The 230686-nt window shown below is 66.4% G+C and carries 210 protein-coding genes, 2 tRNA genes and 1 pseudogene (1 of these 213 cut by a window edge); 92 read left to right on the forward strand and 121 right to left on the reverse strand.

The genetic code is table 11. The features are described from left to right. Positions 1–442: 442 nt before the first annotated feature. Both fcl and gmd read right to left on the reverse strand, forming a co-directional pair. Positions 443–1396, reverse strand: coding sequence for a GDP-L-fucose synthase (gene fcl, locus SPHI_RS05825; protein ID WP_076743969.1), 954 nt, complete (start codon positions 1394–1396; stop codon positions 443–445). A 1-nt stretch (position 1397) separates the two neighbouring features. After that, a complete protein-coding gene (gene gmd, locus SPHI_RS05830; RefSeq protein ID WP_076744154.1) occupies positions 1398–2465 on the reverse strand; it encodes a GDP-mannose 4,6-dehydratase in 1068 nt (355 codons plus the stop codon). 316 nt (positions 2466–2781) lie between these two features. Here gmd and ahpC point away from each other — a divergent pair, with 316 nt between their 5' ends. The 16 genes from ahpC (at position 2782) to SPHI_RS05915 (ending at position 21279) form a co-directional block, all read left to right on the forward strand. Next, positions 2782–3345, forward strand: coding sequence for an alkyl hydroperoxide reductase subunit C (gene ahpC, locus SPHI_RS05835; protein WP_076743970.1), 564 nt, complete (start codon positions 2782–2784; stop codon positions 3343–3345). Positions 3346–3648: 303 nt separating this feature from the next. Beyond that, positions 3649–5226 (forward strand): alkyl hydroperoxide reductase subunit F, encoded by a 1578-nt coding sequence (ahpF, locus tag SPHI_RS05840; protein ID WP_076743971.1) that lies wholly within the window; start codon positions 3649–3651, stop codon positions 5224–5226. A 176-nt stretch (positions 5227–5402) separates the two neighbouring features. Continuing rightward, positions 5403–6383: an NAD-dependent epimerase/dehydratase family protein gene (locus SPHI_RS05845; RefSeq protein WP_076743972.1), complete on the forward strand. Its 981-nt coding sequence runs from the start codon at positions 5403–5405 to the stop codon at positions 6381–6383. A 342-nt stretch (positions 6384–6725) separates the two neighbouring features. Then, positions 6726–7262, forward strand: coding sequence for a glycoside hydrolase family 108 protein (locus SPHI_RS05850; protein ID WP_076743973.1), 537 nt, complete (start codon positions 6726–6728; stop codon positions 7260–7262). 13 nt (positions 7263–7275) lie between these two features. After that, positions 7276–7683 (forward strand): holin family protein, encoded by a 408-nt coding sequence (locus tag SPHI_RS05855; RefSeq protein ID WP_076743974.1) that lies wholly within the window; start codon positions 7276–7278, stop codon positions 7681–7683. 233 nt (positions 7684–7916) lie between these two features. After that, a complete protein-coding gene (hslV, locus tag SPHI_RS05865; RefSeq protein ID WP_076743976.1) occupies positions 7917–8480 on the forward strand; it encodes an ATP-dependent protease subunit HslV in 564 nt (187 codons plus the stop codon). 83 nt (positions 8481–8563) lie between these two features. Continuing rightward, positions 8564–9985 (forward strand): amidohydrolase, encoded by a 1422-nt coding sequence (locus tag SPHI_RS05870; protein WP_408640476.1) that lies wholly within the window; start codon positions 8564–8566, stop codon positions 9983–9985. Continuing rightward, positions 9982–11274 carry an amidohydrolase family protein gene (locus SPHI_RS05875; protein WP_076743977.1) on the forward strand — a complete coding sequence of 431 codons (1293 nt, stop codon included), beginning with the start codon at positions 9982–9984 and terminating at the stop codon, positions 11272–11274. The genes SPHI_RS05870 and SPHI_RS05875 overlap by 4 nt, the downstream gene beginning before the upstream one ends. A gap of 376 nt (positions 11275–11650) precedes the next feature. After that, a complete protein-coding gene (locus SPHI_RS05880) occupies positions 11651–13579 on the forward strand; it encodes a heme lyase CcmF/NrfE family subunit (protein WP_076743978.1) in 1929 nt (642 codons plus the stop codon). Next, on the forward strand, positions 13576–14103 hold the full coding sequence (locus SPHI_RS05885; RefSeq protein WP_076743979.1) for a redoxin family protein: 528 nt from the start codon (positions 13576–13578) through the stop codon (positions 14101–14103). The genes SPHI_RS05880 and SPHI_RS05885 overlap by 4 nt, the downstream gene beginning before the upstream one ends. Before the next feature lie 257 nt (positions 14104–14360). Beyond that, positions 14361–14744 carry a cytochrome c-type biogenesis protein gene (locus SPHI_RS15235; RefSeq protein WP_233130758.1) on the forward strand — a complete coding sequence of 128 codons (384 nt, stop codon included), beginning with the start codon at positions 14361–14363 and terminating at the stop codon, positions 14742–14744. A gap of 79 nt (positions 14745–14823) precedes the next feature. After that, positions 14824–15618 (forward strand): glutathione S-transferase family protein, encoded by a 795-nt coding sequence (locus SPHI_RS05895; protein WP_076743980.1) that lies wholly within the window; start codon positions 14824–14826, stop codon positions 15616–15618. Between the two features lie 15 nt (positions 15619–15633). Continuing rightward, positions 15634–16989: a cytochrome P450 gene (locus SPHI_RS05900; protein WP_076743981.1), complete on the forward strand. Its 1356-nt coding sequence runs from the start codon at positions 15634–15636 to the stop codon at positions 16987–16989. After that, positions 16986–17357 carry a hypothetical protein gene (locus SPHI_RS05905; protein WP_076743982.1) on the forward strand — a complete coding sequence of 124 codons (372 nt, stop codon included), beginning with the start codon at positions 16986–16988 and terminating at the stop codon, positions 17355–17357. Before SPHI_RS05900 ends, SPHI_RS05905 begins: the two co-directional genes overlap by 4 nt. A gap of 152 nt (positions 17358–17509) precedes the next feature. Beyond that, positions 17510–20059, forward strand: a complete 2550-nt coding sequence (gene topA, locus SPHI_RS05910) for a type I DNA topoisomerase (RefSeq protein ID WP_076743983.1) — start codon at positions 17510–17512, stop codon at positions 20057–20059. Positions 20060–20286: 227 nt separating this feature from the next. Beyond that, positions 20287–21279 (forward strand): acyltransferase family protein, encoded by a 993-nt coding sequence (locus SPHI_RS05915; RefSeq protein WP_076743984.1) that lies wholly within the window; start codon positions 20287–20289, stop codon positions 21277–21279. Here the strand turns inward: SPHI_RS05915 and SPHI_RS05920 are convergent. Together SPHI_RS05920 and SPHI_RS05925 are read right to left on the reverse strand one after the other, a co-directional pair. Then, positions 21193–22488 (reverse strand): WcaI family glycosyltransferase, encoded by a 1296-nt coding sequence (locus SPHI_RS05920; protein ID WP_076743985.1) that lies wholly within the window; start codon positions 22486–22488, stop codon positions 21193–21195. The two genes, SPHI_RS05915 and SPHI_RS05920, sit on opposite strands and share 87 nt — an antisense overlap. A 185-nt stretch (positions 22489–22673) precedes the next feature. Then, positions 22674–23285, reverse strand: a complete 612-nt coding sequence (locus SPHI_RS05925) for an ankyrin repeat domain-containing protein (RefSeq protein ID WP_233130736.1) — start codon at positions 23283–23285, stop codon at positions 22674–22676. Positions 23286–23331: 46 nt separating this feature from the next. Here SPHI_RS05925 and SPHI_RS05930 point away from each other — a divergent pair, with 46 nt between their 5' ends. From SPHI_RS05930 to SPHI_RS05940, 3 genes are all read left to right on the forward strand, one after another. Further along, complete coding sequence (locus SPHI_RS05930; protein WP_076743987.1) at positions 23332–23913, forward strand: SCO family protein; 582 nt, start codon at positions 23332–23334, stop codon at positions 23911–23913. After that, positions 23910–24341: a YcgN family cysteine cluster protein gene (locus SPHI_RS05935; protein ID WP_076743988.1), complete on the forward strand. Its 432-nt coding sequence runs from the start codon at positions 23910–23912 to the stop codon at positions 24339–24341. Before SPHI_RS05930 ends, SPHI_RS05935 begins: the two co-directional genes overlap by 4 nt. A 65-nt stretch (positions 24342–24406) precedes the next feature. Next, complete coding sequence (locus SPHI_RS05940) at positions 24407–25081, forward strand: M48 family metallopeptidase (protein WP_076744158.1); 675 nt, start codon at positions 24407–24409, stop codon at positions 25079–25081. Here SPHI_RS05940 and SPHI_RS05945 read toward each other — a convergent pair. The 9 genes from SPHI_RS05945 to rpmI form a co-directional block, all read right to left on the reverse strand. Next, complete coding sequence (locus tag SPHI_RS05945) at positions 25045–27195, reverse strand: transglycosylase domain-containing protein (RefSeq protein WP_083719853.1); 2151 nt, start codon at positions 27193–27195, stop codon at positions 25045–25047. The two genes, SPHI_RS05940 and SPHI_RS05945, sit on opposite strands and share 37 nt — an antisense overlap. A 214-nt stretch (positions 27196–27409) precedes the next feature. After that, positions 27410–27805: a peptide-methionine (R)-S-oxide reductase MsrB gene (gene msrB, locus SPHI_RS05950; protein WP_076743989.1), complete on the reverse strand. Its 396-nt coding sequence runs from the start codon at positions 27803–27805 to the stop codon at positions 27410–27412. Between the two features lie 208 nt (positions 27806–28013). Beyond that, positions 28014–28898 (reverse strand): class I SAM-dependent methyltransferase, encoded by an 885-nt coding sequence (locus SPHI_RS05955; RefSeq protein ID WP_076743990.1) that lies wholly within the window; start codon positions 28896–28898, stop codon positions 28014–28016. Next, positions 28895–29773 carry an aldose 1-epimerase family protein gene (locus SPHI_RS05960; RefSeq protein ID WP_083719855.1) on the reverse strand — a complete coding sequence of 293 codons (879 nt, stop codon included), beginning with the start codon at positions 29771–29773 and terminating at the stop codon, positions 28895–28897. The genes SPHI_RS05955 and SPHI_RS05960 overlap by 4 nt, the downstream gene beginning before the upstream one ends. Positions 29774–30000: 227 nt before the next feature. Next, on the reverse strand, positions 30001–32490 hold the full coding sequence (gene pheT / locus SPHI_RS05965; protein ID WP_076743992.1) for a phenylalanine--tRNA ligase subunit beta: 2490 nt from the start codon (positions 32488–32490) through the stop codon (positions 30001–30003). 157 nt (positions 32491–32647) lie between these two features. Further along, positions 32648–33754 carry a phenylalanine--tRNA ligase subunit alpha gene (gene pheS / locus SPHI_RS05970; protein ID WP_076743993.1) on the reverse strand — a complete coding sequence of 369 codons (1107 nt, stop codon included), beginning with the start codon at positions 33752–33754 and terminating at the stop codon, positions 32648–32650. Then, positions 33741–34130 carry a GIY-YIG nuclease family protein gene (locus tag SPHI_RS05975; RefSeq protein ID WP_076743994.1) on the reverse strand — a complete coding sequence of 130 codons (390 nt, stop codon included), beginning with the start codon at positions 34128–34130 and terminating at the stop codon, positions 33741–33743. The genes pheS and SPHI_RS05975 overlap by 14 nt, the downstream gene beginning before the upstream one ends. A 142-nt stretch (positions 34131–34272) precedes the next feature. Then, positions 34273–34641 carry a 50S ribosomal protein L20 gene (gene rplT / locus SPHI_RS05980; protein ID WP_076743995.1) on the reverse strand — a complete coding sequence of 123 codons (369 nt, stop codon included), beginning with the start codon at positions 34639–34641 and terminating at the stop codon, positions 34273–34275. Between the two features lie 18 nt (positions 34642–34659). Next, positions 34660–34863: a 50S ribosomal protein L35 gene (gene rpmI, locus SPHI_RS05985; RefSeq protein WP_076743996.1), complete on the reverse strand. Its 204-nt coding sequence runs from the start codon at positions 34861–34863 to the stop codon at positions 34660–34662. 121 nt (positions 34864–34984) lie between these two features. Here rpmI and SPHI_RS05990 point away from each other — a divergent pair, with 121 nt between their 5' ends. Beyond that, complete coding sequence (locus SPHI_RS05990) at positions 34985–37135, forward strand: AsmA family protein (protein WP_408640477.1); 2151 nt, start codon at positions 34985–34987, stop codon at positions 37133–37135. Positions 37136–37249: 114 nt separating this feature from the next. Next, a complete protein-coding gene (locus SPHI_RS05995; RefSeq protein WP_076743997.1) occupies positions 37250–37501 on the forward strand; it encodes a hypothetical protein in 252 nt (83 codons plus the stop codon). Positions 37502–37504: 3 nt separating this feature from the next. Here the strand turns inward: SPHI_RS05995 and SPHI_RS06000 are convergent, their stop codons facing one another. The 3 genes from SPHI_RS06000 to SPHI_RS06010 form a co-directional block, all read right to left on the reverse strand. Next, positions 37505–39364 (reverse strand): sulfotransferase family protein, encoded by a 1860-nt coding sequence (locus SPHI_RS06000; RefSeq protein ID WP_076743998.1) that lies wholly within the window; start codon positions 39362–39364, stop codon positions 37505–37507. Then, positions 39361–40902, reverse strand: coding sequence for a 2OG-Fe(II) oxygenase family protein (locus SPHI_RS06005; RefSeq protein WP_076743999.1), 1542 nt, complete (start codon positions 40900–40902; stop codon positions 39361–39363). The genes SPHI_RS06000 and SPHI_RS06005 overlap by 4 nt, the downstream gene beginning before the upstream one ends. A gap of 87 nt (positions 40903–40989) precedes the next feature. Continuing rightward, positions 40990–44034: a TonB-dependent receptor domain-containing protein gene (locus SPHI_RS06010; protein ID WP_076744000.1), complete on the reverse strand. Its 3045-nt coding sequence runs from the start codon at positions 44032–44034 to the stop codon at positions 40990–40992. 200 nt (positions 44035–44234) lie between these two features. On the opposite strand from SPHI_RS06010, the gene SPHI_RS06015 reads away from it, so the two are divergent. Beyond that, positions 44235–44738 (forward strand): hypothetical protein, encoded by a 504-nt coding sequence (locus SPHI_RS06015; protein WP_144036161.1) that lies wholly within the window; start codon positions 44235–44237, stop codon positions 44736–44738. Between the two features lie 40 nt (positions 44739–44778). On the opposite strand, the gene SPHI_RS06020 is transcribed toward SPHI_RS06015, so the two are convergent. The 5 genes from SPHI_RS06020 to SPHI_RS06040 all read right to left on the reverse strand — a co-directional run bounded on the left by SPHI_RS06020 (position 44779) and on the right by SPHI_RS06040 (position 49346). Next, positions 44779–46203: an SGNH/GDSL hydrolase family protein gene (locus SPHI_RS06020; RefSeq protein WP_076744002.1), complete on the reverse strand. Its 1425-nt coding sequence runs from the start codon at positions 46201–46203 to the stop codon at positions 44779–44781. After that, positions 46200–46628 carry a hypothetical protein gene (locus tag SPHI_RS06025; protein ID WP_158049629.1) on the reverse strand — a complete coding sequence of 143 codons (429 nt, stop codon included), beginning with the start codon at positions 46626–46628 and terminating at the stop codon, positions 46200–46202. Before SPHI_RS06025 ends, SPHI_RS06020 begins: the two co-directional genes overlap by 4 nt. Positions 46629–46690: 62 nt before the next feature. After that, positions 46691–47863, reverse strand: coding sequence for a glycosyltransferase (locus SPHI_RS06030; RefSeq protein WP_076744004.1), 1173 nt, complete (start codon positions 47861–47863; stop codon positions 46691–46693). Further along, the gene (locus tag SPHI_RS06035) at positions 47860–48771 is read right to left on the reverse strand and encodes a glycosyltransferase family 2 protein (RefSeq protein WP_076744005.1); all 912 of its coding nucleotides are present in this window, start codon (positions 48769–48771) and stop codon (positions 47860–47862) included. The genes SPHI_RS06030 and SPHI_RS06035 overlap by 4 nt, the downstream gene beginning before the upstream one ends. Beyond that, positions 48768–49346, reverse strand: a complete 579-nt coding sequence (locus tag SPHI_RS06040) for an LbetaH domain-containing protein (protein WP_076744006.1) — start codon at positions 49344–49346, stop codon at positions 48768–48770. The genes SPHI_RS06035 and SPHI_RS06040 overlap by 4 nt, the downstream gene beginning before the upstream one ends. A gap of 145 nt (positions 49347–49491) precedes the next feature. Between SPHI_RS06040 and SPHI_RS06045 the strand changes: the two genes are divergently transcribed. Then, on the forward strand, positions 49492–50928 hold the full coding sequence (locus SPHI_RS06045) for a hypothetical protein (protein ID WP_076744007.1): 1437 nt from the start codon (positions 49492–49494) through the stop codon (positions 50926–50928). Here SPHI_RS06045 and SPHI_RS06050 read toward each other — a convergent pair. The 3 genes from SPHI_RS06050 to SPHI_RS06060 form a co-directional block, all read right to left on the reverse strand. Beyond that, positions 50887–51918 (reverse strand): glycosyltransferase family 4 protein, encoded by a 1032-nt coding sequence (locus SPHI_RS06050; RefSeq protein WP_076744008.1) that lies wholly within the window; start codon positions 51916–51918, stop codon positions 50887–50889. The genes SPHI_RS06045 and SPHI_RS06050 overlap by 42 nt on opposite strands. After that, on the reverse strand, positions 51911–53194 hold the full coding sequence (locus SPHI_RS06055; protein WP_076744009.1) for a lipopolysaccharide biosynthesis protein: 1284 nt from the start codon (positions 53192–53194) through the stop codon (positions 51911–51913). The genes SPHI_RS06050 and SPHI_RS06055 overlap by 8 nt, the downstream gene beginning before the upstream one ends. 142 nt (positions 53195–53336) lie before the next feature. Beyond that, complete coding sequence (locus tag SPHI_RS06060) at positions 53337–54302, reverse strand: alpha/beta fold hydrolase (RefSeq protein ID WP_076744010.1); 966 nt, start codon at positions 54300–54302, stop codon at positions 53337–53339. Positions 54303–54371: 69 nt separating this feature from the next. On the opposite strand from SPHI_RS06060, the gene SPHI_RS06065 reads away from it, so the two are divergent. After that, on the forward strand, positions 54372–55064 hold the full coding sequence (locus tag SPHI_RS06065; protein ID WP_076744011.1) for a DUF2490 domain-containing protein: 693 nt from the start codon (positions 54372–54374) through the stop codon (positions 55062–55064). 349 nt (positions 55065–55413) lie between these two features. Here the strand turns inward: SPHI_RS06065 and ctaD are convergent, their stop codons facing one another. Further along, the gene (gene ctaD / locus SPHI_RS06070; RefSeq protein WP_076744012.1) at positions 55414–57093 is read right to left on the reverse strand and encodes a cytochrome c oxidase subunit I; all 1680 of its coding nucleotides are present in this window, start codon (positions 57091–57093) and stop codon (positions 55414–55416) included. 5 nt (positions 57094–57098) lie between these two features. Continuing rightward, positions 57099–58274 (reverse strand): cytochrome c oxidase subunit II, encoded by a 1176-nt coding sequence (gene coxB, locus SPHI_RS06075; RefSeq protein ID WP_076744013.1) that lies wholly within the window; start codon positions 58272–58274, stop codon positions 57099–57101. A 197-nt stretch (positions 58275–58471) separates the two neighbouring features. On the opposite strand from coxB, the gene pyrE reads away from it, so the two are divergent. The 6 genes from pyrE to maiA all read left to right on the forward strand — a co-directional run bounded on the left by pyrE (position 58472) and on the right by maiA (position 62932). Next, positions 58472–59056, forward strand: a complete 585-nt coding sequence (gene pyrE, locus SPHI_RS06080; RefSeq protein WP_076744014.1) for an orotate phosphoribosyltransferase — start codon at positions 58472–58474, stop codon at positions 59054–59056. Then, positions 59053–59781 (forward strand): pyridoxine 5'-phosphate synthase, encoded by a 729-nt coding sequence (locus SPHI_RS06085; protein ID WP_076744015.1) that lies wholly within the window; start codon positions 59053–59055, stop codon positions 59779–59781. The genes pyrE and SPHI_RS06085 overlap by 4 nt, the downstream gene beginning before the upstream one ends. A 91-nt stretch (positions 59782–59872) precedes the next feature. Further along, positions 59873–60277: a holo-ACP synthase gene (acpS, locus tag SPHI_RS06090; RefSeq protein ID WP_076744016.1), complete on the forward strand. Its 405-nt coding sequence runs from the start codon at positions 59873–59875 to the stop codon at positions 60275–60277. Positions 60278–60315: 38 nt separating this feature from the next. Further along, positions 60316–61233, forward strand: a complete 918-nt coding sequence (gene lepB / locus SPHI_RS06095) for a signal peptidase I (protein ID WP_096348734.1) — start codon at positions 60316–60318, stop codon at positions 61231–61233. Then, positions 61230–62306 carry an AI-2E family transporter gene (locus SPHI_RS06100; RefSeq protein ID WP_076744017.1) on the forward strand — a complete coding sequence of 359 codons (1077 nt, stop codon included), beginning with the start codon at positions 61230–61232 and terminating at the stop codon, positions 62304–62306. The genes lepB and SPHI_RS06100 overlap by 4 nt, the downstream gene beginning before the upstream one ends. After that, complete coding sequence (maiA, locus tag SPHI_RS06105; protein WP_076744018.1) at positions 62303–62932, forward strand: maleylacetoacetate isomerase; 630 nt, start codon at positions 62303–62305, stop codon at positions 62930–62932. Before SPHI_RS06100 ends, maiA begins: the two co-directional genes overlap by 4 nt. Here the strand turns inward: maiA and SPHI_RS06110 are convergent. Further along, positions 62919–63974, reverse strand: coding sequence for a glycosyltransferase (locus SPHI_RS06110; protein ID WP_076744019.1), 1056 nt, complete (start codon positions 63972–63974; stop codon positions 62919–62921). The two genes, maiA and SPHI_RS06110, sit on opposite strands and share 14 nt — an antisense overlap. Before the next feature lie 118 nt (positions 63975–64092). Here SPHI_RS06110 and SPHI_RS06115 point away from each other — a divergent pair, with 118 nt between their 5' ends. The 3 genes from SPHI_RS06115 to SPHI_RS06125 are packed head-to-tail and all read left to right on the forward strand — an operon-like array spanning position 64093 to position 66735. Beyond that, complete coding sequence (locus tag SPHI_RS06115; protein WP_076744161.1) at positions 64093–65040, forward strand: hypothetical protein; 948 nt, start codon at positions 64093–64095, stop codon at positions 65038–65040. Further along, on the forward strand, positions 65028–65555 hold the full coding sequence (locus SPHI_RS06120) for a DUF2141 domain-containing protein (protein WP_076744020.1): 528 nt from the start codon (positions 65028–65030) through the stop codon (positions 65553–65555). The genes SPHI_RS06115 and SPHI_RS06120 overlap by 13 nt, the downstream gene beginning before the upstream one ends. Position 65556: 1 nt before the next feature. Then, a complete protein-coding gene (locus tag SPHI_RS06125; RefSeq protein WP_076744021.1) occupies positions 65557–66735 on the forward strand; it encodes a glycosyltransferase in 1179 nt (392 codons plus the stop codon). A gap of 127 nt (positions 66736–66862) precedes the next feature. On the opposite strand, the gene SPHI_RS06130 is transcribed toward SPHI_RS06125, so the two are convergent. Then, positions 66863–67897 (reverse strand): hypothetical protein, encoded by a 1035-nt coding sequence (locus tag SPHI_RS06130; RefSeq protein ID WP_158049631.1) that lies wholly within the window; start codon positions 67895–67897, stop codon positions 66863–66865. Between the two features lie 131 nt (positions 67898–68028). Here SPHI_RS06130 and SPHI_RS06135 point away from each other — a divergent pair, with 131 nt between their 5' ends. From SPHI_RS06135 to SPHI_RS06145, 3 genes are all read left to right on the forward strand, one after another. Continuing rightward, positions 68029–69663 (forward strand): alkaline phosphatase D family protein, encoded by a 1635-nt coding sequence (locus SPHI_RS06135; protein ID WP_076744023.1) that lies wholly within the window; start codon positions 68029–68031, stop codon positions 69661–69663. Between the two features lie 138 nt (positions 69664–69801). Next, positions 69802–70335, forward strand: a complete 534-nt coding sequence (infC, locus tag SPHI_RS06140; protein ID WP_076744024.1) for a translation initiation factor IF-3 — start codon at positions 69802–69804, stop codon at positions 70333–70335. Positions 70336–70575: 240 nt separating this feature from the next. Beyond that, entirely contained in the window at positions 70576–73365 is a 2790-nt protein-coding gene (locus SPHI_RS06145) for a TonB-dependent receptor (RefSeq protein ID WP_076744025.1), read from the forward strand. 119 nt (positions 73366–73484) lie between these two features. On the opposite strand, the gene SPHI_RS06150 is transcribed toward SPHI_RS06145, so the two are convergent. From SPHI_RS06150 to SPHI_RS06255, 22 genes are all read right to left on the reverse strand, one after another. Continuing rightward, positions 73485–73868: a VOC family protein gene (locus tag SPHI_RS06150; RefSeq protein WP_076744026.1), complete on the reverse strand. Its 384-nt coding sequence runs from the start codon at positions 73866–73868 to the stop codon at positions 73485–73487. Positions 73869–73984: 116 nt separating this feature from the next. Further along, positions 73985–76732: a [protein-PII] uridylyltransferase gene (locus tag SPHI_RS06155; protein WP_076744027.1), complete on the reverse strand. Its 2748-nt coding sequence runs from the start codon at positions 76730–76732 to the stop codon at positions 73985–73987. Between the two features lie 70 nt (positions 76733–76802). Next, on the reverse strand, positions 76803–78011 hold the full coding sequence (locus SPHI_RS06160) for an ABC transporter permease (RefSeq protein WP_076744028.1): 1209 nt from the start codon (positions 78009–78011) through the stop codon (positions 76803–76805). 138 nt (positions 78012–78149) lie between these two features. Next, positions 78150–78863: an ABC transporter ATP-binding protein gene (locus SPHI_RS06165; protein WP_076744029.1), complete on the reverse strand. Its 714-nt coding sequence runs from the start codon at positions 78861–78863 to the stop codon at positions 78150–78152. Between the two features lie 116 nt (positions 78864–78979). Continuing rightward, positions 78980–80359, reverse strand: coding sequence for an efflux RND transporter periplasmic adaptor subunit (locus SPHI_RS06170; protein ID WP_076744030.1), 1380 nt, complete (start codon positions 80357–80359; stop codon positions 78980–78982). Further along, entirely contained in the window at positions 80359–81816 is a 1458-nt protein-coding gene (locus SPHI_RS06175) for an efflux transporter outer membrane subunit (protein WP_076744162.1), read from the reverse strand. The genes SPHI_RS06170 and SPHI_RS06175 overlap by 1 nt, the downstream gene beginning before the upstream one ends. Before the next feature lie 85 nt (positions 81817–81901). Further along, positions 81902–83935 carry an ATP-binding protein gene (locus SPHI_RS06180; protein ID WP_076744031.1) on the reverse strand — a complete coding sequence of 678 codons (2034 nt, stop codon included), beginning with the start codon at positions 83933–83935 and terminating at the stop codon, positions 81902–81904. 111 nt (positions 83936–84046) lie between these two features. After that, a complete protein-coding gene (gene bioB, locus SPHI_RS06185) occupies positions 84047–85051 on the reverse strand; it encodes a biotin synthase BioB (RefSeq protein WP_076744032.1) in 1005 nt (334 codons plus the stop codon). Further along, entirely contained in the window at positions 85048–85434 is a 387-nt protein-coding gene (locus SPHI_RS06190; protein ID WP_076744033.1) for a lysozyme inhibitor LprI family protein, read from the reverse strand. The genes bioB and SPHI_RS06190 overlap by 4 nt, the downstream gene beginning before the upstream one ends. 64 nt (positions 85435–85498) lie before the next feature. Further along, entirely contained in the window at positions 85499–86290 is a 792-nt protein-coding gene (locus SPHI_RS06195; protein ID WP_076744034.1) for an enoyl-CoA hydratase-related protein, read from the reverse strand. Between the two features lie 52 nt (positions 86291–86342). Further along, positions 86343–87725, reverse strand: coding sequence for an acyl-CoA carboxylase subunit beta (locus SPHI_RS06200; RefSeq protein WP_076744035.1), 1383 nt, complete (start codon positions 87723–87725; stop codon positions 86343–86345). A gap of 222 nt (positions 87726–87947) precedes the next feature. Next, positions 87948–88439, reverse strand: a complete 492-nt coding sequence (locus SPHI_RS06205) for an MmcB family DNA repair protein (RefSeq protein WP_076744036.1) — start codon at positions 88437–88439, stop codon at positions 87948–87950. Positions 88440–88477: 38 nt separating this feature from the next. Continuing rightward, positions 88478–89047 (reverse strand): cell wall hydrolase, encoded by a 570-nt coding sequence (locus tag SPHI_RS06210; protein ID WP_233130738.1) that lies wholly within the window; start codon positions 89045–89047, stop codon positions 88478–88480. 202 nt (positions 89048–89249) lie between these two features. Continuing rightward, positions 89250–89576 carry a DUF1491 family protein gene (locus SPHI_RS06215; protein WP_076744038.1) on the reverse strand — a complete coding sequence of 109 codons (327 nt, stop codon included), beginning with the start codon at positions 89574–89576 and terminating at the stop codon, positions 89250–89252. Further along, positions 89573–90028, reverse strand: coding sequence for a PaaI family thioesterase (locus SPHI_RS06220; protein ID WP_076744039.1), 456 nt, complete (start codon positions 90026–90028; stop codon positions 89573–89575). Before SPHI_RS06220 ends, SPHI_RS06215 begins: the two co-directional genes overlap by 4 nt. Continuing rightward, positions 90015–90494 (reverse strand): PTS sugar transporter subunit IIA, encoded by a 480-nt coding sequence (locus SPHI_RS06225; protein ID WP_076744040.1) that lies wholly within the window; start codon positions 90492–90494, stop codon positions 90015–90017. The genes SPHI_RS06220 and SPHI_RS06225 overlap by 14 nt, the downstream gene beginning before the upstream one ends. A gap of 13 nt (positions 90495–90507) precedes the next feature. Continuing rightward, complete coding sequence (gene hpf / locus SPHI_RS06230) at positions 90508–91101, reverse strand: ribosome hibernation-promoting factor, HPF/YfiA family (RefSeq protein WP_076744163.1); 594 nt, start codon at positions 91099–91101, stop codon at positions 90508–90510. A gap of 52 nt (positions 91102–91153) precedes the next feature. Next, entirely contained in the window at positions 91154–91840 is a 687-nt protein-coding gene (gene dnaQ / locus SPHI_RS06235; RefSeq protein WP_076744041.1) for a DNA polymerase III subunit epsilon, read from the reverse strand. 8 nt (positions 91841–91848) lie between these two features. Next, positions 91849–92442, reverse strand: a complete 594-nt coding sequence (coaE, locus tag SPHI_RS06240) for a dephospho-CoA kinase (protein ID WP_076744042.1) — start codon at positions 92440–92442, stop codon at positions 91849–91851. A gap of 91 nt (positions 92443–92533) precedes the next feature. Continuing rightward, complete coding sequence (locus SPHI_RS06245) at positions 92534–93385, reverse strand: shikimate dehydrogenase family protein (RefSeq protein WP_233130740.1); 852 nt, start codon at positions 93383–93385, stop codon at positions 92534–92536. A 17-nt stretch (positions 93386–93402) separates the two neighbouring features. Continuing rightward, positions 93403–94008: a Maf family protein gene (locus SPHI_RS06250; RefSeq protein ID WP_076744043.1), complete on the reverse strand. Its 606-nt coding sequence runs from the start codon at positions 94006–94008 to the stop codon at positions 93403–93405. Continuing rightward, on the reverse strand, positions 94005–94847 hold the full coding sequence (locus SPHI_RS06255) for a pyruvate, water dikinase regulatory protein (RefSeq protein WP_076744044.1): 843 nt from the start codon (positions 94845–94847) through the stop codon (positions 94005–94007). Before SPHI_RS06255 ends, SPHI_RS06250 begins: the two co-directional genes overlap by 4 nt. 280 nt (positions 94848–95127) lie before the next feature. On the opposite strand from SPHI_RS06255, the gene hemE reads away from it, so the two are divergent. The 7 genes from hemE (at position 95128) to ribA (ending at position 102152) form a co-directional block, all read left to right on the forward strand. Continuing rightward, positions 95128–96159 (forward strand): uroporphyrinogen decarboxylase, encoded by a 1032-nt coding sequence (hemE, locus tag SPHI_RS06260; protein ID WP_076744045.1) that lies wholly within the window; start codon positions 95128–95130, stop codon positions 96157–96159. Beyond that, positions 96159–96617 (forward strand): CopD family protein, encoded by a 459-nt coding sequence (locus tag SPHI_RS06265; RefSeq protein WP_076744046.1) that lies wholly within the window; start codon positions 96159–96161, stop codon positions 96615–96617. Before hemE ends, SPHI_RS06265 begins: the two co-directional genes overlap by 1 nt. A gap of 253 nt (positions 96618–96870) precedes the next feature. Beyond that, on the forward strand, positions 96871–98127 hold the full coding sequence (rho, locus tag SPHI_RS06270; RefSeq protein WP_076744047.1) for a transcription termination factor Rho: 1257 nt from the start codon (positions 96871–96873) through the stop codon (positions 98125–98127). Positions 98128–98429: 302 nt separating this feature from the next. Beyond that, complete coding sequence (locus tag SPHI_RS06275; RefSeq protein WP_076744165.1) at positions 98430–99131, forward strand: YjbE family putative metal transport protein; 702 nt, start codon at positions 98430–98432, stop codon at positions 99129–99131. Positions 99132–99283: 152 nt separating this feature from the next. Then, positions 99284–99856, forward strand: coding sequence for a LolA family protein (locus tag SPHI_RS06280; RefSeq protein ID WP_076744166.1), 573 nt, complete (start codon positions 99284–99286; stop codon positions 99854–99856). Between the two features lie 467 nt (positions 99857–100323). Then, the gene (locus tag SPHI_RS06285) at positions 100324–101106 is read left to right on the forward strand and encodes an exodeoxyribonuclease III (protein WP_076744048.1); all 783 of its coding nucleotides are present in this window, start codon (positions 100324–100326) and stop codon (positions 101104–101106) included. Continuing rightward, positions 101103–102152, forward strand: a complete 1050-nt coding sequence (gene ribA, locus SPHI_RS06290) for a GTP cyclohydrolase II (RefSeq protein WP_076744049.1) — start codon at positions 101103–101105, stop codon at positions 102150–102152. Before SPHI_RS06285 ends, ribA begins: the two co-directional genes overlap by 4 nt. Positions 102153–102394: 242 nt before the next feature. Here ribA and SPHI_RS06295 read toward each other — a convergent pair whose 3' ends face one another. Together SPHI_RS06295 and SPHI_RS06300 are read right to left on the reverse strand one after the other, a co-directional pair. Then, positions 102395–103060, reverse strand: a complete 666-nt coding sequence (locus SPHI_RS06295) for an HAD family hydrolase (protein ID WP_076744050.1) — start codon at positions 103058–103060, stop codon at positions 102395–102397. After that, positions 103057–103734 (reverse strand): YggS family pyridoxal phosphate-dependent enzyme, encoded by a 678-nt coding sequence (locus tag SPHI_RS06300; RefSeq protein ID WP_096348733.1) that lies wholly within the window; start codon positions 103732–103734, stop codon positions 103057–103059. Before SPHI_RS06300 ends, SPHI_RS06295 begins: the two co-directional genes overlap by 4 nt. A gap of 22 nt (positions 103735–103756) precedes the next feature. Between SPHI_RS06300 and SPHI_RS06305 the strand changes: the two genes are divergently transcribed. Further along, positions 103757–104278, forward strand: coding sequence for a thiamine phosphate synthase (locus SPHI_RS06305; protein WP_076744052.1), 522 nt, complete (start codon positions 103757–103759; stop codon positions 104276–104278). Between the two features lie 169 nt (positions 104279–104447). On the opposite strand, the gene SPHI_RS06310 is transcribed toward SPHI_RS06305, so the two are convergent. Then, a complete protein-coding gene (locus SPHI_RS06310; protein WP_233130742.1) occupies positions 104448–105167 on the reverse strand; it encodes a porin in 720 nt (239 codons plus the stop codon). 206 nt (positions 105168–105373) lie between these two features. Between SPHI_RS06310 and SPHI_RS06315 the strand changes: the two genes are divergently transcribed. Genes SPHI_RS06315 through holA form a run of 4 tightly spaced genes read left to right on the forward strand, consistent with a single transcriptional unit; the run spans position 105374 to position 109853 of the window. Next, positions 105374–105811 carry a DUF3576 domain-containing protein gene (locus SPHI_RS06315; protein WP_076744168.1) on the forward strand — a complete coding sequence of 146 codons (438 nt, stop codon included), beginning with the start codon at positions 105374–105376 and terminating at the stop codon, positions 105809–105811. A gap of 9 nt (positions 105812–105820) precedes the next feature. Then, complete coding sequence (gene leuS, locus SPHI_RS06320; protein WP_076744053.1) at positions 105821–108331, forward strand: leucine--tRNA ligase; 2511 nt, start codon at positions 105821–105823, stop codon at positions 108329–108331. After that, complete coding sequence (lptE, locus tag SPHI_RS06325) at positions 108328–108840, forward strand: LPS assembly lipoprotein LptE (RefSeq protein WP_076744054.1); 513 nt, start codon at positions 108328–108330, stop codon at positions 108838–108840. Before leuS ends, lptE begins: the two co-directional genes overlap by 4 nt. Next, positions 108837–109853 (forward strand): DNA polymerase III subunit delta, encoded by a 1017-nt coding sequence (holA, locus tag SPHI_RS06330; RefSeq protein WP_076744055.1) that lies wholly within the window; start codon positions 108837–108839, stop codon positions 109851–109853. The genes lptE and holA overlap by 4 nt, the downstream gene beginning before the upstream one ends. Before the next feature lie 236 nt (positions 109854–110089). On the opposite strand, the gene SPHI_RS06335 is transcribed toward holA, so the two are convergent. From SPHI_RS06335 to SPHI_RS06360, 6 genes are read right to left on the reverse strand one after another with little or no spacing between them, the layout of a single operon-like run. Next, positions 110090–110995 (reverse strand): ParB/RepB/Spo0J family partition protein, encoded by a 906-nt coding sequence (locus SPHI_RS06335; RefSeq protein ID WP_076744056.1) that lies wholly within the window; start codon positions 110993–110995, stop codon positions 110090–110092. Beyond that, entirely contained in the window at positions 110992–111777 is a 786-nt protein-coding gene (locus SPHI_RS06340) for a ParA family protein (protein ID WP_076744057.1), read from the reverse strand. The genes SPHI_RS06335 and SPHI_RS06340 overlap by 4 nt, the downstream gene beginning before the upstream one ends. Beyond that, positions 111774–112340, reverse strand: coding sequence for a 16S rRNA (guanine(527)-N(7))-methyltransferase RsmG (locus tag SPHI_RS06345; RefSeq protein WP_233130744.1), 567 nt, complete (start codon positions 112338–112340; stop codon positions 111774–111776). The genes SPHI_RS06340 and SPHI_RS06345 overlap by 4 nt, the downstream gene beginning before the upstream one ends. 50 nt (positions 112341–112390) lie before the next feature. Further along, positions 112391–114115, reverse strand: a complete 1725-nt coding sequence (gene mnmG, locus SPHI_RS06350; RefSeq protein WP_076744059.1) for a tRNA uridine-5-carboxymethylaminomethyl(34) synthesis enzyme MnmG — start codon at positions 114113–114115, stop codon at positions 112391–112393. Further along, positions 114115–115386 (reverse strand): tRNA uridine-5-carboxymethylaminomethyl(34) synthesis GTPase MnmE, encoded by a 1272-nt coding sequence (gene mnmE, locus SPHI_RS06355; RefSeq protein WP_076744060.1) that lies wholly within the window; start codon positions 115384–115386, stop codon positions 114115–114117. Before mnmE ends, mnmG begins: the two co-directional genes overlap by 1 nt. Continuing rightward, positions 115386–115622: a DUF6489 family protein gene (locus SPHI_RS06360; protein WP_076744061.1), complete on the reverse strand. Its 237-nt coding sequence runs from the start codon at positions 115620–115622 to the stop codon at positions 115386–115388. The genes mnmE and SPHI_RS06360 overlap by 1 nt, the downstream gene beginning before the upstream one ends. Before the next feature lie 121 nt (positions 115623–115743). On the opposite strand from SPHI_RS06360, the gene SPHI_RS06365 reads away from it, so the two are divergent. Then, a complete protein-coding gene (locus tag SPHI_RS06365) occupies positions 115744–116445 on the forward strand; it encodes a dienelactone hydrolase family protein (protein WP_076744062.1) in 702 nt (233 codons plus the stop codon). A 124-nt stretch (positions 116446–116569) separates the two neighbouring features. Here SPHI_RS06365 and SPHI_RS06370 read toward each other — a convergent pair whose 3' ends face one another. Genes SPHI_RS06370 through cysD form a run of 4 tightly spaced genes read right to left on the reverse strand, consistent with a single transcriptional unit; the run spans position 116570 to position 120292 of the window. Further along, on the reverse strand, positions 116570–117310 hold the full coding sequence (locus SPHI_RS06370; RefSeq protein ID WP_076744063.1) for a 3'(2'),5'-bisphosphate nucleotidase CysQ: 741 nt from the start codon (positions 117308–117310) through the stop codon (positions 116570–116572). Continuing rightward, on the reverse strand, positions 117307–119226 hold the full coding sequence (gene cysN, locus SPHI_RS06375; protein ID WP_076744064.1) for a sulfate adenylyltransferase subunit CysN: 1920 nt from the start codon (positions 119224–119226) through the stop codon (positions 117307–117309). The genes SPHI_RS06370 and cysN overlap by 4 nt, the downstream gene beginning before the upstream one ends. Continuing rightward, complete coding sequence (locus SPHI_RS14940) at positions 119226–119384, reverse strand: hypothetical protein (RefSeq protein ID WP_158049633.1); 159 nt, start codon at positions 119382–119384, stop codon at positions 119226–119228. The genes cysN and SPHI_RS14940 overlap by 1 nt, the downstream gene beginning before the upstream one ends. Continuing rightward, positions 119384–120292, reverse strand: coding sequence for a sulfate adenylyltransferase subunit CysD (gene cysD / locus SPHI_RS06380; protein ID WP_198927827.1), 909 nt, complete (start codon positions 120290–120292; stop codon positions 119384–119386). Before cysD ends, SPHI_RS14940 begins: the two co-directional genes overlap by 1 nt. A 75-nt stretch (positions 120293–120367) precedes the next feature. Between cysD and SPHI_RS15095 the strand changes: the two genes are divergently transcribed. Beyond that, entirely contained in the window at positions 120368–121321 is a 954-nt protein-coding gene (locus tag SPHI_RS15095; protein WP_076744065.1) for a helix-turn-helix transcriptional regulator, read from the forward strand. A 24-nt stretch (positions 121322–121345) separates the two neighbouring features. Here the strand turns inward: SPHI_RS15095 and pdeM are convergent, their stop codons facing one another. The 4 genes from pdeM to SPHI_RS06405 all read right to left on the reverse strand — a co-directional run bounded on the left by pdeM (position 121346) and on the right by SPHI_RS06405 (position 124272). Continuing rightward, the gene (gene pdeM / locus SPHI_RS06390; RefSeq protein WP_076744066.1) at positions 121346–122008 is read right to left on the reverse strand and encodes a ligase-associated DNA damage response endonuclease PdeM; all 663 of its coding nucleotides are present in this window, start codon (positions 122006–122008) and stop codon (positions 121346–121348) included. 164 nt (positions 122009–122172) lie between these two features. Continuing rightward, positions 122173–123045 carry a MipA/OmpV family protein gene (locus SPHI_RS06395; RefSeq protein WP_233130746.1) on the reverse strand — a complete coding sequence of 291 codons (873 nt, stop codon included), beginning with the start codon at positions 123043–123045 and terminating at the stop codon, positions 122173–122175. A 65-nt stretch (positions 123046–123110) separates the two neighbouring features. Continuing rightward, positions 123111–123500, reverse strand: a complete 390-nt coding sequence (locus SPHI_RS06400; protein ID WP_076744067.1) for a DUF2141 domain-containing protein — start codon at positions 123498–123500, stop codon at positions 123111–123113. Next, complete coding sequence (locus SPHI_RS06405; protein WP_076744171.1) at positions 123466–124272, reverse strand: sterol desaturase family protein; 807 nt, start codon at positions 124270–124272, stop codon at positions 123466–123468. The genes SPHI_RS06400 and SPHI_RS06405 overlap by 35 nt, the downstream gene beginning before the upstream one ends. Positions 124273–124474: 202 nt before the next feature. Here SPHI_RS06405 and crtY point away from each other — a divergent pair, with 202 nt between their 5' ends. The 4 genes from crtY to SPHI_RS06425 all read left to right on the forward strand — a co-directional run bounded on the left by crtY (position 124475) and on the right by SPHI_RS06425 (position 128750). Continuing rightward, a complete protein-coding gene (gene crtY, locus SPHI_RS06410) occupies positions 124475–125635 on the forward strand; it encodes a lycopene beta-cyclase CrtY (RefSeq protein WP_076744068.1) in 1161 nt (386 codons plus the stop codon). After that, positions 125632–127113 carry a phytoene desaturase gene (locus tag SPHI_RS06415; protein ID WP_076744069.1) on the forward strand — a complete coding sequence of 494 codons (1482 nt, stop codon included), beginning with the start codon at positions 125632–125634 and terminating at the stop codon, positions 127111–127113. The genes crtY and SPHI_RS06415 overlap by 4 nt, the downstream gene beginning before the upstream one ends. A 40-nt stretch (positions 127114–127153) precedes the next feature. Continuing rightward, positions 127154–127735: an LOG family protein gene (locus SPHI_RS06420; RefSeq protein ID WP_076744070.1), complete on the forward strand. Its 582-nt coding sequence runs from the start codon at positions 127154–127156 to the stop codon at positions 127733–127735. A gap of 85 nt (positions 127736–127820) precedes the next feature. Beyond that, positions 127821–128750 (forward strand): phytoene/squalene synthase family protein, encoded by a 930-nt coding sequence (locus SPHI_RS06425; RefSeq protein ID WP_083719861.1) that lies wholly within the window; start codon positions 127821–127823, stop codon positions 128748–128750. 208 nt (positions 128751–128958) lie between these two features. Here SPHI_RS06425 and thrS read toward each other — a convergent pair whose 3' ends face one another. Continuing rightward, positions 128959–130962, reverse strand: a complete 2004-nt coding sequence (thrS, locus tag SPHI_RS06430; protein ID WP_076744173.1) for a threonine--tRNA ligase — start codon at positions 130960–130962, stop codon at positions 128959–128961. A 495-nt stretch (positions 130963–131457) separates the two neighbouring features. Next, positions 131458–131817, reverse strand: a complete 360-nt coding sequence (locus SPHI_RS06435) for a glycine zipper 2TM domain-containing protein (RefSeq protein ID WP_076744071.1) — start codon at positions 131815–131817, stop codon at positions 131458–131460. 138 nt (positions 131818–131955) lie between these two features. On the opposite strand from SPHI_RS06435, the gene SPHI_RS06440 reads away from it, so the two are divergent. Then, the gene (locus SPHI_RS06440) at positions 131956–132915 is read left to right on the forward strand and encodes an esterase-like activity of phytase family protein (protein WP_076744072.1); all 960 of its coding nucleotides are present in this window, start codon (positions 131956–131958) and stop codon (positions 132913–132915) included. A gap of 90 nt (positions 132916–133005) precedes the next feature. On the opposite strand, the gene rpmB is transcribed toward SPHI_RS06440, so the two are convergent. Then, positions 133006–133299 carry a 50S ribosomal protein L28 gene (gene rpmB / locus SPHI_RS06445; RefSeq protein WP_076744073.1) on the reverse strand — a complete coding sequence of 98 codons (294 nt, stop codon included), beginning with the start codon at positions 133297–133299 and terminating at the stop codon, positions 133006–133008. Here rpmB and SPHI_RS15240 point away from each other — a divergent pair. Together SPHI_RS15240 and SPHI_RS06455 are read left to right on the forward strand one after the other, a co-directional pair. Continuing rightward, positions 133298–133678, forward strand: a complete 381-nt coding sequence (locus SPHI_RS15240; protein WP_233130748.1) for a hypothetical protein — start codon at positions 133298–133300, stop codon at positions 133676–133678. The genes rpmB and SPHI_RS15240 overlap by 2 nt on opposite strands. A gap of 84 nt (positions 133679–133762) precedes the next feature. Beyond that, positions 133763–134215, forward strand: a complete 453-nt coding sequence (locus tag SPHI_RS06455) for a nucleoside deaminase (RefSeq protein ID WP_233130750.1) — start codon at positions 133763–133765, stop codon at positions 134213–134215. A 239-nt stretch (positions 134216–134454) separates the two neighbouring features. Here the strand turns inward: SPHI_RS06455 and SPHI_RS06460 are convergent, their stop codons facing one another. Then, positions 134455–135141: an OmpA family protein gene (locus SPHI_RS06460; protein WP_076744076.1), complete on the reverse strand. Its 687-nt coding sequence runs from the start codon at positions 135139–135141 to the stop codon at positions 134455–134457. A gap of 132 nt (positions 135142–135273) precedes the next feature. On the opposite strand from SPHI_RS06460, the gene SPHI_RS06465 reads away from it, so the two are divergent. The 3 genes from SPHI_RS06465 to SPHI_RS06475 all read left to right on the forward strand — a co-directional run bounded on the left by SPHI_RS06465 (position 135274) and on the right by SPHI_RS06475 (position 138842). Next, entirely contained in the window at positions 135274–136569 is a 1296-nt protein-coding gene (locus SPHI_RS06465) for a hemolysin family protein (protein ID WP_076744077.1), read from the forward strand. A gap of 108 nt (positions 136570–136677) precedes the next feature. Next, entirely contained in the window at positions 136678–137847 is a 1170-nt protein-coding gene (locus tag SPHI_RS06470; protein ID WP_076744078.1) for an acyltransferase family protein, read from the forward strand. Positions 137848–137858: 11 nt separating this feature from the next. Then, positions 137859–138842 (forward strand): isoaspartyl peptidase/L-asparaginase family protein, encoded by a 984-nt coding sequence (locus SPHI_RS06475; RefSeq protein ID WP_083719863.1) that lies wholly within the window; start codon positions 137859–137861, stop codon positions 138840–138842. Between the two features lie 34 nt (positions 138843–138876). Here SPHI_RS06475 and SPHI_RS06480 read toward each other — a convergent pair whose 3' ends face one another. Both SPHI_RS06480 and SPHI_RS06485 read right to left on the reverse strand, forming a co-directional pair. Beyond that, on the reverse strand, positions 138877–140730 hold the full coding sequence (locus tag SPHI_RS06480; RefSeq protein ID WP_076744079.1) for an AMP-binding protein: 1854 nt from the start codon (positions 140728–140730) through the stop codon (positions 138877–138879). Between the two features lie 50 nt (positions 140731–140780). Continuing rightward, positions 140781–141020, reverse strand: a complete 240-nt coding sequence (locus tag SPHI_RS06485; protein WP_076744080.1) for a hypothetical protein — start codon at positions 141018–141020, stop codon at positions 140781–140783. A gap of 93 nt (positions 141021–141113) precedes the next feature. On the opposite strand from SPHI_RS06485, the gene SPHI_RS06490 reads away from it, so the two are divergent. Next, positions 141114–141938, forward strand: coding sequence for an FAS1-like dehydratase domain-containing protein (locus tag SPHI_RS06490; protein ID WP_076744081.1), 825 nt, complete (start codon positions 141114–141116; stop codon positions 141936–141938). A gap of 91 nt (positions 141939–142029) precedes the next feature. Here the strand turns inward: SPHI_RS06490 and SPHI_RS06495 are convergent, their stop codons facing one another. The 3 genes from SPHI_RS06495 to xseA are packed head-to-tail and all read right to left on the reverse strand — an operon-like array spanning position 142030 to position 144498. After that, positions 142030–142920: a M23 family metallopeptidase gene (locus tag SPHI_RS06495; protein WP_076744082.1), complete on the reverse strand. Its 891-nt coding sequence runs from the start codon at positions 142918–142920 to the stop codon at positions 142030–142032. Continuing rightward, the gene (locus SPHI_RS06500; RefSeq protein WP_076744083.1) at positions 142917–143117 is read right to left on the reverse strand and encodes a DUF2093 domain-containing protein; all 201 of its coding nucleotides are present in this window, start codon (positions 143115–143117) and stop codon (positions 142917–142919) included. The genes SPHI_RS06495 and SPHI_RS06500 overlap by 4 nt, the downstream gene beginning before the upstream one ends. Before the next feature lie 13 nt (positions 143118–143130). Then, complete coding sequence (gene xseA, locus SPHI_RS06505; protein ID WP_076744084.1) at positions 143131–144498, reverse strand: exodeoxyribonuclease VII large subunit; 1368 nt, start codon at positions 144496–144498, stop codon at positions 143131–143133. Here xseA and purD point away from each other — a divergent pair. The 7 genes from purD to SPHI_RS06540 all read left to right on the forward strand — a co-directional run bounded on the left by purD (position 144497) and on the right by SPHI_RS06540 (position 153682). Continuing rightward, entirely contained in the window at positions 144497–145750 is a 1254-nt protein-coding gene (purD, locus tag SPHI_RS06510; RefSeq protein ID WP_076744085.1) for a phosphoribosylamine--glycine ligase, read from the forward strand. The two genes, xseA and purD, sit on opposite strands and share 2 nt — an antisense overlap. A 212-nt stretch (positions 145751–145962) precedes the next feature. After that, on the forward strand, positions 145963–146667 hold the full coding sequence (locus tag SPHI_RS06515) for a hypothetical protein (protein WP_158049635.1): 705 nt from the start codon (positions 145963–145965) through the stop codon (positions 146665–146667). A gap of 211 nt (positions 146668–146878) precedes the next feature. Continuing rightward, entirely contained in the window at positions 146879–149647 is a 2769-nt protein-coding gene (gene polA / locus SPHI_RS06520; RefSeq protein ID WP_076744087.1) for a DNA polymerase I, read from the forward strand. Positions 149648–149791: 144 nt separating this feature from the next. Further along, positions 149792–151309, forward strand: coding sequence for a lipopolysaccharide biosynthesis protein (locus SPHI_RS06525; RefSeq protein WP_076744175.1), 1518 nt, complete (start codon positions 149792–149794; stop codon positions 151307–151309). A gap of 106 nt (positions 151310–151415) precedes the next feature. Beyond that, positions 151416–151889 carry a PaaI family thioesterase gene (locus tag SPHI_RS06530; protein WP_076744088.1) on the forward strand — a complete coding sequence of 158 codons (474 nt, stop codon included), beginning with the start codon at positions 151416–151418 and terminating at the stop codon, positions 151887–151889. A gap of 279 nt (positions 151890–152168) precedes the next feature. Further along, positions 152169–153053 (forward strand): winged helix-turn-helix transcriptional regulator, encoded by an 885-nt coding sequence (locus SPHI_RS06535; RefSeq protein WP_158049637.1) that lies wholly within the window; start codon positions 152169–152171, stop codon positions 153051–153053. Between the two features lie 110 nt (positions 153054–153163). Beyond that, complete coding sequence (locus SPHI_RS06540; protein ID WP_144036164.1) at positions 153164–153682, forward strand: hypothetical protein; 519 nt, start codon at positions 153164–153166, stop codon at positions 153680–153682. Positions 153683–153730: 48 nt separating this feature from the next. Here the strand turns inward: SPHI_RS06540 and SPHI_RS06545 are convergent, their stop codons facing one another. Further along, the gene (locus SPHI_RS06545) at positions 153731–155773 is read right to left on the reverse strand and encodes a M3 family metallopeptidase (RefSeq protein WP_076744091.1); all 2043 of its coding nucleotides are present in this window, start codon (positions 155771–155773) and stop codon (positions 153731–153733) included. 177 nt (positions 155774–155950) lie between these two features. Beyond that, entirely contained in the window at positions 155951–156538 is a 588-nt protein-coding gene (locus tag SPHI_RS06550; protein ID WP_076744176.1) for a biliverdin-producing heme oxygenase, read from the reverse strand. A gap of 455 nt (positions 156539–156993) precedes the next feature. Here SPHI_RS06550 and SPHI_RS15245 point away from each other — a divergent pair. Beyond that, a pseudogene (locus SPHI_RS15245) lies at positions 156994–157659 on the forward strand (ABC transporter ATP-binding protein). A gap of 182 nt (positions 157660–157841) precedes the next feature. Here the strand turns inward: SPHI_RS15245 and SPHI_RS06560 are convergent. The 5 genes from SPHI_RS06560 to SPHI_RS06585 form a co-directional block, all read right to left on the reverse strand. Next, on the reverse strand, positions 157842–160919 hold the full coding sequence (locus tag SPHI_RS06560) for a TonB-dependent receptor (protein ID WP_076744092.1): 3078 nt from the start codon (positions 160917–160919) through the stop codon (positions 157842–157844). Positions 160920–161498: 579 nt separating this feature from the next. After that, complete coding sequence (locus SPHI_RS06570) at positions 161499–162002, reverse strand: HAD family hydrolase (protein WP_076744094.1); 504 nt, start codon at positions 162000–162002, stop codon at positions 161499–161501. 3 nt (positions 162003–162005) lie between these two features. Further along, positions 162006–162386: a hypothetical protein gene (locus SPHI_RS06575; RefSeq protein WP_076744095.1), complete on the reverse strand. Its 381-nt coding sequence runs from the start codon at positions 162384–162386 to the stop codon at positions 162006–162008. A 110-nt stretch (positions 162387–162496) separates the two neighbouring features. Further along, complete coding sequence (locus SPHI_RS06580; protein WP_083719865.1) at positions 162497–163510, reverse strand: SDR family oxidoreductase; 1014 nt, start codon at positions 163508–163510, stop codon at positions 162497–162499. A 220-nt stretch (positions 163511–163730) separates the two neighbouring features. Further along, positions 163731–163805 (reverse strand) — tRNA-Thr (locus SPHI_RS06585). Between the two features lie 88 nt (positions 163806–163893). On the opposite strand from SPHI_RS06585, the gene SPHI_RS15100 reads away from it, so the two are divergent. Continuing rightward, on the forward strand, positions 163894–164031 hold the full coding sequence (locus tag SPHI_RS15100) for a hypothetical protein (RefSeq protein WP_198927828.1): 138 nt from the start codon (positions 163894–163896) through the stop codon (positions 164029–164031). A gap of 140 nt (positions 164032–164171) precedes the next feature. Here SPHI_RS15100 and SPHI_RS06590 read toward each other — a convergent pair whose 3' ends face one another. Further along, positions 164172–165971, reverse strand: coding sequence for an aminopeptidase P family protein (locus tag SPHI_RS06590; RefSeq protein WP_076744096.1), 1800 nt, complete (start codon positions 165969–165971; stop codon positions 164172–164174). Between the two features lie 208 nt (positions 165972–166179). Here SPHI_RS06590 and nadB point away from each other — a divergent pair, with 208 nt between their 5' ends. The 4 genes from nadB to SPHI_RS06610 all read left to right on the forward strand — a co-directional run bounded on the left by nadB (position 166180) and on the right by SPHI_RS06610 (position 171178). Beyond that, positions 166180–167760 (forward strand): L-aspartate oxidase, encoded by a 1581-nt coding sequence (gene nadB, locus SPHI_RS06595; RefSeq protein WP_076744097.1) that lies wholly within the window; start codon positions 166180–166182, stop codon positions 167758–167760. Positions 167761–167919: 159 nt separating this feature from the next. After that, the gene (locus SPHI_RS06600) at positions 167920–169041 is read left to right on the forward strand and encodes a serine hydrolase (protein ID WP_076744178.1); all 1122 of its coding nucleotides are present in this window, start codon (positions 167920–167922) and stop codon (positions 169039–169041) included. Positions 169042–169088: 47 nt separating this feature from the next. After that, positions 169089–170093 (forward strand): threonine aldolase family protein, encoded by a 1005-nt coding sequence (locus SPHI_RS06605; protein ID WP_076744098.1) that lies wholly within the window; start codon positions 169089–169091, stop codon positions 170091–170093. 167 nt (positions 170094–170260) lie between these two features. Further along, the gene (locus tag SPHI_RS06610) at positions 170261–171178 is read left to right on the forward strand and encodes a DMT family transporter (protein WP_076744099.1); all 918 of its coding nucleotides are present in this window, start codon (positions 170261–170263) and stop codon (positions 171176–171178) included. Here the strand turns inward: SPHI_RS06610 and SPHI_RS06615 are convergent. Together SPHI_RS06615 and SPHI_RS06620 are read right to left on the reverse strand one after the other, a co-directional pair. Further along, positions 171088–171906 (reverse strand): Rossmann-fold NAD(P)-binding domain-containing protein, encoded by an 819-nt coding sequence (locus tag SPHI_RS06615; RefSeq protein ID WP_076744100.1) that lies wholly within the window; start codon positions 171904–171906, stop codon positions 171088–171090. The two genes, SPHI_RS06610 and SPHI_RS06615, sit on opposite strands and share 91 nt — an antisense overlap. Before the next feature lie 259 nt (positions 171907–172165). Next, positions 172166–173782 (reverse strand): M28 family metallopeptidase, encoded by a 1617-nt coding sequence (locus tag SPHI_RS06620; RefSeq protein WP_076744101.1) that lies wholly within the window; start codon positions 173780–173782, stop codon positions 172166–172168. 209 nt (positions 173783–173991) lie between these two features. Between SPHI_RS06620 and pepN the strand changes: the two genes are divergently transcribed. Then, a complete protein-coding gene (pepN, locus tag SPHI_RS06625) occupies positions 173992–176586 on the forward strand; it encodes an aminopeptidase N (protein ID WP_076744102.1) in 2595 nt (864 codons plus the stop codon). A 6-nt stretch (positions 176587–176592) separates the two neighbouring features. Here pepN and SPHI_RS06630 read toward each other — a convergent pair whose 3' ends face one another. Together SPHI_RS06630 and SPHI_RS06635 are read right to left on the reverse strand one after the other, a co-directional pair. Further along, complete coding sequence (locus SPHI_RS06630) at positions 176593–178050, reverse strand: S41 family peptidase (RefSeq protein WP_233130752.1); 1458 nt, start codon at positions 178048–178050, stop codon at positions 176593–176595. Positions 178051–178141: 91 nt separating this feature from the next. Then, positions 178142–178588, reverse strand: a complete 447-nt coding sequence (locus SPHI_RS06635; RefSeq protein WP_076744103.1) for a DUF1810 domain-containing protein — start codon at positions 178586–178588, stop codon at positions 178142–178144. A 48-nt stretch (positions 178589–178636) separates the two neighbouring features. On the opposite strand from SPHI_RS06635, the gene SPHI_RS06640 reads away from it, so the two are divergent. Next, on the forward strand, positions 178637–179284 hold the full coding sequence (locus tag SPHI_RS06640; protein WP_076744104.1) for a YbhB/YbcL family Raf kinase inhibitor-like protein: 648 nt from the start codon (positions 178637–178639) through the stop codon (positions 179282–179284). A gap of 379 nt (positions 179285–179663) precedes the next feature. Here the strand turns inward: SPHI_RS06640 and SPHI_RS06645 are convergent, their stop codons facing one another. Both SPHI_RS06645 and SPHI_RS06650 read right to left on the reverse strand, forming a co-directional pair. Further along, the gene (locus SPHI_RS06645) at positions 179664–180707 is read right to left on the reverse strand and encodes a GGDEF domain-containing protein (RefSeq protein WP_076744105.1); all 1044 of its coding nucleotides are present in this window, start codon (positions 180705–180707) and stop codon (positions 179664–179666) included. Between the two features lie 92 nt (positions 180708–180799). After that, complete coding sequence (locus SPHI_RS06650) at positions 180800–181339, reverse strand: peroxiredoxin (protein WP_076744106.1); 540 nt, start codon at positions 181337–181339, stop codon at positions 180800–180802. A 64-nt stretch (positions 181340–181403) separates the two neighbouring features. On the opposite strand from SPHI_RS06650, the gene SPHI_RS06655 reads away from it, so the two are divergent. Then, positions 181404–182219 (forward strand): inositol monophosphatase family protein, encoded by an 816-nt coding sequence (locus SPHI_RS06655; RefSeq protein ID WP_076744107.1) that lies wholly within the window; start codon positions 181404–181406, stop codon positions 182217–182219. A 144-nt stretch (positions 182220–182363) separates the two neighbouring features. Here SPHI_RS06655 and SPHI_RS06660 read toward each other — a convergent pair whose 3' ends face one another. Further along, complete coding sequence (locus SPHI_RS06660) at positions 182364–183620, reverse strand: aspartate kinase (protein ID WP_076744108.1); 1257 nt, start codon at positions 183618–183620, stop codon at positions 182364–182366. A gap of 53 nt (positions 183621–183673) precedes the next feature. Here SPHI_RS06660 and ubiG point away from each other — a divergent pair, with 53 nt between their 5' ends. Then, complete coding sequence (ubiG, locus tag SPHI_RS06665; protein WP_076744109.1) at positions 183674–184435, forward strand: bifunctional 2-polyprenyl-6-hydroxyphenol methylase/3-demethylubiquinol 3-O-methyltransferase UbiG; 762 nt, start codon at positions 183674–183676, stop codon at positions 184433–184435. A gap of 7 nt (positions 184436–184442) precedes the next feature. Here ubiG and SPHI_RS06670 read toward each other — a convergent pair whose 3' ends face one another. Together SPHI_RS06670 and SPHI_RS06675 are read right to left on the reverse strand one after the other, a co-directional pair. Further along, positions 184443–185216, reverse strand: a complete 774-nt coding sequence (locus SPHI_RS06670; protein ID WP_076744110.1) for a class II aldolase/adducin family protein — start codon at positions 185214–185216, stop codon at positions 184443–184445. 265 nt (positions 185217–185481) lie between these two features. After that, complete coding sequence (locus tag SPHI_RS06675) at positions 185482–186516, reverse strand: alcohol dehydrogenase family protein (protein WP_076744111.1); 1035 nt, start codon at positions 186514–186516, stop codon at positions 185482–185484. Positions 186517–186921: 405 nt separating this feature from the next. Here SPHI_RS06675 and clpB point away from each other — a divergent pair, with 405 nt between their 5' ends. Beyond that, complete coding sequence (gene clpB / locus SPHI_RS06680; protein ID WP_076744112.1) at positions 186922–189501, forward strand: ATP-dependent chaperone ClpB; 2580 nt, start codon at positions 186922–186924, stop codon at positions 189499–189501. Between the two features lie 182 nt (positions 189502–189683). Here the strand turns inward: clpB and SPHI_RS06685 are convergent, their stop codons facing one another. Beyond that, positions 189684–190100: a secondary thiamine-phosphate synthase enzyme YjbQ gene (locus tag SPHI_RS06685; RefSeq protein ID WP_076744113.1), complete on the reverse strand. Its 417-nt coding sequence runs from the start codon at positions 190098–190100 to the stop codon at positions 189684–189686. An 89-nt stretch (positions 190101–190189) separates the two neighbouring features. Here SPHI_RS06685 and SPHI_RS06690 point away from each other — a divergent pair, with 89 nt between their 5' ends. Next, entirely contained in the window at positions 190190–191176 is a 987-nt protein-coding gene (locus SPHI_RS06690; RefSeq protein WP_076744180.1) for an NAD(P)H-dependent flavin oxidoreductase, read from the forward strand. A 114-nt stretch (positions 191177–191290) separates the two neighbouring features. On the opposite strand, the gene SPHI_RS06695 is transcribed toward SPHI_RS06690, so the two are convergent. Continuing rightward, positions 191291–193354 (reverse strand): S9 family peptidase, encoded by a 2064-nt coding sequence (locus SPHI_RS06695; protein ID WP_076744114.1) that lies wholly within the window; start codon positions 193352–193354, stop codon positions 191291–191293. A 165-nt stretch (positions 193355–193519) separates the two neighbouring features. Beyond that, on the reverse strand, positions 193520–194380 hold the full coding sequence (locus tag SPHI_RS06700; RefSeq protein WP_076744115.1) for an enoyl-CoA hydratase-related protein: 861 nt from the start codon (positions 194378–194380) through the stop codon (positions 193520–193522). A gap of 135 nt (positions 194381–194515) precedes the next feature. Here SPHI_RS06700 and SPHI_RS06705 point away from each other — a divergent pair, with 135 nt between their 5' ends. The 3 genes from SPHI_RS06705 to SPHI_RS06715 all read left to right on the forward strand — a co-directional run bounded on the left by SPHI_RS06705 (position 194516) and on the right by SPHI_RS06715 (position 196263). After that, positions 194516–195187, forward strand: a complete 672-nt coding sequence (locus tag SPHI_RS06705; RefSeq protein ID WP_076744116.1) for a glutathione S-transferase family protein — start codon at positions 194516–194518, stop codon at positions 195185–195187. Beyond that, on the forward strand, positions 195187–195558 hold the full coding sequence (locus SPHI_RS06710) for a tRNA-binding protein (RefSeq protein WP_076744117.1): 372 nt from the start codon (positions 195187–195189) through the stop codon (positions 195556–195558). The genes SPHI_RS06705 and SPHI_RS06710 overlap by 1 nt, the downstream gene beginning before the upstream one ends. A gap of 129 nt (positions 195559–195687) precedes the next feature. Further along, complete coding sequence (locus SPHI_RS06715) at positions 195688–196263, forward strand: opacity protein (protein ID WP_076744118.1); 576 nt, start codon at positions 195688–195690, stop codon at positions 196261–196263. Between the two features lie 159 nt (positions 196264–196422). Here SPHI_RS06715 and SPHI_RS06720 read toward each other — a convergent pair. The 8 genes from SPHI_RS06720 to murI all read right to left on the reverse strand — a co-directional run bounded on the left by SPHI_RS06720 (position 196423) and on the right by murI (position 201809). Next, positions 196423–196498, reverse strand: a tRNA-Phe gene (locus SPHI_RS06720). Positions 196499–196527: 29 nt separating this feature from the next. Then, the gene (locus SPHI_RS06725) at positions 196528–196698 is read right to left on the reverse strand and encodes a DNA gyrase inhibitor YacG (RefSeq protein ID WP_076744119.1); all 171 of its coding nucleotides are present in this window, start codon (positions 196696–196698) and stop codon (positions 196528–196530) included. Continuing rightward, complete coding sequence (locus SPHI_RS06730; protein ID WP_076744120.1) at positions 196695–197621, reverse strand: Rne/Rng family ribonuclease; 927 nt, start codon at positions 197619–197621, stop codon at positions 196695–196697. The genes SPHI_RS06725 and SPHI_RS06730 overlap by 4 nt, the downstream gene beginning before the upstream one ends. Then, positions 197614–198189, reverse strand: coding sequence for a Maf family protein (locus tag SPHI_RS06735; protein ID WP_076744121.1), 576 nt, complete (start codon positions 198187–198189; stop codon positions 197614–197616). Before SPHI_RS06735 ends, SPHI_RS06730 begins: the two co-directional genes overlap by 8 nt. A 12-nt stretch (positions 198190–198201) precedes the next feature. Further along, positions 198202–198447 (reverse strand): translation initiation factor IF-1, encoded by a 246-nt coding sequence (infA, locus tag SPHI_RS06740; protein WP_026325702.1) that lies wholly within the window; start codon positions 198445–198447, stop codon positions 198202–198204. Between the two features lie 225 nt (positions 198448–198672). After that, a complete protein-coding gene (locus SPHI_RS06745; RefSeq protein ID WP_076744122.1) occupies positions 198673–199542 on the reverse strand; it encodes a 3-hydroxyacyl-CoA dehydrogenase NAD-binding domain-containing protein in 870 nt (289 codons plus the stop codon). 149 nt (positions 199543–199691) lie between these two features. Next, on the reverse strand, positions 199692–200936 hold the full coding sequence (gene hemA / locus SPHI_RS06750) for a 5-aminolevulinate synthase (RefSeq protein ID WP_076744123.1): 1245 nt from the start codon (positions 200934–200936) through the stop codon (positions 199692–199694). A gap of 84 nt (positions 200937–201020) precedes the next feature. After that, on the reverse strand, positions 201021–201809 hold the full coding sequence (gene murI / locus SPHI_RS06755; RefSeq protein WP_076744124.1) for a glutamate racemase: 789 nt from the start codon (positions 201807–201809) through the stop codon (positions 201021–201023). A gap of 149 nt (positions 201810–201958) precedes the next feature. On the opposite strand from murI, the gene plsY reads away from it, so the two are divergent. Beyond that, on the forward strand, positions 201959–202543 hold the full coding sequence (gene plsY / locus SPHI_RS06760; protein ID WP_076744125.1) for a glycerol-3-phosphate 1-O-acyltransferase PlsY: 585 nt from the start codon (positions 201959–201961) through the stop codon (positions 202541–202543). After that, complete coding sequence (gene dprA, locus SPHI_RS06765) at positions 202536–203630, forward strand: DNA-processing protein DprA (RefSeq protein ID WP_076744126.1); 1095 nt, start codon at positions 202536–202538, stop codon at positions 203628–203630. The genes plsY and dprA overlap by 8 nt, the downstream gene beginning before the upstream one ends. A 91-nt stretch (positions 203631–203721) precedes the next feature. On the opposite strand, the gene SPHI_RS06770 is transcribed toward dprA, so the two are convergent. Then, on the reverse strand, positions 203722–204417 hold the full coding sequence (locus tag SPHI_RS06770; RefSeq protein WP_233130754.1) for a Crp/Fnr family transcriptional regulator: 696 nt from the start codon (positions 204415–204417) through the stop codon (positions 203722–203724). A 172-nt stretch (positions 204418–204589) separates the two neighbouring features. On the opposite strand from SPHI_RS06770, the gene murA reads away from it, so the two are divergent. Further along, on the forward strand, positions 204590–205888 hold the full coding sequence (gene murA, locus SPHI_RS06775) for a UDP-N-acetylglucosamine 1-carboxyvinyltransferase (RefSeq protein WP_076744128.1): 1299 nt from the start codon (positions 204590–204592) through the stop codon (positions 205886–205888). Positions 205889–206047: 159 nt separating this feature from the next. Here murA and SPHI_RS06780 read toward each other — a convergent pair whose 3' ends face one another. From SPHI_RS06780 to SPHI_RS06795, 4 genes are all read right to left on the reverse strand, one after another. Continuing rightward, positions 206048–207508, reverse strand: a complete 1461-nt coding sequence (locus tag SPHI_RS06780) for a flavin-containing monooxygenase (protein ID WP_076744129.1) — start codon at positions 207506–207508, stop codon at positions 206048–206050. A 152-nt stretch (positions 207509–207660) separates the two neighbouring features. Next, positions 207661–208074: a hypothetical protein gene (locus tag SPHI_RS06785; RefSeq protein WP_076744181.1), complete on the reverse strand. Its 414-nt coding sequence runs from the start codon at positions 208072–208074 to the stop codon at positions 207661–207663. A gap of 122 nt (positions 208075–208196) precedes the next feature. Further along, on the reverse strand, positions 208197–210461 hold the full coding sequence (locus tag SPHI_RS06790) for an NADP-dependent malic enzyme (protein WP_076744130.1): 2265 nt from the start codon (positions 210459–210461) through the stop codon (positions 208197–208199). A 76-nt stretch (positions 210462–210537) separates the two neighbouring features. Further along, entirely contained in the window at positions 210538–211041 is a 504-nt protein-coding gene (locus SPHI_RS06795; RefSeq protein WP_076744131.1) for a methylated-DNA--[protein]-cysteine S-methyltransferase, read from the reverse strand. Between the two features lie 278 nt (positions 211042–211319). On the opposite strand from SPHI_RS06795, the gene mutS reads away from it, so the two are divergent. Together mutS and hslU are read left to right on the forward strand one after the other, a co-directional pair. Next, a complete protein-coding gene (gene mutS, locus SPHI_RS06800; RefSeq protein ID WP_076744182.1) occupies positions 211320–213986 on the forward strand; it encodes a DNA mismatch repair protein MutS in 2667 nt (888 codons plus the stop codon). 223 nt (positions 213987–214209) lie between these two features. Continuing rightward, positions 214210–215505: an ATP-dependent protease ATPase subunit HslU gene (gene hslU, locus SPHI_RS06805; RefSeq protein ID WP_076744132.1), complete on the forward strand. Its 1296-nt coding sequence runs from the start codon at positions 214210–214212 to the stop codon at positions 215503–215505. A gap of 107 nt (positions 215506–215612) precedes the next feature. Here hslU and SPHI_RS06810 read toward each other — a convergent pair whose 3' ends face one another. The 5 genes from SPHI_RS06810 to SPHI_RS06830 all read right to left on the reverse strand — a co-directional run bounded on the left by SPHI_RS06810 (position 215613) and on the right by SPHI_RS06830 (position 221889). Next, the gene (locus SPHI_RS06810) at positions 215613–216743 is read right to left on the reverse strand and encodes an acyl-CoA dehydrogenase family protein (protein WP_076744133.1); all 1131 of its coding nucleotides are present in this window, start codon (positions 216741–216743) and stop codon (positions 215613–215615) included. Between the two features lie 326 nt (positions 216744–217069). After that, on the reverse strand, positions 217070–218605 hold the full coding sequence (locus tag SPHI_RS06815; protein WP_076744134.1) for a DHA2 family efflux MFS transporter permease subunit: 1536 nt from the start codon (positions 218603–218605) through the stop codon (positions 217070–217072). Positions 218606–218756: 151 nt separating this feature from the next. Next, on the reverse strand, positions 218757–219917 hold the full coding sequence (locus SPHI_RS06820; protein WP_076744135.1) for an efflux RND transporter periplasmic adaptor subunit: 1161 nt from the start codon (positions 219915–219917) through the stop codon (positions 218757–218759). Beyond that, positions 219914–221440 (reverse strand): efflux transporter outer membrane subunit, encoded by a 1527-nt coding sequence (locus tag SPHI_RS06825; protein WP_083719867.1) that lies wholly within the window; start codon positions 221438–221440, stop codon positions 219914–219916. The genes SPHI_RS06820 and SPHI_RS06825 overlap by 4 nt, the downstream gene beginning before the upstream one ends. Continuing rightward, positions 221428–221889, reverse strand: a complete 462-nt coding sequence (locus SPHI_RS06830; protein ID WP_076744136.1) for a MarR family winged helix-turn-helix transcriptional regulator — start codon at positions 221887–221889, stop codon at positions 221428–221430. Before SPHI_RS06830 ends, SPHI_RS06825 begins: the two co-directional genes overlap by 13 nt. 121 nt (positions 221890–222010) lie before the next feature. On the opposite strand from SPHI_RS06830, the gene SPHI_RS06835 reads away from it, so the two are divergent. Continuing rightward, complete coding sequence (locus tag SPHI_RS06835; RefSeq protein WP_076744137.1) at positions 222011–224842, forward strand: M16 family metallopeptidase; 2832 nt, start codon at positions 222011–222013, stop codon at positions 224840–224842. Further along, positions 224842–225141 (forward strand): hypothetical protein, encoded by a 300-nt coding sequence (locus SPHI_RS06840; protein WP_076744138.1) that lies wholly within the window; start codon positions 224842–224844, stop codon positions 225139–225141. The genes SPHI_RS06835 and SPHI_RS06840 overlap by 1 nt, the downstream gene beginning before the upstream one ends. 94 nt (positions 225142–225235) lie before the next feature. On the opposite strand, the gene SPHI_RS06845 is transcribed toward SPHI_RS06840, so the two are convergent. From SPHI_RS06845 to SPHI_RS06875, 7 genes are all read right to left on the reverse strand, one after another. Further along, complete coding sequence (locus SPHI_RS06845; RefSeq protein WP_076744139.1) at positions 225236–225751, reverse strand: SRPBCC family protein; 516 nt, start codon at positions 225749–225751, stop codon at positions 225236–225238. Then, positions 225748–226245, reverse strand: a complete 498-nt coding sequence (locus SPHI_RS06850) for a VOC family protein (protein WP_076744140.1) — start codon at positions 226243–226245, stop codon at positions 225748–225750. Before SPHI_RS06850 ends, SPHI_RS06845 begins: the two co-directional genes overlap by 4 nt. Positions 226246–226368: 123 nt before the next feature. Continuing rightward, positions 226369–227142, reverse strand: a complete 774-nt coding sequence (locus tag SPHI_RS06855; RefSeq protein ID WP_076744141.1) for a VOC family protein — start codon at positions 227140–227142, stop codon at positions 226369–226371. A gap of 15 nt (positions 227143–227157) precedes the next feature. Further along, the gene (locus tag SPHI_RS15480) at positions 227158–227871 is read right to left on the reverse strand and encodes a DUF1428 domain-containing protein (RefSeq protein WP_076744142.1); all 714 of its coding nucleotides are present in this window, start codon (positions 227869–227871) and stop codon (positions 227158–227160) included. Continuing rightward, positions 227868–228563, reverse strand: coding sequence for a glutathione S-transferase family protein (locus SPHI_RS06865; RefSeq protein ID WP_076744143.1), 696 nt, complete (start codon positions 228561–228563; stop codon positions 227868–227870). The genes SPHI_RS15480 and SPHI_RS06865 overlap by 4 nt, the downstream gene beginning before the upstream one ends. A 125-nt stretch (positions 228564–228688) precedes the next feature. Further along, on the reverse strand, positions 228689–228919 hold the full coding sequence (locus SPHI_RS06870) for a DUF4287 domain-containing protein (RefSeq protein ID WP_076744144.1): 231 nt from the start codon (positions 228917–228919) through the stop codon (positions 228689–228691). A 13-nt stretch (positions 228920–228932) separates the two neighbouring features. Continuing rightward, the gene (locus tag SPHI_RS06875) at positions 228933–229367 is read right to left on the reverse strand and encodes a VOC family protein (protein WP_076744145.1); all 435 of its coding nucleotides are present in this window, start codon (positions 229365–229367) and stop codon (positions 228933–228935) included. Between the two features lie 35 nt (positions 229368–229402). Here SPHI_RS06875 and SPHI_RS06880 point away from each other — a divergent pair, with 35 nt between their 5' ends. Beyond that, positions 229403–230110: a winged helix-turn-helix transcriptional regulator gene (locus SPHI_RS06880; protein WP_332888905.1), complete on the forward strand. Its 708-nt coding sequence runs from the start codon at positions 229403–229405 to the stop codon at positions 230108–230110. A 46-nt stretch (positions 230111–230156) separates the two neighbouring features. Then, on the forward strand, positions 230157–230686 hold the 5' portion of the coding sequence (gene cobS, locus SPHI_RS06885; RefSeq protein ID WP_076744147.1) for a cobaltochelatase subunit CobS. 475 nt of this gene lie beyond the right edge of the window; only the first 530 of its 1005 coding nucleotides appear in the window; the start codon lies at positions 230157–230159; its stop codon lies off the right edge, out of view.

Genomic DNA, 230686 nt, shown 5'->3' on the forward strand with positions numbered 1-230686 from the left:
ACAACACCGTGCGTCCGCACAGCAGCCTTGGCGGCATGGCACCCGCCGAGTTCACCAACCGCCCCCGCCAAAGGCATGAGGACACCAAAGCTAACTTATCAGCGGCCTGAAAATGGGGAGCAGGTCAGTCAGTATCGATGTGATATTACCCAGCAGAAGGGCCAATCCGCCGACCGCACCAACAAGCCAGGGCCAAGGCCGCTTCCATAGCGCAACGGTAGGCTTGATCGCGGGTGCGTATGAGGAGTTTATCCTTGTACGTTTTCTCGATGTCATGCCGACCCCGTTTGTTCGGCACGAGCATAAGCCGCGAGAATGTGGGGTGGAAGATTACTGCGCGCCGCGTAAAGCTGATTTGAGCCTCGTTTGAGATTGCCTCCTCAACTAACGGATCATCAGACTGCCGCTCACCGCCAAGTAGCGCCAGAAAAGAACGCGACGCTCACCCCTCCTGCCGAACATTCTCCAGGAACCAGCGGTACGTCGCCGCAATGCCCTCGCCCAGTCCGATGCGCGGTTGCCATCCCATTCCGTGCAACAGCCCTGAGTCCATCAGCTTGCGCGGCGTGCCGTCCGGCTTGCTTGCATCGCGCACAATGGCCCCGATAAAACCGACCGCCTCGGCCACCATCCCCACCAATTCCAGGATCGTCACGTCGTCGCCATAGCCGACGTTGACGTGCCGCTCCCCCGAGTAGGTACGCATCAGAAATACGCAGGCGTCCGCCAGGTCATCGACGTGAAGGAACTCGCGCCTGGGGCTGCCCGAGCCCCAGATCTCCATTGATGCCGCGCCCGCCAGCTTCGCCTCATGCGCCTTGCGGATCAGCGCGGGGAGGACGTGGCTCGATTGCAGGTCGAAATTGTCGCCCGGCCCATAGAGATTGGTCGGCATGGCGGAGATGAAGTCGCGCCCGTGCTGCCTGCGATAGGCCTGTGCGAGCTTGATCCCGGCGATCTTGGCGATCGCATACCATTCGTTGGTCGGCTCCAGCGGCCCGGTGAGCAGCGCGTCTTCGCTAATCGGCTGGGGTGCGAACTTGGGGTAGATGCACGAGGAGCCGAGGAACAGCAGCTTCTCCACATCCTGTGCGTGCGCCGCCTCGATGACGTTCGCCTCGATCATAAGGTTGTCGTACAGGAAGTCGGCGGGATAGCTATCGTTGGCGAGAATACCGCCCACCTTGGCCGCGGCGAGGAACACGGCATCGGGCCGGTTGGCGGCGAACCAGGCGCGCACTGCCGCCTGGTCCTTGAGGTCGACCTCCGCGCGCGTGGCGGTCAGCACCGCACATCTCTCGCCGGCGAGCCGGCGCACGATCGCCGACCCGACCATGCCGCGATGCCCGGCGACGAACACGCGCTTGCCCGCGAGATCGTACGGCTGACCGATCACCTCAGGCGCCCTTGGCAATCGGGGCAGTCTTCATTTCCTCCAGATCGGCCAACACCATCTCGCGCGCCAGATCGCGCACCGGAGTTTCATGCGCCCAGCCGAGCTGCGCCTTTGCCTTGCTCGGATCCCCGATCAGCAGGTCCACCTCAGTAGGGCGGAAATAGCGCGGGTCGATCTCGACCAGACAATCGCCACTCTGGCTGCAATAGCCTTTCTCATCCACGCCCTCACCGTCCCAGCGCAAGGTGATGCCCACATCCGCGAAGGCCCATTCGACAAAGGTGCGCACCGGGGTCGTCTCGCCCGTCGCCAACACATAATCGTCGGGCGTGTCCTGTTGCAGCATCAACCACATGCCGCGGACATATTCGCGCGCATGCCCCCAATCGCGCCGCGCATCCAGATTGCCGAGATAAAGCCGCTCCTGCCGCCCGAGCTTGATCGCCGCCGCGGCACGGGTGATCTTGCGCGTGACGAACGTCTCACCGCGCAGCGGGCTTTCGTGGTTGAACAGGATGCCGTTCGACGCGTGCATGCCATAGGCCTCGCGATAGTTTACCACGATCCAGTAACCATAGAGCTTGGCGACGCCATAAGGCGAGCGCGGGTAGAAGGGCGTGGTCTCCCTCTGCGGCACTTCCTGCACCAGCCCGTACAACTCGGACGTGGATGCCTGGTAGAAACGCGTCGTCTTCTCCATGCCGAGGATGCGGATCGCTTCCAGCAGCCTGAGCGTCCCCACCGCATCGGCGTTGGCGGTATATTCGGGCGTCTCAAAGCTGACCGCGACATGGCTTTGCGCGGCGAGATTGTAGATCTCGGTCGGCTGCGTCTGTTGGACCAGGCGGATGAGGTTGGTCGAATCCGTCAGGTCACCGTAATGGAGGTGGAAGCGCGGATCCTCCTCGTGCGGGTCCTGATAAATATGTTCAATCCGCCCGGTGTTGAACGACGACGAACGCCGCTTCACGCCATGAACCTGGTAGCCTTTGGCAAGCAACAAGTCCGACAGGTAAGCGCCGTCCTGCCCCGTAACGCCAGTAATCAACGCAACCTTGCGATCCACCATGTGCCAAGCCCCCGCTTCGCACCGGGTGTTACGGAGCGTCCAAGTCAGCGACAAGACAAGCGCCAGCCATTTCGTGTCATTTCGGATGCGAGTTGCGGACGGTGCATATCCTGCATTGCAGAAGATCGAGCCGACATTTGCACTCAGCGGCGCGCTCGACGGCGCCATCTTATTGAGCCGCTCGATCTAAGTAGGTCGAGACGCCTATAAAGACGCGCATTGATCGAGCAGATCGATCAATGCGAGCGAAGATAACCGGTTTCCTCACTTGCTGCGGCGCACTATCTAGCGTCTGCATTCACCCAAGGAGATACGCATGTCGCTCATCGGCACGACCATCAAGCCGTTCGAGACCCAGGCCTATAAGGAAGGCAAGTTCATCACCGTCACCGACGCGGACACCCGCGGCAAGTGGGCGGTGTTCTTCTTCTATCCGGCCGATTTCACCTTCGTCTGCCCGACCGAGCTCGAGGACCTCGCCGATCATTACGAGACGTTCCAGAAGATGGGCGTCGAGATCTATTCGGTGTCGACCGACACGCATTTCAGCCACAAGGCATGGCACGACACTTCGCCGGCGATCGGCAAGATCAAGTTCACCATGCTGGGTGACCAGAACCACACCATCTCCAACAACTTCGACATCCTGCGCGCCGGCCAGGGCCTGGCCGATCGCGGCACGTTCGTGGTTGATCCCGATGGCGTGATCCAGCTGATGGAAGTGACCAGCGAGGGCGTCGGCCGCAACGCGGTTGAACTGCTGCGCAAGATCAAGGCGGCGCAGTATATCGCGGCGCATCCGGGCGAAGTTTGCCCGGCGAAGTGGGAAGAGGGTGAAACCACGCTCGCCCCGTCGCTCGACCTCGTCGGCAAGATCTGAGCTCAAAGCTCTGATGACGGACGGGGCAGCGTATCCGCCCCGTCCGATTTCACTCCGTCATGCCGGGCTCGTCCCGGCATCCAGACCTCCCCAGGCGCACCCAGCGCTGAGTACGCGGCACCCTGGACCCCGGCACAAGGCCGGGGTGACGGCGTGAGTGGAGGCAATCACCGTCATTTAATCCCCTACCTTCACGCCAGCGGTGCGGCCGGTCTGCCCACCGTGTCTCCCCGCCCCCTCTCTCCCCCGGAGGGGTGCCGCACCGCTGACGTGAAGGCAGCCAGCAATTCCCAGGAGGGCTAGATGCTCGACAATAATCTCAAGACCCAACTCAAGGGCTATCTCGCCAACGTCCGCCATCCGGTCGAGCTGGTCGCTTCCGCCAATGACAGCGCCAAGTCGCGTGAGATGACCGAGCTGCTCGACGAAATCGCGGCCCTGTCGGACGACGTCACCGTCATCCGCGCCGACGACGACCAGCGCCGCCCGTCGTTCCTGATCCGCCGCGCCGGCACCGACATCGGCGTTCGCTTCGCCGGCGTGCCGATGGGCCATGAGTTCACCTCGCTGGTGCTTGCATTGCTCCAGGTCGGCGGCCATCCGTCGAAGCTGTCGCAGGAAGTGATCGCGCAGGTCCAGGCGCTCGACGGCGATTATCAGTTCGAAAGCTATTTCTCGCTCACCTGCCAGAACTGCCCCGACGTGGTGCAGGCGCTGAACCTGATGAGCGTCCTCAACCCGCGCATCCGCCACGTCGCGATCGAGGGCGGCGCGTTCCAGGGCGAGGTCGAGGCGCGGCAGATCATGTCGGTGCCGGCGATCTTCCTCAACGGCGAACCGTTCGCGCAAGGCCGCATGGACGTCGAGCAGATCCTCGCCAAGCTAGACACCGGTGCCACCGCCCGTACCGCGGAGAAGATCGCGTCCAAGGAGCCGTTCGAGGTTCTGGTCGTCGGCGGCGGCCCCGCCGGCGCGGCGGCGGCGATCTACTCAGCGCGCAAAGGCATCCGCACCGGCGTCGCCACCGAGCGGTTTGGTGGCCAGGTGCTCGACACCATGTCGATCGAGAATTTCATCTCGGTCAGCCACACCGAGGGTCCGAAGCTCGTCGCCCAACTCGAGCAGCATGTCGGCGACTATGACGTCGACGTGATGAACCTGCAGAAGGCGGCCAAGCTGGTGCCGGCGAAGCAGGAAGGCGGCCTGCACGAAGTGACGCTGGAAAGCGGCGCGACCTTGAAGGCACGCACGGTGATCCTGTCGACCGGCGCACGCTGGCGCCAGATGAACGTGCCGGGCGAGGACGCCTATCGCAACAAGGGCGTGACGTACTGCCCGCACTGCGACGGCCCGCTGTTCAAGAACAAGCGCGTCGCGGTGATCGGCGGCGGCAATTCGGGCGTCGAGGCGGCGATCGACCTGGCTGGCATCGTGGCGCATGTCACGCTGATCGAGTTCGACCGCGATCTGCGCGCCGATGCGGTGCTCCAGCGCAAGCTCGCCAGCCTGCCCAACGTCAAGGTGATCACCTCCGCGCTCACCACCGAGGTGAAGGGTGACGGCAGCAAGGTCGTGGCGCTGACCTACAAGGATCGCAACCACGATACGCTGCACGAGATCGAGCTGGAGGGTATTTTCGTCCAGATCGGCCTCGTCCCGAACACCGAATGGCTCAAGGACGCGGTGGCGCTGTCCAACCGCGGCGAGATTGAGGTGGATCACCGTGGCGAAACGTCGCGGCCCGGCATCTTCGCTGCCGGCGATTGCACCACCGTGCCGTACAAGCAGATCGTGATCGCGATGGGCGAAGGCTCCAAGGCGTCGCTGTCCGCGTTCGATTACCTCATCCGCCTGCCGGCCGATCTGGCGGAAGCGGCCTGAACCACCCCCCGTCACCCCGGCCTTGAGCCGGGGTCCCGCTGTCTTCCGCTCGGGACGCGACAGAAGGAAGAAGCGGGACCCCGGATCAAGTCCGGGGTGACGCAGTGTATCCCCTTGTCTTAAGCCCGCGGCAATGCTCCTGCCTTAACGCACGCCGCAGACAAGGGAGCGAACACATGGCCTATCTCGTCACCGGCGCGGCCGGCTTCATCGGCGCGGCCGTCGCCCAGCGGCTGCTCGACCGCGGCGAGCAGGTCGTCGGGATCGACAATCTCAACGATTACTACATCGTCCAGCTCAAGCGCGACCGGCTCGCGTTGCTCACCTCGCAGCCCGGCTTCACCTTCGCGCACGTCGACATCGCCGATGCCGCCGCACTCAAGGCCGCGCTGGCACCGCACGCGATCACCCATATCGTCCATCTCGCCGCCCAGGCGGGCGTGCGCTACTCGCTCACCAACCCAGAGGTGTACGTCCAGTCGAACCTCGTCGGGCAGGTCAACATGCTCGAATATGCCCGCGCGCTCGATGGCCTGGTGTCGATGAGCTACGCCTCGTCGAGCTCGGTTTATGGCGGCAACACCAAGATGCCCTTCGCCGAGCACGACCGCGTCGATGCGCCGATCTCGCTCTACGCCGCCACCAAGAAGGCGGACGAGCTGATGGGCAACGTCTATGGCCACCTGTATCGCCTGCCGATGACGGGCTTGCGCTTCTTCACCGTCTACGGCCCGTGGAGCCGGCCCGACATGGCGACCTGGCTGTTCGCCGACGCGATCCTCAAAGGTCGCCCGATCCGCGTGTTCAACAATGGCGACATGAGTCGCGACTTCACCTTCATCGACGACATCGTCTCGGGCGTGGTCGCGGTGACGGACAATCCGCCGATCGACGTCGGCACCAAGCCGCCGCATCGCATCTACAACATCGGCAACAACAAGCCCGAACAGCTCCTTCGCATGATCGACGTGCTCGAGGACGCGCTCGGCGTACAGGCGGTGCGCAGCCTCGAACCGATGCAGCCCGGCGACGTACCCGCCACCTATGCCGACATCTCAGCCATCGCCGCCGACCATGGCTATGCGCCGACCACCCCGATCGAGGTCGGCATCCCGCGCTTCGTCGACTGGTTCAAGCGCTATCACGGGCTGAACTGAGCCGCTCCCGTCATTCCCGCGAAGGCGGGAATCCATAACCTCTGCCTCTTCGCTTCCATCGCAAACGTTCGAGAATATGGATCCCCGCCTCCGCGGGGATGACGAAGGTGGCTACCCCACATGCCCATTCAACACGTCACCCCGGCCCTTTCGACTGCCTGCTAAGGCAGGCGCTCAAGACATGCTTGTGCCGGGGTCCAGCCCTCCGCACACTCACCGGCCTGAACGTTCGCGGCGCCCTGGATGCCGGCACAGGGCCGGCATGATGGTGGCACTGCCGGCCTGTCCTACAAGCCATCCCACACTGTATGTTCCCCTTACGTTCTCACAACGGAGAGGCATATGATCGACGACCTGATCGACGCGGTGATCGACCGCGAAGGCGGCTACACCAACCATCCGGCCGACCGCGGCGGGGCAACCCATTGGGGCATCACCGAGGCAGTGGCGCGCGCCAACGGCTATGCCGGCGACATGCGCCATTTCGAACGCGAGGCCGCGGTCGCGATCTACCGCCGCATCTACTGGCTTCGCCCGCGCTTCGGTGACATCGCCGAGCGCGCGCCGCTGATCGCCGCCGAACTGTTCGACACCGGCGTCAACATGGGCCCGGCAGTCGCCACCGGCTTTCTCCAGCGCGCGCTCAACGCGCTCAACCGCGGCGCGCGTGACTATTCCGACGTGCTGCTCGATGGCCGCATTGGCCCGCAGACGCTGACGGCGCTCGACGGCTTTCTCGCGACACGCGGGGCCACCGGCGAGACGGTGCTGCTCAAGGCGATCGAGGCCTTGCAGGGCGAACGCTATCTCTCATTCGCCGAGCGCCGCCCGGCGAACGAGGCGTTCCTCTACGGCTGGCTCGCCAATCGCATCGGCTGAGGGGGAACACGCCATGGCATTGCTCGACACGATCATCGGCCCGATCGCCGGGCTGATCGACAAGATCATCCCCGATCCCAAAGCGCGCGAGGCGGCGAAGCTCGAGTTGTTGCGACTGGAGGGCACGCAGGAACTCGACCGGATCAAGGCGCAGATGAGCGCCGTCCTGGCAGAGGCCGGCTCGGCGGACCCATGGACCAGCCGCGCCCGGCCGAGCTTCCTTTATGTCATGTATGTGCTGCTCTTGTGGTCGATCCCGATGGGGATCATCGCGGCGATCCGCCCGTCTGCCGCGGAAGCGATCGCCAGAGGAATGAACGCCTATCTCACCGGCATCCCCGAGCCGCTCTACGCGCTGTTCGGCACCGGCTATCTCGGCTACACCGTGGCGCGCGAATGGGGAAAGGCGAAGGGGCGGTGAATGGTTGGCGCGAATGTTGAGGCGATCGTCGAAAACGCGCGATCGTCTCAACTTCCTCAACATTCGCTCCAACAACCCGCCCCCTTCCCGTTCGTCCTGAGCCTGTCGAAGGACGTGTTCCAGGCGATGCGCGCGGTCACACGCACTTCGACAGGCTCAGTGCGAACGGAGAAGGGGTGACACCAGGACAGAGGCCCTGTTGCATCCCCGCCACCCACCCTACATCGCGCCGCATGAGTGAACACAGCAGCATGCCGGTGTGGCACGGCACGACGATCCTTTCGGTACGGCGCGGGGGCAAGGTGGTTGTCGCGGGCGATGGCCAGGTGTCGATGGGGCAGACGGTGATGAAACCCAACGCCCGCAAGGTCCGCACGCTTGGGCCCGAAGGCAAGGTGATCGCCGGCTTCGCCGGGGCGACCGCCGATGCCTTCACGCTCTTTGAACGGTTGGAAGCCAAGCTGGAACGCCACCAGGGCCATCTGATGCGCGCCGCGGTCGAGCTGGCCAAGGACTGGCGCACCGACAAATATCTGCGCAACCTGGAGGCGATGATGATCGTCGCCGACAAGGACGTGACGCTGATCCTCACCGGAAACGGCGACGTGCTGGAGCCCGAGGCAGGGATCGCAGCGATCGGATCGGGCGGCAACTTCGCGCTCGCCGCAGCGCGCGCGCTGGTGGATTACGAGAAGGATGCCGAGACGATCTGCCGCAAGGCGATGGGCATCGCCGCCGAGGTGTGCGTTTATACCAACGACCGGCTGGTGGTGGAGACGCTCGACAGCGCCAGCTGACCGGTCTGGGCGGGATGGAAGTTGCGCAAGCGCAAATGCTTGCCGCTTGTCTTCCGCCCCGCGTCCGTCCAATCACACCGGCCATGATCCTTCGCACCAATATGGCCGGGCGCTGGCTGGCGGCGGGCGCCGCGGCGCTCTCGCTGATCGCCTGTTCGCAAGGCGACGCCCGCCCGAAGACCGCGTCGTCCAAGGCGCCGCCGCAACCCTATGCGCGCGATCCCTATCCCTCCACCTACCGCGCCTATCCCGGCGTGCCGACGGTGGTGCGCAACGTCACCATCTTCGACGGCGAAGGCGGTCGGATCGACAACGGCCAATTGCTGTTCGCCGACGGCAAGATCGTCGCGCTCGGCCAGAGCGTGGACGCGCCGGCCGATGCGCAGGTGATCGACGGCGCCGGCAAGTGGGTCACACCCGGCGTGATCGACATCCACAGCCACCTGGGCGACTACCCCACCCCCAGCGTGCAGGCGCACAGCGACGGCAACGAGGCGACCGGCCCGATCACCGCCGATGTCTGGGCGGAGCACAGCATCTGGCCGCAGGACCCCGGCTTCAGCCGCGCGCTCGCCAATGGCGGGGTAACGACGCTTCAGGTCCTGCCGGGCTCGGCCAATCTGATGGGCGGCCGCTCGGTGACGCTCAAGAACGTCTATTCGCGGACCATGCAGGGGATGAAGTTCCCCGGCGCGCCTTATGGCCTGAAAATGGCGTGCGGCGAGAATCCCAAGCGCGTCTATGGCTCCAAGGGCCGTCAGCCCTCGACCCGCATGGGTAATGTCGCGGTCGACCGCGCGACCTGGGCGAAGGCGCAGCGCTATCGCACCAAGTGGGATAAATATGAGGCGGAGGGCGGCGATGCGCCCGACCGCGACATCGCGATGGACACGTTGCGCGGTGTCCTCGCCGGCGAGATCCTGATCCAGAACCATTGCTATCGCGCCGACGAGATGGCGATCGTCGAGGATATGGCGAAGGAGTTCGGCTACAAGGTCACGGCCTTCCACCATGCGGTGGAAGCGTACAAGATCGCCGATATCCTGAAGGCCAACGGCACCTGCGCCGCGGTGTGGGCCGATTGGTACGGCTTCAAGATGGAAAGCTATGACGGGATCGGCGAGAATCTCGCCATCCTGGAACGCGCGGGCGCCTGCGCGATGATCCATTCGGACGATGAGAACGGCATCCAGCGGCTGAACCAGGAAGTGGCCAAGGTGCTGGCTTCCGGGCGCCGGGCGGGGATCGATATCGCGCCGGAGGTGGCGTGGAAGTGGCTGTCGCTCGGGCCGGCGACGGCGATGGGGATCGCCGACAAGACCGGCAGCCTGAAGCCGGGCAAGATGGCGGACGTGGTGCTTTGGAACGGCGATCCGTTCACCGTCTATACCCGGCCGGAAAAGGTGTGGATCGACGGGGCCTTGCTGTACGACATGAACGATCCGAGGCGCCGGCCAGTGAGCGATTTCGAGCTTGGCCAGCCCGGTTCGGGAGACGTCAAGTGAAGCGCGCCTTCCTCCTCCTCGCCACGATGCTGACGAGCCCTGCCGCCGCGCAGACGGTGGCGATCACCAACGTCACGATCGCGGTCGGGGATGGGTCGGAGCCGGTCGAAAACGGAACATTGGTGTTCCAGAATGGGCGAATAGTCGGCGCAAGCGGAACAATCGCGGTGCCTGCCGGGGCCGAAGTGATCGACGGGCGCGGCAAATGGGTCTCGCCGGGCTTCGTCGCGGGGTTCAGCGACCTGGGCATCACCGATGCCGCGGGCGTGAGCGAGAGCAACGATGCGGGCGCGCGCACTGCGCCGTTCAATGCCGCGCTCGACGTGTCCGTCGCGATCAACCCGGCCGAGGTGAAGATCGCCAACGAACGGCTGGGCGGCGTGACGCGCGCGCTGGTCGCGGCGGAAGCGTCCAATTCGATCTTCGCCGGCGAGGGCGCAGTGATCGACCTGGGTGACGATCCACAGGCGGTGACCCGATCGCGCGCGTTCCAGTTCGTCGAGCTGGGCGAAGGCGGCGGGCGGCTGGCGGGCGGTAGCCGCCCCGCCGCTTATGCCGCGCTGCGCGACGCCTTCACGCAGGCGCAGGATTATCGCCGCAACCCGGCGGCGTTCGGCGGGCGCGAGAAGGAATCGCTCGTGAAGCGCGGTGATGCCGAGGCGCTGCTGCGCGTGCTCGACGGCACCGTGCCGCTGGTGGTGCATGTCGAGCGGGCGAGCGACATCCTGACCGTGCTCGCGCTGCCGCGCGAATACCCGAAGCTGAAGCTGGTGCTGACCGGCGCGTCCGAGGGCTGGATGGTGGCGCGCGAGATCGCCGCCGCGCGCGTGCCGGTGATCGCCGCCGCGCTTGCCGATCTGCCCGCACAGTTTGAGCAGCTCGGCGCGACCGAGTCGAACGTCGGGCGGATGCGCGCGGCGGGAGTGCAGGTGGCGCTCGCGTCGACCGGCAACAACGGTGGCGAGCACAATCTGCGGCAATATGCCGGCAATCTCGTCGCGATCAGCAAGGTGCCGGGACATACCGGGCTGACCTGGGGCCAGGCGCTGGCATCGATCACATCGGGTCCGGCAGCGGCGCTGGGGATGGATGGCGAGATCGGATCGCTGCGCGCCGGGCGGCGGGCGGACGTGGTGCTGTGGGACGGCGATCCGCTGGAGATCGGATCGGCGCCGGTCAGCGTGTGGATCGACGGCCGGGCGCAGCCGATGCGCTCGCGGCAGAAGGCGCTGCGCGATCGGTATCTGGTGCCGACCGAAGGCGCGCTGCCGAAGGCTTATGAGCGCTGAGAGACAGTGGTTCATAGCAGGATCGTCATGCCGGGCTCGTCCCGGCATCCAGCCGCCCGCGCACTCGCCGGTGCGGGGTTCGCGGAGGTCTGGATGCCGGCACGAGGCCGGCATGACGGGGTAGGTGCGGCTGGCCTCACGCGTCGGCGTCATCCCGGCCGTGCGCCGGGATCCAACGTGCCGCGTACATCGCGGCCGAAGCGCTTGTGGAGCCTTGGACCCCGGATCAAGTCCGGGGTGACGGGTGTGTGGGGTGGCCTCCGCTTGCCACAGCCTCCCGGTCGCCCTGAGCCTGTCGAAGGGCGTGCCCGAAGCGGAGCGTGCGTGGCACGTGCTTCGACAAGCTCAGCACGAACGATGATGGGGCCGGTCACCGATGACCGCTGAAGCCGGTCTTATCGCCTTGTGGCTGGCCGCGGCGCTGGCGGCGATGCAGTTCGCGCTGGCCGGCCTCGCGATCCGGCGCGGCGACGATGCGATTGCCGCCGCGGTGCGGCCCGTCGCGATCGTGCAGGGCGGGCTGGCGCTGCTGGCGATGGCGGCGCTGATCCGGGTGTTTCTCGCTTCCGACATGTCGGTCGCGCTGGTGGTGGCGAACAGCCATTCGGCCAAGCCGTGGATGTACAAGTTCGCCGGCGCCTGGGGAAACCACGAGGGGTCGATGCTGCTGTGGGTGACGATCTTGGGCCTTGCCGGCGCCGCGGTGGCGCTGCTCGAGCGCCGCGTCGCCGAGCGCACCCTCACCGCCACGCTCGGCGCGCAGGCGTTCATCGCGCTGGGCTTCTACGCCTTCCTGCTCTTCGCCTCCAATCCGTTCGCAAGGCTCGCCAGTCCGCCAGCGGATGGACAGGGGCTCAACCCGCTGTTGCAGGATCCCGGCCTCGCTTTCCATCCGCCGACGCTCTACGCCGGCTATGTCGGCCTGTCGGTGGCGTTCTCCTTCGCGGTCGGCGCGCTCGTCACGCGCGATGTCGGGCCGGCGTTCGCGCGGGCGATGCGGCCGTGGGTGCTGGCGGCCTGGGTGTTCCTGACAATCGGCATCACCGCCGGCAGCTATTGGGCCTATTACGAGCTTGGCTGGGGCGGCTGGTGGTTCTGGGATCCGGTCGAGAACGCCTCGCTAATGCCATGGCTCGCCGCCACCGCTTTGCTCCATTCGGTCAGCGTGCTGGCGACGCGCGACGGGCTGCGCGCCTGGACGGTGATGCTGGCGGTGGTCGCCTTTTCCATGTCGATGCTGGGCACGTTCCTGGTGCGATCGGGCATCCTGACCAGCGTTCACGCCTTTGCCGTCGATCCCGAGCGCGGCACCTTCATCCTCGTGCTGCTGGCGCTTTACATCGGTGGGGCGCTGGCGCTGTTCGCGACGCGCATCGGGCTGGTGCGCGCGGGCAATACGTTCGAGCTGGTGAGCCGCGAGGGGAGCCTGGTCGCCAACAACCTGCTGCTGTCCGTCATCCTGGGCGTGGTGCTGATCGGCACCTTCTACCCAATCGTGGCGGCGGCCATGGGGACGCAATTGTCGGTCGGGCCGCCGTTCTTCGAGAAAGCGGCGGGGCCGATCTTCCTCGTTCTGGTGGCCATCATGGCGGCCGGGCCGCTGCTGCGCTGGCGACGCGACGAGGCGCAGGCGCTGGTGCAGCGAATGACATGGCCGATCGCCGCGGCGGCGTTCGCGGCGGCGGGGCTGGTGGCGTTGGCGGGCTGGATCGGGCTGCTGCCGCTGCTCGCACTGGCGCTCGCCGCCGGGCTGGCGGTGGCGAGCGTCGCGCCCTTGTTCGGGCGCAACCTGCGCCGCACGCCGCTGTTCGTCTGGGGCATGGTGGTGGCGCACCTCGGCATCGCGGTGAGCCTGGCGGGCATGGCCGCGTCCAGCGCCTTCACCAAGGAGACGCTGGTCGCCAAGGGCGTCGGCGAGCCGGCCGGGGTGGGGCCGTATCGCATCACGCTGCGCGGCATCCGGCCGGTGATCGGCGATAACTGGACGGCGCTGGAGGCGCGGCTGGAAGTGGTGCGCGGCGATGCGGCGGCGACGCTGCTGGCGCCGCAATCGCGCTTCTTCTCCAACCCGCCGACGACGACCAGCGAAAGCGCAATCCTGACCGCGTTCGACGGGCAGCTTTATACCGTGCTCGGCCAGCCGGACGGCACGGGGCGGTGGCAGTTGCGGCTGTGGTGGAAGCCTTGGGTGACGCTGATCTGGTTCGGCGGCGCGCTGATCGCGCTGGGTGGATTGCTGTCGATCCTGGGGCATTGGCTTCGCGACCGGCGGCAGAAGCGGCGGTTGGAAGAGGCCTGGACATGAGGCGCTGGCTGCTCTGGCTGCCGCTGGCGGTGTTCGCGCTGGTGGTGGTGTTCGCGGTGCGCGAGCTTCGCGCGCCGAGTGACCGGACGGTCTATTCGGCGATGGTGGGCAAGACGGTGCCTGAGTTTCGGCTCGAGCCGATCGTCAAGGGCAAGCCGGGGCTTGGCGTGGCGGACCTCAAGAGCGGCCAGCCGCGGCTGCTGAACGTATTCGCCAGCTGGTGCGTGCCGTGCATCGCCGAAGCGCCGCAGCTGATGAAGCTGAAGGCGATCGGCGTCCCGATCGACGCGGTGGCGATCCGCGATACCGGGCCGGCGATCGCACAGTTCCTGGCGCGTTATGGTGATCCGTACCAGCGGATCGGCGACGATCGCGACAGCCGTGTGCAATTGTCGCTGGGCTCGTCAGGGGTGCCGGAGACGTTCGTGATCGACGGGCGCGGCGTGGTGGTGAAGCAACATGTCGGCGACATTCGCGAGGATGACGTCGCAGCGTTGGCGCAGGCGTGGCGCGAGGCGCGATGAGCGTTCGAGCTTCCCGGTTGTCCGGAGCGACGGCGAGGGACTCGCCGCGAGCGGAAGCGCATGGGGCTTGCGCCTCGACATCGCTCGGCACGAACGGTTGGGCGCGCGCTGACAGCAAAAACCGGTTCGCCCTGAGCCTGTCGAAGGGCGTGTCACGCACGACAGCGTTTGCAGCACGTGCTTCGACAAGCTCAGCACGGACGGGGTTGGGGTGGTTTGTGGGGCTGGCGATTTGGGCGTGGCTGGCGTGGGCGTGCTTGGGAAATGCCTCGCCACTCGCCGCGCAGACCCGCCCGCCCGCCGACTATGCCAACGTCCAGCTGCGCGACCCGGCGCAGGAGGCGCAGGCGGCCGCGCTGATGGCTACGCTGCGCTGCCTCGTCTGCCAGGGGCAGTCGATCGCCGACAGCGATGCCGACATGGCGGGCGATATGCGCGCACTGGTGCGGAGGCGGGTGGCCGCGGGGGAAAGCGCCGAGGAGGTGCGTGACTGGCTGATCGCGCGTTACGGCGATTACGTCACCTACGATCCTCCGGTGAGCGCCGTCACCCTGCCCTTGTGGCTGACGCCGCTGGTGCTGCTGGCGATCGGGCTGTGGATCGCGCGGGCGAGCTTTCGCCGTCGTCGCGGACACGAGTGAAAGTAGCGAAATAGGACTGGATTCGTCGTCGCTGGTCGCATAGCTTCCGCCACAACAAAAGTTATGGAGGGGATGCGGCATGGCCGTGACGGTATGGGATCATCCGCTGTCGCCTTATGCGCAAAAGGTGAAGATCGCGCTGCGCGAGAAGGGCGTGGCGTTTGACACGGCGATCCCCGGCGGGATCGGTGTCGGCGGCGCGGCGGGCGAATTCGTCGCGGCCAATCCGCGCGCGGAAGTGCCTGCGCTGGTCCATGACGGCTTCGGTATCTTCGATTCGACGATCATCCTGGAATATATCGAGGATGCCTGGCCCGAGCCGTCGCTGCTGCCCGCTGCCCCCGCGGATCGCGCGCGGGTGCGAATGATCGAGGAAGTGGTCGATACGCATCTGGAGGCGGTGAATTGGGGGCTGACCGAGTTGCGGGCGTTCCGCCGTGGCCAGGGGCCAATCGAGGAGGCGCTGAGCACCAGGGCAGGCGAGCAGGTGCGCGGCTATTTCGCGTGGCTGGAGCGCGAGCTGGGCAATCGCCAGTGGTTCAATGGCGACGATTTCGGCTGGGGCGATCTGTCGGCGGTGCCTTATGTCAATGGATCGGTGGGACATGGCATCGCGCCGGCAGCCGGTTCACGATTGGCCGACTGGCTGGCGTGCGCCAACGAGCGCCCTTCCGTGCGCGACACCGTCGCCGAGGTCGCTGCGGTCGCCGCATCGGGCGGCATGGGTGATGTCGCCAAGCTGCTCGAACAAGGCCTGTTCAAGCGCGAATATCGTGATCACCGGCTAGAATGGATGGTGAAATCGGGTGGGCTGGAGATCGTGTCGCAAGGCATGGCCAAGGGTAATATCCGTTTCACCCCCGATCTCGCGTAACGAGAGGACCGACCGATGCATCTCGTCAGCGACCATATCGTCGAGGGCCGCGAAGGCCCGACGTTCGACCCCGCCTATCCGACGCTGCCCGGCGTCGACCTAACCGATATCCGCCGCTTCACGCGGGGCCAGCCTTGGGAGGATTTCGCGCGGATGCGGGAGCAGGCGCCGGTGATGTGGCACCCGATGCCGCGCGACGGCGTCGGTTTCTGGGCGGTGACGAGCTTCGAAGGCGTGAAGCGGGTCAACGGCGACCCGACGACCTTCAGCAGCGAGAAGGGTGGCATCCTGATGGCGTTGGGGCCGCAGGAAACGCGCCACCCGATCCTGTTCTCCGCCTCGACCAATTCGATGATCAACCTCGACGCGCGCCCACACCGCGAGCTGCGGCGCGAGCATATGCCGTATTTCACCGCCAGCTACATCAGGGGGCTGCGTGAGCGGGTGTCGGCGGAGGTCACGCGGCTGCTCGATACCATGGCGCCGCTCGGTAAATGCGATTTGGTCGAGAAGTTTTCGCAGCGACTGCCGATCTTTACCCTGTGCGAGATGCTGGGCGTGCCGCTGGAGGATCGCGAGAAGTTCATCGGTTGGATCCACTTTCTCGAAATGGCGCAGCAGATCGCCACCGAACAGGCCGAGCAGATCGCCAGCGGCGGCGAGCTGAACCCGCAGATCGCGGCGTTTATCGAGCTGTTCAACAAGAACATTGGCGACATGTTCGAATACGGTCGCCACATGCTCGCCAAGCGCCGCGCCGATCCGCAGCCTGACCTGATGAGCGCGATCGCCAACGCCATGGTGGAGGGCGAGCCGCTGCCCGATCCGTATCTCGACGGCGCGTGGCTGCTGATCGTGTTCGCGGGCAACGACACGACGCGCAACTCGATCTCCGGCGCGATGAAACTGTTCACCGAGAACCCGGGCGAGAAGGCGAAATTGCAGGCCGATGGTGGCCTGCTGACCAATGCGGTGCATGAGATCACGCGGCTGGTGTCGCCAGTCATCTACATGCGGCGAACCGCCACGTGCGACACCGAGGTGGAAGGGCAGCGGATCGCGGAAGGCGAGAAGGTCATCATGTATTATGGCGCGGCGAACCGCGATCCGGCGATGTTCACCGATCCCGACCGGTTCGACATCACCCGCACCAATGCCGAGAAGAACATCGCCTTCGGCCATGGCCCACACATCTGCATCGGACGGATGACCGCGCAGTTGCAGCTCGAGGAAGCGTATCGCCAGATGTTCGCGCGCTTCCCCGACATCCGCTGGACCGGCGAGATGGACATCGCGCCGAACAATTTCGTCCATGCGGTGAAGCGGCTCGAGGTGGAGTTTGGGCCGGAGCGGGCGGCTCAGGCGGCATGACAGGCGTCGACCTAGCTTCGCCTTCGTGGGTGGGGTGGTGGTTTCGCGGGGCGGCAATCTATGGCCTGATCGCACTGCTGCCGCAGTATTTGTTTCCGCAGCCAGCCGGAGCGGAACTGGCTTCCTATGCCTTTATCGGCACGGCGAGTGCGTTCCAGCTGGTGTTCTGGGCGATTGGCGGGGATCCGATGCGGTATCGCGCGCTGATGCTGGCGGGAGTGGCGGAGAAGCTGGCGTTCGGCGTACCCGCGGTGGTGCTGTTCGCGCGCGGCTTCGCGCCCGCTCCGGTTCTGGTGTTCGGTGGCATCGACCTGGCGCTGGGACTGGGCTTCATGCTGGCGTGGCGCGCAACGGCGCCGGCGGCTTAGCGCCTCCCCTTCAGGCGAGGGGCCTCGAACCAACCGTCGCTGCCAAGGCGGCGACATATATCGTTACTCCCGCGATACGTTGGCCGCTTGACGATGCGCCGCATCGCCCTTCACCCTCGCGCGTACACGTGAGACTTACTAGTTAGGCGCCAATGCAGCTCGTTATCGTCGAATCGCCAGCCAAGGCGAAGACCATCGAAAAGTATCTCGGTTCGGACTTCCGCGTCCTCGCGAGCTACGGCCATGTCCGTGACCTGCCGGCGAAGGACGGCTCGGTCGATCCCGATTCCGGCTTTGCGATGGAGTGGGAAAATTACGCCGACAAGGCCAAGCAGCTCAAGGCGATCGCCGATCTGGCCAAGGGCGCCGACCGGCTGATCCTGGCGACCGACCCCGATCGCGAGGGCGAGGCGATCTCGTGGCACGTGCAGGAGGTGTTGGCCAAGCGAAAGGCGCTGCCCAAGAAGGTCGATCGTGTCACCTTCAACGCCATCACCAAGGCGGCGGTGACGACCGCGATGGCGTCCCCGCGCGAACTCGATACCGATCTGATCGATGCCTATCGCGCGCGCCGGGCGCTCGACTATCTCGTCGGCTTCACGCTCTCGCCGGTGCTGTGGCGCAAGCTGCCGGGCGCCAAGTCGGCGGGGCGTGTACAATCGGTGTCGCTGCGGCTGATCGTCGATCGCGAGCGCGAGATCGAAGCGTTCAAGGCGCAGGAATATTGGTCGGTGACGGCCGGGCTGGAGCAGGACGGCACGCCCTTCACCGCGCGGCTGGTGCAATGGGACGGCAAGAAGCTCGACCGCCTGTCGATCGGCAACGAGGGCGATGCGCTCAAGGCCAAGGCGGCGGTCGAGGCGGGTCGCTTCGCCGTCGAGCGGGTCGAGACCAAGCCCGCCACGCGCAACCCGCCGCCGCCCTTCACCACCTCCACGTTGCAGCAGGAAGCGGCGCGCAAGCTCGGCTTCTCCGCCGATCACACGATGCGGATCGCGCAGCAGCTCTACGAGGATGGCGCGATCACCTATATGCGCACCGACGGCGTGCAGATGGACGGCAGCGCCATAGACGCGGCGCGCGGCGCGATCGCCAACCGCTATGACGCGAGCTACGTGCCCGACAAGGCGCGCCAGTATCAGACCAAGGCCAAGAACGCGCAGGAAGCGCACGAGGCGATCCGGCCGACTGATTTCAGCCGCGACCGTGTCGGCTCGGGCGATCATGCGCGGCTGTACGACCTGGTCTGGAAGCGCGCGCTGGCCAGCCAGATGGCCTCGGCGCGGATGGAGCGGACCACGGTCGATTTCGCCGATGGCACGGGGCGCAACGTGCTGCGCGCGACCGGCCAGGTAGTGCTGTTCCCTGGCTATCTCGCACTCTACGAGGAGGGCCAGGACGATAGCGCCGACGAGGATGCAAAGCGCCTGCCCCGGATGCGCGAGGGCGATTCGCCCGCCAAGAAGAGCGTCGATGCCGAGCAGCATTTCACCCAGCCGCCGCCGCGCTTCTCCGAAGCCTCGCTGGTCAAGCGGATGGAGGAGCTGGGGATCGGTCGCCCATCGACCTACGCCTCGATCATCAAGACGCTGAAGGACCGCGCTTATGTGCGCGTCGAGAAGAACCGCTTCTTCGCCGAAGAGAGCGGGCGGCTGGTGACGGCGTTCCTGGAACGCTTCTTCGAGCGCTACGTCGCCTATGACTATACCGCCGAACTGGAGGAGGAGCTGGACGACGTCTCCGGCGGCCGCGCGCAGTGGCAAGCGGTGCTGGAAAGCTTCTGGCGCGATTTCAAGCCGCGCACCGCCGAGGTGATGGAATTCAAGCCGAGCGAAGTCACCGAGCAGCTCGACACGTTTCTCGAGGATTATCTCTTCCCGGAGAAGGCGGACGGTGGCGATGCGCGGCTGTGCCCCAATTGTGGCAACGGGCGGCTGGCGCTGCGCGGCGGGCGGTTCGGGGCGTTCATCGCCTGCTCCAATTATCCTGAGTGCAAATACACCCGCCGCTTCGCCCAGGCCGGCGGCGAGGCGGGCGACAGCGGTGAGCCCGAGCAGCTCGGCCACGATCCCGAGACGGGGCTACCGGTGGAGCGCAAGTCGGGGCGGTTCGGGCCATACATCCAGCTCGGAGAGGGCAAAGACGCCAAACGCGCGTCGATCCCCAAGGATGTTGGCGAACTCGACCTGGAACTAGCGCTCAAGCTGCTGAGCCTGCCGCGCCTGATCGGCCAGCATCCAGAGACAGGCAAGGATATCACCGCGTCGATCGGCCGCTATGGCCCCTATCTGGTGCATGACGGCAAATATGCGCGGCTCAGCAGCACAATGGACGTGTTCGAGACGGGCATGAACGCCGCGGTGGTGAAGATCGCCGAAGCCGCCGCCGGGGGCGGTCGCCCGCAGCGTGGATCGCGCGAGCCGCTCAAGGTGCTGGGCAAGCACCCGCGCACCGAAGCGGAGATCAAGCTAATGGAGGGGCGCTATGGCCCCTATGTCACCGATGGCGAGACCAATGCGACACTGCCCAAAACAATCGCGCCTGATGCGCTGACGCTGGAGGAAGCTGCGCAGCTGATCGACGCGCGGGCGGCGATGCCGTCGAAGGGCAAAACGGCGAAGAAGAAGGCGCCGGCGAAGAAAGCTGCGGCCAAGCCCGCCGCCAAAAAGGCTAGTCCGAAGAAGGCGGCGGCGAAGGCGTAGTGGCCAAGCGTGGAAGTAAGCCCGAGCGCTCGCGGAAACGAATCCGAACGGCGCAAGGTCACTGAGGCTTAGGCTGGAGTTGCGCGTCCCGTGGATCTCGGGACATGCCCGGCATGACGGCTTAGCCTTGCCCGTTTAAAGCATGTCCGGCCGCCTCGGGTTCGCCGGACTTAGCTACCTCGGCATCAGGCGGTTGCGGCGGCTCGCACCTTCGCTACCATCGCGTCATGGGGGAACGGATCGACTGGCTCGATACAGCGCGTGGGTTCGGCATCGTCGCGGTGGTCGCTGGCCATGTGACCAGCGACCCCGCCGTTTGGGCGGCGACGTTTCATTTCCACATGCCGCTGTTCTTCATGCTGTCCGGCATGGTGTTTACGCCCAAGGCATTTGCTGACGTTGCGCACCGGCGCGCGCGCACGCTGTTGCTTCCATATGCGATGTGGCTGGTGATCGTGGCGGGGCTTGATGTGCTCGTCGCGCTCACCGCCGGCCACCCGATGTACTTGCCTTGGGAGCGGCCGGCCGCCGCGCTGGCGCGGATGCTGCTAGGGGGCACGTTTCTGGTCGGCCCGTTCGGAATTTTCTGGTTCGTAACGTGCCTTTATGTCGTCCAGCTCGCCGCCGTGCTGATCCTGCGTCGGCCACCGCAACAAGTACTCATTATCGCCGTGTTGTTGCTGGCAGTGACGCATGTGATCCCTCGCATGCCGAACCCCTGGGGCCTCGTGAGCGTGCCGGCCGCGACATTCTTCTTCGTCGCTGGCGCGCTGCACCGCCGGCATGCCGATGCGCTCGGCTGGCCGCTGACGGCAATCGCGCTGGGTGCCGGTTCGCTGGCAGCGGTGTCGCGCCCGCTCGATCTGAAGATCGCGGAGGTCGGAACGCCGGTGCTCAGCATCGTCGCGGCGTTGGGCCTCTGCCATCTCATTCTGACGGTTGCCAAGCGGGCGCCCAGTGTTTCGCCGATTGCGGCGTTGGGACGGGCCAGCCTGGTCATCATGTATGGACACCTGACGCTGTTCTACGCGCTTCGCGACCACATGGGCAAAGCCGCGGTGGCAGCGCTGTGCGCGCTAATGCCGCTCGGCCTGTGGCTGATCCTGCGCCGCTTCCCCGCCGCTCGCGCCCTGCTACTCGGCGAGTGGCTCTTGGACCGCAGACCGCCAGTTGCGACGGCGCAAGCGCCGCCCCTCCCATTCCGCCACGAGCAAGCGTAGCTCGCCTTCAAACCTCGTGAGGATAGCCGCCTTGCTCCAGCGTTCGGCAGCTCGCGCGCAGGCGGCCGTGCCAAGCGCCTTGCGGAGTGGGACGTCGTCAATCAACCGGGCGATCGCGGCAGCAAAAGCGGCAGCGTCATCCGGCTGGGTTACCAATCCGCATCCCTCCACCTCATGCGCCAGCCCGGTCCATGGTTCGGCAGTCGCGATGACCGGCCGGCCGGAGGCGAGCATGTTGGGCAGCTTGGATGGCAGCACCAGATCGGCCGCGCCGGCAATCTGCGGCAATAGGTGGACCGTTGCGATGCTCAGCAGATCAGAGAGCCGCTCGGCCGGTTGAAGGTCGAAGAAGGTGACCGATTCGCACCCAGCGGCGGCGGCCATCAGCGCGGGGCGGTTGGGGCCATTGCCGCAGATGACGAACAAGATATCGCCGCGATGCGCGAGCAGACGCGCAACCTCGGCGACGATCCCGATCCCCTGTTTGGCGGCGATATTGCCTGAATAGAGCGCGACATGCGGACGCTGCACGTTCCACTCCTTTCGGAAGGGAGAAAGTGCGTCCGTCGGCCGCACGTCAGGCTGCGCCCAATTTCGAAACTCGACGATGCGGTCTGGCGCGATCCCTTTTTCGGCCAAGCGCGCGCACATCGCTGGTGAGATGCTGCTGACGCGATCACCGTTCATGGCGCATCGCTCAATCCAGCGAAGCACGCGCGCCCGGATCCGGGTGCGCGGAAGGTGGCCGGTGGCAAGGGCGATATCCACCTCCAGATCCTGGACATGCACCCATAAGGGTCGACCGATCACAGCGGCGACCGTGCGGGCGACCAGAGTGGACAGGATGGACGGCGCAATGGCGATGATCACCGACGGGCGGCGCACCAAGCAGGCAGCGATGAGCGCCATGAACGCCAGCAAGGCGAAGCTGAGATGGTGCAGAATTCGCCACCAGCCTTGCGGGCTCGCCGGCACAAAGTGAGGCAGGCGGGTAATGGCAACGCCATTTTCTCTGGCCGAGCTGATGCGGTACCCGGCGTAGCCCTCGGCAACTGTCCAGTGCGGATAGCTGGGCGTGCCGCAGATCACCCGCACGCTGTGGCCCCAGGCCGCCAGCATCTCCGCCATGCCGGTGGTACAAGGACCGATACCGACTGGTTCCGGCGCATAATTGTGGCCGATGATCAAGATGTTGAGCGGCCGCGCCATTAAGCCCGGCCTGCTGCTGCGCGCGCCCGACTTATCCGGCCGCAGTCACCCTGTCCGGAGCACGCCCCCACCAAGCTCGCCTCCCCCGACGCCCCCACGTCGCCAGAGAAGATTTACGCAAAATACAAATATGTCCATAGCGGATTAACCATAGCAACAATCCGCCACAAAGCACGGAGCTGCGCTTACAGCCTCGGCCCCGCGACCGCGCGCACCGCTTTCTTCGGCTTTTCATCGATCAGCTTGGCAATTGCGGGCGCGCGCGTGTCGGCGCGGGCATAATCTCGCGCGGACATGCCGGCGATGTTGTCGGTCTGGTCGGGATTGGCACCTGCCGCGAGCAGGCTGCGAACCAGCGGCAAGTCGCGTTTCTGCACTGCCCGGATCAGCGGCGTCTCACCGCCGCCGTTGCCAAGGTTCGGATTGGCCTTGCCGGCGGTGAGGACCTCGACCAGCGCGTTGTGGCCATATTGCACCGCAAGTAGCAGCGGCGTGTCACCCCGGCCGTCGCGCATGTTGGGATCGGCACCACGTTGGAGCAGGTAGCGCAGATAGGTGGAGTCACCCCGCTTGACCACGATATGCAGCGCGCCCTCACCGCTGGTGACGTCGCGCGCGTTGACGATGCGCTGACCGGGCTGGTCGAGCATCTTCACAACTGCGTCCCCATCTTCCTTGCGCACCGCTTCCAGGAATTTGTAGCCTTGCGACTGCTGCTGGGCCGCTGCCGGCAGCGATGCGAACAAAATGGTGGAAACGAGCAGGTGACGCAGCATTTTCACGGATAAACGGCCCATTTGATGGTTGCTGCGGCGTTTTTAGCAGATCAAGGCTGGCGATGCCATGAACCCACGTCTTCTCGCCTCGCTTGCCCCCATCGCCCTGCTCGCCTGCTCACCCGCGCAGGCTCCGTCGCGGCCGCCGCTGGAAGGCGCCAAGATCGGGGGGCCGTTTACGTTGACCGACCAGAACGGCAACGCGTTCTCCGACCAGGCACTCGCCGGCAAGTATCGCATCATGTATTTCGGCTACACCTTCTGCCCCGATGTCTGCCCGGTCGATGTGCAGAACCTAGCTGCGGGGCTGAAACTCGTGGAGAAGAGCAACCCCGATCTGGCGGCCCGAATCGTGCCGGTGTTCGTGACGATCGATCCGGAGCGCGATACGCCGGCAGTGCTGAACCAATTCACATCGGCCTTTCACCCCCGCATGGTGGGGCTGACCGGTTCGCCTGAAGCGATCGCCAAGGTGGCCAAGGAGTTCGCAATCTTCTATCAGCGTGGCGAAGGCACTGCAGGCGGCTATCTGATGAATCACAGCCGGCAGGCGTACCTTATGTCACCCGATGGCAAACCGCTTGCCCTGTTGCCGCAAGAAGGGCCGCCGCCGGCCATCGCCGACGAGATCACACGCTGGGCTGAATGAACCGATTCTGGGAAGACACGCCGCTCGACAAACTGGACCGCGCGCAATGGGAAGCCTTGTGCGATGGCTGCGGCAAATGCTGCCTTCACAAGCTGGAGGATGAGGAGACCGGGGAGTTGTTCGCCACCAATGTGGCTTGCAAGTTGCTCGACCGACGGACGGGACAATGTTCCAATTACAAGCACCGTCACGCTTACGTTTCCGAGTGTGTGCGGCTGTCGATGCGCAATGTCGATGCGATAGAATGGTTGCCGTCCACATGTGCCTATCGACTGCGGCTGAACGGCGAGCAATTGCCCGACTGGCATTACCTGAAAACGGGTGATCGCGACGCGGTGCATCGGGCCGGCGAGTCGGTGAAGGGCTGGACGATCAGCGAGGATGATGCGGGCGAGCTGGAGTATCACCTCGTCGATCGGAAGCTGTGACGGCCCCTTCCGGTCCCTTGCGGGATGGCGTCTTCGCGTCGCTCGGCACGAACCATGAAGATGCGATCGAGATCGTTCGCCATCCCACCGCGCGACGTGTGAAGCTGGCGTTTGATCCGGCGAGCGGGCGCGTGCGGTTGATCATCCCCAAGCGTGCCTCGGCCACAAAGGCGCTCTCCTGGGCCGCGGGTTATCGTGACTGGATCGCCGCACAGCGGGCGCAGCTGCCGAAAGGATGCCCTTTCGAACCCGGCGCAGTGATTCCGTTTGGTGACGAAGCACTGACGATCGATTGGCAGGAGGGCACGTCTCGCATCGTTCGGCGCGAGGGCGACACGCTGCTGCTGTCGGGACCGCAGGGGACGGTAGCGCGACGGGCGGAGGCGTGGCTGCGGCGCGAGGCGCTGCGATTGCTGGAAGCGGACACGGCGCATTATGCCGCGCTCGCCAATGTCACGGTCCAAAAAGTCGCGATCGGGGACGCGCGGGGGCGCTGGGGGAGCTGCACCAGCACGGGTGCGATCCGATACAGCTGGCGGCTGGTGCTCGCGCCCGAAGCGGTGCGCCGCGCAACCGCCGCGCACGAGGTGGCGCACCGCGTGCACATGGATCACTCCCCGGCCTTTCATGCGCTCGTCGCGCAGCTATACGGCAGCGACCCGACGCCGCACCGCCAATGGCTGCGCACCAATGGCGCAAGCCTTCATTGGTATGGGCGCTCGTCCTCGGGGGCGGGCTGATAACGCCGGTCGCGACGCGGGTCGCGTGAGGGTTCTCCGGGCTGCTCGCGGCCGGTCACGCGATCAATCCAGTCTTGATCCAACCGCTGCTGCGGCTGCGGTTGCGGCCCCGGTTGTGATGGCCCCTCCTCATAATAGCCGTCCTGCACCGGCCGCTCACGGCGTGATGATGGGCGCTCGATACCTTGCCCATAGGAATCCGCGGGCAGCGGCGCACCCTCAACATCGACTGGATCGCCGCTTTCATCCACAAAGACGCTGTTATCAGGCTCCCCGAAATAGCTCTCCTCGTCGGGCTCCAGCTGCCATTCGGGAAGCGTCACTTCGGTCTCGAACTGTTCGATCGGGCGCTTGGCGACGGCCTTGACCATGAACTGGCGGAAGGCGTTGGCCGGCGCAGCGCCGCCCGCAAGCCCGCCGATCGCCTTGGCATCGTCGCGCCCCATCCACACGCCGGTGGTGATCCCCGACGAAAAGCCGAGGAACCAGCCATCCTTGGAGGAGGAGGTGGTACCTGTCTTGCCCGCCACCGGGCGCCCGATCTGCGCGGCGCGGCCAGTGCCGGTGTTGACGGCGGTCTGGAGCAGGTCGGTCATCTGCGCCGCGACATAGGGCGCTACGAGCACCCGGCTGCGATCGACCTCGTTCTGGTAGATCACCTCGTTGTTCGCGCTCACCTTGGTGATGCCATAAGGCGTGACCGCGACGCCCTTGTTGGCGACGCTGGCGAAGGCGCGGGTCATGTCGATCAGGCGGACGTCTGACGTGCCGAGCACCATCGACGGGTGCGTGTTGACGTTCGTGGTGATGCCGAAGCGGCGCGCCATGTCGGCGACCGTGGTGAAGCCGACCTGCTGGCCGAGCTTCGCGGCCACCGTGTTAAGCGAGTAAGCAAAGGCGGTGCGCAGCGTCACCTGTCCCGAATAGCGACGCGAGCTGTTGCGCGGGCTCCAGCCGTCGATCGTCACCGGTTCGTCGACCACGGTCGATTCCGGCGTCATCCCCGCTTCGAGCGCGGCGAGATAGACGAACAGCTTGAACGCCGAGCCGGGCTGACGCTGCGCTTGCGTTGCGCGGTTGTAGATCGAGGAGACGTAATCCTTGCCGCCGACCATTGCCCGCACCGCGCCATCGCGATCGAGCGCCACCAGCGCGCCCTGCGCGCCGCCGGGGGCATTGGCGCGCACCGCGGCGTCGGCCGCGCGCTGCATGTTGAGATCGAGCGTGGTCCACACCTCCAGCGGCTTTTCGGTCTCGTCGATCAGCAGTTCGAGCTGCGGCAGCGCCCAATCCGTGAAGTAGCGGACGCTGTTCTGCTTGGGCTCGGGCGCGAGCTTCACGTCCTGCGGGCTCGCTTCCGCGGCTTCGGACGCGCTGATGACCTCATTTTCCGCCATCACCCGCAGCACGACCTGCGCGCGATCAACCGCCGCCTGAGCGTCAGCAGTCGGCGAGTAATTTGAGGGCGCTTTTACAAGCCCGGCGATGATCGCTGCCTCGCTGAGCGTCAGACGGTTCGCACCATGGCCGAAGAATTTGCGCGACGCGGCGTCAATGCCGTAGGCGCCGCCGCCGTAATAGACCTTGTTCAGGTACAGCTCGAGCACCTGTTCCTTGCTGAACTTGCGCTCCATGGCGAGCGCCAGGATCCATTCGCGGAACTTGCGGCCGAACTTCTTCTGGTTGTTGAGGAAAACGTTGCGAGCGAGCTGCTGCGTGATCGTCGAGCCGCCCTGCACCCAGCGGCCGCGATCGAACCGCACCTTGACCGAGCGCGCGACGCCGATCGGATCGACGCCCAAGTGGCTGTAGAAGCGCTTGTCCTCCACCGCGATCGTCGCCTGACGCATGATGCGCGGGATGCGATCGAACGGCAGCCATTCGCCATAGCTGGGGCCGATCGAAACGAGCACCGTGCCGTCGGCGGCATGGACGCGGATCATCTGGCCGTTAGGCGAGGATTTCAGCTCCTCGAAGGAGGGAAGCTGCGCGCGCGCGATATAGACGGCGGTGAGAAGCGCGCCGAGGCCGAGCACGGCAAGCGCGATCAGGACCTTGATCGTGATCGACAGGCGGCGGCGCCAGGGCGAGCGGGGAGCGGGACGGCGGGCCATCGGATGCGCGTTGGGGAATAGAAGCTTAGGCTGGGCTTAACAAGGTGGCGCGGCGTTGTTGCCGCACCGCTTAGCGCCGACCCGTTCCGGCTTCGTCATCCCGCGAAGGCGGAGATCCATAGAGGCTGCCGTGCCGGCTCAATGGCCCGCGTCTACTTATGGATCCCCACCGTAGCTGGGATGACAGGGCGAGTGGGCCAATGCCGTCAGACCATCACTTACGCGCGCGGAAATCCAGGCTCACCGAGTTCATGCAATAACGAAGGCCAGTTGGCGGCGGGCCGTCCGGGAAGACATGGCCGAGATGGCTGTCGCACCGGGCGCAGCGCGACTCGATGCGGGTCATCCCGTGGCTGGTGTCGCGATGGTCCGTCACTGTCTCGGGCGAAATCGGCTGGCTGAAGCTTGGCCAGCCCGAACCCGAATCATACTTGTCGGCGCTATCGAACAGTTCCAGCGCGCAGGCCGCGCAATGATAGATGCCGTCCGCCTTGTTGTCGTTATACTTGCCTGCGTACGGGCGCTCGGTGCCGGCCTCGCGCAGAACATGATATTGCTCGGGGGTAAGCCGCTGCTTCCATTCGGCTTCGGACAGGTTGAGCTGGTCCATGCGGGCGATAACTCCTTCACGGCCGGGCCGAAGATGGCGGATCCATCCGGCCGCGGCGATTACCTGCGTTAAATAGGGTCACCCGGCGGCGAGCGGAAGAAGAAGGATTTCACGCAAAGGCGCGAAGGCGCAAAGAGGAAGCGCACGAGAGAGAGGAGCCGCTGACCTCAAGCGGAACACCTTTGCGTCTTCGCGCCCTCGCGTGAACCTAACCGTTCGACCACCGAGCCCAGATCGCCGTGGGGAGGACCAGCCCGCGCGCTTCCTCGCGCACGCCGAGTTCGCCGCATTCCACTGTGCCGGGGAGGTCGGCGAAGGTCTGGCGCAGCATCTCGCCAATCGCCAGGGCGGACATGCGCACCGCATAGACGGTGAGGAACAAGGCGCGCGAGTTGGTGTCGAGCAGCTGGCGACAATTGGCGATCAATTCAGGAAGATGCTCCTCCAGCCGCCAGATCTCGCCATCGGGGCCGCGGCCGTATTTGGGGGGATCGAGCAGGATCGCATCGTAGCGGCGGCCGCGGCGGACCTCGCGCGCGACGAACTTGGCGGCATCGTCGACGATCCAGCGCACCGGGCGGTCGGCCATGTCGGACAGGCGGGCATTGCCGCGGGCGGCCTCGACCGATTTCTTGGAGGCGTCGACGTGGACCATTTTGGCTCCGTGCGCGGCGAGTGCTAGCGTGCCGACGCCGGTATAACCGAACAAATTCAATGCCTCAGGCTCGGCGAGGCCCGTCAGCTTCTCGCGCAGCCAGGACCAGACGGGTGCCATGTCGGGGAAGAAACCGAGGTGGCGGAAGGGCGTGGTCTGGGCGGTGAAGCGGACGGATCCGGGACCGATGCCCCATGACAGGGGCCAGCCGTCGCGCGGAGTTTGGCGGCTGAAATGCCATTGGCCGCCGCCGTCCTCGTCGCTGCCGGGGATGAATTCTCCGTGCGATTTCCAGTCGTTATGCGCGGGCGCCCAGAGCGCCTGCGGTTCGGGACGGATGAAGCGATAGTCGCCGTAGCGCTCGAGCTTGCGGCCGTGGCCGCAATCGACCAGGCCGTAATCGCCCCAGGGTTCTCCGATCAGGGTTTCTAGCTTCATGGGCGCAACGTTACCGACATGGCGATGTGCTTCACACCCCCCGCGGGCACCATGAAGATGCCGGGTTTGTCTTTGAATTCACCGACATAGCCGTGTGGGTCAGCGATGCCGTGCCACGGTTCGACGCAGATGTAGCGGGCGCCGGGCTTGGTCCAGATGCCGAGCATGGGGGTGTCGGGGAAGGCGATCTCGAGGCTGGGGCCGTCGTCGTCGGCGCCGTAGGTGACGCTTTTCGAGCGGATGTCGTCCCAGACCAGGGCGTCGTGCGCGAACAGGTCGTCGGTCAGCGCTAGCGTGCGATCGTCGAGCGGACTGCGGGCCGTGCCGGGCAAAATCGTGCCGTCAGCGGCGATCGGACGTACGCCGTCGGGTTCGTGCCGGGCGAACACGATACGGTGGCGGTGCCTTTCCGGGCCGCCGGGAAGCGGCCATGCGAACGCGGGGTGAAAACCGAAACTCGCCGGCATTTCGTTTGCGCTCGGATTGGTGATCGCGATGTCGGTATGGAGCGTCGCGGCGTCGAGCCGGAAGGTCGCGTCGAGGATGAAGTCGTAGGGGTAGTGGGTGCGCGTCTCGTCGCTGGCTTCGAGGCGGAAGGTGGCTTGGGTGGCGCTGTGGTCGGTCAGGGTGAAGGGCAGGCGGCGGGCGAAGCCGTGCTGCTTCATCGGATATTCTTTGCCGTCGATGCGGATCACCTCGCCCGAGGGCTTGCCGACGACGGGGAAGAGGAGCGGGGCGCGGCCGGTCCAGAACTTGGGATCGGCGTCGGTCATCAGCTCGCGGCCGGCTGCATCCTTGAGCGAGGATAGCTCGGCGCCGAGCGGGTTGATCGCTGCCGTCAGGTGATCGTTCGCGATGGTGATCCAGTTGGTCACTTTGCCTCCTTCGTCGTCATTCCCGCGGAGGCGGGAAGCCATAAACGCTGACGCCTGCGATAGAGCCGGAACGTCGGCGTGTATGGATCCCCGCCTTCGCGGGGATGACGGATATTCCTCAGTCCTTGAGCACCCCTAGTCCGTTCGGGCTGAGCTTGTCGAAGCCCTGCCCTTCCTCTCGAAGAAGGGCAGCCCTTCGACAAGCTCAGGGCAAACGGCGGTAGTGGCTATCCTCTGAGGCTTGCACCCAGCTTGGCGGCTGCCGCCACCACCTTGTCGGCGATCGCCTTCAGCTCGGCTTCGACGAACGCCTTGTCGCCCGGTTGCAGCACTACCTCGACCGCCATCGAGGTCTCGCCGTCCTTGGTGAAGACGTCGAACACGCGGGCGGAGACGATCGTGGCCTTGTCGGCGCCCTTTACCGCACGCGCGAGTGAATCCGCGGCGAGATCGGCGGGGACGAGGAAGGCGAAGTCGCGGCGGACGGCTTGCAGCGCGGGGGGCGTGTAGGCGGGGCGCATGAAGCTGGCGCCGCGCTTTGCTGGGATCGCGTCGAGATACAGTTCCATCGCGGCGACGCCGGTGTCGAGGTCGAACGCCTGGCAAACGCGCGGGTGGAGGATGCCGAAGGCGGCGAGCACCGTCTTGGGGCCGAGGCGCAGCGTGCCGGACTGGCCGGGGTGCCAGGCGTCGCCGGCTTCGCCGAACACCTGGAGGTTGTCGACCGGGGCGCCGGCGGCGGCGAGGAGCGACAGCGCCTCGGCCTTGGCGTCGAAGGCGTCGAAGGCTTGCGGCTTGCCCGATTGCCAGCCGCGCGCGCGGCGTTCTCCGGCGAGGACGAGGCCCAATGTCGCGCGCTCCTTTTCGGCGAGGTAGCGGCGACCGATCTCGAACAGGCGCACGCTGCCCTGCCCGCGGCGCACGTTGCGCGATGCGGCCGACAGGAGCCCGGGGAGCAGCGAGGGGCGCATGACCTTCAGGTCTTCACTGATCGGATTGGCGAGGGCGTAGGCGCCGCCACCGAACGGCGCGGCCTCGGCCTCGGAAAGGAAGCTCCATGTCACGGCTTCGTCGAGACCGCGTGCGGCGGCGGCGCGGCGGACGCGGCGTTCGAGCTTCTGTTCGGGGGTCGCCGTGGGAGTCGCGACGCCGGGGATGCGGGCGAGCGGAACTGAGGGGATGTTGTCGATGCCCTCGATGCGGATCACTTCCTCGACAAGATCGGCGGGGCCGTCGACGTCGCGGCGCCATGTCGGAGGCGTAACATTCCAATCGTCCGTGACGGTGAAGCCGAGCGTTTCGAGGATCGTGCGCTGGCGTTCGGGCGCGACCGCGAGGCCGCCGAGCGTTTCGGCGCGGGTGGGATCGTACTTATAGCTGCGCATGCCGAGCGGCGGTTCGCCGGCGCGGGTGACGCCGGTTGCCTGGCCGCCGCACAAGTCGAGGACGAGGCGGGTGGCGATGGCGAGGCCGTCGTCGAGGAACGCCGGGTCGACACCGCGCTCGAAGCGCTGGCGCGCATCGCTGGTGAGGGCGAGCTTCTGGCCGGCGCGCGCGATGTGATCGGGATCGAAGAAGGCGCATTCGATGATCACGTCGGTGGTCGTCTCGGATACGCCCGATTCCTCGCCGCCCATGATGCCGCCGATGTCGTGGACGTGCTGGTCGTCGGCGATGACGGTCATCGTCTCGTCTAGCGAGTAGGTCTTGCCGTTGAGGGCCAGCACCGTTTCACCGGCGCGCGCCTTGCGGGCCACCAGGCCGCCGCTCAGCTTGGCCTTGTCATAGACGTGCAGGGGACGACCGAGATCGACGGTGACGTAGTTGGTGATGTCGACCAACGCGGAAATCGGCTTCTGGCCGATGGCGCGGAGGCGCTTGGCAAGCCACTCGGGCGCGGCGGCGTTGGCAACGCCGGTGACGCCCTGCGCGTAGAAGGCGGGGCAGCCGGCGGGGTCTTCGATGCGGATGTCGGGGCCGGGACCTTCGCCGGTGACGGGCGCCACACCCGCGCCGTCATTCCCGCGGAGGCGGGAATTCATATTCTCTGACGGTGCGGCGCCTTCGCTGGCGTTGCGTGTATGGATCCCCGCCTTCGCGGGGATGACGGAAGAGGGGGCGGGGATGACGGAAGAAGAGGGCACCGCTAGCGGCTTCAACGTCCCCAGCCCGGCCGCCGCGAGGTCGCGCGCGATGCCGCGGACGCCCATGCAGTCCTGCTTGTTGGGGGTGATCGAGACGTCGATCACCGGATCGTTGAGGCCGGCCCAGTCGGCGTAGACCGCGCCAACAGGTGCGTCGCTCGCCAGTTCGATGATGCCGTCGTGGTCGTCGCCCAGCTCCAGCTCGCGGGTGGAGCACATCATGCCGTTCGATTCGACGCCGCGGATCGCAGCGACCTTAAGCACCATGCCGTTGGCCGGAACGGTCGCGCCGGGCGAGCCGAACACGCCGACGAGGCCGGCGCGGGCGTTGGGCGCGCCGCAGACGACTTGCAGCGGGCCGTCGCCGGCGTCGACCGAGAGGACCTGGAGCTTGTCGGCCTGCGGGTGACGCTCGGCGGTGAGCACCTTGGCGATGCGGAAGGCGGCGAGCTTCTCGCCGGGGTTCTCGACGCCCTCGACCTCAAGCCCGATGCGGGTGAGCGCGACCACGATCTCGTCGAGCGAGGCGGCGGTGTCGAGGTGATCCTTGAGCCAGGAAAGGGTGAATTTCATCGCATCTGCTTTCCGTCACCCCTGCCGGGGCATTTGCATGATCCGTCATGCCGGCCTCGTGCCGGCATCCACCGTTCCGCTTATCCTACAATTGTGGAATTTGCGGCCCGGTGGACCCCGGCACAAGGCCGGGGTGACGCCGTGTTGGTGGCAACCGTTACGCCGCGCCGACGCCGCCGCTCAGCGTCGGCACGTCGAGGGCGGAGAAGCCGTAGTGCTTGAGCCAGCGGATATCGCCGTCGAAGAAGGCGCGCAGATCGTCCATGCCGTATTTCAGCATGGCGAGGCGATCGATGCCGCAGCCGAAAGCGAAGCCCTGCCATTCCTCCGGATCAAGCCCGCAGGCGGCGATCACCTTGGGGTGGACCATGCCGCTGCCGAGCACTTCCATCCAGCCGCCGTTCTCGACATCGCCGCCGCCGCCGATCACGCGCTTGCCCTTTTGCAGGGTGTAGCCGACGTCGACCTCCGCCGATGGCTCGGTGAAGGGGAAGTAGCTGGGGCGCAGGCGAAGCACGATGTCGTCGCGCTCGAAGAAGGCCTTGAGGAAGGTCTCCAGGGTCCACTTCAGGTGGCCCATGGTGATGCCCTTGTCGATCACCAGCCCTTCGACCTGGTGGAACATCGGCGTGTGGGTCGCGTCGCTATCGCTGCGATAGGTGCGGCCCGGGGCGATGATGCGGATCGGGGGCTTTTGCGACAGCATGGTGCGGATCTGCACCGGGCTGGTGTGGGTGCGCAGCAGCCGGGGGCGCTCGCGATCCTCGGGCGTGTGCTCACCGGCGAGATAAAATGTGTCGTGCATCGCCCGCGCCGGGTGGCTCTCGGGGATGTTGAGCGCGGTGAAATTGTGCCAGTCGGTCTCGAGCTCGGGGCCGGTGGCGACCGCGAAGCCCAAATCGGCGAAGATCTCGGCGAGCTCGTCCATCACCTGGCTGACGGGGTGGATGGTGCCGGCGAGCGGCACGTCGACCGGGAGCGTCATGTCGACACGCTCGGCGGCGAGCTTGGCTTCGAGCGCGGCGGATTCGAGCGCGGCCTTGCGGGTGGCGATGGCGGTGGTGACCGCTTCGCGGAGGCCGTGGATCGCGGGGCCCTGCACCTGGCGCTCCTCGGGGGTGAGGCTGCCGAGCGACTTCAAGAGCGCGGTGACGCGGCCCTGCTTGCCGAGCGCCTCGACGCGGACGGTTTCGAGCGCGTCCAGCCCGGCCGCGGCTTCGATCGCGGTGAGCAGGTGAGTTTTCAGGTCGTCAGTCTCGGTCATGCTTTCCCGTTCCGTCATTCCCGCGCATAATCCCGTCATTCCCGCGGAGGCGGGAATCCATACGCGCTGGCTTCTCGACCAGAGCGAAACCGAGGTCGATCGCCAGATCGCGCCACTCGGGATTGCTCTCCTCGATCATCCGCAGCTTCCAGTCGCGGTTCCACTTCTTGAGCTGCTTCTCGCGCGTGATTGCAGCTTCCATCGCGTCTGCCATGTCGAACCAGACGAGGCGATGCACCCCGTAGCGGGTGGTGAACCCTTCGATCAATCCTTCGCGGTGTTGGTGGAGGCTGGTTAGCAGATTCGAGGTGACGCCAATGTAGAGCGTGCCGTGCTTGCCGCTGGCGAGGATGTAGACGCAGGGTTGCTTCGGCATCGTTGCTTCTCCTCACCTGGGTTCGGAGAATATGGATTCCCGCCTTCGCGGGAATGACGAATAGTGGGCGGGGATGTCGACAAACGCAAAGGGCGCGGGTGTCGCCACCCACGCCCTTTGTGTCGTTTGCCGGAGAAGGCGCTTACGCGGCCTGCGCCGGGAGCGCCGACTTCACCTGGGCGATCAGCGCGGTGAAGGCCTCGCCTTCGTGCATCGCGATGTCGGCCAGGACCTTCCGGTCGAGCTCGATGCCGGCCAGCTTCAGCCCGTGCATGAACTGGCTGTAGGTCAGGCCCTCGGCGCGGACGCCGGCGTTGATGCGCTGGATCCACAGGCCGCGGAAGGTGCGCTTCTTCACCTTGCGATCGCGATACGCATACTGGCCGGCCTTTTCGACCGCCTGCCGCGCGACGCGGATCGTGTTCTTGCGACGGCCGCGGTAACCCTTGGCCTGTTCCAGAATGTTCTTGTGCTTGGCGCGAGTGGTTACGCCCCGCTTGACGCGTGCCATATCTTAGCTCCTCTTAGCTCAACGCAGGCCGTACGGGGCCCAGGCCTTCACCGTGGCGGTGTCGGCCTTCGACAGCACCTTGGTGCCGCGGTTCTGGCGGATGTACTTGCCGGTGTGATGCAGCAGGCGGTGGCGCTTGCCGGCGACGCCGTGCTTCAACAGGCCGGTTGCGGTGAGCTTGAAGCGCTTCTTCACGCCGCTCTTCGTCTTGAGCTTGGGCATTTTGGTCCTTTCAGTTCGAGCGAGACTGGAACCGCCGCGGCAGCCCTGATGGCCGGGCGGTTCGTTTCACCTCGCTTGGAGAAGCGGGCCCATTAGCGGCGGTGGCGGGCAAATGCAACCAATGCGCGTACCAAGCGATTCCGCCCCGATGGAGACGGTGAGCCAGCGTAACGATCCGGCCGGGGCGGTGCGTCCGGACGAACGGCGCGCGCGGCGGCGGCGGCGGATCATCCGCAACATCGTGATCGCGATCGTCGCGATCCCGGCGCTGATCTGGCTGGTGCTGTACGTCACCAAGGGCCGTTTCCTGAAGGGCACCTTCGAATCGGTGGTCGGGCGGATGACCAACCGCGAGGTGCGCGTCGGCGGCGACTTCCAGCTGTATTTCGCGCCTTGGCGGATCAAGTTCTACGCCGAGCGATTCACCATCGCCAACCCGGCCTGGGCGACGCGGCCCTATCTGTTCCGCGCCGACCGGATCGACACGCGGATCGCGCCCTTGTCGCTGCTGTTCGGCAAGCGGCGGCTTTATTCGCTCGATCTGGAGAATGGTGCGGCGGACCTGGAATGGAACGCCGGGCACAGCACCAACACATGGACGTTCAGCGAGAAGAAGGGCGGCAAACCGCTGGAGTTTCCGCGAATCGACGTGGCAACGGTGCGCGGGACCACGGTGCGCTACCTTGATCCGCGGATGCGATTGCTTGCGGACCTCGGGATCGAGGACATCCGATCGGAGAATGCGCGGATCGGCCAGGCAGTGGCGGTGCAGGGCGACGGGCGGATCCGGGATACGCCGTTCCGCGTCTCCGCGCAGTTGCTGTCCCCGGACGCCACGGTGAACCGCGGCGAGAACAAGCTCACCGCGCGCGCCTGGGCGGCGAACAACATCGTCGATGTGTCGGGGACACTGCCGTCGCTGGCCGAGATCGAGAATGTGCCGTTCCAGACGCGCGGGCGCGGACGCGACCTTTCGGAGCTGCTCGGCATCATCGGCGTGGTGCTGCCGGAAACGCGGGCGTACGACCTCAAGGCCCGGATGGTGAAGGAGGGCGAAGTCTATCGCTTCACGCGCATGGCCGGCGTGGTGGGCAAAAGCGACGTAGCCGGGCGTTTGACCGTTACCAATGGCGAGCGGCTGCACCTCGATTCGGTGATCGATACCAAGAGCCTCGACATCGTCGATGCCTCCGTCTTGGTTGGCTACAATCCCGACATTGTTGCGGAGAAAGGCGCCGTCGCGGCGGCGGCCGCGACCGGCTCGGGGCCGCAGAAGCTGCTGCCGGACAATGACTTACCGGTGGAGAAGATCCGGGCCTTCGACGCCGATCTCACCTGGACGGTCCGGCAGGTGAAATCGCGCCGGGTGCCGATCTCGAACATGGAGTTGAAGCTCGATCTCGATCGCGGGCGGCTCGCAATGTCGCCGTTCAACTTCGCCATGTCGCGCGGCAATGTTTCCACCGACATCGTGTTCGATACGCGCCAGCGGCCAAGCGCGGTGAAATATGACATTCGCCTTGCGCCCACCGCGATGGGCCGGCTGCTGGCCGGCTGGGGCGTTACGGAATCAGGCACCAGCGGGACGATCAAGGGCCGCGTGCAGCTTGCCGGACGCGGCGATTCAATCGCCGATTCGCTGGCCAGCGCGAGCGGCCGGATCGCCTTCATCATGCCGCAAGGCACGCTGTGGACGCGCAATGCGCAGCTTGCCGAAATCGACATCGGCACGTTTGCGCAGAAGATGTTTGCCGGCAAGCTGAAGGAACCGGTCAGCATCAATTGCGGGCTGGTGGCGTTCACTGTGCGGGGCGGGATCGCAGCGGCGGACCCGATCCTGATCGACACCCGCAAGAACGTGATCCTCGGTCGCGGGGGCTTCAGCTTCCGCACCGAAGCGATCGACCTTGCGGTGCGCGCCGATGCCAAGAAGTTCAGCCTGTTTTCAGGCCAGTCACCGGTCGGCTTGGGCGGCCATTTCTCCGCACCCTCGCTCGACGTGATCAGCCCCGAACTGATCGGCCGAGCTGGCGCAGGGCTGGGCCTGGCGATCGCTGCCGCGCCGCTGGCAGGCGTGCTGGCCTTTGTTGATGTAGGCGACGCCAAGTCAGCGGCATGCGGCCCGGTGCTGAGCGGAGCAACTGCAGCGGCACAGCGCACCAGCAAGGGCGAGAAGCGCGACGACGTGGGCCGCGGCACAACCGCCAAGGACGAAAAGGGTCAGGAAAAGCCTGGCAAGGAACAGCGGAAGAAGTTCTTGGGCATCTTCTGATCGCGCGCAAGTACAGCCGTGCAACCGGAATGAGACGACGCGTCAGCGCGGCTTGCTGACACGATCAAGCGCGGCTGCTATCGGACGAGTCAGAAAGCTCGGGAACTTCGTCTCATGAACATCGTCGCACATACGCTTTTCGCAGCCCTGCTTGTCACCCCTGTTGCCGCTTCCGCGCAGACGGTGAGCCACCCCAAGGAGGACAAGAGCGATCCAAACCGGATGGTGTGCCGCACGGTTGAAACCACCGGCAGCCGTCTCGGCAAGCGCAAGATCTGTCGCACCGCGGCGGAATGGACCGAGGTTCAGGCGATGGAACGTCGCGATCTCGACCGCAACCAGGCGCTGCGCACGAAGAACAACTGACGCTCAGCCATCATACCCCATCCATTCCGCCCACGGGCGCAGGATGGGGATGACGGGCGCCAGCTGCCCGCGATACCGCTGCCAGCGCGCCACTGCGCGCTGATGGATCGGCTCGATCACCTGCGCATAGCTGGCGGTCTTAACCGGCCCACGCTCCCGCGCCGCGGCGGCGGTGTCGAGCAGCTCGGGCGAATAGTCCGCGCCGATGAACGCCAGCGCCGCGCGCAACTCGGGCTCCGGATCCGCGACCAGCCGTTCGTAGCGGATGCGGTGGGCGTTCAGCCCCAGCCGGGTCTCCGCCTCCCGCCAGGCGGTGAACACGGTATCATAGGTCAGCGCCGCTTCGGTCAGGTCGGTGAAGCTGCGCATCGCGCCGTTGAGGCGGAAGTTGGCCATGAAGCAGCTGAGCACCACGTCATACGGGTGCCGCTCCACCAGCAATACCGGCGCACCCGGGAACAGCCGGGCGATCAGCGGCATGCGCGCCATGTGCAGCGGATGCTTGTCGATCAGCAACCGGCGATCGGCCTGCGGCACGATCTCGGCCGCCATGGTGCGATACTGCGCCCGCAGTGCGGTCAACGCAGCGCCATCCAGGCCAGCAATACGCCCCGGATCGCCGACCGCTCGCTCCAGCGCCGGCACCAGCGGCTGTTCTTCCAGCACATGGGCATTCGGCAGGCGTCCCAGCAGCGTGTCGAGCAACGTGGTGCCCGACCGCGGGAAGCCGGCGATGAACACCGGACTGCTATGCTGACCCGCCGCCACGGCCGCAACAGGGGCGGCACGGAGTGCCTCCGTGCTTGCCGCCACGCCATCGCGATAGCGCCGCGCCGGCGCCGGCCCGCTCACCGCGAGCGCGCCAGCGTTCATCTCCTCGAACAGCGTGAATGCCTTTGCGGCGTCACCCTGTCGATCGGCGATCAGCGCCCGGAGGTGCGCGCGGCGGTGCGCGCCGATCGTTGGGGGGATCGCCCCGGCATGCACCGCCGCCCGATCGAGTTCGCCGCGCCGGAACGCGAGCCAGCCCTCCAGCAGCGCGAGCTCGCCGCCGGCATAGGGGCGCACATGGACGATGAGCTCGGCCAGTGTATCCAGCCGGTTGCGGCTCTCCAGCAGCAGCCCCAGCTCGAGCATCGCCTCCGGACGCGAGCGATCGAGCGTCACCGCGCGGCGTAGCGCAGCCTCCGCCGCGCTGTCATCGCCATTGGCCGCTTCGGCGAGCCCCAGGGCGAGCTGGACGTCGACATTGTCGGGTGCGATCGCCGCCGCGTCGCGCGCCACGGTGCGGCGGGCCTCCTGCCGGTCGAGCCGCTCGAGCACTGCGATCAAGGCAAGATAGAAGGGGACCGCGTCACGCCGATGAGTGATCGCGGTTTCCAGGGACGAAATCGCCGCATCGCCATCGCCCAGCGCCAGTTCGGCCTGCGCGCGATTGGCCCAGCTTTCCGCGTCCTCCGGCCACGCCTCGAGCACGCGCGCGTATAGCGCCAGCGCCGCGGCATGTTCCCCCCCGCGCAGCGCGGCATAGGCCGCGATGCGATCGACGCGCGGCTCTGACGGCAACGGCGCGAGCAGCGGCGCGATCCGCGACACATCCTCGGTACCGGTCAGCGCCTGGGCCAGATTGAGGCGGATCGCGCGATCATCGGGGCGCGCCGCATGCAGCCGATCCAGATGCGCCACCGCGCCCGCCCGATCGCCTAGTCGCAGCGCGAGCATCGCGGCAAGCTCGCGCACAGGCATCGCATCCCGCGCTGCTAGCGCTTCCTCGGCGCGGTCGCGCGCTGCGGCGAGGCGGCCAGCATTGGCGAGGGCGGCGATCTCGCGCAGCAGTGCGGCTTCGGCTTGTTCCTGGCTCATAGCGAGCGCGGTTGCGCCACATCGAAGGCCACCGTCAACCGCTCACCAGCGTCGAACGGCCGCGTGCCATGCCACATGGTGGACGGGAATAGCACCAATGTTCCCGGGCGCGGCGCGATCTCGCGAAACGGCGGCAGGCTCGGCACCAGCCGCTCGCATGCGCCGAGCGTCAGCCAGCCCTCACGCCGCTCACCGCCGAGCCGCTCGGGCAGCGACACGTAGAGCGCCGAGCTGATCCAGCCGTGGCTGTGGACGTGATCGGCATGGAAGCCGCCGTCATTGAGCCGCACCGACCACGAACCCGCGAAGCGGATCGGCGTACGGGGACAGGCGAGCAACGGATGGCTCGTGTCCTGCGGCGGCAGCGTGTCGATGTAGCGCGAAACGGCGCCGCGGATCGCATTGCGCAGCCGCACGATCTCCGGTTCGATCCGGGCGAACAGCGGGCCGTCGGTTTGCGTTCCCTTGCGCACCGATTGGTCGAGCGGCTGGTCACGCGCGATGTGCAGCGTGCGCAGCCGCGCAGCCAGGACCTCGCGGTCGCCCAGCGCATCGCTGATGTCGTGGACCTGGACGAACGCTGGGTCGCCTTCAAGCCAGGCCCAGCGCGCGTCGCCGATCATGCGCCAGGCGAGCGCGACATACGGCCATAACGCTCGTCCTTCACCACGCACGGCGGCGCCGCGTAGTGCGAGCGCACCCGCTTCCTCGATGCGGCCGCGATGGATCAGCGAGCGGACCCGCCACGCGAGGCCAGCCGGATCCGCGCTGTCGGCGAGGCTGTCGAAATAAGCCCCTGCAGCCTGGTGATCGCCCCCTTCGTCGGCGGCGATGGCGGCGAAATGATCAAGTGCCGGATGCGCACCGATCGCCGCGCGCGCCTCCGCAACCACCCCGGGCAGATCGCCGAAACGCTCGGCAAGCGCGAGGGTCGACAGCCAGGCGGACCAGACGGCGGGATTGTCCGGCATTCGGGCTGCCGCCGTGCGATAGCTGCGCAGGTCGTCGGCGTCGCCCGCCATGCGCCGCAGCCGCGCGAGCGTGGCGTGGCCGTCAAGCCAGAGCGGCTGGGCCTGCACCACTGCTTCGATCTCCGCGATCGCACCGGCCACGTCGCCGTTTGCGAAACGCGCGGCGGCGAGCCCTTGCAGCAGCGGACCATCGACCGGGATGAGGCGGCGCGCGGCGAGGAAATCGTCCACGGCGGGCAAGCCCGCCTCCAGCCGCGCACGCGCGGCGCCATGGGCGATGCGGCCGTCGCGGGGCGAGAGCGCGCGCGCGCGGGTGAGCGCCTCGACGGCAGTGGCAAGATCGCCGGTGTTGCGCGCGGCCAGGCCGAACACCTGCCACAATAGCGCCTCGCGCGGGTGGCGTTCGGCCGCCTGGCGCAGCAGCGGAACGGCTTCCTCCTCGCGATCGACCTGCATCGCGAGCAGCCCGGCTCGGGTGGCACCGGCAGCGTCGTTGGGCACCGCACGCCGGAGTGCCGCGAGCGCGGCGGCTGGGTTCGGCAGGGCGGCTCCGGGCGCGGTGGACATCGCCGCTGGCTTAGCGCGGCATCGTTCAAAAGAAAAACGGCGGGCATTGCTGCCCGCCGTCCAAGGTTGCTGGCTTTCAGGCCGGACTTAGAAGTCCAGCGTGATGCCCGTGTAGATGTAGCGACCGATGGCGTCGTACACGCCAACCCAGGTGTTGCCGTTGCACGGACCCGCCGGGCAGTTCGCCGAGCTGGTGATCGGCGGCTGGCGATCGAGCAGGTTGTTCGCACCAAGGCGGAAGTTGAAGTTGTCGCCAACCTTCGCCGTGAACGCCAGATCGAAGTAGTTCTGCGCTGCCAGACGGCTATCGGCCGGCGTGTTCGAACCACCAACGGCGGTGTCGAGCGCGACCGAGTCGAAGTAGCGCCAACGCAGCGACAGGCCGAGGCCGTTCGGTGCGGTGTAGCTCGCGCGCGCCTGATGGCGCCACTTCGGGTTCGGCGTACCGCAGATGTTGCCGTACAGACCGGCGCAATCATACGCGTCCGACACGCCCGGATCGGTGATCAGTTCGTCGAGATACGTGCCGACGAAGCTCAGGCCCACGCTGCCTGCTTCACCGAGACCGACGGTGTAGCTGGCGTTGACGTCGATGCCCTTGGTCGACAGTCCACCGATGTTCTGCGTGGTATCAACGACATAGCCGTTGTTCGAGCGCCACAGCGAACCGAACTGGTCGCGGTTGACCAGGCCGCAGTAGAACGGATCGGAGGTGTCCGTGCAGATACCTACGATCGTGTCCTGACCGATGCCGGTGATCGCGCCCTTCAGGGTGATGTCGAAGTAATCGACCGAAAGGGCGAAGCCGCGCAGGAAGCTCGGCTGCAGAACCACACCCACGGTGTAGGTGTCCGCGATTTCCGGCGCCAGATTGGCGTTGCCGCCGATCAAGCCGTTGTACTGGTTCGACGGGTTTTCAGCCACGGTCTGCCCAACGGTCAGGCCCTGTGCCAAACAGCCCGTGTCAGCCGCCGTGATCGCGAAACCGGCGCAGGGATCCTGCGAGCCGTTGAGCGCGACGCGGTTAGGCGCGAACAGATCCTGCAGCGTCGGTGCGCGAACGGCGCGGTTGTAGCCGCCGCGGAAGCGAATGTCGCGGATCGGCGCGAACTCACCCTCGATCTTGTAGGTGTCCGTGTCGAACGAGCCACCGGCCGAGTTGTTGTACGACGAATAGCGATAACCGCCGGTGATCGTCAGATCGTGGATGAAGTTCTGATTGACGATCGGCAGACGGACTTCGGTGAAGACTTCCTTCACGTCGAAGCTACCCGCAACCGGAAGGGTTGCCGCGCCCTGGCCGGCAAGGTCGCCGGTCTGGAAGGTCGCGTCGGCGAAGAAGTCGAGGGTCTCACGACGATATTCACCGCCGAGCACAACACCCAGGCCTTCTTCGGCCCAAGGCGATTGCACGCCATATTCGCCCAGCGTGCCGCTGATCGAGGCGTTGACCACCGTCTCGCCGTTGATGCCGCGCTGGAAGCCCGGCACCTGGAGATAGTTCAGCGCCTCTTGGCTCACGCCGCCGCCGAAGATGTTGTAAGGAACGCAGTTCGCATCGGTGCCACCGGGCTGAGCCGAGCGGCAGATCGGCGTACCGTCCGGACCCGTGATGACATCAAGGGCGTTGGTCAGACGGCTGACCGAGAAGTCGTTGAAGTACGTCTCGGCGAAGTTGGTGCGGCCATACTGGTAGAAGGCGTCATAGTTCCACGCCGAACCAAGATCACCGCGGACACCCGCCACGAAACGATAGCTGGTGTGCTGCAGATCGTCGCGCCGCGGACCGCCTTCAACGTTACGACGCAGGATCTGGAGGAAACCGCGGTTGTAGGAAGCGCCGCTGATCGGATCGATGAACACCGCTGCCGGATCACCGGCGACGACCGAACCGTCCGCGTTGGTCAGCAGGTTGCCCGGTGCGCAGACGACAGCCGACTGCGCTGCCGAAAGCAGCGGGTTGCCGCAGTTGATCGAGAAGGTGTTGCCGAAGTTGCCCGACGGCGCGATCTGCGCAACCGTGCGATCGTCCATGAACATGAACTCGGCGTACGGCTTGATCGCATCCGAGATTTCATAGTTCGCGAAGAAACCAGCGGTGTAGCGCTCGTCCGGACGCTGGAAGTAGTTGGTCGGTGCGAAGTTGAACGGCGTCGAACCCGGGATGAACGTGCCACCCGGCCCAAGCTGAAGCGTTGCGTCGTTGGTGAAGAACGTGCCGTTCGCCGAGGTCGCCGAACCACCGCAATTGTACTTGCCCAGCCCTGCAGCACGCTGCGCCGCCGTCGACGGGCCAAGTGCGCAAGCCGAATAGTCGCGGCGATCCTGCGTTACCGCGTTGATGTTGCGATAGCCGGCGTAAGCGGTGATGTGGCCGCGGCCATCATCGAAGCTGGTGCCGAACGCGATGGTCGCGTCGATCGTGCCACCGTCGGCAACCTGGCCGTCCGGCGCGCCGAAACCGCGTGCATTGAGCGCGCGCTTCACGTCGGAGCCCGCGCGGTTGTCGTGGTTGTAGAACGAATACTGGCCGTCGATCCGGAAACCTTCGAAATCGGTGTCCATCACGAAGTTGACGACGCCGGTCACAGCGTCCGCACCGTACACCGACGAAGCACCGCCGGTCAGCACGTCGACGCGCTTCACCAGCGCACCCGGAATCGTGTTGATGTCGGCGGCCGACGAGGTCGGGTCGCCCGGCATCAGGCGGCGGCCGTTGACCAGGACGAGGTTACGCTCCGATCCGAGGCCGCGCAGGTTGATCGTCGCGGTTCCGCTCGAGGCGTTGGAATAGCCCGAGTTCTGGCTGGCGAACGCCTGCGGCAGCGAGTTGATCAGATCTTCGACGCGAGTCGTGCCGGTCTGGCGGATTTCGGCCGGGCTCAGCACCGTGATCGGGCTGGCGCTGTCCAGATTCGGCGCGCGCAGGCGCGAACCGGTGATGACGATGTCCGTCGAACCGCCCGAGGTGGCGGGCTCGCCATCGGACGAAGACTGTTCAAGCTGGCCTTCGATCGGGCCAGTGCCCGGCTGTTCGGCCGTCGTTTCAACTTGCGCCATAGCCGGGGTCGACAGAAGTGCGACACCGAAGACGACTGGCGCAACCCCGCGCAGCAGCGCGCTCTTGGTCATGCTAACCACGTTTCTTTCCTTCCCTTTATCTGGCCCGGGCCTCCCTCAGCCCATGTGCCGGCCAGAATAGCCATTGCTTGCAACGCAGCCGCAGCGTTGTAAACCTGAACGCCATGTGACTGGGACGTTCACGGGGGAATGTAGCATATATGCAACAGGGACCTTTTAGGGGGACGCAAAATTTCGTCAGTGCGGCTGGCATGGTCGCTATGTTGCTGGCGATGCCGGTCGCCGCCAAGGATCGGCAGGAAGCGCCGCGCAACGCCGCCGTGGCGAAATTGTCCGCCTGCCGCGCGATCACCACCGATGCGGAGCGGCTCGCCTGTTATGACCGCGAGATCGCGGCGTTCGACACGGCAGTGCGCGAGCGCAAGGTGGCCGTCATCGACCAGGAAGACATCCGCAGGACACGACGCACCTTGTTCGGCATCGCTTTGCCCGCGGTGAAGTTGTTCGGCGACGCGGACGAGAGCGACGCGGAGGTCAAGGAAGTCACCGCGGTCATCAAGTCGACCAGCCAGGGCGAAGGCGGACGGATCGTCTTCACGCTGGAGGATGGCGCCGTCTGGGCGCAGACCGATGATTATCCAGTGTTCTACAACGTGAAGCCAGGTCACAAGGTGACGCTGAAGCGCGCGTCGTTCGGCAGCTATTTCGCCGACTTCGAGAAGACCGTCACGGTGCGTGCCAAGCGGCTGCGCTGATCAGGGCAGGAGCGCCGAGACCGGCGCTCCCGTTTTGTTGCTACCCGCCGGCAAGCGCCGGCAGGACGGTGGCGCGGATCGCCTGTTCGATGCGGCTGGCGTAATAGTCGAAGCCAATTTCAGGCGGGTGGATGTCGTCCGCGGCGATGTAGAGTCCTGCGTTGATCGTGCCGGGCGGTGCGCCGGCTCCATTGTTCCAGCCGCCGAGCACCCATGGCGCCTTGGCGCCGCAGATCGGAACAAAGAAGGCGAGCGGGTCGCCCGCTTGCGCCACCGCTGCGGCGATCGCGGCTTCGGTGGGCGCCGCACCCGGCAGGTTGATCGAGGGGACGCCGACCACCACGATCGGCGCAGCCGTGCCGGCGCGGATCGCCTGCAGCGTTGCCAGCGCCGCTGCCTGCACCGCCGCGGGCGAATAGCCGACGTCGTTGCTTGAGCCCATCAGCATGATCACGTCGGGTTCCAGGGCCAGCGCCTGGGGCACGCGCTGGCCGAATGTTGAGAAAGTTGAGGCACTGGCGTTGCAATAGCCGGTGCCGCCGACCGACAGGTTCCACGCATCACGCCAGCCGAGCCGCTTCGCCAGCAATTGCGCGATCGATCCGCCGGCGAGCCACGGACCGTAGCTCGATCCGGCATTGTAGCTGTCGCCGATCACCACCATGCGCGGCTCGCCGGCACCGGCGGCGCTCACCGTCGCCGCCGTGCTGGTCTGCGCGCAACCGAACAGCGAGGCGCTCTTGCCGGTTTCGAGTTCATAGTAGCGCTGGCGGCGGCCGGAGCTTTCGGTCCAGTCGATCACCAGCCATTCGTCTTGCCCCGCCACCACATGGCTTCCGGGCGTGAGATAGCGGCCATCGACGATGATCCGGACCTGCCCCGAATTGGCGGGGAGGAACAGCACCAGCTTGTCGGCATCACAGGCGAAGGCGACCGAGGCGCCGGCACACATCGGAACGCCCGGCTTCGCCTCGAAGCCGGTGAGTGACCAGAAGCTGGTGCGCAGCGGCGATGGATGCGCGCCGCGCACGCTATAGGCGCCGGGGAAACTGGCCGGAACCCAGTTCGCGCCCAGCGCCGGGTTGGTCGTCGCCACCGAGACGAGCGGGGCGCCATCGCCGGGATCGGCCGCGCGCGCGCCGCCGAGACAGGTCCAGTAGAGCGCGCTGGCGCCGTCCGGCACATATTGGCCACTGGCGGTGGTTGTCGGGCCGCTGCCGCTGGCGGGCGAGGTGCCGGCGATGCCGCACATGTACCAGCTGCCGTTGTTGGCGACCACTTGCCCGGGCGCATAGCTGGTGTCTGCGGAATAAGCAGGCGGCGCCAGCCAGGGTGGCAGCACCACCGGATTGCGCCCCCACGCAGCATCCGCCGCGCGCAGCAGTCGGGCGTGGCGGTTTGCCGCATTGGCCGCTGCCCGTGCTTGCGTGGCGATGCCGCGCGCCACCATGTCGCGCGCGCTCATTGTGCCACCCGATAGGTGAGCGTGCCGCCGAGCAGCGTCGCGGAAAGATGATAAGTCGCGCCAGCCTCGCTCTCGTCCGCCACGGCTTCATTGGCGTTGGCGGTGAAGCGTGCCCAAGGTGCGCCCCCCGCGGTGAGCGGGACGGCCGTCGCGCCGCCATCGGTGGAGCGCAGCAGCTCCACCGTGCCGCTCCAGTCGCCCGAGAGCGTGACCCAGATCGGGCGATCGAGTTCGGGCACGAACGGCCCGGCCATGCCGCTCGCCGTTAGAGATCCGGCGAGCGGCGGCGCTGCTGCCGGTTGGCGGGCGGCGCGCACAGGCAGCGGGTTGCCCGCATGGACTGCCGTGGCGGGGCCATCGACCGCCCCGAAGGCAATCGCATATTGCGGCACGAAGCCCGCCGGTACCTCAACATCAGCCACCATCAATTCCTCCATGTTGTTCATGGTTCGTTCTACATGGCCGGTGGGCGTGTAGGACAGGAGGTTCAGCCGATCGCCTGCTCGATCACGGTGCGCAGGCTGTCGGCGGCGCGTTCAATGTCGAAGCGCGTGGTGAAGGAGGCGCGGGCGCGGCGGCCCATGGCGGCCTGCTCAGCCGAGGGAAGCGCAAGAAAGCGGCTGAGCAGTTCGGTGGTGCCGGCGCATGTATCGGGCGCGACCAGCCCGGCGCGATCGGCAAGCAGCTCGCGCCAGATCCCCACCTGATCGCTGACCAGCACGGGCGTGCCGGCGGCCAGCGCCTCGACCACGGCAATGCCGAAATTCTCCTGGTGCGAGGGAAGCACGAAGGCCTGGGCCGCGCGCAACGCACCGGCCTTGGGCGCACCGCTCAACATGCCGGGAAGGTGGACACGCGATCCGACTCCGAGCCGCGCAGCGGCGGCCCGCAGCGTTGCCGCCATACCGATCTGGTCAGGCCCCGCGATCACCAGATCGATCCCGGGGTGACGCGCCGCAATTGTACCGAAGGCGGCGAGCAGGAGGTTGCAGCCCTTTTTGGGGTGGAGACGGCCGAGGAACAGCAGAAAGGGGCGCTCGCCGAGCTCTGGCAGCAGCGTGCGGAACGCCGCCACTTGCAGTGCCGCGTCGCCGCCAATGTCCGCCGCGCCATAATTTACCACCGTGCCGCGCAGGCGATATGGCCAGAACGCACCCTCGGCACGGCGTTGCTCCTCCTCGCTGGTGAACAGCACCGCGCGGGCGCCGGCGAGCAGCGGTCCTTCCGCCAACCACCAGCTTGCCTGCTTGACGAGGTGCTTGAACGGCGCGGTGCGACGGAACCAGGGATCGAGCATGCCGTGGGGAAAGACGAGGTAAGGCGTCCGCCCGCCGATCAGCGCCTGCCCTGCCCCGCGCGCGGCGTAGCGCCACAGGCCCGAGACGATCACCGCGTCGTAATCGGCCGCGTGCGCCCGCAGCCACGGGATCATCGCTGCGCTGTAGCGATACCGCTGGCGGAGCGCTCGCCCACGCGGCGGCCCAAGCGCGAAGATACGACCGGGGTAATCGGCGAGATGTGGCTCGTTAGGAGGATCGAGCGTCAGCATGTCCTGTCGGTGCCCCTGCCCTGCCCAGATCTCACCAACCCGGCGCGCCCCCTCGATCGGGCCGCCGGTGCGCGGATCGGCGCTGGTGATGATGCGCAGAACCCGCGTCATGCGCGTGTCGCCAGCGGCAATCCGCTGAGCGCGGCGAGGCGCGCCAGCCGTTCCTTGTGTGAGGCGCAGGCGGCGAGCGCCGGCTCCCATTCCGCCACCTTGGCGGCGACAAGGAAGCGATACCAGAAGCCTTGCAACAGATGGTAGATCAGGCCCGGCCGGCCATCGAGGAAGCCGAGCTGGACGATGTAGCGGAACAGGAAATAGCCCGCGGGCCCCGCCCATAGCGGCAACCGATCATAGATCCGCGTCTTGAGCCAGCGCTTGCGCCGCGCCTGAGCCGTGAGCGGTGGGGTGGCGGCGGCGAACAGGTGGTGGCGGGCGGCGAGCACCTCCACCGCCTCGCGGCTGGCATAGCCATTGTGCTTGGCGGTGAAGAAGGTGAGATCGCCGAGATTGGCGTCCGCGAAGCCACCGGCGAGGGTGACCGTGCGGCCGTGATCCACAACGACATGCTCATCCATCCAGCGCGGCTCCACACGCGCCATGCCGGTGCGCCAGATGCGTAGCAGGCGGAGAGGATAACGGCCGCCGTAGCGGATCCAGCGACCCATGAAGATGTGCTTGCGATCGAGCGTGACGCCGGTGATGTCGGGGGCGAGCGCGGGGAGGTCTCGCACGATCGCAGCGGCGAGATCGGGTTCGATCAGTTCGTCGGCATCGAGCCGCATCGTCCAGCCGGTGTCGATCGCACCATGATCGAGCGCCCATTGCAGTTGCGCGGCATGGCTGGTGAACGGATGCTGGAGCACGCAAGCGCCGGCGGCGCGGGCGAGCGCCACGGTATCGTCGCTGGAGAAGCTGTCGACCACCAGCACGTGGCGCGCGACCCCGCTGACGCTGCCAATGGCGCGGCGGATGTGGTGCGCCTCATTATGGGTGAGGATGACGACGGTGAGGTCGATCATGCCGCGGGCTCGAAGCGGATGTTCCGATGGCGCAGCGGCGTTGCCGGATTGCCGCGGTACACCGTCCAGGGTGCGAGATCGCGCATCGCACAGCCGCGCGCGCCGAGCACCGCCCCCTCCCCCACCGTCACGCCCGGCCCGACGAACGCCTCCGCCGCAATCCAAGCGCGCGCGCCGATCGCGATCGGGCGAGCGACGAGCTGGAATCCGGGATCCTCGATGTCGTGCGTGCCGGCGCACAGATGCGCACGCTGCGAGATCACGGCGTAAGCGCCGATCGTTGTTGGGGCCATGGAATAGACGATCGCGCCGGGGCCGATTGCGGCATGATCGGCGATCGACAGATTTGCCGGCGACCAGATGCGGGCGCTGGCATAGACATTCGCCGTGGGGGCAACCTGCGCGCCGAACAGGCGGAGCAATAAGCGGCGCCAACCGCGCAGCGGCGGCGGCGTCCAGCGCGCGAGCAGCAGCCAGGTGATGCTCCAGGCCAATCGATACAGACGATTGCGGCGCGTGAAGCTTGGCCCTCCTTGCCACGCGCGCGCGGCATGGCCGTCAAGCAGCAATGTCATTGTGCGACGGCACCCCCCGATGTCCCCGGCGCGGACGCTAGGTCTTGGTTAACGCAGATGCAATGCGCAGCATCGACCGGCCGGCGCCGCGGCGATACGGTTGCGGCGGGAACACGGTTGCGGGGAAGCGGGGGACGGATCGTCGATGCGGGCGTTGGGCTGGCTGTATCTGCTTGCGATCGCTGGTCTGGCGGCCGCGCAGATCCAACTGGGCGCGAGCCCGTGGCTGCTCGCCGTTCTGGTGCTGATCGCGCTGACCGTGGCGTTACCCTTGGCCAGTGATGCGTGGCGCGTGTCGGACGGGCTCTACGCCATCATGACGGTGTATTTCGGCAGCGGCAGCCTGCTGATAAAGACCGCGGCGGGGCAGCCGGTGCAATCGAACCTGCACGTGCCCGACCTGTCGGCGGGGTATCTGCTCGCCGGCTTCGCCTCGATCACGATCGGCTATGGCTTGAGCCAGAAAGTGCGCTGGCCGCTGCGCTTTGCCGAGCAGTTGCGTACGGTAACCGACGATGGCGCGAACCTTCAGCGATTCGCGCTTCCTGTGTTCGCGCTCGGGGCGCTGTTCCTGTTCTTGCAGACGCAGTTTCGCGGCAATGCGGTGAACGGCGGGTTTGAGGCCGGGTTCGGCGGATTTGGCGCTTTCTATCCGCTGCTGCCGCTCGGTGCGGCGATGCAGGCGGCGTTGGTGGCGCGGGCGTATCGCGGGCGCTGGCGGCATGGGGTGGTGCTGGCGATGATGGGGCTCGTTATCCTGGCGCTGTCGCTGGCGGATAATACCAAGCGCACCTTGTTCGATTTCATGTTTGTGGTGGCGCTGGCCTTTGTCGCGCTGGGCGGGCGGGGGCGCTGGGTGTGGATCGTGCCGGGCGCGGTCGGCGCGGCGCTGGCATTGGTGCTGCTGGTGCCGGCGATCCAGATCGTGCGGACGCAGGCGGATGTGCGCGGCCCGGCGCGGATCGGCGCGACGTGGCAGGTGCTCTATGCGCATGGCTTCGACCCCGCCCGCCTCGCCCGCACGGGTGAGCGCGTGGCGACGGGGTATCAGCGTGCGTGGCGTGGCAGCTATGTCTATCCGCTGACCTGGAACGTCGAGCGGTTCACCATGATCCTGCCGATCGATCAGGTCGCGCGGGCGCTCGATACGCGCGGCACCATGGGAGGGGCGGACCTGTGGCGCGATCCGGCGGAGACGTTGCTGCCCGGATTCCTGATCCGCAAGACGCTGGTCACGGCGCCGGATCGGATCGCCTGGCATTATGGCTTTCGCGCCAAAGGATCGATCGCGCGGCCGGTGGTGGGGCTGGTGGCGAGCAGTTTGGCGGCGTTCGGGCTTATTGGCGTGCTGCTGTTGCCGGCGCTGGTGGTGGCGATGACCTTTGTCGCGCTCGATCTGGTCGGGGGGCGGCTGGCGGGGAATGCCTGGGCGGTGTTTCTGCTGGCGACCACCGCCTTTCTGGCGGAGCGTGAGGTCAGCACGACGTTGTCGTTCTTCTGCCGCAGCTTCCCGTTCATCCTGCTCACCGGAGGCGTGCTGTTACTGCTCCGACGGCGAGGGCGCGGCGAGCAGCGCGCGTAGATTGGCGACGAAGGCGGCGTTGGAATATTGGCGCTCCACCTTGGCGCGGCCGGTGGCGCCCATGCGCGCGGCTAGCTCTGGGTCGTCGAGCAGCTCCCGCAATCGGGCGGCGAGCGCTTGTATGTCGGTGGGGTCGACGGTGAAGCCGTCCACGCCATCGGCGATCACCTCGCCAGCCCCACCGTGGCGAGAGCCGATCACGGGAAGGCCGCGCGCCCAGGCCTCGAGATAGACGATCCCGAAGCCTTCCTTCGAGGAGGGAAGCGCGAACACGGCGGCGTCGGCATAGGCGCGCGCCAGCGTCCCTGCGTCCACCGCGCCGGGGAGCGCAACGCGGTCCGCGATCCTAAGCGTCGCGGCAAGGGCGCGCAGTTCGTCGCGCAGGGGCCCGTCTCCGATGACCACGAGCCGGGCGGCGGGCACCAGCGGCAGCGCGCGGATCAGCTTGTCGAGGTGCTTTTCGCGTTCACCGGCGCCGAGCCGCGCCACAGCGAGGATGGTGCGGCCGCTGGGTGGCGGCGGTTGGGGTGGAAGATCGACAGCGTTGGGGAAGAGCGAGAAGCGGTCGTCGTCGAGGCCGAAGGCAGTTGCCATGCGTGCCTGGGAAAAGCGGCTAACGATGGCGACGCGATCGATGGTGCGGCGCAGGAGTGACGGCTCCCAGCGGCGAACCGATCGATAGGTCGGATCACCCCACACTTCGATCCCGTGTGCGAACAGGATGCGACGGCCGCGCGGGCGAAGCAATCGGTGGAGAAGCGCCAGCGGGAGGAGGTTGATGTGGCCGATCAGCAGTACGTCCGCCGAGCGGAGCGCAGTCAGCATTCGCCGCGTGAAGCCGCGGTGCCCGTCGTCCGCGAGCATCGCAACCGTGAATGCCCCCCCGAGTTCGGCAAGCGCGGCGGTGACGCGGCGATTGAAGCCCTGAATGCCCCCATGCCCCGACGCCGACAGGCCGACGAACAGGACGCGCGCGCTTCCTTCAGCCATCACGACGGCGCCATGCCCGAAAGCACAAGGGGATCATCGCGACATGCGCGCCGAGCAGCGCCAGCGCGACGCCGCTGAGGCCGAAGCGCTGGGAGAGCGGGTAGCACCCCGCGAGCGCAACTATCGCGAGAGCAGCGAAGGCAAGCGTTACGCCGCGGTGGCGGTTTACCGCGGCGACGGGGGTGAACAGCGCGGACCACAGCATCTCCGCGGTTACGCCGGCCACTAACAGGAGGAAGAAGGGCTGTGCGACCTGCACCGCACCGTGCGTCAGGAGCGGAAGAACAATCGGCGCGACCGCCAGCACCGCGAGCACATAGGCGAGCGTCGCCGCGAGCGTGACTCCGGCTTGCATCCGGAACAACCGCTCCGCCGCCCGCCGATCGCCCGCACCGGCGAGCGCGGAGAATTCGCTGACGACGCTGTTGTTGATCATGTTCACCGCCGCCGCGCCGAGCCGCGCCACCGTGCGCGAGGTGGCGAACGCGACCGTCGCCGCCGGGCCGAGCAGCGCGCCGATGACCAGCACCGGGCCCTGGACCAGCAAGGCCTGGCCCGCCGGCAGCGCGGTATAGGCCAGCGCGGGGCGCCATAGCCCCGCAAGCGTTGCGCGGCTCGCCTGTGTCCAGCCGAGCCGCAGCCATGCCGATCGCGCGCGCAACCAGCGATAGCTGGCAACGAGGAACAGGAGCCGCGCGGCCACCATCGCCGCCGCCGCCGCGACCATGCCGCCGCCCGCGAGCGCCGCCAGCGCGATTGCGACACCCTCGCCAAGTCGCGCCGTTGCCGCCCAGCCAGCTTCGCTGGCGGGGCGGTTCTCCGATCGGATGCCGGCGCAGACGAGCAGAAAGAATTGGTTCAGCAGGACATTGAGCGCCATCAGCAGCAGCGCCGCGCGCGTGGATGCCTGGGGTATGACCGGCAGATCCAGCGCCAGGATCAGAACGGCGCTGGCGGCCAGAAGCAGGGGCAAGGCGGCGCTCAGCACGGCGAAGACGCTGTGGAAGACTCGCACGGCCTCATCGCGGCGACCGGCGGCGACCGCAATCACCATCGCGTTCTTGGCGACAAAGGTGAAACCCAGATCGCTGAACGTCAGGTAGAAAGGAATGGCGGACAGCACCAGCCACGCACCGTACACTTGCGTGCCCCAGGCGTGGAGCAGGAGGGGGACGAGTGCGACCTGAACCGCGACGGTCACGACCTGGCCATAGGCGTGCGCCGACAGCGTTCGGCCGAGCCGCAATGCCGTGCCGCGATCAATCGTCCGGATCACCTGTCACCCCGCACGACAACGCCCCCACTTGTCGCAACCGGTGAGTGCGATCGATCGCGCTCGTGAGCAAGCGCGAAGTGATCCCGCGTCCGTGCGAATCGACAGTAGCAGGGTGGTCAGGCCGGCGCTGCGAACGGTGGGTTCACCCCAGCCGTTGCAGCCAATCCACCAACAGCCGATTGACCTCTCCCGGCCGCTCCTGCTGCGTCCAATGACCGCAGCCGTCGAGAAGGTGGCCTTCGACGTTCGGGACATGCGGGCGCATCAACGCGATTGGGTCTGATACCGCGCCGAACAGCGTCGTGGCCGGATCCTTGGTGCCGCCGATGAACAGCGCGGGTTGTTCGATGCGCCGATCCTTGAACAATTGCAGCCATTCAAAGTCGCGCTCGTGATTGCGATAGCGGCTGATCGGGCCGAAGAACCCTGACGCTTCGAACTCGGCGACGTAATAATCGAGGTCTTCAGACGTCAGCCAGGCGGGAAATGGATCGGGATCGACCATCTGGTCCAGCAATGTCGCGCCGGCGGGCTTGTTCGGCCAGGTGCCGTCGGGCGCATCGCCCGAGATGGCATAATAGAATTTGCGCAGGAAGTCGCGAACGTCGCCTTCGGCCTCGGCCTCCGCTGGGCCAACCTTCTGGAACCACTCCTGGTAGAAGAAGCGGCCCTTGTTGGTGAAGGCCTGGCGGAACACCTCGGTGAACGGGCGGTTCGGCACGCCGGCATAGGGCACCGACAGCGCCGCTACCGCCTTGAACCGCTCGGGCCGCGTGAGCGCCGAGTTCCACACCTGCGGCGCCCCCCAGTCATGACCGACGAGGATCGCCGGTGTCTCCGGCTGGAGCGCCTCAGCCACCCCCGTGATATCCGCGACGAGCTGCTCCATGGCATAATCCTCGACGCGCGCCGGCTTGTCCGATCCGCCATAGCCCCGCACGTCGATCGCGGCGGCGGTGAAGCCGGCTGCAGCGACTGGCCCGAGCTGATGTCGCCACGAATACCAGCTTTCGGGAAACCCATGGACCATCAGCACGAGCGGGCCCGTTCCTTCCACGGCCGTACGGATCCGCACCGGCCCGGTGTCGATCATCCGGAAATCGGGCATCGCATCTCTCCCTGACATTTTGTTGCTATGGTGGTGCAAAGCATGACGAGCTGATGACGGCGCGGCTAGATGACGATCATGTCAGGTCGCTTTCTCCTCTCCAGCCTCGCCGCGGCGCTCGCCGCCAGCCCCGCGGTTGCGCAAACCTCTCACGATGAGGGCGTGTGGATCAACGGCACGGTGATGGGAAAGGTCGACGGGCCCATCGTCTTTTTCGCCGAGGTGCAGCCGCGGATCACCGAAGGCGTGTCGCGAATGACGCAGCTGCTGTTGCGGCCCGCGGTGGGCTATGCGGTGTCGAAGGATCTCACCGTCTATCAGGGCTATGCTCGGGTGATCGATCCGATCGAAGGCGGCGCGGACTTGCACGAGGATCGGCTATTCCAGCAAGTGACGTGGAACGTCGGCACGATCGGCAAGCTGGAGGTGCAATCGCGGACGCGGTTCGAGCAGCGCTGGCGATCGGATGGCCCGGGCGTGTCGCTGCGGGCGCGGCAGATGATGCGGGCCGAATATCCGCTGGCACCGGGCACCCGGCGAGTCGCGGCAGTGAGCTCGGTGGAAGGATTCGTCGGGTTGAAATCGGCGCGGTGGGGCGGGGTCGAGGGGTTCGACCAGCTGCGCACGTTCGTGGGGCTGGAGATCCCGCTGCCAGGGGCGTCGACCATCGAGGCGGGATATTTGAACCAGACGCGTGACGCGGCGGGGCGGCGGGTGAACATGACGCATGTGGCGTCAGTGAGCGTGTTCATCCGGTTGTAGGTCGGGGAGGCTGGCCGGCTGGCGGACTGAACCGGCTTGAGTGCGAGCTTCGTTCGGGTCGCTAGCCGTCTTACGGACACTTGATCTGCCGCGGGCCGGGGCCTTTCGTCGATCGCGCCGGTCTCACGAACGCTGCGTCACCAAGGCCCTGTGCCGGGGTCCACTGTTCCGCGAACGCCAGAGCTTGAGGTGTGCGGCCCGGTGGATGCCGGGACAAGGCCCGGCATGACTGCGGTGCTGACGGATACGTTCCAGCACTAGCGACGATGATCTCTTAGTCCCATCCCCCACAAACGAAAACGCCCCGCGAGTTTCCTCGCGGGGCGCTTCTGTCACCGGAACCGGGCGATCAATGGTGCTTGTCGTCCCCGATCACCGGCAGCGTCTCGAACTGGTGGAACGGCGGCGGCGAGGACAGGGTCCACTCCAGCGTCGTCGCACCTTCACCCCAGGGATTGTCGGGGGCCTTCTTACCCGCCATCAGCGACCAGATCACGTTAACGAAGAAGATCAACATGCCGGCCGCCATGATCTCGTAGCCGAGCGTCGCGACGCCATTCCAATGCGCGTAGGCATCCGGATAATCCGGGTAGCGCCGCGGCATGCCCTGAAGTCCAAGGAAGTGCATCGGGAAGAACAGGATGTTCACGCCGATGAAGAACACCCAGAAGTGCAATTGGCCCAGAAGCTCGTTGTACATCCTGCCCGACATTTTCGGGAACCAGTAATAGAAGCCGGCGAACAGCGCGAACACGGCACCCAGCGACAGCACATAGTGGAAGTGCGCCACCACATAATAGGTGTCGTGCATGTAATCATCGACGCCGCCGTTGGCGAGCACCACGCCCGTCACGCCGCCCACGGTGAACATGAAGATGAAGCCGATCGCCCAGACCATCGGCGTCTTGAAGGTGAGCGAGCCCCCCCACATCGTTGCGATCCAGGAGAAGATCTTGATGCCGGTCGGCACCGCGATCACCATCGTTGCCGCCGTGAAGTACATCTTGACGTTCACCGACAGGCCGACCGCGAACATGTGGTGCGCCCACACGACGAAGCCGACGACGCCGATCGCCACCATTGCATAGGCCATGCCGAGATAGCCGAACACCGGCTTGCGGCTGAACGTCGCGATGATGTGGCTGATGATGCCGAAGCCCGGCAGGATCATGATGTACACTTCGGGGTGACCGAAGAACCAGAACAGATGCTGGTAGAGCAACGGATCGCCGCCGCCGGCCGGATCGAAGAAGGTGGTGCCGAAGTTACGATCGGTCAGCAGCATGGTGATCGCCGCGGCGAGCACCGGCAGCGCCAACAGAAGCAGGAAAGCGGTGACCAGCACCGACCAGGCGAACAGCGGCATCTTGTGCAGCGTCATGCCCGGCGCGCGCATGTTGAAGATGGTGGTGATGAAGTTGATCGCACCCAGGATCGACGACGCACCCGACAAGTGGAGCGACAGGATCGCCATGTCGACCGAAGGTCCTGGCTCGCCATAAGTGGAGAGCGGTGCATAGACCGTCCAGCCAGTGCCCGCCCCCGCGCCGAAGAACGGCGAGGCGAGGAGCAGCATGAACGATGGGACCAGCAGCCAGAAGCTGATGTTGTTCATACGTGGGAAGGCCATGTCCGGCGCGCCGATCATCAGCGGCACGAACCAGTTGCCGAAGCCGCCGATCATCGCCGGCATGACCATGAAGAACACCATGATCAGACCGTGCGCGGTGATCAGCACGTTCCACAGGTGCAGCGCCTCGTCGAACGTGCCCTGCCCGTGCAGCATCGCCAGCCAGGTCGGCAGATACTGGATGCCCGGATCGCGCAATTCAACGCGCATCAGGCCCGAGATCGCCCCGCCGATGATCCCCGCGCAAATCGCGAAGATCAAATACAGCGTGCCGATGTCCTTGTGGTTCGTCGACATGAACCAGCGCTGGAAGAACGCCGGCTTGTGATCCGCATCATGGTGATGCGCGTGGTCGTCATGCGCCTGGAAGGCGGACGGGTGAAGTGCGGTATCGGTCATGATCTTTAGCGTCCCGTGTCGCCGGTGCCGCCCGGATTACCGGTGGCGCCCTGCGGCGAAGTGGCGGGCTCGGCCGTGACGTTCTGCGTCGGGCCGGTCATATTATCGGCGGTGCCGGCATCCTCCAGCGCACCGGCGGAATTGTCGGCACCGGGCTGCGGGATCTCGGCCGAGGATGCCTGACCGGCAGCCGGCATCGACCCGCCCTTGCTGCGGACCCAGGCCGCGAATTGCGCCGGCGGCACGGCCTCAACCGCGATCGGCATGTACGCGTGGCGCGCGCCGCACAGTTCCGAACATTGGCCAAAATAGACGCCGGGCTTCTCGATGGTGAAGCTCGTCTCGTTGAGGCGGCCCGGCACCGCGTCCAGCTTGATCCAGAAGGCGGGCATTGCCCAGCTGTGGATCACGTCGTTGGCGGTGGTGATGAGGCGGATCGGCACGCCGACCGGCAGAACGATTCGGTTATCGGTGGCAAGGAGACGCGGACCATCGGCATCGGTGCGGAAGCGCTGGCCCGGCTCGACCTCGTTCTGCTCCTTCAGCATGTTGGCGGTGATCTCAATCCCGCCATGATCCGGATATTGGTAGCTCCAATACCATTGGTTGCCGATCGCCTTCAGCGTCACCGCGCCCGAGGGCGCCGGCTTGAACTGTGCGGACAACAGCCCGATCGAGGGCACCGCAATCGCGACCAGGATCAGCACGGGCGCGAGCGTCCACACCACTTCGATAGCGGTATTGTGGCTGGTCTTCGACGGGATCGGGTTGCGCGCCTGCCGGTAGCGAATCGCCACCCACACCAGCAACACCAACACCAGCACGCAGATCGCCACGATCAGCGGCAGCAGGATGTTGTTGTGGAAATCCATGGCGCGCTGACCATTTTCGGTCACCTGCGGCTGGATCGACATCAAGCGATCGGTCGGGCGGCCGACCAGCGGATTGCCCGCCACCGTCGGTGCGCCGTCGGCGGCGATTGCCGGCGCGGCTGGTGCGGCATCAGGTGCCTGCTCCGCCACTGCGGCAGAATTGCCGATTGTCGCTTCGGCGGGTGCGCTTGCGGCATTGCCTGCCGTTGCTGCGGCCTCCCCCGGTGCTGCCGGCTGGGCGACGGCGGGCGAAAGCCCGGCCAGCGCGAGCCCAGCGGCCAGCATCCATCCCTTGAATGCGCTTCTCATCCGTACGGTAACCTTGCCTCTCCGTGCGTGAATCCGTGCAACCCCCTGCGCGGACCCCTTGGACATTGCAGCCTATACGGAGGGGTTTCGCGCGCCTCAAGCACGCATGTCGCTTTATTTAAGGCCCTTTGCCCGCCGCTCCGTTGCGCGCGTGGGCCGGCATCCGTATCTCGTGCGGCGATACGAAAGGGCGATGCGTGACGGACGACGAGGTTCTGGCGGAGTTTCGGGCTGCGGATGCGCTTCTGGAAGGTCATTTCATCCTGTCCTCCGGCCTGCGCTCCTCGCGTTACCTCCAGTGCGCGCGTGTGCTGATGGACCCGCGGCGCGGCGCGCGGCTCGCCGAAGCGCTCGCCGAGCGTATCCCTGCCGAACTGCGCAATCGCATCTCCGCGGTGGTCTCGCCGGCGATGGGCGGGGTGATCGCTGGGCACGAGATGGCGCGCGCGCTGGGCGTCGAGGCGATGTTCGTCGAGCGGCCGACCGGCGCGTTCGAGCTGCGGCGTGGCTTCCGGCTCGAGCAAGGGCAGGAGGTGCTGATGATGGAGGACGTCGTCACCACCGGATTGTCGTCGCGCGAGGCGATCAAGGCGATCGAGGCAGCCGGCGGGCGCGTGATCGCCGGCGCGGCGCTGGTCGACCGGTCAAACGGGGCAGCGGATATCGGCGTGCCCTTCTTTCCGCTGATCCGGCTCGACGTGCCGACTTATGAGGCAGATGCGCTGCCGCCCGAACTGGCCGCGATCCCGGCGATCAAGCCGGGCAGCCGGGCGGCGGCGTGACGCTTCCGCTCCGCCTCGGCGTCAACATCGACCATGTCGCCACCGTGCGCAACGCGCGTGGCGGCGCCTATCCCGATCCGGTGCGCGCGGCACAGCTTGCCGCGGAGGCGGGGGCGGACGGGATTACGGCGCATCTGCGCGAGGACCGGCGGCACATAACTGATGGCGATATCGAGCGGCTGGTCGAGACATTGACCATCCCGCTCAACCTGGAGATGGCGGCAACCGAGGAGATGCTGGAGATCGCGCTTCGGCATCGTCCGCATGCGGTATGTATCGTGCCCGAGAAGCGCGAGGAGCGTACTACCGAGGGCGGGATTGACGCCGCCGGGTTGCACAACCGGTTGGCGCCGATGGTGGCGGCGCTCAACGCGGCGGGGTCACGCGTGTCGCTGTTTATCGAGCCGGATGCGCGGCAGATCGACGCGGCGCTGCGGCTCGGCGCGCCGGTGGTGGAACTGCATACCGGGCTGTATTGCGAACTCGACGGGGCGGCGCGAGCTGAGGAGCTGCGGCGGCTGGCCGATGCCGCGGCGCTGGCGGCGAAGAACGGGATCGAGGTCCATGCCGGCCATGGACTGACCTATGACAATGTCGCGCCGATCGCGGCGATTCCCCAGGTGGTTGAGCTCAACATCGGGCATTTCCTGATCGGCGAAGCAATCTTCGTCGGGCTGGGCGAAAGCATCCGGCAGATGCGCGATGCCATGGACGTGGCGCGGTGAGGGGCATCTTCACAAGCCGAGCGTTGCGGGGAAGCGCCCCTCCACCCCGGCCTTTGGGCGCGGTCCCCCTCCCCATTCCGGGGCGGATATTGTGATCGTCGGCCTGGGCTCCGACCTGTGCAACATCGAGCGGATCGCGAACTCGCTCCAGCGATTCGGCGAGCGGTTCGAGAATCGCGTGTTCACCGATGTGGAGCGTGCCAAGGCCCAGAAGCGGCCGTTCACCGTGGCGGGCACCTATGCCAAGCGCTTCGCCGCCAAGGAGGCGTTCTCCAAGGCGGTGGGCACGGGCTTCAGCCGTGGCGTGTTCATGAAGGACATCGGCGTCGTCAACGCACCGTCGGGTGCACCGACGCTGGCGCTGACCGGCGGCGCCAAGGCGCGGCTTGACGCCATGATCCCGCCCGGCCACCGCGCCGCCATTCATCTGACCCTGACCGACGATCATCCCTGGGCGCAGGCCTTCGTGATCATCGAGGCCGTCCCCGACAAGTGAACCAACCGCACGTGAATGATCTGGCCGACCAGCTGCCGATGTCGGGCGAACCGCCGGCCGAGAGCAAAGCGACGCGGACGCGCACCGGTTTCGATTGGTGGGGCGAGGCGAAGGGGTTGTTCTGGCTGATCCTGGCGGTGCTCGGCTTTCACAGCTTTCTGGCCAAACCATTCTATATTCCCAGTGAATCGATGCTGCCGGGACTGGAGGTGGGCGATCGGCTGGTGGTGTCGAAATTCGCTTATGGCTGGTCGTTCGTGTCGCCAACGATCCCCAATCCGGCGGCGATCTTCGAAGGAGCGGTGCTGCGCCGGCCGGTCGAGAGTTGGTCGTACCAGCTGCCGGCGTGGAAGGGGCGCATCTGGGGATCGGTGCCCGAGCGCGGCGACGTGGTGATCGTCACGCCGCCGGGGCAGACCAGCGATTATATCAAGCGCGTGATCGGCCTGCCCGGTGACACGCTGGAGGTGCGCGGCGGCACGGTGATCCTGAACGGCAAGCCGGTGGCGCGCGGGCCGATCCATTACAAGGACATGCCCGTCGATCCCAATGCAACCTGCGATCCGTGGCAATATCCCGATGCGCGGATCACGCGCGCGGACGGCGCCACCGTCTGCCGCCTGCCGATCGTGACGGAGACGCTGCCTAACGGGCGCCGCTACGACACCGTCGAGCTGGGCGCGAGTGCGGGCGATTATTACGGCCCGATCCGCATTCCGGCCAATCACCTGTTCCTGATGGGCGACAATCGCGATCGTTCCGCCGATAGCCGCTTCGCGCTGGGCGGCAGCGAGAAGGGGCTGGGCGGGCCGGTCCCGTGGGAGAATATCGGCGGGCGCGCCGAGTTCATCACCTTCTCGGTCGACGGGTCGGCAAGGGTGAACCCGCTCACCTGGTTCGGTTCACTGCGTAGCGGCCGCGCGGGCATTTCGCTGCACCCGGAAGAGGTGCGGTGAGCGACGGGCAGGTGAAGGTCGTCGAGGGCGCAAGCCCACACGAGGTCCGAGATCCTGCCACTCGCCGCGAAATCAAGCGCGCCGCCGTGTGGCTCGGCATGGCCTCGGCGATCGCGCTGGTCGTGCTGCTCGTCCAGCCGATCCTGATCATCTTCGCCGGCCTGGTCTTTGCGTCGATGCTCGATGGAGGGGTGCGGCTGCTCGACCGGGTGCTGCCGATCGGGCGCGGCTGGCGGCTGCTGATCGTCTGCCTGCTGACGATCGTCTTTCTGCTCGGCACGTTTTACCTACTCGGCGTGCAGGTGGCGGAGCAAGTGACTCAGCTTCGGGTGACGCTGGAAACGCAGGCGCTTCGGCTGTCCGCCTGGCTGACCCAGCAAGGCTTGATGCCCGGTGTGTCCGACATTCGCGGCATGGCGCAACAGGCGCTGAACTCCGTTGGCCGGCTGACTTCGTGGGTCGGCACGGCGGTGGGCGCCGTCACCACCATGTTCATGATCGTGGTGATCGGGCTGTTCGTGGCGATGGACCCCCGCGTCTATGAGCGCGGGCTGCAATGGATGATCCCGGAAGACAGCCGGGAGGAGTTCGCGATCGTCACCGAGCGGATGGGCCACACATTGCGTCGCCTGCTCGCCGGCCGCCTGCTCGGCATGGCGTTCGAGGGCGTGCTGACCGCTGCGGTGTTGTGGATGCTCGGCGTGCCGATGGCGCTGATCCTGGGGATCATCACCGGCATCCTTGCCTTCATCCCCAATATCGGCGCGTTCATCTCGGGCGTGCTGATGGTCGCGGTGGGCTTTTCCGCCGGAGCGGACACCGGGCTGTACGCGATCATCACCTATGTCGCGGTGCAGACGTTCGACGGATATGTCGTGATCCCCATGGTCGCCAAGCGCACCGTCGATCTCCCGCCGGCGCTGACCCTAGGCGCGCAGATCCTGGCGAGTGCGCTGTTTGGCATCCTGGGCCTGGCGCTCGCCGATCCGTTCACCGCCATGGTCAAGGCGGCGATGGAACGCCGCAGCGAGACGGTGGAAGAGGATCGCGCCGAAGAGGAGGCAAGGGCATGAAGATCGTTCTGCACGATTACTGGCGTTCGTCCGCAGCGTATCGCGTGCGCATCTGCCTGAACCTGAAGGGCGTTGCGTACGAGAGCGCTCCGGTGAATCTGCTCGGCGGCGAGCAGGCAAGCGCGGAAAACCGCGCGATCAATCCGCAAGGATTGGTGCCGACGCTGGTGGTGGACGGCCGCCCGCTGGTGCAGAGCCTGGCGATTATCGACTTTCTCGACGCGACCTTTCCCGATCCGCCGATGGTGTCCAAGGATCCGTTCACGCGTTCAGGGCAACTCGCCCGCGCGCTGGTGATCGCGGCGGACATCCACCCGATCGACAATCTGCGCGTGTTGAAGCGCCTCGAATTGCAGTTCGGCGCGGATCAGGTGGCGCGCGACGATTGGTACCGCCACTGGATCGTCGAGGGGCTGTGGGCGCTCGAGGCGATGGCGGGCGAAGGGCCGTTCCTCGGCGGCGAGTCGCCGGACATCGCGGACCTTTGCTTGGTGCCGCAGCTCTTCAACGCGCGGCGCTTCGACGTGGCGCTGGACGCCTATCCCAAGTTGCGCGCAGCGGAAGCGGCCAGCCTTGCGCTGCCGGCGGTGCAGGCCGCCGCGCCGGATCGTGTCAGGCCGGCATGAGCGAATCGAACAGCGCAAGGTAGCGCGCCGCAGCATCTACGCCCGGCGGCGGGACCGGCGCAGGGCGCGGTGCATCGGCCAGCCAATGGTCCAGCGCAGCGACCAGCGCCGCGGGGTCTTCGCGTGGCACGATCGTGCCCAAAGCGGGGTCAGTGACGATCTCCGCCACCGCCGGCGACGAATCGGTCGAGATCACCGGCGTGCCCACCGACAACGCCTCCCGCAGCACACCGGGAACGCCTTCGAAGTCGGAGGTGAGCCCCAGCACCGCCGCACGCGTCATGGCGCCGAGCGGATCGGCGGCGTGGCCCGGCATCAACACTTCCACGCCCAGCGTCCGCGCTTGCTGCTCCAGGGATCCGCGCGCCTCCCCTTCCCCCAGGATCACCAACGGCACGCGTTGACGAAGCCGCGGCATGGCGGCGACCAGCCGATCCCAGCGCTTTTGGGCCGCCAGCCTTCCCACACCGAGGATGTAGCGCGGTGGCAAGGGCAGCGTGGGCGCGTCGGGGATCGGCCGTGCGGGTGGGTTGGGAATCACCGTGACGTCAGCGAGGGGCAAGCGCATCGCCCGTGCCGTGGCGGTCGCGCTCGCCGGCGTCATTGCGACGACCCGGTCGAGGAAGCGCGGATGCGTGCGCAGCCAGGCGGCATGCGCGGCACCGATCAAACGGCCGTGATCCGGGCGATCGAGCGCGTTGGAGATCTTGCCGACGATTGGCGGGCAGGCGCGCCCGAGCCGCCAGCGCATCCAGGCTGCGACCCCGGTATAATGATTGCCGGGACAGAAGATCACATCCGGCGCGAGCCTTGCGACGTGGCGCGGCAGGGCCAGAAGCGCGCGATAATCGGGCGAGCCAAGCGTCACGACTTCCACACCGGCCGGCAGTTCGCTTGCGAGCGGCCCATCCGGCACGCCGATCACCAGCGTCACCCGCCGCCCCGCCGTCACCCAGTCGCCGGCGAGCCGCAGCAGCGCGCGCTCCACACCCCCGCCGCGCAGCGTCTGGGCGTAACTGAGGATGTGTTCGGCGTGGTTCATCTTGCGTCCTGCCCTCCTACAGCCCAGATTGCCGCCGAAAAGAAACCACAATCCACGGGCATTCGGCCGAACGGCCCGCCGGCAGCCAAGCGGGTCGCGTATGAAGGAAGCCGAGGTCTTGACCGCGAAAGCCACCAGCGTGCCCGGCGGCGTCATCGACGCCGACCTGCCGGATATTGCCGCGCTGCAGCCCACCGAAACGATCCGCCGGCGCTGGCCCTCCATCCTAGGCGGGCTGCTCAGCCTTGCCATGGTGGTGATGCTGGGGCGCGAATTGCTGGACGCAGGCCTGGCCGGGCTGAGCCGCGCGACGCCCGATTCGCCGTGGTTCTATCTTGTCTTTTTCCTGCTCTACATGACCGCGCCGACCGGCGATTTCATCATCTTCCGCCGGTTGTGGGCCATTCCCTGGGCAGGGTTCGTCGCGCTGCACAAGAAGCGGATCGCCAACGACGTAGTGCTCGGCTATTCGGGCGAGGCCTATTTCTATGCCTGGGCGCGCGCACGGGCAAAGCTGGTGGCGGCGCCGTTCGGGGCGGTAAAGGACGTGTCCTTGCTGTCGGCGATCGCCGGCAATACCGCGACGATGCTGTTGTGCGCGCTGGCGCTGCCGGTGGGCTATCAGCTGATGTCGCCGGCGGTACTCAACGCAGTGGCGGGATCGGCGGGGATCACGCTGGCCATCAGCCTGGCACTGATCCTGTTCTCGGCGCGCGTCTTCTCGCTGCCGCGGCGCGAATTGTGGTGGATCTTCTCGATCCATTGCGCGCGCATCGCGGTCAGCTCGATCCTGCTCGGCATGGCGTGGCATTTCGCGATGCCCGACGTGCCCTTGTGGATGTGGCTGTTCCTGTCTGCGGCGCGGCTGCTCGTCTCGCGCCTGCCGCTGGTGCCGAACAAGGATCTGCTGTTCGCCAGCTTCGCCATCCTGCTGATCGGGCAGGATCAGGCGTTGAGCGAGATGATCGCGTTCGTTTCCGCGCTGACGCTGGCGGTCCACGTGCTGCTGATGATTGTTTTCGCCTCGGCGGCGGGCTTCAAGGGGCTGAAGCTGTGGCGCGCCTGATCGCAGCCACAGCCACAGCCGCAACCGCGGTGCTGCTTCCGGCGAGCGCCGGGGCGGCCGTGCTCGGCAGCGATGCGGCGGCGTGCATCAAACGCAACGGGCCGGCGATCGAAGTGGCGGTCACCGGCCTCAAGGATCGCACCGGCAGCCTCAAGCTGGAGCTGTACCCCGCGACGGAGGAAGATTTCCTCAAGGACGATCGCGATCTGATCGCAGAGGGCAAATTCTTCCGCCGCGTGCGCGCCGCCATGCCGGCGCGCGGATCCGTCACCCTGTGCATCAAGGCGCCCGATCCGGGCCGCTATGCGCTGTTCTTCACCCACGATCGCGACGGCAAAAACAAGTTCAACGTCTGGACCGATGGCGCGGGCCTGCCCTCAAACGAGAAGCTCGGCCGCGCCAAACCGCAGCTGGCGCAGGCGGTCGTCACCGTGCCGCGCGGGGTTCGGCGCATTGCCATCCGCGCGCAATATTTGCGCGGCATCATTCCCAGCTTCGGACCAGCCGGGAAATGAGATGCGCGTCGTCGACGTCAATGAATTCTACTCGCCGACCGGCGGCGGCGTAAGGACGTATATCGATCGCAAGATCGGCATCATGAATGATCTGGGGCACGAATTGATCGTGCTCGCCGCCGGTACCGAGGACCGGGTCGAGGAACGGCCCGGCGGCGGCGCGATCCACTACATCCGCTCCCCCAAATTGCCGTTCGACGCCAATTACGGCCTGTTCTGGGATCGCGAGGCGGTCACGCGGCTGCTCGACCATTATGATCCGGACGTTGTGGAATGTTCCTCGCCGTGGCGGCCCGCGTGGTTCGTCGGGCAATGGGAGGGACGCGCGCTCAAATCCTTCTTCATGCACAATGACAATATGGCCGCCTATGCGCAGCGCTGGTTCGAGGGCGTGGCGAGCCACCGGCGGATCGAACGCGCCTTCGGCTGGTACACACGCTATATGGCGCGCTTCCTCGACCTGTACGATTGCGTGGTCACCAATGGGCCGGCGTTGGAAAAGCGGCTGCGCGCGCGCGGGCTGCGGATCGATGCCGCCATGCCGCTGGGCATCGAGCGGAGCCATTTCTCGCCGTCGTATCGGGACGAGCGACTGCGGCGGGCGCTGCTGTCGCAATGCGGTTTGCCGGAGCATGGCCTGCTGCTGCTCGGCCTGGGAAGGCATCATCCGGAAAAGCGCTGGCCGATGGTGATCGATGCCGTCGAGCGTGCCGGTGCGCGGCTGCCGGTGGGGCTGATCCTGCTCGGCCAGGGTGTCGATACCGAGCGAATGGAGAAGCGCATTGCCGGATCCCCTCACATTCGTCTGTTCCGTCCGGTCTATGATCGCGAGCGGCTGGCGCGGATCATGGCAAGCTGTGACGCGCTGATCCACGGATCGGAGGCGGAGCCGTTCGGGCTGGTCGCATCGGAGGCAATGGCGTCGGGCCTGCCGCTGATCGTGCCCGACACTGGCGGCTGCGCCGAAGTGGCGGACCGGCATTGCGCCGAGCTTTACACCGCACGTGACCCCCATGCCTGCGCCGACGCGATCGCGCGAATGCAGGCGCGCGAGCCGGCCATGTTGCGCCGCGCCGCCGTGGTCGCGGCCGGGCAGGTGCGCACCGATCGCGAGCATACGGTCGATTTGATGGCTTATTACGCCACGCAGTTGGCGGCAAAACGGGCGCGGGCGGCCTAGCTGATCCTGCCGGCTTGAATCGGCTCCGGCGAAAGGCCGGAGTCCAGTTGGGAGACGATGCGGCAAGCGCGCTTCGCCAGCCTCTTCCGCCTTCCCGCCTGGGCCCCGGCCTTCGCCGGGGAACGGCTTAAGCCCGGGATAACGCGACGGTGTCGAGCAAGTCGCTCCATTGGCGCGCTACCGCCTCGGCGCTGTAGCGCTCCGCCAGGAACGCCCGCCCTGCCGCCAGCCGTACCTGTTCGGTATCCCAATCGTGCCGATACCGCGCCAGCCCGCCGTCCCAATCGTCGAGCGCGACGAAGGGACGCAGTTCCTCATAGGAGGGGATCGCGTCGGCAACGACGCCCAGGCCGCTCAGGATCGCCGTCGCGGGGCGGTTGATCGTCTTGCCGACGGTGTAATCGTTCGCCGCGACGGGGATCACCGCCACGCGGTGCCGCGTCAGCACCGCTGCCGCCGTCTCCTGTCGCCAGCCGACGTAATGCACCGGCAGGCGCCAGCGCCAGCGGCCAAGCCACCAGCGCAGCCGCGCGTTGCTGACCACCGTCAGGGTGATCGGGAACGGCTGCGCGGCGAGCCGGGCCGCTGCGGCGTGGAGGTGCGCGAAGCCGGAGACGCTGCCGAGGCTCTTGCCGAACCAGATGGTATGCAGCGCATCGGGATACTTGCCGAGGAACCGATCCACCCTGGCGAGTTGACGCGCACCTGCCCGCGACGTTGCTGAAGCCGACGCACCGGGCATATCGAGCGCATCGGGAATTACCCGGCGCGGCTTGTTGCCATCGGTGGCGATCTGCTCGGCAAGCATCGCAGTTGAAAAGGTGAGGTGAGTCGCGCTTTCCAGCATGGCCTGGAAACGGGCGAGCCGTGCGTCACTGACGTGGCGCACGGCATGGGCGGCGTAGAGATTGTCGCACAGGTCGAACACCACCGCCCTGCCCGCCGCGCGGAGCGCCCGCGCCGCCGCCAGCGCGCCGGCCGAATGCGACTTGGAGAAGATCACCGCATCGTAGCTCGCCGGCTCACGCGCGGGATCGAAGCGCTCGATTGGCACGCCCTGCGCCTGCAAGGCGGCGAGCGGCATCAGCAGCCGATAGCGCACCGAGGCGAGCGAATGATCATAGCTGTCGGCGTGCCAGCCGAACCGCGCTGGTGCGCTCATCGAGGCATTCGGCATCGAGACGAGGGTAGCTGGCGACACGACATCGACGCGCGCCTAGTCTTCCGACACCGATCTGTCACCTTGGCGGCGCAGGGAATGAGGGTGAGCCGTTTCGCTCTGGGAGGTTTTCAATGATCGACGTCAGCCGCCGCTCGCTTCTGGCGACCGGCATGTTCGGTGCAGGCGCGCTTGCCATTCCGGGATTGGCCAGCGCGCAGACCGTGCTTGCCGCGCGCGGCTTCACCCATTCGGTGGCGAGCGGGGAGCCGGGTCTGGACGAGATGCTGCTGTGGACGCGCTACGTGCCGGCCAGCGGCGATCACGTGCGGCTGAGGCTGGAACTAAGCGAAACGCCCGAATTCACCCGTGTTGCCGCCGGTGGGGAGACCGTCACCGGCCCGTGGCGCGACTGGACCGCGAAGGTCACCGTCACGGGGCTCCACCCGGGCCGCATCTATCACTATCGCTTCGTCGCGCCCGACGGCACGCGCTCGCCGGTCGGCCGCACCAAGACGCTGCCCGACGATCGCGCCGCCAGCTTCAAGGCGGCGATCTTCTCCTGTTCGAACATCGGCTTCGGCTTCTTCAACGCTTATGCCCATGCCGCCGCGCGCGACGATCTCGACCTCGGGCTGCACCTTGGCGACTACTTCTACGAATATGCCAACAACACGTATCCGGGCGCCGAGCAGCTCGTCGCCAATCGCCTGCCGCTGCCCAAGGGCGAGATCATCCACCTCGCCGATTATCGCCTGCGGTACGCCAGCTACCGCGCCGATCCCGATCTCCAGGCACTGCACGCGCGGCTGCCGGTGATCGCTTCGTGGGACGATCACGAAAGCGCGAACAACAGCTGGGAAGGCGGCGCGCAGAACCACGATCCAGCCACTGAAGGCGCATGGAGCGATCGCAAGGCCGCCGCGATCCAGGCATGGCGCGAATGGATGCCAGTCTCCGACGAGCCGTGGAAGGCTTATGAGATCGGCACGCTGGCGACCTTGTTCCGCACCGACACGCGACTATCGGGCCGTTCGCAATCACCCGAGCTGGGCGAGATGCTTCGCGCCGCCGATCCGATGCGTGCGCTGGCGCAATATCGCGATGGCGCGTGGAATGATCCCGCCCGCACGATGCTCGGCACGCAGCAGGAGGCCTGGCTGCACCATGGACTCGGCCGATCGGTGAAGCAGGGTGCGCGCTGGCAGATCGTCGGCTTCGGCACGATCATGGGGACGATGCGCGTGCCGCCGGAAACAGCGGGCTGGATTTCACAAGCACGGCCGGGGGCGGCACCGTACATCCAGGGGGCGGTTGCAGCGGGCAAGGCGGGGCTGCCGTCGGACCTCGACAATTGGGGCGGCTATCCCGCGGCCCGCGCGCGGTTCCTCGCTTCGGCGCAAGCGGCGGAAGCCAACCTCATCGTCCTGTGCGGTGACAGCCACAACGCCTGGGCGTTCGACCTGGCGCAAGATGGCGGCAAGGGCGCGGCCGTGGGCGTGGAGTTCGCAGGGCATGCCGTGACATCCTCCGGTTTCGAAACCGCGCTCGCCGTGGATCCGGAAACGGTCGCGCGCGCGCTGGTCTCAGCCAGCCCCGAGCTGAAATGGTGCGACACCAGCCGGCGCGGCTATATGGCGCTCACCGTCACGCCCGATCGCGTCAGCAATGATTGGCTGTTTGTCGGATCGGTACGCACGCGCAATGCCGCCGCCAGGGTGGGTCATACCGCCCACGTCCAGCGTGGGCGCCGGCAAATGCTGGCCTGATCCAGACGATTATTGCGACACGAATGACACGCGCGGCCACTTCGTTCGAAGTGGCCGTTTGCCGTCTTTCGATCCGCGTCCTCATGCACTATATGGTGGTCGTTTGAAGTAACAGGAGAATTGACCATACGTCCGCCTATGATGCGCCGGCCGATGCAGGCGCCGCCGATGAACGGCCCGCGATTCAACGAATGGATCCAGAGCCAGAAGGTCCGCGTGATCGATCACGAGGGCGAGAATCTCGGCGTGATGTACACTCGCGAGGCAATCGCACAGGCAAAGGAAGTCGGGCTTGACCTGGTGGAGGTGTCGCCAAACGCCGATCCGCCGGTCGCCAAGTTCCTGGACGTGGGCAAGTATAAGTACGAGGCGCAGAAAAAGGCGAACCTCGCCCGCAAGAGCCAGAAGACGCAGGAGATCAAGGAGATCAAGATGCGTCCGAACATCGATGACCACGATTACGACACCAAGATGAAGAAGGTGGCGGAATTCATCGGTGAAGGCGACAAGGTGAAGGTCACCATGCGCTTCCGCGGGCGCGAGCTCAGCCACGGCCAGCTTGGCATGAACGTGCTCCAGCGCGTGGCGGAGCAGGTTGCCGAGGTTGCGAAGGTGGAGGCCTACCCGCGCATGGAAGGTCGCCAGATGCTGATGGTCCTCGCGCCGAAGTAAAATTCTTTTGCCGGCTTGGTGGCACAGAAGCCGCGTTCCCGTAGGAGCGCGGCTTTTTCGTGCGTTGCCGTAGCGTCAACTGACACATATGACAGGGCCGGTTCGGACCTGACGTGGCAATTTCGCGACAGCGACATTCGAAAACGCTGCTGCACCGCAATTAGATATACGTGGTGGCCGCAGGTACATTAAAGCCCGCGGACCAAACCCAAACTTCAAAAAGAGTTTTCAGGAGAGCCCATGCGCCGCGTCGCCTCGCTTCTATCTACCGCTGCGATTTTCGCCGCACTGCCGGCAATGGCGCAGGAACAGCCGAGCGCCGACCCAGTCGCCGCCGGCTCCGTCGAGCAGCCGCAGGACGCGCCTGTCAGCGACACAGATCTTGGCGCCAATCAACTTGGTGCGGGTGACATCGTGATCACCGCAACCCGCCGTGCGGAGCGCTTGGCCGACGTGCCGATTGCGGTTTCGGCGGTCAGCCAGGCCGCACTGCAGAATTCGGGTGCCAACGACATCCGCGGCGTTGCGCAGCTCGCCCCGTCGCTCCAGGTTTCCTCCACGGGCAGCGAGGCGAACGCCACCGCGCGCGTGCGCGGGATCGGCACGGTCGGCGACAACCCCGGCCTGGAAAGCTCGGTCGCGGTGTTCATCGACGGCGTCTATCGCAGCCGCACCGGATCGGGCCTCAACGACATCGGCGAGGTTGACCGGATCGAAGTGCTGCGCGGCCCGCAGGGCACGCTGTCGGGGCGCAACGCCTCGGCCGGCGCGATCAACATCTATACCAAGGCGCCGTCGCAGGACTTTGGCGGCTATGTCGAGGGCACCTACGGCAATTACGATAATATCCGTATCGCCGGCGCGGTGACGGGCCCGATCGTCAAGGATCTGCTGTCGTTCCGCCTCGACGGCGTGTTCAACAAGCGCGACGGCTTCTACGACGATGTCATCAACGACACCGACTATAACGATCGCAACCGCTGGTTCGTGCGCGGCCAGTTGCTGTTCGAGCCAACCAGCGACCTGACCGTCCGCCTGCTGGGCGATTATACCTGGCGCGACGAGAAGTGCTGCGGCGCGGTCTATATCGACACGCGCGAGAAGCTGGATCCCACGCCGGGCGCGCCGGGCGACTTTACCGTCAATCCGAACGGCAACCGCATCGTCGACATCCTGCGCAGCCTAGGCGGCGTGCTGCCCAGCGCTGGCGATCCGTACAACCGTCAGATCGCCAACTCCCCCGGTCGCGCTTATTCGAACGTGACCAAGGATTATGGCGGGTCGATGCAGATCGACTATAACTTCGGCAACACCTCGCTAACCTCGATCACCGCCTATCGCGAATACAAGTCGGGCAATGCGGCGGACATCGACTATGGCAATGTCGACATCGGCTATCGCGCCGACGACGGCCGCGCCTTCCGCCAGTTCCATACCTTTACGCAGGAAGTGCGGCTGCAGGGCTCGCTGTTCGACGACAAGCTCGACTGGCTCGTCGGCGGCTATTATTCGAACGAAGACCTGGTGGTCGGCGACAACCTCCAGTTCGGCTCGCAATATGGCGCCTTCGCTGCCTGCCGAGTTTTGTCGGGCCTACCCGCTGTAGTTCCGGGCGTTCCCGCCTCTGCTTATCGTGACCCATCGGCACCGGGTTGCCTTAGCGCGGTCGGAACGGCCGCGGTGACCGGGATCACTGGCGCCGCCGCTCCGCTGATCATCGGCAACCTTCGCCGGCTGTCGACGCTCAACAACCTGGGCGACCAGAATGCGCGCTATTACCAGGACAGCGAGAATTATGCGTTCTTCACACACAATATCTTCAAGCTGACCGACACGCTGTCGATCACTGCCGGCCTGCGCTGGACGCACGAGGCGAAGAATTTCCACGCCGATTTCAACAACACCAACACGGTCTGCCCGGCGCTCCAGGCGGGCACGGCGCAGGGCGGTCTCGGCGGGCTGCTCGCGAACCCGCAGCTTGCCGCTTTGGCTGGCGGCATCATCACGCTGGGCTGCACGGGCAACTCGTCCGTGGCGCTCAACGGACTCGATCTGCAGGACAATTTCGACGAGAGCCAGTTCACCGGCACTGGCGTTATCTCGTGGAAGCCGACGCGCGACGTGATGGTCTATGCCAGCTACTCGCGCGGCTACAAGGCGGGCGGCTACAACCTCGATCGGTCGGATCTCGGCTCGGCGCTGTTCCCGCGCAGCAACGCAAACGTCACCAACCTGCGCTTCGACCCGGAGAAGGTGAACAGCTACGAGGCGGGCGTGAAATATTCGACCCGGCAGTTCACCGCCAACGTGACGGTGTTCCGTTCGGACTTCGAGAACTTCCAGCTCAACACGTTCAACGGCACCAATTATGTCGTGCAGAACATCGGATCGTGCTCGGAAAGCCTGAACGGCGCCGATCAGGACGGCTCGGCGACGACGGGCGCTTGCTCGGCTGACGTGAAGCCGGGCGTGCGCAGCCAGGGTGTCGAGGTGGAGCTGGGCCTGTACCCGGCGCCCAACTTCGCGGTGAACCTCGGCTATACGCTGGCCGACACCAAGTTCCGCCGCAACCTGGTGGGCTCGGCGTCCGGCGAAGCGCTCGATCCGGCGCTGTTCCTGCTCGCCGGCAGCCAGATGTCGAACGCACCGCGCAATGTGGTGACGGCCTCGGTCAGCTGGACACCGGACATCGGCAGCTCGGGCCTGACCGGGCTGTTCTACGTCGATGGCCGCATGACCAGCGACTACAACACCGGTTCCGACTTGTTCTACGAGAAGGAGCAGGATGGCTTTTTCCTGATGAACGCGCGCGTCGGTGTGCGCGGGCCTGACCAGAACTGGTCGATCGAGGCCTGGGCGCAGAACCTGTTCAACCAAGAATATCAGCAGGTCGCCTTCAACGCGCCGTTCCAGGGCGCAGGCAGCCTGGCGCAGACGGTCCGGCTCGGCACCACGCCGGCGAACCAGATCTTCTCGTCGTTCCTCGGCGAGCCGCGCACCTACGGCGTGACGCTGCGCAAGCGGTTCTGATCCAGGAGCGGGTCGTTCACCCGCTCATGACAGTCACCCCGGACTTGATCCTGGGTCCTGCTTCCTCTCGCCGAGGCAGAAGGTTAGCGGGATCCCGGCTCAAGGCCGGGGTGACGTTGTTATGGGAGTGGCGGCTCCCACAATTCGATCGCGTTGCCCTCGGGATCGTGGATGCGCGCGAAGCGGCCCGTCTCGGGCGAATCCCACTCCTTGCGTGTCTCGACCGCAACGCCGGCCTTGGCCAACGTCTCGATCAAACCCGTGAGATCGCTGACACGCAGGTTGATCATGAACGCCTTGTCGGCAGGGAAATAGTCGGTGGTCGCCTTGAACGGGGCGAACACCATTGGACCGCCGGTTACCTGCCAGAACCATTCGTTCGGCTCGCCCGCGCCGGCAGCGTTGCAGCCGGCACCGACGCCGAGATGGTCGCGATACCACGTACTGAGCGCGTCGGGATCACGCGCCCGGAAGAACAGCCCGCCCATTCCGAGTACCGGCATTTCCCTCTCCTTTCGTCATGCCGGGCTAGTCCCGGCATCCAGTCCTCCGCGTCCTCAACACGATAGGAATGTGCGGCAAGGTGAATGACCGGACAAGCCCGGCATAACGGGTGGCGCTAGGCCGCCAGCTCCACCGCCCGCCCCGCGGCGGCATCCAGCAGCCGCTTTTCCAGCGCCTTCAGTCGCGTGCCCGTCGCGATCTTGTCCCCGGTCAGATCGGTGAGGTAGAAAGTATCCACCGCGCGCTCGCCATAGGTGGCGACATGCGCCGAATGGATCGTCACCTTGGACTGAAACAGCGCATGGGCGAGCTGGTTGAGCAGCGCCGGCCGGTCGCGCGCATTCACCTCCACCACGGTAAAGCGGTTCGAAGCCTTGTTGTCGATCAGCACATTGGGTTCGATCCGGAACGCATCGGCGCGGGTGCGCGGCAGCGGCTTGGCCTTGAGGCGCTCGATCAATCTGCCGCGGTTTGCCAGTGCATCCTCGATCGCGGTGCGCAGCCGGGCGAGTTGCTCCGCCTCGTCAAAGGGGCGCCCTACCGGATCCTGGACGAGGAAATTGTCGAGCGCCATGCCGTCGCGCGTGGTGTGGATCCGCGCATCGATGATGTTGCCGCCGGCGACATGGATCGCGCCAGCGATACGGTAGAAGATGCCGGGGTGATCCGCGGCATAGACGGTCACCAGCGTCGCGCCGCGTTGAATATAGACCTGCGCGTCGATCGCCAGTTGCGCATCGCCGACGCCCGCCACGAACCGCGCATTGTGGACAAGCACGTCTTCGGGCTCGGCGATCCAATAGGCTTCGGGCAAGCGGCGCACGAAAGCGGCGAGCTTCCCCTCGTCCCAGTCCAGCGCCGCAGCGAGGCCCTCCTGCTTGGCCGTGATCCGCTCGCCACGTCCGCGCTGCTTGTGGCCGAGCCGAAGAACTTCCTCGCCCGCCTCATAGAGGTCACCGAGCAGCTGGCGCTTCCAGCCGTTCCAGGTGCCCGGCCCGACCGCGCGGATGTCCACAATGGTCAGGATCAGCAGCAAGCGCAGGCGCTCGGCCGATTGCACGATCGCGGTAAAATCAAGGATTGTCTTGAAGTCCGACAGATCCCGCTTGAACGCGGTGGCCGACATGATGAGGTGGTAGCGCACCAGCCACGCCACCGTCTCCGTTTCCGCTCGCGTCAGGCCGAAGCGCGGGCACAGCCGCTCCGCAACCGCGGCGCCGAGGATCGAATGATCGCCCTCGCGGCCCTTGGCAATATCGTGCAGCAGCACCGCGACATAGAGCACCCGGCGCGAGACGATCTGCGAGGAAATTTCGGTGGCAAGAGGATGCTCGGCGGCGAGTTCCCCGCGTTCGATGCGGGCGAGCAGGCCGATGGCGCGGATTGTGTGCTCATCGACGGTGTAATGGTGGTACATGTCGAATTGCATCTGCGCGACGACGCGGCCGAAATCGGGCACGAAGCGGCCGAAGACGCCGGTTTCGTTCATCCAGCGCAGCACCAGCTCGGGATCGCGTGGGCTTGTTAGCACATCGAGGAACAGCGCGTTCGCGCGCGGATCGCGGCGGATGGTGTCGGCGAGCTTGGCGTCACGGGTGGCGGCGCGCATCGCGAGGGGATGTATTTCGACGCCGTGAAGATCCGCCAATGCGAAGATTTCCAGCAATCGTACCGGATCCTCGGCGAAAAACGCATCGTTCGGTAGCGCCAAACGGCCACGATCGAGCAGAAAGCCGTTTAGCTTGCGTGGCTTTCGGCGAAGTTGCGGCAAGCCAAAGCGGCGACCGCGGCCGGCGAACTGATCATCAATATGCGCCAGGAACACGCCAGTCAGCGCGCCGACGGTCTTCGCTTGCAGGAAATAATATTGCATGAACCGCTCGACCGCGGCTTTGCCGGGCCGGTCGGCGTAGCGCATCCGCTCGGCGATCTCGCGCTGCATGTCGAAGGTGAGGCGATCCTCGGCGCGGCCGGCCGCGAGGTGGAGGTGGCAGCGCACCGCCCAGAGAAAATTGTCGGCGCGGTGGAAGAGACGATATTCGTCTGGAGTATAGAGGCCGACATCGACCAGTTGCGCCGCGCGATCGACGTCATAGACATATTTGCCGATCCAGAAGAGCGCGTGGAGATCGCGTAGGCCCCCCTTCCCTTCCTTGACGTTGGGTTCGACGACGTAGCGCGTGTCCCCCATCTTTACGTGGCGCCCGTTGCGTTCGGCGAGCTTGTCGGCGATGAACTGGCGCTCGGTGCCGCTCGTCACTTCCGCCCTGAAACGCGCCATTGCTTCATCGTACAAGGCCTCGTCACCCCAGACGAAGCGGCCTTCGAGCAACGCAGTGCGGATCGTCACGTCGCTTTTCGCCTGGCGCACCATCTCGTCCAGCGAGCGAGAGGAGTGGCCGACCTTCAGCCCCATATCCCACAGACCGTAGAGCATGGATTCGATCACTTGCTCGGCCCATGGGGTCTGCTTCCAAGGCGTGAGAAAGCCGATGTCCACATCCGAGAAGGGCGCCATTTCGCCTCGGCCATAGCCACCGACCGCGACCAGCGTCAGACGTTCGGCGGCGGTGGGATTGCTGAGTGGATAGAGCCGATCGGTGACCAGATCGAACAGCAATTTGAGCAATTGATCCACAAGGAATGCCTGTGCGTTCGCCGCCTCCAGTCCGCGCGACGGACGTTCCGCGAGGCGGCGCGCGATCTCGGCGCGGCCCGCGTCCAGCGCCTCTTTGAGCATCGCGGTAGCGGCGCGGCGAAGCAGGGCGGGATCATTGCCCTCCAGCGCCGTCAAAGAATCGGCAATCGCACGACGATCGATGATCGCGCGGCGGTTGGGCACATTGTCGAAGCGCATGCTCATGCGAAGCAATGTAAGGGGATGGCGGGGCAGCGGCCAATCCCCTCACGCACGCGCCCTTATTCGAGCTCACTTATTCGTGACGAAGCGCGTCGATCGGGTTGAGCGCCGCCGCGCGCCGCGCGGGGAAGAAGCCGAACACCACGCCGATGATCGCGGAGATGGCGAAGGCGACCATGTTGATTGTCGGATCGAACGTCCACGGCACCTGCATCAGCGGCGTGGCGGCAAGGATCACCAGTTGCGCCAGGGCAAGGCCGACGAGGCCGCCGAGCATCGACAGCACCACCGCCTCGACGAGGAATTGCATCAGCACTTCGTTGGCAACCGCGCCGATCGCGAGGCGGATGCCGATCTCTCGCGTGCGCTCCGTCACTGACACCAGCATGATGTTCATGATCCCGATCCCGCCGACGACCAGGCTGATCGCCGCCACCGCCGCGACGATGCGGGTGAGCAGGGTCGTGGTGCCCGTCAGCGTGTCGCTGATCTGCTTTGTGTCGAAGATGTTGAAATCGTCCTGCTTGCCGCCGGCGATGTTGCGGCGTTCGCGCAGTAGGTCGCTGATCGCCGCCTGGACGACGGTAGTGGAATAGGCTTGGTCGACGCCAACCATCATCAGCCGGATGTCCCGGCTGCCGGTGAAGCGGCGCTGGACGGCCTTGATCGGCATCACCACCGTATCGTCCTGATCGCCGCCGAAGCCGGCCTGGCCGCGCGTCGAGAGCACGCCAATCACGTCGCAGCTGATGTTGCCAATGCGCATGCGATGGCCCACCGCCTCGCCGCCGCGGAACAGGTTCTGCCGCACGGTATTGCCAATGATGCACACCGACTTGCCGGCCTGTTCCTCCGCTGGCGTCCAGATGCGGCCCTGCGCGAGCGGCCAAGGCTGAACGGTGAAGATGCCGTTGGTCGTGCCTTGTACGGTGGTCGACCAGTTCGCGCCTTCGTAGATCGCGGTGGCGGTGGTCGACGCCTGTGGGGCAACCGCGGTGACGCCGGCGACCTGCTGTTCGATCGCGGTGACATCCTCCGGATCGAAATCTGGCGGGCGCGGGCCGCCGCCACCGCGGCCGAAGCCCTGGCCGGGGCGGATCTGGAGCACGTTGGTGCCGAGCGCCGAGATTTGCTGCTGCACCGCGCTGGTGGTCGCCTTGCCGAGCGTCACCATCGCCACCACCGCAGCGACGCCGATGACGATGCCGAGGATGGTGAGGAAGGAGCGCAGCAGGTGGCGGCGGATCGAGCGGATCGCGAGGACGAAGACGGTGCCGAACATGTTACTTCCTCGCGCACCGGCCGCTTGCCACCGTCACCCCGGACTTGATCCGGGGTCCCGCTTCTTCGCGGACGGTGACAAGGCAGCGGGACCCCGGATCAAGTCCGGGGTGACGAGTGTATGGGGTGAAGGAGTCGATCATACCGATACCGCCTCCCGTTCGTGATGGTTGGCGTTGATGCGCTCCACCAGCCCGTCTTTGAAGTGGACCACGGTGCGCGCGAAGGCCGCCATATCGGGTTCGTGCGTGACCATCAGCACAGTGATCCCCTCGCGGTTCAGGCCGCTGAGCAATTCCATGATCTCGACCGAGCGTTCCGAATCGAGATTGCCGGTCGGCTCGTCGGCGAGCAGCACGTCGGGGCGGGTGACGATGGCGCGGGCGATGGCGACGCGCTGCTGCTGGCCGCCGGACAGCTCGGCTGGCGTATGGTCCCACCAGTTCGCGAGGCCGACCTTGTCGAGCGCAGCCATGCCGGCATCGCGGCGCGCCTTGCGATCGTCGCCGCGGTAGAGCAGCGGCAGCTCGACATTCTCGAGCGCGCTGGTGCGGCTGAGCAGGTTGAAGCCCTGAAAGACGAAGCCGAGATACTTGCGGCGCAGCAGCGCGCGCTGGTCGCGGTCGAGCGTTTCGACATGGTGGCCGCGGAACAGGAAGGTGCCGCCGGTCGGCACGTCGAGGCAGCCGAGGATGTTCATCGTGGTCGATTTGCCCGAGCCCGAGGGGCCCATGACGGCGATGAAATCGCCCGCGGCGATGTCGAGATCGACGCCCTTTAGCGCCTGGAATGCGGTGGGGCCGGTGCCGAACACCTTGGTGATGTTGCGGAGAGAAATGAGGGGATCAGGCACTGAACCCTCCTTTCTCGTCACCCCGGACTTGATCCGGGGTCCCGCTTCTTCTCCGCCGTTGCGCAAGGCAGCGGGACCCCGGATCAAGTCCGGGGTGACGGGTGGAGAGGCATAGCTTACGCACCACCTGCACCACCCTGCCGCTGGCGGCGCTGGCCGCTCTTGGCCGCCGCGCCTTCTTCGCCCGACAGCTGGCCGGTGATCACTTCCATGCCCGGCTTGAGGCCGCCTGAGAGCACTTCGGTGACGCTGCCGTTGGTGTCGCCGGTGGTGACCTGCACCGCCTGCGGCTGGCCGTCCGCGCCCTTGATGTACAGCGTCTGCTGCGCACCGCGGCCCAGCGTCGCCGTGCGTTCGGGGCGGTCGCCGCGGCGGGGGCGGAAGGTGAGCGAGCCGGCGATGCCGCCGCTCTCGCCGGCACCAGCGGCGGGCGCCGGCTTGAAGCGGAACGCGGCGTTCGGGACGAGCAGCACATTCTTCTTGTCGCTGGTGACAATATCGGCGGTCGCGGTCATGCCGGGGCGCAGCTCCATCGTCGGGTTAGCGACGGTCAGGTCGGCGGCATAGGACACCACCTGGCCGGTGGTGCTGGTCGCGCCGGTCGTGCTGCTGGACGAAGAGCTTGCCGTGCTGGCGGTGAGGTTCGAGCCGAGATCGACGCGGGTGATCGTCGCCGGGAAGGTGCGGCCGGGGAAGGCGTCGACGGTAAAGTCGGCCTTCTGCCCTTCCTTGACCGATCCGACGTCCGCCTCGTCGATCGCCACCTCAAGCTTCATCTTGCTGAGGTCCTCGGCAATGACGAACAGCGTCGGCGTGTTGAACGATGCGGCGACCGTCTGACCGGGATCGACCTGGCGCGCCAGCACCACGCCGTTGACCGGCGAGACGATGATTGCGCGCTGCCGCTGCGTCTGGTTCTGCGACAGATTGGCGCGCGCGGCCTGGACGTTCGCCTCCGCGACGCGCAGCGCGGCCACCGCGCGCTGCGCATTGGCCCGGCCCGTCTGAAGCTCGGTCTTCGACGGCACGCGGCCGTTCGACAGGCGGTACACTTCCTCCAACCGGGCGAGTTGCGCCTGCGCCTCGGACACGGTGGCGCGCGCCTGGTTGACGCTGGCGACATTGGCGGCGAGCTGCGCCTGGCCGGCGCGGATCTGGTCATCGATCTGTTCGGGATCGATCAGCGCCAGCGCCTGCCCCGCCGTGACGCGATCGTTGACGTCAACCACCACGCGGGTGACGAGGCCCGACAGCTGCGAGCCGACCGTCACTTGATTGGTCGGCGCGAGCTTGCCGGTGGCAGAGACGGTAACGGTGAGATCGCCGCGCCGCACCGGCGCGGTGGCGAAGCCCGCCGCCTCCTTCGATCCGAACAGCCGCAGGCCGAGCAGGATCAGCAGCAGCACGCCGACGCCGATCGCGACCCATTTGACCCAGCGCCGCCACGCGGGCTGCGCCTTCACGCCCAGAAATTCGTCGGTGTCTGGGGTCGCCATCAGCGGTTTCCATCCTGATCGGGGGCCTGAGGGGTAGTGGTGGAATCCCAGCCGCCGCCAAGCGCGGTGTAGAGCTGGACGAGAGCGGTGGCGTGGTCGGCACGCGCCTGCGCCGCGCTGTTGCGTGCGGAAAGCAGCGATGCCTCCTGCTGGCTCAAGGTGGTGAAATCGGTGAGGCCGGTGCGGTATTGGCTGCGGCTGAGGATCGCGCTGTTGTTCGCCGCCTCCAGTGCGACACCGAACTCACGCTCGCGTACCTCGGCGGTGTTGAGCGCGACGACGGCATTCTCGATCTCCTCAAGCGCGGTGAGCACGGCCTGCTTGTACGTGGCGAGCGCGGCGTCCGTGGCGGCCTCAGCGCTGCGCACCTGGCTGTTGAGGCGGCCGCCGTTGAAGATCGCTTGGGTCAGCCCGGCGAACAGCCCGCCGGTGACCGTGTCGAGCAGGCCGCCGAGATTGCCGGCGCGGGTATCGATATTGCCGCTGATCGCCAGCGCCGGATAGAGCGCCGCCTTGGCGACGCCGATCTGCGCGGTGGCGGCGGCAAGGCTGCGCTCGGCGGCGCGCACGTCGGGGCGCTGGCGCAGCACGTCGGCAGGGATACCGATGCCTTGTGTCTGCGGCCCGCGCGGGATCGGCTTGGTCGCAGCGAGCAGCGGCTTTAGCGCGCCAGGCGCTTGCGCGGTGAGGACGCCGAGGCGCGACACGGCGGCGTTATATTGCTGCTCGATCTGCGGCACCGATGCGGCGGTCTGGGCGCGCTGCGCCCGCGCCTGTTCCTGATCGAGGCTGGAAACGAGCCCCGCCTGGACGCGGAAGCCGGCGATCTCGAGATTGTCGTCCTGCAGCGCAAGGCTGTCGCGCGCATTGACGAGTTGGAGCTGGTAGAGCCGCGCGAGGACGTAGTTGCGCGCGACCTCCGCCTGCACCGAGAGCAGCACCGTCGCCTGGTCGAAGCCGGACGCCTCATATTGCGCGCGGCTCGCCTCCACCGTGCGGCGCACTTCGCCGAACAGGCCGAGCTGATATTGCGCATCGAGGCCGAGCGAGAAGTTGGAGCCGCCGCCGCCGCCAATGCTCTGCGTGGTGCCATCGGGCAGGGTGATCAGCGTCTGTCCGCCGCGCAGCGTTTCGGATCGGCTGAACCCGCCCGAGCCGTTGAGCGTGGGCAGCAGGCTGGCGCGGCTCTGCAACAGCGCCTCGCGCGCCTGGCGGAGGCGAGCGGTGGCCTGCGCCACGTCGAGATTGGCGGTGGCGGCCTGCTCGACCAGGTCGCCGAGCACCGGATCGTCGAAGCTGCGCCACCAGCGCGTCAGATCGTCGCGCTTGGGGCCGGCCGTGACGGAAAAGGCGTCAGGCACCCCGAGCTCGGCGGTGGTGCGTGGGCGATAGTCCGGCCCGACGGTACAGCCGCCTAGTGCGGCGACGAGGAGGAGCGATGCCCGCATGCGCGTCATGGGGGCGAAATGGCCGGAGGCGATGCGAGGGTCCAGCATTTTAGTGTCGCGAGATGTCGCAGTGGGGGGCTTTGTTCAGGAACGATCATTCCAGCTCGAGCAGGATTTGATCAACGGTGACGCTCTCGCCCGCGGTGACGCGGACGGCAGCGATCGTTCCGTCCTCCTCGGCGCGGACAACATTCTCCATCTTCATCGCCTCAATTACGGCGAGCGACTGGCCAGCCGTCACCGCGTCGCCGGCGCGCACGTCAAGGCGCACGAGCAGGCCGGGCATGGGCGCGCGAATGTGCCTCGCTTCCGCGGCGGAGCCGGGTTCCGTGAGGTGACGGGCGTAAGCCGCGATGCGCGCCGGGAGCACCCGCGCCTCATGGCGCGTGCCACGGGTGCGCAGCACGACGCCGAGCCGCGTGCGCGCGACCTGTACGGCAACGGGTGCGCCGTCGATTGTGGCGCGGATCAGGGTGGCGCCGGGGACGTAATCGTGACCGATCGTGACCGGCGTGCCATCGACGCAGATACTCTTCGCCATCTCGACTGCAAAGTCCCGCGTTCCGATGCTGACCGACCAGGCGGTCGGCGCTGCCCCTCGTGATTGCGTGGCGGTGACGCATGCGGCAAGCGCCGCCAGCCCGCACAGGAACGCGTCCGAAGCGGGGGCGCCGTGGAAGCCGCTTGGATATTCCTCGGCAATAAAGCCGGTGGACAAGTCACCGATGCGGAAGCGCGGGTGCTGCATCAGCGCGGAGAGGAAGTCGATGTTGGTGGCTGGACCTTCGATCTCGAACGCGTCGAGCGCGTCGATCTGCGCGTCAATCGCGACGATGCGGCTGGGCGCCCAGGTGATGAGCTTGGCGATCATCGGGTCGTAAAAGCGGCTGACCTCGCCGCCCTCGGCAACGCCATCATCGACGCGAATTTCTCCCCTCCCGCTTGCGGGAGGGGTCGGGGGAGGGCCTGCCTCAGCGGCGTGCTCGCTTGCGGACACGCCCACCCCTACCCCCTCGCGCAAGCGGGAGGTGGATGGCGGACGATAGCGCACCAGCCTCCCCGTACTCGGCAGGAAGCCGCGGTAAGGGTCTTCGGCATAGACGCGAGTCTCGACCGCCCAGCCATCGAGCCGGACTTCGGCCTGCGTGAACCCAAGCCGCTCGCCGGCGGCGACACGGATCATCTGCTCGACCAAGTCGAGCCCGGTCACCATTTCCGTAACGGGGTGCTCGACCTGAAGCCGCGTGTTCATTTCAAGGAAGTAGAAGCTTTCGCCCGTCGGATCGGCGCCCGAGACGATCAGCTCCATCGTGCCGGCGCTGTGATACCCGACGGAGCGGGCGAGCGCGACCGCCTGCTCGCCCATGGCACGGCGCATGTCGGGGGTGACGAATGGTGACGGCGCTTCCTCCACCACCTTCTGGTGACGTCGCTGGATCGAACATTCGCGTTCGCCGAGGTACACGATGTTGCCGTGCTGGTCGCCGAGCAGCTGGATCTCGATGTGGCGCGGGCTTTCGATAAACTTCTCGATGAAGACGCGGTCGTCGCCAAAGCTCGCCTGGCCTTCGCGGCGGGTGGCGTCAAAGCCTTCGCGCACGTCGCCCTCGTTCCAGGCGAGCCGCATGCCCTTGCCGCCGCCGCCGGCCGCCGCCTTCATCATCACGGGAAAGCCGATCTCGCGCGCAATTCGTAGCGCGTCTTCGGTGTGCTCGATCGCGCCGAGATGACCGGGGACGACATTGACGCCCGCGGCTCGGGCGATTTTCTTCGATTCGATCTTGTCGCCCATCGCAGCGATGGCCGCCGGCGGTGGGCCGATGAAGGCGATACCGGCGGCGGCGCACGCTTCGGCGAAGCTTGCGCGTTCGGAAAGGAAGCCATAGCCGGGATGGATCGCCTCCGCGCCAGTCGCGCGGGCGGCGGCAATTATCGCGTCGGCGTCGAGGTAGCTTTCCGCCGCCGGCGCAGGGCCGATCCGCACCGCCTCGTCAGCCATGGCGACATGCGGCGCGCGCACATCTGCGTCGGAATAGACGGCAACGGTGGCGATGCCCATGCGCCGCGCGGTACGGATCACCCGGCATGCAATCTCGCCGCGGTTAGCGATCAGGATTTTGCGGAACACGTCACCTCCCCTCCCGCTTGCGGGAGGGGGCCGGGGGTGGGCCTGTCCGCTCGCGATGGTCTTCGTTTGAAGATACGCCCACCCCTTACCCCTCCCGCAAGCGGGAGGGACTTAAGCGGCCGCCATCCGCATCGGCTCTGCCGCTTCCATCGGCTTCAGCCCCAACTTGCCGAACAGCGCCGCGTCGGCGCTGTCGCCGCGGTTACCCGCGGTGAGCAGCTTGTCGCCGGTGAAGATCGAATTGGCACCCGCCATGAAACACAGGGCCTGAGTCGCGTCGCTCATCGATTCGCGCCCAGCCGACAGGCGCACCATGCTGAGCGGCATAGTAATGCGCGCCACCGCAACGGTGCGGATGAACTCGATATCGTCGATCTTCGCCATCGGCGTGTCGGCGAGCATGTCGCCCAGAACCGTGCCCTTCACCGGCACAAGAGCGTTGACCGGCACGCTTTCGGGGTGGCGCGGCAGCGTGGCGAGCGCGTGCACAAAGCCGACGCGATCGGCGCGCGTTTCACCCATTCCGACGATGCCGCCGCAGCAGACGTTGATCCCGGCCTCCCGGACATGCTCCAGCGTATCGAGCCGTTCGCCGAAGCTGCGGGTGGTGATGACGTCGCCGTAGCGTTCGGGCGAGGTGTCGATATTGTGATTATAGTAATCGAGCCCAGCGTCGCCGAGCCGCCGTGCTTGGGCTGGGGTGAGCATGCCCAGCGTCATGCACGTTTCCATGCCCATCGCCCGCACGCCTTCAATCATGGCGATGATCGCGTCCATGTCGCGATCCTTGGGATTGCGCCACGCCGCGCCCATGCAGAACCGCTGGCTGCCGGCGTCTTTCGCCTCGGCGGCGCGCTGGAGCACACTGCGCACGTCCATCAGCTTGGTGGCCTTCACACCACTTTCGGCATGGGTGGATTGCGAGCAATAGCCGCAATCCTCCGGGCAGCCGCCGGTCTTGATCGACAGCAAGGTGCAAAGCTGCACCTCACCGGCGGCGTGATGCGCACGGTGCACGCCCTGTGCCTGCCACATCAACTCATCGAACGGCAGATCGAACAGCGCGGCGATCTCGTCTCGCGTCCAATCGTTGCGGGTCCCATCGATACTCGTCATCGGGTCCACATCAGGTCCTTCAATTGCTTGGTCCGTTCCCTGGTCAGGCGTGCAAGGCATTGCCCGCGCACCATCGGCTGCATCGATCCACCGGCGACCTCGCCGCCTTCGATCACGCATTGCTTGTCGCGGAATTGCAGCCAAGCGCGCTGGCTGGCAAGCGTCGCCGCAGCATAGCCCAAGCCGCCGCCGCGCCGGCCGTCCTCCGCATCGCGTTCCTTCATCAGGGCGTAGGTCTGCTTCCATTGCGCGTTGAGCGCATGGTCAGCGCGGCGCAGGTCGGCCCCGGCGCGGGCATTCATCTCCGCCTGCGTCTGGGCAGCGGCTGGCTGGCCGGCGGCGACCATCATGAGCGCAGCGGCGCTGGCAAGAACCTTGATCATCCTGAACTCCATATCCGTCCCGATGCGTCAACGCACCGGCACGGATATGGAGTTCACCGGCGCCTTAGCGGCCCTTGAACACCGGCTTGCGCTTCTCGAGGAAGCTCATGCCGCCCTCGCGCGAATCCTCCGAGCCGCCGGCGAGGCGCTGGCCTTCCGCCTCGGCGCGCAACACCTGATCGAACGTGCCGTCGAGCGCGATCTGGATGTTCTTGCGCATTGCCGACAGTGCGACGGTCGGTCCGGCGGCAAGGCGAGTGGCCATTGCCAGTGCCTCGTCCATCAGTGCGGCATCATCGACCGCCTTGTAGATCAGGCCCCATTGCTCGGCCTGTTCGGCGGAGATCCGCTCGCCCAGCATCATCATCTGCGTGGCGCGCGCTTTGCCGATCGCCTTGGCGAGCAACCAGGTCGAGCCGCCATCGGGAACGAGGCCAATATTGACGAACGCCTGGAGGAAATAAGCGCTCTTGCCCGCGAAGACGAAATCGCCCGACAGGCCCATCGAACAGCCGACGCCCGCCGCCGGGCCGTTGACTGCCGTCACCACCGGCACCGGCAGGTTCATGATCTGGCTCATCAGCGGATTGTAGAAGTTCATCAGCGCGCGGTGGCTGGTGTCGCCGCCCTTGATGCGCGTGTCGCCGCCGCCGCGCGCCTGAAGATCGGCGCCCGAGCAGAACGCCCGGCCAGCACCCGTCAGCAGCACCGCACGGGCGCCCTGAAGATCATAAAGCGCGACCGTGAGATCCTCGGCGAGTTGAATCGATGCCGCGTTCAGCCGCTCAGGGCGGTTGAGCGTGACGACCAGAACGTCGCCCTTCTTCTCGGTCAGGATCGTTTCGTAATCAGCCATTTCGGTCTCTCTCCCTCATTGTCCCGCTCCGGCTTGGAGAAGGGTGATAATGTCAGCTGCCCGCCGATTGGCGTAGCGCGCGTGCGATCGTCGCCCGCGTTGCGGCGGGCCGGATCACCGCATCGACGAGCCCCGACGCTACGGCATGGCGGGGATCAGCGATGCGCGCGGCATAGTCACGTCTTTTTTGATGTTCGTTCAAGCCGAACAGGCGCTCGGCCGCCGCGGCGCCGCCCATCGCGGCGATCTCCGCGCCGGGCCAAGCATAGCATGCGGCGGTGCCGAGCGGCTTGGGGGCAAGCACCGCCCAGGCGCCGCCAAGCGCGCGGCGCGTGACGAGCGTGATCTGCGGCGCGCTGGCCTGCGCATAAGCGGCGAGCAGCGTGGCGGCGTGGCGAACGATGCCCCCCGCCTCCTCTGCCACGCCGGGCAGGAAGCCGGGCGAATCGACAATCGTGACGAGAGGCAGGCCGAAGCTGTCGCAGAACCGGACAAAGCGCGCCGCCTTGCGCGCCACGGCGCCGTCGATCGTGCCGGCGAGCACCAGCGGCTGACTGGCGACGATGCCGATCGCGCGTCCGTCGATGCGGACGAGCGCGCAGATGATGTTGCCGGCATGATCGGGCTGAAGCTCGAACAACTCGCGCTCGTCGGCGACGGCGCGGAGCAGTTCGCGCATGTCGTAGGGCATGTCGGGATCGAGCGGGACGAGCGTGTCCAACGCCGGCGTTTCACGATCCGGCGAATCGGGCGTCGATCGAGGGGGTGCTGCGTCGCCTGCGGCGGAGGGAAGAAACCCGAGAAGGTCGCGTGCGGCGACCAGCATCTCGATCTCATTGATGAAAGTGGCGTCGGCGATGCCGGTTCGGGTCGCGTGCAGGGTCGCACCGCCCAGCGACTCGGCGCTGACCAGCTCCCCCGTGGCGCCGCGCAGGATGTCTGGGCCAGCGAGAAACAGGGTGCCGGGGGCGAGAATGAAGGTAACGTCGGCGAGTGCCAGCGACAATGCGGCGGTTCCGGCATGGTGGCCGAACAGCAAGGCGAGCTGCGGGACGACACCGGATGCCAGCGCCTGTCGCTGCATGACTGTGGTTTGCGCCGCCAGCGTGGCGAGGCCGTCGTTCAGCAACGCACCGGGAGAATCGTACAGGCCGATGATCGGCGCGCCCGCTGCGATCGCGCGGTCGATCAGTGCGGTGATCTTTTCGGCATGTGGTGGCGTGATCGTGCCGTCTGCATCGGTCACGTCCTGCGCGAAGGCGAAGGCGCGTCGGCCGTTGATCGCTCCGGACGCGGTGACCACGCCCTCACCGATCGGGGCGATTTCGGCGAGCGTTGCTTCATCGAACAAGATGTCGAGCCGCTCGCGGGCAGTGAGCCGGCCGCGAGCGTGTTGCGCCTCAATGCGCTGGTGTTGCTGTGCTGTCCCCGCCATCGCTCCCTTCCCTGCGCGTGTGCGGGGCGCAGGGCAAATGGCAATTCGGTCAGGTGGGGAAGCTCGCCATCCCGGACTTGATCCGGAATCCAACCATCCACAGGAGCTGTCGCCTGCGCCTCAAGCCTAAGCGCATGCGGCACCATGGATCCCGGAACAAGTCCGGGATGACGGGTCGAAGGGGACAATGTTCCGCTTCTCACACCGGAAAGCCCGATCCTCCTACCAGCCCTGCACCGCCTCCGGATCGGACAGCGCCACCAGCCGCCGCGCGGCGCGGCGGGCAAATGCCAGGGTGCACTTCTTGCGGGCGTGAGTGTTCATCGGCTCGGTTCGCGCCTCGCGGAGCACGGCGGCATCATAGCGATCGGCGACGATCAGCCCGGTACGCTCGGGCAGGAACGCTTCGCCGGCGATCGGCGAATGATCGAAGCCGGCGGGCACTGCCCAGAAGAAGCGATCGCAATGCGGCAGATAATCCTGCCACTTGTTGTCGCCGAGCAGATCCGCACGCGACACCTTGATCTCGATAATGGTGATCTGGCCGCGTGCGTCGAGCGCCATCAGGTCGACCCGGCGCCCTCCATCGAGCGGTACTTCCGCCATGGCGACCAGTTCGTGGCGCAGCAGCAGCCGGGTGACGCCGCGCGCGACATCGGCGGCGCACAGCGACGATTCAGGATCATCAACGCAAGAAGCGGGCGTGGTCAGCACGCCCGCTTCCTAGAACGTTTCAGGAACGTTGAAAAGGCTCAGCGCCAGAAGATGTGGTTGCCGATCGAGGCGACCTTGCGCAGCCCCGCCGCCGGCGCACGACCACGGTTGAAGTAAAGCGCGCGCTCGGCTTCGCCTTCCCATGCCTCGGCAAGCGCGACCTTCGCGACCGCCACAGCCGTGCGATAGTAGCGGCTGTCCTCGTTGATATCGGGGATGCGACCGCCGCGAACGAAGCCGAACTGCCCGCGCTGGGTGACGACCTCGCAGATGTCCTCCGGGAAGCGGCCCGACTTGCTGCGGTTGATGATCACGTCGGCGACCGCGAGTTGGCCCGACAGCGGCTCGCCCTTCGATTCAAAGTAGATCGCGCCGGCCAGGCACTGGATCGCGGCATCGTCGCCGTCGTGGGTGGACTGGGCGGCAACAGCCGCCGCCAGGGTAGGATATGCAACCGTAGCGCCCGCCGCGAGTTCATCAGTGGCAAGGTCGGCCGGTTCGGAAAGGGTCGCCAGGGTTGTGGCATTGGGCTGCGGGAGCGTGTGCTCGACCTCGGCAGCCAATCCGGCGGTGCTCTGCGCACTCAGGCCGAAGAAAGAAATCGTCATGGCCACAGCAACAGCGGCCCGTGAGAAGAAAGCCATCTTCAACAATCAATTGCGGTGGCTACGCGGACACGATCCGACGTTCATCAGAACATACGATCGGCCGGGATCCCCCCCGACTGCGTCACCGATGTGGATCGCACCCACCGCGGCACAACGCGAAAAACGTTGAACCGCGTTCGCCATACCCCAGCATTTGAGTCAATTAAGACAGGATCGTTTCAGCGGCGAACCGTTGGGCCTCTGCGACGTCCAGAGCAACTACCCATAGATCCGGGTCACGCTGACGGCGGCGGCGCCAGTAATCGTCGAGGGACTCGCCGCTGCCAGGCTTGGGCCCGCCCGGGATCAGCGACTCGCCGCCGTCAGGCCCAAATCCGCGCTCGAGGCAATGCTCCTCGCGTTCAAGCAGAACCAGGATTGCGCCGGCATCCGCATCGCCGCGCGCGCGAACCACGGCGATTCCGCCAGCATTGTTCACGCGCTGGAGCAGTGCCGCCACGGTGAGATGCGTCGGCAGCCGGCCGGTCACGCGGCCCGGTACCCCGGCAGGCCAGCCAGGGCGATGCGGCTGCGCATGAAGGTGCCGGTGCCGCGTGCCACCTCCTCCCCATCGCTGGCGATGAGGCGGGCGTCACCGACGAAGACGCGACGCTGGCCACTAACCCACCGTCCCTCGGCCACCACTGGGCCGGCGGAAAGCGGGCGCGTCAGCAAGAGGTTGAACTGGGTGGTCAGCAGGAATCGATCGGTGATGAGGCTGTTGCAGGCATAGAAAGCCGCATCGTCCAGCATCTTGAAATAGGCGGTGCCATGCGCTGCGCCGGCGGCATGGAAATGATCGGGTGCGATCTCGAAGCTGATCCGCGCCACGCCAGGCTCGGGGATCGCGAGCGAGGAGGCGAACAGGCGGTTGATCGGCGCTGCCGCATATAAGGACTCCAGCGCACGGTGATGCGCGTCAGCGCCTTCAGGCCGCGTCAAGCGCACCCTCCGGATCGTCGGCGGTCAACAAGGCATAGATGGCGTCCCGCGAACCGGCACCGCGCAGCTTTGCGACAAAGGATCGATCGCGGAAGCGGCTCGACACGCGCGCCAACGCCTTGAGGTGATCCGCACCGGCATCTGGTGGCGAGAGCATTGCCACCACCATGTCGACCGGCATGTCGTCGATCGCCTGAAACTCGATTGCCTGGGCGAGCCGAACGACGACCACGACGATCCGCGACAAGCCATTGACTCGGGCATGCGGGATCGCGACGCCACTGCCGAAGCCGGTGGACCCCAGCTTCTCGCGATCGGCGAGTGCGGTAGTGACCGCGTTGGCGTCGAGCTCCAGCACCGGCGCGGTGAACGCGCCCAGTTGCTGAAACAAGCCCTTTTTGCTGCTTGCCGCCACCCCGACTGCAATCAGATCGGGGTGGAGCAGATCACTCAAATCATTTGGCATGATGGTCCGGCATTCACCCCGCGCGCTGCGGTTCGACCCAGCCGATCGTCCCGTCGCCGCGCCGATAGACCATGTTGTATGCGCCCGTCCCGCTGTTCTTGAATAACAACGCAGAGGTGTTGCGCAAATCGAGCATCATCACCGCGTCGGACACGGTGGCATCGGGGATATCAACGCGTGTTTCGGCCACGATCAGCGGCGCGTCCGCTTCTTCCTCGTCTCCGACCCGCTCGGCGAACAACGTATAGCCCGCATTGTCGAAATTGTCGTAGGCAACGCTTTCGGCGAGCGCGGCGACGTCACCGGCGTTGCGATCCTTGAGCCGGCGCATGTAGCGGCGCAGCTGCTTTTCGATCTTCTCGGCCGCCCCGTCGAAGGCGAGATGCGCGTCATGCGCGTCGTGCTTTCCCTTGAGCACCAATCCCTGCATCACATGGACGACGATGTCGCAGCCAAAGCCGGCATCGTGCGGCCCCTTGCCGAAGGTAACCTGGGCCGAAATCGCGCGACTGAAATATTTGTCGGCGATGCCCTGCAATCGATTGTCGACGTGATCCTTCAGCGCGTCGCCCGTTTCAACCTGGTGACCAGAGATCCGGATATCCATCGACTCATTCTCCATTGGCTGGCCCGGCGTGGTCTCGCCGGGGCGTTGGGCGTCAACCGGACGCCGCGGCCCCCCAGATCGGATTCTTCACCCGCGTCATGAACGCGGCATGCGCGGCAAGTTCTCCCTCGCTTGGCGCGAAATGCCGTGCCGGCCGCGCAACGCGCGGTGCGGCCTCCACGACCACCACCTCCTCGGCCACCAGATCGCTGACCAGCGACAGGCCGATCTGCCGCCCGCCCATCAGCTCGACATAGACCTGCGCCAGCAGCTGCGCGTCGAGCAACGCGCCGTGCAGCACGCGGTGCGAGCGGTCGATGCCGTAGCGCGAGCACAAGGCATCTAGCGTCAGCTTGGCGCCGGGATGTCGCTGCTTGGCGATCGCCAGCGTGTCGATCATGCGCGTCATGCAGATCACGTCGCGGCCGCAGCGACCTAGCTCGCCGTTGAGGAAGCTGAAGTCGAACGAGGCGTTATGCGCGATCAGCGGCGCGTCACCGATGAAGGCGACCAGTTCCTCGGCGACGGCGTGGAACAGCGGCTTGTCGGAGAGGAACGCGTCGGACAGACCGTGGATCGCCTGCGCGCCCGGCGGCATCGTCCGCTCCGGGTGGAAATAAGCGTGAAAGGTGCGCCCCGTTTCGACCCGGTTGACCAGCTCGACGCAGCCGATCTCGACCATGCGATCGTCGCCAAAGGTGAAGCCGGTGGTTTCGGTGTCGAAGACGATCTCGCGCATTGGTGAGTTTATCGGCCTTCCGCTTCCTTGAGGCAAGCGATCACCCGGCGGACATGGGTGCGGGTCTCCTCCAGCGACACGTCGGTGGGGATGACGAAATCGGCCCGGGCGCGCTTGTCGGCATCGGGCACTTGGCGGGCGATGATCGCGTCGAACTTGCCCTTGCTCATGCCGGGGCGCTGGAGGGTGCGGGCGCGCTGGACCTCAACGGCGGCGGAGACCACCGCGACCTTGTCCATCGCGCGCTGACCACCGGTTTCGAACAACAAGGGCACATCGAAGACGACGAGCGGGGCGGCGGCATGTTCCGTGAGGAAGGCGGCGCGTTCCTCGCCCACGGCCGGGTGAACGATCGCTTCCAACGCCTTCATCGCCACGTCGTCACCGAGCACGGCCTCGGCGAGCGCGGTGCGGTTGACGCCATTCTCGCCAGTGGTGCCGGGGAAGCGGGCTTCAATCGCGGTGACGACTCGGCCGGCAGGGCCTTGCAGCTTGTGGACCTCGGCATCGGCGTCGAAGACGGGCACGCCTTCGTCGGCGAACATCTTGGCGACGGTGGACTTGCCCATGCCGATCGAGCCGGTGAGGCCGAGTTTGATCATTCTTTTCTCCCCTCTTTTGTACCCCGGCGAAGGCCGGGGCCCAGTTACGACCGGCCCGATGCTGGGCCCCGGCCTTCGCCGGGGTACAAGGTCATTGGATAAGCAGTTCGCGCAGCTCACCGTCATGCTCGCGCGGCGCGGGCTGGCCGAAGAACAGCTCGAACGCCGCTGCCGCCTGGCCAACCAGCATTTCGAGGCCGTCGATCGTTTCCAGCCCGCGCGCCTCCGCTGCGTCGAGCAGCGCGGTTTGGAGCGGGGCATAGACGATGTCGTACACCACAGCGTCGAGCGCCAGGGGCAGGAGGTCGAGGTCGAGCGGCGGCTGACCCTCCATGCCGAGCGCGCTGGTGTTGACCAGCAACTTGGCCGCGGGAAGGCGGCCGGTGAGGGGCAGCACCTCGCCCTTCAGACCGAAGCGGCTCAGCAGCGCGGCGGCCTTCAATGGCGAGCGGTTCAGGATGGTCACGGGGCCGACGTTCATGCGCGACAAAGCGAACAGCACCGCACGCGCCGCGCCGCCGGCACCGACAATCGCGACCGGCGCACCGTCGAGGTCGAGATCGGCGATCGGCGCGTAGAAGCCGGCGGCGTCGGTGTTGGTGCCGAACAGATCGCCGCCCTCGTTGCGGACGACGGTGTTCATCGCGCCGATCGAGTCGCGCACGCTGCCGGGATCTGACACGAGATCAAGCATCGCGACCTTGTGCGGAATGGTGACGTTGCAGCCGCGCCAGTTCGGATCGGCGCGGCGCTTCTCGATGAAGACGGGCAGATCGTCGGGTGTGACATGCGTGGCGCGGTAATCAGCGTCGATGCCGAGCTTCTTCAGCCAGAAACCGTGAATTAACGGAGACTTAGAGTGACTTATCGGGTCGCCGATCACCTCCGCATAGGGCCGGACGGTTGCATCATCTGCAATCGAATGTTGAGGAAGTTGAGACACTGGCGCTTCTTTCTCCATCACGCGCCTAGCACCTGGCGTTCGCGCAAATAGGCGAGCAGCGGCATCAGCGGCATGCCGAGCACGGTGAAATGGCTCCCTTCGACGCGGCTGAACAATTGCACCCCCGGCCCCTCCATGCGGTAACAGCCGACGCATCCCGCGATCGCCGGCCATTCGGCATCAAGATACGCCTCGATGAAGCCGTAGGACAGCGGGCGGACGAACATCCGGGCCTTGTCGACATGGCGCCAGACCGGGCGGCCACCCTCCGCGATCACCGCCGCGCTGACCAGATCGTGGCGCTTGCCCGACATCATCGACAGATGCTCGGCAGCCTCGGCGCGGTCGCGTGGCTTGGACAGGATCGTGCCATCCTCAAGCACGGCGAGGCTGTCGGAGCCGAGCACCAAAGCCTGCGGCTCACGGCTGGACACCTTGAGCGCCTTCAATTCGGCGAGTGCATCGGCGAGATCGCGCGGCGCCACGTCGCCGAGCGCGGCCTTGGCCGCATCCTCGTCCACCATTGCCGGCTGCGCGGTGAAGGGCACGCCCGCGGCGACCAGCATCGCGCGGCGCGAGGCGGATTGCGACGCGAGGATCAGTTTCAACCCGGTCGTGGTCATTCGTCGATCACCAGCGCGGGATTGCCGCTGCGTTCGTTGACGATCGAAATCACCGCGGCGGCGGTTTCCTCGATCGAGCGGCGGGTGACGTCGATCACCGGCCAGCCATTATCGGCGAACATGCGCCGGGCATATTGCAGCTCACGCGTCACCGCTTCCTGATCAACGTACGCCGTCTCGGGCGCCTGGTTGAGCGACAGCAGCCGGTTGCGGCGGATCTGGATCAACCGATCGGGGCTGGTGGTGAGCCCGACGACAAGCGGGTTCTGGAGCGAATAGAGCGACACCGGCGGCGGGCTTTCGATCACGATCGGGATGTTGGCGACCTTGAACCCACGATTGGCGAGATAGATGGAGGTCGGCGTCTTGGACGATCGCGAGACGCCGGCAAGGACAATGTCTGCCTCCTCCCATTCCTCCCACAACACGCCATCGTCATGCGCGATGGTGAATTGGATCGCGTCGACGCGCGCGAAATAAGCGGCGTCGAGCACGTGCTGGCGCCCCGGCTTGTTCTTGGCCTGCTGGCCGAGCATCGCCGAGAGCGCGTCGTTGACCGGATCGAGCGGGGCGACGGTGGGCAGGCCGAGCGTCTGGCAGCGCTGCTCCAGCGCCTTGCGCGTGGCGGGGTTCACCAGCGTGTAGATGACCAGGCCGGGGTTCTGAGCGATCTCTTGCAGAATGCGGTCGAGATGCGCCTCCGTGCGAACCATCGGCCAGAAATGGCGCACGGTTTCGACATCGTCATATTGCGACAGCGCGGCCTTGGCGATGTTCTCCAGCGTCTCGCCCGTCGAGTCCGACAGGAGGTGGAGGTGCAGTTTGACCGTCACCGGCATGAACCTGTGGATAACATGAGGACGAGCGCTAGCCTAACCTAGGCGGGCGGCCAAGCGGATCGGACGACCGTGGAAAACGAGTCACTTGTCCACAATCCCATCCACGCCGAACAGTTTCATCCACAGGCTGTGAAAAACGGGAGCGGTTGAATCGAATCCCAGGGAGTCCGCGGCGCGCCGGGGGTCAAGCTGTTGGCAATCCGGGGATGAACGCATAAGCCCCGCGACCAACGCGCCTACTTCATCAGCAATCCTTTGAATCTTCTATTTGAGTAGATGGATGCACGCCCAACCTGATTCCAAACCGCTGCTGAGCGTGCTGAACGGCCAGCGCCGCGCGCGGCCGCCGATGTGGCTCATGCGCCAGGCCGGCCGCTATCTTCCCGAATATCGTGCACTGCGGGCCGAGAAGGGCGGCTTCCTGGCGCTCGCCACCGATCCGGAGGCGGCGTGCGAAGTGACGCTGCAGCCGATCCGCCGCTTCGGCTTCGATGGCGCGATCCTGTTCTCCGACATCCTCATGGTGCCCTGGGCGATGGGGCAGGACCTGACCTTCGGGCCGGGCGAGGGGCCGCGGTTGACTCCGCGACTGGTGGACAGCGCGCTGGACTCGCTCGCGGCGGTGCCGGGGCGGCTCGATCCGGTGTACGAGACGGTGCGGCGGGTCGCGGCGGCGCTGCCGGCGGAGACGACGTTCCTTGGGTTCGCCGGATCGCCGTGGACGGTGGCGACCTACATGGTCGCCGGGCAGGGATCGAAGGATCAGGCTGAAACGCGCGGGATGGCCTACCGTGCCCCGGCGGCATTCGGCGCGATCATCGAGGCGATCGTGGCGCTGACGATCGATTACCTTTCGGGGCAGATCGAGGCCGGTGTCGAGGCGGTGCAATTGTTCGACAGTTGGGCGGGCACCTTGTCACCGGCGCAGTTCGAGCGATGGGTGATCGCGCCCAATGCGGCGATCGTTTCAGGGCTCAAGGCGCGGCATCCGGATGTGCCGGTGATTGGCTTCCCCAAGGGCGCCGGCGGCAAGCTGCCGGCCTATGCGCGCGAAACGGGGGTCGATGCGGTCGGGCTGGACGAGACGGTCGATCCGGTGTGGGCCGACGCGATGCTGCCGGAGGGGTTGCCGGTGCAGGGTAATCTCGATCCGCTGGCGCTGATCGCTGGCGGCGACGCGCTGGACGCGGCGATCGACCGGATCCTCCGCGCGTTTCCGGAGCGGCCGCATGTCTTCAACCTGGGCCATGGGATCGACCAGCATACGCCGATCGCGCATGTCGAGCGGGTGATCGAAAAGGTAAGAGGCTGATGGGTATCGGTTTCCTCGGCGCGGCTTACCTCTGGGTAAAGGCTGCGCATATCATCTTCGTGATCTTCTGGATGGCGGGGATGTTCATCTTCCCGCGCTATCTCGTGCATCATCAGGAGGGGCTGGGCGATCCGGGCGAGGAGGCGCGCTGGACCCTGCGAGAGAAGAAGCTGCGGCATATCATTCTGACGCCCGCGATGATCGCGGTGTGGGTGATCGGGCTGGTGCTGGCGGTAAATGCGGGGCTGCTGGCGGGGATCCAGGGGCTGGCGTGGCTGCATGCCAAGCTGTTCGTGGTGTTCCTGCTCTCGGGCTATCACGGGTGGGCGATCGGCTATTCGAAGCGGCTGGCCAAGGGTGTTGCTGGACTGAGCAACCGACGGCTCAGGATGATGAACGAAGTGCCGGCGCTGGCGGTAACGATCATCGTGATCCTCGCGGTGGTGAAGCCGTTCTGAGTGCCGCGTCATCCCGAATATGATCCGGGATCCCGCTTTTTCTTCTGAGGGCAGCGAAGGCAGCGGGACCCCGGGTCAAGCCCAGGGTGACGAGGGGTCAGGGGTTGCATCCGCTTGACTAACCCCTGAGCCCCCCCTACGTCCCACCCTCGGTGTGGCCTTTCCGGCCCGCTGCCTCCTCTTGCCTCGTTGCCGCGCGACCTTTCCGCCGACCGGGCTTTCTCCCCCAACCGATTTCAATCGGACACACGACATGCATCTCAAAGACCTCAAGAAGAAAGCCCCGGCCGAGTTGGTCCAGCTTGCCGAGGAGCTGGGCGTCGAGGGCGCCTCCACGCTGCGCAAGCAGGACCTCATGTTCGCGATCCTCAAGGTCCAGGCCGAGGAAGGCGAGCAGATCATGGGCGAAGGCACCATTGAGGTGCTGCCCGATGGCTTCGGCTTCCTGCGCAGCCCCCAGGCCAATTATCTCGCCGGGCCGGACGACATCTATGTGTCGCCCAACCAGGTCCGTAAGCACGGCCTGCGCACTGGCGACACGGTCGAGGGCGAGATCCGCGGTCCCAAGGACGGCGAACGCTATTTCGCGCTGACCAAGCTGATCAGCGTCAATTTCGACGATCCCGATGCGGTGCGCCACCGCGTCAATTTCGACAACCTCACCCCGCTCTATCCCGAAGAGCGGCTGAAGATGGAAATCGAGGATCCCACCATCAAGGACAAGTCGGGCCGTGTGCTCGACCTCGTCTCGCCGATCGGCAAGGGCCAGCGCTGTCTGATCGTGGCGCCGCCGCGCGTTGGCAAGACGATCATGATGCAGAACATCGCGCGCGCGATTTCGCTCAACCACCCCGAGGTGTTCCTGATCGTGCTGCTGATCGACGAGCGGCCCGAGGAAGTCACCGACATGCAGCGCACGGTGAACGGCGAGGTCGTCTCCTCGACGTTCGACGAGCCGGCCACGCGCCACGTGGCGGTGGCCGAGATGGTGATCGAGAAAGCCAAGCGGCTGGTCGAGCACAAGAAGGACGTGGTGATCCTGCTCGACAACATCACCCGCCTGGGCCGCGCCTACAACACGGTGGTGCCGTCGTCGGGCAAGGTGCTGACCGGCGGTGTCGACGCCAATGCGCTGCAGCGGCCGAAGCGCTTCTTCGGTGCGGCGCGCAATATCGAGGAAGGCGGATCGCTGACGATCATCTCGACCTCGCTGATCGATACCGGCAGCCGCATGGACGAAGTGATCTTCGAGGAGTTCAAGGGCACCGGCAACGCGGAAATCGTGCTTGACCGCAAGGTTTCGGACAAGCGCATCTTCCCGGCGATCGACGTGTCGAAGAGCGGCACGCGCAAGGAAGAGCTGCTGGTCGAGAAGGACAAGCTGTCGAAGATGTGGGTCCTGCGCCGCATCCTGATGCAGATGGGCACTGTCGATGCGATGGAGTTCCTGCTGGGCAAGATGAAGGATTCCAAGACCAACGAGGATTTCTTCGCGAGCATGAATCAATAGCCGGTCTGAGTCCGGCGCCAGGGTGGCGCCGGACTCAGACCGGCTCGGCCGACGGGTGCGCAAGCAACCCGGTCGACGGCGCGGCTTTGCCGCGCCGTTTTGTGTTGGGCCGAAATTTATACCGCCTTTGACTACCCCTCTCCCCCAGCCCTCTCGCCAGCCCTCTCCCCGCCAGCAGGAAGAGGAAGACTTGTCCCTAGCCGCGCTTGTTCCCCTACGGTATCGAACGTGCGGAAACCCGAACGGCTCGCAACCGTTCGGACAGCAACACCCTCGCAGGAGCGCCGCCGTTGATCCTCACCATGTTTCTCCAGAGCGCGGGGTCGCTCGGCGACATCTGGCAGCACATCGTTGCGGATTTCTCCAACTTGTCCGATCCGGCGGCGCTGGCCGCTTTCGGCCAGGTGCTGATGATCGATCTGGTGCTGGCCGGCGACAATGCGATCGTGGTTGGCGCGCTGGCGGCGGGCCTGCCGGCGGATCAGCGCAAGAAGGTCATCATGATCGGCATTGTCGCTGCGCTGGTGCTGCGCATCGCCTTTGCGCTGGTGGTCAGCTGGCTGATGGGGATCGTGGGGCTGATCTTTGCCGGCGGGCTGCTGCTGCTGTGGGTCAGCTGGAAATTCTGGCGCGAGCTGCGCGCCGACAGCCATGCCAATAGCGGATCGGCGGAAGTCGCAGGTGACGAACATTCCGGCCTGGCACCGGCGCGCAGCTTCGCCGCCGCGGCCTGGGCAGTCGCCGTCGCGGACGTGTCGATGAGCCTCGACAACGTCCTGGCGGTCGCCGGCGCGGCGCGCGAGCATCCGGGCATCCTGGTCGTTGGCCTGATCCTGTCAGTCGCGCTGATGGGCTTGGCGGCGAACCTGATCGCGCGGATCATCGAGCGTTATCGCTGGATCGCCTATCTCGGCCTGGCGGTGATCGTCTTTGTGGCGTTCAAGATGATCTACGAAGGGTGGATCGGCACGGGCGAGACGGTGGGGCTCAGCACGCTGTTCTGACGCCAGCCTCGTCACCCCGGGGCTTGACCTGGGGTGACGGGAAGCAGGCGAACCCCGGGGTTCACCGCGCGTTCAACGCTTGCTCACGATAGCCGTGACAACCACTCGGGAGAGCCGTGTTGAAGATCCTGTTTCCCGTCGCCGCCGTGGCGATGGTTGCCGCCCCGGCAGTCGCGCAATCGAGCGACCTTGCCGCCGTCCAGAACCATCTGCGCGCCGTCAACACGATGACGGCGGATTTCACGCAGACCGATCGCGCCGGCAAGACGCTGACCGGCACCTTGTCGCTGAAGAAGCCGGGCAAGATCCGCTTCCAATATGAAAAGGGCGTACCGATCCTTGTGGTGGGTGATGGCAAGGCACTGACATTCATCGATTATTCGGTGAAGCAGGTGCAGCGCTGGCCGATCAGCAATTCGCCCTTGGGCGTGCTGATCAATCCCGATCGTGACATCTCCCGCTATGCCAAGGTGGTGCCGAGCGGTGACCAGCGCGTGTTGTCGGTGGAGGGATATGATCCCAAGCACCCTGAATATGGTCGCATCACCATGGTGTTCGCGCGGGACGGTGGAGCGCCGGGCGGGTTGATGCTTCAGGGCTGGGTGACGCTGGACAGTCAGGGCAACCGCACCACCATCCGTCTCGCAAACCAGCGCTTCAACGCGCCGGTAAGCGACGGAACGTTCCGCTGGAACGATCCACGGAAATCGGCCCGCCGAAGCTGAACCGAAACCGACCTTCCTGTTCATGCGCGGGACAGGAAGCTGCGCTTAAAACGATCGTTGCGGATGTGGGGCGGTTCGGGATTTTCCCCCTGTTGCCCGGACTGATTGCCCCACAACCCCCTGCGTGACGAACGCCAGGTTGGCCCTCGCTCCATGCCCCCGGAGCGGGGGCCTTTCTGCGTAGGGCGCATGCCGACCAAGTCGGCAAGACGCTCAAGCACGGCCGGCGGCCCGCAGGTGCCGTCCGACGACGCGGCTTTGCCGCGGCGGCTGTGGGGGGTCAGCAGCCTGCGTTTGATGTGCGGCACGGTGGATGCCGGCACGAGGCCGGCATGACGGTGGGCTGGGCTAGCGCTCTGGCGCTAGCAGCAGCTGGGGCGGAGGGCTGGATCCCGGATCAGGTCCGGAGTGACGACGACCGTTGGGGCACAGTTGTCGCCCTTCGCTACGCTCGCTAAGTCGCCCACGTGAAGATCGTCAGCTGGAACATCAATTCGGTCCGTTTTCGCATCGACATCGTCGAGCGGTTCCTGCGCGAGGTGCAGCCGGACGTGCTGTGCCTGCAGGAAACCAAGGTGATCGACGCGGACTTTCCGTTCGAGACGTTTCGCGCGCTCGGCTACGAGCATATCCTGATTCACGGCCAGCGGATGCACCACGGCGTGGCGATCGTCAGCCGGGTGCCGGTGAGCGAGGATGACCGGTTCGACTGGCAAGCCAATCGCGAGGCGCGGCATATCGGCGTGCGGCTGGCGAACGGCGTGCGTATCGAGAACGTCTATGTTCCGGCAGGCGGCGACGTGCCTGATCGCGAGGTGAACGCGAAGTTCGGGCAGAAGCTCGATTTCGTGCAGCGGATGACCGATTGGTCGGCCGCGCTGGACTGCCCGACGATCCTGACCGGCGACTTCAACATCGCGCCGCTGCCCAGCGACGTGTGGAGCCACAAGGCATTGCTCAAGGTGGTGAGCCATACCCCGGTCGAGGTGGAAGCGCTCGACCGGCTGCAAGCGTCGAACGACTGGATCGATCTGGGGCGTCATTTCCATCCGGCCCCGGCGCGGCTGCACACCTGGTGGAGCTATCGCTCGCCTGACTGGACCAAGAACGATCGCGGGCGGCGGCTGGATCACATGTGGGCGACGGGCGACGTGGCGAAATCCGCGACGCGCCATCATGTCTTCGAGGACTGCCGCAGCTGGATCAAGCCTTCAGACCATGTGCCGATCATGACGGAGTTCGCCTTTTGACCAACCCTCGGCTGGCTGCGCGGGCGATCGATGCGCTTCGGCGCGGCTGGCCGATCCGCATCGGGACGCTGGGGCTGCTGCCGATCGAGACGGCCGATCCAGTGCGGCTGGCGGCGTTCGATCCGGAGGAGGAGGCGCCCGTGCTGCTTTCCGCGGGGCGCGCGGAAACGCTGAAGCTCGCCAATCAGCTGGAAGCTGCGGTGCCCGATGCGCCGGTACTGGTCGATCGCGCACCGTGGATCGACTTCGCCACAGCGACCGCGTTAGCCGATCCGCAGCTGGACTTGGCGACGCCGCTGAAAGGACCATTCCGCGCGATCACGGTGATCGCGCCGGCGGATGCGGGTGCCGCGTTGCGGCTGGCGCGGGTGGCGGGGATGCTGCCGGCGTTCTTTGTGCGCTCAGGCGGGCAGGGTGAGGTGACGCTTTCGCCCAGCGATATCGACGCGCATGAGGATGCAATCCGGCTGTCGATCGCGGCACGGGCCAGGCTGCCCGTCGCCCATGCCGAGGATGCGGAAATCGTCGCCTTCCGCACGCCGGAGGGACCGGGCGAGCATGTCGCGCTGTTGATCGGATCACCCAATGGCGCGCCGCCGCTGGTGCGGCTGCACAGCGAATGCCTGACCGGGGACGCGCTCGGCAGCCTGAAGTGCGATTGCGGGCCGCAGCTGGACGCGGCGCTGAAGGCGATCGCGGCGTCTGACTGGGGCATCCTGCTGTACCTGCGGCAGGAAGGGCGAGGGATCGGGCTGGTTAACAAGCTGCGGGCGTATGCCTTGCAGGATCAAGGCTTCGATACGGTGGACGCGAACACGCGACTGGGCTTCGCGATTGACGCGCGCGATTTCGGGGTGGCGGCACGGATGCTCGATCTGTTGGGGCAGCGCGAGGTGCGGCTGCTGACCAACAATCCCGGCAAGGTACAGGGGCTGGAGGCGCATGGCATCCGCGTCGCGGAGCGCGTGCCGCATTTCCTGCCGACGAATAAGCATAATGAACAATATCTGGCGACCAAGCGGGATCGTACCGGGCACCAACTTTAGGTTCGTCGGCCAGGGGGCTTGGAGAAAGTTTGTTCACGCGAAGGTGAAGGCGCGAAGAAGAGGTTGTTCTCACAGGGAGCGCAGAGGACACGAAGCCGAAACCCTTCGTGACTCTCGTCTCGCGACAGCGAGACCTTCATTATCGAGCCGCCGGACGCGGCTCGGAACATTACCTCCGGCGCATCATCTCTGTAATCTCTGCGCTCTCTGTGAAAACATAATCTTCGCGCCTTCGCTTGAACCTAAAGCCCCAGCTCGCGACGCACATCCTCGAAATCGCGGGCGACGGCCTGAACGCCGATCTCGCGCAGGCGGGCGTCGTGACCGATGGCGCAGTGGCGGCCGGCGCACAGGCCAATGACATGGCCGCCGCTCGCGACCGCGCCAGTGGCGCCGACTGGAGAATCTTCGAGGATCGCGCAGCGTTCGATGGGAATGCCGAGCTGTCTGGCGCCGTAGAGGTACAGGTCAGGCGCAGGCTTGCCGCGGGTGACGTGTTCGGCGCCCGAATAAAGGTGATCGCCGAATACTCCTTGCAGCCCGAGGTGGCGCAGGTGGGTGCTGATCCAGCGGGTCGAGCTCGATGACACCACCGCCTTGGGCAAATCAGCGGGGAGCGAGCGGACAAAGGCGACTGCGCCGGCGACTTCCTCCACCCCTTCGGCGAGGACGCGTTCGTTCTCCGCCATGCGGTGCTCCTGCCAATCGGCCGGCAGCGGCCCGCCGATGAATGCCTCGACCCGATCGATGAAGTCACGCCCGGCATGGCCCATGAAGCGCGCCATCGATTCCTCCGGGGTGATCGGATGGCCGGCGGCGGTCAGGAAATCGGCAATATGCTGGTTGCCGAGATATTCGCTCTCGATCAGCACGCCATCGAAGTCGAAGAGCAATGCATCGAACTTCATGCGCTTGCTCCCTTGGACGCGCGTTCACCGAACAGCGCGGAGCCGATGCGCACGTGTGTGGCACCAATCATCACCGCGGTTTCGAAATCGTCCGACATGCCCATGCTGAGCCCAGCCACCCCTTCCTCTCGCGCGATCTTGGCGAGCAGCGCGAAATAGGGGGCAGCATCGACGCCGTTAGGGGGTAGGCACATCAATCCGGTGACCGGCAGGTCTGCGGTTCGCGCCGCTGCAAGCAGCGGCGGCAGATCGATGATGGCGCAGCCGCCTTTTTGCGGCTCCTCGCCGATGTTGACCTGGATGAAGCAGGCGGGGCGGCGGCCTTGCGCGTCCATCGCCTTGGCCAAGGCGGCGATCAGCGATGGGCGATCGACGGCGTGGATCGCATCGGCCATGGCGACGGCTTCGTTGGCCTTGTTGGATTGCAGCTGGCCGATCAGGTGCAGCCGTGCGTCCGGATAGCGTTCGCGCAAGGCCGGCCATTTCTCGCCCGCCTCCTGAACCCGGTTCTCGCCGAAATCGCGGTGGCCGGCGGCGAGCAGCGGTTCGATGGCATCGGCCGGGTGCGTCTTCGATACCGCGATCAAGGTGATGTCGGTAGCGTCGCGGCGGGCGAGCTTGGCGGCATGCGCGATCCGGCTGTGGATCGCGGCGAGGCGGTCGTCGGCTTGCATCGGGCGCGCTATAGGCAGCGGCATGCAGCGCCGCCACCCCGTCCCGCGTCTCTGGCTGATGACCGACGAGCGGATGGGGGAAGCGTTGTGGCGCGCGGTGCGGCGGCTGCCGCAGGGCGGAGGCATTGTTTTCCGGCATCATGCGACGCCGTTGGCGGAGCGGCGGCGGCTGTTTGCGCGGTTGTTGCGGCTCGCGCGGGCGCGCGGACTGGTGCTGGTGCGCGCAGGTACGGTGCCGCTGTATGGCGAGATGGGGGTGCACAAGGCCGAGGGCCGGCACGTGCCGGCATTGGTGACCTGGCCGGTGCATGATGGGCTGGAAGCGCGCCGGGCGCGGCGGGCAGGGGCGCATGTGGCGTTCGTGTCGCCGGTGTTCGCGACAAGGTCGCATCCGGGTTCGAAGGTACTTGGGGTCAGCCGAGCGCAAGCGTTGGCGCGTGTGTTGCCGATGAAGCGAATTGCGCTGGGCGGGATGGATGCACAACGATTTCGTCGTTTGCAGGATTTCGACGGGTGGGCCGCGATCGACGCTTGGTTGCGCTGATCGGAAGTTTCCGCTCACGCCGCCATCCGAGCTTCGTGGCTCCGCATGTGCTGGCGCTAGACGGGCAAGCGACACTGTCCGCGGACGTTGGATCCCGGATCAGGTCCGGGATGACATGGGTGGGTTGGACAGCGGTCGTGCGAAAGCAGCGACGGGGCGGACGCGTGCGTTAGAAGCGGAACGCCGTGCCGACGTACACCGCCTGGCTGTCACGGCGGTCATCCGTGAAGCGCGCAAGCCGCTCACGTTCCGATTTGTAGCGCAAGCCGGCGGTAAGATCGATGTTGCGCGTCAGCGAGTAGGAGCCGCCAACATCGAGCGAATAGCTTTCCGCGCCATCGACCAGCTTGGGCGTGGTGCCCGGCAGCGGGCGATCGCTGCCTGCCTTCACGCGGCCAGTGAAACGGGGCAGCGAATAGCTGACCGCCACGTCGGCGGCTTCGCGGCTGCCCGGCTGGCCGGCGAGATCGACCTTGGCGATATCCCCCGACACGGCAAAGCGCTTCCAGCCCACCGATACGCCGAGGTTATACGCCACCGGCACCAACCCAACCGTCGGCGCAGCCGCTGCGGCGGCGGCGGTGCGATCCGTATCGGCAATCCGCGTGGAGCGTGCGCGCACCGCAACGGTAACCGGACGATTGCCCTGGCGATTCTCGGACGGGGTGAAACGGAACTCGCCATTGCCCAGTCCGCTGCGCGCGAACGCTGCAGCCAGTCGTGGATCGGCCGACGACGGTGTAAAGCCACCAAGATTGCGAGCTGCACCGCCTGGCCGCTTAGGTGCCACGCGATCGATCTCGGACGCGCCGATCGCTGGTGCCACGGCAAGCGCCATCGCGGCAAATGCCACGACCGACCCACCGATAAGCGCACGAGCAGCGAACACGATTCCCTCCAACCCCTGGAGAACGCGCCTAACACGATTCGTTGGCCCGTCGCCATGGTGGTTTGTTGCTTTTGAGCGAAGTGTTGCATGCTTTCCACAATCGCCGGCCCAAATTCGGGCGGCAGCTGGCGCATGCCATGAACTTGCGAGGGCAGGGCACCCTCTGTACAGGTCGCTGCCGAGAGTTTTCCATCAGGACGATGCCGATGTTCCGCCCGTTGCGTTCCGCGCTGGTCGTTAGTGCTGCCCTTGCCGTTGCGGCTTGCGGTGGTGGCCAGAAGCGACCGGAGGCCGATCTGGCCGCCAGCCGTGTCACCACCATCGGGGTGAACAGCTATTTGTGGCGGGCGTCGCTCGACACGCTGAGCTTCATGCCGCTGCTTCAGACGGATTCCAACGGCGGCGTCATCGTCACCGACTGGTACGTCAATCCGCAGACGCCGACCGAGCGGATGAAGGTGACCGTGACGATCCTCGACCAGGATCTGCGCGCCGACGCTGTGCGTGTCGCGGCGCTGCGTGAAGTGAACCGTGGCGGGCAGTGGGTGTCCTCGCCGGTTGCCGCCGCCACGACGCAGAAGCTGGAAGACGTGATCCTGACCCGCGCGCGTGACCTGCGCCGCGCCTCCTCGGCCGTTAACTAAGGTTCACGCATGAGCCAGCGTTTCAACGCACTCGCCGCCGACGCCCGCTGGCAGCGGGTGTGGGACGAGCGCGCGACCTTTGCCGCGGACGACACGTCGCCCAAGCCCAAGAGCTATGTGCTCGAGATGTTCCCCTATCCTTCGGGGCGCATTCACATGGGGCATGTGCGCAATTACACGATGGGCGACGTGCTGGCGCGCTTCCGCCGGATGAACGGCATGGAAGTGCTCCACCCGATGGGGTGGGACGCGTTTGGCATGCCGGCCGAGAATGCGGCGATGGAAAAGGGCGTCCATCCAGGCGGCTGGACGCGCGACAATATCGCCACGATGAAGGCGCAGCTGAAGCGGCTGGGCTTTGCGCTCGACTGGACGCGCGAGTTCGCGACCTGCGACCCGGAATATTACGGGCATGAGCAGGCGCTGTTCCTGAAGTTCCTGGAGGCTGGCCTTGTCTATCGCCGCGAGAGCGCGGTGAACTGGGATCCGGTCGACATGACCGTGCTCGCCAACGAGCAGGTGATCGACGGGCGCGGCTGGCGCTCGGGCGCGCTGGTCGAGAAGCGCAAGCTGAACCAGTGGTTCCTCAAGATCACGGCGTTTGCGGACGATCTGCTGTCGGGTCTGGGTGATCTCAAGGACTGGCCCGACAAGGTCCGGCTGATGCAGGAGAACTGGATCGGCAAGAGCCAGGGCCTGACGTTCCGCTTCGCGCTGACCGACGGCGCGGGGACGGGCGAGGGCGTGGTCGAGGTCTATACGACGCGGCCGGACACGATCTTCGGCGCGAGCTTCGTGGCGGTGGCGGCGGATCACCCGCTGGCTCAGTCGGTGGCGGCCGGCAATCCGGCGGCGCAGACGTTCATCGAGGAATGCCGCCGCGGCGGTACCACCGCAGCCGAGCTGGAGACGCAGGAGAAGCAGGGCTTCGACACGGGCTACAAGGCGGCGCATCCGTTCGATCCGTCGCTGCAACTGCCGGTGTATATCGCGAATTTCGTGCTGATGGACTATGGCGTCGGCGCGGTGTTCGGCGTGCCGGCGCACGACCAGCGCGATTTTGAGTTCGCGACCAAGTACAAGCTGCCGATCCGGCGCGTCGTGTCGGAGGGCGCCAAGGATGCGCCCGACTTCGACGAGGCGGAGGCCTATACCGGGCCTGGCACGCTGGTGAACTCGCACTTCCTCGACAGCATGGACATTGAGGAGGCCAAGCGCGAAGTCATCACCCGCGCGGAGGCCGGCGGCTGGGGTGAGGGGACAACGGTGTTCCGCCTGCGCGACTGGGGGATCAGTCGCCAGCGTTACTGGGGCACGCCAATCCCGATCATCCATTGCGCTGACTGTGGTGCGGTGCCAGTGCCGGCGGACCAGTTGCCGGTGAAGCTGCCCGACGATGTGAGCTTCGCGGTGCCCGGCAACCCGCTCGATCGCCATCCGACGTGGAAGCATGTTGCGTGCCCGTCGTGCGGCGGCGAAGCGGTCCGCGAGACCGACACGCTCGATACCTTTGCGGATTCCTCCTGGTATTTCATTCGTTTTGCCAGCCAGCCCGATGACAAGCCGTTCGATCGTGCGGTGGCCGAGCAGTGGCTGCCAGTCGGCCAGTATATCGGGGGGGTGGAGCATGCGATCCTGCACCTGCTCTACGCGCGCTTCTGGACGCGCGCATTGCAGCATGTCGGCATGATCGACGTGGCCGAGCCGTTCGCCGGGCTGTTCACCCAGGGCATGGTGACTCACGAGACGTACAAGTCCTCGGACGGGCGCTGGTTGTCGCCAGCGGATATCGACAGCGGGATCGAGACCGCGACGGGGCAGCCGGTGACGGTGGGCCGCGTCGAGAAGATGTCCAAGTCCAAGAAGAACACCGTCGATCCCGAGCCGATCGTGGATCAATATGGTGCGGACGCGGTGCGCTGGTTCATGCTGTCGGATTCGCCTCCGGAGCGCGATCTGGAGTGGAGCGAGAACGGGATCGAGGGTGCATGGCGCTTCATCCAGCGGCTGTGGCGCCTGTTGGCCGACGAGGGCGCCGGGCAGGGCGAGGATATCGCGCTCCGCAAGGCCGCGCATCGCGCCACCAAGGGCGTTGCCGAGGCGATCGAGGGCTTGCAGTTCAACAAGGCCGTCGCGCTGATCTACACGCTCGCCAATGCGATCGAGAAGGCGGCGCCGTCGCAGGATCGCACCGCGGCGCTCGGTACGCTGCTGCGCATCACCGCCCCCATGGTGCCGCATCTCGCCGAGGAAGTCTGGGCCGCGCAGGGCAATGACGGGCTGATCGCCGATGTTGCCTGGCCGAGCGTCGACCCTGCCTTGCTGGTGGATGATGAAGTGACCGTGGCGCTTCAGGTCAACGGCAAGCTGCGCGACACGATCGTGCTGCCGAAAGGATTGGCGCGTGAGGAAGCCGAGGCGCGTGCGCTGGCATCGGAAAAGATCGTCCGCGCAATGGAGGGCAAAGCGCCGCGCAAGGTGATCGTGGTGCCCGACCGCCTAGTGAACATCGTCGCATGAAGCGGCTGCTGCCCTTGCTGATCGTGCCGCTGCTCGCCCCGGTGCTGGGCGGCTGCGGGCTGAAACCGCTCTATGCCGGCGGCGGCTCGGGCGAGGTCGCGACGGCGCTGGGCCAGATCGAGGTGGCGCCGATCGAGGGGCGGGCCGGTTGGTTGGTCGCCAACGCGCTTCGCGATCGGCTGGGGGCCGTGCCCGCCGGTGGGGCGGCTCGCTATCGCCTTCAGATCAAGCTGGATGACGAGATCACCGGTCTTGCGATCCGCCGCGACGATTCGGTCGCGCGTGAACGGCGCACGCTGCGGGCGCGATATCAGCTCGTCGAGCTCGACAAGGGCGGGGTAGTGCTGGACGCGACCGCCGGCTCCGACGCAGGAATCGACGTGGTCGGTTCGGACTATGCCACGATCGCCGCGGAGGCGACCGCGCTGGAGCGGCTTTCTCAGACGGTTGCGGACCAGATCCTGATGCGTATCGCGGTGTACTCGAGGCGCGCGCCCGAAGCGCCATGAAGGCGACCGAGGCGCGGCTGAAGGCGGCGCTGGACAAGCCGCCGGCCGATATCCGGCTCTACCTGCTGTTCGGGCCGGACGAGGCGGGGGCGCTGGCGCTTGCCGATCGCCTGCCGCGCGCGCTCGGCCCGGAGGCCGAGCGGGTCGATCTCGATGGAGCGACGCTGCGCGGCGATCCGGCACGGTTGGCGGATGAGGCGGCATCGATGTCGCTATTCGGTACGGCACGGCACATCCGGGTGGCGCCCGCCGGCGATGAGAGCCTGGCGGCGGTCACCGCGCTGTTAGAGGCGGAGCGCGTCGGCAACCCGGTGGTGATGATCGCGCCGGGGCTGAAGGCGACGTCCAAGGTGGCGAAGCTGGCCCTCGACTCGCCGCTCGCGCTTGCGCTGGCCTGCTACGTACCTGGAGCTGACCAGCTGGAGGGGATTGCCGGTGAGATGGCGCGCGAGCAGGGGCTGCGGCTCGGCGCCGGCGTGGCGCGACGCCTGGCGCAGGCCGGCGGCGGCGACAGGGCCGTGATGGCACGCGAGATCGAAAAGCTTGCGCTGTACCTCGACGCAGCCCCTGAGCGGCCAACGGAATGCGATCAGGCGGCGCTGGACGCGGTCGGTGCCGATCTGGGCGAGGCGGAGACCGGGGACGTTATCGAGGCGCTGGTGGCGGCCCAGCCGGCATCACTGGGCGAAGCCTTGCGCCGCCTGGACGAGGCGGGTGTATCGCCGATCCCGTGGCTGCGCGCATTGGCGCGACGGCTGGCAAATTTGGCCGAGATGAAGGGCGAGGTAATCGCCGGTAACGATGTGGGCAGCGTGATGAAGCGGCATCGGGTGTTTTTCAAGGAAGAGGCGGCAACCGGGGCAGCGCTGCGGCGCTGGTCGCCCCAAGCGCTGGCGCGCGCGCTGGCGATCGTGCGCGAGGCCGAGCGCGCGGTGATCGCAGGCGGCGGATCCGCCGGTGACGTGCTAGCGGGCCAGGCAATGCTGGAGTTGGCAGTGAAGGTGCGGGGATAGCTGGCCTGTGCTGAGCGGCGCGGGACGGGGGCGTTCCTGGTCGCGGAACTTAGCAGCATCTTCGTGTATCGGCGTCGTCAAGCCGGGCTTGTCCCGGCATCCACCGCGCCGCATGCCTTAAGCCGTCGAGTCTGTGGAACAGTGGACCCCGGCACAGGACCGGGGTGACGTAGAGCGTGATGGCCGCTTCGCGTTATTCGTAAGGATGGGAAGGGGCTGAAATGCCGCGCCCCCGCTCAGATCGGCTCCCCGCTCAGCCGCTGGCAGATCATGTCGAGCTGATCGAGGGTCGAATAGTCGATCGTCACGGCGCCTCCGGCAGCGCCGAAGGTGATGCGAACCTTCACACCGAGCAGGTCACCCAATTGCCGCTCCAGTGCCGCGACGTCGGCATCGCCGGCGCTGGTGACGGTGCCTTCCACCGGCTCGCGCCGCGGCTTGCGTGCCGATGCCGGCTTGGCGTTTTGCGCCAGCTTCTCGGTCTGGCGCACCGACAAGCCCTTGCTTACCACCTGCTCCGCCAGCGCCTCTGCGTCGGGTGCACCGATGATCGCGCGGGCGTGGCCCATGCTTAGTGTGCCATCCACCACCCGCGCCTGCACTGGCTTGGGCAGATCGAGCAGGCGCAGCAGGTTGGCGACATGGCTGCGCGACTTGTGAACCGTTTTGGCGAGCACTTCCTGTGTGTGGCCGAACTCGTCGAGCAGGCGGCTATACGCCTCAGCCTCCTCGATTGCATTCAGATCCTGGCGCTGAATGTTCTCGACGAGCGCGATCTGTAGCGTCTCGGTATCGGTGTAGTCGCGAACGACCACCGGCACTTCATGCAGTCGGGCGCGCTGCGCGGCGCGCCAGCGGCGCTCCCCAGCGACAATCTGGTAATTGTGCCCGTGCGGACGAACGACGATCGGCTGGATGATCCCGCGTTCGGCGATCGAGGCCGCGAGCTCGTTCAGCGCATCCTCGTCGAAGTGCCGGCGCGGCTGTTCGGGATGTGGTGCGATCGCGCTGACCGGGATCAGGCGGACGCCAGGGGGTGGGCCACTGGTGTTATCTGCCGGCGAGTCATCGCGCGCGATGTCACCGAGCAGGGCACCAAGGCCGCGGCCAAGCCCGCCGCGTGGGCGCTTGATGTCACTCATGCCGCTGCCTCGCCGCTGGCCCGGGGCAGGCGCGCGATGAGCTCGCGGGCGAGCGCGATATAAGCCTGCGAGCCGCTGCACCGGTGATCGTAGATCAGGGCCGGGAGGCCGTGGCTGGGCGCTTCGGACAGGCGGACGTTGCGCGGGATGACGGTGTCAAACACTACCTTGCCCAACACTGCACGCACGTCCGCCGAGACCTGCTCAGTCAATCGGTTGCGGCGATCGTACATGGTCAGCGCGACGCCAATGATCGAAAGCGATGGGTTGAACCGCGCACGGATGCGCTCCACTGTCGTGAGCAATTGACTGAGCCCTTCCAAGGCGAAGAACTCGCATTGCAGCGGTACCATCAATGAATCGGCGGCGACCATGGCGTTGATGGTCAGCAACCCCAGCGAGGGCGGGCAATCGATTAGCGCGATGTCCCAGCGGGGCGGGGCAGCATCGAGCGCGCGGTGCAGCCGATGGGTTCGCTGCTCAAGCTCGACCAGCTCGATCTCGGCGCCCGACAGGTCCACCGTGCCGGGCAGAATGTCGAGGCGCGGTACACCCGTGGCTACCACACCGTCCTCAACCGGTGCTTGATCGATCAGGACATTATAGCTCGACGTGCTCCGCTGGGCCTGGGTGATGCCCAAGCCCGTTGAGGCATTACCCTGCGGATCGAGATCGATGAGCAGCACACGTTTGCCGGTCGCGGCCAGCGCCGTGCCCAGGTTGATGGCGGAGGTCGTCTTGCCGACGCCACCCTTTTGATTGGCTACCGCGATGCGGATCATCGCCGTTCCTTCACGTTATGAGCGACGACGATGCCCGACGCAGGATCGGTGATGCTTCGTTCCACGTGGAACAATCCCGCAAAGCGGCGCCGCGCTTCGTTCATCTCCGTGGTGGCCGATTGTCCCTTCGGGAGCAAGTAGAGCGTGTTCATATCGGCAAGATGCGCCGTCGATTGCAACAAATCCGATAACGACGCGACGGCACGGGCAGAAATCACCGACGCCGTGGCTCCCGTGACTCGTTCGACCTTCGCCTGCTGAACGGTCACCCGCGCTGCTATACCCTCCTGCTCGGCCACCTGACGAAGCAAATCGGCACGCAGCCGGCGGGGCTCGACCAGGATGACGGGTCGCTCGATGACGAGAGCGACAACCATCCCGGGGAAACCCGCACCAGTGCCAACGTCCAGCCACGTGCCCGGCTGATCGTTGGCGAGCGGCAGGAGTTGTGCTGAGTCGAGAAAGTGGCGCTGCCATAGTGCGTTGAGCGTGGCGCGCGCTACGAGGTTCTGCTGCTCGCTCTTCCGCCGGATCAAATCGGCAAAGCGATCGAGCGCCGGCATTGCGCTGTCCCCGACGATTGCCCGAACCGCGTCGCGTGCTTGTTCCTCGTTCATCGCCGCGCCTTGGCGTCGAGCCACAATGCTGTCAGCGCCGCAGGGGTGACACCGCGAACGCGTGAGGCCTCACCGAGGGTTTGTGGGCGGGCAGCACGAAGCCGTTCGCGCATTTCGTTGGATAAGCCGGCGATTCGATCGAGCTGGGTATCGCTGGCTATCGTCACGCGATCATCATGCTTCATTCGCGCGATCTCGGCTGCCTGTCGGGCGAGATAGGGGGCGTAGCGAACATCCTCCTCATGCTCGCGGCGAAGGTCCGCATCGATGGTTATGTCGCTATCGCCAGCACGCAGCCGCGCCCGTTGCGCCATGCGTGCACCGACATGGCCACGGCGATCGGCGGACAACAAGCCCAGGTTTTCGGCCGTCGCGGAGAGCCGCGCTTCTGCATTGTCGGCGCGCAGCGCGAGCCGGTATTCGGCGCGCGCGGTGAGCATGCGATATGGCTCGCTGATCCCTTGCAGGACAAGATCGTCGATCATTACGCCGATATAACTGGCGCTACGGTCCGGGAGCAGGGGAGCCAGGTCAAGGGCCGCGGCGGCGGCGTTCGCGCCAGCCACAAGGCCCTGCGCCGCCGCTTCCTCATAGCCGGTCGTTCCGTTGATCTGCCCGGCGAGATAAAGGCCGGCGAGTTGCGGCAGCGCCAAGGTCGCGTTCAACGCCCGCGGATCGATGTGGTCATATTCCACGGCATAGCCGTGCATGGTGATGTGGACGCGCTCGAGCCCGGGGACGGTGCGGAGGAAAGCTTCCTGTACGTCGGCCGGCAATGAGGTCGAGATGCCATTGGGATAGACGATCGGATCGTCGAGACCTTCCGGCTCAAGAAATATCTGGTGGCCGTCGCGATCACCGAACCGGCGAATTTTGTCCTCGATCGAGGGGCAGTAGCGTGGCCCTTGACCTTCGATCGCGCCGGTCTGCAAGGGCGAGCGATGGAGATTGTCGGCGATGATCGCGTGGGTCTGGGTTGTAGTCCGCGTGATCGCGCAGGCAAGCTGCGGGAGCAGCCGGGCGCGCGTCATCGGTGACATGGTCCAAGGATCAACATCGGTCGGTTGCGGTTCGAGCCGTGCCCAATCGATCGTGCGCCCGTCCAGTCGCGGCGGTGTGCCGGTCTTCAGTCGCCCCATCGGCAGCGCGAGATCACGAAGCTGACGGGCGAGGGGGAGGGCCGCGGCCTCGTCAACACGGCCACCGGCTTGCTGCTCTTCGCCGCGGAAGAGCCGGCCGCCCAAGAATGTGCCGGTTGCGAGGACCACAGCCGAGGCTTGCAGCTTGGCACCGGTTGCGAGTTCCACGCCGTTGACCCGGTCTTCATCAAGCAGCAACGCTACGGCTTCGCCAGTAACAACAGCGATGTTCGGCTCACTTGCGATCATGCGCTGGATAGCTGCGGCATAGAGGCGACGGTCGGCTTGCAGCCGCGGGCCTTGCACCGCCAGGCCCTTACTGCGGTTCAACATGCGATGGTGAATACCGGCAGCATCGGCAGCGCGGGCCATCAGGCCGTCATAAGCATCAACCTCACGAACCAAATGACCTTTGCCGAGACCGCCGATAGAGGGATTGCAGGACATGGCGCCGATGCGGCTGGGATCATGGCTGACCAGCGCCACCTTGGCACCACGGCGAGCGGCCGCAGCCGCCGCCTCGGTGCCCGCGTGACCGCCACCGACCACGATAACGTCAAACCATTGTTCCACGTGAAACATCACTTTCCGACACAGAAGCGCTCAAACAAGGAGTCAAGCATGGCCTCGGTTGCGTCGATACCGAGCAGACCCGCGAGCGCGCGTGATGCCGTTCGTAGTTCTTCCGCGCGTAACAGCAAGTCGTCACTATCGGCCGAACGAGCCAGCGCAGCACGCGCGGCCGAAATCGCAGTTCGCTGCGATTGGTGAAACGACGGGCCGTCAGGCGTTCCTAGCAGCGCATCGCCCCGCTGCTCGATAGCGCTCCACAATCGATCGATGCTCGCCGGATCGTGGATCGAGGTGGCAATGGCGTCGGCGTGATCAAGCGGGCGAGTGTCAGCTTGCGCATGGATGATCAGCGACCGTGCATCGGCCTCAGCCTGAGGGTTCAGGTCGAGGATGATGTCCGCCGCGGCGGCCGCGGCGCGTGCCCGTTCGATGCCGATCTGCTCGATGGGATCATCGCTGTCGTCGCGCAGACCTGCGGTATCAATCAGCGCGTACACACGGCCGCGGCGGATCACGCTCGCCTCGACGCGATCGCGCGTGGTGCCGGCGATCGGCGAAACAATCGCTGCTTCGCGACCCACCAGTGCGTTGAGCAGGGAGGACTTGCCCGCATTTGGCGGCCCCACCAACACGACGCGAACACCGTCACGGTAACGCTCGACGGCCGGACGCGACAGCGTCGCATCGAGCGTGGCGACAAGGCGCCGTGTCTCCGCATCGATCGCCGCCGCCTCCACCGGGAGGACGTCGCCCTCATCCTCGAAATCGATCGCTGCCTCAACCAGTGCGGCGATCCCGGACACGTCCCTCATCCACCCTTCGACAAGGCGGCTCACAGTCCCCTCGGCACTGTCGATTGCAATACGGCGCTGCTGCTCGGTTTCCGCTTCGAGCAGATCGGCGAGGCCCTGCGCCTGGATCAGATCGATGCGGCCATTCGCCAAGGCGCGGCGCGTGAACTCCCCAGGCTCGGCGGCGCGCAGTCCGTCCATACCGGCAAGCGCGCGCTCCGCGGCGGCGACTACGGCGCGACCGCCATGAAGGTGAAGTTCGGTGAGATCCTCGCCAGTTGCGGTGTTAGGGCCGGGAAACACCAGCACCAGCGCGCGATCGATCGGATCGCCAGCCGCATCGCGCAAGGTGCGCAGTGCGGCACGGCGCGGTTCTGGGAGGGTGCCGGCCAGCCTCTCAGCCGCTGCGAGCGCTTGCGGGCCGCTGATGCGCAACACGGCGATCGCGGCTGGCGGGCGGCCGCTCGAAACGGCGAAGATCGTGGCCATCAACCGCCCGGCTTTGTGCCGGACTCAAAGACGCCGCGCCAGAAGGCGGCGCCAGCCTCTCCCATCGGCGCCCAGCTCTTCATCATGCTATCCACCATCTCGGGCCGCACCATGCCCTGATCCATCGATTGCTGGATCATCGCGACGTAGCGGTCGTGGAGCGGCGTGAGGTCCGGCAAGCCAAGTGCCCGGCGGGCCTCTTCCGGCGTGCAATCAACCTCGATGGTGACCTTCATTCTTGCGCTCCCTTGAGCCCTCGGGCCGGGGACGATAGCGTCACCCGCGTTTCTTATGCCCGTGATAGCGATGCCGTCGCAACCGTGCTGCGGGTGCCATGCAAGAGATGAGGAGAGCCAGATGGGTGAGATGATCGACGTTGCTGCGCTGAACGGCGAAGGCAGTTTCAAGGCGTATCGTGCTGATCCGGCCGGCAAGCCCAACGCGGCCATCATCGTCATCCAGGAGGTGTTCGGTGTAAATCCGGGCATTCGCCAGAAGTGTGATCGGCTGGCCGAGCAGGGCTATCTGGCGATCGCGCCCGACCTGTTCTGGCGGATCGCGCCGGGCGTGGAGCTGAATCCCGATGTTCCCGAGGAACTGCAAAAGGGCCTCGACCTGTTCGGTCAGTTCAACCAGGACGCCGGCATTCGCGACATCGAAGCCTCGATCCACAAGGCGCGCGAACTGCTCGGCGGCACAGGCAAGGTCGGCGCAGTGGGTTATTGCCTTGGCGGGCGGCTGGCGTTCATGACCGCGTGCCGGACCGACATCGACGCAGCGGTGGGCTATTATGGAGTGGGCGTCGACGGCTTGCTCGGTGAGAAACACGCCATCGCCAATCCGGTAATGATGCATATCGCCGGCGAGGACGGATTCGTCGACAAGGCGACGCAGCAGAAGATGCACGAAGGCCTGGACGATCATCCGAAGGTGACGCTGTACGATTATCCCGGGGAGGATCATGGCTTTGCGACCGAGATGGGCGACCGGCGGTCACCCGAGGCAGCGGATCTGGCGGATCAGCGGACGGCAGCGTTCTTCGCCGAGCATTTGGGGTAGTCTTCACCCTTCCCTAGGAAGAGAGGGGCGGGATCAGGGTCTCTCCGCACGAGCGCTGCTCCCGGCGAGACACTAACCCTCTCCCAGCCCCCCTCAAAGGGGAGGGGGGCTTGCAGCGTTTTGGTCAGGTGCTGCGGATCAGCTCCAGTACCTGTTCCGCCAATTCCTTGGGGCAGATCAGCAGATCCGGTAGATATACGTCCTCTCGGTTGTAGATCAGCGGGCTGCCGTCGATCCTTGAGCAATGCAGCCCATGCGCTGCCGCGACCGCGACCGGGGCGGCGGAGTCCCATTCATACTGCCCGCCGGAGTGGAGGTAGATGTCGGCTTCACCGCGGACGACCGCCATTGCCTTGGCGCCGGCGGAGCCCATGGGCACCAATGTTGCGCCGAGCCGCTCGGCCACGGCTACCGCTTCCGGCGCGGGACGCGTGCGGCTTACGAGCATGCGGAGCGGTTCGGCCGGGCTTGGCACCGGCTGCGGCTGATCGGAGCGAAGCACCAGGCCGGCGTCAGGAAGGGCCACCGCGCCGATGGCTGCGACGCCATCGATCGCAAGGCCGACATGCACCGCCCAGTCCGGCCGCTGCTCGCCATATTCACGCGTGCCATCAACGGGATCGACGATCCACACGCGGGAATTGGACAAGCGTTGGCCGTCGCACTTCATCTCTTCGGAAAGCAGTCCATCGTCGGGGCGCGCCGCGCGCAACGCGTGAACGAGGAATTGATTGGCGGTCTGATCCCCCGCTTTCCCAAGTTCGGTGGCCGAGAAGACGCCGGAGGCACGCACCTCGCGGAGGATGCGGCCAGCGGTGCCGGCAAGATGCGCGGCGAGTTCGGCGTCGGACAGATCGGCACTCACGGGATGATCCTCGCGATGATCAGGTCCGCTGCCTCATCCGGCGTCAGCGCTGTGGTATCGATGCGGATCTCCGGATCCTCCGGTGGTTCATAGGGGCTGTCGATGCCCGTGAAATTGGCGAGCTGCCCGGCACGCGCCTTGGCGTATAGACCTTTCACGTCGCGGCGCTCGGCATCAGCGAGCGGCGTATCGATATGCACCTCGATGAACTCGCCCGGTTGCATCATCTGTCGCACCATCTCGCGTTCGGCACGGAACGGCGAGATAAAGGCGGTGATTACGATAAGGCCAGCGTCGGTCATCAGCTTCGCCACTTCCCCGACGCGGCGGATGTTCTCCACACGATCGGCATCGGTAAAGCCCAGATCCTTGTTGAGGCCGTGGCGAACATTGTCCCCATCGAGCAGGAAGGTGTGGCGGTTCATCCGCACCAGCTTCTTCTCGACGGCATTGGCGATGGTGGACTTGCCCGCGCCGGATAGGCCGGTGAACCACAGGACCACCGGCTTCTGGTTCTTGAGGCTGGCCAGCGTATCGCGGCTGACATCGGTTGGTTGCCAGTGGATGTTCTGCGAGCGCCGAAGCGAGAAGTGCAGCATGCCTGCCGCGACGGTGGCGTTGGTGAGCTTGTCGACGAGGATGAAGCCGCCGAGGCTGCGGTTGTCGGCATAAGGCTCGAACACAAGCGGCTTGTCCGTGGAGAGGTTGGCCACGCCGATCGCGTTGAGGTCGAGCGTCTTGGCCGCTAGCTGCTCCATCGTGTTGACGTTGACCTGGTACTTGGGCGCCTGGACCGTCGCGGTGGCGGTTTGCGTGCCCAGCTTCAGCCAATAGGACCGACCGGGCAGCATCTCGTCCTCGGCCATCCAGACGATCGTCGCTTCGAACTGATCGGCGACCTGCGGCGGTGCGGCTGCGCTAGCGATCACGTCGCCGCGCGAGCAATCGACTTCGTCAGTGAGGGTTAGGGTGACCGACTGACCAGCCACGGCTTCGTCGAGGTCGCCATCCAGTGTGACGATCCGCGCTACCGTTGAGGTTTTGCCCGAGGGGAGGATGCGGACGGGATCGCCGGGCCTGATCGTGCCGGTGGCGACGAGGCCCGCAAAGCCGCGGAAATCCAGGTTGGGACGATTGACCCATTGCACCGGCAGGCGAAAGGGCTTGGCCTGATCAGCCTCGGCATCCAACCCGACGGTTTCGAGATGCTCGACCAGCGACGGGCCCGCGTACCAGGGCGTATTTGCCGAGGCGCTGGTGATGTTGTCGCCCCTGAAGCCCGAAATCGGCAGCGCGGTGAAATCGGTGACCCCGATCGACTCCGCAAAGCTGCGGTAATCGGCGACGATCTCGTCGAACACGGCATGGTCGTAGCCGACGAGGTCCATCTTGTTCACCGCGAGCACCAGATTGCGGATGCCGATGAGGTGGGCGAGGTAGGAATGGCGACGCGTCTGGGTGAGCACGCCCTTGCGCGCATCGATCAGGATCACGGCGAGGTCGGCGGTAGAGGCGCCGGTGACCATGTTACGCGTATATTGCTCGTGCCCGGGGGTATCGGCGACGATGAACTTGCGTTTCTCGGTCGCGAAGAAGCGATAGGCGACGTCGATCGTGATACCCTGCTCGCGCTCGGCGGCGAGACCATCGACAAGGAGCGCGAAGTCGATGTCCTGCCCCTGCGTGCCGACCTTCTTGGAGTCGGACTCGAGCGCGGCGAGCTGGTCCTCGAAGATCATCTTCGAATCGTAGAGCAGGCGGCCGATCAGGGTGGACTTGCCGTCGTCAACCGAGCCGCAAGTGATGAAGCGGAGCAGCGACTTGTGCTGATGGCGATCGAGATAAGCGTCGATGTCCTGCGCGATAAGGGCGTCGACTTGGTAGGGGGACTGCTGAGGTGAGCGCACGTCGGTCATCAAAACACTCCGTCATGCTGAACTTGTTTCAGCATCCAAGGCGCCACACGAAGCGCCACTACGGCAGGAAGGGTGGACCCTGAAACGAGTTCAGGGTGACGGTTGGTTTGATGAAGCGTGATGGCCTCGCCCTGCTGCAAAGTAATATTTTGCAGCATCAGAAATACCCCTCCTGCTTCTTCTTCTCCATACTTGCCGAGCCCGCATCCTTGTCGATCGCGCGGCCCTGGCGTTCGCTGGTGGTGGTGAGCAGCATTTCCTGAATGACTTCGGGAAGCGTCGCCGCCTCGCTCTCCACGGCCCCGGTCAGTGGATAGCAGCCGAGCGTGCGGAAGCGGATCGACCGTTCGACCGGCGTTTCGCCCTCCCGCAGTGGAAAGCGGTCATCGTCGACCATCAGCAGCAGGCCGTCACGCTCGACCGTGGGCCGCTTCTTCGAGAAGTAGAGCGGCACGATCGGAATATCGTTGAGCTGGATGTACTGCCAGATGTCGAGCTCGGTCCAGTTCGAGATCGGAAAGACTCGGATCGATTCACCGCGCGATTTTCGGGCGTTGTAGAGATACCAAAGCTCCGGTCGCTGGTTCTTGGGATCCCAGCGATGGTTGGCAGAGCGGAAGGAGAAGACGCGTTCCTTGGCGCGGCTCTTCTCCTCATCACGACGCGCGCCGCCGAAGGCGACGTCGAAGCCATATTGGTCGAGCGCCTGCTTCAGTCCCTCAGTCTTCCACATGTCCGTGTGCAAGGGGCCGTGATCGAACGGGTTGATGCCGCGCGCCTCGGCCTCCGGGTTCTTGTACACCAGCAATTCCATGCCGCTCTCGCGCGCCATCCGGTCCCGCAGCTCGTACATGGCCTTGAACTTCCAGGTCGTATCGACGTGGAGCAGCGGGAAGGGCGGTGGGGCGGGGTAGAAGGCCTTGCGCGCGAGGTGCAGCATCACGGCTGAATCCTTGCCGACCGAATAGAGCATCACCGGCCGTTCGCTCTCCGCGACAACCTCGCGCATGATGTGGATCGACTCGGCTTCGAGCCGCTCGAGATGGGTAAGGGTGCGGGCTGTCATGATATCCCCGGTTGCTTGACCGCAAAGATGGCACCCGCAGCGTGACAAGGCACCTCCCATATGGGAGGAGGCAGCATGGCCATCGGGCGATCGGACGAGACGGATCTGCTGTTGCCGCTGCATGAGGGCATCCATGAGCAGCGGCCGTGGACCATGTTCCTGCAGCGTCTGCGTCAACGCGTGCGCGCTGATGTGGCCGGTATCCTGATCAAGGATGATGCCGGGACGACACAATGGCTGGCAGTGCCCGAGGGGAGCGAAGTGCCAACTGGGCTCGAACCGCTGCGGCAACGCCCCGAGCGGGTCTATGCAGTGGAGGAGAATAGGTTTGCGCGGGTAGTCCGCGTGGATGCGGCGGGCGGGGGCCACGCATGGCTTTTGATCCAGCGCGCCGGACGCGACTTCACCGCAGCGGACGGCGCGTTGATCGGCCGCTTGGCGCCGCACCTCGCCATCGCCCTTCGGACGCGCGTGGCGCTTGAACGACGGGACAGGGCCGCTGCGGCGGCGGCAGGAGGCTTGAAGCGCGTGGGCATAGGCTGGGTGGCGTTCGCGGAGGACGGCCGGCTGCTGAGCTTGTCCGAGCAAGCCGAAACCGTCTTGGGTGCGCGCCACATGGCCTTCGGAGGGATCACCTCATTGGTGAGAAAGTGCATGACGACAGGGCAGCTGGAGTTGGTGCCGCTTGGCCAAGCTCCCGTCACCTGGATGCTGTTGCTTCCGGTCGAACCCGTTCGCGGCGTGGCGAGCACGCCGATGCGGGTGCTTGGGCTGATCCGGGTGCCTCATGAGGGGAGCGAAGCGGAACAGGCAGAAGCGCTGATGGCGATGTTCGGGCTGACACGGAGCGAAGCGCGGTTGGCGTCCGCGGTCGCTGGCGGCGCGAGTCTGGCGGAAGCGGCAGATTCGCTCGGCCTGACGATCGAGACAGCGCGTAATTATGCCAAACGCGTGTTCGCCAAGACGCGAACACGCGGGCAGGTTGATCTGGTACGGACAATGGCCGGCAGCGTGGCCGGGCTGGCGTGATGGGCGCCAGCAAGATCGCAACAGCTAAGCAGCGAGCGGAAAACGGAGCAGGCGATCGGCAACCGGGATGAGCGCCTGTGCCCGGGTGCCAACTGCGCGCACGATCTCGGGATGGGTGGCATCAAGGCCGCCCGTTAGCGCGCCGAAGGCGGGCAGGATGAGCTTGGTGCCGGTGGCGACGAAACAGCGGCGCGACACGAGCTTGCCGCGAATGCGGATGCGTAACTTGGGGTGAAAATGGCCCGATAATTCGGGACGAGGCTCACCGGGACAGGCTTCGTGGCGCAGCAGGAGGCCATCGACCAGCGCTTCGTCCACCACCTCGCCACCGCAGCGATCGACGCCGTGTGGGTCGTGATTGCCGGTGATCCATGTCCAGCGTGTGGCGGCGGTCAGCGCGCGGAGCATGTCCTGTGCAGCGACGGGCAGGCGGGCGCAGCCCTCCACGTCATGGAAGCTGTCGCCCAGGCACCAGACCTCTGCTGCGCCCAGATCGGTGATGAGTGCGGTGATGTCCGCCAATGTGGCGAAGCTGTCATAAGGCGGCAGCATCTGCCCACCGCGCGCGAACCAACTCGCTTTCTCAAAATGGAGATCGGCGACCAGCAGCGCGCGTCGCGCCGGCCAGAAGAGCGCGCCTTGAGAAAGCGGGACAAGCTCGTGGCCGCCGAACGAAAGGGGAACCATTCGCCCCCTTTGCCTCAGAAAGCGTGGAGGATCAACGCATTGCGGCGCCCGGTCTGGATACGGCGCCGCGGATCGCCTGTGGGGGTGGAGCCTTGTCCCTGTTATATTCCGTGGTTCCGGGCTCCACCCCAGGGTGGCGCAGGCGCGCGCCCTCTCCGAGCCGGTTAGAAGGTATAGGCGAGGCCGAGCACGCCGAGCCACTGGTTACGGGTGCCGGCATCGCGAACGATCGGGCTGTCGCCAACATCGTTGATGAGCTTGCGATAGGTGCCGCCGCCGATCAGCTTGAAGCCTTTCAACAGATTGCCGGTGAGCGAGTATGTGCCCATCGCGCCGACGGTCCAGCTCTTCCACCCGCCACGGCCGTTGTAAGTCGGCAGGCCCGACGCGACGGATTGGGTGGGCGAAACATCGAAATAGGTGCGCAGATACTTGGTCTCGACCCGCTCGGCCGATCCGAACAGTGCCACGGCCGCCTTGGTGGAGAGCGGCGTGAAATAGTTGATCGTCGGCTGCCAGATGCCGCTGCCATGGGTATTGGTCACGTCATGGCGATAGCTGACCGACACGGACAGCTTGTCATAGGGGCTGGTGATCACCCCCGTCTTGCCGATGCCGACATAGCCGCCAAGCTCGATCGCCGTATCGAGATCACCCAGTGCCCGCACGCGCGGATCGTCGATGCCCGAGCGGTTCGAGCGCATGAAGTTGACCACGCCGATCGGGCCGGCCTGGAAATCCCACGTCGGACCCGGCTGATTGGGGATCAGATCGGCGCTGGCGCGGTTGCCGAGCACCTGGAAGTTGACGCCGCCGACGCTGCCGATCACGCCGGGAACGGGCGTAAACTGATAATCATCGGACCCCTCGTAATCGGGCATGTAACCGACGCCCAGGCCGATCGTCACCGTGTCACCGCCCATTTCCTCGGCGAGTTCGGCGGCGCTAGCGGGCGGGGTTGCGGCGTCCTGTGCCGCGGCGGCGACGGGCAGCATGGCGGCAAGGGCCACAAGGCCCAGCAAATTCTTGGCGATCACGAAAGCGTCCCCTGTTGGTCGGCTGACGTAACCAGCGTGTAGCAATTTAGCTCCGCATCGCCCGCTTACAGAATGTAGCGGAGCTTCACCTGTTGCTTTTCAGCATCATCTTCGATGCTGAACCGCGCCGCCTCGAACTTGGGCGGGCCGAAGCGGATCGGGGGATTGCGCGAAAAGCCGAAGCCTTCGCGCGGGATCCCGGCAAAGGTATCGAGCTTCTTGTTGCCATTTTCGTCATGGATCACCGCCACGGCATATCGGCCATGCGGCAGGCCGTCGAAGCGCAGCTTGTCCGTGCCGGCCGGGACCGAGCGGCGCGTGGCATTGGCGTCGTCGACGCAACGCGGGAAGTTGTCGGGATCCGCCGTCAGGCAGACGCGCAGCATGCCTTTGGCCGAGCGAACGTCATCAAAGCCGACGTCAAGCCGCGCGATTGGCGCCGCCCCGATCAGCATCGCCGCCCCGACGCCGAGCAGCAGCGGGCGCCCGACTCCTCTGGCGATCCTTGGTGAAGTCCCCGATCCCGTCGTCGGTGCCGCACAGCCGATCCCAGAAGCGGAAATAAAGCCCATAATTACATCCGTACCGCTCATGATGACGTTGATGATGGCTGGCGGTGATCAGCCACGCCCCCACTGGCCCCCGCCACATGAACCGCGGGAAAACCTCCCAGCCCATGTGGTTGGTGACGCCCATAACGGTCATGATGGCGAGCACCAAACCGAGCGCGCTGACATGGATCGGAATCAGGAACACCAGTAGCGGAATTGCCACAGCGCCGGTCAGCGCCTCAATCGGGTGAAACGCCATCGCCGCCCAGGCGGTCGGCGGGCGGCTGGCGTGGTGGACGGCATGGGCGAGCTTGAACGGACGCGGCCGGTGCATCCAGCGGTGCGTCCAGTAGAACCAGGTGTCGTGCGCGAAGAGATACAGCAGCACCGAGACGGGCAGATACCACAGCGGCATGGCATGGACGTTGTCGTAGATCTGCGTCCAGCCGCGGTTCTGCCAGCCCCAGGCGACCACGCCCGCGGGCACGCCGTATATGGCGGCGGAGGCGAGGCTCCACGCGACCTCGCGACGCACCTGCGCATCAAGGCCGGTGTAGAGACCGGGGTGTTTCGCGCGGGTGGCGAGCGCAAAGGCGCCGCTGGCGATGAGATAGCGCACGCCAATGATCAGCGTCATCGCCGCGGCGGACAGGATGATGGCGAGCGCGATCGACATGGGTGGCTTGTACGGGGTGGAGGCCGCGGTGTCGCCCCACATCCCGGCGTCATGCTGAACTTGTTTCAGCATCCACCGTGCCACAAGACGCCGCCTGGCGAGGGGAAGGGCGGACCCTGAAACGAGTTCAGGGTGACGGTCAGGAGGCAAGGAGGGCCGATCCCCGCTTCCGTCCTCCCGCCCGATCCGCTACGCGGAAGGCATGCCAGTTACCCATGAATGCGACATCGCCATTGTCGGCGGCGGGCTGGCGGGCGGGCTGATTGCGCTGGCGCTCGCCGCGCGCCGGCCAGAGCTGATCGTGCGCATCATCGATAGTGGCGATACGCTTGGCGGCAATCACATCTGGTCGTTCTTCGATGGTGACGTGGCCAAGGATGATCGCTGGCTGCTGACACCGCTCGTCTGTCACGCCTGGCCTGCCTATGACGTCACCTTCCCCGCGCACGGCCGGACGATCAACCAGCCTTATTATTCGATCGAATCGGATCGGTTCGACCAGGTGGTGCGCAAGGCGCTGCCGGCCGAAGCGGTGATGACCGGGCGCAAGGTGCTGGCGTGCAGCCCGACTGCGGTGGTGCTCGCCGATGGCGACCGGATCGAGGCCAAGGGTGTGATCGACGCGCGCGGGCCGGGCGATCTCTCCATGCTGGAGGTAGGATGGCAGAAGTTCGTCGGGCGCCTGCTCCATGTGCCCGAGGGGCACGGTGTCGAGCGGCCGATGGTGATGGACGCCACCGTTGCGCAGCATGATGGCTATCGCTTCGTCTATCTGCTGCCGTTCTCGCCGACCGAATTGTTCGTCGAGGATACCTATTACAGCGACACCGCGACTCTGAACGTCGGCGCGCTGCACCGGCGGATCGACGTTTACGCCGAGGCCAAGGGCTGGAAGGCGACCCACGCCGGACGCGAGGAAAAGGGCGCGTTGCCGGTGGTGATCGGCGGTGACTTCGAGGGATATTGGCGCTGGGGCGGGGCGAAAGTGGCCAAGGCTGGCGCGCGCGCGGGTCTTTTTCATCCTACCACGGGTTATTCGCTGCCCGACGCGGTGCGGCTCGCCATTCGCATTGCGGAGGCCAAGGACTTGAGCGGCGAAGGGCTGCACGATTTGACTCACGATTACGCCCGCGACCGCTGGGACGAGCGGCGTTTCTACCGGATGCTCGATGCAATGCTGTTCCGCGCCGCCGATCCTGATGCGCGCTACAAGGTGCTGGAGCGGTTCTATCGCCTGCACCCCAGGCTGATCGGGCGCTTCTATGCCGCGCAATCGACGCGCAACGACAAGTTGCGGGTGCTGTCGGGCAAGCCGCCCGTGCCATTCTTTCGCGCGCTGCGCGTAATCAGGAACGCCAATTGACCCGCGCAATCGTTATCGGGGCCGGCTTCGGCGGGCTGGCGCTTGCGATCCGGCTGCAATCGGCCGGCGTGTCGACCACGATCGTGGAGGCGCGCGACAAGCCGGGCGGGCGCGCCTATGTGTGGCAGCGCGACGGCTTCACCTTTGATGCCGGGCCGACGGTGATCACCGATCCGGCGTGCCTGGCGGATTTGTGGGCGCTGTCGGGCAATGACATGGCGCAGGATGTTGCGCTCGAGCCGGTGAAGCCCTTCTACCGGCTCAACTGGCCCGACGGCACCAATTTCGATTACACCAACGACGATACGCTGCTGCGCGCCGAGATCGCCAAGCTCGATCCGGCGGATGTCGCGGGCTATGCCAAGTTCCTGGAATATTCGGCCGGCGTGTATCGCGAGGGGTATGAGAAGCTCGGCCATGTCGCGTTTCTCGACTTCGCGTCGATGATCAAGGCGGCGCCGGCGCTGGCCAAGTATCAGGCGTGGCGATCGGTTTATTCGATCGTCTCCTCGTTCGTGAAGAGCGAGAAGCTGCGCGAGGCGCTGTCGTTTCACACGTTGCTGGTGGGCGGCAATCCGATGACCACCAGTGCGATCTATGCGCTGATCCACAAGCTGGAGCGCGACGGCGGCGTGTGGTTCGCGCGCGGCGGCACCAACCGGCTGGTCGCGGGGATGGTGGCGTTGTTCGAGCGGCTGGGCGGTACGATCCGGCTGAACGATGCGGTGGCCGAGATCGAGACGATGGGCGACCGGGTGACGGCGGTGCGCGCGGCAAGCGGCTGGCGGCAGGAAGCGGACATGGTCGCCTCCAACGGTGACATCGTCCACACCTATCGCGATCTGCTGGGTTCGTCGCGCGCGGCGGCAAGGACTGCGGGGCGGCTGGAGCGCAAGAAGTTCTCGCCCTCGCTGTTCGTGGTGCATTTCGGGATCAAGGGCACCTGGCCGGGCATCCCGCACCACATGATCCTGTTCGGCCCGCGCTATAAGGGGCTGTTGTCGGACATCTACGATCATGGCGTGCTGAGCGAGGACTTCTCGCTCTACCTGCACCATCCGACGGTGACCGATCCGAGCCTCGCGCCGGAGGGTTGTTCGACCTTCTACGCGCTGGCGCCGGTGCCGCATCAGGGCAAGTTCCCGGAGGATTGGGAACGGATCAAGCCGATCCTGGAGAAGCGAATTCTCGACGAGGTCGGGCGGCGGCTGATCCCCGATATTCACGATCGGATCATCACCAAGTTCAGCTACACGCCCGCCGATTTCTCGCGCGATCTCAATGCGCATCTCGGCAGCGCGTTCAGCCTGGAGCCGGTGCTGACGCAGAGCGCCTATTTCCGCGTGCACAATCGCGACGACACGATCGGTAATCTGTATTTCGTCGGTGCCGGGACGCATCCGGGGGCCGGGATTCCCGGCGTCGTCGGGAGCGCGAAGGCGACGGCGGCGCTGATGCTTGAAGGAGTGAGACGGTGAATTTGTGTGTGTTCCCCTCCCATAAGCGGGAGGGGAGAGCGTGAAGCGCCTGGCTGTTTACTGTGGCTCCGCAACGCCGCGTGATCCGCTCTACACCGAAACGGCGAGGTCGGTCGGGCGCACGCTGGCAGAGCGCGGGATCGGCGTCGTCTATGGTGGCGGTCGGCTTGGCCTGATGGGTGCCGTTGCCGATGGCGCGCTGGTGGCGGGCGGCGAGGTGATCGGGGTGATCCCGCAGGCGCTGGTCGATGCCGAAGTGGCGCATCGCGGGCTGACAGAGCTTCACGTCGTCGAAGGCATGCACGATCGCAAGCGCGCGTTTACCGATCTGTCCGACGGGTTCGTCACCATTCCAGGCGGTACCGGTACGATGGACGAATTGTGGGAGGCGCTGAGCTGGGCGCAGCTTGGCTATCACGCCGATCCCGTCGGGCTGCTCAACACAGCGGGCTATTACGATCACCTCATCGCCTTCTGGGAGAAGATGGGCGAGGTCGGCTTCCTGCGGCCGCAGCATCGGGACTTGCTGATCGTGGCGGAGACGCTGGAGGTGCTGCTCGACCGGATGGGAAGCCATGTGCCGACGCAGCCGATCGTGCGGATGAACGCGGCGGATTTGTGAGCCGGTTGCCGAACATGATCCGTTCGGGCTGAGCTTGTCGAAGTCCGTGCCTGGAACACGCCATTCGACAAGCTCAGGGCGAACGGTGGATGGGGAGCGCGCCGCCCTCGTCACCGCCGCACGTGAGTCGATCGCGCGGGGATCGAAGAGCTTTGCGCTGGCCAGTAAGTTGTTCGACCGCACGACGCGTGAGCGGGCGTGGCTGCTCTATGCCTGGTGCCGCGCGTGCGACGACATCGTCGACGGGCAGGATCATGGGCATGGCATGACGGCCGTCGCCAATGCCGAGGCGCGCGTCGCGATCATCGCGGAGAAGACCAGCGCGGCGCTGGCGGGACGCGTGGTGGGCGACATGCCGTTCGACGCCTTGCGTGTCGTGGCAGCGGAAACGGGGCTGCCGGCGCGCTTCGCGCATGATCTGGTCGCCGGCTTTCGGCTCGATGCCGAGGACTGGCGACCGCGCAGCGAGGGAGATCTGTATCGTTATTGCTATCATGTCGCCGGCGCGGTCGGGTGCATGATGGCTGTCGTCATGGGCGTCGATCCCGCCGACGAGGATACGCTGGATCGCGCCTGCGACCTCGGCATGGCATTCCAACTCGCTAATATCGCGCGCGATATCGAGGAGGATGACCAGGTCGGGCGCTGCTACCTGCCGGTGGAGTGGCTGGTCGAGATGGACATGCCGCCCGGCCAGCACATGAAGCCGCCGTTCCGTGATCGTCTGGTGGTGCTGTCGCGTCGGCTGGCGGCGCGGGCGGCGCTGCATGAGGCGAGTGCGCGGGTGGGCGCAGCGAAGCTGCCGCCGCGCGCGCGCTGGGCGGTGCTGGCGGCGGCGGGGATCTATGGCGATATCGCACGCGAGGTTGCGGCGCGGGGCAATCATGCGTGGGATCACCGCGTGACGACGTCGAAGCGCGCCAAGCTCGCGTGGGTGGCGAAGGCGGCGCTGGCGGCGCGGCGGCCGGTGGCAGATGCACCGCGGGACCCGGTGCTGTGGACGCGGCCGCGCTGATTTTTGCGTCACCCCGGACTTGATCCGGGATCCCGCTGTGTTTCGGTAGGAAGAAGGTGCGGGACCCCAGTTCAAGGCCGGGGTGACGGAGACTTTTCCCGTTCGCCCTGAGCTTGTCGAGGGGCGTGCCGCAGGCGTTGGCGCTGCGTGGCATGTGCTTCGACAGGCTCAGCACGAATGGGGAGGGGGAGTTCCCTCCCCCTTCCGCTCACACCAGATCCGGTGCCTTCGCCTCTTCAACCAGCCGCGCGACGATCTCGTCGAGCGCCACGATCTCCTGACCCTGCGACCCCAGCCGCCGGACGGCGACGGTGCCTTCCTCCGCCTCGCGCTTGCCGATCACCAGCAGCGCCGGCACCTTGGCGAGGCTGTGTTCGCGCACCTTGTAGTTGATCTTCTCGTTGCGAAGGTCGGTCTCGACGCGCAGGCCGGCGGCGGCGAGCTTGGCGCGCACCACCTCGGCATAATCGTCCGCCTCGGACACGATCGTCGCCACCACCGCCTGCACCGGCGACAGCCACAGCGGGAAGCGGCCGGCGTGATGCTCGATCAGGATGCCGAGGAACCGTTCGAACGTGCCGAGGATCGCGCGGTGCAGCATCACCGGGCGGTGGCGCTCGCCATCCTCGCCGATATAGCTCGCGTCGAGCCGTTCGGGCAGCACGCGGTCGGACTGGATCGTGCCGACCTGCCACGTCCGCCCGATCGCGTCGGTGAGGTGAAATTCCAGCTTGGGCGCATAGAAGGCGCCTTCGCCCTCCAGCTCCTCGAACCCGTCCTTGATCGCCTGCGGCAGGTTCGACGCCATCACCGCGCGGCGCAACTCGTCCTCCGACTTGTCCCACATCGCATCGTCGCCGAAGCGCTTCTCGGGGCGCAGCGCCAGCTTCACGGCATAATCGGTGAAGCCGAGATCCTGATAGACGCTGTCGAGTAGGTCGATGAACTTCGCCACCTCGTCGACCAATTGGTCCTCGCGCACGAAGATATGTGCGTCGTCCTGCGTGAACTGGCGCACGCGCATGATGCCGTGCAGCGCGCCATGCGGCTCGTTGCGGTGGCAGCAGCCGAACTCGGCCATGCGGATCGGCAGGTCGCGGTACGATTTGATCCCCTGGCGGAAGATCAAAACGTGCGCCGGGCAGTTCATCGGCTTCAGCGCCATCCAGTCCGCATCCGGCGAGACGAGCGCGCCCTCGTCGGAGACGTTGGGCACCTCGTCGGGGATGACGAACATGTTCTCGCGATACTTGCCCCAGTGCCCGGAACGCTCCCACTGGCGCGCGTCCATCACCTGCGGCGTCTTCACTTCCTCATAGCCCGCCGCGTCGAGCCGGCGGCGCATATAGGCCTCCAGCTGGCGCCAGATCATATAGCCCTTGGGGTGCCAGAAGACGCTGCCATGCGCCTCGGCCTGGAGGTGGAACAGGTCCATCTCCTGACCGATCTTGCGATGGTCGCGCTTGGCGGCTTCCTCCAGCATCGTGAGGTGCGCGTCGAGCTGCTTCTTGTTGAGCCAGCCGGTGCCGTAGATGCGGCTGAGCATCGCGTTCTTCTGGTCGCCGCGCCAATAGGCGCCCGACACGCGCGTGAGCTTGAACGCCTGCGGGTCGAGCTTGCCCGTCGAGGCGAGGTGCGGCCCGCGGCACATGTCGAGCCACGCGTCCTCGCCCTTGCCGGCGCGATAGACCGTCAGTTCCTCGCCTTCAGGCAGTTCGGCGGCCCATTCGGCCTTGAAGGTCTCGCCCTGCTGGGTCCAGCGATCGATCAGGTCGGCGCGCGACCAGACTTCGCGGATCAGCGGCTCGTCACGCGCGATGATCTCGCGCATCTTGGCCTCGATCGCGGGCAGATCCTCCTCGGTGAACGGGCCACGATCCGCCGGGGCAGCGAAATCGTAATAGAAGCCGTCGTCCGTCGCCGGGCCGAAGGTGATCTGCGTGCCCGGGAACAGCGCCTGAACCGCCTCGGCGAGGACGTGCGCGTAGTCGTGGCGCGCGAGCTCAAGCGCATCGGCCTCGTCGCGGTTGGTGACCAGCGCGAGATGCGAGCTGCCGTCGAACGGGCGATTGATGTCGCGCAGTTCGCCATCGACGCGCGCCGCGATCGCCGCCTTGGCAAGGCCGGGGCCGATCGCGGCGGCGATGTCCATTGGCGTCGATCCCGGCGGCACCTCGCGTACCGAGCCGTCCGGAAGCGTGATCGAGAGCATGTTCATCTTGGACTTCCCTGCAATGCCGATGCGCTTAGGCGAGCGGGCCGCGCGCGAAAAGAGCGTCCGGTGAATGCAGGAACGAGAGGGGACGCCGGCCCACCCGTTCCCGGGCGAGCTGGCCGTCCGCGCTTAGTGCGCGAGCGACCGCCCCCGGGTGACCGGGGTGTTGGTAGTGGTGATGGCACGGTTGTGCTGCATGGGCGCAGATATAGCGCGGCCTTAACCGGCGAACAACTCACTGTTGCTCGGTGTCAATTCCTTTCCCCGTTCGCACTGAGCCTGTCGAAGTGCGTGCCCCCACACGACACCCCTCTTGGCACGTCCTTCGACAAGCTCAGGACGAACGGGAACAGGGTGGTCTCCAGAAGCGCCAAAAACAACGGGCCCGCTTCCTTGTGGGAAGCGGGCCCGCGCCCTCAAACACTACACGAGGGATACTCAGGCCTTAAAGGGCCATCTCGTCAGCGGCCGGCGTCCGGCCGCTGCACCGCATCAGCGGCAGTAACGGGGGTTGTTCGACTTCTCGATCGCATTGCCGGCGACCGCGCCGCCGACGCCGCCGAGCACCGTGCCGAGTGCGCGGTCACCGCGGCTGTCGATAGTGCGGCCGAGCAGGCCGCCGGCGATCGCGCCGACGATCGCGCCGGTGGTGCCGCTGTTGCAGCGCTGGTTGCGATAGCCGCGATCATAGCCGCGATAGCTGCGGCGATTGTCGTAGCCGCGATACCCGTCATAGCCGCGATACTGGCGCTCGTAGCGGTCACCCCAGCGCTGGGCCGACGCCTCGGCGGGGATCAGGGCGACCGTGCTCATCGCGAGAGCGGCGCCTGCGAGCGAAAGCTTCTTGAACATGGTTGGTCTCCCGTCTCAATTTCATCCGAGAGGGCGGATGCCGCCTCGATGAAAACGCTTTTGGCCGATTCGCATTGAGCAATGCCTGAATGCGCTCGTTATCGACGGTTCAGGTATGAAGCGGCTAAGGCGCGGCGCGTGCGCTGGCTGCCCTCGATCCTCGCCGTCCTTCTGGTGGTGCCGCGCTATGCCGGTGACGAGCGGCTGCCGACCATCGGCGATTTTCCCGTCGTCCGTGCCGAACCTTATGTGCCGAAGGGAGGCTGGCCGCAGCGGATCGGGGCGCTGGTGCCGGTCGGCGGCGTGACGTTGCATAGCTATGATGCGGCCTTTGGCGGGTTCTCGGCGCTTGCGATCCGCGAGGGGCGTGCGCTGCTCCTCAACGACGGGGGCAATGTGCTGAGCCTCGCGCTGCGAAAAGGAACGGTGGTCGATCCGCGCGGCCATGTGCTGCCCGATGGGCCAGGCATCGGCTGGCACCGCCGCGATCGCGACAGCGAATCGCTGGCGCTCGATCCGACGACGGGCACCGTCTGGGTCAGCTTCGAAACCGACAATGAGATCTGGCGCTATTCGCCAGACCTCACGCGTCCGGCCGGGCAAGCGAGGCCGGAGGAGATGCGAAACTGGGAGGTGAACCAGGGCGCCGAATCGCTCGTGCGCCTGCGCGATGGCCGGTTCGTCGCCATTGCGGAGCGCAAGCCGGACCGCCGCACGCGGCACATGCTGCTGTTCTCAGGCGATCCGATCGATTCGCGCACGCGCGTCACGCCCCTGCGGCTGCGGGTTCCGCTGCGTTATCATCCCAGCGATGCGGCCGAACTGCCCAACGGCGATCTGCTCGTGCTGCTGCGCCGGTTCCAATATCCCTTCCGCTTCACCGCCAAGCTGCTGCGCGTACCGCGTGCTGCGCTTCGGCGAGGAGCGGATGTGGAGGGCCAGGTGATCGCCACGCTGGCGCCGCCGATCATTGGAGAAAATGCCGAAGGCCTGACGGTAACGCGCGAGGGGAAGCGGACGATGCTGTGGATCGTCACCGATAATGACGGCATGCCGTGGCGGCCGACCTATCTGCTGAAATTCGCTTTGGCAGACTGAGGCGGTTCCCGACGCTGGTGATCCACCAACGCGACAAGGCCCGCCGCCCCGGAGGGCGGCAGGCCATCGTCACGTTACCAACGCGCCCGTTCAGGCAGCGACGGCAGCGCGCTTCTTGACGACGTCACGCTTGAGGCGACGGGCACGCAGCGACAGCTTCTCGTCGCTGGTCTTCACCAGCCAATTGTCGAGGCCGCCATTGTGCTCCACCGAGCGCAGGCCGTGGGTCGACACGCGAAGCCGCACGCTCTTCTCGAGCGAATCGGACATCAGCGTCACGTTCTGCAGGTTGGGCAAGAAGGTGCGCTTGGTCTTGTTGTTGGCGTGGGAAACATTGTGTCCCACCTGCCGGCCCTTGCCGGTCAGCTCGCAAATGCGCGACATGGTTCAGATCCTGAGTTTCGGGTTGGCCCGGAAAGTCGGCGCCACTAACGGCGCGTCACCGAATCGTCAAGCGCTGCGCGACGCAACTTACCTGGATCAACGATCGTTGTTGCGTCAGCGAATCGATCCGGAGATACCCATGCGCACCCTGCTTGTCCTCGTCGGCATCGCCGCCCTCGTGATTCTGGCGGGCATGGTGACCGGCTTCATCAACATCGACCAGACCCAAACGGCGCAGCTGCCGCGAATCGAGGGCGGGCAGGCGCCCGAGTTCAAGGCTGATGTCGGCAAGATCGACCTTGGCACCGAGCGGAAGGTGATCGAGGTGCCCAAAGTCGAGGTGGAGCGTCCGGGCGCGGAGCCGACGCCCACGCAGTAAGCGCGCGCCGTCATGCCGGGAGGAGCCTGGCATGATGATGTTGGAGAGGTTCCAGACCGACCTCGCCTGACGTAGAGTAGGGGTATGTTCCCCCTCCCGGTCCCCATGCGCGCTGCGCTCGACGCGGCGCGTCTTGCCGCTGCTGAAGGGGAGGTACCGGTGGGGGCGGTGGTGACGCTGGAAGGCGTCGTGATCGCCACGGCAGCCAATGCGCCGCGTCGCCTCAACGATCCCACGGCCCATGCCGAGATGCTGGCGATGCGCGCGGCCGCACAGGCGCTCGGTCGCGACCGGCTGGAGAATTGCGATCTCTGGGTGACGCTGGAGCCATGCGCGATGTGCGCAGGGGCGATCTCGCATGCGCGGGTTCGGCGGGTCTATTATGGCGCGGCGGATGCGAAGGGCGGGGCGGTGGAGCACGGGCCGCGGTTCTTCGGGCAGCCGACGTGCCATCATCGGCCGGAGGTTTACCCGGGGATCGGGGCTGCCGAGTCGGCTGATCTGCTGCGGGGGTTCTTCGCGGCGCGGCGGTTATGATCCGCGCGACGCGGCGAAGAGATGGAAGAAGGCGGTTCGCGCGGAGCGCGCGTGCCGCAGCGCTCGGGCCGCAGAAAGGTCACGGTCTCTTTCGTTGGCCCTGAGCTTGTCGAAGGGCTGCTCCTCTTCCGAAGAAAGCGCAGCGCTTCGACAGGCTCAGCCCGAACGGTAGAAGCCGGGACTGCCCCAGGCGATATCCCTTATCTTCTCCGCATTATCGGCGCCTCTGCGCGAACGAGTTAGCCGCGGTAGCCCACTTCATTCTCCGAGATCGGGACGATCTTGATCTCCACCCGTCGATTGGCGGCGCGGCCTTCCTCGGTTTCGTTGGTGGCGATCGGCTGGGTTTCACCAAAGCCGCGGGTGCCGATGCGGGCGTTCTCCACGCCATGCCCGGCGAGATAATTGGCTACTGCCTGCGCGCGCCGCTCCGACAGGCCCTGATTATACGCATCACTGCCGGTCGAATCGGTGTGACCGTAAACATCGATATAGGTGCGGTTATATTCGCCCAGCACGTCGGCCACCTGATCCAGCGTGCGCTGGAACTGCGGTTGCACCGTGGCCGAATTATAAGCGAAGTTGATCCCGCTCGGAATGTTGAGCAGCAGGTCGTCGCCCTGGCGGATCACCTGCACGTCCGTGCCGGCTGTGCGTGCGCGCAGGTCTCGTTCCTGCTTGTCCATATAGGCGCCGATGCCCGCGCCGGCGATGCCGCCGATGCCCGCGCCGACGATCTTCTCGGTACGATCGCGCCGCCCGCCGACCAGATCACCCAGGAGATAGCCACCCAGTGCGCCGCCAATGCCGCCGATCGCTGCCTTGGAGATCCGCTGCTCACCCGTCACCGGATCGGTGGTGCAGCCCGCGGTCGCCACCAGGGCCCCTCCGGCAATCGCCGCGATCAACGCAGATTTCACTCGCATTCAAATTCCCCTTTGACTCGTGCCGCAGGTGAAAACCCCGGCGCAGTGCGGCTTGTTCCGCCTCCGTGCTGAACCAGAACTGACACAGGCAGTTGTGGCCCGCGACAAATGCCGCCAAAAGGGCATCACACCATGTTACCGCCGTTCCCCTGGATCGACGTCCTCATCATCCTTGCGCTGGTCGCCTTGAACGGCGTCTTTGCGATGAGTGAACTCGCCATCGTCTCCGCCCGCAAGGCCCGCCTCGAAGCCATGGTGCGCGCCGGGCGGAAAGGCGCAAGCGCCGCGATCGACTTGGCCGCCGATCCCGGCAAGTTCCTGTCTGCGGTGCAGATCGGCATCACCCTTATCGGCATCGTCAACGGCGCCTATTCGGGCGCCAGCCTGGGTAACCCGACGGCCGCGCGGCTCGAAGCGCTCGGCGTGCCCGGTCACCTGGCGGACAATATCGGGTTCGCGATCGTCATCGGCCTCACGACCTACGCGTCGCTGATCGTTGGCGAGCTTGTTCCCAAGCAGATCGCCTTGCGCAATCCGGAGCCCGTCGCGGCCTGGGTTGCGCTGCCGATGACGTGGCTGGCGACGCTCACCAAGCCGTTGGTCTGGCTGCTCGACGCATCAAGCGGGCTGATCTTCCGCCTGCTCAGGCTCAATCGCCAATCGGAGGAGCATGTCACCGCCGAGGAATTGCACCTGATCGTCGCGGAGGCGAGCAAGTCGGGCGTGATTGAGGAGCATGAACGCTCGATCATCTCGGGTGTGGTGCGGCTCGCCGATCGCCCGGTGCGCGAAGTGATGACGCCGCGCACCGAGGTCGATTGGCTCGATTCGGCCTGCGAGGATGCGGCGATCCGCGCCAAGCTGCTGACAACGCCGCACAGCCGCCTGCCGGTGGCGAATGGCTCGATCGACGCGGTGATCGGCGTGGTGCAGGCGCGGGACGTCGCTGCGGCGCTCGCCCGCGGCGAAACGCTCGACCTGACGAAGCTGGCGCGCAAGGCGCCGTTCGTGGTCGATCAGATCGACGCCATGGACGCGCTCGACGCTCTGCGTCGTGCCGATGTGCCGATGGCGCTGATCCACGATGAATACGGGCATTTCGAAGGCATTGTGACGCCGGCCAATCTGCTCGCGGCGATCGCCGGCGAGTTCGCGTCGGATGCCGAGCCGGGTGATGGCCCCAATATCGTCGAGCGCGAGGATGGTTCGTTGCTGGTCGCGGGAACCATGGCGGCCGACTCGCTTGCCGAGCGCCTAGGCATCGATCTGCCCGAGGATCGCGACTATGCCACGGTCGCCGGCCTCGCGCTTGCCGTGTTCCGCCATTTGCCGACGGAGGGCGAAAGCTTCGTCGAACAGGGCTGGCGTTTTGAGGTGGTGGATCTCGACGGGCGACGCATCGACAAATTGCTGGTGAGCGGGGCATAAGCGGAACGGGCGACGCGCTTGCGTATCGCCAGCGTGCGGTTCGCGCTTCGGATGATCGGCCGCGTCTCCTGATGGTCGCTGTCCTGCGAAGCTGCTAGGGCTCCCGCGATGCAGCGGCACTATGGCCTCGACTGGCTCCGCGTGGGGGCCTTCGCGATCCTGATCCTTTATCATATCGGCATGGTCTTCGTGCCATGGGGCTTTCACGCCAAGCTCGCGGCCGAGCAATGGCTGACGGTGCCGATGATGCTGTCCAACCCGTGGCGGCTGTCCTTGCTGTTCGTGGTGTCGGGCTATGCCAGCCGCGCGTTGTTCGTGCGGCACACCGGGCCCTGGCCGTTCGTGCGCAACCGAACGGCACGGCTGCTGATCCCGCTCGCCTTCGGCATGGCGGTGATCGTCCCGCCGCAGGCCTGGGTCGAGCTGGTGACGCAGCATGGTTATACCGGCGCGTTCCTGCCCTTCTGGACGGGCGAATATTTTGGCTTTCAGGCAATCGCCGGGCTGTACCTGCCCGCGTGGAACCACCTTTGGTTCGTGGTCTATCTGTGGGTCTATACCCTGTTGTTTACCGCATCGCTTGCCATCGCCCTCGGCAGCGTTCGTCGCTGGGTGCAGCGGGTGTTCGACCGCCTGTTCGGCGGTGTCGGCGCGCTGATCTTGCCCATGGCGTGGTTGATGATGGTCAGCGGCGTGCTCTTTCCAGGCGCGCGAGAGACTCATGCGCTGGTCGGCGACTGGGTGGCGCATGCGACCTACTTTCCGATGTTCCTGTTCGGCTTCGCCATGGCCGGCAGCGAGCGCGTGATCGCCACCTTTGCGCGCTGGTGGAAAGTGAGCGCCGCGCTGGCGATCCTCGCCTATCTGGTGGTCGCCGGGGTGCAGATCGCCTTTGCCGAATATCGCGTCACCCCGCGGCCGTTCGGCACGGTCTTCAGCCTTGCGCGCGGGGTGGAGGGCTGGATGGCGATTGCGGCGCTGATCGGCATCGCGGAGACCTTTTGGAACCGCGATAGTCGCTGGCGGCCGATGCTGACGGAGGCGGTGTTCCCGTTCTACATCATCCACCAGACGATCATCGTCGTCGTCGCCTACTGGCTGCTCCTCGCGCACCTGCCGTTGGCAATCGATTTCGTCATCCTCGTCACGGCGACGGTGGCGGGCTGCTGGGCCTTTTACCTCATCGGCCGCCGCATACCTTGGCTGCGTCCGCTGATCGGCTTGCGGCTACATCGTTCGTCGCCGGAGAAGCCGGATCCGCGGCCGGCAATCGTGTAAAAGGGGGTATTATGCGTCAATTTCTACCGATCCTTCTCGCCTTTTTCTCGATCCCGGCCCTTGCCGAAGAGGCGCCGCGCTGGTCGCTCGCGATTCACGGCGGCGCCGGAACGATCGAGCGGGACAAGCTCACCCCCGAACAGGACAAGGCGATCCGCGCCGCGTTGAAGGCGGCGCTGGCGGCGGGATCGGCGGTGCTCGACAAGGGCGGCAGCGCGGTGGACGCGGTGGAAGCGACGATCCACGTGCTGGAGGACGATCCGCACTTCAACGCTGGACGCGGCGCGGTGTTCACCTGGGAGGGGCGCAATGAACTGGACGCGGCGATCATGGACGGGCGCACCCGCGCAGCCGGCGCCGTCGCCGGCGTCACCCGCACGCGCCATCCTGTCAGCCTTGCGCGGGCGGTGATGGAGAAGAGCGACCACGTCTTCCTTGCCGGCGAAGGTGCCGACGCATTTTCGCGCGAGCAGCGGCTGGAACAGGCCGATCCTTCCTGGTTCGGGACGGCCGGGCGGCGCCAGCAATTGGAAACGCTCAAGGCCAAGAAGCTGTCGGCGATCGACGTGGACCACAAATACGGCACGGTCGGCGCGGTGGCGCGTGATGCGAACGGCCATGTCGCGGCGGCGACTTCGACCGGTGGGATGACCGGCAAGCGCTGGGGCCGGATCGGTGACGCGCCGGTGATCGGCGCGGGCACCTATGCCGACGATCGCGCCTGCGCCGTTTCCGCGACGGGCGCGGGCGAGTATTTCATCCGCGAGGGCGTGGCGCATGAGATTTGCGCCCGCATCCGGTTCAAGGGCGACGCACCACAGGTCGCCGCCGACGCGGTGATGGCGGGGGTCAAGGCGCTGGGCGGTGACGGTGGTGTGATCGTCAACACGCCAGCGGGTACGACGGCGTGGAGCTACAACACGCCGGGCATGTATCGTGGCCGGGTCAGCGCGGGTAGCGCGCCGACGGTGGCGATCTACCGCGACGAGCCGTGACCCATGATTCTCCCCTGGGACGGGGAGGGTCGGTTCAGCCGCGTAGGTCGATGATCCCCTCGGCCGCGTCATCCACAAACAACGCCTTCACCAGGTCGGCACGGGCGGTAAGCGTCGCGCGCTGGTTGACGTAACCCTTGTCGGTGATCTCGCCGGCATCGATCGAGGGTGGCGTGCGCAGGATGACGAAGCGGCCGACGCGGCGAGAGGAGCCGGTTGCCGCGGCGTTGAAGGCTTCAAGTTTCTCCTTCACCAGCCCCTCCAGCGTCGGGATCGGATCTGCACCGGGTGCGGCCTCCGCCAGCGTCTGGAGCGCGGCGGGGGAGGGCCAGGCGAGGATCGCGATATAGGGCTTGTCCTGGCCGGCGACGACGACGTCCTGTATATAGGGGGAGCAGGCCGCGCAGATGTCGGGTCGCAGCGTGCCGACCGAGACCCAGGTGCCTGACGAGAGCTTGAAATCCTCCGTTACGCGTCCGTCGAAGACGAGGCCGAGCTCGGGCCGTTCCGGATCAAGGAACTTGGCCGCGTCGCCCAGCTTGTAGAACCCTTCCTCGTCAAAGGCGGCGGCGGTCTTTTCGGGATCATTGTGGTAGCCAGTGGTGACAGTTGGCCCCTTCACCCGGACCTCCAGCTTGTCGCCGCTCGGCACCAGTTTCAGCGTCGAGCCGGGCAGCGGAAGCCCGATCAGGCCGACTCGTTCGGACGCCCAGTGGACGACGGTAACGCCGAGCGTCTCGGTCGCGCCATACATGGTGGTGAAGGGCATGCGCTCGCCCGTTTCGGCGATCGCCAGCGCCTGCATGCGATCATAAAGGTCGTCGGAGAGTGTCGCGCCGCCATACCCCATGCCGCGCAGATTTTTGAAGAAGGCGCGGCGCAGCGTGGGATCGCGCTCCATCGCGTCGGCCAGCATCGCGAAGGCGACGGGTGCTGAGCCGAAGCTCATCGGCGAAATTTCGCGCAAATTGGCGATCGTCGTCTCGAACAGGCCGGGCACCGGCTTGCCCTCATCGAGATAGATCGTGCCACCACCGGCAATGTTGGCGTTGAAGTGAATCGTGCCGGCGGAAATATGCGCCCACGGCATCCAGTCGAGCGAAATCGGATGATCGACCGGATCGGGATCATCGCGAAGCCCTTCCTGCGCGGCGATCAGATTGACGAACATGCCCTGGTGCTGCGGCACGCCCTTGGGCATGCCGGTGGAGCCTGAGGTGAAGAGATATTTGCCAACGGTGTCGTGCGTCAGCGCCTCACGGGCCGCGTCAACCGCCTCGGTCGCGGGGGTGCTGGTAAGCGCGGCGAAGGGGATGGTGCCGTTACCGCCATCAACCGCGACGAAGACGAGGGTCGGATCGAGGCTGCGCAGCGTTTCGAAGGCGCGGGCGAACTGGGCGGCATTCTCGGCGAAAACCACGCGCGGACGCACCGTATTGAAGCAATGCTTCAGCTTGGCGTGGTCGGAGGAGATCAGGCTGTACGCCGGGCTGATCTGCGCAATCGGCACGCCTGCAGTGAAGCAGCCGAGCATCAGCATGCCCTGCGCGACCGAATTGGCGCTAAGGCACAGCACGGCGTCGCCCTGGCCAAGGCCCTGGTCAAGCAGCCATTGCGCGATGCTGTCGGCGCCCTGCTTCGCCTCGCCATAGGTGGCGCCGCGCCACGGGCCATGGTTCGGCTCGCGCTGCATCAGCCAGGGGCGCTCGGGGTGAAGCGCGGCGCGTTCCGCTAGGATGTGCGGGATCGAGCGGGCGGGGGTGCCCATCGCGTGGTTCGAGCGGATCAGGATCGTGCCGTCGTTGCGATGCTCGACAGTGATGTCGGGGCCCTTTTGCGGCAGGCGCTTGAAGGGGGGCGGATTCTCGGCGGCCAGAGCGGTTGCCATCGGGGTCTCTCCTATTTTGCCCCGGTATAAGCCACCCGTATTAGTTCCGCCTAGTGTTGAATCGCTTTCGCCTGCGCGCCTTCGCGAACCGAGGCTCGGACGAGGACGGTGGTGGAGAGCAGGATTGAGGAAACCAGGGCGCCAACCGCGAGAAGGCCGATACTGGTGATGTCCAGGCGGGCCGTGAGCCGGCCGTGCTTGCCGATGCGGATCGTGGCTCTGGCGCGGTGTTGGGGTGCCATGTCGGGGAGAACGCCCGGCGCTATGCTGGAGTTCACCTCTTCCGTCATGCCGGGCTTGTCCTCGCCTTCAAGGTGACTGCGGCCGGGGTGACGGGCGTGCGTGGCACGGTTAGGGCTGTTTCAACGAGCGGGAGAGGAACGATGCAGCAGTTCGACGACTGGACGCCAGTGGTAAGCGAACAGCGGGACGATCTCGTCGCCGCGCCGCTGCGCCGGCTGGCCGGTTTGTTTGATCATGACGGCGGACACTGGCCCGCGGGCGAGCTGCCGCCGCTGGCGCATTGGCTCTATTTCCTTCCCGAGGCGCCGCAGTCGACGATCGGCGTGGATGGGCATCCGGCGCGCGGCGCAACGCTGCCGCCAATCGACGCGCCGCGACGGATGTGGGCCGGGGGGCGGCTCACCTTGCATGCGCCGCTGCCCATCGGGGCGCGCGCGTCTCGGCGTAGCCTGGTGACGGATGTCAAGGTGAAGGATGGACGCTCGGGGCGGCTGACGTTCGTTACCGTGCGCCATGACGTGATCGTGGATGGGACGGTCGCGGTGGTCGAGGAGCAGGATCTGGTATTCCGGGGCGCCGGAAACGGCACGCCGCCAGTCGCGCCGGCCGACCCGCGCGTTGCGGACGCGCGGCGGAAGGTGACGTTCGATGCAGCGGCTTTGTTTCGCTTCTCCGCGCTGACCTTCAACGCGCATCGCATTCATTACGATCGCGCTTATGCGATGGAACAGGAGCTATACCCCGACTTGGTGGTGCACGGGCCGTTTCAGGCGATGCTGCTGGCCGATCACTTGCTACGCAGCCGGGCGGGCGCGCGGCTCCAACGGTTCTCATTCCGTGGCGCTCGGCCGTTGTTCGTCGATCGAGCGGCGGCGCTGAACCTGGCGGGGGAAAGGTCCGTAGCGCTCTGGACGACCGATCAGGATGGGTGTGCGTGCATGGAGGCGGAGGCGGTGGTCGCCTGACCCCGTCGTCCCAGACTTGGTCCGCGATCCCGCTTCTTCTCGGACGTTGCAAGGGCAGCCGGACCCCGGATCAGGTCCGGCATGCCGGCGGTCAGTTCGGCATCGGCCCCGTGATCAGCAGCGGGTCGATCCGGGCGTCTCGCCACTTCATTGCCCAGTGGAGATGTGGGCCCGACGCTCGGCCGGTTGCTCCAATCGCGCCGATGGTTTGTCCTTGGCGGACACGCGCGCCAGGCGTCACGTCGATCCGCGACAGGTGGAGGAAGGCGCTGTTCAGACCCATGCCATGGTCGATGATCAGGAGGTTGCCCTCCAGCGTGAAGGGGGATGCGGCGGCGAGCACCACCACGCCATCGGCCGGCGCGACAACTGGCGTGCCGGTGGGCCGCGCCACATCGACGCCAGAATGGTAGGAGCCGGGCTCGCCGCGATAGATACGCTGCGCGCCGAACAGGCCGGAGATACGGCCCGTGACGGGCCAGATGAAGCGCTGGCGCCACCCGTCCACGTCAGACGACTTGGCGCGCGCGGCGTTGATCTGAGCCAATTCCGGCGGGCGGCGGCGCTGGAAATCGGCGCTGGGCACCGGCACCTTGGCGACCCGGTTCAGCCGCTCGACCCGCCAGGCGCGCGGCGCAACCGCGATCGTGTGCGTCGCGGTGCGTCCGTCGCGCAACTGCGCCTGCAGGGTGGATGACGGGCCGGCGTCGCGATCGAAGGCGATGACGAAGCGGCCGTCGGCGCCGACCGGAATGGGCTCCTGATCCTTGGTCAGCCGCTGTGTTCCGGCGGGCGCGGTGCCGAGCAGCAAACCGCCTTGGCTCCCCGTCGCCGCCATATCGAACCGCGCGGGCAGCAGCGGCGCAGGCGGCGGGGCAGGCGTGGCTACCGGCGGGTGTGGTGCGGCCGGCGGCGGTACTTGCGCAGGCGGGGCGACGCAGCTCGCCAGCGGCACGAGGGTGAGCCAGGCGGCAAGCTTCATTGCGGCGCCATCGCCTCCGTGGCGAGCGCGGCGCTAGCAAAGGCGCGCTGGCTGGCGACATCCCAATAGCGCAGGTCCTCGATTGCGATCCGTGCGCTTGTGACGGCGCAGGTGACATGGTCGCCCGGCGTCAGGACGCGGAAACCGTTGGGCATGTAATGGAGGCGGGCAGGGCGATCGGTGTTCGACATCAGCATACTCTAACTCTCCCTAGAACAGCGTGGGCTGTTCGGGCTTGGCCTTTGAATAGGAGCGGGCACGCGCGCCCTCAACCTGCGCGTCCAGCGTGCCGTCACGGAAGTGGAGCGTCACGGCGCCGGCGTTCTTTGCGGCGGCCGTGGTGGTGAGCGTCGCGCCACCCTTTGCGGTGATGCGGGCGTAGCCGCGCGCGAGCGGCGCGTCCGGATCGACCGAGACGAGCAGGCGGCCGAGATCCTCCAGCCGCTGGCGCGCGCCCTCAAGCCGGCGTTGGAGCAGGGCGGGGCGGAGGACAGCGCCGGTGCGATCGAGCTCGCCGCGGGCACGCACCACGCGTCGTTCGAGGCCGCGATCAAGGCGGGCGCCGAGATCGTCGACCAGCTGGCGCTGAGGCCCTAGCAGCCGGTCACGGGTGGGCAGCAGGCGCGCCATGGCGTCGAGCCGCTCGCGCCCGCGCTCGATATGGCGGCGCGCGCAGCGTTCAGTGCGCTGGCCGTGCGCGGCGATGGTCAGGCGCAGATCGGCGAGGACGGGCACTGCCAGTTCGGCGGCGGCGGTGGGCGTCGGCGCGCGAAGGTCGGCGGCGTGGTCGCACAGCGTGGTGTCGGTCTCGTGGCCGACCGCGGAGACGATCGGGATCGAGCAGGCGGCGACGGCGCGGACCACCGCTTCCTCGTTGAACGCCCAGAGATCCTCGATCGAGCCGCCGCCGCGCGCGACGATGACAAGATCGGGGCGCAAGTCTTCGGGGAGCGCATCGAAGCCGCGGATTGCCGCTGCGACCTCGTTCGCGGCGCCATCACCCTGCACCTTCACCGGCCAGACCAGCACATGACTGGGGCAGCGATCCTCCAGACGGTGGATGATGTCGCGGATCACCGCGCCGGTCGGCGAGGTGACGACGCCGATGCGGCGCGGCAGGAAGGGGAGCGGGCGGCGCGCCTTTGACTTGGCGAACAGTCCCTCGGCGTCGAAGCGCGCCTTGTTGCGTTCGAGCAGCGCCATCAGCGCGCCGGCGCCGGCGAGCTCCATCCGCTCGATGATGACCTGGTATTTGGAGCGGCCGGGATAGGTGGTGAGGCGGCCGGTGGCGATCACCTCGATGCCGTCCTCGGGGCGGAAGGCAAGCGCAGACGCCTGCCCCTTCCAGATCACACCGTCGATCACCGCGGCATCGTCCTTGAGGCACAGGTAGCAGTGGCCCGAGGCGACGCGCTTGTAGCCCGAAATCTCGCCGCGCAGGCGGACATGGCCGAACTCGCCCTCGACCACGCGCTTGAGGCGGGAGGACAGCTCGCCCACCGACATGGCGGCGGCGTTGTCCCCGGGGATCGGGTCCGCTACCAGCCGCGCTGGAACGTCGAAAAAGGGGTCTGGCATGAACGTCCTGCTGATCGGATCGGGCGGGCGCGAGCACGCATTGGCCTGGAAACTCGCGCAATCTCCCCGCCTAGATACGCTCTATGCGGCGCCCGGCAACCCCGGCATCGCCGCGCATGCGACGATCCCGGCGCTGGATGTGGCGGATCACCGCGCGGTGATCGATTTCGTGCGGCGGCATCAGATTGGCCTCGTCGTGATCGGGCCGGAGCAGCCGCTGGTGCAGGGGTTGGCGGACAATATCCGCGCGATCGGCGTGCCGGTGTTCGGGCCGGGGCGCGAAGCGGCGAAGCTGGAGGGGTCGAAAGGCTTCACCAAGGATCTGTGCGCGCGGGTCGGCATTCCGACCGCCCGCTATTTTCGCGTGACGACGCGTGACGGCGCGCTCGCGTGCCTCGACGATTTCGGCGAGCGGTGCGTGATCAAGGCGGACGGGCTGGCCGCGGGCAAGGGCGTCGTCGTGGCGATGAGCCGCGCCGAGGCGGAGGAGGCGGTGCGTGCACTGTTCGCCGATGGTCCCGCCGAGGCGGTGATCGAAGAGTTCCTGGAGGGCGAGGAAGCGAGCCTGTTCGTGCTGTCGGACGGCACCACGATCGCGAGCTTCGGCAGCGCGCAGGACCACAAGCGGGTCGGCGATGGCGATACCGGGCCGAACACCGGCGGGATGGGCGCCTATTCCCCCGCCGCGGTGCTGACGCCCGAGCTGGAGGAGCGCGCGCTGGGCGAGATCGTGCGGTCGACGATCGATGCGCTGGCGGCGTCGGGCACGCCTTATGTCGGTGTGCTCTATGCCGGGCTGATGCTGACGGCGGATGGGCCGAAGCTGATCGAATATAACGTCCGCTTCGGCGATCCGGAGTGCCAGGTGCTGATGGCGCGGTTCGAGGGCGATCTCGTCGAGACGTTGCTGGCGGTGGCCGAGGGGCGGTTGGCGGACATGCCGGCGCCGGCCTTCTCGGATGACGTGGCGCTGACGGTGGTGATGGCGGCGAAGGGTTACCCGGGAACGCCGGAAACCGGCGGGGCGATCGGCGGAATCGAGGCGGCGGAGGCCGGCGGGGCAGTGGTGTTCCAGGCCGGCACGCGGCTGGATGGCGATGCGCTGGTCGCGGCTGGCGGGCGGGTGCTGGCGGTAACGGCAACGGGCAGCGATGTCGCCGAGGCGCAGCGCCGCGCCTATGCCGCGGTGGACGCGGTGGACTTCCCGAGCGGGTTCTGCCGGCGCGATATCGGATGGCGGGCGATCGGCTGATCGTTCGTCATCCCGGACTTGATGATCCAAGGTTCCGCGTAAGCATCGGCATCAGCATGTGCGGCACGTTGGATCCGGCGCGAGGCCGGGATGACGGGCGTACGGGGCAGCCCGTCCGCACAAATCCGCACCGTTCCGCCCCCGTTGCGGGAACCATGCGGCGCCCCTAAGGCTTGGCGCTCGGCGTAGCGGAGTGTTTCATGCAGCCCACCATGGTGGACGATACCCTGATCGGCATTGTGCTGACGTTGATCGCGATCGGCGTGGTGCTGACGATCATCGGCATGATCGTCGGCGCACGCAAGCGCGCGGCGCGCAAGAATGCCGAGCGGATTGAGCAGGAGCGGCTGGCCGAGACGCCGGCGCCCGATCGCCTGATCCGCGACGAGGATGCGACCGACGTGCCCGTCGCGCCGCCGCAGCCTGAGGCTCAGCCGCTGCCTCATGCGGAGCCGCAGCCGGAGCTCCAGCCAGCACCCATGCCGCCGCCGGTCGCACCAGCGCCGCCGCCGCTCGCCGACTTGCCGAAGGTAGCGCCGCCGCCTGCCGCGGCCGAGCCGGTGATCGAGGAGCCGGTGCCGCTCGCCGACGAGCCGATCGCCGCCGCCGCGCCGCAGGATGCCTCCCCCGCTGCCGAGGCGCAGGCGGAGCCGGTCACGCCGGCCGGCCCGCCGCCGGGCGATGCGCCCGTCACGCAGATCAAGGGGCTGGGGCCGAAGGTGGCGGCGATGCTCGCGCAGCAGGGGATCACCACCGTTGGGCAACTTGCCGCGCTGGATCAGCGCGCAGCGGAGGATCTCGACGCGCGTTTGGGGCCGTTCACCGGGCGAATGGGACGTGACCGCTGGCTGGAGCAGGCGCAGTTGCTTGCCGCTGGGGACGTGAAGGGTTTCGAGGCGAAGTTCGGAAAGCTGTAGGGTAGCCCGTCAGCTTTCGTCATTCCCGCGAAGGCGGGAATCCATACACGCAACATCTGTGCTTTGATCGCCGGCGTTGGCGTCAATGGATCCCCGCCTGCGCGGGGGTGACGGTGATTGTGGGCTTCGGTTCGGTACCGGTCTATCTGCTGCGTGTGGGCAATCGCCCCACCGTTTGTGGCCCGCGCCGCGATCCGCTAAGCGGCGCGGCATGCCGCATCTTTATCTCGTCGATGGCTCGAGCTTCATCTTCCGGGCTTATCACGTGCTGCCGAAGCTCACCAACAAGCATGGCGAGCCGGCGGGCGCCGTGTATGGCTATACGACGATGCTGTGGAAGCTCGCCAACGACCTCCACAAGGCGGATGGGCCGAGCCATCTGGCGGTGATCCTCGACAAGTCGGAACACACGTTCCGCAACGAGATGTACGACCAGTACAAGGCGCAGCGGCCGCCCGCTCCCGAGGATCTGAAGCCGCAATTCCCGATGATCCGCGACGCGACTCGCGCCTTTTCGCTGCCGTGCATCGAGGAGCTGGGGTGGGAAGCGGACGACCTGATCGCCTCGTACAGCAAGGCGGCGCTGGCGCAGGGCTGGCAGGTGACGATTGTCTCCTCCGACAAGGATCTGATGCAGCTCCTGACCGAGCCGGGCATCGACATGCTCGATACGATGAAGGACAAGCGCTTCGGCCCGGCTGAAGTGGTGGAGAAGTTCGGCGTCGGGCCCGACAAATTGGGCGAGGTGCTGGCGCTGATGGGCGACAGCGTCGACAATGTGCCGGGCGTGCCGGGCGTCGGGCCGAAGACCGCGGCCAAGCTGATCCTGGAACATGGCAGCGTCGAGGGCGTGCTCGCCGCCGCGCCCGACATGAAGAAGGGCAAGCTGCGCGACAATCTGATCGAACATGCGGAGATGGCGCGGTTGTCGCGCAAGCTGGTCGAGCTCGCGTGCGACGTGCCGTTGCCGCAACCGCTGGAGGAGATGGCGCTCGACGGCATCCCCGAGGCGCCGCTGCGCGCGTTCTTGGAGCATCACGGGTTCAAGTCGCTGCTCGCCAAGCTGACGGCGGACCAGAACCAGGGCGTCGATCCGACCCCGGCGGAACCGACCGGCGTGCCGGAGGAGGAAGATCCGCCGTGCGATCACGACGGCTATGAGACCGTCGTTGACGAAGCGGCGCTGGATCAATGGATTGCGGCGGCGCGGCACCAGGGCTGGCTGGCGATCGATACCGAGACGACCGGCAAGGACCCGATGCTGGCCGAGCTCGTCGGCGTGTCGATCGCACTGGCGCCGAACCGCGCCTGCTACGTGCCGCTGGGCCATGGTGGCAGCGACATGTTCGCCGAGAAGCCGGTGCAGATCGACCGCGACGCTGCGCTGGCGAAGCTCAAGCCGCTGCTGGAGGATCCGGCGGTGCTCAAGATCGGGCACAATCTGAAGTACGACCTGATCGTGCTCGGGCGGCTCGGCGTGAACGTGGCGCCGTATGACGACACGATCGTGATGAGCTTCGACCTCGACGCGGGACTTCACGGGCACGGGATGGACGAGCTGGCGGCGACCCACCTGTCGCACAGCTGCATTGCCTACAAGGACGTGACGGGCACGGGGAAGAAGGCGATCGGCTTCCACGAAGTCGATTTGAAGACCGCCACGCGCTACGCCGCGGAGGACGCTGACGTGACGCTTCGGCTGTGGCGGCGCTTCCGCGCGCGGCTACCAGTCGAGCGCGCGACGCGTGTGTATGAGATGGTCGACCGGCCGCTCGTCCCGGTCATCGCGCGGATGGAGCGGCACGGGATCAAGGTTGATCGCGAGCGACTGGCCGGCCTGTCGGCGGAGTTCGCGGCGCAGATGACCGAGTTGGAGGGGGTGATCCACGGCATTGCCGGCGCGCCGTTCGCGATCGGCAGCCCCAAGCAATTGGGCGACGTGCTGTTCGAAAAGATGGGGATCAAGGGCGGGCGCAAGGGCAAAAGCGGCGTCTATTCGACCGACGTCAACGAGCTTGAGCGGATCGCGGCGGACAAGGATTCGCCCGGCAAGGAGATCGCCGCGCGGGTGCTCGACTGGCGGCAGCTGTCGAAGCTGAAGTCGACCTATACCGATTCGCTCCAGGAGCAGATTCACCCGGCGACGGGGCGCGTGCACACCAGCTATTCGCTGACGGGGGCGCAGACCGGGCGGCTGTCGTCGACCGATCCGAATTTGCAGAACATCCCGATCCGCACCGAAACCGGGCGGCAGATCCGCGACGCATTCGTGGCCGAGCCGGGCAACGTCATTCTCGCGGCGGACTATTCGCAGATCGAGCTTCGGCTGGCGGCGCATATGGCCGACGTGCCGGCGCTCAAGGAAGCGTTTGCGCGCGGGGACGACATTCATTCGCTGACCGCACAGGAATTGTTCGGCACGGTCGATCGCGACACGCGCGGGCGGGCGAAGACGATCAACTTCGCGATCCTCTACGGCATCAGCCGCTGGGGGCTGGCGGGGCGGCTCGACGTGAGCGCGGACGAGGCGCAGTCGATGATCGACCGCTATTTCGAGCGGTTTCCGGGAATCAACCGCTATATCGCCGAAACCTTGCAGGCGGTGCGCGAGCAGGGGTTCACGGAGACGCTGTTCGGCCGCAAGACGCATTTCTCGCGCATCAAGAGCAAGGTGCAGCACGAGCGGCAGGGCGCCGAGCGCGCGGCGATCAATGCGCCGATCCAGGGGACGAGCGCGGATATCATCAAGCGGGCAATGGCGCGGATGGGGCCGGCGTTGCTCGACGCCGGCCTGACAGGGACGCGCATGCTGCTCCAGGTGCACGACGAACTGGTGTTCGAGGTGCCTGAGGACGAGGTTCAGGCGGCCAAGCCGGTGATCGAGCGGGTGATGGCGACGGCGGCGGAGCCGGCGGTGGTGCTGGACGTGCCGTTGGCGGTGGAGATCGGCGTGGGTGCGAGCTGGGGGGCGGCGCACTAGTGCGGGGCGGGTTTGCACATCCGATCCGTCATGCCGGGCTTGTCCCGGCACTCACCGACGCGCGCGTCCAACCTTCGTGGGACTCGCGGATGAGTGGATGCCGGCACAGGGCCGGCATGACGGGGCTTGTTGTGGTGGCCGTCGGTGGCTGAAACCCCTCAGGACATCGCGCAGCTGGCCAAGGGCGGGCGGACCAATATCGCCGGGTTCATCCTGCGGCTGGCGGCGCGGATTCCGTTCCTGTTCATTGCCGGGCGGCTGTACGGGCCGGAGCTGGTCGGGCGGTTCGCCATCGCAGTCGTGGTGGTGGAGCTGGCAGCGCTGGTCGCGACGCTCGGGCTGAAACGGGGCCTCGCACAGGCGCTTTCCCGAACCGATCGTCCCCACGTCCATGTCGTCGCCGACGCAATGGTCGTCGCCGCGTTGCTATCGCTCGCCGCCAGCGCGGTGCTGTGGACCGTGCCGGAGATCATGTACCCCAACACGCCGATCGTCGGGCTTGATCGCTGGCTGGGGCTGATCGTGCTGGCGATCGCCTGGTCGGATGTTAGCCTCGCGGCGCTCGCTTATCGGCTGAACGTTAAGGCGGCGGTGACGGCGCGAGCGGTGGTCGAGCCGTGGACAATCTCGATCGCGGCCTGGGCATTCTCCTTCTTCACCACGCGAGACGGACTGGTGCTGAGCTATGTTGCCTCGATGACGGCGGCGCTGATCGCCTCCATCGTGCCGCTGGTGCGCAGTTACGGCCTGCCGCGTGGCTGGACGCCACATCTGCGCGATTTGTTGACGCTGATCCGGGACAACATTCCGCTGGCCGGTGCCGATGCGTTCGAATGGGGATCGCGCAACGTCGACCGGTTCATCCTGGGCGTGATGTTCGAGCCCAAGATCGTCGGCATCTATTACATGGCGCAGCAAGTCGCGAGCCTGCCGCAGAAGCTCAAGACCTCCTTTGACCCAATCCTCGGCCCCGTCATTACGCAAAGCCTGGCGGTGAACGATCGCGTGGCCATCGCCAATCAGGTGCGGCAGGTGGCGTTCTGGATCATCGCCGCGCAGCTTGGCCTCGCGCTGATGGGATCGATCCCAGGCGAGGCGGTGATGGGCACGGTGGGGCCGCAGTTCGTCGCCGGCACCGCGGCGCTGGCGTTCCTGCTGACGGCGGAGGTGCTCGCCTCGACCGGCGCCGTCTGCGAGACTGCGCTGGTCTATACCGCACGGCACCGAAACCTCATCATCTCCGCCGTTATGCTGGCGTTCCAGGTGGGACTGAGCTTCGCACTGATCTTCGCGATGCGGGCGCTTGGTTGGCCGCTGGCGTTCCAGGCGGCAGGGCCGGCGGTGGGGTTGATGGTAAGCCTTGGGCTTACGTCCGTGCTGAAGGCACGGTTGCTGCGGCATATCCTGGCCGCGCCGGTGTCACCGCTGCGCTGGCCCCTGCTGTGGGCCACATTGGTCGCGGTTGTGGTCGGCGGTGCCTTCACGTCCCTTCCGCACGAATATGAATGGGCGGAGATCGTGATCGGCATTCCGGCGATCGCGGGCTCCTATCTGTTCGTGTTGTGGAAATGGGCGTTCGGCCCGGCAGACCGGGCTTTGTTCAGCCGTATGCCACGCGCGGACGAAGCAACGCTGCCGAACGTGGGGGCGCCGGCGCGGTAGTCATTTCTCGTCATTCCGGGCCTGACCCCGGATCACGCCTCTCTCCAGCGCGGGAGAAGCGGGGCCGCGGATCAAGCCCCGGGGACGCAAAAGGGGGAGAGGATTCTTGGACACGACCACCACGCCGGAAACGCGCCTGCTGCCGGTGACCGAGGGCGAATGGGCCGGTTGGCTGCGCTGGCCGGGCACCGACCCGTTCGAGGATCATACCGGCCCGTTCTTCGCTCGCTATGACGCTGGCGGCGTGATCGAATGCGGCTTCCGCCCGGAAGCCAAGAACAGCAATGGTGGCGGCAATGTGCATGGCGGCGCGCTGCTGACCTTTGCCGATTTCGCGCTGTTCATGATCGCCTCGGCGGTGCTTCCGGAGTTCCACGGTGTGACGGCGACGCTCAACGCCGAATTCGTTGGCGCCGCTCGCCCGAGCCGCCTGCTCACCGCGCGCGGCGAGGTGGTCAAGGCGGGGCGCAGCCTGATCTTCGTGCGGGGCACGATCGACGATGAGGGCGCGGCGGTGATGAGCTTTTCGGGCGTGATCAAGAGGATCACTCGCTATCGCCCGGCCGGCGGCGCGGACTGAAGCGCGACTATCCAACGTCGGGTGTCGATCTCAAAAGAGCTCGACGGCGCCCCCCGGGTGCCGTCGAGCAAGTGGCCCGTGAACGTCACGGGCTTGGGTCGCGCCGCCTCGTGACATTGTTCCTGCCTCAGTGCATCTCGATATCGCCCCAAAATGGATAGACATGCTGCATTTCGGCGCCATTTATCATGGCTCACCCGCTAGCTGGTCGGCCCGACAGGATTTGGCGCTGCACGAATGACACAAGCCGCTGATCCACCCCTTCGACAGCTTGCCCGGTTGCGTACGGAAGTGGCCGTCGCCGCCTATCAGCAAGCGGGCGAGATTTTTCCTGGTGATCCGCTGCTCAGCGTCGAGTTCGGGATCGTTGCGCTGCGCTGCCTGCCGGATTGGGTTCGCGGCGACGCAATCGCCCCGCCGGTCGCGGGCGAATGTTCGATCAGCATGCGGCAGATCGCACGCTCGCTGGGCACCGCACCAGAAACGGTGCGGCGCCACATCGGCCAATTGCGTGATCGCGGCGCGCTGATCGTGTCCGATCAAGGCGTGTTGCTAGCCACCACTGACGAGAACGCGGCGCGCGTGGCGCAATACCTGCTCGGCGTGCATGATCTGATGATCCGCTTGATCGAAGACGTTACGCTGACGTGTGATCTGCATCTTCCGGTCGGCAGCCCCGCCACCGTCGGCATGGCCGACGTGATCGGGCGCGCGATCGAGGTGTTGTTGCTCCCGGTCGACACCTTTCACCTCGTCGGGCACCAGCAGGCCTTTCTGCTGTGGGGGGCGCTGACCGCCGTTGCGGTGCGAGGAGTGACATACGATCCCGTGCTGGCGCGGCGCTATGCCGTGGCGATTCCGCCCGACGAGCTTCGGTCCAGTACGTCGCTGCGGCGGCTCGCCGACGCGCTGGGCATACCCTATGCAACCGCGTGGCGGCACATCCAGACACTGCAAGAACGCGGTCTGGTGACCAGGCTGAGCAGCGATCGGTGGACGGTGCTGACCGTCAATCTGCTGGTCGATACCGCGCAGGCTGTGGGTACACCCCCGAGCATCTTTACGCTGCGCAAGTTGCGCGAATTGACGCTGCTGGGTCTGGATCCGTGGTGCGTGGAGCAGCGCTATCAACGCGGGCGCCCGTCGCCACCGCTGCTTGGCTGAATCCGGCAGTTGCGGTTAACACCTTGATAACGCTGTTTTCGGGGGAACGATCACAGGGCTGACAGGCTTGTCGTCAATCCAGATGGCATTGTGCCAGACCAGGAGGGATGATGAATTCGAATCTCGTATCCGCCGTGTTCGACAGCCATGCCGAGGCTGAAACCGCCGTTGCCGAGCTGCGGCGTGAAGGCGTCAGCGACAGCGCGCTTTCGGTTGTCGCCCGGCACGGGGAAGGGGCGGACACCGACCCCAACAATGGCGGCGCGCAGGAGTTCATCGGCAAGGCGGCGGCGGGTGCCGGCATCGGAACCCTGCTGGGCATCGCCGCGCTGGCGATCCCGGGTGTCGGGCCGCTGGTCGGCGCCGGAGCGATTGCCGCCTCTGCGGTGCCGACGGCGGCTGTGACGGGTGCGGCGCTGGGCGGCGCGGCCGGCGGCCTGGAAAAGGTGATGACCGACCACGGCGTCGATGAAGAGGATGCGCGCTATTACAACAGCCGTATCGAGCAGGGCGGCGTGTTCGTCTCGGTGGACACCGGCGCGGCGGGCATCGCCCCGCAGACGGCGGCGGATATCCTCTCGCGCGCCGGCGGCCATAGCGCGAGCCGCCCACGCACGGCCGCACTCTGATCCACGACGGCAGGGGCGGTGGTCGCCCCTGCCGCTCGGGTGCGCCGGCTACGCCGTCGCCGGCACCGCCTCCACCAGGCCGTGCCGCTTAAGCATTGCGGATGGGTCGGCATCGCGCCCGCGAAAGGCGCGGAAGCTGTCGGCCGCCGGCCGGGTGGCACCGCGGGACAGCACTTCCGTCCGCAGCAGGTCGCCTGTTGCGCGTGACACGAGCCCCGCCTCCACGAAGCGCTGGAAGCCGTCGGCGGACAGCACTTCGGCCCATAGATAGCCGTAATAGCCCGCGGCATAACCGCCGGCGAAGATGTGGCTGAAGGCGTGCGGGAAACGATGCCAGTGCGGCGGGCGGACCACCGCCACTTCGTCGCGCACCGCTTCGATCACCACCATCGGATCCGACCCGAGCGTGTCCAGGTGGAGCAGCAGGTCGAACAGGCCAAACTCCAGCTGGCGCACCAGCTTCATCCCCGCCTGCAAGCGCCGGGCGGCGAGCATCCTTGCGAACAGATCCTCGGGCAGCGCCTCCCCGGTTTCATGATGGCCGGACATGCCGGTGAGGATCGCGTGATCCCAGGCGAAGTCCTCCATCAACTGGCTCGGCAGTTCCACCGCGTCCCATTCGAAGCCGTTCGTGCCGGCCACCGCCGGTCGATCCACCCGCGTGAACAGATGGTGCAGCACATGGCCGGTTTCGTGCAGCAAGGTGACGATATCGTCATGGCTGAGCAGGGATGGCGTGTCGGCCCCGACCGGCGCGAAATTCGCGGTGAGGTAAGCGACCGGATTCTGCCGGATGTTGCCTTCGTGCAGGCGCGCGCGCGCTTCGGCCATCCATGCGCCGCTGCGTTTGCCCGGACGGGCATGGAGATCGATGTAGAGGCCGGAGAACACCTCGCCGCTCTCATCGGCGACGTCGAAATAGTGCGCGTCCGGATGATAGGTCGGAACGTCGTCGCGCGCGATCAGCGTGATGCCGAACAGGCGGGTGAGCAATGTGCGCCAGCCTTCCAGCACCTGCGCCAGCGGGAAATAGCCGCGAACCTCCTCCTCGTCGACGGCGTAGCGTGCCTCGCGAAGCCGGTTGGACGCGAAGCCCACGTCCCAGGATTGGAGGTCGTCGATCCCCAATGTATCGCGCGCGAAATCACGGAGCGCCGCAATGTCCCGCTCGGCCGCCGGCTTGGCCCGTGCGGCAAGGTTGCGGAGGAAGCCGAGCACCTCCTCCGGGCTGGACGCCATTTTGGTGTGAAGCGATTGCGCAACAGGGTTTGCGAAGCCAAGCAGCTCCGCCGCTTCCTGCCGCAAGGCTAAGATGCGGGCGATCCGCGCGGAATTATCAAAGGTGCCCGCGGTGGGGCCTTGATCGGAAGCGCGCGTGCCATAAGCGGCATAGACGCGCTCGCGCAGGCCGCGATCCTTCGCGAAGTCGAGCACGGCCATGACGCTGGGCACTTGCAACGTGACAAGCCAGCCCTGCTTCGACTGCGCCCGCGCAGCCTCGGCGAACATCTCCTTCATCGCATCCGGGACGCCGCGCAGCACGGCCTCGTCCGTGACGTGCTCCGACCAGGCGTCAGTGGCATCGAGGACCGCGTTGGAGAAGGCCGTGGAAAGGTCGGACAGCTCAACCATGATCGCAGCAAAGCGATCGCGTGCGTCCTGTTCCAGCGCCACGCCGGAAAGGACAAAGCCGCGGAGCGCATGCTGCACGGCGACTCGGTCCGCGTCCGGGCGCTTGGCAAAGGCCGGCGTCTGCGACATCGCCAGCAGAACCTCGTAAAGATCGCGGTTCTGGCCGACCTTGACGTGATTGGCGACGAGCTTCTGTTGTCCTTCGGCAAAGGCGGCGCGCAGGTCAGGCGTGTCCGCCACCGCCTGAAGGTGCGACACGGTCGACCAGATCGCGTCGATCGCGGTCTCGGCGCGCTCCAGCGGCAGCCACGCCTCCTCGAAGCTGGTCGGCCGGCGATCGGTGATCGCCTTTACCGCCGCCTCGTGGTCGGCGATGGCATGCTCCAATGCCGGCAGCACATGCTCGGGCTTGATCGTGTCGAAGCGCGGCAGCGCATGCTGATCCAGCAACGGGTTCATTCGGTAGTCCTTTCACGCAATCCCCGCCATCAGGTCCCTTGCGAAGGGCGGCAGCGGCTTTCCCTTATATGGTGCAGCTACCCTCGCGTTTGATCCCCCAGCAGGGACATCCGAGACGTTCGTTCTCGGACCGGAGGATCCGTAATGCGGACTTCGGTCGAGCTGCTCGACGGCCCCTCAACCGAATTCGGCATCGACCAGCGTCTGCACACGCGCAAAGGCGGCATTGGCCCCGGCAATGGCGCGCTCCACTTCCGCGTCGGTCAGCGCCGCCGCATCGAGCGCGCTCGTGAAGTCGCGCCACTGCGAAGCCGGTCCGTCGGCGGCGGGCGCCAGATGGCGGGCGCCATGCGTGTCGGACAGGCCGAGCTTGGCGGCCTCCTTGCGCAGCAACGCCGCACCGAGGTTCGACCCTTCCGCGACATAGAGCCAACCCAGTGCCGTCGCGACATCGGGCGCGCGTTCGCCACCTTCCATCAACGGCGGCGCGTCGCTGGCCGGCGGCTCGCCCAGATCGGCGAGGTCCGCATCGATCAGCGGCAGGCGACGCCGCTCGTCAAGCCCGGGCAACAGCGCGCGAAGGGCGGGCACCTTGTAGAGTGCATCAATGTCGCGATGAAACGCGCGCTGTACTCGAACGAAGCGGCGATAGCCGTCCAAGGTGGCGAAGGATGCCGCCGCCATGATCGACTGGTCGAGCCGATCATGCGTGGCGTGGGTGGACGCTTTGAGGCGTCTCGATAGCGGCAGGTCGATGACATCCATCCGGGTGTTCCTTGTAACGGCCGGGCAGTGCATCGCGGCGCTGATCGGCGCAACGACCTTGCGGAACGGAAGTCGCACTTCTTCGGTCGGACCGCGCGGCGCGAGACTCGGCGGACGATTGCTCGTGCCGCGGATCATCGCTTCCGCGAACGCCATCCGATCTTACGATCCGCCTGATCGGGCAGACTACCGCGTGGCTGCTACAGGCGTTGCGGGGTGGTCGCGCGGGGATGCGAGCGCTGGCGGCATGGCCTATGTCACCACCAGCTGCCTCGTGCTGAACGACTACCTTCGCGACATCGGACAATATGTCCATCAGCTCCAGCGCTCGGTGAACGAGATGGAAGAACTGGTGCAGCTCCACGAAGAGCCGCTGAGCGTTGCCGATCGCGCCGACGCACGCCCGATCGCGATCAAGGCCGGGGCAATCCGCTTCGAGGACGTGATCTTCCGCTATGCCGGACAGGATCAGCCGCTCTACGCATCTCGCCGTCGCTATCCCGGCCGGGCAACGCGTCGGGCTGGTGGGTGCATCGGGTTCGGGCAAGACAGCCTTTGTGAAGCTGATCCAGCGCCTGTAAGACGTGGATGCCGGACGCGAGACGATCGATGGGCAGGACGTGGCGCACACGACACAGGCGTCGCTTCGCCGGCAGATCGCAATCGTGCCGCAGGTGCCGGTGCTGTTCCATCGCACGCTGGCCGAAAACATCGGTTACGGCCGCCCGGGTGCGCTTCCGGCGAAGATCGAGCAAGCCGCGCGGCTCGCCAATGCGCACAACTTCATCATGGCGCTGCCGAAAGGCTATCGCACCCCTGTGGGAGAGCGTGGCGTGACGCTGTCGGGCGGCGAGCACCAGCGAGTGGCGATCGCGCGTGCGTTCCTGGCCGATGCGGCGATCCTGATCCTGGACGAGGCGACGTCCAGCCTCGATCCCGAGTCGGAGGCTGCAATCCAGCAGGCAATGGAGCGGCTAGTGGTCGGCCGCACCGCCATCGTCATCGCTCACCGGCTTTCCACCGCTCGCGCGCTCGACCGCATCCTCGTCTTCTCCGCGACGGGCATTACCGCTGCTTGTTTGAGCGGCAAGCGGGAACGGCAGCACCGGATCACGGCCTGATCTTCGCCGGTCCGCATCGTCATGGAATGCCCGCGCCGGGGCGTGTCATAAGCCGCCGCTCGCGATGGCGTTGTGTCCGCAGAGGCGGTGAGCCGACGGCGTGCGCCGGTACGGAAGTGTCTTCGGGTGGCCAGAAAAAAGGGCGGTGCCGTAGCACCGCCCTTTTCTGAGAACAGGATCGCCTAGAAGGAGAAGCCTGCGGAGAGCTTCACCGTGCGCGGCGGGTTTCCGCCGATGCTCCAGGTCGATCGCTCGCGATAGATGCTCGGCGAACCGGCATCGCGGACGTTGTCGGCCGGGTTGTTGTTGTAATCGACATAGTTGCGGTCGTTCATCACGTTGACGATGTCGACGCGGAAACGAATTCGCGCGTCATCATACAGGAAGTCCATCGGCACGTATTTGGTGAACGCCAGATCGAGCTGACGGCGGCCCCAGCGATCGCCCAACCCAAGCACCTCCGAACCGACGATCACGCGCTCATATGGGTTGGCCCGATCGACCAGCGCACGCTGGAAGGTGGGCGATTCGATCTGGAACTTGGCGGAGATCGACAGGTCGATCGGCAGATCGACGCTGCCTGCCACGACGAGGCGATGGCGCGGCACCACCGAGGAGCGCACGAACGGATAATCGGCCGCGGTCGGGAAATCGAGGAGGAAGTAGGCCGCCTGATCACCGTTGGGGCGGTTATCCTCCGCCTCCGTATAGGTGTAGGTCGCGTCGATGCTCCACGGCGAGGCTGCCGAATAAGCCTTCGTCAGCTTGAAGTATGCCGAGTCCGCCTTGGTCTCGAGCCCGTTGTCGCCGATGATGATCGCGCCATAGCCTGCAGGCGAGAAGTTGCCTGGACCCTGCGGCACGCCGGTGGTCGGCGAGGGCGCGAAGAACGAGCCGTCCGGCCGGCGGTTACCCATCAGATAGACGAAGCCGTCCTTGCTGACGATACGGGTATAGCCGGCTTCCAGCTCGAGCGGCTGGAATCGCCCGCGCAGGCCGAGGCTGAACTGGTCCGAATAGGGGACCTTCAGCTCGTTGTTGATGAAGCGGAATTCGCGCCCGCCCGCCGTACCGTTCCCCGCCAGTTGCTGGCGGCCTGCTTCCGTCAGGTAGATCGGGTCCCAGGGAATGCAGACCCCCGTGTTCGACGGCAGGCACGGGTTCTGCGTGTCCGCGCCCTGGAACAGGAAGGTGCGGCGTTGGAAACGGCCGGTGGCCAGCTCCTGCTGCAGGAAGTCGAACTGGTTGCGATCGTACGATCGGCCGTAGCCGCCGAATACCGAGAAGCGACCTTCGTCGTCGAAGCGATAGGTGAAGCCGACGCGCGGCTGCCACGCGGTCTTGAACGCCTTCCGGTTGTTGCCCGTCGAGATGTAGTCGTTGATGTTGTAATCGGCGTTTACCAGGTTCGGATAGTTCGCCGGCGAGATCGCCGTCAGATCCTCTTGCGGCGTGACATAGTTGAGGAACCCGGGCGTCCGCTCGTAATCCCAGCGCAGGCCGAGGTTCAGCGTCAGCTTGTCCGTGACGTCCCAATCGTCCTGAAGGTACACGCCGAACTGCCAGTTATTTGAACGAATCCGCGGGTCGCCAAGCGCGCCGACAGCACCGAACTGAAGCTGATACGGGATTTCATCGTTGAAGCCGTCCGCCACCGGAAGGTTTAGGTCATAGCTGTACAGGGGGTTGAGCAGGTTCTGCTCCACCGTGTTGAGCTTGACCCACTTGCTCTTCACGCCGGCCTTGATCGTGTGCCCTTCGAACCCGGTCCAGGTGAAGTCATTCTGCACCGTCCAGCCCTTCTGGCCCTTGTCCTGGAAGCCCAGGCCGGCACCGATGCGGAACACGTCAAAGGTGTTGATCGAGCTTCCGTTGACCTGCGACTGGCGGAATTGCTGGCCGATGCCATTGGTGGCCGGCTGCGGGGACCAGCTGACGTCCTCATAGCCGACGCGGAAATCGTTGATCCAATTGTCGGCGGTATGCTGCCAGCGGGCGGTGGCGCGGATTTCCTCAACGGCGTTGAGCGTCGCGGTGGAATAAGCCGCGATCCCGTTGCTGATCTGGATGCCGGATTCATCGCGATACTTGCCGGTGAATTCGAACAGGTCGCTGTCGGTCGGCGTGATGTCGATCTTGCCGAAATACAAGTCCTGCTTGAAGGTCGAGCTAAAGGAGCCGAACTGGTCGCGATACTGCGCCGGCAGGCTGGTGACGGCGATGCCGTTGCCGGGCAGGATGTCGACCGGCACCTCGCGCCGCTTGCCTTCGTAGCTGACGAAGAAGTGCGCGAGATCCCTCACGATCGGGCCGCCCAGCGCGCCGCCGAACTGCTTGTCCGTCGTTTCCACCTTGGCGATCTTGTTGGGGAAGATCTCGGTGGGGCGGCGGTCGCGCAGGCTCTGGTCGGTATAGTCGAAGAAGCCTTCGCCGTGGAACTCGTTGGTGCCCGACTTGGTCGTGGCGATGATCGCCACCGAGCCGACCTGGTCGAACTCCGCCTTATAATTAGACGACAACACCTGATACTCGCCGATCGCGAGCTGCGGGAACGGGTTGCCGGGCGAGGAATCCTGGCCGGTCAGGCCGCCACGCAGGACATAGTCCTTCTGGCTGACGCCATCGATGAACACGTTGACCGAGTTACTGCCCTGCGCGCCGCCCTGGATGCGCGACGAGCCGTCCGCGCTTTCGATGAAGCGAACGCCCGGCGCCAGATCGGCGAAGGCGAGGAAGTTGCGGTTTACCTGCGGCAGCTGCTCGATCAGGCGCTCGGTGATGTTGATGCCGACCTGTCCGCCCGACAGCGTGCGAATGCGGCTGCCGGTGACGATGATGTCGCCGCCCTCGCTTTCCACTGGCGGCGCCTCGGTCTCGCCCGCCGCATTGTCGCTGGGCGCTGGCTGCGCCGGTGCGGCAGGGGTGTTCAGATCGATGTCCAGCCCGGCAGTCTGGCCGACGCGCAGGGTGAATTCGTCGGAACTGCGCGTGCCGTTCTGGGTGCGGATCTCGAGCCGGTAATTGCCGGCGCGCAGCGATGCGAAATTGTAGCTGCCGTCAGCCCCGACGGTCACGGTGCGGCGCAGGCCGGTTGCGACTTCCACCGCGGTCACATCGACCACCGGGTTGTTGGGGGCGGCAGTGATGGTGCCGCGAAGCGAGGCCTGGCCGACCTGCGCGTGCGCCGCGGGCGCCAGCATCGTTCCTCCCGCCAATGCCGACATGCCGGCAAGCGCCATGCGCAATGTGATCTTGTTCATGATTGTTCCCTGCACTTTTTTGTTGTTGTCTGTGTTCGTTGATCGTCAGCTAGCTGGTGGGTTCATGCGTCTCGATGGGTGGGGACACGGATCCGAACCACGTCGATTTCCTCAGCGAGCTGATGGGTGGCGCGCACCATCGCAGGCGTGTCAAAGCGGACGATCGCGATACCGCCCTGGTGAGCGACGGCACCATCAGGGGCCGGAGTCGGATCGTATTGAAAGCTGCCGCGGCGACCCGGCCGGAAGCGTCCATGCCGGCAACAAGTATCGAGGCGATCGAGATCTCTGCCTGTTGCTCCGCATCGCGGTCGCTGGCTTGCGGCCTGACGCTTGAACCTCTCCCCCGCTGATGTCGCATGTTGAACCATCGCGCCATGTTGTAGATGTAACCGGTTACGTCATCCACAAGCCGGTTTCAAGATCGCGCGTTGAGGATGCGCCGACCAAGGAGCGGTGCACCGATCCCGAACATCGTCGAACAATCGTCTCGTGACGTTCGCGCGTTCGGAAGAGAGCTGGCTCGTGCCGTGCGTCGACTCGCCAAGGAACACGAACGTCGCGCTGCCGCGGCTTCGATCACATCATCCTAGTGGCCGAACTCCCCTCTCCGCACATGGCTTCCGGAATCAATACCCGCAGCTTCTGGATCGTGGTCCCGGCGTCACGGTGGTGAACGAAGGTGCCGCCAGCCCCCGTCCACAAGTCGCGATACTTGAGGGTGTCGTCCACGAGGATATCGCCTTCGCGAGCGTGCCGCCGCTTGTCGGCCGCGAGGCAAGTGATGATGCGCGTGTCCGGGAAATGCTCGGCGGCCCAGCGCACCTTTTGCGGCGCCGCCCAGTTCCCGCGAGGAAGCCCGGTGAGAATGATCGGATCGAGATGGCGAACCGCCTCAAACAGCACCGTGGCGTCCGGCATCAACGGCAGCGAGCCGTAGAAGTCAGGATGCCGTGTCAAACGCTTCCAAAATTCAGGCAGGCCATAGCGCTTCTCGAACTGCCTTGGCGGCATCTTCAGCAACTCCGTCGCGGCTTTGTCGAAGTCGGCCAGAACGCCGTCGCAATCCAGATAGAGCTGCATGGTCTAGAATCTCGCGGGCTTGAGACGGATCGGGATAGGCTCGGGAAGGCTCCGCCATCCGAGCCGCGCGATGACATCGTTGCTTTCCACCGGTCGCCGGCCGCGCGCCCGATCGATCGACCAGGTGATGTGATAGGTGCTTCCGTCACCCCGGTCGGTGGAGCCGCCGATCCTCACGACCAGCGCTTGCACACCAGCACCGTCGTCAATCTCGCCGACGATCTCCCCCTGCGTTTCGCGCGGGAGAGGCGTCTTGTGATCAGTTCCCGTCCGCAGCGTGACGTGGTCGGCGATAACGTCCGGGAACAGCGGCTCGAACCGCGCGAGCAGTTGATCCCGGTCGCTCGCTCCCAGCTTCCAGCCTGTTACCCAACGCCTTGCCATCAACCTATCAACACATCGGGCTTGGTAGGTTTCCAGGCTAGTTCACCGTCGGCGGGGCGAGGGGCTTCGTCGCTCTCCAGGAACCCGGCGGCGTGCTAGCCCGGATGCGATCAACGCCCTCGCCTCCTCACCAACCGTCCCAACACCATTGCTGCACCGAGCAGGCCTGCCGCCGCCACAGGTTGCGGCAGTTTTTGAAGTTGAAGCGCGATGCTGGTGCGCCGGGCGTGTACGCGCTGGCTGCCCCGCAGGGCGTCATCGCGGGGCTCGAAGAGGTTATCCTGGCGTGAGGGGGCGCCGGCGTCGCCCGGCTTTTGTTGAACGCGAGTGCCAACCGCTTCCATGATGACATCGGCCAGCCTTGGCGCTGCCTGCGGCAGAATCGAGGACAGCAGACCGCCGCCACCCGCGTAGAGTGTCCGTTTCGGATGTGCACAGGCGAACAGCACCGCATCTGCGACGACTTCGGGCGTATAGAGCGGCGGCGGCAGCCGCGCGGGCTTGTCCATGTAGTTCCGGGCATGCTCCGGGAACGGGGTATCGATGGCGCCGGGCTTGACCAAAGTCACCGAAATGCCCGCCCCTTCCCGCTCCAGCTCCATCCTGAGCGTATCGGTGAGCGCCTGCACCGCATGCTTGGTTGCGCAATATGGCCCTTGTTGCAGGATCGCGCGGTCACCGAGAATCGAGCCGATGTTGATGATCGCGCCGCCGCGGCCGCGCAAATGCCGGACGGCGACCAACGAGCCGTAAAGGGTGCCGAAGTAATTTACGTCGAACACGCGCCGGTGATCGCCAATGGGCACTTGTTCCAGCGTGCCATAGGTTCCGATGCCGGCATTGTTGACCCAGGTGTCGAACCCACCGAACGCCTCCAGCGCGAGCGTGGCGACGCGTTCGACCGCGACCATGTCGCTCACGTCGGCTACACAGATGGCAACTCGCGCGCCCTCGGCAGTAAGACGCACCCGCAGGGCTTCCAGCGCGTCCGCGTTACGCGCGACCGCGACTACCGCCGCTCCTTGCCGCACGGCCCGTTCGGTGATGGCAAGTCCGTTGCCGCTCGTGGCCCCCGTAACCACGATGACCTGCTCGGACACAGGCTTCAAGCTGATGCGCATCATCGATCGTCCTTGGCCGGCTCCGCACGAGGCGACCTTTAGCCGCCAACGGGCAGAGCGTCCGTTCGATCCTCCTGGGCACCTGAATCAGCAAGATCCATAGCCATTGGTGAACGCCCTCTGCAGTGGCGTTTCAACACCTCGACTCTGGCACATCGATGCCGTCAGGGGCGTCCACCAAGCTGATGGAAAACGGCCGCTCGATAGGGGATGTCTGAGAAAATGGTGCTGCCGGTGAGGATTGAACTCACGACCTCAGCCTTACCAAGGATGCGCTCTACCACTGAGCTACGGCAGCACTCTGCCCGCTAGGTACGGGCGAGGGGGCGCTAGAGACGAGCGGCGGCGGATTGTCAAGGCGTTGTGGCCGCGCGATAGCCGCTTTCATGGAAAGCAAGGACGAACGCGACGCACGGCGGGCAGCGGCGCTCAGGGCGAACCTGCGCCGCCGCAAGGAACAGGCGCGCGGGGTGAAGGATGGGATGGCGGTGGAAGGTCCGAGCCGCGACGAAGAGGCGCAGTAGGTTCATAATCCTCCCGCGCCGGGGGAGGTGTCACCACAGGTGAGGAAGGGGGAGGACGGCGATGTCGCCTCGATCGTTCCGTTTCCTCCCCCTCCGTCAGCTATTCGCGCTGCTACCTTCCCCTGGCGGGGGAGGAGATCTCAACCCGCGATCGGCGCGCAGCGCTGGATCAGCCAGGCGCGGTCCTCGCCCTCCAGGTGCGGCGCGAGCGTGCCCGCCACTCGAGCGTGATAATCGTTGAGCCACGCGAGTTCGCCGGGCGTCAGAAGTGCTGGATCGATCAGGTCGCGGTCGATCGGCACCAGGGTGAGCGTCTCGAACGTCAGCATCACATCTTCGCCGCCCTCGAACGACCGCTCGACGACCAATAGCAGATTCTCGATCCGGATGCCGTATTCGCCGGCCTTGTAATAGCCCGGCTCGTTGGACAGGATCATGCCGGGCAGCAGCGGCTCGGACGGGCCGGCGCCGGGGTAGCTCGGCTTGGCGATCCGCGCCGGGCCTTCGTGGACCGACAGGTAGCTGCCGACGCCGTGACCGGTACCATGAGCGAAATCGAGGCCGGCCTGCCACAAGGGGAGCCGCGCGAGCGCGTCGAGCTGCCCGCCGGTGGTGCCGCGGGGGAAGACGGCGGTCGCGAGCGCGATATGGCCCTTGAGCACGCGGGTGAAGCGGTCGCGCATTTCCGAGGTCGGCTGGCCGATCGGGATCACGCGCGTCACGTCGGTGGTGCCGTCGTCATACTGGCCGCCCGAATCGATCAGGTAGAGCTGGCCCTGTTCGATCGGCAGGCTCGACTCTTCGGTGACGTGATAATGCGGGATCGCGCCGTGGGGGCCGGTGGCCGAGATCGCGTCGAACGACAGATCTTTGAGCACGCCCGTCGCGCGGCGGAATTCCTCCAGCTTGGCAGCGGCGGTGAGTTCTGTCTGGCCGCCCTTGGGTGCCTCGATCGAGATCCAGCGCAGGAAGCGGGTGAGCGCGGCGCCGTCGCGAATGCTGGCGGCGCGGTGGCCGGCCTGCTCGACCGGGTTCTTGACGGCGCGCGGGATGACGGTCGGATCGCGCAGCGCGATGACCTCGCCGCCGCCGGCCTCGATGGCGAGCGGGATGGCGGCGACCGAGAGCGTGGGATCCACCACGACTCGCTTGCCGCCAAAGCGGCCGAGCGCCGAGGCGAAGTCGCGGCGATCGTGGATTCGCACCGCATTGCCGAGATGCTGCGCGACCGGGTCGCTCATCTTGTCGGGCGCGACGTACAGGTCGGCGGTGCCGTCAGCGTTCACCACGGCGTAGGACAACGCGACGGGGGTGCGCGAGACATCGCCACCGCGCACGTTGAGCAGCCAGGCGATCGACTCCAGCGCGGCGAGGACAACGGCGTCGGCCTTCTGCTCGACCAGCCAGTCGGCGACGGCAGCGCGCTTGTCGGCGCTGGAACGGCCGGCGTGGCTGTCGTCGTGAACGGCGAGCTTGGCGTCGGACGGCAACGGCTGGTCGGGCCAGACGGCGTCGACGGGGTTGGTATCGACCGGGATCAGCGTCGCGTCGATCGCGGCGAGCGCCTTGCTCGCTTCATCGACCCAGACGCGGGTGTGGAGCCAGGGATCGTAGCCGATCCGTGCGCCCTGCTTGGCATGGCCGGCGAGCCAGCCCGACACGCTCGTCTCGGGCACACCGACGAACTGCCAATCGTCGCCCGACACCTGCTCGCGGACCTGGAGCGTGTAGCGGCCGTCGGTGAAGATCGCCGCTTCCGCCGGCAACACCACCGCAGTGCCAGCCGACCCCTGGAAGCCGGTGAGCCAGGCCAGCCGCTGGGCATAGGCGCCGACATATTCGCTCATATGTTCATCGGTGAGGGGGACGACGAAGCCGTCGAGCTGCTGGCGCGTGAGCTGGTCACGCAGGGCCGCGAGGCGGGCGGTGTAGGTGGACATGGGACTCCTCTGCATCACGCGAACACATCATCCCCGTTCGTGCTGAGCTGGTCGAAGCACTGTCCTTCTTCAGCCGGCCGATGAAAGAAGGGCAGCCCTTCGACAACCTCAGGGCGAACGGAAGAGAGGCTCGTTACCACCCCGATATGGCAGATGCGCGCGCTTCGTGCCATGCAGCCGCGATGGTCTTCTCTCCCCAGGGTCGCGCATGACGGGCGCGGACGTGCTTATCGTCGGTTCGGGCGCCGCGGGCCTCACTGCCGCGCTCAACCTCGCCGATCGTTTCCAGGTGACCGTGCTCGCCAAGGGCGCGCTCAACGAGGGGTCGACCGCCTGGGCGCAGGGCGGGATCGCCGCGGTGCTGGAGCCGGGCGATACGTTCGAGAACCATGTCGAGGATACGATGGTCGCGGGCGCGGGGCTCAACGATCGCGAGATCGTGGAGTTCGTGGTCGAGGGCGCGCCAGCCGCAATCGCGCGGTTGCAGCAGCTCGGCGTGCCTTTTGCCCAGGATGGAAGCGCATTGCACCTGACGCGCGAGGGCGGGCATTCGCACCGGCGGATCGTGCATGTCGACGACGCCACCGGCTGGGCGGTGCAGGAAGCGTTGCAGAAGGCGGCCGAGGCGCATCCAAACATCACGTTGGTTCCCGACCAGGTGGCGATCGACCTTGCCACCAGCCGGCACGAGGAGCGCTATTCGGGCGCTGGCAACGTGTGGGGCGTCTATGCCGTCGATCGCCGGACGGGGCGGGTGAACCTCTACACCGCGCGTGCGACGGTCCTGGCGACGGGGGGCGCGGGGCGGACGTATTTGTTCTCCACTGCGCCGCGCGGGGCGACGGGGGACGGGATTGCGATGGCATGGCGGGCGGGGGCGCGCGTCTCCAACATGGAGATGATGCAGTTCCACCCCACCTGCCTCTACAATCTCGACGTCAAGAACTTCCTGATCACCGAGGCGGTGCGCGGCGAGGGCGGGCGGCTGATCAACCCGCAGACCGGCAAGCGCTTCATGACCTATTACGATGCGGAGCGCCTCGAGCTGGCGCCGCGCGACGTGGTGGCACGCGCGATTGACGCCGAGATCAAGCGCTACGGCCTCGATTACGTGCATCTCGACATCAGCCACCAGCCCGCTGATTTCGTGCGCGGGCATTTCCCCAATATCTATGACAAGTTGATGGGGCTGGGCATCGACATGACGGTGCAGCCGATCCCGGTGGTGCCGGCGCAGCATTACACCTGCGGCGGGATCATCGTGGACCGCGACGGGCGCACCGATCTGCCCAACCTTTATGCCGCGGGCGAATGCACCGAGAGCGGGCTGCACGGCGCGAACCGGCTGGCTTCAAACTCGCTGCTGGAATGCTTCGTGTTTGGCGAGGCGGCGGCGAATCATATCGCCGCGCATTGGGACAGTTTGCCGGTCGTGCCGCCGATCCGCCCGTGGGACGAGAGCCGCGTCACCGATTCCGACGAGGAAGTGGTGATCAAGCAGAACTGGACCGAGATCCGGCGCTTCATGTGGAACTACGTCGGCATCGTGCGCACCACCAAGCGGCTCCAGCGCGCGCAGCACCGCATCAAGATGCTGACCGCCGAGGTCGAGGATTATTACGGCCACTTTCGCGTGACGCCGGACCTCATCGAATTGCGCAACCTTCTCCAGACCGCGGACCTGATCGTGCGATCGGCGCTGCACCGGCATGAGAGCCGCGGGCTGCATTATACGCTGGACTGGCCAGAGACGCTGGAGGTGCCGGTGGATACGGTGCTGGTGCCTTAGCCCACTCACTCCCGTAGAGCGAGAGGGGCTCCGTTCCCACGGGAAGCCTTATTCCATCGCACGTCAGCCGCCGTTCATCGCAGAACGGGTAAGCCCCGGTTTTCAATGGCGACTTTTCGGATAGCTTCCCGCCCCATGGCACGGGGGCAAGCGCTGATCATGATCAAACGGCTGATCGCGGCGTTGCCGCTGCTCGCGCTGGCGGGCTGCGTTGGGGAGCCGCCATCGCGCACTGCCCGCGCCATGGCGCCTGTGCCCGCGCCGTCCTATGTGGTTGCCGTGCCGGTTCCAAAGCCGCGCCCGCTGCCCGTTAATCGTGCGCCGCGCGGGCTTGATGCATCCATTCAGCAGATGGTGCGCGAATTTCCCGGCGTTGCCGGTGTCGCGGTGCGGGCGGTGGACGAGGGGTGGACGATCCAGGCGGGCGGTCGCCGCCTTCTGCCGCAGCAAAGCGTTAGCAAATTGTGGGTCGCCATGACCGTGCTTGACCAGCGTGACAGCGGGCGGCTGAAGCTGGACGATCCGGTCAGCGTCACCGCCGCTGACCTGACGCTGTTCCACCAGCCGATCGCCTCTCTTGTCAAAGGCGGTCAGTGGAACACCACGGTCGGCAACCTCCTGTTCCGCGCGCTGACGCAGAGCGACAATTCGGCCAACGATCGATTGCTGACCTTGGTCGGCGGGCCGAGCGCGGTGCGCGCCTTTATCGAGCGCAAGCAGCTCGGCGACATCCGCTTCGGCCCGGGCGAGCGGCATCTTCAGGCGAAGACCGCGGGGCTGACGTGGGATCAGTCGATGAGCGTCGGGAACAATTTTTCGATCGCGCGCGCGCGTCTCGATCCGGCGGTGCGGCAAGCGGCGATGCAGGCCTATATCGACAATCCGCCCGATGGCGCGGCGCCGCTCGCCATTGCCGATGCGCTCGCGCGGCTGGCGCGCGGGGAATTGTTGTCCGAAACCTCGACCCGGCTGATGGTGTCCACGCTGGAAGCGAGCAAGACCGGGCGGGCGCGGCTGAAGGCCGGACTCGCGCCAGGTTGGACCTTGGCGCACAAGACCGGGACCGGGCAGGAGCTGGGCCGCCGCAATGCCGGGTTCAACGACGTCGGGCTGCTGACCGCCCCCGACGGGCGGCGCTATGCCGTGGCAGTGATGATCGGTGACACGACGCGGCCGATGCGCGAGCGGCAGCAGCTGATCTCGGCCGTCGCCTCGACGGTCAGCGGGTATCGCGGCGCACCGACCATCGCGGCGCGGGACATGGACGATCCGGAAAGCTGATCCTCACCGATTGACGGCGCTTTCGGCGGGTGGCTAGGCCAACGGCCATGCGCTTCTTTTCCGACAATGCCGCTCCGGTTCACCCCGCCGTGCTCGCCGCCATGGCGGAGGCGGATGTGCTCGACACCGCTTATGATGGCGATCGCTGGTCCAAGGCGCTGGACACGCGGCTGTCCGACCTGTTCGAAACCGAGGTGGAGGCCTTGTGGGTGCCCACCGGCACGGCGGCGAACTGCCTCGCGCTTGCCGCGCTTTGCCCGCCGCACGGCGCCGTGCTGTGCCACCATGATGCGCATATCCAGAACGACGAATGCGGCGCGCCGGAATTCTACACCCATGGCGCCAAGCTGCTGCTCGCCGGCGGCGAGGGCGCGAAGCTGACCCCGGAGACGCTGCGCTCGCTGCTCGGCACGATCCGCAAGGATGTGCACCAGGTGCAGCCGCATGCGATCTCGATCACCAACGCCACCGAATATGGGCTGGTGTACCAGCCCGCCGAGGTGGCCGCGATCGGCGCGCTCGCGACGGAGCACGGGCTGGCGCTGCACATGGACGGCGCGCGGTTCGCCAATGCGCTGGTCAGCGTGGGGTGTTCGCCGGCGGACATGACGTGGCGCGCGGGCGTCACGGCGCTGAGCCTCGGCTTCGTCAAGAACGGCGGCATGGGCGCCGAGGCTTTGGTGTTCTTCAAGCGCGGGCTGGTCGAGGCGAGCCGTTATCGCCGTAAGCGCGCTGGGCTGCTGTTCTCCAAGGGGCGCTATCTCGCGGCGCAGATCCTGGCGCTGCTGGAGGAGGATCGCTGGCTGGCGAATGCGCGGAGCGCCAATGACGGGGCGGCGCTGATCGCGGCGGCCGCGGGAGGTCGGCTGGTTCATCCGGTGGAGGCGAACGAGGTGTTCCTGCGCGTGACGCCGGACGAAGCGGCGGCGCTCAGGGGCAAAGGGTTCGACTTCTACGATTGGGGTCCGGGCGAGGCGCGGCTGGTGGTGTCGTGGAACCAGCGCGCGGAGGACATCCGGCCGCTGGCGGAAGCAATCGCGGCGTTGGGGTGATCGGCATCTTTCCGTCGTGCCGGACTTGTCCCGGCCTCCTGGGTCGGGCTTGATCCTCCGCCGCTGAGTATGCGGATGGCCGGATGCCGGCACGAGGCCGGCATGACGAAGTCTTTGTGGTAGCGCGGCGTAGCGCTTCGCTCCGATCCGCACTACGCGCGACGATCATGACCAACGCGCCGCCCCCGCAATCCACCCGCGCCCGCGTGCTGATTCCGTTCGGGATCGTGACGCTGATCTGGGGTTCGACATGGCTGGTGATCCGCGACCAGCTGGGCGTGGTGCCGCCGTCCTGGTCGGTGAGCTACCGCTTCCTTGTTGCCGGGGTCGCGCTGTTCGCCTGGGCGGCGATCCGGCGCGAACCGGGGCGGCTGGATGCGCGCGGCTACGGGTTCGCGGCGGCGCTGGGCCTCGCCCAGTTCGTGCTCAACTTCAACTTCGTCTATCGCGCCGAACAGTTCATCACCTCCGGCCTCGTCGCGGTGGTGTTCGCGCTGTTGCTGATCCCCAATTCTCTGTTCGGCCGTATTTTCCTTGGTCAGCGTCTGGGGCGGCAGCTCGTTGTCGGATCGGCCGTGGCAATGGCCGGCGTCGCGCTGCTGTTCCTCCACGAGGTGCGCAGCGACCCGCATGGTCCCGCCATGGCGCTGACGGGCATCGGCCTGACGCTTTGCGCGATCCTGTCCGCCTCCAGCGCCAATGTGATGCAGGGGACGCAGATCGCGCGGCGCTATCCGATGCTGCGCACCACGGCGATCGCCATGCTGATGGGGGGCGCGTTCGATGCGGCATGGGCATGGTTCACCGTTGGCCCGCCGGTGATGGAATGGCGGATCGGTTATGTGGCCGGTATTCTCTACCTCGGGCTGGCCGCGTCGGCGCTCGCCTTTCCGCTCTATTTCGGGGTGATCCGGATCATCGGTCCGGCCAAGGCGGCGTATTCCAGCGTCATCGTGCCAGTGATCGCGATGGCGCTATCGACGATGTTCGAAGGTTATCGCTGGTCCATGCTTGCCGCTGGCGGTGCTGCGCTGGCCGCTGTGGGGTTGGTGATCGCGCTGACGGCGCGCAGGCCCAACCGGTAATCGGCGTAGAGCGGGTGCCAGCCAAGCACGCGCTTCGCCTTGCCGTTCGCGACGCGGCGGTTCTCCGCATAAAAGGCGCGCGCGGCCGGCGAGAGGCTGTTGAGCGAAACGACCGGCGGCGGTGAGACGCCGAGCATCGCCGCGGCATGCTCGATTACTTCGTCCTGGCTGCACGGCCGGTCGTCGGCAAGGTTGTACGCACCCGGTGGCGCGGTGAACCCGGCGACCACCCCGCTGGCGATGTCCGCGACATGGATGCGGCTGAACACCTGATCGGGGATGCCGGTGCGATGCGCCTTGCCGCTCGCGACGCGATCGAGCGGCGAGCGGCCAGGACCATAGATGCCGGGCAGGCGAAACACGCGCGCGCCCAGCGCCAGCCACGCCGCGTCCGCCGCATTCCGGGCGGCGCGGCGGCCACAGATCGGGGCGGTCTCGTCAACCCAGGCGCCGGCCGCATCGCCGTACACGCCGGTGGAGGAGAGATAGCCGAGCCACTTGCCGTGCAGCGCATCGCCGTAGCTGGCGAGGACGGGATCGACGTCTTCGGCCGGCGGGACGGAGGAGAGGATGTGCGTCGCCGCAGCAAGACCTGCGCGGACGGCTGCTTCGTCATCGAAGCGGGTCGTGCCGTCGCGGCCGTCGCGCGTGGTGGCGAGCAATGGCGCGCCGCTCGCATCGGCGATCGCGCTGGCGGCATAGCCCAGGCCGAAGATGAAGAGGCGCATGTCGATTCTCCTGAGTGGCGATGACGTTGCCCCCCTCACTCCGTCACCCCGGACGTGATCCGGGATCCAACGTGCCGCGTCCTCAGGCGCTCCGGCGTGCGCGGAACCTTGGACCCCGGCGCGCGGCCGGGGTGACGGTCCTCCCTCATTTCGTCATCCCCGCGGAGGCGGGGATCCATAATGGCGAACGGTGCAGCAGGACCGCTTGGCCAGCCAATATGGATTCCCGCCTTCGCGGGAATGACGATGGTTTCGTTGCTCAATCCGCCATCGGCCCCTTGAACAGCGTCCCGAAGTAATCGCCCTTGTTCCACACGGGGCGCGTCGGGGCGTCGGCGATCTCGCGGGCGATGCGATAGTTCACGTCCACGAAGCGGACGCCATCCTCCCACTGGATCGGCTGCGACAGATCGTCACCGGGCTTGTGATAATGGGTCGACATGAAGTGAGTTACCGCTTCCTTGCCCGGGCCCTTCTGCCCCGGCCACAGGAAGACGGATGGCACACCCTTCTGCACAAAGCGAAAATGGTCCGAACGGACGAAGATGCCCTCGTCCGGCATCGGGTCGGGCGACAGCGCGACACCCGCACCTTCAACGGCCCGGCGAATGATCGGGCCCAGCGTCGAGCGATCCCCACCGAACGCCACCATGTCTTCGAACTTGTAGGTAAGGATCGGCATGTCGAGGTTGACGTTGGCGACGATCGATTCGGCCGGCACGGTCGGGTGGTTGGCGAAATAGTCGCTGCCGATCAGGCCTTTCTCTTCCGCGGTGACGGCCAGGAACATCACGGTGCGCTTGGGCGCGCCTTCTTTCTGGAAGCGCTTGGCTTCCTCGATCAGGCTGGCGATGCCGATGGCATTGTCGAGCGCACCGTTGTGGATCTTGTCCTCGCGCGTGCCGCTGACGCCGACATGGTCGAGGTGCGCGGAAAGGACGACCACTTCCTTCGCCAATGCCGGATCGCTGCCGGGCAGCACGCCGACGACGTTGGACGAGCGGGTGGGGCTGAAGCTGGTCTTTGTGGTGACGGCAAGCGTGGCGGGCAGCGCCTCCGGCTTGAAGCGGGCGTCGGCCTTTTCGGCCTCCTTGGCGACCTTTGCCCAGCCGGTGCGCGCGCCGGCGAACAGTTTCTGCGCGCCGGAAAGGCTCAGCGTCGCGAGCGTCGGGACGGATCCCTCGTCGACATTGCCGGTGCCGTCTGGGTTCGCCCAGGTCATGCGCGAATGCGTGTTCGCCTCGACCAGCTTGGCGAAGGCGCGTTGCTTCTCGCTGCGGGGGGTGACGAGGGTGATCGTGCCCACCGCGCCGCGCTCGGCGGCGAAACGCGCCTTGGTGGCGGGAGAGCCGAGCCAGGCGCGCTCCTCACCGGTCATCTTGGATGGCGAGCCGCTGACAAAAGCGACGATCTTGCCTTTGACGTCAATGCCCTTGAAATCGTCGCGGCCATATTGCGGCGCGACGATGCCATAACCGACGAACACGACCGGCGCGGTGATCGCCGTGTCCTTGGCGCGCGGGTTGGCCGAGGGGATATAGTCGGTGCCAAAAGCGAGCGGTGTGGTCGTGCCACCGCGCGTGACCGCCAGCTTCCCCTCGCCATCGGCCTTGTAGGCGACGAGCGGCACCTCCTGGAGATACCCTCCCTTGTCGCCCTGCGGCTTCAGCCCGGCAGCGAAGAAGCGCGAGGCGACATAATCGGCGGCGATGTCATATTCCGGGCTGCCCGCCTCGCGACCCTTCATCGAATCGGCGGCGAGGAACATCACATGCGCCTTCATCGCCGCGGCGTCGGGCGAAAGCGGCGCGGCGTCCTGCGCCATCGCGGCGAGGGGAAGGGCGGTGAGGCAAAGGGCAAGAGCGAGGCGGCGCATGGATTTCCTGTGAGGTTGCGCCTCCTCCCCCGTTCGTCCCGAGCAACGTCGAGGGACGTGCCACAAAGAACGGCGCCTGCGGCACGTGTCTCGACTGCGCTCGACACGAACGGAGGGGAGGCGAGTTCGTGGAGCGGTCGTAGCACCGGTGATTGGCGCCGCAAGCATTTGCGATGGAACCCGATCGCCTGCCGTCTATATCTTCCTTCATGCTCGACGCCCTTTCCGCGCCCGCCATCCCCGCCGTGCATCGCCGCGAGGATTATCGCCCGCCGGCGTGGCTAGTGCCCGAGGTGGCGCTCGACCTCGCGCTCGATCCCGCTGCGACGCGGGTGCGGGCGCGGCTCACGGTCACGCGCAACAGTGAGGCGAGCGAGCCGCTGCGGCTCGACGGCGAGGGCCTGACGCCACTCTCCATCAGCGTCGACGGGGTGGCGGTAAACGACTGGCGGATGGAGGGGGAACAGCTCGTCATCCCGCTCGCCGGCGCGGCCCATGTGATCGAGACCGAGGTGGAGATCGCGCCGGAGCGCAACACGCAGCTGATGGGCCTGTATGCATCGGGCGGGAATTTGTGCACGCAATGCGAGGCGGAGGGATTCCGCCGCATCACCTTCTTTCCCGACCGGCCCGACGTGCTCGCCACCTATCGGGTGCGCATGACGGCGGACAAGGCGCGCTACCCGGTGCTGCTCGCCAATGGCGATCCGGTCGCGAGCGGCGACAATGACGACGGCACGCACTGGGCCGAATGGCACGATCCGTTCCCCAAGCCGTCGTATCTGTTCGCGTTGGTTGCGGGCGATCTGGCCTGCAATCGCGGCACCTTCACCACCGGCTCGGGACGGGAGGTAGAACTCGGCATTTGGGTCCGCGCGAGTGATCTGCCGAAGACCGATCATGCGCTCGATGCGCTGAAGCTCGCCATGGCGTGGGACGAGCGCGTCTATGGCCGCGAATATGATCTCGACGTGTTCAACATCGTCGCGGTCGACGATTTCAACTTCGGCGCGATGGAGAACAAGGGGCTGAACATTTTCAACAGCCGCTACATCCTCGCTGATCCCGATACCGCCACCGATTACGATTACGACGCCATCGCCGCGGTGGTGGCGCATGAATATTTCCACAATTGGTCGGGCAATCGCGTCACCTGCCGCGACTGGTTCCAGCTAAGCCTGAAGGAAGGCTTCACGGTTTTTCGCGACCAAGGCTTTTCCGCCGATCAGGGCTCCGCTGCGGTCAAGCGGATCGAGGATGTGCGCGGGCTTCGCGCCAGCCAGTTCCCTGAGGATGCCGGTCCGCTCGCCCACCCGGTGCGCCCTGAAAGCTATCTGGAGATCTCGAACTTCTACACCTCGACGATCTACAACAAGGGCGCCGAGCTGATCCGCATGATGGCGACGATTCTCGGACCCGTGAAGTTCCGCGCCGGCAGCGACCTGTATTTCGACCGGTTCGACGGCACCGCCGCAACCTGCGAGGATTTCGTCGCCTGCATGGAGGAGGCTGGCGACGTCGACCTGTCGCGTTTCCGCTTGTGGTACAGCCAGGCCGGCACGCCGCGCGTGTCGGCGAGCCTGGCGCATGACGGTGGCCGCGCCACGCTGCGCCTTGCGCAGCAGGTGCCGCCCACGCCGGGGCAGGCCCACAAGCAAGCCATGGTGCTGCCGCTGCGCATCCGCCTGTTCGGCGCGGAGACCGGGCAGCCGCTCGGCCCCGAACAGCTGATCCTGCTTGACGAGGCGAACCAGTCGATCGTGTTCGAGGGCGTGGCCGAGCGGCCGGTGCTGTCGATCAACCGCGGCTTTTCGGCACCCGTGACAATCGAGAGCGATCGCACCGCCGCCGACCTCGCGTTCCTGGCGCGCAACGACGACGATCCCTTTGCCCGTTACGAGGCGATGCAGCAGTTGATGCTCGACACCTTGGTGGCGGGCGCGATCGAGGGCGACGCTGATCACCGCGCCGTGATCGATGCGGTGGGCGATACGCTCGACGATCCCGCGCTGGACCCCGCCTTTATCGCCGAAGCCGTGCTGCTGCCGTCGGAAAGCTTCGTCGGCGACCAGCTGAGCATGGTCGATCCGGAGGCGATCTTCCGCGCGCGTGAGGCGCTGCGCGGCGATCTCGGCCGCGCCCTCACCGATCGCTGGCGCACGCTGTACGAGGCGCACACCACCACCGCCGCGTATCAATATACCCCCGCCGCCAAGGCCTCCCGCCGCATCCGCAACGTCGCGCTCGGCTATATCGCCGCCTCGGGCGCGGCCGACGCCGCCGAGCTCGCCTTCCGCCAGTTTGAGCGTGCCGACAACATGACCGATCGCCAGGGCGCGCTCGCCACTTTGGTCAACAGCGACAGCGATCTGCGCGAGGCGGCACTCGACATTTTCTACAATCGCTACGCCGGCAATCCGCTGGTGCTCGACAAATGGTTCCAGACGCAGGCGCTCTCCGCGCGGGCAGACACGCCTGCGGTTGTTGCGGCGCTCGCCGAACACCCGGATTTCACGCTGGCGAACCCAAATCGTGCACGCAGCCTTATTGGAGCCTTTGCGGTGAACCAGCGCGCGTTCAACCAGGCCGATGGTGCCGGCTATCGCTTTCTCGCCGACCAGCTGATCGCGCTCGACAAGCTCAACCCGCAGACCGCGGCCAAGCTGCTCCCGCCGCTCGGCCGCTGGCGTCGCTTCGACGCTGCCCGCGCGGCGCTGATGCGTGCCGAGCTGGAACGGATCGTCGGCACCGCCGGGCTTTCCAAGGACCTGTTCGAACAAGCCTCGAAGAGCCTGGAGGGCTAGACCGACTCAAAACGCCCCGGGCGTCTCGCGCTGGAAGGTGCTCGGCCGCGCCGGCGTGAGCAAGTCGCGCTTCACCGCCACGTCACGCACCCGCGCCACACTCGCCGACGCACCGGCGCCGCCGATCGGCGTGCAGCTACGGCCTGCCAGATAGTTCAGGGCCTGGCGGACCGACTCCTCGCGCGGATCGCCCAGCGGATAGGTGATGTCGTCATTCGCCCGGCATGTCGCCTCCATGAACGGGGCGAGACCATTGTAGTAATCACCCTGACGTGCCGCATTTTGCGAGGCGAAGGCAACAATGCGCAGCCGGTCATCGCAGGCCGCATTGTCACGCGCGATCTGCCCAACCGGCTTGCCATAGGTGTTGGTCCCGATCAGCGCTGCATTGCTATGCAGATAAGGGATCATCGCGTTGATCACCTGTTCGCTTGCCGATGCCGTGCCCGCCGTGCCGATAAAGGCGATACGAGTGGGTGAAACTGACTGCGGCTGCGGCGCGAAAAATTCCGTCCGGTTCTGCGTCGCCTTCTCGGGCCGGAAGGCGACGTAGCTGAACACCTCGCTGGTCTGGCGATTGCCGCCGAGCAGGTCGCCCAGCAGCTTCGCCGTGGAGACGAGGCCACCGCCATTGTAGCGGAAATCGACAATGATGTTGGTGATCCCTTGCGCCCGAAGGCGCCCCACGCCGTCGCGCAGCTGCTGATCGGCGGTGGAAATAAAGGTGCGCAGGTTGATGTAGCCGACGCGCTGGCCGCCATCCTCGATGATCTTGACGCCATAACGCGAAGATACCGGATCGAGCGAAAAGTCGCGCTGCGTCAGCGTGACGGTGCGCTCTGCGCCATCCAGTGCGCGGACGCGCAGCACCCGCACCGCGCCCGCCTGCCCCGCGCCCAACGCGTCGCTCACCGCCTGCCCGCCGCCGCTGCCATAAAGCGACGCCACGGCGCGCACATTGCTGGCCTGCGTGCCGATGGCCAGGATCTCCGTGCCACGATCCAGCCCAGCCTCGATCGCGGGCGCATTTTCGAACGCTTCGATCACGAAAACGCGTGCGGCACCCGAATCATAGCTGAGGCGGAAGCCATAGCCCGCGCTCGACCCCTGCTCGTAATAGGCAGTCTCCTCGGCGATCGAGGTGACATAGGTGAAGTAGCGATCACGATTCTGCGACCGGGCCGTGGCGGTGAGCGCATCGACATAGTCGGAGACGCTGGCATAGCCAGACGGACTGAGCGCGCCGGGCAGCGTTTCCGGGAACAGATACCATTCGCGCAGCTCGTTCGCTGCCCAGGATTGCCGCTCGCCCAGCGAACACCCGGCGACCGGCCTTGGGGTTGGCGCTGGCACCACGGTGCCGCCACTGCCGCCAGCGCCGGTAAACGGCGTGTCTCCATCCCCACCGCCGCAACCGGCCAGGAGTGACAGGATGGATGCTGCTGCTGCGACGCGACGTATCACGATACCCCCGAGATCTTTGCAACGCATTGTGCCGCAACCCGGATGGCCCGTCATCCGATTAATGGTGAAATTCCGTTGCTAGGTCGAGCGGTTAGCCGCGCAGCAGCACCTCCGTCGCGGCATCGGGCGCGCCATCGAAGAAGCGCCGCAGCACGGCCCCGAACGGCGCGGGATCATCCGCTGCGGCGGCGAACAATGTCATGGAGGAACGCAGCTTCAGCGCATCGACCGGGCCCAGGATCGCCTCCGCGCTGCCCGGCGCGGCGAGCACGGTCGCGCTTGCTTCGTGCAGCCTTGGTCCGAGCACGGCATGTGCCAGATAGGCGCGCGCCTCCGCCAGCGACGCGATCCCATAATGCTGCGCCGTCGGGCTGCGGCCAAGCCCGCGCAACTGCGGAAAGACGAACCACATCCAGTGACTCGTTTTTCGCCCGCGTCGCAGCTCGGCAAGCGCACCGGGATAGACGCCGTCCTGAGCGGCGACGAAGCGGGCAAGGTGGTACGGATCGGTCACGCCGGGCAAACGCACGGAAGGCATCGCGGATGCCCGGTCGTGCGTTGGCATTGTGACGCAAAAGGAGGCGACATGCTGGAACACATCCCCGCCTGGCTCGGCGCGAGCCTGGGTAACGTTCGTGCCGGGGCAAGCAAGCTGGCAATCGTGCAACCCGAATTGGGCGGCCGCTTCGGCGCGATCGATTTGTCGAGCCCGGCGTTCGCGCAGGACGCGCGCCTGCCGTCGCGGTTCACCGCCGATGGCGATGGCGTGTCGCCGCCGCTCGTCTGGGGCGCGCTGCCGCCGGAAACGGCGATGCTGGCGCTTTTGGTCGAGGATGCCGATGCGCCGGCGATCCAGCCGTTGGTTCATGCGATCGTATGGGGCGTTCCCGCCGATGCCGGCCGGCTTGCCGAAGGCGCGATCGTCGCGGACGGCCCGGGTGAAGCGGCGCACGGCGATGTTGGGCGCAATTCCTCGTTCAGCGAGGGCTGGCTGCCGCCCGATCCGCCGACCGGGCATGGCGAGCATCGCTATGTCTTTCAATTGTTCGCGCTGGATGCGGGTGTCGAGGATCCCGGCCAGTCACCCGGCCGATCGGCGCTGGTGCGCGCCATGGCCGGTCATGTTCTTGCAGCGGGTCTGCTCATCGGCACCTATTCGCGCGGTGAGGAAGCGGGCGTCGCCCCGTCGCGATCGGCCGCTCAGCCAACGCCGCTTGCCGCCGCATCGACATAAGCAAGCAAACCGCAGGTGGTGGCAAAGGCGGTAACGGCCAGAAAAGCGGAGCGGATCATGAAAGCAGAGCGGAGCATCATCGTATCTCCCTGAAAGGGCCGCGTTCCGGTCAGGCGACCGGAACGACGGGAACGGCGGCACCGATCATCAGTGCGGCGAAGACGAACGCGCCGGCCAGGCTGGCGGCTTGAAGCTGAAGCTGGGCGAAACGATTGGTCATCTTGGGTCTCCTGGGCATTGGCGCCAGCCGATCCGGCGCCGATGCCAACCCCATTGCAGATGCCATGCCAAACTTTCGCAGGACGAAGTTTCAGTAACTTAGCGCGAAGCTGTTCGCGCGCTGGCGCGATTCCCCAAGCCCACGTGGCAATTCACGCCATCAAGCGGCGAACAGCACCCGATTACGTCCCGCCGCCTTGGCGCGGTACAAGGCAGCATCCGCACGGGCATAGAGGGCTTCGCGTGCGTCGGTCGCATGGCCGCCTGCGATGCCGGCCGAAATCGTCACCTCGCCGATCGGCATATCAGTTTCCCTTGAGCGGAACCTCTTCCCCGCCACGGCGCTGCGTGCGCGCTCGATCACCGTCCGCGCCGCCGTCACCCCGATATCGGTCATCAGAAAGGCAAATTCTTCGCCACCGTACCGCGCAACCAGCGCGCCTGCTTCGGCACCCTCGCTGGCCAGCGTCTGCCCGACGGCACGCAGGACGCGATCGCCAACCGCATGGCCGAACTCGTCGTTCACCCGCTTGAAGTGGTCGATATCGCACAATGCGATCACCACGGGCGTGTTCGGCGGCACGGCTGCAAAGGCTTCGTCAAAGGCGCGACGATTGGCAAGGTCGGTCAGCGGGTCGCGCCGCGCTGTGCCACGGGCCTCCTCCAGCGCTTCGCGCAACGCATTGGTTTCGCTTTCCGCCGCTGCCAGGCGCCGCTCGGCATCGTGAACTCGTTCGATCATGATGCCGGTCAGATGCGTAATGTGATCGAGCGCGGCAGCCGGGTCGGCCTGCCGCATCGCCGCCGCGCTCGCCGCGAGATCGCGTCCAAAGCCGCTGGTCTCGGCGTGGATCGAGCGAACGGTCGCTGCGAAGCTGGACATCTGCTGCTCGGTGCGGGCCACCACCATGGCCGCATCCTTGGCGGGATCGGGGGAATGATGGTCCGGGTCGGGCAGCGTGATCGGCCGGCCGGGCACCGCAACGCCGCCCAGCTCGACGATATCCTGTTGCATCAGCCGCACCCCGCCATCGGTGAGCCGCGCGACGGCTTGGGCGAGCGGCCCGTTCGGATCGCTCAATACCTGATGGGCGAAGGAATAATGCGCCGGATCGGGGCTCAGCCGATGCTCGGTGAGAAAGGCGCCAATCGCCTTGAAGAGGCTGATCGCCTCCTGCTCGGCAATCTTGACCGTTCCGCCCACAACCGCTCCGTTAGCTCATGCAGCGCCGCCGATCGGCACCGCGCTTATCCGGAGCTTTGGATTAGACGAGAACCGCTAATTTTAGGTTGCCGTCACGACCTCGCCAGCCGGCGAACCGCTTCCAGCGTGAGCGCAACGTGGCGTTCGGCCGACATGTCATCATGGACGAACGCAATTCGCCCCGAACGATCAATAACATAGCTGGTGCGCCGCGTGGCGTCGCGGCCCTTCACCTGCCGGCCCAGCGCCACGTCATAACCGGCCACCACGCGCGGCCCTGCGCTGGCCACCGCGAACTTGCCGGCACATTCTGCGGCTGAAAATTTCGTGAGGTCCGCCACCGAATCGGCCGACATGCCGATCACCGTCGCGCCCGCGGCGCGGAAGTTGGCGACATTCTCGGCAAAGGCACGTGCCTCGGCATTGCAGCCGGCGGTGAAGGCTGCCGGGAAGAAATAGAGCACCACCGGCCCCTTCTTCAGCTGCTGCGCAAGATTGACGGTCACCACCTTGCCGGCCACCGCACCGCGTGTGGTGAAGTCGGGGGCCTTGGCGCCGACCGCGAGCACGGCATGCGCCGGCGCGGCGAGCATAAGCGAAGCCGTGGCGATTGCTGCGAGGACTCGGCGCATGAAGGCACTCCCTGAAGATGCCGCCATCCTAGCGCGTTCCCTTTGGGAGCGGTAGGGCAGGGGCATGCCGATACGCCAATCCGATCTCGATCTCGCTCACCGCCTTGCCGATGCCGCCGGCGAGGCGATCCGTCCTTTTTATCGTGGGGAGCTTGGCGCCGAGATAAAGGCCGATCATTCGCCAGTGACGCTCGCCGATCGTGCGGCAGAGGCGGCGATGAGGCGCATTCTTGATGCCGAGGCGCCCGGCGATGCAGTTCATGGCGAGGAATATGGCGCCAAGGACGGCGTCACCGGCCGCCGCTGGGTGCTGGATCCGATCGACGGCACCCGCAGCTTCACCGTCGGCCGTCCGATCTTCGGCACGCTGATCGCGTTGGTCGAAGATGGCTGGCCGGTGCTGGGCGTGATCGACCAGCCGGTAGCGCGCGAACGCTGGATCGGCGCCGCTGGCCGGCCCACCCTGTTCAACGGCGCCCCCGCACGCACCCGCGCCTGCCGCGAGGTGGAAGGCGCGATCCTCGCCACAACCAGCCCGCACGCGTTCAACGATGACGAGGTGCCCCATTTCCTGGCGCTGGTCGCCGCCGTGTCGGGCGGCCACCCGCGGCAGGGGCCGGTCTATGGTGGCGACTGCTACAATTACGGGCTGCTCGCGAGCGGCCATCTCGACCTCGTGTGCGAGGCGGGGCTGGCGCTGCACGATTTCGCCGCGCTAGCGCCGATCGTGGAGGGCGCTGGCGGGCGGATGTGCGATTGGAACGGCGATCCGCTGACCGAAGCGAGCACCGGCCAGGTTCTGGCGATCGGCGATCCGGCGCGCATGGACGAGGTGCTCGAAGCGCTCCACGCCAACCCGCACGACCATCACGAGCATTAAGCGCTGGCGTGCCTCGCTGTCCTACACTGGCTGCTTCATGGCAGGGGAGCGGGTCAGCGAAGGAGCGGGATGCGAATGTTGAGACAAGGCTGCCAGCGCCTCAACTTCCTCAACATTCGCGCCAACGCAACGAGGCGCGTGCCCTTACGCCGCCTCGTCCGCGTCCAGCCCATAGGCCGTGTGCAGCACGCGCACTGCGAGCTCGGTCTCATCCTCGTGGATCAGCACGCTGACCTTGATCTCGCTGGTGGAGATCGCCTGAATGTTGATGCCGCGCGCGCCCAGGGTCGAGAACATCGTGCTGGCCACGCCCGCATGGCTGCGCATGCCCACACCGACGACGCTGATCTTCGCCACCCGGGTGTCATGCACCAGCTCGGCGAAGCCGATCGCCTCGCGTCCCTGGTTCAGCGTCTCGATCGACCGCGCCAGATCGGACGAGGGGACCGTGAACGTCACGTCGGTCGAGCGCGACCCATGCGCGATATTCTGGATGATCATGTCGACGTTGATGTTCGCCGCCGCCAGCGGCTCGAAGATCGCGGAGACCGAGCCGGGCTTGTCGGGCACCGCGGTCAGCGTGATCTTTGCCTCGTTCTTGTCATGCGCGATCCCGGTGATCAGCTGGCGTTCCACGTCTTCAACCTCCTCTTCGCCGACGATCATCGTGCCGGGCAATGTATCCGCCATCGGTGCATCCTCGCCGGTGAACGACGACAGCACCTGCACGCGGACATTTTCCTTCATTGCAAGCCCCACCGATCGCGTCTGCAGCACCTTGGCGCCGACGCTGGCGAGCTCGAGCATTTCCTCATACGTCACCTTGGCGAGCTTGCGCGCGCGCGGGACGATGCGGGGATCGGTCGTATAGACCCCGTCGACATCGGTGTAGATGTCGCAGCGATCCGCCTTGATCGCCGCGGCCACCGCGACCGCCGACGTATCCGATCCGCCACGGCCCAGCGTCGTGACGCGATTGTCGTGCACGCCCTGGAAACCGGGGATCACCGCAACTTCCCCCGCACCCATGCTGGCGAGCAGCGCGTCGGTGCCGACGGTGCCGATCCGCGCCTTGGCGAACGCATCCGACGTGTCGATCGGCAACTGCCAACCCATCCACGACCGCGCGGGCACGCCTTGCGCCTGGAGCGCGATCGCCAGCAGGCCGCTAGTGATCTGCTCGCCGGCAGAAACGACAACGTCATATTCCTTGGGATCGTAAAGGGCGCTCGCCTCGCGGCAGAAGTTGACCAGCCGATCGGTCTCGCCCGCCATCGCCGACACGACCACCGCGACTTGGTTGCCCGCCGCCACTTCGCGTTTGACCCGCGCCGCAACCGAGCGAATTCGCTCGATCCCCGCCATCGAGGTGCCGCCGAACTTCATGACGATGCGGGCCACGCGAAAACTTTCCGATGCTTGGGGAAAACAGGCGCGCCTGATAGGAGCCGGTTATGGCCGACGCAACCGTAACAAACGATATCGATCATGCCGGTGCGGCGCACGAAAGTATCGTCGCGCGCGAGGCGGCGCATTTCGGGGCGATGGCAAGCGAGTGGTGGGATCCGCGCGGATCCTCGGCGATGCTGCACCGGCTCAATCCCGTACGCCTGCGCTATATCCGCGAGCAGGCCGACCGGCATTTCGATCTCGACCCTGCCAGCTTCACGCCGCTGGCCGGCAAGACAGCGCTGGACGTCGGCTGCGGCGCAGGGCTGCTGGCGGAGCCGTTGAAGCGGCTGGGCGCGGCGCTCACCGCAATCGACGCCGCAGCGGAGAATATCGCGGTGGCGCGCGAGCATGCGCAGGCCGCCGGCCTTGCCATAGACTATCGTGCCGGCGGCGTGGAGGCGGTCGCGGGTGAGCGGTTCGATCTGGTCACTTGCCTGGAGGTGATCGAGCATGTCGCCGACCCGGCGGCGTTCGTTATAGGCCTCGCCGGTGCGCTGGCGGACGGTGGCCTGCTGATCATGTCCACCCCCAACCGCACGCCGGTCTCGCGGCTGGCGATGATCACTTTGGCCGAAGGGACCGGTCGTATTCCGCGGGGGACGCACGATTGGGACCGCTTCATCACGCCGGAGGAACTGGGCGAGATGCTGGCGGCGGCCGGCCTCAAGGCGATCGACACGCGGGGGATCGCCTTTTCGCCGACGAGCGGGTTCAGCCTGTCGGACTCGCTGACGCTCAACTATCTCGTCACCGCCACGCGCTGACCCGCCGTCAGTTGCGGAAGCTCGGATCGATCCGGTCGAGCTTGCGCAGCAGCGCCGGCCACGCCAGCTTCTCGGCCAGCTTGCCCATGCCGGTCGGCGCGCTTTGCCCGGCAACCTTCTCCTCAACGCCCTGCGGTGGGTTGTTGAGGTTCTCACGACCGGCGGAGAGCATCAGCACCTGCGCTTCGCACGCACGCTCGAGGAAATAGAGGCGGAGGAAGCAGGAGGCGACGCTGTCGCCCACCGCCAGCGTGCCGTGGTTGCGCAGGATCATGGCGTGCTTGTCGCCGATGTCGGCGACCAGCCGCTCGCGCTCGTCGAGGTCCGTCGCGATGCCTTCATAGTCGTGATAGGCGACATTGTGCTGCGCGATCATCGCCGTCTGGGTGTGCGGCAGCAGGCCGAATTCCATCGCCGACACCGCCTGGCCGTGCGGCGTGTGGAGATGCATCACCGCAGCGGCATCCTCGCGCGCCATGTGGATCGCCGAGTGGATGGTGAAGCCGGCGGGGTTCACGGGATGGTCGGTATGGCCGACCGGATTGCCCTCGACATCGATCTTGACCAGCGAGGAGGCGGTGATCTCCTCAAACATCATGTCGTAAGGGTTGATGAGGAAGTGATGCTCGGGGCCGGGCACGCGCGCGGACAGATGGGTGAAGATCAGATCGTCCCAGCCGTACAGCGCCACTAGCCGGTACGCCGCCGCCAGATCGACCCGCGCCTCCCACTCGCCGGGGGCATATTGATCGGGGCGATCCACCTTCGCCAGCGTGGCCATGATTCAGCTCCTCTCATGTTTTGATTTGCAACGGATCATAACCGCTTGGGGAAGCGCGGGCAATCGGCGCCGCGGCCGTGCGGATCGGTGCAGCGGCGGACGATTGCAAAAAACGAATGTTGAGGAAGTTGAGACACTGGCGCGTTTTTCTCCAACAGCCTCAACATTGGCGAGCGGCAAGCGGCGATCCGGCGGATGTGAGCATGACACAGGCATCGCCGGCGAGTAGATCACAATGCGCCGGCGTAGGACAGCGCAGGCCGGGTCAATCGGGTGTCATCACGACCTTCAGCGCCTCGCGCCGGTCGAGGATGGCATAGGCCTCGGCGCCCTGCGACAGCGGCAGGCGGTGCGAGATATAGCTTTCCGGCTTGAGCTGCCCCTTCTGCACCATCGGGATCAATTCCTGCCACCAGTGCGGGACCGAGCAGGTGCCGGTGCGGAAGGTCAGCCCGCTGGCGAAGGCGCGCTCCATCGGGAAGGGGAAGCGGCGCGTCTGGTTGACGCCGAGGCAGGAGACGGTGCCCCATTTGCCGACCAGCCGCAGCGCGAGATCGATCGTCGCGTCGGCGCCGACCGCCTCGATCACGCTGCTGCACTTCCGGCCCTTTGTGTCCTCGTTGATCGTCTCGACCGCGACATTGGGATCGATGCCGATCGCGCCCAGCCCCTCGGCAATTGCGCGGCGTTCGGGCACCAGATCGATCGCATAAACGCGCCCCGCGCCCATCGCGAAGGCGCCCTCCACCGCCATCAGCCCGATCGGGCCGAGCCCGACCACCGCGACGCTCGCGCCCGGCCTGATGTCGGCATTGCGCACCGCCATCCAGCTGGTCGGCAGTGCATCGGTTAGCATCAGCGCCTGTTCGTAGGACAGGCCGTCGGGGATGCGGCGGGCGTTGACGTCACCGGCGGGCACGCGCACCGCCTCGGCCTGGCTGCCCTGAAGCGCGGCGGAAAGGCCGTAGCAGCCCGAGCCGTTGTTCTCGCATTCGTGCACCCGGCCCATCAGGCAGCCGGGGCAGGCGCCGCAGCCGACTGCGGCGGAGATCATCACGCGGTCGCCGGTTCTGAGCGTGCGCACAGCCTTGCCGGTTTCGACCACTTCGCCGACCGCCTCGTGGCCGACGCAGAAGCCTTTGTCCTCGGAGAAGCCGTGGCCGTGATAGATGTGGAGGTCGCTGCCGCAGATCGCGCAATGCTTCACCTGGACGAGGACGTCGCGATCGTCCTGAAGCGTGGCGTCGTCGGTCGACCCGTATTGAATGTCGCGTTCGCCGAAATAGCGCAGTGCCTTCATGGCCCTCTCCTTCTTGTTTTGAGCGGATGCTAGCGGGCTGTTTCCTCGCCGTCACCCCGGGCCTGACCTCGGCGAGGGGGCGCTGCTTTGGCGACGGTGGAGGAGAAGCGGGACCCCGGATCAAGTCCGGGGTGACGGGGGATACCGTCATGCCGGGCCCTTCGGCGTAGCTCACGACAGGCTTGTTCCGGCATCCAAGGGGCCGCTCGCCCCAGGCTTGAGAGTTTGCGGCACGGTGGACCCCGGCACAGGGCCGGGGTGACAGAAGGGAGATTGAGGCTCACCGGCGAGGATCAGAAGCGGCCACTGGACGCCCGCCCGCTCCGTCGCCATCTTTCTCGTACTGACACCCTTGTGTTGCATAACAGCAACACCATCTGATGCTCGAAGGAAACAGGGACACCTATGAACCTCGAGAAATTCACCGACCGCGCCAAGGGCTTCCTCCAGTCGGCGCAGACCGTTGCGATCCGCATGAGCCATCAGCAGATCGCGCCCGAGCATCTGTTGAAGGCGCTGCTGGAGGACGAGCAGGGCATGGCCGCCGGCCTCATCCAGGCCGCAGGTGGCGATGCGCGTCGTGCTGTCAGCGAAACCGATACGGCACTCGCCCGCATTCCCGCCGTCAGCGGCTCGGGCGCACAGTCCACGCCGGGCCTCAACAACGACGCCGTCCGCGTGCTCGATCAGGCCGAGCAGATCGCGCAAAAGGCGGGCGACAGTTACGTCACCGTCGAGCGGCTGCTGGTCGCGCTGTCGCTGTCGCTCAATACGCCCGCCGGCAAGGCGCTCGCCGCCGCCGGCGTGAACCCGGAGGCGCTCAACAGCGCGATCAACGACCTGCGCGGCGGGCGCACCGCGGACACCGCCTCCGCCGAGGATCGCTATGACGCGCTGAAGAAGTTCGCGCGCGACCTCACCCAGGCGGCGAAGGACGGCAAGCTCGATCCGGTGATCGGGCGCGACGAGGAGATCCGCCGCACCATCCAGGTGCTCGCGCGGCGAACCAAGAACAATCCGGTGCTGATCGGCGAGCCGGGCGTCGGCAAGACCGCGATCGCCGAGGGGCTGGCGCTGCGCATCGCCAATGGCGACGTGCCCGACGGCCTCAAGAACAAGACGCTGATGGCGCTCGACATGGGCGCGCTGATCGCGGGCGCGAAATATCGCGGCGAGTTCGAGGAGCGGCTGAAGGGCGTCATTGACGAGGTGAAGGCCGCCGAGGGCGACATCATCCTGTTCATTGACGAGATGCACCAGCTGATCGGCGCCGGCAAATCCGAAGGCGCGATGGATGCAGGCAATTTGCTCAAGCCCGCGCTGGCGCGCGGCGAGCTGCATTGCGTCGGTGCGACCACGCTAGACGAGTATCGGAAGTATGTCGAAAAGGATCCGGCGCTCCAGCGGCGCTTCCAGCCCGTCTTTGTCGGCGAACCGACGGTCGAGGACACGATCTCGATCCTGCGCGGGCTGAAGGAGAAGTATGAGCTTCACCATGGCGTGCGCATCACCGACGGCGCGCTGGTTTCCGCCGCGACCTTGTCGAACCGCTACATCACCGATCGCTTCCTGCCCGACAAGGCGATCGACCTGATGGACGAGGCCGCCAGCCGCATCCGCATGGAGGTGGAGAGCAAGCCCGAGGAGATCGAGACGCTCGACCGTCGCATCCTGCGCCTGAAGATCGAGCGTGAGGGCCTGCGCCGCGAGTCGGATGAAGCCTCGCAGGACCGGCTGGAGAAGATCGAGGGCGAGCTCGCCAATCTCGAACAGCAGTCTGCCGAACTGACGCAGCGCTGGCAGGCCGAGAAGGACAAGCTCGCCGGCGAGGCAAAGCTCAAGGAGCAGCTCGACGCCGCGCGGCTTGAGCTGGAGCAGGCGCAGCGCCAGGGCGATCTCGCCAAGGCCGGCGAGCTTTCCTACGGCCGCATCCCGGCGCTCGAAAAGCAACTGGCTGAGGCGCAGGGTGCCACGGCCAACGCGATGCTGCGCGAGGAAGTGACGCCCGAGGACATTGCCGCCGTCGTCGCGCGCTGGACCGGGGTGCCGGTCGAGCGGATGATGGAGGGCGAGCGTGACAAACTGCTCAAGATGGAAGAGGTGATCGGCAAGCGCGTGATCGGCCAGGCCGATGCGGTGCGCGCCGTCTCGACTGCCGTGCGGCGTGCGCGCGCCGGCCTACAAGATCCGAACCGGCCGCTCGGCTCGTTCCTGTTTCTGGGGCCGACGGGGGTCGGCAAGACCGAGTTGACCAAGGCGCTGGCCGAATTCCTGTTCGACGATCCCAATGCAATGGTGCGGATCGACATGAGCGAGTTCATGGAGAAGCACGCGGTCGCGCGGCTGATCGGTGCGCCGCCGGGCTATGTCGGATACGAGGAAGGCGGCGTGCTGACCGAGGCGGTGCGGCGGCGGCCGTATCAGGTGGTGCTGTTCGACGAGGTGGAGAAGGCGCATGGCGACGTGTTCAACGTGCTGCTCCAGGTGCTGGACGATGGGCGGCTGACGGACGGGCAGGGGCGCACGGTCGACTTCTCGAACACGATCATCATCCTGACCTCGAACCTCGGATCGCAGTTCCTCGCCAACATGGCTGATGATGCGGCGGTGGAAAGTGTCGAGCCGCAGGTGATGGAAGTGGTGCGGGCGCATTTCCGGCCCGAGTTCCTCAACCGGCTGGACGAGATCATCCTGTTCCACCGTCTGGGGCAGGCGCACATGGGGCCGATCGTCGACATTCAGGTGGCGCGGGTGGGCAAGCTGCTCGCCGATCGCAAGGTGACGCTCGATCTCACCGATGCGGCGCGGGCCTGGCTGGGGCGGGTCGGCTACGATCCGGTGTACGGCGCGCGGCCGTTGAAGCGCGCGGTGCAGCGGTATCTGCAGGATCCGCTCGCCGACCTGATCCTGCGCGGCGCGGTGAAGGACGGGGCGACGGTGGACGTCGACGAGGGCGACGGGAAGCTGGCGCTGTCGGTTCGCTAAGCGCGCCGCGGGCGAGGGGGCGTTTGCATAACCTCCCTTCGTCATGCCGGGCTTGTCCCGGCATCCAGGGTGCCGCGAACCTCACGCGATTGGATTCGCGGTACCCTGGACCCCGGCACAAGGCCGTGGTGACGAAGCTTTGATCGCACCATCACGATGTTCCCGTAGCTTGGGCGGGTCGCCTAGTCGCCGATCAGATGGAGGGCGATCTCGCGGCGGTGGGCGGCGCGGCGGTGTTCGAACAAATAGATGCCTTGCCAGGTGCCGAGCACCGGCCGGCCGCTCGCGACGGGGATCGACAGGCTGGTGGCGGTCAGCGCCGATCGCAGATGCGCGGGCATGTCGTCGGGGCCTTCGTCGTCATGCTCGTACTCGCGCGACTCGGGGGCCAGCCGCGCGACATAGCGCTCCAGATCGCGGCGGGCGGCGGGGGCGGCGTTTTCCTGGATCAGCAGCGAGGCGGAGGTGTGGCGGATGAACAATGTCAGCAAGCCTTCGGTGATGCCCGTTTGAGCCACCCAGCCGACGATCTGATCGGTGCATTCGTGCAGCCCCTGACCCGGCGTCGGGATGGTGATGTTGCCTGAACGTTGCTGCATGTTTGTCTCCGCGCCCGCGCCGGTGTAGCGGCGCGGGCATGACCGATACCATGATCGACCGTTCAGGTTCCGCCCGCCTCGTCCGCCGCATGGAACGCGGCGCCGCCTTTCTCGGCAGCGAAGTGGCGATCATGGCCGGGGCGATGAGCTGGGTCAGCGAGCGCAACCTCGTTGCCGCCATGTCCAACGCCGGCGGCTTTGGCGTGATCGCGTGCGGGGCGATGACGGTGGATCTGCTCGATGCGGAGATCGCGGCCACCAAGGCGCTGACGGACAAGCCGTTCGGCGTGAACCTGATCACCATGCATCCCGATCTCATGGCGCTGATCGACGTGTGCGCGAAGCACGGCGTCGGCCATGTCGTGCTCGCCGGCGGATTGCCGCCCAAGGGTTCGCTCGAGGCGATCAAGGCGGGCGGTGCCAAGGTGATCTGCTTCGCGCCGACGCTGGCACTCGCCAAGAAGCTGATCCGCTCGGGCGTCGATGCGCTGGTGATCGAGGGGATGGAGGCCGGCGGGCATATCGGCCCGGTATCGACCAGCGTGCTGGCGCAGGAGATGCTGCCGGAGATCGCCGACATGGTGCCGGTGTTCGTCGCCGGTGGGATCGGGCGCGGCGAGGCGATCGCGGGTTATCTCGACATGGGCGCGGCGGGGGTGCAGCTCGGCACGCGCTTCGTGTGCGCCACCGAGTCGATCGCGCATCCCAAGTTCAAGCAGGCGTTCATTCGCGCGTCGGCGCGCGACGCGGTGGCGAGCGTGCAGATCGACCCGCGGCTGCCGGTGATCCCGGTGCGTGCGCTGAAGAACGCGGGCGGCGAATTGTTCACCGCCAAGCAGCGCGAAGTGGCGCAGTCGCTGGACGAGGGCGGCGTGGCGATGGCCGAGGCACAGCTGGCGATCGAACATTATTGGGCCGGCGCGCTGCGCCGCGCGGTGATCGACGGCGATGTCGAGCATGGCAGCGTGATGGCCGGCCAGTCGGTGGGGATGGTGAGCAAGGAAGAACCGCTGGCGGACATCATCGCGGCGCTGATGGCGCAGGCGGCGCAGGCGCTGGAGCAGCGCGCGGCTTGAGCGCTGTATAATTCTCGTTCGTCATCCCGGACTTGATCCGGGGTCCCGCTTCTTCTTCCGGCTGAGGCGCAAGGCAGCGGGACCCCGGGGTCAAGCCCGGGGTGACGAGAGGCGTCAGTTCGCCGCGGGGGCCGCTGCGCCGCGGTAGCGGTCGAACCAGGCGAGGATCGCGCTGGCCTTGGCCGCCGATTGCGAGGGACGGCTGGTGAAGCCGCCGTGGCTGGCGCCGGGCAGCTTGACCAAAGCGGTGGGGACGCCGGCGATCTGGAGCGCGGCGTAATATTGCTCGCTCTCGCTCACCGGCGTGCGGTAATCCTGGCTGCCGACGACCACCAAAGTGGGCGTCTTGACGTTGCCGACGAGGCTCAGCGGCGAGCGGTTCCAATAGCCCATGGGATCCTCCCACGGCAGCTTCGAGAACCAGTAGCGCGACGTGAACAGCGTGTTGTCCATGGTCAGCGATTCGCTGATCCAGTTGATCACCGGCTTCTGCGTCGCCGCCGCCTTGAAGCGGTTGGTCTTGCCGACGATCCACGCGGTGAGCACGCCACCGCCTGAGCCGCCGGTCACGAAAAGATTGTTCGGGTCCGCCACGCCTTCCGCAATGGTCGCGTCCACAGCTGCCATGAGGTCGTCATAGTCCTGGCTGGGGTAGTTCTTGTCGATGAGGTTGGCGAATTCAGCGCCATAGGAGGTCGAGCCGCGCGGGTTGGTCCACAGCACCGCATAACCGCCAGCGGCGTAGAGCTGCACATCGGTGGCGAAGCTGGGGCCATAGGCGGAGTGGGGGCCACCGTGAATCTCGAGGATCAGCGGCACGCGGGTGCCCGGCTGCCAGCCCGGCGGCGTCGCGAGCCAGGCGTCGATTGGGCGACCGTCAGGCGCGGTGACCGCGACCTTGCGCACCGGCGCGAGCGCCTTGGAGGCGGTGAGCACTTGGTTGAGCTGCGTGAGGCGGCGCGCCTTGCCGCCGCTCGTCACCCACACGTCGGCTGGCGCGGAGGCATCGCCGCCGGTGTAGGCGATCGTGCCGCCGCGCGAGACCGAGAAGTCACCGCCGGTATATGGGCGATCGAGCCCGCCGCCGGCGAGATTGTCGGCGACGATCGTCTGGCGACCGTCCATGCCGATGCGGGCGATCTTGCGCTGCCCCTTGTCGTCATAGCTGGCGTAAAGCGTGCGGCCGTCGGCGGCCCATTGCGCGTCTTCGATCGAACGGTCGAGCGAGGCAGTGAGCGAGCGTGGGGCCGCCGCGTCGCGGTTCCCGACGTAAAGCTCGGCATTGGTATAGGCGCGGCGCCTGTCGTCGAAGCCGATCCAGGCGACCTTGCTGCCGTCCGCCGAGAAGCGCGCGCCGCCATCCGGGCCGTCGCGGCTGGTGAGCGTGCGCATCGTGCCGGTGGCGGCGTCGGCCGCGATCACTTCGGAATTCATCACCTGCCGCTCGGCATCGGGGCCGCGGATGGCGGAGAAGAGGATGGTGCGGCCGTCGGCGCTCCACGACAGCGGGCCGCCGTCGTCGAAATTGCCGAAGGTCAGCTGCTGCGAGGCGCCGCCGTCCGCCGCGACGACGAAGAGGTGGTCGTAACCCGGCTTGCGATAGCCGGGGCCGTCGTTGCGATAGGTGATGCGGTCGATCACCTCGAGCGGCTCGGCCCATTTCGCGCCCTCGGGCTTGGCGGGTGCCTTGCCGAGCTTGGTCGGCTCGCCCGCGATCGTCGCGATGTAGGCGAGGCGCGTGCCATCGGGGGACCAGGCGAGGCTGTTGGGATCGCCGGGCAGGCTCGTTACGCGTGCGCTGGCGCCAGTGGAGATCCAGCGGACGAACAACTGCGTGCGATCCCCGTCCGCGGCGACATAGGCGATGCGGGTGCCATCGGGGGACCAGCGCGGGCTGGAGCCGCTGGTGGCGAAGGGCGATTGTTTGCCGCTGGCGACGTCGATCAGCCAGAGCGAGGACTGCATCCGATCGCTCATGATGTCGCCGGTGCGGCGGACATAGACGATGGTGCGGCCGTCTGGGCTGATCTGCGGATCGGCGGCGATCGACAGGCCGAAGAGGTCTGCGCCGGTGAAGCTGCGCGTCGGGCCGTCTGCGGGCGCGGCATTAGGCCGTTGCTGCGCGGTGGCGGGGATGGCGAGGGTGGCGCAGGTGAGAAGGAAAGCGAGACGGCGCATTGGGTACTCCGGCGTGGTCGCCTGTTGAAGCGCGATCGGCTGTAGCGCGCAAGGGATGGGGTTTTGATCCTTCGTCACGCCGGGGTCCCGCTGCCTTGCACCGTCGGCGGAGAAGAAGCGGGGCCCCGGGTCAAGCCCGGGGTGACGGAGTTCAGGGAGAGATGGTCAGCCGATCGCGGCGTTGGCGCCCCACCAGGGGTAGCCGGGCGGCATGTCCTCGGGGATCTTGCCGGGGAAGGCGGGCGCGCGCTTTTCGAGGAAGGCGGCGACGCCTTCGCGTACGTCGGGGCCGGACCCCAAGGTCATGGCGAAGCCGCCGTCGACCTTGAGCGCGGCGGCGGGGGAGGCTTCTCCGGCGAAGCGCCACAGCATCTGGCGGGTGAGCGCGATCGAAACGGGCGCGGTATTCTCCGCAATCTCGCGTGCGATTTCCTGCGCGCGGGCGATCAAGTCGTCGGAAGCAACGACTTCACTGACCAAGCCGCCTTGCAGCGCCTCGGCAGCGTCGAACAATTTGCCCGACAGGCACCATCGCAGCGCTTGTGGAAGGCCGACGAGCTGGGGGAGGAACCAGGCGCTGCCCGCCTCCGGCACCAGGCCCCGGCGCGCGAATACGAAGCCGAAGCGCGCGCTGTCGGCGGCGATGCGGATGTCGCAGGGAAGGGTGAGCGTGGCGCCGACGCCGACCGCGGCGCCGTTGATCGCGGCGATGATTGGCTTGGGGCTGTCGAACAGCGCGCCGACGAAGCCGCCGCCATCCTGGCGCGGCTTGCCTTCCGCGGCGAAATTAGGGCCGGCGCCGCTGAAGCTGTCCGCGCCGCCGGAAATGTCCGCGCCGGCGCAGAAGCCGCGGCCCTCCCCGGTGAGAATGATCGCGCGGACCTTTTCCTCCGCGCCGGCCTTGCGCACCGCTTCGGCGAGCTCGGCGCCCATCACCGCGGTATAGGCGTTCAGCTTGTCCGGACGGGCGAGCATGATCGTCGCGATCGGCCCGTCGATCGTGTAGCGGATCTGTTCAAAGGTCATCGGCCTCTCCTTGAGTGCGGATCATGCGTCCGCTTTTGCGAGTCGCATAACCCGGCACGGCCGTCCGCGCCATGCGGTGGCGCAATATCGCCGAAGCGGCTTCCGCCAAACGCCTGCGCAGCCTAACGAGGGGGCATGTGGCAGCTCTACAATTTCCCCCTGTGTCCCTTCACCCGCAAGGTCCGCATCCTGCTGGGCGAGAAGGACGTCGGCTATGAGCTGGTGCGTGAAATGCCATGGGCGCGACGCGACGAGTTCCTTGACCTGAATCCTGCCGGGCAGACGCCGGTTATGGTGGATGGCGAGCGCGGCACGGTGCTGATCGATTCGATGGCGATCTGCGAATATTTCGAGGAGACGGTGGATCGCGCGGCGATGATCAACGGATCGGCGGCGAATCGCGCCGAGATCCGCCGGCTGGTCACCTGGTTCGACGCGCAATTCTATCGCGACGTCAGCCAGCCGCTGATCGAGGAGCGGATGGTGAAGCGGCTGGTGCTGCGCCAGTCGCCCAATGCCGCGCGGCTGCGCGAGGCGATGAAGTCCGCGATCGGGCATCTCGACTATATCGACTTCCTGCTCGATCACCGGAAGTGGATGGCCGGCGCGACGATCAGCCTCGCCGATCTGGCGGCGGCGGCGCATATCTCTGTGGCGGATTATCTCGGTGGGATCGATTGGTCCGGGCATACCCATGCCAAGGCGTGGTATTCGGCGTTCAAGAGCCGCCGCAGCTTTCGCCCGCTGCTGGCCGAGCGGATGAGCGGGATCGAGCCGCCTGACTATTACGAGAACCCGGATTTCTGATGCACGCCAATCATGATGCCGCGGCACCGGCCGCAGAGACGATTTCGTTCGACGATTTCCTGAAGGTCGACATCCGGGTTGGGACGATCGTGTCGGCCGACCCGTTCCCCGAGGCGCGCAAGCCCGCGCTGAAGCTGGTGATCGATTTCGGGCCGGCGATCGGGCGAAAGAAATCCTCCGCGCAGATCACCGAGAATCACGCTGCCGAGGAACTGGTCGGCAAGCAAGTGATGGCGGTGGTCAACTTCCCCCCACGGCAGATCGGGCCGGTGATGAGCGAGGTGCTGACGCTGGGGTTTCCGGATGTCGCGGGGAAGGTGGTGCTTGCCGAGCCGATGATGGCGGTGCCGGACGGCGGGCGATTGTTCTAGCAGCGAGTGACTGTTGCTGCGTTGCAACATAAACGAAATACCTGGCCCAGGCGGCAACAAGCCGGATCGTCAGCGGTTGGGACGGTTGAGCCGCTTCCCACAGGGGCGGCCCGGTAAAAAGGTATTTCAATGAAGAAGTTGCTTTTGGCGGCCGTTGCCGCCGCGTTCGTGATCCCTGCCGCTGCTTCGGCACAGGAAACCACCACCGACGGCTCGCGCGCCTTTGGGATCGATCCCTATGTCGGCGTAATGGGCGGCTATGAAGGTTTCGAGAGCAATCCGGGGGGCGGCATCCCCGCATCCGTCCCCGGTGATCGCCTGAAGGGCGGCCTGGTGGAAGGCGTGGCCGGCGTAAACGTTCCGCTGGGCGGCTTCTTCGTCGGCGTGGAGGGCAATGCAGCCAAGGGCTTCACCGGCGACATCGATTGGCAGTATGGCGTTCATGGCCGCGTCGGCGCACGCGCGGGCGAGACCGGCCTAGTGTACGTCAAGGCTGGGTATATGTGGACGAACTTCGACCGCTATGGCCCGGACAGCCGTGACTTTGGTGATATCTCCTATGGCATCGGCGGCGAGTTCGGTCCTTCCGCGATTGGCCTCGATGGTCTGATCAAGAAGGAAGGCATTCGGTTCCGCGCCGAGATCGCCACGCAGGGCGAGTTCGAATCGGTGCGGCCGATGGTGGGTGTCATCGGGCACTTCTGATCGACGGATGATTCTGGCTGAAAAGGGGGCTCCGACCTATGTCGGGGCCCCTTTTTCGTTCATGCTCGTGATTGGGCCGGCACGGCGCGCCATCAAGCTCGCACCAGAATAACTGGCGAAATGACCCTGTCTACCGGCCTTATTCTGATCGATATGAAATGGTGCCCGGGGACGGAGTCGAACCGCCGACACTGCGATTTTCAGTCGCATGCTCTACCAACTGAGCTACCCGGGCGCACCGGCGAACGCCGGAGAACGGCTCCCCTAGTCGCGTGGATCGGGGTTGTCCAGCCCATCCGGATCAATCGCGCTGCCCGGCAGGCGATATCCGTCGCCGAGCCATTGCAACAGGTCGCGATCCTTGCAGCCGCGCGAGCAAAAGGGGGCATGCGCGGGGGCTGTCGGGTGGGCGCAAAGCGGGCAAGTGCTGGTCATGCGTCGAATATGGGGGTGCGGCCGGTGCGGCGCACGATCTCTTCCAGCCAGTCGCGTCGGCCGGTGATCCGGGCGGTAACCGCCGGCGGCAGGCGATAGCGGCTAGGCGTGCTGGGCGGCGCCCGCTCGATCATGCGCAATACCGCCCGGGCGGCGGCCCCGACCGGGTCCGCCCGCAGCAGCTCAGGAAGCGAGACGTGGAGGCGCGGCCGGACAATCTGGAGAAATCCGAAGCCGTTCACCGCGGTGCGCTCGAACGGCTGCGGCAAGTGCGCGTCGATCTCGGCAGCGATCGCGTGCCGCGCCTCGCGGCCGTTGAGTGTCGGGAAATCCACGCCGATCGAGCCGCCGATGTCGTGCCGGACGATCGCAAGTGCCACTGCCTGCGCGGCGCGGATCGCCAGTGGCTCAAGCGGCGGGTCGCCATCGACGTCGAACAGAGTCATCGCCGGGGTGGGGCAAAGCCGCAGCATGCCGCCCGGGAAGGCGATGTCGCCGCCGGTCGCTTCCTCCAGCACTTCGGACCAGCCTGCCGCCTCCAGTGCATCGGGTTCGTGGGCGCCCAGCTGGCGGATCGGCGCGCCGTCCAGCGTTTCGAGCAAGCTGGGGGCGGAGCGCGGGGCAGCATCGGTCACGCGGCCGCGTGCCGGCTTGGTGCGGCCGGGCTCGGGAATTGCGCTGCGGGTGATTTCGACCCGGATCGCGGCGCCAAGCGGCGTCGCGGCGGGCACGCGATCGAGCGTCACGTCCGTGCCGTATTCCAGCCGTGCGAGCTGGCGCTCGATCAGGCGCGCCGGGGCGACGAGCCCCGGCCGCGGCCCCGCTCCATGGATGACGATGCGGGCGCGGCGGATCTGCCCGTCATCGTCGAGCAGGGCAGCGCGATCCTCGCCAATCCCCGCTTCGTAGAGCCACTCAGCCAAGCATCACACCAGACGCGCTGAGCAGTGCACGCGTTTCGAACAGCGGCAGCCCGACGACGCCCGAATAGGAGCCGGCGATACGCCGCACGAACCCTTCCGCACGGCCCTGGATGGCATAGCCCCCCGCTTTACCCATGCCCTCGCCGCTGGCGACATAGGTTGCGATCTCGGCCGCGGTCAGCGGCTTGAAGGCGACGACCGTATCCGACAGGCGAGTGCGCATCTTGCCGTCGATGCCGACCACGACAACCGCGGAGAGGCAGTGATGGCGGCGCCCTGACAGCAGTTCCAGCATGCGCAAGAGATCGGCCTCGTCGGCAGGCTTCCCGAGGATGCGCCGGCCCACTGCAATGCTGGTATCTGCGGCGAGCACCACCGCGCTGGGCCGGCGGGGCACGGCAACGGCCTTGGCGGTCGCGACCCGCAGCACATAGTCGCGCGGGCGCTCTGCCTTCAGCGGCGTTTCATCGACATCAGGCGCGACGACGCGCGCAGGCGTGACGCCGATCTGCGCAAGCAGCGCGAGCCGGCGCGGCGAAGCGGAGGCGAGAATCAGCTCGGCGGGCATTTGCCCACCTGCTTATTGCGGGCCGGGGCCGCCGCGGCCGGGCATGAAGCGGTAGGTGATTCGACCCTTGGTCAGGTCATACGGCGTCAATTCCACGAGTACCTCGTCGCCGACCAGCACGCGGATGCGGTTCTTGCGCATCTTGCCGGCGGTATGGCCGAGGATTTCGTGATCATTCTCGAGCCGGACGCGAAACATCGCGTTGGGCAGAAGCTCGACCACCTGGCCGCGCATTTCGAGGAGTTCTTCTTTCGCCAAATACTTGTCTTTCTGCGGATGAGAGCGCGCGCGCCCTTAGCCGAAGCGGCGCCACAAGGAAAGGAGCGGCGCAAGAAGGACGGGCGATTAGGATCGAGATGTGGCCGAAGTGACGACAATTCAAGCGCTGGCTGATCCGCCCGTGCCAAGGAAAGGTCGAGGACCGCCCGCGCCCGTGACGTTTGCGGCTGGTGCCTCGACGTTGCTCGGCACGAAGGGGAAGCCTCAGCGCGTTGGAACCGGCGTCTCGCCCGAATAATCGTAGAAGCCGCGCTTCACCTTGCGGCCGTACCAGCCGGCTTCAACATATTTCACCAACAGCGGGGCCGGCCGGAACTTGGGATCGCCCGTAGTCTCGAACAGCACGCGGGTGATTTCGAGGCAGGTGTCGAGGCCGATGAAGTCGGCGAGCGTCAGCGGGCCCATCGGGTGGTTGAGGCCGAGCTGGCAGGCGAGGTCGATGTCGCGGATTGTCGCCACCCCTTCCCCGAGCGCGAAGCAGGCCTCGTTGAGCATCGGCATCAGGATTCGGTTGACGATGAAGCCGGGCGCGTCATTGGCGCGCACCACCTGCTTGCCGAGTGCCGTTGCGAAGGTCTCCACCGTCTTCACCGTTTCGTCGGCGGTTGCGAGGCCGCGAATCACCTCGATCAGGCCCATCACGGGCACGGGGTTGAAGAAGTGGACGCCGATGAAGCGCGCCGGATCGGGTGAGGCTTGCGCCAGCCGTGTGATCGGGATCGACGAGGTGTTGGAGGCGAGCACCGCCTGGTGGCCGAGCACGGTGCCGACGCGTTCGAAGATGGTGCGCTTTACTTCCTCGCGCTCGGTCGCGGCTTCGATGACGAGGCCGCACGACGACATGCCCTCGGCGCCGTCGATCGGCTCGATGCGTTCGAGCGCCTGGTCGCGCGCCTGCGCCTCAAGCTTGCCCTTCTCGACGGCGCGGGCGAGCTGCTTCGCGATGCCAGCCTTGCCGGCTTCGGCGCGGGCCTTGTCGACGTCCGAAAGGAGCACGCGATAACCGGCCTGGGCGGAAACCTGCGCGATGCCCGCGCCCATCTGGCCCGCTCCGATGACGCCGACTGTGTGCATGTTTTACCCTTCGATCGTGCAGGAGCGACTCACTCACCCCGTTCGTGCTGAGCTTGTCGAAGCACGTGGCAAGTAGCGCTTCGCCCGGAACACGCCCTTCGACAAGCTCGGGGCGAACGAGGGAGGGCATGCCCCTCCCACAATAAGCATCAAGCCGCCTTGCGCAGCTCCAGCCTGTCCCAGATCTCGGCCAGTGCCTCGGTCAGCTCCTGCATCATCGCTTCGCTGTGCGCGGGGCCTGGGGTGAAGCGCAGCCGCTCGGTGCCGCGCGGTACGGTGGGGTAATTGATCGGCTGGACGTAGATGCCGTATTCGGCGAGCAGCACGTCGCTGATTTTCTTCGCCTTGACGGGATCGCCGACCATCAGCGGCACGATATGCGTGTCACCGATCATTACCGGCAACCCGGCTTCCGTCATCATCGCTTTGAGCCGCGCGGCGGCGGCCTGCTGCCCCTCGCGCTCGGCGGAGGACGACTTGAGGTGGCGCACGCTCGCCAGCACGCCGGCGACCAGCACCGGCGATAGCGAGGTCGTGAAGATGAACCCCGGCGCGTAGGAGCGGATCACGTCGATGATGGTCGTGTCGGCGGCGATATAGCCACCCATCACGCCGAATGCCTTGCCCAGCGTCCCCTCGATGATCGTCAGGCGGTGCGCGACATCATCACGCTCCGAAATGCCGCCGCCGCGCGGGCCGTACATGCCGACCGCGTGAACCTCATCAAGGTAGGTGAGCGCGTTATACTTGTCGGCAAGGTCGCAGATCGACGCGATCGGGGCGACGTCGCCTTCCATCGAATAGACGCTCTCGAAGGCGATCAGCTTGGGCGTGGCCGGATCGTCGGCCGCCAGCAGTTCCTCAAGGTGCGCCAGGTCGTTGTGGCGGAACACACGCTTCTCGCAGCCGGCATTGCGGATGCCGGCGATCATCGAAGCGTGGTTCAACTCGTCCGAATAGATGATGCAGCCCGGCAGCACCTTGGCGAGCGTGGCGAGCGTCGCCTCGTTGGAGACATAGCCGCTGGTGAACAGCAAGGCCCCTTCCTTGCCGTGCAGATCGGCGAGCTCGCCTTCCAGATCGACATGGTAATGGGTGTTGCCGCCGATGTTGCGGGTGCCGCCAGAGCCCGCGCCTACATCGTGCAGCGCTTCTTCCATCGCTGCGATCACCTTGGGATGCTGGCCCATGGCCAGGTAATCGTTCGAGCACCACACCGTGATCGGCTTCGGCCCGTTGTGCCCCGCGAAGCAGCGCGCGCTGGGGTAATGCCCCTTGTTGCGCAGGATATCGATGAAGACGCGATAGCGGCCCTCGGCGTGCAGGCGGTCGATCGCCTGCGAGAAGGCGCGCGAATAATCAACGGGCTTCCCGGCAAGAGTGTCGATGGACATGGGCGTGTCGCTTACCCCTGTGTCAGTGGCAACGCCAGCGGATTCCGGCCGTTTCGGCGATTCTGCGCCGGGATTTGACCTTCGTCAGAGTCGGTCGAGCGAGGTGAAGCCGTGCGCCGCGAAGGCGTGTTCGAGGCTCGGATCTACCGGCGCAGTGAACACGGCGAGGTCGGATTGGTCGCGTGTGAAAGCTTGGCCTTGCGTCAGATGGGTGATGCGGCGGGCGATACCGGGGCCGCCATCGACAAAGGTGACGGGCTGCGCAATCGCGGCAGCGAGTTCGTCGGCGAGCAGCGGGAAGTGCGTGCAGGCGAGCACGACCGTATCGATCGCATGTCCCCCTTCGGCCTCCAGCATCGGCGCGATCGCCGAATGCACGGCCGCGATCGGGATGGTCTGGCCGCGCAGCTTTGCCTCGGCCAGCGTCACCAGATCGGCCGAGCCGTGGCGAATCACCCGGCAATCGCTGGCGAAGTGCGCGGCGAGATCATCGACATAGGCCTGGCGCACAGTGGCGGCGGTGCCGAGCACGGCGATCGTGCGTGTCACGCTGCCCTCCGCGGCGGGCTTGATCGCAGGTACGGTGCCGACGATCGGTATGGCGAGCGCCGCGCGAACAAAAGGGAGCGCGATCGTCGACGCGGTGTTGCAGGCAATCACGATCAGTCGTGGCTGATATCGTTCCGCGAGACGGCCGAGCAGCGCAGGGACTCGGGCGGCAATCTCCGCCTCGCCCTTGGTGCCATAAGGGAAGCCGGCCGAATCGGCGGCATAAACGAAGCGCGCCTGCGGCAGCGCAGTGCGGGCCGGCGCAACAATGGAAAGGCCGCCGACACCGGAATCGAAAAACAAGATGGGACGGGAATCGCTCATGGCGGCGCACTACGGAATGGCCACCGGCGAGGGAAGCGGAGGAGGGGGACTTCGCGTCGACCCTGATCGAGGTCAGTGGTCAGGGCGCTTTCGTTCGGTTATCGTCACGATCAACGGAGGGATAGCACCTGCCAACCGAGATCGTCTGGATGCCGCCGCTTGCCGCGTTGCTGATCGGCTATCTGCTGGGCTCGATCCCGTTCGGGGTGATCCTGACGCGGGTGGCGGGCGCCGGCGACCTGCGCCAGATCGGATCGGGCAATATCGGCGCCACCAACGTGCTGCGCACCGGGCGCAAGGGGCTGGCGGCGGCGACGCTGCTGCTAGATCTGCTCAAGGGCTGGGCGGCGGTGGTGATCGCCACCGCCTTGCTGCCGGATAATGAACAGCTTGCCGCGGCTGGTGCGTTTATCGGCCATTGCTACCCGCTGTGGCTGCGCTTCAAGGGCGGCAAGGGCGTGGCGACGCTGATGGGCATCGTGCTGGCGCTGCATTCGCCATTGGGGATGGTCTATGCATTGGTGTGGCTGGGGCTACTTGCCACGCTGCGCATCTCCTCGGTGGCGGGGATGGCGGCGGCGGCGAGCGCACCTGTGGGCGCGGCGGTGCTTGGGCGGTTCGATCTGGTACCGTTGCTGATGGCGCTGGCGCTGATCGTGGTGTGGAAGCATCGCGAGAATATCGGCCGGCTGCTCGACGGCGAGGAGCCGCAAGTCGGCGCCAAGCGTGGCTGATGCCGATCCGCCGGGCGACACGTTCGACCGGCTGCGGCTGATCCGGACCCAGGGTGTCGGCCCGGTTACCTATCGCCAGTTGCTGCGCCGTTTTGGCACCGCACGCGCGGCGCTGGACGCCTTGCCCGACCTCGCCCGGCGTGGCGGTGGGCGCACGACGGTGGCGGCTGATCCCAAGGCGATCGCGCGCGAGATCGAAGCGGTAGCGCGGCTTGGCGCGCGGCATCTGTTTCTCGGCGAGCCAACTTATCCTGCGCTGTTGACCGAGATAGACGACGCGCCTGCTGCCTTGACAGTGCGAGGCACGTTTCCGGCGAGCGATCGTCCAGTGGTGGCGATCGTCGGCGCGCGCAACGCGTCGGCGGCGGCGTGCCGCTTCGCACGCGGGCTGGCGCATGATCTGGCTGCAGAAGGTGCCACGGTGGTTTCGGGGCTCGCGCGTGGGATCGATACCGCTGCCCACATGGGAGCGGGGCCGGCAACGGTGGCAGTCATCGCGGGCGGGATCGACGTCGTCTACCCGCCCGAGAATGCCGAATTGCAGGAACGGATTGCAAGCGACGCATTGCTGGTGGCGGAGATGCCGCCCGGCACCGAGCCACGCGCGCGTCACTTCCCTTATCGGAACCGCATCATCGCCGGGCTGGCGCAAGGGACGATCGTGGTCGAGGCGGCGCCCAAGTCAGGATCGTTGATCACCGCGCGGCTGGCGGGGGAGATGGGGCGAGAAGTGATGGCAGTGCCCGGCAGCCCGCTTGATCCGCGCGCGCAGGGGTGTAATTCGCTGATCCGCGATGGCGCGACCTTGATCCAAAACGCCTCGGACGTGCTGGAGCAGATCCGCCCGCTTGATGCGCGGCTGGTGCGTTCGCCTGTCTGTCGCTTTGAGGCGCAGCCACCCGCCGATGCTGACGATGCGGCACGGCGCCGGGTCACCGACCTGCTCGGGCCGGTGCCAGTCGCGGTGGACGAGGTGATCCGCCAGGCAGACGTGCCCGCAGCGGTGGTGCAGATGGTGCTGCTCGAGCTTGAACTGGCCGGTCGGTTGGAGCGCCACGCCGGGGGGCGGGTGAGCCTGCGAAGCTAGGCATGGTGCTCGCTAGAATGCGCGAGCTTGCCCGAACCGTTCGTGTCGAGCCAACGCAACGTTGCTCGACGCCATCGGAGCCAGCGTCACGTTAGCCCGCGGTGGGTGCTGGTAGCCATGACAGGTCGAGCCCCGAGAGGCGATCGACGTGGTTCGCCGCGCGGGCCAGCCGGGCCTCGTCGAGAAAGGTGACCCGGCCCGATTCACGTGCGATCAGCCGTTCCTCCTCCAGCTGGCGAAGCATTCGGTTGACGTGGACGGCGGTGAGACCAGTGGCGTCGCCGATCTCTTCTTGCGTCAGGCCGGGAACGAAGCTGTCGCCCAGCGCGGGATCGAGCCGTCGCAGCCGGTTGCGGACTTCCAGCAGGACTGAGGCAACGCGCGCCTTGGCCGAGGTGCGGCCAAGCCCGGCCAGCCGATCGGTCAGCGCCACCCGCTCCATCTGGTCGAGCGCGACCACCGCCGCGAACAGACGCGGTTGATCCGCCGCGATCCGCGCGAGCAATGGGCGCTCGAACGCGCACACCACGCTGTCGGACAAAGCGGCAACACTCTCGGGCGCACGCGGGTAGGCAATGGCGGACAGCGCAATCATATCGCCGGGGAAGAGGAAGCGCAGGATCTGGCGGCTGCCGTCATCGAGAATGACGAAGCTCATCATCATGCCGCGCTTCAGGATGAACAATTCGGTCGCCGCGTCATTCTCGCGCACTAGTGCTGCGCCGCGCCGGAGCGTACGCTCGCGCTCCTCCAGCCGGTGGAGCGCTGCCGTTTCAGCTGGACTCAATGAAAGATACTCGCCGAGACGTTCGGCGAAACAGCTACTTGGCACGCGTTGGTGGCCCCCGGGTTACCTTTCGACCGCTAGTCGTCGAGAGGGCGGGGCCGCATTAAAGTCGATCAACATCGTTACGCTGCCGTCGCTTGGCGCGCCCGATCCGGTTCGATAAAGCGAACCGATGGACCGTATCCTTATTCGTGGCGGCAATCGCCTGTCGGGCAAGCTGCCGATTTCGGGCGCCAAGAACGCTGCGCTCACGCTGATGCCCTGCGCGCTGCTGACCGACGAGCCGGTGACGTTGCGCAACCTGCCGCGGCTGGCCGATGTCGATGGCTTCGGCCATCTGCTGAACCAGCTCGGCGCATCCACCGCCATCCAGGGCACGCGCCCCGACGAGTTCGGACGGGTGATGACGATCCGCGCGGGGCAGCTGACCTCCACCGAGGCGCCGTATGACATCGTGCGCAAGATGCGCGCGTCGATCCTGGTGCTGGGGCCGATCCTAGCGCGCGCGGGCGAGGCGCGCGTGTCGCTGCCGGGTGGCTGCGCGATCGGTAACAGGCCGATCGACCTGCACTTGAAAGCGCTGGAGGCGATCGGCGCCGAACTGGAAATGAGCGCAGGCTATGTCACGGCACGCGCGCCCAAGACCGCTTCGGGGAGCCGTCGCCTGTCTGGCGGACGCTATCGTTTCCCGGTCGTCTCGGTCGGCGCGACGGAGAATGTCTTGATGGCCGCGGTGACGGCGAAAGGCCCCTCGCGGATCGAGAATGCCGCGCGTGAGCCCGAGATCGTCGATCTGTGCCGCTGCCTCGTCGCGATGGGTGCGCAGATCGAGGGGATCGGCACCGAGACGCTGGAGATCGAAGGGGTCGATCGACTGCACGGCGCCACTTATGCCGTGATGCCCGACCGGATCGAGGCGGGCAGTTATGCCTGCGCCGCGGCGATCACCGGCGGCAGCCTGGAACTGCTCAACGTCGACGCCGAGGATATGGGTGCGACGCTGTCGGCGCTGGCGGACGCGGGCGTGCTGATCGAACTGAAGAAGAATTCGGTCTGCGTCTCTGCGCAGGGACCGCTTCAGCCACTGACGCTGTCCACTGCGCCTTTCCCCGGCTTTGCCACCGACATGCAGGCGCAGTTCATGGCGATGCTGTGCCTGGCGGACGGCGCCAGCGTGCTGACCGAGACGATTTTCGAGAACCGCTACATGCACGTGCCCGAGCTGGCGCGGATGGGCGCGGACATCCAGGTGCGCGGGCGCACCGCGGTGGTGAAAGGCGTCGACCGGCTGGTCGGTGCGCCGGTGATGGCGACTGACCTGCGCGCGTCGATGAGCCTGATCCTGGCCGGGCTGGCGGCGGATGGGGAAACGTCGGTGAACCGCGTCTATCACCTCGATCGTGGTTATGAGCGGCTCGAAGAGAAATTGAGCGCGGTGGGCGCGGATATCGAGCGCGCCAGCGACGGGTGAGGTGCGCCGAGTCCCCCTATGAAGGGGAGGAGCGAAGCGGGAGGATCTACGTGGCGTCATCCCAGCGTAAGCTGGGATCCCGTGCCGCCGGGCGCGCCTTTACGGCGTGGAGACCCCACCTTCGCTAGGTGACGACGAGGGATGAGGTCGACGCTCCTCCTATCGCAGCGCCACCGCCTCGCGATCCAGCACCGCAGTGTGCTCGGCATAGGTCGCGCAATCGCTGGCCCAGTTCTGGTACACGCGGCCGTTCGCCGCCTTGTACCAGCTCCTGCAATGCGGATCGGCCCAGACCGTGTTTGACAGCAATTGCGTGATGCGCTCGTTGAAGCGGCGCTGGCCGTCGGGCGTGACGTTCGCGGCCTTGGCCTCTTCCGCCTCTAGCGCAGCGAGCGTCTTGAGCATGTAGCCGACCTGCTGTTCGATCATGAAGCTGATCGAATTGTGCCCCAGATTGGTGTTCGGCCCGTAGAGCATGAACATGTTGGGAAAGCCTGAGACCATGATGCCGAGATAGGCTTCGGGCCCGTCCTTCCACGTTTCCTTCAGCGTCCGGCCACCTTCGCCGACCACCTCCATCGACCAGTCCCATTGCGTGGTTTCGAAGCCGGTGGCGAAGATAAGCACGTCGAGTTCGTGGAAGCCGGCGCTGGTGTGCACGCCGTGCGCCTCGATCCGGTCGATTCCAGCGGTTTCCAACGTGACGTTGTCGCGCATCAGCGCTGGGTAGAAATCGTCGGTGATCAGGATGCGCTTGCAGCCGATCGGGTAATCGGGGGTGAGCTTGGCGCGCAACTCGGGATCGGGGACCTGCGCCTCCAGGTGATCCAGCGCGGTGCGGGTGTAGGCCGCGCGACCCTCGGGCGTCCACTTGAACGCTTGCCAGAAATAATTGTCGGCATTGTCGAAGATCATGGCGCGTTGCTGCGCGCCGAGCTTCATCGCCATGTCGATGTTGGTGGCCATCAACGCCTTGGTTTCGGGCGTGACGTGGTTGTCGTTGCGCGGCACCACCCAGTTGGGGGTCCGCTGAAAGACGACGAGCTCGCCGGCCACCTTCGCGATTTCTGGGATGAACTGCACTGCGCTGGCGGCAGAGCCGATCACGCCGACGCGCTTGCCGGTGAGATCGACGCCCTCGTCCCATTCGGCGGCGTGCCATTTAGGCCCGGCGAAATCACGAACGCCGGCGATCTCGGGCAGGCAGGGCCGGCTGAGCTGGCCGAGCGCCGGAACGATCGCATCGAATGTCTCGGTCGCGCCCTTTTCCGTCTCGACGGCCCAGGTGCCAGCATCCGCGTCCCAGCGCGCGCTGCGGACGCCTTCGTTCAGCCGCAGCACCTTGGCGAGACCGAACTGGTCGACCAGGCTTTTGGTGTATTCGTGGATCTCGGGGCCGCGCGCGTAATTGTGGCTCCAGTTAGGATTGGGCGCGAAGCTGAACTGGTACAGGATCGCCGGCACGTCGCAGGCAACGCCGGGGTAACGGTTCGCGCGCCAGGTACCGCCGACCGAATCGGCATGTTCGAAGACGGTGACCTCATGGCCTGCCTCGCGCGCCTTGATGGCGGCGCAAAGCCCGCCCATCCCCGCGCCGACCACTGCGATTCGCTTGCTCATGCATCTCTCCACCTGCGGTCTGAAGCCGCTCGCAGGAGAAGATGCCGTTTCGGCGGCGCGGAGGGAAGAGGGTTTAAGTCGATCGCGTTAGCTGATGCGAAAAAGGAACACCGGCCTGACCGGTGTTCCTTTCCGCGCTTGGCGCCCAGCAATCAGCGGCAGCGCACGTTGTTGCGATCGATCGCCTGGCCGGCCACGGCGCCGCCGGCGCCGCCGAGCAACGCGCCAAGCAGGCCCGAACCACCCGGACGCAGCGCAGTGCCGAGCACGCCGCCGGCAAGGCCGCCGATGATCAGACCGGTGGTGCCATCGTCGCGGCGGCAATAATAGCGGCCGTCACGTCCGGCATAGACGCGGTCGTTCGCGCCAAGACGACGCTCGCGATAGCGGCGGTCGTCGCGGTAATAGCGATCGGCGTCATAGCCGCCGTATGCCGGATCGGGGCGGTTGTAGTCATAAGCGCCGTAACCGCCGCCGCCAAAGCCGCCGCGGGAGCCGTAATCATTGCCCATGCAGCCGCTTACCATCACCGCCGCGCCTACCGCGGCCAACGCAACACTCCGCATCGCTTCCTCCATGATTGATCTGGATGAAGAGGTAATGGCTGGGCGCGGCTGTTGGTTGCGCGACCGCGTTACCGATCCCGCCAGCCCCGCCTACGCGGATATGGAGATACGATGGCGGCGGATCAGCGGGCGATGCCGCCCGCTGCCAGCACCGCCAGCGTCATTAGGTCGCTCGCCGTCGACGTCATTGGCGCGATCTGCACCGGCTTTTCCATGCCGATCAGCATTGGGCCGATCACGCTGTCGCCGCCAAGCTCGCGCAGCAGCTTGGCGGAGATATGCGCCGATTGCAGTCCCGGCATGATCAGCACGTTGGCCGGGCCGGACAGGCGGGCGAAGGGGTAGTTCGCCTGCTGTTTGGGGTTGAGCGCCACGTCCGGCGTCATTTCGCCTTCATATTCGAAGCCGACGTTGCGGCTGTCGAGCACAGTGATCGCCTCACGGACATGCTCCAGGAACGTGCCCTTGGGGTTGCCGAAGGTGGAATAGCTGAGGAACGCGACGCGCGGCTCATGGCCCATGCGGCGGGCGACGGCGGCAGTCTGCTCGGCGATGTCGGCGAGCTGTTCGGCATTGGGCCGTTCGTTCACCGTCGTGTCGGCGATGAAAACCGTGTGGCTCTGCCCCACCATGACGTGGATGCCGAACGGCGTGCGGTTCGCCTCCGGATCGATCACGCGGCGCACTTCGCGCATCGATTGCGCCCAGGTGCGCGTGACGCCGGTGATCATTGCATCGGCATGGCCCAGCTGAAGCAGCACGGCGCCGAACACGTTGCGATCCTGGTTGATCATCCGCTCGCAATCGCGGCGCAGATACCCGCGGCGCTGGAGGCGGCCGTAGAGGAAATCGACCATCTGCGGCACCAACGGCGAGATGCGGCTGTTGTGGAGTTCGTATTCTTCCGGGTTGGCCACGCCCATCGCGCGCAGCCGGTCGGGCACGTCGTCACGGCCGACCAGTACCGGCGTGCCATAGCCGCCTTCCTTGAAGGCGACGGCGGCGCGCAGCACCACTTCCTCCTCGCCCTCCGCGAACAGCACGCGCTTGGGATGCGCGCGCGCGCCTTCATAAGCGAGGCTGAGCACGGAGGTGGTCGGGTTGAGCCGCGCGCGCAGCGTCTGGCGATAGCCCTCCATGTCGAGGATCGGCCGTGTCGCAACGCCCGAATCCATCGCCGCCTTGGCGACGGCGGCGGAGACGATCTCCATCAGTCGCGGATCGAACGGCGCGGGGATGATATATTCGGGGCCGAAAACGTGCTGCACGCCGTAAGCCGTGGCGACTTCCTCGGGCACGCGCTCGCGCGCCAGCTCGGCGATCGCCTGCGCCGCGGCGATCTTCATCGCGTCGTTGATCCCGGTCGCGCGCACGTCGAGCGCGCCGCGGAAGATGAACGGGAAGCCGATGACGTTGTTGACCTGGTTCGGATAATCCGATCGGCCGGTGGCGATGATCGCGTCGGGGCGCGCTTCCTTGGCGAGTTCGGGGCGGATCTCCGGCTCGGGATTGGCCATCGCAAAGATGATAGGCGCGGGCGCCATGTCCTTGACCATCTCGGGCTTCAGCGCGCCCGCGGCGGAGAGGCCGAGGAACACGTCGGCGCCGTGCAGCGCCTCGGTGAGCGTGCGGCGATCGGTGACGGCGGCATGCGCCGACTGCCACTGGTTCACGTCCTCGCGGCCCTGGTAGATCACGCCCGTACGATCGCACATGATGACGTTGTCGTGCTTTACGCCCATCGCCTTCAGCAGTTCGGTGCAGGCGATCGCCGCCGCGCCGGCACCATTGACGACGATCTTGATGTCGCGGAGCGAGCGCCTGGTCAGCAGGCAGGCGTTGATGATGCCGGCGGCGGTGATGATCGCGGTGCCGTGCTGGTCGTCATGGAAGACCGGGATGTTCATCCGCTCGCGCAGCGTCTGCTCGATGATGAAACATTCGGGGGCTTTGATGTCTTCCAGGTTGATGCCGCCGAACGACGGCTCGAGCAGCTCGACGCAGTTGATGAAGGCATCGACGTCCTCAGTCTTCACCTCGAGGTCGATGGAATCAACGTCTGCAAAGCGCTTGAACAGCACCGCCTTGCCTTCCATCACCGGCTTGGAGGCGAGTGCACCGAGATTACCCATGCCGAGGATCGCGGTGCCGTTGGAGATGACAGCGACGAGGTTGCCCTTGGCGGTGTAATCATAGGCTGTAGCGGGATCGTCGGCGATCGCCTGCACCGGCACTGCCACGCCCGGCGAATAGGCCAGCGACAGATCGCGCTGAGTCGCCATCGGCTTGGACGCGACGATCTCGATCTTGCCCGGGCGCCCTTCCGAATGAAACAGCAGCGCCTCGCGCTCGGAGAATTGGTTCGGCGTCTGGGGCTTGTCGGTCATCGGGCTTCCGGTGGCGGCTGAGGGGTCGCCGGAGCCTTTAGGGCGTGACCGCCATGATGCAACCGTAGCGGCCCGATCAGAGCAGCTGCGGCACCCCGCTCACCCGGCGTTCGAGCGCCAGCAACAGGTCCTTGTTCGCGATGCCGCCGCCGAAGCCGGTCAGCGCACCGCTCTTGCCGATCACGCGGTGGCACGGCGTGACGATCGAGATCGGGTTGCGCCCGTTCGCTGCGCCGACGGCGCGTGTGGCGGTCGGCTGGCCGATAGCGTGGGCGATATCGGCATAGCTGCGCGTCTCGCCATAAGGGATGGTGAGCAACGCGGCCCAGACGGCGCGCTGGAACACCGTGCCCGTGGGATCGAGCGGCACGTCGAAGCTGGTGCGCGTGCCGGCGAAATACTCGCTCAACTGCGTGACGGCGGCGGCGATCACGGGATGATCGGGCGCCTCCACGCGCGGAGCGTAGCGCGCCTGTAGCCGATTGCTGTCGCGCCACAGGACGGCGGCAAGGCCCGCATCGGTGGCGATCAGCGTCAGGTCGCCCGTCGGTGAGGGCATGACGGTGCAGGCATAGATCATGGCTGGGCTCCTTGCTGCCAGCCTATCCTCCGCCAGAGGCGGGCGCATCCCGTGACTTGCTGCCAAAGCGCGGCTCTCACGCGATATCCCATCGATCCGAGAACGGGTTCCGAACCTCGGCGCCAGTCCGGTGCGTGGCAGTGGCAGATCGCGTTGGTGCCGCGCTATATCCTCACCTATGTCGTCGCGGCGGACGACGTGTACATCATCCGCATCCGCCATCGCGCCAACGTTCCGAAGCCTGAGTTCCCATGCCCGATCCCACCGCCCCCACGCCGATGATGGCGCAATATCTCGCGCTCAAGGAAGAGGCGGGGGATTGCCTGCTCTTCTATCGCATGGGCGATTTCTTCGAACTGTTCTTCGAGGACGCGCGCGTCGCCAGCGGGGTGCTGGACATCGCGCTCACTGCACGCGGCGAGCACGCGGGCGAGAAGATCCCGATGTGCGGCGTGCCGGTCCATTCGGCGACGGCATATCTCCAGCGGCTGATCAAGGCCGGGCACCGCGTGGCGATTGCCGAGCAGACCGAAAGTCCCGAGGCGGCGCGCAAGGCGCGTGGATCCAAGGCATTGGTGAACCGCGCGATTGTTCGTTTCGTGACGGCGGGCACGCTGACCGAAGAGGCGCTGCTGGATTCGCGCGCGGCCAATTGGTGCGTCGCGGTAGGCGAGGCGGCGGGCGGGGTGGCGATTGCGGCGGCAGATGTGTCGACCGGTCGGTTCGAGGTGATCGCCTGTTCGCCCCAGGCACTCGGCGCGGAGTTGGCGCGGCTGGCGGCGGCGGAGGTGATCGCGGGCGAGGGCGGCGATGTGCCTGCTACCGTGTGGCGACCGCGGGAGGATTTCGACAGCGGGCGGGGTGAGGAACGGCTGAAGCGCCTGTATGGTGTCGCGACGCTCGACGGCTTCGGGCAGTTCGATCGCGCCATGTTGGCGGCGGCGGGCGGGCTGGTCGCGTATCTCGACCATAATGGGAAAGGATCGCTGCCGTTTCTGCGCGCGCCGGTGATCCGGCGATCGGCGGAGACGATGGCGATCGATGCCGCGACGCGCGACAGTTTGGAGCTGACCTGCACCCAAGCGGGCACGCGCAAGGGCAGTCTGCTCGACGCAGTCGACCGAACAGTGACGGGCGCGGGCGCGCGGCTGCTGGCGGCGGACCTTGGCGCGCCGCTAATGGAGCGTGGCGCAATCGAGGTGCGGCTGGCGCTGGTCGCGGCCTTCCATGACGATCCCGATGCGCGGGCGCGGCTGCGCGAGCGGCTGCGCGCGCTGCCCGACATCGGCCGGGCGATCGGGCGGCTGGCGGCGGGACGGGGCAGCCCCCGCGACCTGGGGCAGTTGCGTGACGGGCTGGATGGCGCGTGGTTGCTGGCGGAACAACTCAGCACCGTTCGCACCCTCTCCCCCGTTCGTGCTGAGCCTGTCGAAGCACGTGCCGAGCGCGAGGCGCTTGGGGCACGCCCTTCGACAGGCTCAGGGCGAACGGGGGAGGGTGGTGACCTTCTAAGCCAACTCACGCCCAAATTGCGCGGCCACGGCGAACTGATCGACTTGCTCAAGCGCGCGCTGGTGCCGGCGCCGCCGATCGAAACGTCGGACGGCGGCTATATCGCGGAAGGCTATGACGCTGCGCTGGACGATCTGCGCGATGCGGGGTCGGGCGGGCGGCGGGCGATTGCGGCGCTGGAGGCGCGGTACCGGACCGAGGCGGGGATCAACGCGCTCAAGATCCGGCACAACAACGTGCTCGGCTACCACGTCGAGGTGCCGGCGAAGAATGCCGACGTGCTGATGAAGCCCGACAGCGGCTTCACGCACCGACAGACGATGGCGGGGGCAGTGCGGTTCAACGCGCCCGAACTGCATGAGGTCGCCAGCCGCGTGACCCAGGCCGGCGCGCATGCGGTGGCGGCGGAGGCGGCGCATCTGGAGGATCTGGTCGCCGCCGCGCTGGCGCAGGCCGAGCCAATCGCGGCGACCGCCGATGCGCTGGCGCGGCTGGATGTCGCGGCGGGGCTGGCGGAGCGGGCGGCGGAGGGCGGTTGGGCGCGGCCGAGCCTCGTCGAGCATCCGTGTTTCGAGATCGTTGGCGGGCGGCACCCGGTGGTCGAGGCGGCGGTGGCGAAATCGGGCGAGCGGTTCGTGGCCAATGACTGCGCGCTGTCGGAAGGGTCGCGGCTGTGGCTCGTTACCGGGCCGAACATGGGCGGCAAATCGACCTTCCTGCGGCAGAACGCGCTGATCGCGGTGCTCGCGCAGGCCGGCAGCTACGTGCCCGCGGCCAGCGCCACACTCGGCCTGGTCGACCGATTGTTCAGCCGCGTCGGCGCGTCGGACAATCTGGCGCGCGGGCGATCGACCTTCATGGTCGAGATGGTCGAGACCGCCGCGATCCTGGCGCAGGCGACGCTCAACAGCTTCGTGATCCTTGACGAGGTCGGGCGCGGGACGTCGACCTATGACGGGCTGGCGATCGCCTGGGCGGTAGTCGAGGCGATCCATGAGGACAATCGCTGCCGCTGCCTGTTCGCGACGCATTACCATGAGCTGACGCGGCTCGCCGAACGGTGCGACGCGCTGTCGCTGCATCATGTGCGGGCGCGCGAGTGGAAGGGCGAGCTGGTGCTGCTGCACGAGGTCGCCGAGGGGCCGGCGGATCGCAGCTATGGCCTCGCGGTGGCGCGGCTGGCGGGGATGCCGCCGGCGACGGTGGCGCGGGCAAAGGCGGTGCTGGCGAAGCTGGAGGCGGGGCGGGCGAAGACCGGCGGGCTGGCCGCGGGGCTGGACGACCTGCCGCTGTTCGCGGCCGCCGCGGCGGTGATCGAGGAGGCGCGCGATCCGCTGCGCGAGGCGGTGGAGGGGCTGGATGTCGATACGCTCAGCCCGCGTGAGGCGTTGGACCAGCTGTACCGGTTGAAGGCGCTGGTGCGGGAGGGGTGATCCCTTCCGTCATGCCGGGACAAGCCCGGCATGACGGGGTGGGGAGGTGGCCAAGTGCACCTTTTCTTCCGCTCGCCCTGAGCTTGTCGAAGGGCGTGTCACCCGCGACAACGTGTGGGGCACGTGCTTCGACAGGCTCAGCACGAACGAAGAAGGGGTGCCGTGCGGCCGCGCCGCGTCTCCCGCTTGATCCCCCGCCGCCGCCTCCCGATATGCCGCGGCGATGAAGGACACTTTGACCCCCAAGGCGATCGTCGCCGCTCTCGACGCTCACATCATCGGACAGAAGGAGGCCAAGCGCGCGGTCGCGGTGGCGCTGCGCAATCGCTGGCGTCGGCAGAAGCTGTCGCCCGACCTGCGCGACGAGGTGACGCCCAAGAACATCCTGATGATCGGGCCCACCGGCTGCGGCAAGACCGAGATCAGCCGGCGCCTCGCCAAGCTGGCCGATGCGCCCTTCGTGAAGGTGGAGGCGACCAAGTTCACCGAAGTCGGCTATGTCGGTCGCGACGTGGAGCAGATCGCGCGCGACCTGGTCGAGGAAGCGGTGCGGCTGGAAAAGGAGCGCCGCCGCAACGCGGTGAAGGACAAGGCCGAGGAAGCGGCGATGGACCGGCTGCTCGATGCGTTGGTCGGCAAGGATTCGAGCCAGGCGACGCGCGAGAGCTTTCGCCAACGGTTCCGTGACGGGCATCTCAACGAGACCGAGATCGAGCTGGAATTGCAGGTCGCGCCGCAGATGCCGTTCGAAATGCCGGGCGGGGGGCAGATGGGGATGATCAACCTCGGCGAGATGTTCGGCAAGCTGGGCGGCGGGCAGACCAAGCGCCGCAAGCTCACCGTGCCGGCGGCGTGGGAGAAACTGGTCGAGGAAGAGGCCGACAAGCGCCTCGACCAGGACGAGGTGAGCCGCGTGGCGCTGGCCGATGCCGAGGCGAACGGGATCGTCTTCCTTGACGAGATCGACAAGATCGCGGTGTCGGACGTGCGCGGCGGATCGGTGAGCCGCGAGGGCGTGCAGCGCGATCTGCTGCCGCTGATTGAGGGCACCACTGTGTCGACCAAATACGGCCCGATGAAGACGGATCATATCCTGTTCATCGCGTCGGGCGCGTTCCATGTGGCGAAGCCGAGCGACCTGTTGCCCGAGCTTCAGGGGCGGTTGCCGATCAGGGTCGAGCTGAAGGGGCTGACCGAGGATGATTTCGTCGCCATCCTGTCCGACACCAAGGCGTCGCTGCCGGCGCAGTACAAGGCGCTGATCGGCACTGAGGGCGTGACCGTCGACTTCACCGAGGATGGTATCCGCGCGGTGGCGCGGATCGCGGCCGAGGTGAACGGCGAGATCGAGAATATCGGTGCGCGGCGGCTTCAGACGGTGATGGAGAAATTGCTGGAGGAAGTGAGCTTCGAAGCGGAGGATCGCTCGGGGAGTTCGGTGGTGGTGGATGCGGCGTATGTCGAGGCGCATCTGGCCAGCGTGGCGCGGAATACGGATCTCAGCCGCTTCGTGTTGTAACCTTCTGCTCCCCTTGAGGGGCTGGGGAGGGTGAGGTCTCACCGAGACCGTCGCTGCCGTGGACAGACCCTCACCCCGGCCCTCTTCCCCGAGGGAGAGAGAGTAGGTTAAACCGCCAGCTCTTCCCGCATCAGCGCCGCATAACGTTTCGCATGATGGTCGCCCGCGCCGAATTGCTGCTCGATCGCGGTGGCGCGGCGGAAATAATGGCCTACCGCCAGCTCGTCGGTCATGCCCATGCCGCCGTGGAGCTGCACCGCGTTCTGCCCGACGAAGCGCACCGCATCGGCCACCATTGCCTTGGCTGCGGCGATCGCGCGCGCGCGGCTTGCGGCTTCATCACCGACGTGGAGCGCGGCAAGATACGCCGCCGAGGTCGCCTGTTCGACGGCGATGAACATATCCACCATGCGGTGCTGCAACGCCTGGAAGCTGGCGAGCGGCTGCCCGAACTGCTGGCGCTCCTTGGTGTAGGCGACCGTATCAGCGAGCATCTTGCGGGTGAGGCCGGCGGCTTCGGCGCACAAAGCGGCAATGCCCTCGTCGCGCGCCTGTTCAAGCAGCGGCAGCGCGCCGCCCTCGCTGCCGAGCAGCGCGTCGGCGGCGAGCTGGACGCCTGCGAGCGTGAGGTCGGAGGCGGGCAGGCCGTCTATCAGCTGGTAATCGTGTCGCGACAGGCCGTCCGCGGTGGCAGGGACGAGGAACAGCGACACACCGCGCACGTCGCGCGTGTTGCCCGAAGTGCGTGCCGTGACGAGCAGCCAATCCGCGCCCGGCGCACCGGCGATCACGACCTTTTCTCCGTCGAGCGTCCAGCCGTTACCGCTTTGCCGCGCGGTGGTGGTGACGGCTTCGAGTGCCTGACGGCTGTCGGCTTCGCCCGCGGCGAGCACGGCGCGCGCGCTGCCGTCGGCGATCGCGGGCAGCAGCGCGGCGGCGCGGTCCCCGCCGACCCGCTTGAGCAGCCCGGCGGCGATCACCGCGGTTTCGATATAGGGCACAGGGGCGAGCGCCTCGCCCAGCGCGTCGGCGACGACCATCGCCTCCACGGCCCCACCGCCGAGCCCGCCTGCGTCGGCCGGGAGCGTCGCGCCGAGTACGCCGAGGTCACGGCCTAGCGCGCGCCACAACGCGGCGGCATCGCGCGGTCGGTGCGGGTCGAACGCGAAGCTCTGCGCAAGGTAGCGCGTGAGCGTGTCGCGGAGCATCACCTGCTCGTCGCTGAGCGAAAGATCCAAAGGCCCTCTCCCGATTATTGGAACGGGCTATGGATTGGCGGGGGGCGGGGCGCAACCGCGCTTTTGTCCTTCCCATGCACAGCATGTGGAGGGGGGCCGCCGCCGGAGGCGGTGGCGGAGGGGAAGGCCGCAGGCGGTGGCGCTTGGGGGCGTTTGGTTGGTGGCGAAGTGGCGGCGCGTTCATTCGCAACGCAAGCCCCCCTCGCCCCCTCATCCCGGCCTTGAGCCGGGATCCAAGGTGCCGCGAACGCTGTGCTGCGACGGGCGGGCGACAGCGCCTGTGGACAGTTGGATCCCGGCTCAAGGCCGGGACGACGGTGGATCGATCAATCCGCCGCCGCGTGGGCGGCGCCGTTCGCAGAGGGCCGGCGGCAGAACCAGACAATGATCAGCAGCGCGCCGCTCAGATACGCCGAGAGACGGAACAGGTCGGTGGAGGCGAGGAGATAGGCCTGGCCGACCATCTGGCGCGTCACCACTGCCGCCGCCTGGGTGGCGTCGAGGCCGAGCTTCCCCAGCCCTTCGCTCGCCATCCGATACGGCACGCCGTTGCCGATCGCCTCGGACAGCCGGCCCTGGTGGAGCGCCTCGCGACGGTCCCACGCCGTGGTGATCATCGACGCCGCGAAGGCGCCGGCGACGATGCGGGTGAAGTTTGACAGGCCGGTCGCCGAGGGGATGCGCTCGGGCGGGATCCGGTCGAGCGAGATGGTGAGCATCGACAGGAAGAAGGTCGCCATCGCTATGCCCTGTACCATGAGGGGGAAGACGAAGTCCCAGAAGCCGGCGTAAGTGGTGTAGCCCGAACGCATCCAGTAACTGATCGCAAAGGCGATGAACGCGACGCTGGCAAGGATTCGCGCGTCGATCTTGCCCGACAACCGCGCGCTGAGCGGGGTCAACAGCACCGCCACCACACCGCTGGGCGCCGCCACGAGCCCCGCCCAGGTCGCGGTATAGCCAAGCTGCGTCTGGAGCCAGAGCGGCAGCAGCAGAATGTTGGCGAAGAACACCGCATAGCCCAGGCAGAAGGCCATGTTGCCGATCGCGAAGTTGCGGTTGGCGAACAGCGACAGGTCGACGATCGGATTGGCGTCGGTCAGCTCCCAGATCAGCCAGGCGACGAAGCCGATTGCGGCGACCACCGTCAGCACGACGATGGTGGGATCGTTGAACCAATCGGCATTCTTGCCGAGATCGAGCATCACCTGGAGCGAGCCGACCCACAGCACCAGCAGGCACAGGCCGACCGTGTCGATCGGCACCTTGGCGGTGGGCGTCTCGCGGCTCTTCAGGTTCGTCCAGCAGATCGCCACCGTGAAGATGCCGAAAGGCACGTTGATCAGGAAAATCCAGCTCCAATGATAATTATCGGAGATGTAGCCGCCCAGGATCGGCCCCATGATCGGCGCGACGAGCGTGGTCATCGACCAGATGCCGAGCGCGGTGGCGCGCTTCTCGGGCGGGAAGACGGAGATCAGCAGCGCCTGGCTGCCGGGCATCATTGGGCCGGAGACGAGGCCTTGCAGTACGCGAAAGGCGATCAGCGAGTTGAGGCTCCACGCCACGCCGCACAGGAAGGAGGCGATGGTGAACAGCGCCAGTGAGAAGACGAAGGTGCGCACCACGCCAAAGCGTCGCATCAGCCAACCGGTGAGGGGGACGGAAATACCGTTCGCCACGGCAAAGGCGGTGACGATCCAGGTGCTGTTGTCGGAACTGACGCCGAGATTGCCGGCGATCGTCGGCAGCGAGACGTTGGCGATGGTGGTGTCGAGCACCATCATGAACGTGCCGAGCGCCAGCGCGAAGGCGACGAGGCCGAGGCGTGCGCCGGTGAGTGGGGCGGGCTGGGCGCTCATAACTCCTCCCCGAAACGGGGAGGGAGACCGCCAGCCGCAGGCTGGTGGTGGAGGGGCGCTGCCGCGGGCGGGGTCGTGCGTGGGGACGCCCCTCCACCACGCTGCGCGTGGTCCTCCTCCCCGTCCCGGAGAGGAGCTACCAGAAACGTCATCACCGGTTCGCCGCGATGATCTGCGCGATCTTCGCCTCGACCGCCGGATCTGCCTCGGCGACGTTGCCGCGATAGGGGACGGCGGCGGGCTGCGCCAAACGAGGCCCGCGTGCATCGGCGGTGTCGACCGTCGCCATCACGGAAAGGCCGACGCGCAGCGGGTTGCGGGCGAGCTCCTTGGGATCGAGCATGATGCGTACCGGCACGCGCTGGACGATCTTGATCCAATTGCCGCTGGCGTTCTGCGGCGGGAGGAGGGCGAAAGCATTGCCGCTGCCCGCCGACAACCCGACCACGCGGCCGTGATAGACGATGTCGTCGCCATAAGCGTCGGCGACCACCGTCGCGCGCTGGCCGATGCGCAGGTCCTTCAGCTGCGTTTCGCGAAAATTGGCGTCGACCCACAGGCGATTCAGCGGGACCACCGCCATCAGCGGGGTGCCCGCGGCGATCTGCTGCCCCACCTGCGCCTGGCGCTGCGCCACCACGCCGTCGATCGGCGCGACGATATGCATGTGGCTGCGCACGATCGCAGCGCGGCGATAGTTGGCGATCGCCGACAGGACGGCGGGGTTGGTGCCGACCGCAGTGCCCTGCACCGTCGTCTGCGCCTGGGTGCGGCGGCTGCGCGCGAGGGTGAGCGCGGCGCTGGCGACCTTTACCTGATCGGCGGCGTGGCTCAGTTCCTCGCCGGAGACGGCGCCTTCCCTGGCCGCGCCCTGGCGGCGGGCGTAATCGGCGCGCGCGGCGGACAGCTGTGCCTCGGCCTGCACCACCGCGGCCTGCGATTCGTTGACGCGCGAGAAATCGGAGCGCGTGCCGCGAACGGCGCGGGCGAGCTCCGCCTCGGCAGCGGCGAGATTGACGTCGGCGGTCAGCGGATCGAGGTCGATCAGCGGCTGGCCGGCCTTCACCGCCTGCGTGTTGTCGGCATGAAGCGCGATGATCGTGCCCGGATCGCGCGCGGTGACCGCGACCACGTCGCCCGCGACATAGGCATCGTCGGTTTCCTCCTCCGGCTTGGCGAGCAGGAAGTGGAACACCGCCCAGATCGCCAGGGCAACCAGCACGACAAGGGCGAGGCCGAGCAACAGCCGGCGGCGAAGCGCGGGGCGACCAGCAGGAGGGGCGGGTGGGGGCGGAGCAGCGGTGTCGGTCATGGTTGCACGTTCCGTGAGGGATCGAAGCCGCCGCCCAGCGCCTGGGCAAGGCGGGCGCGCGCGGCGAGCGCGTCGACGGCAAGGTTGGCGACGGCCAGTCGCGCGTCGAGCAGGCGAATGTCGGTGTCGATGCCGGTGAGGCGCGAATCGAGGCCGGCGGAGACGCGGATCGCGTTCAGGCGGTTGGTCTCGGCAAAGCCGCGCACCACCTCGCCCTGCGCCCGCGCCTCGGCGGCATTGGCCTGGATCTGCGCCAGCGCATCGGCGGCATCGCGGACGGCGCGCACGACGCTGCTGTTATAGTCGGCGATCGCCACGTCCACCTGCGCGGTGGCGCTGTCGAGATCGGCGCGCAGCCGGCCCGAATCGAAGATCGGCAAGTGAAGCGCGCCGCCGGCGCCGAGCATGCCGGCCTCCGGATCGAAGAAATTGCCGATGCCGACGGCCTGGAGCCCGGCAAGCGCGATCAAATTGACGTCGGGATAGAAGGCGCGGCGCGCGACCTGCCGCCCGGCGGCGGCCGCCTCGACGCGCGCGGCGGCGGCGGCGATGTCGGCGCGGCGCGACAGCAGGTCGGCGGGGATGGTGGCGGGCAGCGCCAGCGCGGCGGGATCGGCGAGCCGCGTCGGACCGATCCCGGCGGCATAATCGGCGCCGCGCCCGGCGAGCGCGGCGACCGCGTTGGCCGCCAGCACGCGCGCCGTGTCGGCGCGGGTTAGCGCGACGCGCGCCTGCGCCAGCAAGGTGGTCGCGGCCTGCGCATCCAGCTTGCTGGCGAGGCGGTTCTGGACGCGGCTGTTGACCAGCCGGACGGCGCGTTCGCGGGTGGCGATCGTCTCACGAGCGATAGCGCCGACGCGCTCGGCGCGCGCGATCTCGGCATAAGTGGTGACGATCGATCCGGCGAGCATCAGCCGCGCGGCTTCGGCATCGAGCCGGGTCGCGGCGAGGCCGGCGCGCGCGCTTTCGATCGCGGCGCGCTGGCGGCCGAACAGGTCGAGGTTCCACGACAGGTTCGCCGTCGCATTGCCGAGGAAGCGCACGCTGCCCGCATAGGGCGGCGGGATGGTGTAGCGGCCCGAAATGCGGGCTTCCTGTGCGGTGACGTCGGCGGTGAGGTTGGGGCCACTGTCGGCATCGCGCCGCGCGAGCGTGGCCTGCGCCTGGCGCACGCGGGCGAGCGCGGCGTCGAGCGTGGGGCTGCCGGCCAGCGCATCGGCGACGACCCGGTCGAGCTGGGGATCGTTGTACGCGGTCCACCAGCTGGGATCGATCGCCGGCGCGGTGGGGCCGGTGAGGCCGAGGTCGGCTGGCGCGCGCTGGGTGAGCTGTGGCCGCGTGTCGGGTGGGGTGCAGGCGGCAAGGGCGGCAAGGATCGCGATCCCCAGCCACCGTTTCCCGTCACCCCGGGCCTGACCCGGGGTCCCGCTGCCTTGCCCGCGACGGAAGGAAGGAGAAGCGGGACCCCGGATCAAGTCCGGGGTGACGGGAGTAATGGTGACGGGTGTGTTCAAGCCGCGCATGCGTCGCTTTCCTCCATCGTGCGGCGCAGGCGCTGCAGCATCTTCACGAGATCCTCGACTTCGGTGTCGCTCCAGTCGGCGAGAAAGCCGTTCCAGCAGGCGATCACCTTGTGCTTCGCGGCGACCGCCGCCGCGCGGCCCGCCTCGGTGAGCGACAGACGCACCACGCGGCGATCCGCATCGTCACGCTGGCGCGTCACCCAGCCGTTCGCCTCCATCTGATCGATCAGCCGGGTCATCGCGCCCTTGTCGTGCGCCATCTTGCGCGCCAGCCCGGCGCACGTGTCGGCATGGTCGAAATAGAGCGAGACAAGCGTCATCCATTGCGTGGCGGTCAGCCCGTCCGCCGCCAGCGTCTTATCGATTGCCGCGACGCTCATCTGATGGATCACGCGCACGAGATAACCGGGCGACACATCGGGATAGAAGGTCGAGTCGGTGAATCGCATGTGATTGCTTAGGCAACCATTGCCGCGGCAGTCAAATGTTTGTTGCAGAATGTTGCCCGCTTTCACACCGCGGCATGGCTCGCTACGGTGGCAAGGCATTGAAGGAGTTGCCCTGTTGCGTTTGTCGATCCACTTGGCTGCGAGCGTCGCGGCCGTCGCGCTCGTCCCTTCCGCTTTCGCCCAGCCATCCGTCGCCACCGCCAAGCCGGCGCCGGTGGCCGATCTCGTCCGTGCGATCGACATTCCCTATGAGCAATTTACCTTGCCCAATGGCTTGCGCGTGGTGGTGCATACCGATCGCAAGGCACCGGTCGTCGCGGTATCGGTATGGTATGACGTCGGATCGAAGCACGAGCCGGCGGGCAAGACCGGCTTTGCGCATCTGTTCGAGCATTTGATGTTCAACGGCAGTGAGAATGCGCCGGGCGATTTCTTCGAGCCGCTGAAGCAGGTCGGCGCGACCGATCTCAACGGCACGACCTATTTCGATCGCACCAATTATTTCGAAACGGTGCCGACTGCCGCGCTCGAACAGGCGCTGTATCTGGAAAGCGACCGCATGGGGTGGCTGACCGGCGCGATCTCGCAAGCGGTGCTCGACGAGCAGCGCGGGGTTGTCCAGAACGAGAAGCGGCAGGGCGATAACCAGCCTTATGGTCTGGTCCGCTACAAGCTGATCGAAGGCGTGTTTCCGGCCGATCACCCTTACGGCCACAGCACGATCGGCTCGATGGCGGATCTCGACAAGGCCAGCCTTCAGGACGTGAAGGACTGGTTCCGCGATCACTACGGCCCCAACAATGCGGTGCTGGTGCTGGCCGGCGACATTGACGTGGCGACCGCCAAGCAACTGACCGCCAAATATTTCGGGCCGATCAAGCGCGGGCCGGAGAGCGTCGCGCCAGAGGCCGCAGTGCCAATGCTCGCGCAATCCAAGGCCGAGGTGATGAAGGACCGCGTCGCCGCGCCGCTGGTGGTGAAGAGCTGGCCGGTGCCGGGGCTGAACGATCCCGCCGCACCCGCACTCGAGGTGGCGGCATCGGTGCTTGGCGGGCTCGCCAGCTCGCGTTTCGACAATGCTTTGGTCAAGGGCGACAAGACCGCGGTTCAGGTGAGCGCGGGCTATTCCGATTTCGCGCAGGTCGGCACCTTCACGATCCAGGCCGTTGTTCGCCCTGGTGTCGATCCCGCGATCGTGTCGAAGCGGCTGGACGAGTTGGTCGCAGAGTTCGTCAGGAACGGGCCCACTGCCGACGAGGTGCAGCGCACGTTGACCACCAACGTCTCGCGGCGGATCGGCGGGCTGGAGTCGGTCGGCGGCTTCGGCGGCAAGGCGGTCGCGCTGGCCGAAGGCGCGCTCTATTCGGGCGATCCGGGCTTCTACAAGAAGCAGCTCGCGGCGCTTGCCGCGCAGACCCCAGCGAGCGTCAAGGCGGCGGCGCAGACGTGGCTGACACGGCCGAACTACAGCCTCACTGTCATGCCGGGCGAACGCGACGCCTATGACGAGGCACAGGTGCCGCCGCCCGCGAAGGAAGTGAACGCGCCTGAGGTGGCGGCGAAGGGCACGCGCGAACCGATGCCAAAGGTCGGCGAAGTCGGCGCGCTCGCCTTCCCGGCCGTGCAGCGCGCCAGGCTCTCCAACGGGGTGGAGCTGGTCTATGCCCAGCGCGGCACCGTGCCGATCACGCAAATGGTGGCAAGCTTTGACGCCGGCACCGCGGCGGATGTCGCCGACAAGCTTGGCACGCAGGCCATGACGCTGGCGATGATCGACGAGGGCACCAAGAGGTTCAACTCGATCCAGCTCGCCGAGGCGAAGGAGCGGCTCGGGCTCGACATCTTCACCGGATCGTCAGCCGATCGCACCACGGTCAGCTTCCGCGCGCCGAGTGCCAATCTGGCGCCGTCGCTCGCCATCTGGGCGGACCTGCTGCGCGCGCCGGCGTTCCCGGAAAGCGAGCTCGGCCGCGTCCGTACCCAGATGCTGACGCAGATCGCCCAGGAACTGACCGATCCCGAAGGGATCGCAGAGCGTATCGTGCCGCCGATCCTTTATGGCGCGGGCCATCCTTACGCCAAGGACCGCGGCAGCGGCGATGCGGCGGCGGTGCGGGCGCTGACGCGAGCGGATCTTGTCGCGTTCCAGAAAGCGTGGCTGCGGCCGGACAAGGCCAAGATCTTCGTGGTCAGCGATCGGCCGATGGCCGAGGTGCAAGCCGCGCTCGACGCCGCACTCGCCGGCTGGAAGGCCGAAGGCACGGCCGGCACCAAGGTCTTCCGCGAGGATCGCTCATTGCCGGCGCCGCGCATCGTGCTGGTCGATCGGCCGGATTCGCCGCAGTCGCGCATCACCGGCGCCTTGCGCACCGGGTTGCGCGGCACGCAGGATCTGCTGCCGGTGATCACCGCCAACGATGCGCTCGGCGGCGATTTCCTTGGTCGCATCAACATGGATCTGCGCGAGACCAAGCATTGGTCCTATGGGGCGTATGGTGGCTTTCAGCGCCATGCCAATGCCGCACCCTATCTGATTAACGCGCCGGTGCAGGCGGACAAGACCGGCGCTGCCATTGCCTCCATGCGCAGCGAGATCAGCGCGTTCGTTGGCGCCAAGCCAATGACCCAGGCCGAGTTCGACCGGACGATGACCGGCGCGACTCGCTCGCTTGCCGGCAATTTCGAGACTTCCGGCGACGTGCTCGGGGCGATGCAGGCCAACGACCTGTACCAGCGCCCCGACGATTATTATGCCACGATCACGCAAGCCTATCGCACGATGACCCGCGATCAGCTGAACAACGCGATCCGTAGCGTCATCGACCCCAATCGTTTCGTCTGGGTGGTGATCGGCGACGCCAAGGCGGTCCGCCCGCAGCTTGACACCGTCGGACTGCCAGTGGACCAGTTGAGCGCCGCGTCCGTTGCGGGCGCCCCCGAGGAGAGAAAATGATGGCCGGAGTTGATGGCACCTACGACGTCGTGGTGAAATCGCCGCTGGGCGACCAAAAGTCCACGCTCACGGTGAAGAGCGACGGCAACAGCTTCACCGGCACCAATTCGGGCGCGATGGGATCGAGCGACGTGTCGGGCGAGGTCAACGGCAACACGCTGACCTGGAAGCAGCAAATGACCGTGCCGATGCCGATGACGCTGGACATGAACGTGACGATCGACGGCGACACGGTAAACGGCACCGTCGGCGCCGGCGCGTTCGGCAGCTTCCCGCTGACTGGCACCCGGGTGGGTTGAAGCTTACTCCTCCCGATCCCTGATCAGGGAGGAGCCTTCACCTGAGCCACTTCGTCATGCCGGGCTTGTTCCGGCATCCAAGGTGCCGCGTACCTCAAGCTTGAGCGTTCGCGGAACACTGGACCCCGGCACAGGGCTGGGGTGACGACGCGCTATTTGTTGTGGTCACCATTCTCGCGACCACTTCTTCCAATTGGTCCGTCGCGGCGTTCCAGCCGGCCTCGAAGCCCATGGCGGCATGCTGGTCGCGTGCTTCGGGCGTCCAGTGGCGCGCGACGGCGGTATAGCGAGTCTTGCCGCCCTCGTCGGTGAACTCATCGATCCGCACCATGAACGGCCCGGCCGGTACCCAGCCGGCCTGAAAGGCATCGGTAGAAACGATCCGCTGCTGCGGCACCACCTCCAGATAAACGCCCTCGGACGGCATCTCCTCGCCATTGGGGCCGCGCATCACCATCGCGCTGCGGCCGCCGGTGCGTAGATCGTTTTCGAGCAGCTCAACGGTCCAGGGGCGCGGCACGAACCATTCCGCATAATGTTCGGTCCACGCCTGCCAGACGATGGCGGCGGGCGCGTCGATGATGCGTTCGATCTTCAGTTCGTGGCTCATGCTATTGTCTCCCCTGCACGGGCGCGCTCGATGGTGGCGATGTCGATCTTCGTCATGGTCATCATCGCTTCCATGGCACGCTTGGCCGCGGCGCGGTCGGGATCGGCCATCGCCGCCATCAGCGCGCGCGGGGTGATCTGCCAGGAGAAGCCCCAGCGATCCTTGCACCAGCCGCACGCGCTCTCCGCGCCGCCGTTGTCGACGATGGCGCTCCAGTAACGATCCGTCTCCTCCTGGTCGTCGGTCAGCACCATGAAGCTGACGGCTTCGTTGGGCGTGAAGGTCGGCCCGCCGTTGAGGCCGAGGAAGGGGCGGCCGAGCACGGTGAACTCTACCGTCAACTCGCCGCCCGCGGCCATGGAGGGATTGTCGGCGGGCGAATTCTGCACCGCGCCGACATGGCTGTCGGGGAACAGGCCGGCATAGAATGTGGCTGCCTCGCGCGCTTGGCCGAGATCGAACCAGACGCAGGTGATAAGCTTGTCGGTGGTCATTGTTTTCCGTCCTTTGCTCCCCTCCCGCAAGCGGGAGGGGTTGGGGGAGGGCCTGTCCGCGAGGGTATGGCGTGGGCGTTGGACAGGCCCACCCCTAGCCCCTCCCGCAAGCGGGAGGGGACTTCAGTTGCCTGGCGCCGCGACGCCGAACATCGCGCCTTGCGGATCGGTGGCGACGATGATCATGTCGCCGCCGGGCACCTCCATCGGGCCAGCGTGGATCGTGCCGCCACCGGCTTTCACCTTGGCGGCGGCTGCCTCGATGTCGGGTGCGCGGAAGTAGAACAACCAGCCGGGTGGCTGCAGGCTCACCTTCATTGTCGCGCCGAACACGTCGTCGCCGACCGCAGCGAAGACATAGTCGCCCATGTCATCGGGCATCTCCATCTTGTCGGGGAAGGTCCAGCCGAACACATCGGCATAGAAGGCGTTGCCGGCCGCGTGATCCGTCGTGGACAGTTCGTGCCAATTGCACTTGCCCATGCCGGTCCGCTCCCACGAACGGCTTGGCTGGTCAGATTCGCCGCGCATCACGTAGAAGGGATTGTTCTGCGGATCGGCGAGCATCGCCATGCGGCCGACGCCGGGCATATCGAAGGCGGGAAGATGGACGCTGCCGCCAGCCGCGGTGATCGCCGACACCGTTGCATCAACATCGTCGACGCCGATGTAGAACAGCCAGGTCGGCTTCGCGCCGCCGGCAACCATCGCCGGCGACAGGTGCATCATCCCGCCGACAGCCTCGCCGCTGCCGGTTTCGATCATTCGGTAGTCCAAGTCGCCATTGGGCTTGGGGCCGATGCGCCAGCCGATCACATCGTCGTAGAAAGCCTTGGAAGCATCAGGATCCGTAGAAAGCAGCTCGTACCAGATCGGTGTGCCGTGCGGATTGCGCATCCTTTCTCTCCCGAATCAGCGATCGACGACGGGCACGAAGCCGCCGAACATCATGCGCTTGCCGTCGAACGGCCGATCACCGCTGCCCATCAGCCGCTCGTCTCTCATCAGCTTTTCCCAGGCGATGTCACGCACCTGCTTGGACGGCCATTCGATCCATCCGAAGGCGACCGTTTCGCCGTCCTGCACATGCGCGGCGCGGCGGAAGTCGGTGACCTTGCCGTCGGGCACGTCGTTGCCGAAAGTGTCAATCACGCGGGTTGCGCCATGTTCGAGGAAGGCCGCGCCGGAGGTTTGCGCGAAAGTGCGATACGCGTCCTTCTTGTCGGCCGGAACCGGCACGACGACGCCATCGATATAGCCGCAGATGCCGCCATCGCCGGCCTGGTGCAGCAGTTCGAAGCCGGCGTAGATCATGCGTTTGCCGTCGAACGGCATCTCGCTCATGTTTTCCATGCGCGGATCGTTCATCATCTTTTCGCCAGCGGAATCGCGCGTCGCCTTGTCGGGATATTCGACCCAGCTGAACAGGACGGTCTCGTCATCCTTGGCCTGGACCGCGCCGTAGAGGTCGTTCACCTCGCCGCGGGGGACGTCGTCGCCCCAACCCTCAACCATGCGCTTGACGCTGAATTCCTTGAACAGGTCGAGCGCGCCCTCGGCATGATCGATGTAGCGCTGCTTGTTGGCGGTCGGCACCGCGACCACGAAGCCGTCGACATAGGTCATGCCGCTTCTCCCTGCTTGTCGAGCCACGCTTGTATTTCGGGCGGCGGCGATCCGGTGAAGCCTGCCATCTGATCGGCAAGCGCGCGCTGGAACGCGGGACGGGCGGTGCCGCGCGCGACATAAGCGGCCAAATTGTCGTAGCGATCGAGGAAGCCATCGTCGGCGAGAATGCGCAGCACCGCGACCATCAGCAGGTCGCCAGCGGTGAATTCGTCGCCATCGAGCCATTGCCGGTCGCCGAGCCGGCGCGATAATTCGCCGAACCGCTCATGGATACGCTGCTCCACCGCCGGTAGGCGCGGCTTGGACCAGGGCTCGCCCGCCTCGAACAGGGTGGCAATGGCGTGATCCATGATCGGCGGCTCGACGCTGTTGAGCGCGGCGAACATCCATTCGATCGTGCGGGCGCGCGCGCCCGGATCGGCCGGGAGCAGCTTGCCGTGCTTCTCGGCGATGTGCAGCACGATCGCGCCGCTCTCGAACAAGACGAGATCGCCGTCCTCATAGGTCGGCACCTGCCCGAAGGGCTGGCGTTGGCGGTGCTCGGGGTGCTTCTGGCGGCCCTGCGTCAGATAGAGCACGTCATAGGGCTGGCCGACTTCCTCCAGCGCCCAGCGGACGCGCAAGTCGCGGACCTGCCCCTCGGCGAAGGGCGGCACCCAATCGAATGCGGTGATCGTCGGTTTCGACATCTCTCTCTCCTTCACTCCCCTCCCGCTTGCGGGAGGGGTTGGGGTGGGCATTCCTAGCAATACGATGGGGTGAGGTTCGTTGGCCTCGCACCCCCGACCCCTCCCGCAAGCGGGAAGGGAGATGGTCAGGCGTCGCCTTCCTTCTTCAGGCCCTTGAGCAGCGCGACCACCGCCATGGCGTGGCCGTGGCCTAGGCCCAGGTCCGCCTTCAGCGTGTCGACGATCGCCATCGGCTTGACGCCGGGCGCGAGCGTGTCGCCGGCGGTCCAGCCCTTCTCTGCGCCCATCGCGCGCAGGTCGGCGGGGTTCTTACCGGTCTTCTTCTCGATCGTGTCGAGATAAGCCTGGAACGACATTCGCTCTCTCCGATCAGGCGGTAACGGTTTCGGGCTGGCCCATGGTCTCCGCGGCGGCGGCCATGTCCATGAACATGGGTTCCCAAGTGTGGCCGTCGAGATCCTCGAAGGCGCGGCTGTACATGAAACCCATGTCCTGCCGTTCGCGCGTCTCGCGGCCGCCGGCATAGATCGCAGCTTCGGTGATTGCGTCCACCTCCTGGCGGCTGTCGCGCGAGATGCACAGCAGCACGCCGCTGGTGGTGCGCGCGTCGATCAGCGCCTTGTCGGTGAAGGTACGATAGAAAGCGGTGTGGAGCAGCATCACGCTGATGCTCTCCGACCATTCCATCGCCGATGCCTGTTCGTTGGAGAACATCGCGTTCTTGGTAAAGCCCAGCGCCTCGTAGAAGGCGGTCGCCTTTGCGACGCTAGTCACCGGCAGGTTCACGAAGATCATCTTGGTCATGCGAAACGCTCCGTTTGCGACTCGATGCTTGAGTTTTGTGCCCGAGGAGGTTATTAAAAACAACCATGAAGTTAGAAAAGGTGACGAAGCGTTGGTACGACGATGCTTGCGGTACGGCGCTGGCGATGGAGCTGGTGGGGGAGCGCTGGTCGCTGCTGATCGTGCGCGAGTTGATGTTCGGCGCGCGGCGGTTCGGTGAGCTGAAGGCGGCGCTGGGCGGGATCAGCGCCAACGTGCTGACGCAGCGCCTGGAGGGCATGGAGGCGGCGCATATCCTTCGTCGCAAGAAGTTGCCGCCGCCTGCCAATGTGCAGGTCTATGAACTGACGTCCTGGGGATATGAGGCGGAAGGCGCGATCAAGGCGCTTGGCGCGTGGGCCGCGCGCTCGCCCGATCACAATCCGATGCTGCCGCTCTCGGCTGCATCGATGATGCTGTCGCTGCGGACGATGATTGATGTTGCGAAAGCACGCGAGACGCAGGGAATGACGGTTGGCTTCACGTTCGGGCTTGAGTCGTTTGTGGCGCGCCTGGTCGATGGCGACCTGCCGGTCGTTCGTGGCACGGGCGCGGCGGACGTGCATTTTGCCACCTCGCCACGGATCATGGCCAATATGATCTACGGCAAATGGCCGATTGAGGAGGCCGAGGCGGCCGGCGAGCTGGTGTTCAGCGGGAACCGTGATTTGGCTCGCCGGTTCATCGACCTGTTCCGTTTGCCGGCGAAAGCAGAGGTTGAATAACGGTCCGCAAGCCGCCTAAGGCTTTTGTATTACTTTCGAGGCGCGCATGACCGATATCCCCAACACGCTTCCCGACAGCCGCGAGACCACCATCCTGGACGCGCCCGATAAGATGGTGAGCGTGCGCGAGATGTTCGGGATCGACAGCGACATGCAATGTCCCGCGTTCAGCGAGGCGGACGAGCGGGTCCCCGATCTCGACCCCGCTTATGTGTTCGACGCGGACACCACCATGGCGGTGCTGGCCGGCTTCGCGCACAACCGTCGCGTGATGGTGCAGGGCTATCACGGCACCGGCAAGTCGACGCATATCGAGCAGGTGGCGGCGCGGCTGAAATGGCCGTGCATCCGCATCAACCTCGACGCGCACATCAGCCGCATCGACCTGATCGGGCGCGATGCGATCGTGCTCAAGGATGGGCAGCAGGTGACGGAATTCCGCGAGGGACTGCTCCCCTGGGCGTTGCAGACGCCGACCGCCTTGGTGTTCGACGAATATGACGCCGGCCGTCCCGACGTGATGTTCGTGATCCAGCGCGTGCTGGAGACCGAGGGCAAGCTGACGCTGCTCGACCA

Origin of the sequence: Sphingomonas jeddahensis (genome assembly GCF_001981525.1) — a bacterium.
Lineage (GTDB): Bacteria > Pseudomonadota > Alphaproteobacteria > Sphingomonadales > Sphingomonadaceae > Sphingomonas > Sphingomonas jeddahensis.

Coding starts and splice junctions, on each gene's coding strand:
- SPHI_RS05885 (WP_076743979.1), top strand. CDS start 13,576: ATGAGGCGCTGGCTGCTCTGGCTGCCGCTGGCGGTGTTCGCGCTGGTG.
- SPHI_RS05990 (WP_408640477.1), top strand. CDS start 34,985: ATGCGCGTACCAAGCGATTCCGCCCCGATGGAGACGGTGAGCCAGCGT.
- SPHI_RS06570 (WP_076744094.1), bottom strand. CDS start 162,002: ATGCAGCTCTATCTGGATTGCGACGGCGTTCTGGCCGACTTCGACAAA.
- SPHI_RS06035 (WP_076744005.1), bottom strand. CDS start 48,771: ATGATCGACCTCACCGTCGTCATCCTCACCCATAATGAGGCGCACCAC.
- SPHI_RS06040 (WP_076744006.1), bottom strand. CDS start 49,346: ATGACATTGCTGCTTGACGGCCATGCCGCGCGCGCGTGGCAAGGAGGG.
- mnmG (WP_076744059.1), bottom strand. CDS start 114,115: ATGTTTCACGTGGAACAATGGTTTGACGTTATCGTGGTCGGTGGCGGT.
- SPHI_RS06010 (WP_076744000.1), bottom strand. CDS start 44,034: ATGACCAAGAGCGCGCTGCTGCGCGGGGTTGCGCCAGTCGTCTTCGGT.
- SPHI_RS05930 (WP_076743987.1), top strand. CDS start 23,332: ATGAACCCACGTCTTCTCGCCTCGCTTGCCCCCATCGCCCTGCTCGCC.
- SPHI_RS06610 (WP_076744099.1), top strand. CDS start 170,261: ATGACCAACGCGCCGCCCCCGCAATCCACCCGCGCCCGCGTGCTGATT.
- SPHI_RS05870 (WP_408640476.1), top strand. CDS start 8,564: ATGATCCTTCGCACCAATATGGCCGGGCGCTGGCTGGCGGCGGGCGCC.
- SPHI_RS15480 (WP_076744142.1), bottom strand. CDS start 227,871: ATGACCTATGTCGACGGCTTCGTGGTCGCGGTGCCGACCGCCAACAAG.
- SPHI_RS06540 (WP_144036164.1), top strand. CDS start 153,164: ATGAATTCGAATCTCGTATCCGCCGTGTTCGACAGCCATGCCGAGGCT.
- SPHI_RS06870 (WP_076744144.1), bottom strand. CDS start 228,919: ATGTCGTTCCAGGCTTATCTCGACACGATCGAGAAGAAGACCGGTAAG.
- bioB (WP_076744032.1), bottom strand. CDS start 85,051: ATGACGAGTATCGATGGGACCCGCAACGATTGGACGCGAGACGAGATC.
- rpmB (WP_076744073.1), bottom strand. CDS start 133,299: ATGTCGCGCATTTGCGAGCTGACCGGCAAGGGCCGGCAGGTGGGACAC.
- SPHI_RS06865 (WP_076744143.1), bottom strand. CDS start 228,563: ATGTCGAAACCGACGATCACCGCATTCGATTGGGTGCCGCCCTTCGCC.
- coxB (WP_076744013.1), bottom strand. CDS start 58,274: ATGAGAAGCGCATTCAAGGGATGGATGCTGGCCGCTGGGCTCGCGCTG.
- SPHI_RS06705 (WP_076744116.1), top strand. CDS start 194,516: ATGTGGCAGCTCTACAATTTCCCCCTGTGTCCCTTCACCCGCAAGGTC.
- SPHI_RS06210 (WP_233130738.1), bottom strand. CDS start 89,047: ATGACGATTTCTTTCTTCGGCCTGAGTGCGCAGAGCACCGCCGGATTG.
- SPHI_RS06795 (WP_076744131.1), bottom strand. CDS start 211,041: ATGATCTATGCCTGCACCGTCATGCCCTCACCGACGGGCGACCTGACG.
- SPHI_RS06875 (WP_076744145.1), bottom strand. CDS start 229,367: ATGACCAAGATGATCTTCGTGAACCTGCCGGTGACTAGCGTCGCAAAG.
- SPHI_RS06460 (WP_076744076.1), bottom strand. CDS start 135,141: ATGCGAGTGAAATCTGCGTTGATCGCGGCGATTGCCGGAGGGGCCCTG.
- crtY (WP_076744068.1), top strand. CDS start 124,475: ATGCCAGTTACCCATGAATGCGACATCGCCATTGTCGGCGGCGGGCTG.
- SPHI_RS15095 (WP_076744065.1), top strand. CDS start 120,368: ATGGCCATCGGGCGATCGGACGAGACGGATCTGCTGTTGCCGCTGCAT.
- SPHI_RS05895 (WP_076743980.1), top strand. CDS start 14,824: ATGGCCGTGACGGTATGGGATCATCCGCTGTCGCCTTATGCGCAAAAG.
- SPHI_RS06495 (WP_076744082.1), bottom strand. CDS start 142,920: ATGAAGCTTGCCGCCTGGCTCACCCTCGTGCCGCTGGCGAGCTGCGTC.
- SPHI_RS06580 (WP_083719865.1), bottom strand. CDS start 163,510: ATGATGCGCATCAGCTTGAAGCCTGTGTCCGAGCAGGTCATCGTGGTT.
- SPHI_RS05945 (WP_083719853.1), bottom strand. CDS start 27,195: ATGGCCCGCCGTCCCGCTCCCCGCTCGCCCTGGCGCCGCCGCCTGTCG.
- SPHI_RS06015 (WP_144036161.1), top strand. CDS start 44,235: ATGGTCGCTATGTTGCTGGCGATGCCGGTCGCCGCCAAGGATCGGCAG.
- SPHI_RS06745 (WP_076744122.1), bottom strand. CDS start 199,542: ATGCACACAGTCGGCGTCATCGGAGCGGGCCAGATGGGCGCGGGCATC.
- SPHI_RS06155 (WP_076744027.1), bottom strand. CDS start 76,732: ATGAGCATGCGCTTCGACAATGTGCCCAACCGCCGCGCGATCATCGAT.
- pheT (WP_076743992.1), bottom strand. CDS start 32,490: ATGAAATTCACCCTTTCCTGGCTCAAGGATCACCTCGACACCGCCGCC.
- SPHI_RS06340 (WP_076744057.1), bottom strand. CDS start 111,777: ATGATCCGCATCGCGGTAGCCAATCAAAAGGGTGGCGTCGGCAAGACG.
- hpf (WP_076744163.1), bottom strand. CDS start 91,101: ATGGATATCCGGATCTCTGGTCACCAGGTTGAAACGGGCGACGCGCTG.
- SPHI_RS06000 (WP_076743998.1), bottom strand. CDS start 39,364: ATGAGCCAGGAACAAGCCGAAGCCGCACTGCTGCGCGAGATCGCCGCC.
- SPHI_RS06635 (WP_076744103.1), bottom strand. CDS start 178,588: ATGCCTTCCGTGCGTTTGCCCGGCGTGACCGATCCGTACCACCTTGCC.
- SPHI_RS06365 (WP_076744062.1), top strand. CDS start 115,744: ATGGGTGAGATGATCGACGTTGCTGCGCTGAACGGCGAAGGCAGTTTC.
- SPHI_RS06550 (WP_076744176.1), bottom strand. CDS start 156,538: ATGGATGTCATCGACCTGCCGCTATCGAGACGCCTCAAAGCGTCCACC.
- SPHI_RS06785 (WP_076744181.1), bottom strand. CDS start 208,074: ATGCGGAGTGTTGCGTTGGCCGCGGTAGGCGCGGCGGTGATGGTAAGC.
- SPHI_RS06025 (WP_158049629.1), bottom strand. CDS start 46,628: ATGGTGGCTGATGTTGAGGTACCGGCGGGCTTCGTGCCGCAATATGCG.
- SPHI_RS05975 (WP_076743994.1), bottom strand. CDS start 34,130: ATGCCGAAGCAACCCTGCGTCTACATCCTCGCCAGCGGCAAGCACGGC.
- SPHI_RS06315 (WP_076744168.1), top strand. CDS start 105,374: ATGTTCCGCCCGTTGCGTTCCGCGCTGGTCGTTAGTGCTGCCCTTGCC.
- SPHI_RS06695 (WP_076744114.1), bottom strand. CDS start 193,354: ATGCGCCGTCTCGCTTTCCTTCTCACCTGCGCCACCCTCGCCATCCCC.
- SPHI_RS06050 (WP_076744008.1), bottom strand. CDS start 51,918: ATGGCTGAAGGAAGCGCGCGCGTCCTGTTCGTCGGCCTGTCGGCGTCG.
- SPHI_RS15100 (WP_198927828.1), top strand. CDS start 163,894: ATGGAAAGCAAGGACGAACGCGACGCACGGCGGGCAGCGGCGCTCAGG.
- ctaD (WP_076744012.1), bottom strand. CDS start 57,093: ATGACCGATACCGCACTTCACCCGTCCGCCTTCCAGGCGCATGACGAC.
- SPHI_RS06670 (WP_076744110.1), bottom strand. CDS start 185,216: ATGGCCACGCTGGCGAAGGTGGATCGCCCCGATCAATATGCCCCCGGC.
- SPHI_RS06575 (WP_076744095.1), bottom strand. CDS start 162,386: ATGGCAAGGCGTTGGGTAACAGGCTGGAAGCTGGGAGCGAGCGACCGG.
- SPHI_RS05935 (WP_076743988.1), top strand. CDS start 23,910: ATGAACCGATTCTGGGAAGACACGCCGCTCGACAAACTGGACCGCGCG.
- SPHI_RS06465 (WP_076744077.1), top strand. CDS start 135,274: ATGTTACCGCCGTTCCCCTGGATCGACGTCCTCATCATCCTTGCGCTG.
- SPHI_RS06190 (WP_076744033.1), bottom strand. CDS start 85,434: ATGATCAAGGTTCTTGCCAGCGCCGCTGCGCTCATGATGGTCGCCGCC.
- SPHI_RS06360 (WP_076744061.1), bottom strand. CDS start 115,622: ATGAAGGTCACCATCGAGGTTGATTGCACGCCGGAAGAGGCCCGCCGG.
- SPHI_RS06200 (WP_076744035.1), bottom strand. CDS start 87,725: ATGGCGGGGACAGCACAGCAACACCAGCGCATTGAGGCGCAACACGCT.
- SPHI_RS06110 (WP_076744019.1), bottom strand. CDS start 63,974: ATGAACCACGCCGAACACATCCTCAGTTACGCCCAGACGCTGCGCGGC.
- SPHI_RS05995 (WP_076743997.1), top strand. CDS start 37,250: ATGAACATCGTCGCACATACGCTTTTCGCAGCCCTGCTTGTCACCCCT.
- SPHI_RS06620 (WP_076744101.1), bottom strand. CDS start 173,782: ATGCGCCGCCTCGCTCTTGCCCTTTGCCTCACCGCCCTTCCCCTCGCC.
- SPHI_RS05850 (WP_076743973.1), top strand. CDS start 6,726: ATGATCGACGACCTGATCGACGCGGTGATCGACCGCGAAGGCGGCTAC.
- SPHI_RS06825 (WP_083719867.1), bottom strand. CDS start 221,440: ATGCGCGGCTTGAACACACCCGTCACCATTACTCCCGTCACCCCGGAC.
- murA (WP_076744128.1), top strand. CDS start 204,590: ATGGACCGTATCCTTATTCGTGGCGGCAATCGCCTGTCGGGCAAGCTG.
- hemE (WP_076744045.1), top strand. CDS start 95,128: ATGCACGCCCAACCTGATTCCAAACCGCTGCTGAGCGTGCTGAACGGC.
- SPHI_RS06020 (WP_076744002.1), bottom strand. CDS start 46,203: ATGAGCGCGCGCGACATGGTGGCGCGCGGCATCGCCACGCAAGCACGG.
- SPHI_RS06265 (WP_076744046.1), top strand. CDS start 96,159: ATGGGTATCGGTTTCCTCGGCGCGGCTTACCTCTGGGTAAAGGCTGCG.
- SPHI_RS05915 (WP_076743984.1), top strand. CDS start 20,287: ATGGGGGAACGGATCGACTGGCTCGATACAGCGCGTGGGTTCGGCATC.
- SPHI_RS06690 (WP_076744180.1), top strand. CDS start 190,190: ATGGAACGCGGCGCCGCCTTTCTCGGCAGCGAAGTGGCGATCATGGCC.
- plsY (WP_076744125.1), top strand. CDS start 201,959: ATGCCGCCGCTTGCCGCGTTGCTGATCGGCTATCTGCTGGGCTCGATC.
- SPHI_RS06840 (WP_076744138.1), top strand. CDS start 224,842: ATGGCCGGAGTTGATGGCACCTACGACGTCGTGGTGAAATCGCCGCTG.
- SPHI_RS06685 (WP_076744113.1), bottom strand. CDS start 190,100: ATGCAGCAACGTTCAGGCAACATCACCATCCCGACGCCGGGTCAGGGG.
- SPHI_RS06725 (WP_076744119.1), bottom strand. CDS start 196,698: ATGACCAGCACTTGCCCGCTTTGCGCCCACCCGACAGCCCCCGCGCAT.
- SPHI_RS06500 (WP_076744083.1), bottom strand. CDS start 143,117: ATGCTGATGTCGAACACCGATCGCCCTGCCCGCCTCCATTACATGCCC.
- SPHI_RS06560 (WP_076744092.1), bottom strand. CDS start 160,919: ATGAACAAGATCACATTGCGCATGGCGCTTGCCGGCATGTCGGCATTG.
- cysN (WP_076744064.1), bottom strand. CDS start 119,226: ATGACCGACGTGCGCTCACCTCAGCAGTCCCCCTACCAAGTCGACGCC.
- SPHI_RS06820 (WP_076744135.1), bottom strand. CDS start 219,917: ATGACCGACACCGCTGCTCCGCCCCCACCCGCCCCTCCTGCTGGTCGC.
- SPHI_RS06250 (WP_076744043.1), bottom strand. CDS start 94,008: ATGACCACGACCGGGTTGAAACTGATCCTCGCGTCGCAATCCGCCTCG.
- pdeM (WP_076744066.1), bottom strand. CDS start 122,008: ATGGTTCCCCTTTCGTTCGGCGGCCACGAGCTTGTCCCGCTTTCTCAA.
- SPHI_RS06435 (WP_076744071.1), bottom strand. CDS start 131,817: ATGTTCAAGAAGCTTTCGCTCGCAGGCGCCGCTCTCGCGATGAGCACG.
- rho (WP_076744047.1), top strand. CDS start 96,871: ATGCATCTCAAAGACCTCAAGAAGAAAGCCCCGGCCGAGTTGGTCCAG.
- infC (WP_076744024.1), top strand. CDS start 69,802: ATGATGCGCCGGCCGATGCAGGCGCCGCCGATGAACGGCCCGCGATTC.
- SPHI_RS06005 (WP_076743999.1), bottom strand. CDS start 40,902: ATGTCCACCGCGCCCGGAGCCGCCCTGCCGAACCCAGCCGCCGCGCTC.
- polA (WP_076744087.1), top strand. CDS start 146,879: ATGCCGCATCTTTATCTCGTCGATGGCTCGAGCTTCATCTTCCGGGCT.
- nadB (WP_076744097.1), top strand. CDS start 166,180: ATGACGGGCGCGGACGTGCTTATCGTCGGTTCGGGCGCCGCGGGCCTC.
- ubiG (WP_076744109.1), top strand. CDS start 183,674: ATGGCCGACGCAACCGTAACAAACGATATCGATCATGCCGGTGCGGCG.
- cysD (WP_198927827.1), bottom strand. CDS start 120,292: ATGACAGCCCGCACCCTTACCCATCTCGAGCGGCTCGAAGCCGAGTCG.
- SPHI_RS05920 (WP_076743985.1), bottom strand. CDS start 22,488: ATGGCGCGGCCGCTCAACATCTTGATCATCGGCCACAATTATGCGCCG.
- SPHI_RS06470 (WP_076744078.1), top strand. CDS start 136,678: ATGCAGCGGCACTATGGCCTCGACTGGCTCCGCGTGGGGGCCTTCGCG.
- pepN (WP_076744102.1), top strand. CDS start 173,992: ATGCTCGACGCCCTTTCCGCGCCCGCCATCCCCGCCGTGCATCGCCGC.
- hemA (WP_076744123.1), bottom strand. CDS start 200,936: ATGTCCATCGACACTCTTGCCGGGAAGCCCGTTGATTATTCGCGCGCC.
- SPHI_RS06850 (WP_076744140.1), bottom strand. CDS start 226,245: ATGACCACCGACAAGCTTATCACCTGCGTCTGGTTCGATCTCGGCCAA.
- SPHI_RS06255 (WP_076744044.1), bottom strand. CDS start 94,847: ATGCCGGTGACGGTCAAACTGCACCTCCACCTCCTGTCGGACTCGACG.
- SPHI_RS06405 (WP_076744171.1), bottom strand. CDS start 124,272: ATGTCGATCGCGCTCGCCATCATCCTGTCCGCCGCGGCGATGACGCTG.
- SPHI_RS06475 (WP_083719863.1), top strand. CDS start 137,859: ATGCGTCAATTTCTACCGATCCTTCTCGCCTTTTTCTCGATCCCGGCC.
- thrS (WP_076744173.1), bottom strand. CDS start 130,962: ATGCTCTCGATCACGCTTCCGGACGGCTCGGTACGCGAGGTGCCGCCG.
- SPHI_RS06060 (WP_076744010.1), bottom strand. CDS start 54,302: ATGCCCGATTTCCGGATGATCGACACCGGGCCGGTGCGGATCCGTACG.
- SPHI_RS05845 (WP_076743972.1), top strand. CDS start 5,403: ATGGCCTATCTCGTCACCGGCGCGGCCGGCTTCATCGGCGCGGCCGTC.
- SPHI_RS06780 (WP_076744129.1), bottom strand. CDS start 207,508: ATGAGCAAGCGAATCGCAGTGGTCGGCGCGGGGATGGGCGGGCTTTGC.
- pheS (WP_076743993.1), bottom strand. CDS start 33,754: ATGACCGAGACTGACGACCTGAAAACTCACCTGCTCACCGCGATCGAA.
- clpB (WP_076744112.1), top strand. CDS start 186,922: ATGAACCTCGAGAAATTCACCGACCGCGCCAAGGGCTTCCTCCAGTCG.
- SPHI_RS06490 (WP_076744081.1), top strand. CDS start 141,114: ATGCAGCAGTTCGACGACTGGACGCCAGTGGTAAGCGAACAGCGGGAC.
- xseA (WP_076744084.1), bottom strand. CDS start 144,498: ATGCCAGACCCCTTTTTCGACGTTCCAGCGCGGCTGGTAGCGGACCCG.
- SPHI_RS06605 (WP_076744098.1), top strand. CDS start 169,089: ATGCGCTTCTTTTCCGACAATGCCGCTCCGGTTCACCCCGCCGTGCTC.
- SPHI_RS06700 (WP_076744115.1), bottom strand. CDS start 194,380: ATGACCTTTGAACAGATCCGCTACACGATCGACGGGCCGATCGCGACG.
- topA (WP_076743983.1), top strand. CDS start 17,510: ATGCAGCTCGTTATCGTCGAATCGCCAGCCAAGGCGAAGACCATCGAA.
- SPHI_RS06160 (WP_076744028.1), bottom strand. CDS start 78,011: ATGTTCGGCACCGTCTTCGTCCTCGCGATCCGCTCGATCCGCCGCCAC.
- SPHI_RS06225 (WP_076744040.1), bottom strand. CDS start 90,494: ATGCCAAATGATTTGAGTGATCTGCTCCACCCCGATCTGATTGCAGTC.
- SPHI_RS06135 (WP_076744023.1), top strand. CDS start 68,029: ATGATCGACGTCAGCCGCCGCTCGCTTCTGGCGACCGGCATGTTCGGT.
- rplT (WP_076743995.1), bottom strand. CDS start 34,641: ATGGCACGCGTCAAGCGGGGCGTAACCACTCGCGCCAAGCACAAGAAC.
- SPHI_RS06280 (WP_076744166.1), top strand. CDS start 99,284: ATGGTTGCCGCCCCGGCAGTCGCGCAATCGAGCGACCTTGCCGCCGTC.
- maiA (WP_076744018.1), top strand. CDS start 62,303: ATGAAGATCGTTCTGCACGATTACTGGCGTTCGTCCGCAGCGTATCGC.
- SPHI_RS05880 (WP_076743978.1), top strand. CDS start 11,651: ATGACCGCTGAAGCCGGTCTTATCGCCTTGTGGCTGGCCGCGGCGCTG.
- SPHI_RS06845 (WP_076744139.1), bottom strand. CDS start 225,751: ATGAGCCACGAACTGAAGATCGAACGCATCATCGACGCGCCCGCCGCC.
- SPHI_RS06195 (WP_076744034.1), bottom strand. CDS start 86,290: ATGGCTGATTACGAAACGATCCTGACCGAGAAGAAGGGCGACGTTCTG.
- lepB (WP_096348734.1), top strand. CDS start 60,316: ATGTCGGGCGAACCGCCGGCCGAGAGCAAAGCGACGCGGACGCGCACC.
- mutS (WP_076744182.1), top strand. CDS start 211,320: ATGATGGCGCAATATCTCGCGCTCAAGGAAGAGGCGGGGGATTGCCTG.
- SPHI_RS06480 (WP_076744079.1), bottom strand. CDS start 140,730: ATGGCAACCGCTCTGGCCGCCGAGAATCCGCCCCCCTTCAAGCGCCTG.
- lptE (WP_076744054.1), top strand. CDS start 108,328: ATGAAGCGGCTGCTGCCCTTGCTGATCGTGCCGCTGCTCGCCCCGGTG.
- murI (WP_076744124.1), bottom strand. CDS start 201,809: ATGAGCGATTCCCGTCCCATCTTGTTTTTCGATTCCGGTGTCGGCGGC.
- SPHI_RS06045 (WP_076744007.1), top strand. CDS start 49,492: ATGCGGGCGTTGGGCTGGCTGTATCTGCTTGCGATCGCTGGTCTGGCG.
- coaE (WP_076744042.1), bottom strand. CDS start 92,442: ATGATCAAACTCGGCCTCACCGGCTCGATCGGCATGGGCAAGTCCACC.
- SPHI_RS06400 (WP_076744067.1), bottom strand. CDS start 123,500: ATGCTGATCGGGGCGGCGCCAATCGCGCGGCTTGACGTCGGCTTTGAT.
- SPHI_RS06130 (WP_158049631.1), bottom strand. CDS start 67,897: ATGAGCGCACCAGCGCGGTTCGGCTGGCACGCCGACAGCTATGATCAT.
- ahpC (WP_076743970.1), top strand. CDS start 2,782: ATGTCGCTCATCGGCACGACCATCAAGCCGTTCGAGACCCAGGCCTAT.
- SPHI_RS06335 (WP_076744056.1), bottom strand. CDS start 110,995: ATGAGTGACATCAAGCGCCCACGCGGCGGGCTTGGCCGCGGCCTTGGT.
- SPHI_RS06485 (WP_076744080.1), bottom strand. CDS start 141,020: ATGACGGAAGAGGTGAACTCCAGCATAGCGCCGGGCGTTCTCCCCGAC.
- SPHI_RS06815 (WP_076744134.1), bottom strand. CDS start 218,605: ATGAGCGCCCAGCCCGCCCCACTCACCGGCGCACGCCTCGGCCTCGTC.
- SPHI_RS06855 (WP_076744141.1), bottom strand. CDS start 227,142: ATGCGCAATCCGCACGGCACACCGATCTGGTACGAGCTGCTTTCTACG.
- SPHI_RS06790 (WP_076744130.1), bottom strand. CDS start 210,461: ATGACCGACAAGCCCCAGACGCCGAACCAATTCTCCGAGCGCGAGGCG.
- SPHI_RS06145 (WP_076744025.1), top strand. CDS start 70,576: ATGCGCCGCGTCGCCTCGCTTCTATCTACCGCTGCGATTTTCGCCGCA.
- mnmE (WP_076744060.1), bottom strand. CDS start 115,386: ATGGCCACGATCTTCGCCGTTTCGAGCGGCCGCCCGCCAGCCGCGATC.
- SPHI_RS06515 (WP_158049635.1), top strand. CDS start 145,963: ATGGTGGACGATACCCTGATCGGCATTGTGCTGACGTTGATCGCGATC.
- leuS (WP_076744053.1), top strand. CDS start 105,821: ATGAGCCAGCGTTTCAACGCACTCGCCGCCGACGCCCGCTGGCAGCGG.
- SPHI_RS06830 (WP_076744136.1), bottom strand. CDS start 221,889: ATGCGATTCACCGACTCGACCTTCTATCCCGATGTGTCGCCCGGTTAT.
- rpmI (WP_076743996.1), bottom strand. CDS start 34,863: ATGCCCAAGCTCAAGACGAAGAGCGGCGTGAAGAAGCGCTTCAAGCTC.
- SPHI_RS06735 (WP_076744121.1), bottom strand. CDS start 198,189: ATGCCCGCCGAGCTGATTCTCGCCTCCGCTTCGCCGCGCCGGCTCGCG.
- SPHI_RS06175 (WP_076744162.1), bottom strand. CDS start 81,816: ATGACGCGCATGCGGGCATCGCTCCTCCTCGTCGCCGCACTAGGCGGC.
- SPHI_RS06345 (WP_233130744.1), bottom strand. CDS start 112,340: ATGCCGGCGCTCGATCGCTTTGCCGATTTGATCCGGCGGAAGAGCGAG.
- SPHI_RS15240 (WP_233130748.1), top strand. CDS start 133,298: ATGGTTCAGATCCTGAGTTTCGGGTTGGCCCGGAAAGTCGGCGCCACT.
- dnaQ (WP_076744041.1), bottom strand. CDS start 91,840: ATGCGCGAGATCGTCTTCGACACCGAAACCACCGGCTTCACCTTTGGC.
- SPHI_RS05855 (WP_076743974.1), top strand. CDS start 7,276: ATGGCATTGCTCGACACGATCATCGGCCCGATCGCCGGGCTGATCGAC.
- SPHI_RS05905 (WP_076743982.1), top strand. CDS start 16,986: ATGACAGGCGTCGACCTAGCTTCGCCTTCGTGGGTGGGGTGGTGGTTT.
- SPHI_RS06295 (WP_076744050.1), bottom strand. CDS start 103,060: ATGAAGTTCGATGCATTGCTCTTCGACTTCGATGGCGTGCTGATCGAG.
- SPHI_RS06545 (WP_076744091.1), bottom strand. CDS start 155,773: ATGAACCCGTTGCTGGATCAGCATGCGCTGCCGCGCTTCGACACGATC.
- hslU (WP_076744132.1), top strand. CDS start 214,210: ATGAAGGACACTTTGACCCCCAAGGCGATCGTCGCCGCTCTCGACGCT.
- SPHI_RS05955 (WP_076743990.1), bottom strand. CDS start 28,898: ATGAAGCTAGAAACCCTGATCGGAGAACCCTGGGGCGATTACGGCCTG.
- SPHI_RS06640 (WP_076744104.1), top strand. CDS start 178,637: ATGCTGGAACACATCCCCGCCTGGCTCGGCGCGAGCCTGGGTAACGTT.
- SPHI_RS06275 (WP_076744165.1), top strand. CDS start 98,430: ATGTTTCTCCAGAGCGCGGGGTCGCTCGGCGACATCTGGCAGCACATC.
- gmd (WP_076744154.1), bottom strand. CDS start 2,465: ATGGTGGATCGCAAGGTTGCGTTGATTACTGGCGTTACGGGGCAGGAC.
- SPHI_RS06675 (WP_076744111.1), bottom strand. CDS start 186,516: ATGAAGGCACTGCGCTATTTCGGCGAACGCGACATTCAATACGGGTCG.
- SPHI_RS06030 (WP_076744004.1), bottom strand. CDS start 47,863: ATGACGCGGGTTCTGCGCATCATCACCAGCGCCGATCCGCGCACCGGC.
- SPHI_RS06125 (WP_076744021.1), top strand. CDS start 65,557: ATGCGCGTCGTCGACGTCAATGAATTCTACTCGCCGACCGGCGGCGGC.
- SPHI_RS06715 (WP_076744118.1), top strand. CDS start 195,688: ATGAAGAAGTTGCTTTTGGCGGCCGTTGCCGCCGCGTTCGTGATCCCT.
- holA (WP_076744055.1), top strand. CDS start 108,837: ATGAAGGCGACCGAGGCGCGGCTGAAGGCGGCGCTGGACAAGCCGCCG.
- hslV (WP_076743976.1), top strand. CDS start 7,917: ATGAGTGAACACAGCAGCATGCCGGTGTGGCACGGCACGACGATCCTT.
- SPHI_RS06655 (WP_076744107.1), top strand. CDS start 181,404: ATGCCGATACGCCAATCCGATCTCGATCTCGCTCACCGCCTTGCCGAT.
- msrB (WP_076743989.1), bottom strand. CDS start 27,805: ATGGACCAGCTCAACCTGTCCGAAGCCGAATGGAAGCAGCGGCTTACC.
- SPHI_RS14940 (WP_158049633.1), bottom strand. CDS start 119,384: ATGCTGCAAAATATTACTTTGCAGCAGGGCGAGGCCATCACGCTTCAT.
- SPHI_RS06455 (WP_233130750.1), top strand. CDS start 133,763: ATGTTCCCCCTCCCGGTCCCCATGCGCGCTGCGCTCGACGCGGCGCGT.
- SPHI_RS06600 (WP_076744178.1), top strand. CDS start 167,920: ATGATCAAACGGCTGATCGCGGCGTTGCCGCTGCTCGCGCTGGCGGGC.
- SPHI_RS06305 (WP_076744052.1), top strand. CDS start 103,757: ATGCAGCGCCGCCACCCCGTCCCGCGTCTCTGGCTGATGACCGACGAG.
- SPHI_RS06170 (WP_076744030.1), bottom strand. CDS start 80,359: ATGGCGACCCCAGACACCGACGAATTTCTGGGCGTGAAGGCGCAGCCC.
- SPHI_RS06590 (WP_076744096.1), bottom strand. CDS start 165,971: ATGTCCACCTACACCGCCCGCCTCGCGGCCCTGCGTGACCAGCTCACG.
- ahpF (WP_076743971.1), top strand. CDS start 3,649: ATGCTCGACAATAATCTCAAGACCCAACTCAAGGGCTATCTCGCCAAC.
- SPHI_RS06150 (WP_076744026.1), bottom strand. CDS start 73,868: ATGCCGGTACTCGGAATGGGCGGGCTGTTCTTCCGGGCGCGTGATCCC.
- SPHI_RS06300 (WP_096348733.1), bottom strand. CDS start 103,734: ATGCAAGCCGACGACCGCCTCGCCGCGATCCACAGCCGGATCGCGCAT.
- purD (WP_076744085.1), top strand. CDS start 144,497: ATGAACGTCCTGCTGATCGGATCGGGCGGGCGCGAGCACGCATTGGCC.
- SPHI_RS06650 (WP_076744106.1), bottom strand. CDS start 181,339: ATGCGCCGAGTCCTCGCAGCAATCGCCACGGCTTCGCTTATGCTCGCC.
- SPHI_RS05900 (WP_076743981.1), top strand. CDS start 15,634: ATGCATCTCGTCAGCGACCATATCGTCGAGGGCCGCGAAGGCCCGACG.
- SPHI_RS06065 (WP_076744011.1), top strand. CDS start 54,372: ATGACGATCATGTCAGGTCGCTTTCTCCTCTCCAGCCTCGCCGCGGCG.
- SPHI_RS06710 (WP_076744117.1), top strand. CDS start 195,187: ATGCACGCCAATCATGATGCCGCGGCACCGGCCGCAGAGACGATTTCG.
- SPHI_RS05925 (WP_233130736.1), bottom strand. CDS start 23,285: ATGGGCCGTTTATCCGTGAAAATGCTGCGTCACCTGCTCGTTTCCACC.
- SPHI_RS06615 (WP_076744100.1), bottom strand. CDS start 171,906: ATGCGCCTCTTCATCTTCGGCCTGGGCTATGCCGCCAGCGCGATCGCC.